Origin of the sequence: Duganella hordei, assembly GCF_040369125.1 — a bacterium.
GTDB lineage: Bacteria > Pseudomonadota > Gammaproteobacteria > Burkholderiales > Burkholderiaceae_D > Rugamonas > Rugamonas hordei.
This window is the reverse complement of the sequence record NZ_BPWI01000008.1, coordinates 167,996-345,733: the sequence shown is the minus strand read 5'-3', so window position 1 is coordinate 345,733 and position 177,738 is coordinate 167,996. Positions and strand designations below refer to the sequence as shown.

The following is a 177,738-nucleotide window of genomic DNA, read 5'->3' as shown; positions in this document are numbered from 1 at the left end:
TGCAACCTACCAGCAGCCCTTTGAGATGACGCCGCTTCCCAGCGGGGTGATGCCATCATCGATTAATTTGTCGCTCCACTCAAGACGTCACCGGGGAGACGCTTACGGATAACATCTTGCATGCATGAAAGATGCGCGAAATGTCACGTCTGAAATAGGTGAGGTACGAGATTGAACCTTGGCGCGTGGTACGGGTCAAACGCGAAAAGGCGCAAATTTGGCCATCATCAATTGAACTGGATCCATGTTTGGAACCATACTGGCGAACATGTGCCCGCTTGAGGGACCACGGAGGGACATTTCAGGTCCCGCAGGGCTTTTTTCATAGGGAATTCGATTCCGGCAAGCGACCAGAACTCAACAGTAAGAAATACCAAAAAGTTTGAAAACCCGCTCTCTCCATACGAGAAGCGGGTTTTTTGTTATCTCTTCAAATCCAGTGGCTCTGACTGAGTTGTGCTGATCAGAATGCTGTTAGCATTTCCCTCGTTTGGATGAGTTGGTTCGAGCGCCGCCCAGACCAAGCTGCCAAAACCAGGAGAAATGATGACGATGAATTTTCGTGCGTGCACCTTGCTCGCATTGTGCCTTGTAGCGCTTTCGGCCAGTCTCGGACATGCCGCCGAGCTAAGCCCGGTAAAAGTCACCGGCGGCGAAGTCGTCGGCTCGCGAGTGGGCTCGCTGACGACCTATCTCGGCATTCCCTTCGCCGCGCCACCGGTCGGCAATCTGCGGTGGCGGGCGCCGGAACCCGTCGTGCCCTGGACCGGCGTCAAGGAGGCGCGCAGCTTCTCTGCTGCTTGCGCCCAGACCGCCGTGTGGATCACGATGCCCAAAAGCGAAGACTGCCTCTATCTCAACATCTGGGCGCCTGAAAAAGCCAAGAAACTTCCCGTCATCGTTTGGATTTATGGGGGCGGATACTACGGCGGCACCGCCGCGCAGCCAAGGTACGACGGCGCCAATCTGGCGAAGCGCGGCGCGATCATCGTCACGATCAACTATCGTCTCGGAATATGGGGTTTCTTTGCGCACCCGGAACTGACGGCGGAGTCGCCGGACCATGTCTCCGGCAACCAGGGCATCCTGGACCAGATCGCGGCCTTGCGCTGGGTGAAAAGCAATATCGCAGCCTTTGGCGGCGATGCCGACCGCGTGACGATCATGGGGGAGTCCGCCGGCGCCGGATCTGTTGCGATCCTGATCGCGTCGCCTCTGGCAAAGGGGTTGTTCCAGCGTGCCATCGCCGAGAGTGGCAGCGATATCTTCAACAGTCAGTACGACCGCAAGAGCGCCGAGGCAAAAGCGGAGGCATACACCAAGACCGTGGGCGCGCATAATCTGGCGGAGTTGCGCGGCATGAGTGTCGAAGCCTTGCACAAATCGGCATGGTCGCCGCGCGCGATTATCGACGGTTATGTATTGCGCGAAGACTTGCCCACGGCATACCGCAATCACCGTCAAAATGACGTTCCCTTGCTGGCGGGATGGAACGCGGAGGAGGGCAACGACCTGGCGCCGGAAATCCTGGGCACCGGCGATTTCAAGGTGGCCAACCATCGCGAACTGATGGGGCAGATGCTGGGCTATGCGCCTTCCGATGCATTGCTGGCGGCCTATCCCGCTTCCACCAATGCCGAGGCCCAAGCCTCAATGCTTCAATTCACCAGCGACTGGTGGGGCTGGCGCACGTGGTATTGGTCGGGACTTCAGGCGAAATACGGGCGATCCAAACCGTATGTCTATTTCTTTGCTCACCGGCCGGTGCAGCCGCTGACACCTTGCGGTTATGGCTGTGGCGCAGGCCATGGCGCCGAGCTGCCGTACGTGTTCGACAATATCGATCAGGACCAGCGCCCGTGGAGCAAGGAGGACCGGCAATTGTCGACCAGGCTTGCCGATACCTGGGTTAATTTCGCCCGCACCGGAAATCCAAACGGAAAAGGCTTGCCGGCCTGGCCGGCATTCGATGGATCGAATGCGTCCATCTTCCGCATCGGCGACCAGGACCGGCTGCCGGACTTCCCGTTATTTCAGCGGGCCGGCAAGGATTAGTCATCCGCGCGAGCGGAAAATATTTTTTCGCGAGCGTGTCGATTTTGTATGCCGTCACTCGTCGTAGGGATGAAGTACCGATTGCCCATTCCACCCTAACCAAGGAAGCGCCATGAACAAACAGATCATCTTGAACCTGCCCGTGAAGAACCTGGACAAATCCAAGGCCTTCTTTTCCGCTCTCGGCTTTACCTTCGATCCCCGATTTAGCGGAGAGAAAGCGGCGTTCATGAACATCGTCGACGACACCATCCGGGCTATGCTGACGAGCGAACCCTTCTTCCAGTCCCTGATCGACAAGCCCGTCGTGAATGCAAAGGAAGCGAATGAAGTCGTCATTTGCCTGACTTGCGAAAGCCGGGATGAGGTGGACAGCCTGATCGCCAAGGCCCTTGCCGCTGGTGGCCGCATACCGCATCCGCCCGAAGACCATGGCTTTATGTATGACCAGGGCTTCGAGGATATCGATGGCCACCTGTGGAATCTGGTCTGGTCGGCGCCGGAAGCCTGATCATTCCTCGGGGCGCACGCCTAGCGGATTGCAGAGGAAAGCAAATGAATTTTCCGGCTGCTTTTGCGATCCGCATCCAGGTTCTTCACCGGCGCCGGCACAAGCTTGAACACACTGACCAGTTGTGCCAGATGCGTGGCTTGATTGCGCATCGACTCAGCGGTAGAGGCGGTTTCCTCCACAAGCGCGGCGTTTTGCTGCGTGACTTGATCCATCTGCGCGACGGCGGTATTGATTTGCTCAATGCCGGCAGTTTGTTCCTGGCCCGCCACCGTAATGTCACCCATGATATCGGTCACCCGTCCGACGCTCTCGACAATTTCCTGCATGGAGGCTCCGGCCTGATCGACGAGTCTGGTACCAATGCCGATTTTCTCGACCGACGTGTCTATCAGCGCCTTGACTTCCCTCGCCGCACTTGCCGAGCGTTGCGCCAGATTGCGCACCTCACCTGCGACGACGGCAAAACCTCTTCCTTGCTCTCCGGCCCGAGCCGCCTCAACGGCGGCGTTCAACGCCAGGATATTGGTCTGGAACGCTATGCTGTCGATCACCCCGATGATGTCGACAATCTTCTTCGCAGACTCATTGATCGAGCCCATCGTGTCCACCATTTGCATCACGACAGTCCCACCCTTGCTGGCGATATCCGATGCCGATACCGCCAATTGATTGGCCTTGCTGGCGTTGTCCGCATTCTGTTTCACGGTACTTGTCAGCTCTTCCATGGAAGCTGCGGTTTCTTCAAGAGAACTGGCTTGCGCTTCGGTCCGGGCGGACAAGTCCGTCGTCCCGCTGGCAATCTGGCTTGACTCGGTGGCGATGGCTTCAGTGCCGGCGCGAACTTCGCTGACAATCTTGGCCAGGCTGTCATGCATGGATTTAATCGCAAACAGCAGGCTCGCCTTGTCAGCCGTTTCCAGGTCGATATGCACGGCAAGATCGCCTTGGGCGATTCTTGCTGCGATTTCCGCGGCATAACTGGGCTCGCCACCTAACTGCTCAAGCAGTCCGCGCGTGATCACCCACGCTAAAAAGGATCCTGCTGCGATGGCGAGCAGCACTGCGATAATCAGAAATCTCACCGCCAGAGCGTATTCGTGGTTCATTTCATTGATGGAATCCTGATCTTCCTTTTCCTGCAGATCGGTCATGCCCTGGACTGCCGCAAACCACTTTTCTTGCGGCCCCTGCAATGATTGATGCAAAAACTCCGTCGCCTCCTCGGTTTTTCCTCCATCAACCAGCGCAATAACGTTGCTGAAGAGTGGACGCGTTTCGTTACGACCTGCCTTCATATCGGAAAATAACTGCACAGCTTTCCCATTATTTTCGCGCCGCACAATTTCGCCAAGGCGGTCGTAGGCATCGTCCATGTCTTTGCGGACATCGACGATGCGCTTCATCATTTGCTGTCTCGTGCCCGCATCCTTGTACAAGATGTAGCTGTAAATTGATCGCGCAACGATGTCCAGATCTTTGCGAATCTTATTGGCATACATTGTTTCGGCATTATTCTGGGTCGTAATAAGGTCCAATCTGGCCTTGGTCGAACTCAAGGCTGACCAACCGATATAGGCGATACCCGCAAGGAAAAAAAGAATCACGCCAAATGCCAGGCTGAGGCGGACGGCGACCTTCAGATTTACCAATTTCATTTTTTTCACCTTAGACACAAAATTCATCACGAAAACCATGTCGAAACGACAGGGTTGCGAGATGAAGATTGCATCAAAGTATCCCGCGCTATAGGAGACTCAAAAAGGTGCTCATTTATTCCTGAGCCGCAAAATCCCGGTGGTGCGCTGATAAAATACAGAATCAAGCCGACACCGCGAGAGACCATGAACGACTACATCATCCTCATGCTTGACGATACCGCCCACCCTGATGCCGCCAGCAGCGCGCTGTGGGAAGCCTATATCACCGGCCTGCGGCAAAGCGGCCAGTTCGACGGCGGCAGTTCCATCGGCCAGGGCGCGCTGTATCGCAAAGGCGCCCCCACCGATTCCGCCAGCCTGGACGTCACCGGTTTCCTGCGCGTGCGTGCGACGAGCATCGACGATGCCGCGCGCTTCCTGGTCGGCAATCCGCATTACGAAGCCGGCGGTGGCGTGGAGATCCGCGAGCTGCCGCAGGATTAATTCGGCGTCTGCGCCGCCAGTTGCTCTCGCACGTAACGCGCCGGCGGCAGTCCGACATGGCGGGTGAAGGCGACGCTGAACGCGCTGGCCGAACCGTAGCCGACGCGTTCGGCCACCTCGGCGATGCCAGCCTCTTGCCGCCGCAGCAGGTTCTTCGCCAACGCCATGCGCCAGGCGAGCAGGTACTCCATCGGCGCGACGCCCAATGCGCGGCTGAAGCGCTCGAAGAACGTCGAGCGTGAAAGAGCTGCCTCTTTCGCCAGCTGCGCGACGGTCCAGGGTTTGGTCATGTTTTCGTGGATGCGCCGTAGCGCGACAGCGAGGCGTTCGTCGGCAAGGCCGCGCAGCAAGCCCGGCGACGCGGCAGTTCCCGCTGCGGAGCGCAGCGCTTCGATCAACAGCACCTCCAGCAGCCGCGCCAGGATCACTTCGCGCGCGGGCCGCGCCGATCGCGATTCCTCTCCCACCAGCTGCACGATCGTGGCCAGCCGCTTCTCGCCGCGTACGTGCACCAGTTGCGGCAGCAGCGAAACCAGCAAGGCCGCATCGGGCGAGCCGAAGGTGCAGTGGCCTACCAGCAGCTGCGTGTCGGCCGGTATGTCCTGAGGGCCGTGCCTGAACTCGCCATTCGGCAGCAGGACAGGCGGGCTATCCAGATACTCCAATGCCGGCGGCTCCAGGCTGGTCATCGTGAATGCGTATGCCGACGGAACCAGGACAAAGTCGCCTTGCTGCAGCTGGATCGGCTCGTGACCATTGACTTCAAGCCGGGACGAGCCTTCAAGGATCACGCAGTAGAACGGCTGCCCGGATTCCGTGCGCCGCACCCGCCACGAACCCGCGGCGTTGACGACTTTCGAGAACCGGGCCTGCGGTTGCAGCAGCGTGACAACCTCGGCGAGCGGATCGATCATATCTGGACTATTGCTAATTAAAAGTGGACTCTTGATTGTAGCAAGTCCGGAGGCTGCGCACTATAGTTTGGCTACTGCAAACCACTCAACAGGAGTCGCCATGAAAACCGTCTTCATCACCGGATGCTCATCCGGTTTCGGCCTCGAAACCGCCCAATACTTCCTCGATCGCGAATGGAAGGTCGTCGCCACCATGCGCACGCCGCGCGAGGATGTGCTGCCGCATTCCGAGCACCTGCGCGTGATCGCGCTCGATGTCACCGATGCCGACAGCATCCGCCGCGCGGTGGAGGAGGCCGGGCCGATCGACGTGCTGGTCAACAACGCGGGCATAGGCACGCTGGGTGCGTTGGAGGGCATCTCGATGGCAACCGCGCGCGAGGTCTTCGAGACGAACACTTTTGGCACGATCGCGATGACGCAGGCGGTGCTGCCGCAGTTCCGGCTGCGGCGGGCGGGTGTCGTCGTGAACGTGACGTCGAGCGTGACGCTGATGCCGCTGCCTCTGCTGTCTGTGTACACGGCGAGCAAGGCGGCGGTCAATGCGTTCACTGAGTCGCTTGCGCTGGAACTGCAGCAATTTAACGTGCGGGTGAACCTGGTGCTGCCGGGACGTTCGCCGACGACCAAGTTCGGCGAGAACGCACGGTCACGCATGGAGGGCGCGATCCCCGAGGCCTATGCCGGCCTGGCGCAGAGCGTGTTCGAGGCATGGGGGCAGTCGACTGCTGTCACTTACGCGGCGGATGTGGCGGAAGCGGTATGGCGTGCGGCGAACGATCCGTCATGTCCGCTTCGCCAGGTGGCTGGTGCCGATGCTGTTGCGCTGTTTCAGCCCTAGCTGATTGTCAGGGTGCGAACTGTCGGCTCTTGATGACCTGCACGACTAAGGGTGCCATTCAGTTGTGGGATTGTATGTTGCCCAAACGCTGTTGTGCCATTCCCAAGGCGGCGAGCACTGCACCCATTTTTTGTGAAATGAGTCGTAGCGCCAAAATTGAATTAAGGAACTTACTTGCGGATTGCGCCGCCAACGGTACAACCAACGCAACTCGGATCCAGTGATAGAGCGTTCTTTCTCATGCGCTGGTGTTCCTGGAGGCGAATCCCTGCCGACGCCTGTGCCAAGCCTGCCAGGATAGCTCTTCCCTACCACTTGGTCCATTACCAAGCCATCAAGACAAAAATGCACATGCTTGTTTGCCACCGTGGTTGCCCATAACAGTCCACCTTTTGATTTTGCACGCCATTCGGCATTTCCTTCAATGCCCACATGATCGCCGTCCAACGCACGATTGTATTTGGGATGATTCGTCAGTGTCTCGGCAAAACTTGTATTAAGTTGTATGGCTTCTGGCGCCTGATATTGATTGATAGGAAATAGAAACAGATCTATCCATCCTAGCCGGTCACCACTAGGCATGCCTGTGGCTTGTGTGAGTTGTTGCATTAACGCGGCTCTTCTCCAACCCAAGCCATAAAATAAATCACCTGGGGCATAGTTGCGATAGGGCATGTGAAATGGCATATGGTCTCTCAACGTGGGAGGTTTGCTGGTGGAGCATTGCTGCGCTGTGCCGGTGTAATAATCGGCGTAATCGTGCAGATCGGGTTCTTCGGATCGTCGCAGCAGGTCATGATCTTCTGCAGCGATTCCAAGTTGGCCTTGGTCCAGAACGCCTTGGTCTGATCGTTATTGACCGGCATCCAGTGGCTGAGCGGATAACTCATCGCCAGCGCGTCGCCGCCTTTCGGGCTGATCTTGCCGGTGGCCATGGGGATATACACCGAGCAGCTGGCCTGGTCGCCGATGCGGTGGCAGCCGACGCAGGTGTTATCGCGCGTGCTGATGCTGTTCGAATGCCACGACGCGAAATCCTTGCCGATGTTGCTGTAGCGGCCCAGCGGATCGGTCGGCACCTTGTGCCACACCTGGCCCAGCCACGGGCTGTACATGAACGGATCGGCGTCGTGGCAGCTGGCGCAGTTCTTCTGCGCGGTGCGGCCCGGCGTCCACCAGAAGTCCTTGGCGGAGACGCGCTTGGGCGGCGCCACCTTCTCATTCGGCGGCGGCACGCGCGAGGCGTCGAAGCCGCCGCGCTGGCCCGGCTTGTCTTCCGCATGGAACCAGCAGGTTTTGCCGCTGTTGGCGTTGTGCGCGATGATGTCGACCTCGTCGAACATCACGCTCTTCGGATCGCGCAATTGCTCGCGCCGGCAGAAGGCCGAGATCTGCACCTTGTCGCGGGAAAAATTCAGGATGCGCGAATACGGCGTGCACTGGCCGAACGAGTCCGGCTTGTACGGCAGCAGGGCGGGGCGGTCGCAGGTCATGCCGGACGTGTATTCGGTCGGCGTCTTGCCGTCGACGGTGATCGGCACGATGGTGCCGTCGAGGCAGTCGAAGGCCGGAATCTGTCCGATCATCTCGGCGCATTCCTGGCCATATTCCTGCAGGCTTTGGGTGACGATCTTGGGCGTAGCCGCGTGCGCGCCGCCGACGGCCGCAGCCAGGCACAGGGCGGACAGCAATGACGTGATTTTCATTTCTCCTCCTCGCGCGCTTTGGTATAGGGCAGCGCCACCTGGCGTATCGCCTCCATGTAGCGCACATAGCCGGTGCAGCGGCAAAGGTTGCCGCCGACCCAGGTGTTGATGACCTCGTCGAGGTGCTCGGCGTAGACCGGCGCGTCCTTCAGGTGCGACAGCATGGCCGTCGCCGCCATCAGGAATCCCGGCGCGCAGTAGCCGCATTGGAAGGAGAAGTTCTCCAGGAAGGCGAGCTGCAACGGCGCCAGCGCTTCTTGCGTGCCCAGGCTTTCCACCGTATAGATCCGCATGTCCTGCACCGCGCTGACCGGCGTGGAGCAGGAGAGCGTCTTCTCCATCAGCGCGCCTTTTTCGTTGCGCGTGGCGACGGTGCAGGCGCGGCAGACGCCGATGCCGCAGCAGAACTTGATGCCGGTGAGGTTCTGGCGCTCGTGCAGGAAATCGATCAGGGCCATGTCGCTGTCGGCCGCATCGGCCTGCACCGGTTTGTCATTGATATGGAAGTGGATGGGCTGTCTCATTTCAATGACTCCAGGACGTTGTGCGCCGTCACCGGCAGCATGGTGTAGCGCTGGCCGCCGGTGGCCATGGCCAGCGCATTCAGGATGGACGGCGCGATCGGACACATGACCGCTTCGGCAATGCCGCGCGCCGTGGTCTCGCCGGGCGCCGGCGGCAGTATCACCAGGTCCTGTTTCGGGATGTCGGTGGAGCGCGCGATGGCGTATTTGTTCAGGTTCCAGGTGCCGTTGCCCGGCCCGGACTCGTTGTTGGGGCAATGCTCGAGCAGCACGTTGCCGATGGCCATGGCGATTGCGCCCTGGGATTGTCCGGACACCATCTGCGGGCAATGCAGCACGCCCGCGCACAGCACCGACACCACCGATTCGATCGCGATCTGGCCGTTCTGCGGATTGATGGTGGCGGCAACCAGCGAGCCGCACGGCGCGTATGTGGTGCGGCCGAATTTGTTGTTGATCGCCGGCGGGTTGTTCAACTGGCTGCGGGTCAGGGGCTGCAGCGTGTCGACCGTGGCGCCCATCGCGATATAGTCGAGCGGAACCGTGGCGGCGCCGCTGGTGAACGCATATTGCGCCGTGGCGAACGCGCCGACGTAGCTGGCGTGCACCACCGCCACCATCGGCAATTTCATCCGCATCGCCTGCTTGATCAGCGCCGACCACGGCAGCGACGGCAGGTCGCCCGCATGCAGCCGGTTGTCCTTCCAGCTCAGCGCGGAGGCGGGCGGCGACGCTTTCCACAAGGCCTGCGCGGCAGGCAGCAGGCTTTGCAAGATCAGCGCCAGCCCTGCCTGCTCGACCACGTGGTACTGATAGAAGGCGCCCAGGCAGGCGCTGGACGAGCCGGAGCTTTTTAGCACGTAGTTGGGCGGCGTCGGCGTGGCGGGTTTGGTCGTCAGGTTCAGGGCGTCGAACAACTGGGTTTCGCCCATGTTGATGCTGTTGGCGTTGCGCCCCAAATAGGCGGCCGGCGCGAGGCCGAGCGCGGTGGCCGCGCCGTTGCCCATGTCGACATACGGCGTGTAGACCGTGATGGTGCCGGTCGGCTCGATCTGCACCGCGCCGAACATGCCGTCTCCGGAAGTGCCGTAGGCTTCGTTGGACATCGCGAAGCCCACGCCGTACAACAAGCCCTCGCGCTTCTTGGCCTGCTGTACGGCCGCGCGGTTTTGCCACAGCGGATGCTGCTCCAGGCGCTTCAGCATGTCGTCCAGTTGCAGGTCCTGCAGTATCGGCGCGCCTGTCACGGTGGCGCCGTGATTTTTTGCCAGCAGGTTTTTCCGGCGCAGCGCAAACGGATCGATCTTCAGCGTCTGCGCCGCTTCGTCGAGCAGGGTTTCAATCGCGATGAAGGCTTGCGGTCCGCCGAAGCCGCGCTGCGAACCGCCCAGCAATTGCGGCGTCTGCATCGCGCTGGCGGTGGCGACGGCGCGCGGGATGTTGTAGCAGCTCATGGAACTCAGCGCGGCCAGCTGCGCGACATACGGGCTGAGATTTTTCTGGTCGCCGCCGTTCAGCGTGAAATTGCAATCGATCGCCTGGATCATGCCGCTGCTGTCCACGGCGAGCGTTTCGCGGAAGTGGGTCTCGCAGCGCTTCAAGCCGATCTGGAATTGTTCGAAGCGGTTCTGCGCCCAGCGCAAGGGCTTGGCCGAAAACGGCGCCGCCATCGACAGGTACATCGAGAAGTACGACTGGTCGCGCCCGCCGAATCCGCCGCCGGGGTAGCACGACACCAGGTCGATGTCCTTCACCGGGAAGGCGCTGTTTTCGAAGATGCCGGCGGCGTCATACGCGTCGCCGGTCGGCGATTGCGTGCCCAGCACCAGGTTCAGTTGCTGCGGCCCCGGGTCGTACCACGCTAGGCCGGACTCCGGTTCCATGAACATCGGATCGATGGTCTGCGTGTAGAAGGTGCGCGCAAAAGTCGACCAGGTCTGGCGGTCGATGCTGGCCTTGATCTGCTTGGCCACGTCAGCCTGGCGCGTCTCGTAGTCGGCGCTGTACACGTAGTTGAAATTCTGCGTGTCGTCGCGCACGTAGCTGGTGGCGGGGGAGTAGACGGTGCGCCTGGTGCTCTGCTTGGCGCCGTAGGAGATAACGGCGGGATTGAACTGCAGGATCTTTACGGCGTGGCGGTAGATGTCGAAACTGGCGAAGATCAGCATCACCACCGGCTGCCCGAAAAAGTCCGCCGGCTTGCCGAGCGTCGCCAGGAAAGGGCTGTTCATGTTGCTGGCCAAATTCATCTTCTTGGCGACCAGCGCCGCCGCGTCGATGACGGCCACCGGTTGCAGTTCCTTCGGCAGTATGCTCAGGTCGTAGCTGTCGATAACCTGGTCGTAGCGGTCGCAGCGCACGGCGTACAGGAAGTACTCGCCGTCCTGGGGCCAATCCTTGAAGTCGCGGGCCTTGAAGTCGCGCGCGTAGATTTTCTGCCCCAGCACCTTTTGCATGCCGTCGATGCGCCAGCGCGCCTTGCCCGGTTCGGGCGCCCATTCCGGCACCTCCGTCATCCTGGGCCTTGAGGCGTTCATGGCCAGCGCGCTCAGGCTGGTCACGGACAGGCTGACCGTGGCGCCGCTGGCCAGCACTTTCAAGAAGGTACGACGCGTGACTTCCGAAGAAATATCCATATTCATCCACCGGTAAAAAGCCGTTCGTGGACCGATTATAGATAAGTTGACAATTGGAAAACTCTCCAATTGTTGCGCTGTGGCAGCAATGGCGATGGCCGAATTGATGGCCGTTACCGCCAGTGAAACGTTTTATAATTGGTCTCAATTGCCCAACTACGCTAGTCAATGAAAAAAAATGTTTCCACTATCCGCGACGCGGCCGCCGCGACGAGCGTATCGACGGCAACGGAGCCGGCCCGTCCGGGCCGCCGCAACAAGACCGGCGGCCTGACGCTGCGCGACGTGGCCCTGGTGGCCGGCGTGGCGCCGATCACCGCATCGCGCGCGCTCAACACGCCCGACGCCGTGTCGGCCAAGGTGCTGAAAAAAGTGCGCGCCGCCGTCGCCAAGACCGGCTATGTGCCTAACCTGCTTGCCGGCGCCCTGGCCTCGAAGAAAAGCCGGCTGGTGGCGGCGGTGGTGCCTAACCTGTCCGGTCCGGTGTTCCTGGAAACCATACAGTCGCTGACGCGCACGCTGGAGGAGTCGGGCTACCAGCTGATGCTGGGCCAGAGCGGCTATGAAAACTCGCGCGAGGACGCGCTGCTGGACGCCATCATCGGCCGCCGTCCGGACGGCATCGTGCTGACCGGCGCCCTGCATACGGAAGAGGCGCGGCGCAAGCTGAAGGCCAGCGGCATCCCGGTGGTGGAAACCTGGGACCTGACGCCGACCCCGATCGACATGCTGGTCGGCTTCTCGCACGAACAGATCGGCATCGCCGTGGCGCGCTACCTGCATGCCGCCGGCCGCCGGCGGGTTGCCACCATCAGCGGCGACGACGACCGCAGCCTGCGTCGCGCGGGCGCGTTCCGCAAGGCCGCCGCCGAACTGGGCATGGGGCAGGCCGACGGCGAGGTGCCGTGCTGCTCCGTACCGGCGCCGACCACGCTGGGCGGCGGGCGCAGCGGCCTGTGCGAACTGCTGAGCCGCGGCCTGGAGATCGACGCCTTGTTCTGCAGCTCCGACATGATGGCGATCGGCGTGATGATCGAAGCGGCCGCGCGCGGCATCGCCATCCCGTCGCAGCTGGCGCTGATCAGCTTTGGCGACCTGGGTTTCGCCCGCGACCTGCAGCCGGCGCTGACCACGGTGCGCGTCGACGGCACCGCCATCGGCCGCACGGCCGCGCAATTCATCATGGACCGGGCCGCCGGCCGCGTCGTGGCCGAGCCGTGCTGCGACATCGGCTTCACCATCATCGAACGCGACAGCGTGTGATGCAATTTGAGCAATTCCACGCAATTATCGGTTGACACGCTAAAACGGTACCGCTACCATTAAATTTGGTAGCGGTACCGTTTTGCGTGAAAAATTGGGCGCGTCGCTATCTTTACCTTGAAGAACATCAACATGAATCAATCAATTCAGGCGGGCACTCCCACCGTCGTCAAGCTGCAGGTGATCCCGGTCGCCGGCCATGACAGCATGCTGCTCAACCTCAGCGGCGCCCACGGCCCTTACTTCACCCGCAACATCGTGATCCTGACCGACAGCGCCGGCAACACCGGCGCAGGCGAAGTGCCGGGCGGCGAGCGCATACGGCAAACCATCGACGACGCCGCCGAGCTGGTGGTCGGCCAGCCCATCGGCCACTACCAGCGCATCCTCAACCGCATGCGCACCGCGTTCGCCGGGCGCGACGCGGGCGGCCGCGGCCAGCAAACCTTCGACCTGCGGGTGGCGGTGCACGCCGTCACGGCGGTGGAGTCTGCGCTGCTCGATTTGCTGGGCAAGTTCCTCGGCGTGCCGGTCGCAGCGCTGCTGGGCAACGGCCAGCAGCGCGACCAGGTCGAGGCGCTGGGCTACCTGTTCTTCGTCGGCGATCGCAAGGCCACCGACCTGCCTTACCTGGATGGCGCCGGCGAGCAGGACGACTGGCTGCGCCTGCGTCACGAAACGGCGATGACGCCGGACGCCATCGTGCGCCTGGCCGAGGCGGCCTATGCCCGCTACGGCTTCAACGACTTCAAGCTCAAGGGCGGCGTGCTGCGTGGCGAGGAAGAAATGGAAGCGGTGACGGCGCTGGCCGAGCGCTTCCCGAACGCCCGCATCACGCTCGATCCGAACGGCGGCTGGCTGCTGAAGGATGCGATCCGGCTGTGCCGCGACCAGGGCCACGTGCTGGCCTACGCGGAAGATCCGTGCGGCGCGGAGGACGGCTACTCGGGCCGCGAGGTGATGGCCGAGTTCCGCCGCAGCACGGGCCTGCGCACGGCGACCAATATGGTGGCCACCGACTGGCGCGAGATGGGCCATGCGATCCAGCTGCAATCGGTCGACATTCCGCTGGCCGATCCGCATTTCTGGACCATGCAGGGCTCGGTGCGCGTGGCGCAGATGTGCCAGGAGTGGGGCCTGACCTGGGGTTCGCATTCAAACAACCACTTCGATATTTCGCTGGCGATGTTCACCCAGGTCGCGGCCGCCGCGCCGGGCGACATCACCGCCATCGATACCCACTGGATCTGGCAGGACGGCCAGCAGCTGACCAAGCAACCGCTGCGCATCGTCGGCGGGCTGATCGACGTGCCGGCCGCGCCTGGCCTGGGTGTCGAGCTGGACATAGAGCGGATCGAGGCGGCGCACCAGCTGTACCGCGGCATGGGCCTGGGCGCGCGCGACGACGCGGTCGCCATGCAGTTCCTGATCCCCGCCTGGAAGTTCAACAACAAAAAGCCCTGCCTGGTGCGCTAGCCCCGTCAGTAATCGGCAAGCCTGGCGCCGTCGACTTCGATGAGCTGGTCGAGACGCAAGGTTTCGCCGGTGCTCATGGCCAGGTAGTCGGCGCCGGCTTTCGCGTACACGTCGGTGATGACCGCGTTGCGCAACTGCTCGGCGCCGTCCGCGTCGAGGAAGGCGATCCGCGCCGGCTTGCGCCGGGTCGCGTGCACTTCCAGCAGGTCGTGAAACTCGCAGCTGATCGGTTGGTAGTTGGATGGCGTGGCCGTCATGTGAAACTCCAATGGTATGCGCACACTATTATATCGCATGCGCTTTTAATGATCAAAAATTAAGCGACGACAGCTGTCAACACCACGTCGATATTGCCCCGGGTGGCTTTCGAGTACGGGCACATCTGGTCGGCGGCGTGGGCGATCGCGGTGGCGACTTCCTGGTCCAGGCCCGGCACGTTGAGGCTGATGCGCGCCTGCAGGAGATATTCGTCGCCTGCCACGCCCAAGTCGACTTCGATATCCACCGAGGTATCGACCGGCAGTTCCACTTTCTTTTCCTTGGCCACGATGCCGACGGCGGCGCTGTAGCAGGCCGACCAGGCGCCGGCAAACAGTTGCTCGGCGGTCGGATGCGGCTGGATGTCGGCAAACACGTGTTCGCGCACCGCGCTGTTGCCCGGCGCCGTCAGGTGAATGTTGACGTGACCTTCATGGCTGCGCGCGAAACCGCCGGCGTCGTTGGACGTGGTGTGGGTTTTGCCGGTGGCCAGGACTTTTTGAATTTTGCTCATGATGTTTTCCTTTGATTTCAGTGGTGGTTTAAGTGGCGCATACGCTTATGTCGCATGCGATGGAATGCATCATGCGCCACAACTCAGGCACTGTCAAGCGCTTTCTGAACGACGGCGCAGCCGAGCTGGGTCAGCAGCCAGGCGCGGAAGCGGCGCACCTTGGCGGCCTTGGACAGGGTCTGGGTGGACACCAGAAAATACGAGCGCGGACTACGCACGCTGATCTGGAACAGCCGCACCAGCGCACCGCTGGCGATGTCGTCCTGCACCAGCGAATGCCGCGCCAGCGCGATTCCCTGCCGCTCCCTGGCCGCCTGCAGCAGATTGACGGCATCGCTGTAGGTGGTGCCGCGCGGTTCGCTGATATCGTGCAGCCCGGCCGCCTGCAACCATGGCGACCACGGCTCGTCATGGCACAGCAACAGCGGAAACCGCCGCAGCGCGGCCGGCTCCGGCGGCAGCGCCGCCGGCCAGTAACCGGGCGCGCACACCGGATAGTATTCATCGTCCAGTATCCGCTCGCACGCCAGCCCCTCCCATGGTCCGACGCCAAAGCGGATGCACAGGTCGACGTCGCCGCAGCGCAGGTCGGCCAGCTGCGTCGACGTCTCGATGATCAGTTCCAGATCGGGGTTGGCGTCGATGAACGCGCCGACCCGCTTGACCAGCCAGCGCGCCGCGAACGATGGCAGCACGCTGAGCGTCAGGCGGTTGGCGGCGTCGGCGCGGGCCATCTCGGCGGTTGCGGCGGCCAGCTCCAGCAGCAGGGCGCGCGTGCGCCTGGCATAGCGGGCACCGGCCTCGGTCACCATCACGCCGCGCCCGACGCGGTCGAACAGCGGCACGCCCAGCATGCCTTCGAGCGCGCGTACCTGCTGCCCGATCGCGCCGTAAGTCAGGCTCAATTCCAGCGCGGCCTGGGCAAAGCTGCCCAGCCGGGCCGCGCTCTCGAATGCGCGCAACGCCTGCAACGGCGGCGTGCGCGGTAGGGCTCCTTCGTATTTCATCTGCATCGTGTATGCGGCTAACTTTGAACATAGTTTCAGCATAGTCGCGCCGCAACGCGTCTAACTTACAACTCGATAATCGTCGTTCAGGCAAGATTGCTGGCGCAGCAAGTCGCCAAACTGGACCGCCGACAAGGGCTTGCTGAAGTAGTAGCCTTGCGCCGCGTCGCAGCCCAGTCCCACCAGCTCCTCCAGCTGGCGGCCGGTTTCCACGCCCTCGGCGATCACCGACAGCTGCAGCGTGTGGCCGAGCTGGATGATGGCTTTGACGATGGCGCTGTTGCCGGCGTCCTCGCCCAGCCCGCGCACGAACGATTGGTCGATCTTGAGCTTGTCCACCGCCAGGCTTTTCAGGTACGACAAATTCGAATAGCCGGTGCCGAAGTCGTCGATCGACAGCGCCACGCCCATTGTCTTGAGTGCCTGCAGCGAGCGGTTGACGCTGTCGCTGTCGTGCAGCAGGATCGATTCGGTCAGCTCCAGTTCCAGCTGCGCCGGCGCCAGCCCGGAGCGCCGCAACGCCGCCGCGACGGTGGCCACGATGTCGCCGTGGCGGAACTGCAGCGCCGACAGATTGACCGCGACCGTCAGCGGCGCATGGCCCTGGTCCTGCCAGGCGCGCGCCTGGCGGCAGGCTTCGTTCAGCACCCATTCGCCGATGGGGACGATCATGCCGCTGCGTTCGGCCAGCGGAATGAAGCTGCCGGGATATTCCATGCCGCCGCCCGTGCGCTGCCAGCGCAGCAGCGCTTCCATGCCGATCATGCGGCCGCTGCCGACCGACAGCTGCGGCTGATAATGCAGCAGCAACTCGTCGCGGCCGATGGCGTTGCGCAGCTGTCCGTGCAGCCGCATCCGATGATCGGTGTCGTCTCGCATCTGCCCGGTGCAAAAGGTGCAGCCGCCGCGCGTGCCGTCGGCGGCGTGGGCCAAGGCGATGCCGGCGGCTTTCTGCACCTCGTCGTAGGTGCGGCCGTCGGCCGGGAACAGTGCGATGCCGATGCTCAGCGATAGCGCCAGCATCAAGCCGTCCAGCTCGAACGGTTCGACAAACGCGGCATGCAGCGCCTGGCCGATCTGCCGGGCGTCGCCGGCGTCGCCGGTCAGCAGGATGGTGAATTCGCCGCCGCCGTGATGGCTCAGCAGGGCGTCCGGCTGCAGGCAGGCAAGTAGCCGGTGCGCCGCCTGCAGCAGCAAGGCGTCGCCGTCGGCATGGCCGAGATTGTCGCGCATGTGCTTGAAGTCGCAAAGGTCGACCGCCATCAGCGTCAACGCGGCGCCCGGCGCGGCGGCGCGTTCGAAACGCTGGCGCAGTTGCAGGCGGTTGGGCAGCAGCGTCAGCGCGTCGTGGCGCAGCAGGAAGTCCAGCCGGCGCCGCAGCTCGGCCACCTCTTCCCGGATCTGCGAGGCTGGCGTGCAGCCGGCCGGGGAGAACGGTGCGCTTCCGGACAACGGCTCGGCAGCGGCTGCGATGCTGGCTCCTGGCGGCATGGTCTATCTCCTGTCGGTGGGTCGTGCCGGTATTGCGCGCGAAACAGCGCAACCAGTCGCTATCATAGGGAGAGGAATAGTTGTGGACCAGTCATTAGTTTTGCCTGACTGGATAGTTTTGCAGTTGAATGATGAGTGCGCGCCGCAGCGGGGCGGCGGCACCGGGCAGCCGCCGCTAGCGCAAGTCTTCGGCGCGGCGCTTTTCCGGCTCGCTCAACACGCGGGCGATGACCGGCAGCGGCACGCCGGCGTCTTCCAGGAATGTGGCGGCAGCCTCGCGGCCGTCTTTTTGCGCCATGGCGATGCCGGCGTTGACCGCAGTGGCCTTGACCCGGTCTGGGCGCGAACGTCGTTCGAATTGCATATTGATGCCTCCCCGTTTTTTTATTAACGGTAGCACAAAAATTATTTCAACGGGGCACGGCCTGGCGCTTTATGCAATCTTGCGCTCGAAACTGTCGCGCATCGCGCAAGCCGCGCCGATGCCCTTGACGATTTCATCCAGGCTGGCCGGCTTGGTGATGTGCTGGTCGAAGCCGACGCTGCGCGTGCGCTGCCGGGTGGCCACGTCGCCCCAGGCGGTGAACGCGACCAGCGCCAGGTTGCGATTTTCCGGCAGCGCGCGCAAGGCGGTGGCCACCTCGTAGCCGTCCATGCCCGGCATGCCCAGGTCGAGCAGGATCACGTCCGGCGCGAAGGCCGCGGCCGTCCGCAATCCGTCGGCGCCGGAATAGGCGACCGTCGTCTGATGGCCGTACAGGGCGAGCAATTCCGCAGCGATATCGGCCGCCTGATGATTGTCGTCGACGATTAAAATACGTTTGGCAGGGATGGTCTGGTCCATGATGTTGAACGAAAGAGGGGCAACAAAGACTGTTGCGGTCGTTCGGCTGGGTCCAGGCCGGGCAAGAGATACGGAATGTGTTTGGGATTTCCGTTAATAAATTATATCCCAGTAAGGACGGCGTGAGTAACCTTGAAGAAAGGGATAACGTCACTAAATCATGGGGAGACCAATGCGATACAACAAAGGATAGATAATGACTACAGTAACGGAAAAGGCCATCCTGGCCGGCGGATGCTTCTGGGGCATGCAGGATCTGGTGCGCAAATATCCCGGCGTGCTGGCCACGCGCGTCGGCTACAGCGGCGGCGATGTGGCGAACGCAACCTATCGCAACCACGGCACCCATGCCGAGGCGATCGAGATCGTCTTTGATCCGGCGGTCATCAGCTATCGCAAGATCCTGGAATTTTTCTTCCAGATCCACGACCCGACCACCCGCAACCGCCAGGGCAACGACATCGGCACCAGTTACCGGTCGGCGATTTACTATACCAGCGAGCAACAAAAGGCGACGGCGGAAGACACCATCGCGGACGTCGACGCGTCCGGTTTGTGGCCGGGCAAAGTGGTGACCGAAGTGGCGCCCGCCGGCCCATTCTGGGAAGCGGAACCCGAACATCAGGACTATCTGGAACGTCTTCCGAACGGCTACACCTGCCATTTCATCCGCCCGGACTGGCAACTGCCGAAGCGTTGATGTTGTTTTTTTGATTTGAAATATAGTTTATAAACAATCACTTAGCTCTCGGAAGGTATTCGGAAGGCAAACTTGGCTCACCATCCCTACAGTGGACTCATGTTTTCATCATCACCGTCAGGAATCACCATGAGTCAATTATTTACCGCAGTCTACGAAGTCACCACCGAGCGCCAGGATCACCCCACTTTGCGCCTGAACCTGATCGTCAACCGGCAAACCGACAGTGTGCTCGGGCATGCCCACCTCGCGTTCAGTGACGGCGAAAGTGTCGGCATTTCGGTCCGTGGCCACTACACGGAAATCGGCGGCGAGCGTCCGTTGCAGGCCATCGTACTGGCCGGCTTGCCGGCGATTTTCCCCGGTGTCGAAGAGGTACCCAGCGGATTCCAGATGCTGATGGTACTGCCGACCGCCTCCCGCGACGGCCAGGTTTGCTACAAGATGAGCTTTGGCACCGATCGCCGGCGCATCGTGGAAATCCGTGACGGCGTCGGCCGTGCCTTGCTGCCTGAAATGGTCCACTGACCGTTTTTGTGCGCGGGTGGCGCACTACCACTTTTCCAGCCCTCAAAATTGGTACTAGCCGTTTAACGGAATGTTCATTTTCAGACATTCTGTTAAGCGGCATGCTAGTCGCTTAATTTGTAGCGCCAACGAGGTTGGTGGGCGCTCACACTCCGTGTATCGTTTGATATCTATTCTTTCCTGCGTGGCTCTTACCTCCTTACAACTGGTATTGGATTGGATGCTATTTAATAAAACCACTTGACTACCACTTATTTCGGTTTCATCCTGAAAAGATAATAAAAAAGAAAACCACCCACCACACCAAGGAGAGACCATGGAACGTGCAGTCAAGGGGAATGCGGCCGTATTAGGCCTGATCGCCGGCATGCTTGCGGCTTGCGGCGGGGGCAGCGACAGCCCCGCTACCGATACACAAAAAATGAAGCTGCTCGGAGGGACGCAAACCGTAGCAGCCGATACATGTCCGGCGTGGTCGTCCAGCGCGATCTACACGCTGGGCATGTGCGTGACCTACAACGGCGCCACCTACAAAGCCAAGTGGTGGACGCAGAATAATATTCCGGGCACCGAGGAATGGGGACCATGGGAGCTGCAAGCGACCACGCCGACCCCGACCCCAACGCCAACTCCGACGCCTACCCCGACGCCGACTCCGACTCCAACGCCAACTCCAACACCCACCCCGACGCCTACTCCAACGCCAACACCGACCGGCGGTCGTGAAATCGGCTCCTACTTCGCGCAGTGGGGCGTCTATGGCCGTAACTACGAAGTGGCCGACATCCACACCACCAAGACCCCGGTCAACGGCGTGCAGACCAGCATCGCCGACCAGCTCACCTTCATCAACTACGCCTTCGGCAACACCTACGCCAAGAACGGCGGCTACGAATGCGACATGCAGACCCGCGCCGAAGTCGGCAACGACAGCCCGACGTCGCCGGCGGCCGGCACCGGCGGCGACGCCTACGCCGACTATCAACGCTCGCCGGCGCGTACCGTCAACGGCCAGGCCGTCGCATGGGATGCTCCATTGAGCGGCAACTTCCTGCAACTGAAGCTGCTGAAAGCCGCACACCCGAACCTGAAGATCTTCATCTCGCTGGGCGGCTGGAGCTGGTCGAAGAACTTCTCGGCCGCCGCCAAGACCGACGCGCTGCGCAAGCAACTGGCCAAGTCCTGCGTCAAGATGTTCATCGCCGGCGACCTGCCGGTACAGGATGGACGCGGCGGCGCGGGTTCCGCCAAAGGCGTGTTTGACGGCATCGACATCGACTGGGAATACCCGGGCGGCGGCGGACAGCCGTACAACACCTTCGACACGGTCGCCGACAAGCATAACTTCACGCTGCTGATGGCCGAGTTCCGCGCGCAGCTCGATGCGCAAGGCGCCATCGACGGCAAGCGTTATGCGCTGACGGCCGCCATCGGCGCCGGCACCGAGAAGATCGCCCAGACCGAACCCAACCTGTATTCGCAGTACATGGACTGGGTCAACCTGATGAGCTACGACTTCCACGGCGGCTGGGAAAGCACCACCAACTTCCACGCCCCGCTGTACCACGACAGCGCCGATCCATCGACCGGCGTGCTCGCCAAGTACAACGCCAACGACGCCATCACGGCGCTGGTGGCCGCAGGTATGCCGCGCAATAAGATCCTGCTCGGCGTGCCGTTCTACGGACGCGGATGGAAGGGAGTCGCCGCCGGGCCTAACGCCAACGGCCTGTATCAATCCACCACGGGCGCCGCGGCGGGCACCTACGAGGCGGGCATAGACGACTACAAAGTGCTGGTCAACAAGACGGGATCGCGCTGGTACCACCCGACCACCAAACAGCTGTTCCTGTACACTGGCAGCGGAGAATGGTGGAGCTATGACGACCCGACGGTAATCGCGACCAAGATGCAGTATGTGCGCGACCAGAGTCTGCGTGGCGCCTTCTCGTGGGAGCTCGACGGCGACGCCAGCGGAGCTTTGACCAGCGCAGTGTGGAAAGGACGATAAGCGATGAACCGCCATGACGCCGTACAACAGATAGACGTTAACGACTCATGGCGGGGATGGATCGCCGAGAACCTTATTCTCGGCGGCCATCCGGAAGCGCTCATCGGCATCATGATCCAGTCTGGCATCGTCGAGGCCTCGGCGCGCGCGGAGATGGACGCCGCGCTGCGCAGCCCATACCTGCGGGGCGTATCGCGACTGCACAACCGGCTGGCCAAGCGCGACTGGGTGCTGCGCATCCAGCAGCGCCTGAACCGGCTGGGGCCCAATGAAGTGCCGCGTCGGGAGCGCCTGTCCGGCGCCGCTTTCCTCGACGAGCACTATCGCCGCAACGAGCCGGTGATCATCACCGGCATGCTGGACGATTGCGTCGCGCGCGAAAAGTGGACTTACGACCACCTGATCGGGCAATTGGGCGGGCGGGAAGTCGAGGTGCAGTTCGGCCGCGAGGCCGATCCGAACTACGAAATGAACAGCAACTCGCACAAGCGCCGCATGCCTTTCGGCGAATACGTGGCAATGGTGCGGGACAGCGGCCCAACCAACGATTTCTACATGACCGCCAATAACGACGGCCGGAATCGCGAGGCGCTGCAGGAGCTGATGGCGGATCTGCCGCCGTTGGCGGAATACCTGGAGCAGGGGCGCGGCGGCTTTTTCTGGTTCGGACCGGCCGGCACGATCACGCCGTTCCATCACGACCTGACCAACAATTTCATGATCCAGATAGCGGGGCGCAAGCGGGTGCGGTTGATCGCACCGTGCGACACGCCCAACGTGTACAACCAGCGTCACTGTTATTCGCAGGTCGATGGACGCAACATCGATCTGCAGCGCTTCCCGATGATGGCCAACGTGCCGGTCATCGAATGCGTGCTGGAACCGGGCGAGATCCTGTTCCTGCCGGTGGGCTGGTGGCATTTTGTCGAGGCGCTCGATGTGACCATCACGGTCTCGACCACCCACTTCCTGTGGGATAACGACTTCTATACCCATTACCCGAGCAATCAAGACTTCTAATCACGGGATCTAAAAATGAGACAAAATATTTTGATGCTGACGCTAGTCGGCAGTACTCTGGCCGCCTGTGGTGGCGGCAGCGACCCTCAAAACGCAGCTACTCCAGCGCCGAAATTATTGGGCGGCGCCGTGCGCATGGGCGCCGCGGCCGTCACCTGCGACGCGTGGAGTGCTTCGGCGGTCTACACCGTCGGCATGTGCGTGACGTACAACGGCATCACCTACACCGCCAAGTGGTGGACGCAGAATAACGTGCCCGGCACGGAAGAGTGGGGCCCTTGGGCGGCGCAGACGACCACGCCAACTCCGACCCCAACGCCAACTCCGACACCGACACCGACACCGACACCGACGCCAACGCCAACGCCAACGCCAACGCCAACGCCGGTCGCATGCCGCCCGGACGGCCTGGCCACGCCGGTACCGAACGTGAACTACTGCGGCGTGTACGATGCCAACGGCCGCGAGAAGCTGGCCAATGGCCTGAATCGCCGCATCGTCGGTTACTTCACCAGCTGGCGCACAGGAGCGAACAACACGCCGTCCTACCTGGTCAACAACATCCCGTGGGACAAAATCACCCACGTCAACTACGCCTTCGCTGCAGTCGACGCCAACGCCAAAGTCCAACTTGGCACCGGCGCCAACAACCCGGACACCGGCATGACCTGGCCGACGATCCCCGCCGCCGCGATGGATCCGTCGTTGCCGTACAAAGGCCACTTCAACTTGCTGGCGCAGTACAAGAAGCGCTATCCCGGCGTGAAGGTGATGCTGTCGATCGGCGGCTGGGCGGGCAGCGGCGGCTATTACACCGCCACCACCAACGCCGACGGTTCGCTGAACACCGCCGGCATCAACACGCTGGCCGATTCGATGGTCGCCGTGCTGCGCCAGTACACCTTCTTCGACGGCATCGACATCGACTACGAGCACCCGACCACCAACAACGCGGCCGGCAATCCGCTCGACTTCGGTGTCTCCAAGCCGCGCCTCGCGGGGCTGATGACAGGCTACAACGCGCTGCTGAAGACCGTACGCCAGAAACTGGACACGGCCGCCGTCGCCGACAACAAGTACTACATGCTGACCATCGCCGGTTCGGCTTCGGCATGGATACTGCGCGGCGAGGAAAACCTCTCCGGCCTGCAGTACCTGGACTACGCCAGCCTGATGTCCTATGACCTGCACGGCGGGTGGAACCAGTATGTCGGTCCGAACGCCGCGCTGTTCGACGACGGCAACGACGCCGAACTCAAAGCCGGCAACGCCTACCAGTACGGCGGCATCGGTTACCTGAATGTCGACTGGGCCTACCGCTACTACCGCGGCGCATTGCAGGCCGGCCGCATCAACCTCGGCGTGCCGTACTACACGCGCGGCTGGAAGGACGTCACCGGCGGCACCAACGGCTTGTGGGGCACGTCGCCACTGGTCAGCAACACCGTCACCTGCGCCGGCGTTCCGACCTGCGGCACCGGCGCCATCGGCATCGACAACGTCTGGCATGACCTGGATACCAACGGCCAGGCGGTACCCGGCGGCGGCAATCCGCTGTGGCACGCGCTGAACCTGCAAGGCGCGATCGTGCCGGATTACCTGGACGCCTACGGCATCACCGAGAAGACCATCACCGGCGTCTACAGCCCCAACTACAGCGCCACGATGGCCGCGCCGTGGTTGTGGAACGCTACGCGCAAGGTCTTCCTGTCCACCGAGACGGCGCAGTCGATCGCGGCCAAGACCCAGTACGTGATCGACAACGCCATCGGCGGCATCATGATCTGGGAACTGGCCGGCGACTACGCCTGGGACGCCGGCAGGAACGGCGGCAAAGGCGAGTACTTCATGGGCTACACGCTGACCACCAACATCTACAACGCCTTCAAGACCGCCGGTCCGTACGGCGCGGCGCGGGCGGAATCGGCGATGCCGGCCAGCAGCGCCAAGGTCAGCATCTCGCTCGGCGGCTGGAAGCTCGGCGACAGCAACTACCCGATCAACCCGGTCATGACGGTGACGAACAACACCACCGTCACCATTCCGGGCGGCTCGGTGGTGGAGTTCGACTATCCGGTATCGGCGCCGGCCAACATGAGCGACCAGTCGGGCTATGGCCTGACGGTGACCAAGGCCGGCTACTCGGGACCGAACAACATCGGCGGCTTCAAGGCCAACTTCAACCACGCCAGGTTCACGATACCGTCGTGGCAATCGCTGGCGCCGGGTGCTTCGGTGGCGATCACGCTGAACTACTCGCTGCCGATTTCCGGACCGTCCTCCTACGTCGTCACCGTGAACGGCGTGCGCTACGCGCTGAGTGAAGAGTACCCCGGCTTGCCGGTCGCGCTGAAGTAAGGAGACGGCGAGATGAAGATCACTTATATCTTTGCCTCGCTGACCGCCATGCTGCTTGCCGCCTGTGGCGGCGGCAGCGACGGCGGCCAGGCCGGCAGCGCGGCGCCCCGCATTCTGGCGGGCGGCACGACGGTAGCAGCCGCATGCCCCGCATACAGCGGCACCGCCGTCTATACGGCCGGCATGTGCGCGATCTATCAGGGCAAGCAGTTCGAGGCGAAATGGTGGGTGCAGGGCACCGCGCCCGACGCCGCCGATACCTACGGGCCGTGGAAGTACGTCGGTGTCGCCACCGATCCGCCGCCGACCGATCCCGGCACCACGCAACCGGGCGGCGTGCCGACCAGGGCGCAAGCGGAGGCGCGCGAGGCGGAGCTGACCGACAACGATTTCTTCCGCAAGGTGAAGGCGTCGATCCGCACGCTGGACAACGCGGCGGTCGATGCCGTGGCGCCCGGCGTGGCGGCCAATCCCGCCAACGTCAGGCGGGTCGAGCGGCTGCTGTCGTCGGCCAGGTGGGACTACTACTTCGGCGTGCGCGAGCCCAGCTACACGTATGGCCGATTCCTGCAGGCGGTGGCCAAGTTCCCGGCGGTTTGCGGCGACTACACCGACGGCCGCGACGCCGACGCCATCTGCCGCCACTCGCTGGCGACGATGTTCGCGCACTTCGCGCAGGAGACGGGCGACCACAATGCCAGCCTGCCATTGCCGCAGTGGCGGCAGGGCCTGAAGTATCTGCGCGAAATGGGCTGCGACGAAACCGGCACCAACTGCGGCTACAACGCCGAGTGCTCGGACCCGGTGTTCAACACCGTCTGGACCTGCGGTAAAAACGCCGACGGCAGTTTCAAGAAATATTACGGACGCGGCGCCAAGCAGCTTTCTTACAACTACAACTACGGCCCGTTCTCGCAGGTGATGTACAACGGCGACCAGTCGGTGTTGTTGAAGAACCCGGACCTGGTGGCGTCGACCTGGCTCAATCTCGCTTCGGCGACGTTCTTCTTCGTCTACCCGCAGCCGCCCAAGCCGTCGATGCTGCATGTGCTGGATGGAACCTGGGTGCCGAATGCGGCGGACCGGACGGCCGGTGCGGGCAACAACTTCGCCACGACGATCATGATCATCAACGCCGAGTGCGGTACCGGTACGGAGAAGGCGGCGGCGCAGAACCGCATCGACTACTACAAGCAGTTCGCGGCGGACCTGGGCTGGAACGTCGGCGGCGAGCAGCTGTCGTGCGCCACCATGCAGCGCTTCACCGCATCCAGTTCGGCCGCCTACAACATCTATTGGGAGAAGAACTGGAGCAGCGGCGGCGATTACCAGTGCCAGCTGGTGAGCTACCAGACGCCGTATAGCGCTCTTATCGCTGGCAACTACGCCAGGTGCGTCGAAAAGAACTGGAACGTGGTATTGAAGTAGATGCCTGAAGTGAGGTGATGGCATACAATGGAATGGCCGACAGCAATAAAGAGGCCAGCCATGCCCATGCACTACCTGCGTGCCTTAACCAGCCCGCAACGAACCGATATCAGCAACCGCCGCCTTGGCCGTTCGCTGGCCTTCGTGGCCGGCGCGGTCAATGCCGGCGGTTTTTTCGCAGTAGGTCAATACACGTCGCACATGTCGGGCATCGTCTCGGCGCTGGCCGACAACGCCGCCCTGGGCGAGGTGGCCCTTGTGGCGGCGGGGTTCGCGTCGCTGCTGGCCTTCCTCTTCGGCGCGGCGACGTCGGCGATCCTGATCAACTGGGGCCGCCGGCGCGGCGCGCACAGCCAGTATGCGCTGCCGTTGATCGTCGAGGCGGCTCTGTTGTTGTGCTTTGGCCTGATGGGCGCCAAGCTGGGCGCGTCGGGCCAGATCTCCGCCATCGTCGCGCTGCTGTGCTTTGTGATGGGGTTGCAAAACGCCATCGTCACCAAGGTGTCGCGCGCCGAAATCCGCACCACCCACGTCACCGGCCTGGTGACCGACATCGGCATCGAGCTGGGCAAGCTGGTTTACTGGAATGGACTGCCAAGCGCCGGGCCTTCGGACACGGTGAGGGCCGACCGCGGCAAGCTACGGCTATTGGGTTCCTTGCTGGCGATGTTCCTGGCAGGGGGCCTGGTCGGCGCCTTCGGCTTCAAATATATCGGCTATATCGTTACGGTACCGCTGGCCTTGGCGTTGCTGACGCTGGCCATCATCCCGGTTTTCGACGACCTGTACGCCGCGCGCCAGCGCTGAACGATGATCAAGGTGGATCAATGCGGCGCAGTCTGCGCCTTCAACAGCTGCTTGTTGCGGTACATGGCCATGTCGCCCTCCGCCAGCATATCGCCGATGGAGTGGTGGCGGGCCAGGTCGAGGTTGACCTGGCCGACGCTGAAGCGGATGTCGTAGCCGCGCCGGTCCTGCGCGTTGCGCACGTCGACGGCGTCCTGCAGCCGCTGGACGGCGGCCATGGTTTCGGCAGCGTCGGAGTTGATCAGCAGGGCGGAAAATTCGTCTCCGCCCAGGCGGCCGATCAAATCGCTGTTGCGGAAGATGGTGCGCAGGATGTCGGCAAACACCGTCAGCGCGCGGTCGCCTTCCGCATGGCCGAAGGTGTCGTTGATTTTTTTAAAATAGTTCAAATCGAAGAACAGCAGCGAGGCCGGCTTGCCCAGCCGGTGGCACACATTCATCGCCTGCTGGCCCAGCACCTCGAAGCCGCGCCGGTTCGACAGCATCGTCATTGCATCCATGGTCGCCATCTGCAGCGCGCCCATTTCCTGCTCGACCATCGCCGCCAGGTCGCGCAGCAGCTTGCAGTCCTCGCCCTCCAGCATGCGCGGCATGGTGTCGAGCAGGCACAGGGTGCCCAGCCGGCAGCCACCCGGTATCGTCAGCGGGCAGCCGGCATAGAACCGCACATAGGGATCGTCGGTGACCAGCGGGCTGTCGTGAAAGCGCAGGTCCAGCGTGGCGTCCGGCACCACCAGGATATCTTCGCTGAGGATGGCGTGGGCGCAGAAGGATGCGTCGCGCGGTACCGACACCACATCGTTGCCGGCGCAGGATTTGACGAACACGTTGTCGGAATCGACCAGGGTGACGATCGCGATCGGCACATTGAACAGCCGCCTGGCGAGCCTGGTGAGCCGGTCGAAGCGTTCCTCCCGCTCGCTGTCAAGGAGGTTAAGGGCGTGCAGCGCCTCGATGCGCTGGGTCTCGTTTGACGGTCTAGCGGCGGCCAGCATGTCGATCTCCCGGTTCTTTTTGTTTTGTCCTGAACAGACGAACAGATAAATCATACGCGCTTTTTATTCGCGTAAACCGGGGCGTTGCGGCTTCCATACAAACACGCTATTGTTAAGCTTATCTCTTCAACCACAACACCATGCCGATGATACGACCCGCCACGCCTGACGATGCCGCCGCCATCGTCGCCATCTACAATCACTATATCGCCACCACCACCATCAGTTTCGAGGAGCACCCCGTCTCGCCGGAGGAAATGGCCGGCCGCATTCGCGACGTGACGGTGCACCTGCCATGGCTGGTGCACGAGCGGGATGGACAGGTGGCCGGCTATGCGTATGCGACCAAGTGGCGGGTGCGCGCCGCCTACCGCTATTCGGCCGAGACCAGCGTGTACGTGGCGCAGGGGCAGGGCGGCCGGGGCATAGGTTCGGCGCTGTACAAGGCGCTGCTGGAAGAACTGCGCACGCGCGGCATCCACATGGCGATCGGCGGCATCGCCCAGCCCAACCCCGCCAGCGTGGCGCTGCATGAAAGCCTGGGTTTTGAAAAGGTCGCCCACTTCAAGCAGGTCGGCCGCAAGTTCGATCGCTGGATCGACGTCGGGTACTGGGAGCTGCGGCTCTCCTAGACGGCCTCCCTCAACTTAATAGGTAGTCAGCGGCACCGGCTGGCCGCCCTTGAAGTTGAAGATGGTGACCGGCGACTGCTTCATGTCGCCGTGGTCGTCGAACGAATAGGTGCCCGCCACGCCCTTGTACGAACCGGCGCCGATGGTGGCCGCCACCTTTTGCGGATCGAGCGAGTTCGCCTTCTGCATGGCCTGCGCATACATCATGGTCGCATCGTAGTAGGCGGCCGCGTAGACGTCGGCATCCTGCTTGAAGCGGGCCTTGAACTTGGCCTTGAAGGCCGGGCCGCTGGCCGCCTTGTCGAGGATAGCGCCGCCCTGCGAGCACAGCACGTTGTCGCCGACGGCGTCGCCGCCCAGCTTGCCCATCTCCGCCGTGCAGATGGTGTCGCCGCCCAGCAGCCTGGCGTTGATGCCCAACTGCTTCATCTGGCGCGCCATCGGCGCGGCCTGCGGCGCGTAGCCGCCGAAGAAGATCGCCTCGACCTTCTTGGTTTTCAGCTTGGTCAGGATGGACGTGAAGTCGAACGCCTTGTCGTTGGTGAACTCGTGGCCGGCCACGGTCATGCCGGCGGCCTTGGCCTGCTTCTTGAATTCCTCCGCCACGCCCTGGCCGAACGCGGTGCGGTCGTCGATGACGGCCACGGTCTTCAGTTTCAGTTCATTAGCCGCGTACAGCGCCATCTTGGTGCCCAGCTGCGAATCGCTGGCGTTCACGCGGAACAGGCCCTTGTAGCCCTGCTGCGTGATCTTCGGATTGGTGGCCACGGTGGCGATCAGCACGCCGGCGTCGTTGTAGGCGCGCGATGCGGGAATCGCCACGCCCGAGTTGTACGGGCCGACGACGAACTTGACACCCTGGTCGATCAGCTTCTGCGCCGCCGCCACGCCGGCTTTGGGATCGCCCTGGTCGTCTTCCGACTGCAATTCGAACTTGAGCTTCTTGCCCGCCACGGTGATCGGCTTGGCGTTCAGTTCCTCGATCGCCAGGCGCGCGCCGGATTCATTGTCCTTGCCGGAGAAAGCCTGGGCGCCGGACAACGGGCCGCTGTGGCCGATCTTGACCACGGTGTCTTGCGCGTGGACGGTGGCGGCGCCAAGCAGCGCCAGGGCGGCAGCGATGTGCTTCAGTTTCATGCGGTCTCCAGAGGGTGTGAATAAATGCGATGACAGGATTATCGCCAAAATCCGCAAATATTATCGCGTGAGTTGGGCTTGCGTATGGCCTTTTTTCGGGCAGATCCGCTTTCGAAGGGCTGCCGGCCAAAATTTAATTCGGCGCGCGCTGGCGCCTGGCCTCTTCCTCGCGCTGGCGGATGCGGGCCAGCGCCGCGTTGATGCGGTCGATGATGCCGTCGTCCTTGCCGCGGGCGATGGCGAAAAACTGGCCGCTGTCGGTGGCCATCGGCTTTGGCAGCACGCTGAAGCCGGCGTTGGCGGCGGCGCCGATGGACGGCAGGCGCGGCGCCATGAATTGGCGGATGTCGGCCTCGAGATCTTTCGCGGTCTGGCCGTTGGGCTGGAACAGCAGCACCACGTCGACCCGCTTCAGCATCAGGCGGGTCAGGCGGGTGCCGCGCGAGGAGATGTCGTCGTCGGTGCGGAACAGTTTTTTGCCGCGCGCCTGTTCGAATTCCTCGCCGTAGTTGTAGCCGCGTACCGTGCCGACGGTCTTGCCGCGCAGGTCCTCGAGGCTGTTGAACGGGAAGGTGGCGTCGCTGCGCGTGACCAGCCACAGGCTGTTGTGGGTGGCAATATCGGAGTAATGCAGCGCGCGCAGGCGTTCTGCGGTTTTCGGCAGCCCGAAAATCAGGCCCACGCCGTCGAGGGCGTAGCGTTCGGCGCGCGCCCATGGATACATATGCGGCTCGAAGGTCACGCCCAGCTCCCGCTCCACTGCGGCGATCACCTTGCGTTTGACTTCCGGCATGGGCCTGGGCCTGCCCCTTTCGTCGAGCGTATCGCCCATCAGCAGTTGTACCACGGGACCGGCGGCCGTCGCGCGGGGCGGTAGTCCGCACCACAGCAACGTGACAAGCAAAGTGGCAGACAAACCCGCCGGCATCGACAATTTGGCTTTGAGCATCGCCCGATTATTGCAGAAAATTCCAAGCATGTTCACAAATACTGAAAGGCTTGTTGCGCCATTGCGCGTTCTGCCGGGCGATTCTGATCCTGTGGGGCTACCCCTCTAACGCGCGGTGCCGATGCCGCGCGAGCGGGCCGGGGCTTCGACCGCCGACACGCGCGGCACCGCACCGCCGGCAGGCGACGCGGCGCGGGCATTGGCGCCCAACACCGTCGTATCGTTGATGTTGTAGGCGGCGATGGCGGAAGCCAGCGCCGGATTGGCGCGCAGCGGGTCGGTTTGCAGCAGGCTGGCGCGCACCGCCGCCTGCTGCGCGGCGGCGTTTTGCGCAGCCGTGGCCTGTTGCGCCGGCGTGGCGTTGGCGGTGTTGAGCGCGGCAGCCGATGCCGCCGCGTTCTGCGCAAGCCCGGCCTGCGCCGCGGCCTGCGTGCCGGCCGCTGTCGCCGCGCCCAGGTCCGCCGTCGATTGCTGCCGCGCCGTCTGTGCCGCCGCTGCGGCACGTGCCGCGTCCGCAGTGGCTTGGGCGGTGTTCGACGTGGTCTGCGTGGTATCCGTGCCGGCCTGTGCCGCCGCCGTATCCGCAGCAGCCTGGGTTGCCTGATTTGCCTGCGGCGCCTGCGCATTTTGCGCGGCGATCACCTCGGCCGTCGATGCCTGCAGCGGATTGACAAGCGGATTGACGATCGGCGAAGGCGGCGCCAGCGACTGCGCGGCCGGCGGCTGTTCCTGCGCCGCCCGCTGCGCGGCCAGCCGGTCGGCGGCCGTTTCCTGGAACGGATTCCGCGCCAGCTGACCCAGGTCGGCACGGGCCAGGTCCAGCTGCGCGTTGGCCACCGCATCGGCCAGTGTCAGCGGCGCCTGGCTGGCGAACGGCAGCGCCTGGGCTGCGCTGGTGCCGGCCGCGCTGAGCTGCTCGGCGAACCGCGTGGCCAGGTTGCTGAAGGTGTCCAGCGTGTTTTGCAAGGTCGACGTGGTGGCCTGGCTGTCCGTGTTGAACGCCGCCCGCAGCACCTCGTTGTCCAGCGACAGGCCGCCGGTCGCATCCGACAGCAGCGGCGGCTGCAAGGTCACGCCCACGCGCGCCAGCTGCTGCGCGGTATTCTGCTCGCTGATGCTCTGCACCAGATTGTTCAGCAGGGAATTGCCTTGTGGCTGAGCTTGGTTGAAATCCACCGACGGCAACAAGTTGAACGCATTCACCACATTTTGCGTTGCGTCATTCAAGAGGCCGGCACGCAGGTCGGCGTCCCGTGTTTGCAGGCCAGTAAGTTGCTCCCGGGATTGCGATACGGCCAGCAGGAAATTCGCCACCGGCGACAGCTCGACGGAGACCGATGCCGCCCTGGGCGCATCGGTGGCGGACCCGACGGCGGTGACGCCTTCCTGGCCGACCTGCGTAACGGCGCTGCTTTCCACCACTGCCGGCACGAAGCCTGGCGCTGCGGATGAGATGGGAAACATGGCGCTCTCCTGGACTCGATCGTAACGCCCCAGCATCCTCCTTTTTGCCGGTCCCGTCCGTGTGCCAGTTCACATATGAGAACGCATTGGTGCGATGCACCCGTTTGTTAGTTTCCGCACGGTCAAGCATCGGCAAGGGGCCTATCGTGTCCCTTGCAGTCCAACATACAACGAGAGGAAAGCATCATGGAAAACAGTATTGAAAACAAACTCAACAGCACCCGCGACGGCGTCACCCAAATCGGCAAGGATTTGCGCGCCGACGCGCACGCCGCCATCGACAAGGTGGCCGATAAGGTGCCAGCAACCACCGACCGCCTGGCAGCCAGCGCCCATGGCGGCGTAGACAAGGTTGCCGACACGGTGGAAAGCACCTCGGACCGCCTGATCGCGCGCAGCAAGCAAGTGAAAGAGAGCTACAAGGCGCTGGCCGAATCGGGCCGCAGCCACGTACGCGCCAGCCCGGCGATTTCGGTGCTGATCGCCGCCGCCGCCGGCTACGGCATCTCCAAACTGCTGAGCTCGCGCAGCGCCAAATAACATCTGGCTGTCCGGCCGGTGCTGCCGGCATGACCGGCTGCCCGTCCGGGCGCCGTTCATCAAGGGACATCCATGAATCAAGGTAAAAAAGTACCGGCCGCCATCATGGGGGCCGGTTCCGTTTTGAGCACGGTGGCAGGGCCGTCGTCGGCGCCTCCGCCGGACAGCCTGGGGAACGATTCCCCGCAACAGCAAGCCTTGCTGGACAAGGCGGCAGGCGGCCAGCAACTGGCCGGCGAAATGCCTTACAACGCCAACAAGGAAGGCGAACATGGCGAGGCCGCGCGCACGCCGCAGGCGGGCCTGACCTGCCCGGTGCCGCATCCGGTCGCCACCGCCAGCACCGCCGGCGAGACCACCGAGTCGCCGAAGACCGGCGGCGGCGTGCCGCCGCACGGCGTCAATCCCGCCAACGCTTCGCTGGACCGGGCCCGCGTCGACTCCGGCGGCCAGCGCCTGACCACCAACCAGGGCGTGCCGGTGGCGGACAACCAGAATTCGCTGAAGGTCGGCCTGCGCGGCCCGACCGCGATGGAAGACTTCATCCTGCGCGAAAAAATCACCCACTTCGATCACGAGCGCATTCCCGAGCGCGTGGTGCATGCGCGCGGTTCCGCCGCACACGGCTACTTCGAAAGCTACGGCGACTTGAGCGACGTCACCCGCGCCGCGCCGTTCGCCAAGGCGGGCAAGCGCACGCCGGTGTTCGTGCGCTTCTCCACCGTGGCCGGCGAGCGCGGCTCGGCCGACACGGTGCGCGATGTGCGCGGCTTCGCCGTCAAGTTCTACACCGACGAAGGCAACTGGGATCTGGTCGGCAACAACATTCCGGTGTTCTTCATCCAGGACGCGATGAAGTTCCCGGACCTGGTCCACGCCGTCAAACCGGAGCCGCACAACGGCATGCCGCAGGCGGCCAGCGCGCACGACACCTTCTGGGACTTCGTCACGCTGATGCCGGAATCGACCCACATGCTGATGTGGCACCTGTCGGACCGCGCGATCCCGCGCAGCTACCGCACCATGCAGGGCTTCGGCGTGCACACCTTCCGCCTGGTGAACGCCGATGGCAAGTCGGTGTTCTGCAAGTTCCACTGGAATCCGCTGGCCGGCACGCACTCGCTGATGTGGGACGAGGCGGCCAAGATCTGCGGCGCCGACGCCGACTTCCACCGCCGCGACCTGTGGGAAGCGATCGAGGCGGGCGCCTATCCGGAATGGGAGCTGGGCCTGCAGATCTTCACCGAGGAGCAGGCCGCGCAATTCCCGTTCGACGTGCTGGACGCCACCAAAATCGTGCCGGAGGAACTGGTGCCGGTGCGGGTGGTCGGCAAGATGACGCTGAACCGCAATCCGGACAATTTCTTCGCCGAGACCGAGCAGGTGGCCTTCTGCACCGCGCACATCGTGCCGGGCATAGACTTCAGCAACGACCCGCTGCTGCAGGGGCGCATCCACTCCTACCTGGACACGCAGATCAGCCGCCTGGGCGGAGCCAATTTCCACGAGATCCCGGTCAATGCGCCGCTGGCGCAGGTGCACAACAACCAGCGCGACGGCATGCATCGCCAGGCCATCCCGCGCGGGCGCGTGGCGTACGAGCCCAATTCGCTGGGCGGCGGCTGTCCGTTCCAGGCCGGCATGGCCGGCTTCACGACCGCCTTCGGCATGCCGCAGCCGCCGGAAGACAAGGTGCGCGGCAAGCCCGAGCTGTTCGCCGACCACTATTCGCAGGCACGCCTGTTCTGGATCAGCCAGAGTCCCGCCGAGCAGGCCCACATCGTCGACGCCTACCGCTTCGAGTTGAGCCGCGTGCAGACGCAAGCCATCCGCGTGCGCCTGCTGTCGATGCTGGCCAATGTCGACCCGATATTGGCCGACGGCGTGGCGCAGGGCCTGGGCCTGGAGGTGCCGCCGCCGATGCCGCTGGCGACCAGCCTGCCGCCGCCGCACTACGAGCCGTCGCCCGCGCTGTCGCTGCTGGCGCGGCCGGGCGCCACCGGCGTCGCCACGCGCCGGGTCGCCATCCTGGCCGGCCATGGCGTCGATGCGGACAGCGTGAAGGCGATCTACGCGGACCTGCTGGCGGCCGGCGCGGTGCCGCGTCTGGTGGCGCCGCAGCTGGGGCAGCTGATGGCGGCCGACGGCAGCAAGCTCGATATCGAGATATCCATCGAAGCCGGCGCGCCGGTGCTGTACGACGCGCTGATCGTGCCGGACGGCGCGGCCAGCGCGGCGATGCTGATGCGCGACGCCGACGCGCTGGACTTCGTGCGCCAGCAGTACCGCCACTGCAAGCCTATCCTGGCGGCCGGCGCGGGCGCGGAACTGCTGCTGAAGGCGGGCCTGCCGGCCACGCTGGAGAACGGCGCGCCGGATCTGTCGCTGTGGTGCGTGAAGAAGGAAGAGCTGGCGCCGGCGCTGGCGCAGTTCAAGCATGCGTTGGCATCGCACCGCAACTTCCAGCGCCAGGTCGAGGCGGTGGTGCTGTAGCGTTTTGCCTATCCCTTTTGGATAGCGTGCAAAATATTCAACGATGGCGCGCATAGTGATATGCTCGTCATCGTGGTATTTTGCCTCCCAAAAGACAGATCAGGAAACGCTGACGCATGGATGTTTATGCCCCACAAGTTTGGCTTCCACACGAGCGGCCCTTGCTGCCCGGGTCGCCATCCAGCCCCCTGCACACGGCGCCGCGCCGGCTGGCGTTTTTCGTGGTCGGCTTCATCGTCGCCATCACCGGCGGCCTGGGCAACGCGCTGGTGTCGGTCAACCTGCCTTACCTGCAAGGCTCGCTGGGCGTGTACTCGGCCGAGATCCAGTGGCTGCCGGCCGCCTATGTGATGGCCAACGTGTCGATGAACCTGCTGCTGGTCAAATTCCGCCAGCAGTATGGACTGCGGCTGTTCACCGAACTTTTCCTCGTGATCTATGCGATAGCGACGGTGGCGCACTTGTTCGTGCACGGCCTCGGCTCGGCCATCGCGGTGCGCGTGGCGCACGGCATGAGCGGCGCCGCGCTGTCCACGCTGGGCCTGTACTACGTGCTGCAGGCCTTCCCGGCCCAGCACCGGCTCAAGGGCGTGGTGCTGGGCATCGGCTTCTCGCAACTGGCGCTGCCGATGGCGCGCCTGTTTTCGTCCGAGTTGATGGAGTACGGCGAGTGGCGCGGGCTGTACTTCTTCGAGCTGGGACTGGCGCTGCTGTCGCTGGCCTGCGTGCTGGTGCTCAAGCTGCCGCCGGGCGACCGCATCAAGGCGTTCGAGAAAATGGACTTCCTCACCTTCGGCCTGTTCGCGCCCGGCGTGGCGCTGCTGTCGGCGGTGCTGGCGCTGGGCCGCACCGTGTGGTGGCTGGAGTCGCGCTGGCTCGGCGTCAGCCTGGCCGGCGCCATCGTGCTGATCGCCGGCGCGCTGCTGGTCGAGCATAACCGCGCGCGGCCGCTGCTCAACACGCGCTGGCTCACCAACGCCAACATCGCGCGGCTGGCCTTGTCGGTGCTGCTGATCCGCGTGGTGCAGTCGGAGGCCAACGGCACCGTGGGCTTTCTGCAGACGCTGGGCCTGAACAACGACCAGATGCAGATGCTGTGGTGGGTGGTGATGGCCGGCACCGTCGCCGGCCTGGTACTGAGCGCGCTGACCATCACGCCGGCGCGCATCCCGCTGCAGCTGATGTTTTCGCTGGCGGTGATGGCGGCCGGCGCCTACATGGATTCGGACGCGACCAACCTGACCCGGCCCGCCGACCTGTATGTCAGCCAGTTTCTGCTGGGCTTTGGCGGCGCCTTCTTCATCGGGCCGACGTTTGTCTCGGGCTTCGGCGCCGTGATCGCGGCGCCGAACAACCTGGTCAGCTTCTCGGTCATGTTCAGCATCACGCAAACCTTGGGCACCCTGCTCGGATCGGCGCTGGTCGGCACCTTCCAGTCGGTGCGCGAGAAATTCCATTCGAGCATACTGGTCGACCATCTGACCCTGCTCGATCCGCTGGTGGCGGCGCGCATCCAGAGCGGAGGCGCGGCGCTGGCCGATCCGTCCACCCGCGGCGCCACCGGCGTGGCGGCGCTGGGCGCGGCGGCCACGCGCGAGGCCAACATCCTGGCCTATAACGATGTGTTCCTGATGATCACGCTGGTGGCGCTGCTGACGCTGGCCTGGATGCTGGCCCGCTACCTGTGGGACATCTGTGTTGTCTGCCAGGCCAAGCCCGCGCACAATGCGCAGACCGGCATGGCCAACGTTTCCCTCAACAATTCCGGAGCTCGCTGACCTACATGGCTACCAATACTCCCGACGATTCCTCTTCTTCCGAAAAGCGCGTGGCGGCGGTGGCTGCCGCCGCAGCGGCGGCCGCGGTGGCTGCGGCGGCGCCCACCGCGCCGGCGCCGGACCGGCGCGCGCAGATCATCTCGGCGATCGCCTTTTCGCTGGTGGCGCTGATCGGCGTGCTGGTGGTGCTGTATGCGTGGCGCCTGCCGCCGTTCAGCAGCGCCATCGTCTCGACCGAGAATGCGCTGGTGCGCGGCCAGGTGACCTTGATCGGCACACAGTTGTCCGGCTATGTCACCGACGTCAAGGTGCAGGACTTCCAGCAGGTGAAGCAGGGCGATCTGCTGGTGCAGATCGACGACCGCATCTACCAGCAGCGCTACGAACAGGCGGAGGCGCAACTGGCGGCGCAGAAGGCGGCGCTGGCCAACTGGGAACAGGCGCGCCGCACGGCGGAGGCGGGGGTGGTGCTGAACCAGGCCACGCTGGCCAACGCGGAGGCGCAATCGGCCAAGTCGGTGGCTGACCTGAGCCGCGTGAACTCGCTGGCGGCCGACGGTTCGCTGTCGCTGCGCGAGCAGGATTCGTCGAAGGCGGCGCGGGCGCAGGCCATGGCGGCGGTGTCGCAGGCGCGCGCCAGCCTGGACATCGCCAGGCAGCAGGTGCAGTCGGTGGTGGTCAACAAGCTGTCGCTGGAGGCGGCGGTGGCCAACGCGGCGGCCGCGCTGAAGGCGGCCAAGGTGGATCTGGACAACACCCGCATCACGGCGCCGGAGGATGGCCAGCTGGGACAGGTCACGGTGCGCAAGGGCGCCTACGTCAACACCGGCGCGCAGTTGATGGGGCTGGTGCCGCGCCAGCTGTGGGTGATCGCCAACCTGAAAGAGACGCAGATGAACGGCGTGCAGGTGGGGCAGAGCGCGACCTTCAAGGTCGATGCGCTCGACGGCGCGCTGTTGACCGGGCAGGTCGAGCGTATCTCGCCGGCCACCGGCTCGGAGTTCAGCGTGCTGCCGGCCGATAATGCGACCGGCAACTACGTCAAGATCGCGCAACGCATACCGGTGCGCATCCGCATCGATCCCGGCCAGGCCAAGGCGCGGCGGCTGGCGCCGGGGATGTCGGTGATCGTCAGCATCGACACATCGGCGGTGCTGAACGATGCGGACAGCGCGTCGGCCAAGCCGTCCGTCGCCGCCGCGGCCGGGGCCAGGCCATGAAATGCCGGGCAGTCCTGACCGGGGCCGCGCTGGCGCTGGCCGGCTGCGCCGCGAAGGCGCCGCCGCCGCCCGCGTCGTCGTTGCAGACGCCCGCCGCGTGGCGCAGCGGCGACTCGGGGGCGGGCGCGGCGCAAGTCGAACCGCAGTGGTGGCAAGCCTACGGCGATCCCGCGCTGACGGCGCTGGTCGCCGCCGCGCTGGAACACAACGGCGACCTGCGCATCGCCCGTTCCCGCGTGGCGCAGTACCGCGCGCTGGTCGGCGTCGCCGCCGCCGGGCAGAAGGCCAACGTCCTGGTCGACACCGCGCCCACCCGCACGCGCCAGCTGGCCTACAACGGCGTCCCTTACGTCACCAATGTGTACCAGGCCGAATTCCAGGCCAGCTATGAGGTGGACGTGTGGGGCCGCCTCGCCGCGCTGACCGACGCCGCCACCGCCACCTACCAGGCCGAGCAGGCCAACGCCGACGCCGCCGCGTTGTCGATCGCCGCCACCGTCGCCTCGGGCTACCTCAACCTGCGCGGGCTGGACGCCCAGCTGGCGCTGACCGAAGCCACGCTGAAGCTGCGCGAGGAATCGCGCGACCTGGCCAAGCGCCAGTTCGACGTCGGCTACAGCTCGCGGCTGGAGTGGCTGCAGGCGCAGGCCGAATACCAGGCCACCGCCGAACAGCTGCCGCAGCTGAGGCGCTCCATCTTCGAGCAGGAAAACGCGCTGGCGATCCTCGCCGGCGGCAATCCCGGCCCGATCGCGCGCGGCGCGGAACTGGAAAAGCTCGAAGCGCCGTCCGTGCCGGCGGGCCTGCCATCCGAGCTGCTGCGGCGCAGGCCCGACATCGCCCGCGCCGAGTACAACCTGATCGCCGTCAACGCCAACCTGCAGGCCACGCGCGACCAGCTGCTGCCGTCGTTCAAGCTGACGGCGGTGGGCGGCGTGCAGAACCTGAAGTGGCACGATTTCGTCAACGCCCCGACCGCGCTGTGGCGGCTGACCGGCGCGGTGGCCGCGCCGGTATTCGAAGGCGACCGGGTCCAGCATCAGACCGACGCCGCCGCCGCGCAGCGCGACCAGTCCGTCTTTGCCTACGAAAACGCCGTGCGCACCGCCTTTGCCGAAACCGACAACAGTCTCGGGGCGATCTACCGGCTCAAGGAGCAGGCGGTGCAAAACGACGCCCGCCGTGCCACGGCCGCCGAAACGCTGCGCATCGCCCACAACCGCTACCGCAACGGCTACGCCTCCTACCTGGAAGAACTGGACGCCCAGCGCACGCTGTACAACGCAGATGTGGGGCGTTTGCAACTGAAGACGCGCATCCTGGTCGCCTCGGTGGACCTGTATCGCGCCATGGGCGGAGGCTGGGTGGCAAAAAAATAGACAGATGGCCAACAATTCCGTATGCTTGCAGTGCAATTCCCATTGCTAACTAGCATGGGAAAATTCATGGCAGGCTTTTACGGCTCTTCGTTTGTGAGCAATTTCAACGTCCCCTCATCTGCTGCCGGTACCCTTGCCGGTGCCTTTTTGCTGCGCCTCAGTGCCGTGCCGCTACTGGCTTGCCTGTGGTGGTGCGCGCCGGCGGGCGCGGCGAATGCGCCCGACCGCTGGCAGGCGCTGGCGCCGGCCATGTTCGACCATCTGGTGCCGGCCGACCGGGGCTTCCCCAGCCCCATCGTGATGAAGGTGGTGCAGGACGGCGACGGTTTCATGTGGTTCGGCACCCAGGCCGGCCTTGGCCGCTGGGACGGTTACCACATGCGCAATTTCTTCTTCGATGCGGACGATCCCCATTCGCTGCCGGGCGACTTTGTCCAGGCGCTGCATGTGGATGGCCAGGGACGGCTGTGGATAGGCACGACCACCGACGGCCTGGCCATGTACGACAAGCAGCAGGAGCGCTTCATCCGCTACGCCGCCGGCAAGAACGGCTTGAGCAGCCCAGCCATCGGCGCCATCGCCAGCGACCGGCGCGGCGGCATCTGGGTCGGCACCGGCGCCGGTCTTGACTACATCGATAGCCAGAACGGCAACGCCATCAGCCACCTGCCGCGCGCGGCCGGCGCGGCCGGCGGCCCCCGCAGCAACCAGATCCGCGCCCTGCTGGTCGACCGCGGCGGCAACCTGTGGATAGGCTCGAACGGCGGCCTGGCCCGGCGGGACGCCGCCACCGGCCGCGTCGACGATATCGCCATCGCGGGCGGCGTCAGCGACGCCGTGTTGTCGCTGAGTGAAAATGGACAGGGCGGCGTGGTGTTCGGCACGTTCAGGAGCGGCATCGGCCTGGCCGGCGCGGACGCGGCCACCGCCGGCGCGCGCATGCTGGTGCTGGAGCAGGTCCAGGACAGCAACAACGCCATGGTGCTGTCGCTGGCCGAGACCCAGCCGGGGCAGTGGTGGGCGGCGACCTACGGCGGCGGCGTCATCGAGTTCGACGCCGACGGCCATGGCCGGCGCATCGTGCATCGACCGGCGATCCCGATCAGCCTGGCCAACGACCGCGTGGCGGCGCTGTGGCGCGACCGCAGCGGCCTGATGTGGGTAGCCAACGAGCGCGGCGTCGACGTGCACAATCCGCGCAACAGCATCTTCAGCACCATCCACGACGGCGTGGGCCTTCCGGAAGTTTCCGCCTCGTCGTTCATGACCGATTCCGCCGGCCGGCTCTGGGTCGCGCTGGCCGACCAGGGCATAGACCTGATCGCCCCCGACGGCAGCCGCACGGCCGGCCTGCGTCCCGATCCGCTGCATCCGGAAACGGCGCTGCCCAACCGGATGATCACGGCCATGGCCGAGGCCGAGCCGCAGGAGGCGTGGATCGGCACATTGCTGGGTCTGTATCATACCAGCGCCAAAGGCAGCCGGGTCGTCCGCGTGCCGATGCCGCAGGGGGAACCCTTGCCCCGCATCGGCAGCATTGTGCCCCGGGATGGCGTGTTGTGGCTGGGCACGGCCAACGGCCTGCTGCGCTACGATCCGCGTGCCGGCACGATGCGGACCTACCTCCAAGGCCCGGCCACCGAAGGCGGGCTTACGGACAACCGTATCAGCACGGTACTGGCCGGCCCCGACGGCGAGTTGTGGGTCGGCACCCGCAACGGCGTGAACCGCTTCGATCCGATCACAGGTAAGGCCGAACAGATGTTGCCGGCGCCGGAAATCGACACCCGTCTGGCGCACGGATTTATTAATTCGCTTGCCTTCGACGGTCGGGGGCGGCTGTGGGTGGGCTCCAATGGCGGCGGCATTGCCGTGTTGGACGGCCGCGCCGGCGACGGCACGCGGCGCTTCCTCCGGATCGGCGCGGAGGCCGGTTTGCCCAACAAAATCATCACCGGGGTGCGCTCCGATGCCGCCGGACGTATCTGGGTTTCCACCAGCGACGGCATCGCTGTGATTGATGGCGAGACGCTGCGCGCACAGATGCTGGGCCGGGCGGACGGTCTGGTCTACCAGGCGTATTACGGTGGCGCCGTTGAACGGACGGCGCAGGGCGAGATCGTCTTCGGCACCTCCGGCGGCTATGCCGTGGTGCGGCCGGAGCCGCCCGTGCGCTGGGCGTTCCAGCCGCCGCTGGTGGTCAGCTCGGTGCGCCTGGACCTGCAAAGCGTGGCGGTGGCGCCCTTGCTGGCGCCGGACGGCGCCAGCCTGAGCATCCCGGCCGGCACCCGAAATGTCGAAATCGAAGTGGCTGCGCTGGATTTTTCCGCCAGCCAGCGCAACCGCTACGCCTTCCGTCTCGAAGGCTATGACAAGGACTGGGTGGAAAAGGATGCCAACCACCGCATCGCCACCTATGCCAACGTGGCGCCCGGACGCTACCGGCTGCGCATGCGCGGCAGCAACCGCGAAGGCGTGTGGAGCCCGCAGGAACTGAGCATGACGCTGGAGTTCCTGCCGGCCTGGTACCAGACCTGGTGGGCACGCTCGGGCGGCGTGCTGGCGATCCTGGTGCTGGGCTGGGGCCTGTACCGCTGGCGCGTGCGCCAGCTGCAGCGCGCGCAGATCGAACTCCAGCTGCAGGTGTATTCGCGCACCCGCCACCTGGAGCGGGTGCACGCGATCGTCAAGTCGATCAACGAGCAGCTGGACTTCGATGCCCTGCTGAACACCATCCTGCGCGAATCGAGCGCGATCGGCGCGGTGCGCATGGCGTATGCGCTGATCGGCGAAGCCGGCGAGGCCGGCGAGGCCGCGCTGGCGCTGCGCGCCGGCTGGCCGGACGGCGTGCCGCTGGCGCGTACCGGCATGACATTGGCCGAGGCCCATGCGCAGCTGGTCGACGCCGCCGACAGCATCGCGCCGGACATGTTCCTGAGCCGGGCCGGCGCCGTGCTGGCCGTGCGCATCTGCGTCGAGCAGCAGTTGCAGGGCTACCTGGTGTTCGAGCAGGACGCGCCGTTCGCCGGCGGCGACCTCGACATGTTCAAGGCGCTGAAGGAGCCTTTCGTCTCGGCCTTCCAGAAGGCCCACGCGATCCGCGCGATCCAGCAGGCGCGCGCCGACGCCGAGGCATCGACCCGCGCCAAGAGCGACTTCCTGGCCAACATCAGCCACGAGATCCGCACGCCGATGAACGCCATCCTCGGCTTCGCCGGCCTGGGCACCTACCTGGACCTGCCGGCCAAGCCGCGCGACTACTTCAACAAGATCGGCCGGGCGGGGCAGAACCTGCTCGGCATCATCGACGACGTGCTGGACTTTTCCAAGATCGAATCGGGCAAGCTGGAACTGGAAAACGTGCCCTTTGAGCTGTCCGACACGCTGAGCCAGGTGGCCGACCTGTTCTCCTGGCGCGCGGCGGAAAAAGGCCTGGAACTGGTGGCCTGGGCCGATCCCGCCGTGCCGACCCGGCTGTCCGGCGATCCGCTGCGCCTGAGCCAGGTGCTGGTCAACCTGGTGGGCAACGCGCTCAAATTCACCGCGCGCGGCCACATCGTGCTGCGCGTCGAACTGGACGGCCCGGGCGGTGCCATGGATGGCCAGGTGCGGCTGCGCTTCTCGGTGGCGGATACCGGCGTCGGCATCAGCCCCGACCAGCAGGCGCGCCTGTTCCGCGCCTTCAGCCAGGCCGACACCAGCACCACGCGGCTGTATGGCGGCACGGGCCTGGGGCTGGCCATTTCGCAGCAGTTGGTGCAGGCCATGGGCGGCGTCATCGGCATCGACAGCCTGCCCGACAGCGGCAGCTGTTTCCATTTCAGCGTGGCGCTGCATTGCCTGGCGGACGAGCCGGACGGCTTGCCGGCGCTGCCCGAAGGCGCCGCCGGCAAGCGCGTGTTGATCGTCGACGACTGCGCGCCGGCGCGCGAGATGCTGGAGCGGCAACTGCGCAGCGCCGGCTTCGCGACCGATTCCGCCGCATCGGCCGCGGCCGCCATGCAGGTGCTGCGGGAGCAGCCGGCCGACCTGGTGCTGATGGACAGCCACCTGTCCGAAGTGGACGGCATCGAAGCGTCGCGCCGCATCCGCGCCGAGCCGGCGTGGCGCGCCTTGCCGGTGGTGCTGATGGTCACCGACTTCGCGCGCGAGCCCATCGTGCAGGCGGCAGCGGAGGCGGGCATCCACGCCTGCCTGGCCAAGCCGGTGCATCCGCCCCAGTTGATCAACAGCGTGCTGCTGGCGCTGGGCTTCGAGGCCGCCGAGCCGGCGCTGCCGGAGCCGGAGCCGGTGGCCTTGTCCGAGGCGGCATTGCGCATCGCCGGCGCCCGCGTGCTGGTGGTCGACGACAACGTCATCAATCAGCAGGTGGCGCGCGAAGTGCTGATGCGCGCCGGCGTGCAGGTCGAACTGGCCGGCAACGGCGTCGACGCGGTGCACATGGTCGACAGCGGCCGCTACGACGCGGTGCTGATGGATATCCAGATGCCGGAGATGGATGGCTACGAGGCGACCGCCCGCATCCGCGCCAAGCTGCAGCAGGCGAACCTGCCGGTGATCGCGATGACCGCCCATGCGGTGGCCGGCTTTCGCGAGAACAGCCTGGCCATGGGCATGAACGATTACGTGACCAAGCCGATCGACCCGGAACGCCTGTTCGGCGTGCTGGCCAGCTGGATACGGCTGGACCCGGACCGGGTGGTGGTGGCCGCGCCAACGGCGGCGCAGGATGCGGCGCCGAATGTCCCCGGCGTCGACATGCAGGACGCGATGGCCCGGCTGGGCGGCAATGGTCAATTGGTGATGATCTTGCTGAACAAATTTGCCCGGGAATTCGAGGCCACTCCGCAACAGCTGCTGGAAGCCATCGACAGCGGCGACTTCGAGGAGGCCTCGGTGCTGGTGCACAAGATTCGTGGCGCGGCCGGCAATTTGTCGATGGCCGAACTGCACCGCGCCGCCGGCGGGCTGGAGAATCTGCTGCTGCCGCCGCGGCTAGCCCAGCTCGACGAGGCGCTGGCGGCCTTTGGCGCGGCGCTGGAAACGGTGATCGACGGGGTGCACGCGCTGGACGGTGTGCCGCAACATTAAGTTGCTTGGCAAGGCGCGTGGTTTACCGTAGCATGTCCTGGCAGCAACGCTTCATTCCATTCAAAACTAAGGGATAAATATAAATGACCAAGCATACTTCCGGCGAACTCAGCACTGTACTCGACAAACTGGCCAAGGACGACGCTTTCCGTGAACATATGCTGCGCGATCCGGTGGGCGCCCTCGGCGGCCTCGGCATTTCGCTCGACCCATCGCAGGTGCCTGCCGTGCGCAGCCTGCCGTCCAAGGAGAGTATCGCCGCCGACCAGACCGCGATGCACAGCAGTATCGTCGGCGAGGACAGCATGGTCATCTTCCTGCTGTCGGGCGGCACTGCCGCCTGAGTTAGCACCGCAGGCCGGCCCGGTATCAGCCGAGGCCGGTTTTTTTCACAGCGCGGTCCGAGCCTGCACGCGGTCGGCGACAGCGCCATTTTCAACCACACTAAAGGAATCGATTATGACCAAGCATACTTCCGGCGAACTCAGCATATTGCTCGACAAACTGGGCAAGGACGACGGCTTCCGCGCTCACATGATGCGTGATCCAGTGGGCGCTCTCCGCGGTATCGGCATTTCGCTCAATCCATCCGAGGTGCCCGCGGAACTGTGCCTGCCGTCCAAGGAAAGCATCGCGGCTGACCGCGATGCGATGCACAGCAGTATCGTTGGCGAGGCCACCATGGTGGTGTTCCTGCTGTCGGAGCCCGTCGCCGCCTGAGTAGCTGTTGGCCGGCCCGGCGTCAACCCAGGCCGGTTTCTCCGTAGCGCAGTTCGACCATATTGCGCGGGCCGGTGGATGCCGGCCCGCAACCGCAGACCGCGATGACGGCGTGGCGCAGATGGTCCAGATCCAGCATGCGTTCGATATCCACGTCATTGATGGCGGCCGTGATAAAGGCCGGCAGACCCGCTTCCGCAGCCAGCAGGTAGAAAGTTTGCGACAGGTGACCGGCGTCCAGCGCGAGCGCGCGGTACGCCTTCTGGTGATTGCGATACTTCCAGAAACTGCGTTCTATCCTTCCCACCATCACAACCTGCATGGGCGCTTCCGCCAGCCATTGCTGTTCGGCGACCATCTGCATTGCCAGCGCTGCTGCGGTATCGCGCTCCATGGTGCGCAGCGGGCGCAACTCGTGCTCGGTCGGATGGTAGTAGTAAAGTCCCGGAGCAACGCCGTCGACGCGCTGTGCCAGCACGAACGCTTCGACCGGATGCAGGCCGCCGCCCGACGGAACGGTCTTCTTCAGGACGTTGCTGTGCGGGCCCACCTGGCGCGTCTCCTGCGCGCCGAAGGTACGCTGCAGCAGGCGCGAGGCGACGGCCAGCGACAGGCTGGCTCCCGTGTCAAAATTGCGGCCTGTGTATCGCTTCATCATGGTTTCGTCGAGGATGCCACTGGCGGGGAGGGGCAGCCTGACCGCGCCGTCCGCTGAACCCGCGTCCATCGTCGGCCCCGGTGGCGTGCCGTAACGTTCCAGCAGTTGCTGGAACGTGGGTGCCTCCATGCCGGTTTCGGTGCGCACGTCGTGCCAGCGCGAGAAGGTGTGGGCCAGCGCCGCCAGCGGCCGCCAGTGCTGGGCGCGCAGGGTTTCGTCGCGCTCGCGCAGGGCCACGTGTTCAGGAGCGTCGCCGACCAGCAAGCCCAGATCGAGCAAGCGCGTGATGCGGGCTGCGCCGTGGCGCTGCTGGCCTGCCTCCATTTCGGACCAGACCGTCTGGCTGACGGCAGCCATGGCGGCCAGGTCGGCGGCGTCGACTTCGATTTCACGGTCCAGGTGCGGAGCCAGCGCCAGCCAACGCGTGCTGGCCGCCAGCGTGGTGGAGCCGGCAAACAGAGAGGACCAATCGACGGCCAGCTCTTCGCGTGGTTCGATGTACAGTACAGCGCAACGTCGTATTTTCATGTGACTCGTTTTAGTAGATGGATGAGGTGGAGCAGCGTGGGGAGCGGACGTGGTCTGGCTTGTCATTGGCCTGCCGGCGGTTGCCACAACTCGACCTTGTTGCCGTCCGGGTCCACTACCCATCCGAACTTGCCGTATTCCGATTCGTCGACCTTGTCCAGCACCTGGCATCCTTCGGCGCGCAGCGCGGCCAGCAGGGCGTGCAGGTCGTCGACGCGGTAGTTGATCATGAAAGAGGAAGAACTCGGAGCGAAGTAGTCGGTGTCCGCCTTGAACGGATTCCACACCGTGGTTCCCGTGCCGCCTGGGTTGTCCGGATTGGACCACTGGAAAGAGGCGCCGCCCCATGCCTCGACATTCAAACCAAGATGGACCCGGTACCATTCGGCCAGCCGCTTCGGGTCTGGGGATTTGAAGAACACACCGCCAATACCGGTGACACGTTTCATATGGGGCTCCTGAAGTAATCAGGCTACTTTACTCTGATGTAAGAGCGCGATCAAGATGCGGGGGCATGAACCAGCCCATCACGTGCGAGGCCACCGTCTCGGGCTGGATCGCCGTCATGCAGGGGCAGGGCACGGCCTGGTTGCTGGCGGCCTCCGATACCCTGCGCTCGCCGCGGCAGCGCACGCCGCTGTGGATTACGCTGGCCGATTCGCCCAGCGGCCGCCAGCGGTGGATGTCCACCTTGCGCGACTGGAACAGGCCCAGCGTGTTGATGCCTAGCGCCGCCGCCAGATGCAGCGGGCCGGTGCTGCCGGCCACCAGGCCGTCGCAATTGCTCATGAAGCCCATGAACTCGGTCAGCGACATCTTGCCGACCAGGTTGGTCACATTGCCGGCCTCGGAATGGCGCAGCAGCAGCGGCTGCAAGGCTTCGCGGTCTTCGTTGGTGCCGCAGATGAACCAGTGCACCAGTTGCGGATCGATGCTGCGTATCAGCTTGGTGTAGTAGGCCAGCGGCCATTGGTGCGACTTGGCCGTCACCAGCGCGGGGCTGAGGATGACGGTCTTGCGTCCCTGCGCGAAGTGGCCGGGATGCAGCTCGGCCACCGCCTCGGCGATCCGTTGCGGCGGCGTCAGGCGGCACAGCGCGGGCAAGGTCTGCTGGTCGTCGATGACGATGCCGAGCGGCCGCAGGTACTGCAGGTCCAGCAGCCGCTTGTTCAGGCCCGAGGTCGGCGCGGAGATCGCCACCAGGTGGGTGCAGCGGCGCCAGTTGTAGACCCGGAACAGCGAGCCTATGCGCACCGGCACGGCGGCGTCGCAGGCGCCCCGCGCCAGCCTGCGGCAGGTGTTCACCTGGACGAAAATATCCAGCTTCAGCGACACCAGCAGGGCGGTCAGTTCCTCGTCGGATTCGGGGGCGGCGTAGACCTCGTCCACGTCCGGGCAGCGGCGGGCGATTTCCACCGTGCGGCGGTTGGTCAGCAGGATCACGGTGCAATGCGGGTCGCGCTGTTTCAGGGCGGCGGCCATCGGCAGGCTGATGACGAGGTCGCCAAGCTGCGTGGTCTTGGCCAGCATGACCCGCCCGTAAGGCGCGGAGATCGCCCTCGGCGATCGAAGCAATTTCTGAAAAAACGTCATTGTCCCTGGCACTCCCGTTGTACCCGGCGAGTATCGCATATTCGCCGATTTTGCTGGCAATAATATGCTGCGGTGCCGCATGGTGAAACGGAAGGTGCCGGGATACGGGACGTGGAGGAAGGCGCCTTACTTGACGGGGATGCAGAACTCCGCTTCGAACACGCCGGTGGCCGGATCCATCGCGAAGTCGGCCGGGTAGCGCTCGAAGCAGGGGCCGGCGTCGGCCTTGCCTTCGGCGTGCAGCTGGCCGAAGAACGCGCCCCAGGCGCCCGGCACGTCGGCGCCGCTGCCCTTGAACCTGGCCACGGCGTAGCGGCCGGCGGGGATATGGGCTTCCCTGGCCGGCTCCCTGATCGGATAGTCGGCCGAGACTTCGACGCAGGCGTCGTAGCGGCATTCGGACGGCGGCGTGGTGGCCGGATCGTCCTGCGCCACGCCGTACGTCACCTTGTTCACCAGGCCGCAGGCTTTTTGCCACGGCGCAAACACTTCCTTCCAGAACTCGCCGATCGGCGCGCCGAACGGGCCCTTGTAGCGCAGGTAGGCTACCCGCACTTCCGGTAGATCTTGTATCGTGTATTCCATGTCGGTCTCCTCGCAGATGCTGTGCTTAATGACCGCCGCCGGCGATCTTGCGCAGCGACGGCACGGTTTCCTGCTCGGGCGAGGCCGCCGGCTGGCGGCGCAGCTTGCCCATCACGCGTTTCAGGAAGTGCTCGAGGTCGTCGATGTAGGTGAACACGGCCGGCACCACCAGCAGGCTCAACAGCGTCGATGTGATCAGGCCGCCGATCACCGTGATCGCCATCGGCGAACGGAAGCTCGGATCGGCGCCCCAGCCCAGCGCCAGCGGCATCATGCCGGCGCCCATCGCGATGGTCGTCATCAGAATCGGACGGCTGCGCTTGTGGCAGGCGTCGACCAGCGCATCGAAACGGCTCATGCCTTCCTGACGTGCCAGAATAGCATAATCAACCAACAAGATTGAGTTCTTTGTAACGATCCCCATCAGCATGATCAGGCCGATCATCGACGGCATCGACAGCGCGCGGCCGGTGATCAGCAGCGCCACGAAGGCGCCGCCGATCGACAGCGGCAGCGCGGCCAGGATGGTCATCGGCTGCATGAAGTCCTTGAACAGCAGCACCAGCACGCAGTAGATGCACAGCACGCCGATCAGCATGGCGATGCCGAAGCTGGCGAACAGCGCGGCCATCTCCTGCGTGTCGCCCAGCTCGGCGATCTTCACCGACGGCGGCAGGCTCTTCATCGACGGCAGCGCGCGCGCCTCGGCGTTGACCTCGCCCAGCGAACGCTTGCCCAGCTCCACTTCCAGCGTGACGTTGCGGCTGCGGTTCAGGCGGTTGATCTGCGCCGGGCCGCTCTCCATCGTGATGGTGGCGACGGTGGCCAGCAGCACCGGACCGTTCTTGCCCGGCACCGTCAGGCGGCCGATGGCGTCGAGGTCGGCGCGCACGGCGTCCGGCAGCTTGACGCGGATCGGCACCTGGCGCTCCGGCAGGTTCATCTTGGTCAGGTCGGTGTCGTAGTCGCCGGCGGTGGCCACGCGCACCGTCTGGCCGATGGACGAGGCGGTCACGCCCAGGTCGGCGGCCTTGGCGAAGTCCGGCGTGACGATGATCTCGGGACGCACCAGCGAGGCGCTGGAGCGCACGTTGCCGACGCCCTTGAGCGTGCGCATTTCACGTTCGACCTTTTGCGCGGTTTCCTTCAGCGCCACCGGGTCTTCGCTGCGCAGCACCAGCTGCATCTTGACGCCGTTGTCCGGCGGGCCCACCTTGAAGCGGGCGCCGGGAATCGCGTCGAGCTTGTGGCGGATTTCCGCTTCCAGGTCGGCCATCGATTCCTTGCGCTTGTTGCGGTGGACGGTGGTCAGCGTCAGCACGGCGCTGCGCGCTTCGGCCGCCGCGCCGGGCGCGAAGGCGTCGCCGGACGAGCCGCCGCCGATGGAGCTGAACACGGCCTTGATGCCCTTGACCTGCATCGCGGCCTGGCGCGCGCGCTCGGCCACCACGCCGGTTTCGGCCAGCGTGGAGCCGGGCGGCAGTTCCAGGTTGATCTGCGTTTGCGCGCGGTCGGCCGCCGGCACGAAGCCGGTCGGCAGCAGGCCCACCAGCATGATCGAGCCGGCGAAGAACAGCGCCGAGGCGATCGCCGTCACCAGCCGGTGCGTCAGGCACCAGCGCATCACGCGGATGTAGCGCGTCATCAGCCAGCCGTCTTTTTCCTCGCCGTGGATGGCGGGCTTGAGGATGTAGGCCGCCATCATCGGCGTCAGCAGGCGGGCCACCACCAGCGATGCCAGCACCGCCACCACGGCGGTCCAGCCGAACTGCTTGAAGAACAGGCCGGGCACGCCGCCCATGAAGGCGGTCGGCAGGAAGACGGCGACCAGCGCGAAGGTGGTGGCGATGACGGCCATGCCGATTTCGTCGGCCGCTTCCATCGCCGCTTCCATCGGCGTCTTGCCCATGCGCAGGTGGCGCGCGATGTTTTCGATTTCCACGATGGCGTCGTCGACCAGCACGCCGACCACCAGCGCCATCGACAGCAGGGTCACGGTGTTGAGCGTGTAGCCGAACAGGTACAAGCCGAGGAAGGCCGGCATCACCGACAGCGGCAGCGCGGCGGCGGCCACCAGCGTGGCGCGCCAGTCGCGCAGGAACCACCACACCACCAGCACCGCCAGGATGGCGCCTTCGTACAGCAGCTCCATCGAGCCGGTGAAGTTTTCCTCGACCGGGAAGGCGTTGTCGATCACCTGTGCCAGCGCCACTTTCGGATTGTTCTTCTGCAGTTCCTCGATGGCGGCGCGGGCACCCTTGGCGACGGCCACTTCGCTGGCGCCCTTGGTGCGGAAGATTTCAAAGCCGATCACCGGCACGCCGTCCTGCAGCGCGACGGCGCGCGGTTCGGCGACGGTATCGGTGACGGTGGCCACCTGGTCGAGGCGGATGCGGCGGCCGTCCGGCAGCGGCAGGTCCATCGCCGCCAGTTCGGCCGCGCTCTTGACGGTGCCGATGGTGCGCACCGATTGCTCGGCGCCGCTGATGTCGCCGCGTCCACCCGGGGCTTCCTTCTGCACCAGGCGCAGCTGGCGCGACACGTCCAGCGCGGACACGCGCAGCGCCGCCATGCGGGCGTCGTCGAGCTCCACGCGGATCTCGCGGTACACGCCGCCGACGCGCTTGACCGCGCCGATGCCGGGCACCGCCAGCAGGCGCTTGGCGACGGTGTTGTCGACGAACCAGCTCAGTTCCTGGTTGTCGAGCTGTTCGCCGGTGGTCTTGGCGGCCGATGCGGTGAAGGTCAGGATCACGCGGCCGGCGGTGGACGCCTTGGTCACCGTCGGGTCGCGCAGCTCGGCCGGCATGTCGGCCTTGACGCGGGCCACCGCGTCGCGCACCTCGTTGACGGCGTCGGAGATCTGCTTCTCCAGGATGAATTCAACGGTGGTGGTCGAGACGCCGTCGAGCACCGTGGTGTAGATGTTCTTCACGCCTTGCAGCGTGGCCACCGAGTCTTCGATCTTGCGCGCGACTTCGGTTTCCAGCTGGGCCGGCGCGCTGCCGTCCAAGGTGGCGACAATGGTGACGATGGGCAGTTCGATGTCCGGGAAGTCCTGCACCGGATTGGCCTTGTAGGCCAGCATGCCCGCCAGCGTCAGCAAGGCGAACAGCATGATCGCCGGGATCGGGTTCTTGATCGATAAGGAAGAGAAGTTCATGGCGCGTCCTTACTTGGCAGCCAGCTTGGCGGCGGCCGGTGACGATTCGGCGACGTTGTTCACCAGGTCGCCGTCGTTGAGGAAGCCGGCGCCGCGCACCACCACCTGCGAGTCGGCGGTCAGGCCGCCCAGCACTTCGATGCGGTCGCCCAGGCGGCGGCCCGGCTGTACCTTGATCTGGCTGACATGCTGGTCGGCGTTCAGGCGGAACACGAAGCTGAAGCCGTCGCGCACGACGATGGCCTGCTGCGGCAAGGTCATCGCATCCGAGGTGCCCAGTTCGAACTGGCCGCTGGCGAACATGCCGGCCTTGAACGGCGCGTCCTTGGCTCCGGCGCTGGCAGGCAGGTCGACGTAGACCAATGCCGAACGGGTTTGCGTGTCGACGGTCGGCGCGATCATGCGCACCTTGCCGGTCACTTCGCTGCCGTTGGCGGCCTTGACGACGGCGCTGGTGCCGGTCTTCAGGTTGCGCAGGTCGGCGGCCACCACTTCGGCGCGCCATTCAAGGCGGCCCTGGCGGATCATGCGGAACAGTTCCGTGCCGGGGCCGGACACGGCGCCGACGGTGGCGCTGCGCGCGGAAATCACGCCGCTGTCCGGCGCCACCACCTTGGTGTACTTGAGGCGCAGCTGCTGGCTCGCCAGCGCGGCCTTGGCCGAGGCGATGCGGGCGTTGGCGGTTTGTTCGGCGGTGGTGTACTGGCTGATCTGCTGCGCGCTCAGGGCGCCGGTGTTTTGCAGCGTGCGGGCGCGGGCCGCGTTGGCGACGGCGTCGGCGGCGTTGGCTTCGGCCTCCTGCACGGCGGCTTTCGCCTGCGCCAGGTCGGCGTTGACGGTATCGGCCGAGAACACGGCCAGCACGTCGCCGGCCTTGACCACGTCGCCGACATTGACGCGCACTTCGGTCAGACGCAAGCCGTTCGATTCGCTGCTGACGCTCGCTTCCTGCCAGGCGGCGACGTTGCCGTTGGCCGCCAGCTTGATCGGCAGGCGCGCGGCCACCGGCTTGGTGGTGGTGACGGTCAGCGCCGGCTTGGCGGTGGCGGCTTTCTTGTCGTCGGCCGCCTGCGTGGCGGGCGAGTACAAAGCGATGCCGGTGCCGCCGATGGCGAATACGGCCAGCAGGGCGACAGCGACGGGTTGCAGCTTGGTTTTCAGATTTTTCATGATGTCGTTCTTTTAGTTGACGCTGATGTCGGCGACAGCGGGGGCGCCGTCGGTCGGGGCGGTCCAGCCGCCGCCGGCGGCGCGGTACAGCGCTACCCAGGCGGCGCTGCGTTCGCGCTGCAGGTTGATGACGGTTTGTTCGGCGGACAGGCGGGTGCGGCGCGCGTCCTCCAGTTCGAACAGGCTGGCCAGTCCGTTCTTGTAGCGGTCTTCCACGGCGGTGAAGTTGACGCGGTAGCCTTCCAGCGCGGTTTGCGCGTCGGTGGCGCGTTCGCCGGTGGCGTCCAGGTTGACCAGGGCCTGCTCGACTTCGCTGACGGCCTGGCGCACGGTGGCGCGGTAGGCCGAGACGGCGGCGTCGTAGCGGGCGCTGGCCGCGTCGACGTTGGCGCGGCGCGTGCCGGCGTCGAAGATCGGCAGCGACAGCGAGACCGGGCCGATGTTCCAGGTGTCGGTCTTGGTGTTCTCGCCGCCGGTGCGGAAGTTGGCCACGCCGACCGCGCCCGACAAGGTCAGGCGAGGGTAGCGCTGCGCCTGCGCGGAACCGACATCGGCGCTGGCCGCCGTCACTTCGCGTTCGGCGGTGAACACGTCGGGCCGCTGGCTCAGCGTGCGTGCCGGCAGTTCGGCGATCGCCATCGACGGCGCCACCGCGGCGGATGCCGCGCCCGCGGCCAGCTTCTGCCGCAGCTCAGGCTCCGGCATCGCCGTCAGCGCCACCAGCGCCTTGACGTCGACATCGCAAACGGCGCGCTGGGCGATGTAGCGGCTGTTGCCGTCGGCCGCGCTGGCGCGGGCCAGCGCCATGCTGGCGGGAGACTGGAAGCCGGCCTTGGCGCTCAGCTCCGTCAGGCGTGCCGTATCGGCGCGGGACGACGCATCCTGCTTCGCCACCGCCAGCAGCTGCTCGCAGGCGCGCAAGCCGTAGTACTGGTTCGCCACCTCGGCAGCCACCGACACCCGCGCATCGTGCCAGCCGGCGTGCGCGCTGTCGAGCCGCGCCTGCGCCGCGTCGCGCGCCGCCCGCTTGCCGCCGAACAGGTCGATCTCCCACGAAGCCTGCAGGGCCGCCTGCGAGGTGGTCCCGGTCGGCAGTGCCGATTGCTGGTTCGAGCGGCTGACGCTGGCCGCCGCATCGAGCGACGGCGCCAGCGCCGCACCGGCCGCCACGCGCTCGGAGCGCGACTGCGCGATGCGCGAGCCGGCCGAGGCCACGGTCGGGCTGACCGCCTGCGCCGATTCGATCAGCTGCACCAGCAGCGTATCGGACTGCTGCTTCCACCAGCTGGCCAGGTCGGCCTGGCTGCCATTGTGCGGCAGCGGCGCCTGCCACTGCTGCGGCGCCTGCGCGGCCACGTGCGGCGCTGGCGCCTGCGTGACGCAGCCGGCCAGCGCCGCGGCGACGGCCAGTGCCGCCGCGCGTAAGAATATCTTCATGCTTTCCCTTTTTGGATTTTGAGTTTTTCGGCGTTGACCAAGGCTTCGGCATAGCCGACCAGATGGTCCACCCAATGTGCGATCGTGTCCGTGGACTCCAGCATGTGCGGCGTGATGGCGTTGACGACATCGCGCCCGATCATGATCTGCAGCGCCATGCCGACGATGGCGTACGCCAGCCGGTGCGCAGCGTCGGTGGGCTGCTCCAGCCCCAGATGGCGGCTCAACACTCCGACCATCGCCAGATGCTCCGGCTTGATATTGTTTTGAATTTCCTGCTCCCACAGCCCGGTGGGTTCCAGCATCTCCCGATAAAACAAACGCAGCAGCAGTTGCGCATCCTCTCCGGCCATCAGCGGCGCCATCATCTGCCGGTAGAACCCCTCCAGCGATTGCCGCAGGGTGAAGTGCGGCTGGTCGAACATGGCGATGTTCTCCGGCGACGGCGAACACATGGAGCCGAAACAGGCCTGGTACAGGCCGGCCTTGTCGCCGAAGTAGTAGCTGATGGCCGCGACGTTGGCGCCGGCCGCCTGCGAGATTTCCCGCGTCGAGGTCTTGGAAAAGCCCTGGCTGGCAAACAGCCGCATGGCCGCCAGCAGCAGGCGCTCGCGCGACTGCTCGCCGTCCGAACGTGGCTTGCGGCCTTCTTCGGCTGGCTGGCTGGTATCGATGGAAGTAGGTTTAGGATTCATTGCGGCATTACAACACATAATTTAAACAATTGATATAAGTAAATCGATTGTTTAATTTATTGCTGAAGTTACCGTAACAGGCCGTTACAATCGATACATGGGAGTCGTTTGAGCGGCGAGGATATTGCGTTATAAAGGAAATATTTCCTGAATGGAGTGCCGCCATGACCATGACACGCTGGATTGCCGCCGCCGCACTGATGGCGTCCGCCACCGCCGCCGTCGCCGCCACCCCGACGCCGCTGGCGCCCGAACAGGCCGCGGCCCATGTGCTGAACCGCATCGCCTACGGTCCCAAGCCGGGCGACATCGAGCGCGTGACGCAGATGGGCGTGCAGCGCTACATCGACGAGCAGCTCAATGCCGCCGCGCCGCTGCCGCCGGCGCTGACCGAACGCCTGGCCAGCCTCGACGCGGCGCAGCAGCCTGCCGGCGAAGTGCTGCGCCGCTTCCTGGCCGTGCGCGGCATGGCGAAGAACGAGTCCGACGAGGACAAGGCCAGGCGGCGCGAGGTGGTCACCGCGATCACGCAGCAGACGGCGGAGGCGCGCATCGCCCGCGCGGTCGACAGTCCGAACCAGCTGCAGGAGGTGATGGTCGATTTCTGGTTCAACCACTTCAACGTCTTTTCCGGCAAGGGCGTCGACCGGGCGCTGGTCGCCAGCTACGAGCGCGATGCGATCCGTCCTTACGCGATGGGGAATTTCCGCGATCTGCTGGGCGCCACCGCGCATCATCCGGCGATGCTGTACTACCTGGACAACTGGGTCTCGACCGCCAACGGCTATGTCCCGCGCGGCAAAAAGCAGGGCGGCCAGAAGGCCAAGAGCAGCGGCCTGAATGAAAACTATGCGCGCGAGCTGATGGAGCTGCACACCATGGGCGTCGACAGCGGCTACACGCAGAAGGACGTCACCGAACTGGCGCGCATGCTGACCGGCTGGACCTACGACCAGCGCGAGCTGGCCGCGCGCAACCGCACCTTCGCCTTCGATCCGGCGCGCCACGACCGCGACGACAAGGTCTGGCTGGGCCGCCGCATCAAGGCCGGCGGCCAGGAGGAGGGCGAGTATGCGCTGGACGTGCTGGCGATGCTGCCGGCCACCGCGCATCACCTGAGCTTCCAGCTGGCGCAGTACTTCGTGCAGGACCAGCCGCCTCCCGCCCTGGTCGACCGCATGGCCAAAAGTTACCTCGACAGCAAAGGCGATATCCGCACCGTGCTGCGCACGATGCTCACCAGCGCCGAGTTCATGGCGCCGGAAGCGGTGGGCGCGAAATTCAAGACGCCTTACCAGTACGTGATTTCCGCCGCCCGCGCCAGCGCCGCGCCCGTCACCGACATCAAGCAGACGATGGGCGTACTGAACCGCCTCGGCATGCCGCTGTATGGCTGCCAGACGCCGGACGGCTACAAGAACACGCAGGACGCATGGCTCAATCCCGACGCGCTGAGCCGCCGCATCGGCTTCGCCACGATGCTGGCGCCGGCATTGGATGCGCAGGCGCTGCAGGCCACGCTGGGCGGCTCGATCTCGCCCAAGACGCAGCTCGCCATCGCCGGCAGTCCCGAACCGCTGCGCGCGGCCATGCTGCTGGGCAGTCCCGATTTCATGCAGCGCTAATCACCTCGGAGTTCACCATGCAACGCAGAGACTTCCTCAATACGCTGGCCGCCAGCGCCGGCCTGATGATACCGCTGGGCCGCGGCACCTGGGCGGCGACGTCCGCCACCGCGGGCGACAAGGCCACCGGCCGCAAGCTGATCGTCATCATGCTGCGCGGCGCCGTCGACGGCCTCAACGTGGTGGCGCCGGTGGCCGATGCCAATTACGCGCGGCTGCGGCCGACCATCGCGCTGGCCAGGCCGGGCGAGGACGGCGGCGCGCTGAACCTGGACGGCTACTTCGGCCTGCATCCGGCGCTGGCGCCGCTGCTGCCGTTGTGGGAGCAGAAGAAGCTGGCCTTTGTCCACGCCAGCGGCTCGCCGGACGCCACGCGCTCGCACTTCGATGCGCAGGACTACATGGAATCTGCCACGCCCGGCGTCAAGAGCACGCAGGACGGCTGGATGAACCGGCTGGTGGCGGCGCTGCCCGGAGCCACCACGCCGACGCGCGCGCTGAGCATCGGCCCGACCATGCCGCGCATCCTGTCGGGCCGGGCGGTGGCGGTCAACCTGGCCAACGGCGCGGCCGGCACCAAGGCCAATGTGCTGGACCGGCCGGCGGTGAGCAAGGCCTTCGACCAGCTGTATGCGGGCAACGAGCGCTTCGGCGCGGCCTACCAGCAGGGCCAGGACGCGCACAGGGAAGTGATGGATGCGGCGGCCGGCAAGATGGTCGGCGGCGGCATGGGCGGGGGCGGGATGTCGGCCGAGATGCAGGCCGCGAACGGCGGCGCGCCGCTGCCTAACGGCTTCCCCGACGACGCGGCGCGGCTGGCGGCGCTGATGCGCAACGATCCGAATATCCAGCTGGCCTTCGTGGCGCTGGGCGGCTGGGACACGCACGCCAGCCAGGGCGCGGCGCGCGGCCAGCTGGCCAATCGCCTGCAGCCGCTGGGGCAGGGGCTGGCGGTGCTGGCGCAGCGGCTGGGGCCTTTGTTCGACGACACCACCATCGTCGTGATGTCGGAGTTCGGCCGCACCGCGCGCGAGAACGGCAACGGCGGCACCGATCACGGTCACGGCAATGCGATGTGGGTGCTGGGCGGCGGCGTGGCCGGCGGCAAGGTGCTGGGCGATTGGCGCGGCGTCGGCGACGCCGACCTGAACGAGGGCCGCGACCTGCCGGTCACCACCGACTTCCGCAACGTGCTGGCGACCGTCGCCGAGCGTCATTTGCGGCTGAGCGACAAGCAGCTGGTGCAGGTGTTCCCGTCGCTGCCGCGCATGAGCGGCAAGCTGGATTTGCTGCGAAGCTGAAGGACAAAAAAAAATGCCCGCTACCTTGACGGTGCGGGCTGAATTCCAATGTTCAGCGAACGGTTGGAGGAGACAGTTCCCACTATATCCTCATTTATGTTGCGGTGCAATACCGTAGAACTACGGTGTCTAAGCTTCTACAGTATAAAAATGCCAAAGTTTTTATGCTGCGCCGCACAGGTCAGCGTTTCGGCAGCGCCAGCGTGAACGTGCTGCCGTGGCCGAAATCGCTCTTGAAGAACAGCGAGCCGCCGATCAGGTTGGCCAGGTTCTGGCACAGGTACAAGCCCAGGCCGGCGCCTTCGGCGTGGCGGGTCGAGGTCGAATCGAGTTGCGAAAACGCCTGGAACAGCTTGGCCTGGTCTTCCTCGCGGATGCCGGCGCCGCTGTCGGCCACCGAGAATTCGATGATGTCCTGTCCCAGGCTTTCCCCCTGACGCTGCGTCAGCGTCACGCTGACCTTGCCGGTCTCGGTGAACTTGATCGCGTTGTTGGCCAGGTTGAGCAGGATCTGCGTCAGCGCGCGGCGGTCGGTATCGAGCACGATGGGTTCGTCGGTCAGCGCCACTTCCAGCTCCAGGCCTTTTTGCGCCGCCAACGGCCGCAGCGTGTCGACCACGTCCTGCACCAGGTCCTGGCAGCGCACCGTCTCCAGTTCCAGCGTGACCTTGCCGGCCTCGATCTTGGCCACGTCGAGGATGTCGTTGATCAGCGAGAGCAGGTGGCGCGCGCTGGTGCGGATGGTGTTGAGCTGCTTGTCCTGCTCGACCGTCAGCGGGCCGGGCAGCTTCATCAGCAGCGCGCCGGTGAAGCCGATGATGGCGTTCAGCGGCGTGCGCAGCTCGTGCGACATGTTGGCGATGAACGCCGATTTCATGCGGCTCGCCTCGGCCAGCTCCAGGTTCTTCAGCGCGATTTCGCGGTTGATGGTTTCCAGCTCGCCGGCGTGGTGCGCCAGCCGCATGTTCAATTCGATCACCTGGCGTTCGCGCGCCTGCAGCTCGCTGTTGACCTGCACCGCCTGTTCGTAGGTGGAGATCAGCAGGTCGAGGATCTGCTGGCGTTCGGCGTTGATGAAGTGCTTTTGATCGCCCAGATACAGGGCGATGCCGATCTCCATATTCTGGTTCTTGCGCAGCTTCTGGTTCATCAGCATGTGGCCGATGCGGTTCAGCAGATAGTCTTCCGCGTACGGCTTGCGGATGAAGTTGTCGGCGCCGCATTCGATGCCGCGGATGATGTCCTTCGGATCCATCAGCGAGGTCACCAGGATGACCGGGATGGTGCGCAGTTCGGGGTCGTTCTTGATCGCGCGGCACAGCGCGTAGCCGTCCATTTCAGGCATCACGATATCGGACAGCACCAGGTCCGGCTTGCGCACGCGGATCGCTTCCAGCGCCAGCTGACCGTTGCCGGCCACCCGCGCGCCGTAGCGCATGGACTGGATCAGGCGGCGCAGGCGCTCGGCCTGGGTCGGGCTGTCTTCGACGATGAGGATCTCTATCTCATCGGGCTGTATTTCGTAGCTGGTGTCCACAGGCCACCCCTCCTGGATGCTTAGTATAGGCTGTTGTGACTATATCGGATTTAGTCCGTCAGGGGTGAGTTTCCTGTCCCTGGAAACCGCCCGCGCGCCAGGTCAGCACCAGGGTATCGCGATAGCCGTGCGCACCCAGCGGCTGGATCGGCGTGGATTCATGGATGACAGTCGCATCGTCCAGCAACAGCAGGGTCCACGGCTCGGTCATCGTGAAGCGTTTGCCGTTGGGACCGTCGGCTTCGAAGATGCGCGTCTCGCCGCCCTTGATCTGCTCGCGGCCGATCAGGATCACGGCGACGAAGTCGACGCCGTCGCGGTGCGCGCCTTCCGGCGTCGGGCGGCCGATGCCGTCCGTGGTGTCGATGCGGAACTGGTGCGCCTCGACGAACCACGGCGTGGAGGTGCGGCGGGCCGCGCTGCATACCCGGCCCAGCGCGCCGACCAGCGCCTGCCATGCCGGCTGCGCCACCGTGGCCGGCAGCATGGGTTCGAACAGGCGGTTCATGCCGCCGTGCAGCGCGTTGTATTCCAGCGGCTGCCAGTGGGCGCGGTGCGCCGTCTGCGTCAGGCTGTCGCCGTCCTGGACAAAGCAGGAGTGGCGGCGGCGCCGGTAGCGGCCGCCGTCCTTCAGGTAGTTGTCCAGTTCCAGCGTGTTCCAGCTGGGCGCCAGCGCGTCCAGCGCGTCCGGCGTGACGCCGGCCAGCGCCGCCACGTCCTGGGGCGGCAGCACGGCATAGCCGTCCTTGCGCAATGCGTCGGCCACCTGGGCCGGATGGGTGAAGATCGGGGCGGAAGTGCTCATCGGCGCGCTCAGGCCTCCGACATCAGGCCGGCGCGCAGGGCGTCGATCTGCTGCTTCATGTTGACCACTTCCTCCAGCGTGCACTTGGTCGCCTGCAGGATGGACGGCGGCAGCTTGGCCGCCTCGTGGCGCAGCGCGTCGCCGTGCGGCGTGAGCGAGATGATGACCTGGCGCTCGTCGCTGGCGGCGCGCGTGCGGGTCAGCAGGTCGGCCTGCTCCATGCGCTTGAGCAGCGGCGTCAGCGTGGCCGAATCGAGGAACAGGCGCTCGCCCACCTCGGACACGGTCAGTTCGTTTTTCTCCCACAGCACCATCATGACCAGGTATTGCGAATAGGTCAGGCCGAGGGGGCGCAGCAGTTTGCGGTAGATTTTGCTCATCGCCAGCGAAGTCGAATACAGCGAGAAGCAAAGCTGGCCGTCCAGCTGGGGAACGGCGGCGGATGGCGTGTGTGGGGCGGTTTTGGTATCCATGACCATAGTATAGGTAGTGCACTATACAATTGCAAGCTAACAGAGAAAAAATGTTTTGAGAGTAAATCCGCTCGGTTATGATGTGGAAGTAACTAATCAATCGGGAGTTGGGGCGGATGAACATTAAAAAGGCCATCGTGCTCATCGTCGACGAGGCGCCGGACAACCTGATCCTGATGAACGGCCTGCTGCAGGAGCAGTACCAGGTCATGCTGGCCAACAGCGGCCGCGCCGCGCTGGACGTCATGCAGCAGGTGCCGCGCCCGCACCTGGTGGTGCTCGACGTGGCGCTGCCGGACATGAGCGGCTACAGCGTGTGCCATCAGCTCAAGTCCAGCCCGGACACGGCGGGCATTCCTGTCATTTTCCTGCAACAGCGGCCCGACGAGGCGCGCGCCTTCCAGGAGGGCGGCGCCGACGTCGTCGCCAAGCCGGTCGCCGGCGACGTGTTGCGCGCCCGCGTCGACACCCATCTGCGGCTGAGCCACTCGACCGAGCTGCTCAAGCAGCAGCGTAACCTGCTCGAGCACGTGGTCGAGGAAGTGACGCTGGAACTGAGCCAGATGCTCGACGCGATGATCTGGGCGCTGGCCTCGCTGGCCGAAACGCGCGAATACGAAACGCCGAACCACCTGAGCCGCGTGCAGCACTATGTGGCCGCGCTGGGCCGCCAGCTGCAGACGCACAAGCGCTTCTCGGAGGAGCTGAGCGACGCCAGCATCAAGGCGCTGTTCAAGGCCGCGCCGCTGCACGACATCGGCAAGGTGTCGATACCGGACGCCATCCTGCTCAAGCCGGACCGGCTCACCGACGAGGAGTTCAGCGTGATGAAGATGCATACGGTGTATGGGCGCGACGCCATCGTCGACGTCGAAAACCGCCTGGGCTACACCAACACCTTCCTGCGCTACGCGCGCGAGATCGCCTATTCGCACCAGGAGAAGTACGACGGCTCGGGCTATCCGGAAGGACTGGCCGGCGACGCGATTCCGATGTCGGCGCGGCTGATGGCGGTGGCCGATGTGTATGACGCGCTGATCTCCAAGCGCGTCTACAAGCCGGCCTTCACGCACGAGACGGCGATGGAGATGATACGCCAGGGCAGCGGCGAGCATTTCGATCCGGACGTGGTGGACGCGATGCTGACCGTCGAGGAGGAATTCATGGCGATCGCGGAGCGCTACAGCGATCCCGCCTAGCGATGCTTCCGCATATGCTACGCTCGCGCGGCTACCTGGCCTTCATCGTCGGCATCTGCCTGACGGTGGGGACCTGTTACCTGGTGACGACGGCGCAGCATCAGCAAGCCAAGGCCAATTTCCAGCGCGACGCCGACAAGGTCCGGCGCGACGCCGAAGTCCGGCTGCAAACCTATTTCGACATGCTGCTCGGGATCAAGGGCATGTATGCGCTGGAAGACCGCATCGACCGCGCGCGCTTCGACCGCTTCCTGAGCGAGCTGCAGCTGGACCGGCGCTATCCCGGCTTCCAGGCGATCCAGTTCGTGCGCACGGTGCCGGAGGCGCAGCTGGCCGCCTTCAGCGAGGCGGTGCGCGGCGACACCACGCTCGATGCACAGGGTTATCCGGACTTCCACATCCATCCCACCAGCCGCCGTCCGCAGCACTACATCATTGAAATCACCAAGCCGCTGAAGGGCAACGAGAATGCCTTCGGCCTCGACCTGGCCGCGCTGCCGCCGCACCTGAAGGCGCTGGAACTGGGCCGCGACACCGGCGAGATCGTCGCCACCGAGCGCATCACGCTGGTGCAGGACGCCAGCGGCGAACCGGGATTCGTGGCGCGCGCGCCGGTGTACCGCAACGGCGCGCCGCTGCAGTCGGTCGGACAGCGGCGCGCGGCGCTGGTCGGTTTCGTCGCCATCGTCTTCCGCGTCAACACGCTGATGCGCGAAGTGATCGATCAGTCGCTGCTGGAGCACCTGCACGTGCGCATCGAGGACGGCGGCTATCTGTCCGACGTTCTCGCCACGCCGCATGGCGCCGACTCGCTGATGTACGACAGCGACGGCAAGGCCGAGACCCATCAGCCGCGCGGCGCGCCGCTGGACGGGCTGGTGGCGGAAAAGATGCTGCCGGTCGGCCAGCGGCGCTGGGTGATGCGCTTCGAAGGCTACGACGGCGCGCGCTATGGCCGCAATCCGCTGCCGGTGCTGCTGATCGGCGTGGCCGGTTTCATCATCAGCGCGCTGATCGGCGCGTTGCTGGTGTCGACGCGGCGCGTGGTCGACGCCAAGCACGGCCTGGAATACAGCCTGGCCGAGCTGGAACGGCAGAAGGGCAATGTTGAGCAGGCGCGCAGCGACCTGTCGGTGGTGGCGGAGACGCTGAAGCAGGCGCAGACCAATCTGCTGACGTCGGAAAAAATGGCGTCGCTGGGCGCGCTGGTGGCGGGCGTGGCGCACGAGCTGAATACGCCGATCGGCAACAGCCTGCTGACGGCCAGCGCCCTGAGCGACATGGTGCGCGATTTCGAGCGGCGGCTGGCGGATGAGGGCGGGTTGAAACGCTCGGCGCTGGAGGCGCACCTGGCCGACGCGCGCAAGGCTTGCGACATCATGAACAGTTCGCTGACGCGGGCGGCGGACCTGATCACGTCGTTCAAGCAGGTGGCGGTGGATCAGGCCAGCGGCCAGCGGCGCCGCTTCCATCTCGACGAGGTGGTGCACGACACGCTGGCCACCTATGCGGCGCAGCTGCGGCGCAATGTGTGCCTGGTCAGCGCCGACGTGCCGGAGGGGCTGGAATTCGATTCCTATCCGGGCAGCTTGAGCCAGGTGCTGACCAACCTGATCGGCAACGCGCTGCTGCACGGCTTTGACGGCCGCGATTGCGGCACCATCGCCATCGAGGCGCGACGCGAGGCCGGCGACATGGTGCGGCTGACCTTCAAGGACGACGGCGTCGGCATGTCGCCCGGTACGCTGCACAAGATCTTCGATCCCTTCTTCACCACCAAGCTGGGACAGGGCGGCTCGGGACTGGGGATGAATATCGTTTATAACATTGTCACCGGCGTGCTGCGCGGGACCATCAAGGTCGAATCCGTGCAGGGCGTCGGCACCACCGTCACGCTGGTGCTGCCGATGCGGGCGCCGGACGGCGCTGTTCAGTTATAGCGGCGGCGCAGCAGGTCCAGCATCGCCAGGTTCAGCTCCCACGCGTTCGATACTTCCTTTTGCGTGTAGGGCAGCGTTTGCGTGTACGGTACGGGGCCGAATTCCGGCGTCAGCGTCATGCGTTCGGCGCCGGCGGCGCGGCGCAGGCGTATCACCTCATCCCACCACGACAGGTGCGCCTGCAGCGCGGCCTGCGCTTCCGGCGCGCGGAAGTCGGCCACCTGCGGGCCTTGCTGGTGGCCGACGCGCGCATGGATGTGGCGCACGTGCGGCAGCGTGGCGGCCAGCGTTTGCGGCTGGTCTTCCAGCAGCGATTCGCAGGCGCAGCACCAGTGCGACAGGTCGGCCGTCAGCTCCAGCCCGGGCATCTGTTGCAGGTAGGGCAGCAGCAGCATCGGATGGCCGCTGAAGCGGCTGCGGTGGATCTCATGGACGATGGGCACGCCGTGCTCGCGCGAGATGGCGGCCGCCAGCTCCAGCAGTTCGCGGTTTTGCCCGGGCGTGAAGTAGTCCTTGCCGGTGTGCGAGTTCACGTGCAGCGGCCTGGCGGCGCAGGCGTTGTGCAGCAGCTCGGCCAGCGCGGCGCGGTGCGGCTCGAAGGTCGGATGGAACACCGTTTCCCACTGCGCTGCAATCAGTCCGAGGCCGGCGGCGGCGATGCGGCCGGTCCAGTCCTCGCGCGCGGCGGCGTCCAGCGGCAGCGACATTTCGATGCCGTCGAAGCCGGCCTGCTTGACGCGGTCGATGAATATCTGCGGCGCCAGTTCGTTGTTGCCCCAGTGGGCGGCAAAAATCTCGATGCGCATTACAGGAAGCCTCGGACCGGGAAGGCGGCGTCGCGCTGTATCCAGTTCTGCGGCGAATATTCGGTGGCGCCGTCGGTCACGTGCAGCGTGTAGGCGTGGCGCGAGAAGGCCGAACGGTTCGGCGCGCTGTAGTGCGGCAGCAGGCCGTGGAAGCACACCAGGCTGCCGGCCTTGCATTCGAGCGGCACGGCGGTGCTGTTGTCCGGCCATGGCATGTCGCTGAGTTTTTCCATGCGCACGTCGTCGCCGTTGCGCAGGAAGCGTTCGCGCATCGGGCTGCGGTGGCCGCCCGGTTCGGCCCACATGCAGCCGTTGTCCAGGGTCGCGTCTTCCAGCGCGAACCAGAAGGTGGTGACGCTGACGGGCGTGGTGTCGAAGTAGGTGGCGTCCTGGTGCCAGCGCACTTCGCCGCCGATGCCGGGCTGCTTGAAGATGTACATCGATTGCCAGACCTGGGCGTCGGACAGGCCGAGGTCGCGCGCCACGGCGGCCAGCCGCACGTCGGTGGAGAAGGCGCGGAACACCGGGTCGAGGTCGTGCATCGCGTGGCCGATCTTGTTGATCGACAGCGACTTGTCCTGTTTCAGCTGGCCGTCCGGGCCGAAGGCTTCTTCCTCGAAGAAGCAGCGCACCGTGTTGTCCGAACCGAGGAAATAGTCGTCGGTGGTCTTTTCCTGCTCGATGGTGCTGAAGATGCCGGCGCCTTTCGGGTCGAATTCGTTGACAATCTCGGCGGCCCGCCCGCGCAGCGCGGCGATCTCCTGCGGCGTCTTGAAGTTCGGCAGGATGATGTAGCCGTCGGCCTGGAATTGTTGTTTTTGCGCGTCTGTCAGCATGGCGGGCTCCGGATGGGAAGTATCGATGGTGCCATTGTAAGTCCGGGTTCCGGGCCTAACAATCCGCAAAAGGTTGACACATTGTCGCCAATATGGAGACAATCGGGCCATGGACCAGTTACGGGCAATGGAGATTTTCGTCGAGGTGGCAAGGCTGCGCAGCTTCAGCGAGGCCGGCCGCCGCCTGGGGCTGACGCGCGCCATGGTCAGCAAGGCCATCCTGCAACTGGAAGACAAGCTGCAGGCGCGCCTGCTGCACCGTTCGACGCGCGAGGTGAGCCTGACCGATGCCGGGCTGGCCTACCTGGCGCCGTGCATGGCGACGGTGTCGCAGGCGCAGGAGGCGGCGCGGGCCGTCAACCAGGCCGCTCAAGGCGGCGCCGAACTGGCCGGACCGTTGCGGATACAGGCGCCGTCCAGTTTCGGCAGCGAGTGGCTGGCCGACGCCGTGGCGCGATTCAGCCTGCCGCACCCGCAACTGGCGCCGATGCTGACCGTGGACGACGCGCTGCTCGATCCGATCGAGCACGGTTTCGATTTGACGATACGGGTCGGCGGCATACCGGACGTGCATGCGCTGGCGATGCGGCCTCTGGCGCCGTGCCGCGGGGTGCTGTGCGCGTCGCCGGCCTACCTGGCGCGGCACGGCGTGCCGCAGGCGCCGCAGGACCTGGCGCAGCACCGCTGCCTGCATTTCAGCCATCTCACCGACGGCACGGCGTGGCATTTCACGCGGGGCGACGAGCGGCAGACGGTGCGGGTGCAGGCGGCCTTCACCGCCAACAATGGACTGGTATTGCAGCAGGCCGCGCAGCGCGGGCTGGGCATCGTCTACAACACCACCTTCCTGGCGTGGCGCAGCCTGATGGAAGGCACGCTGGTGCCGGTGCTGGCGGACTGGGAGCTGCCGCTGAACCACCTGAGCGCGCTGTATCCGGCCAGCCGCCAGCCGTCGCCCAAGGTGCGTGCGCTGATTGATTTCCTGGTGGCCGAGTACCAGCCGGTGCCGCCATGGGACCGCGAGCTACGCGCGGCTGGGCTACTGGCCAGAGATACTTAACTATCTTTTTCGATAGAAAAGATAGTTAAGTATCATATTGCCAAACGTCATTGCAGAAAGTCTTTGGGGGTCTTCGGGGGCAAGTGTCCGGGGGAGCCGCGCTGGCGCCTAGGCCGCGGCGACCTGCCAGGCGCCGTCGCGGTAGACCGGTTCGTCGTCGAGGTAGACGGCTTCGGTGACCGCGAACACGTCGACGTGGTAGCGCGCGTCCTTGCGCTTGAACTGCGGCTTGGCGTACACGCCGTGCTTGGCGCCCAGCGACAGGTGGATGCCGCACATGCGCTCGAACGTGCCGATGTCGTTGACCATGCACTCGCGCGAGAACGCGCGGTTCATGCCGAAGCCCAGTTCGCGCAGCCATACCTCGCCCTCATGCGCGCGGATGATGGCCAGCATGTTGTCGAATTCCGGCGTGGCGTTTTCGGCGCCGGTCACGCGGCCCTTTTCGACGATCAGCGTGACCGGCGTGGCCGGCTTGTTGACCATGAACGAGGTGTCGCCGAACACGAAGATCCGCACCCGGCCGTTCACCGCCTCCAGGTCGCGCGCCTCGGTGAACACTTCGCCCAGCGGGAACTGGCCGCCGACGTTGTTCATTTCGCTGTAGTCGCCGATATTCAGCTTGGCCGATTCGAACGGCGAACCGAAGACCAGCCGCTCGCCGTTGCCGCTGTCGACCATGCCGTGTCGGGCGCTGTCGATGCGGGCCTTGAGCGCGTGGCCGACGCCCCGGTAGTAGGCCGGGTCGTAGGCCAGCGAAGCGATGTAGTGCAGGCCCTGCTCGCCGGGCATGCGCGACAGGTGCACGTGTTCGATCACCTTCAGGCCGCGCTTGAACAGTTCGATGCGGATGCGGAAGGCTTCAAGCCGGAAGCTGGTCGACTGGACCAGCACCACCAGGTCGCCGCTGTGCATGCCGGCGAAGGCGGACAGCACGTCTTCCGGCGCGACGGTGTCGAAGTCGACGAAGCGCGCGTCCGGCACCACGCGGCGATAGGCCTCGGTCAGCGCGCGGTTGAGGTCGGTGCGGGTGTCGTAGACGATCAGCGCGGCCTGCGGCGCGGCGTGCTCGATGGCCAGCGCCAGCGTGTCGCGCACGTTGCGCTCCGCCGTGTCGACCGCGTGCTCTGGAATGTCGCCGAAACGGCTGGCGGAGGGGGGAAACGTCATGGTGGTGTCGGACTGAAGGATCAGCCGACATTATAAAGTAAGCATCGAGCCCGATTACCCGGCGCGCCACGGTGGCGCTGTTTCTCCTTGTATTGCCCGGACCCGCGATATAGAATCACAAATATAGCCTAGCAGCAACTCCGGCGTAGAGAACAGGAAGCGTGATGAGCGTATTAATGGGACAGGATTTGCCGCTGGAGCGACCGGATTCCACCGGGCGCGCAGCGTTGTTTGTGCCGACGGCAACAATCAAGGACGATGTGCTGGAAACGGTGCGCATGGGGGCGGCGATAGTCGGCTTCGGCAATCACGACCGCACGCTGACCATCTACTACGAGAGCAACCGCTTCAACGAACCCAATCTGGTGAAGTGGGAGCAAAAGGCGCGCAAGGCCTTCGAGCGTCTGGCGGACAACCTGCCGACGGTGTCGAAGATGGTCAGCAAGCCGGAAAACTTCGAGCAGGTCGGCTACATCAGCAGCAAGGGCATCCTGATCCGCCGCATGGAAAAACTGATGAACTGGCTGGAAAAATCCGAAGCGCTGGACACCGCGCCGGCAGGCGAAAACATCGTCTTCACGCCACCGCCCCCACCCAAGAAAATCGCCTGACCCGGCGCCCGCATCGGCGCCTGCCCTGGCGCCTTCAACCAAGGAGACCCGCCATGAAAAACCTGTTCCAGTTCCTGCTGGCCGCAGCGCTGACGCTGACCCTGACCGGCGCCGCCACGGCGCAGGACGCGCCCCGGCGCGGCACCGCCGACGAGGCGGTGGCGATGGTCAAGCGCGCCAGCGAATACCTGCAAAAGAACGGCAAGGACAAGGCGATCGCCGCGTTCAACGACCAGAAGGGCGAGTTCGTGCAGGGCGACTTGTACGTGTTCATGTTCGACAAGACCGGCACCGCGCTGGCACACGGCAACAACGCCAAGATGATCAACAAGCCGCTGATGGAACTGAACGCGGGCGGGGTCTATCCGGTCAAGGAGTTCCTCAAGATCGGCGCCAGTCCGGCCGGCAAGGGCTGGGTCAAATACATGTGGCCCAACTCCATCACCAAGAACCTCGAAGAGAAAAACACCTACGTTGAAAAGTCCGGCGACTATGTCATCGGCGTCGGCATCTACAAATAGCCTGCCGTGCGCTGCGTCGCGCCGCGTCGTTGTATGCTGTTGGAAATATTTCATTCCTCTTGGAGACGATGATGACAAGCAAAACAACGATGGGCGGCGCAGCCGCCGTACTGATGATGCTGGCGCTGCTGGGCGGCTGCCAGAAGAAGGACGACACCGGCGCCGGCCCCGCTGAAACGGCGGGCCGCAGGCTGGACCAGGCCACCGACAAGGCCGGCCGCCAGCTGACCGAGGCGGCGCAGCAGGCCAACCAGCAGATCACCGACGCCGCCAAGGAAACCAGCCAGCAGATCGACAAGGCCACCGACGCGGCCGGCGACAAGCTGAACAAGGCGACCGAGGCCGCCGGCAAGAAGCTGGAGCAGGCCGGCGAGAAGATGCAGGAAAAGGCGCGCGAACGCGAAGCGAGCGCGCCGGCGAAGTAGGCCCTGCGGCGCCCTTGGCGCTTTACAGGCCGGCGTTGACCGGCTTGGCCGGTAATCCGGGCGCCTCGCCCAGCACCAAACTCAAATCGACGAGGCCGGCGTGCCAGGCGGCTTCCAGGTTCTGTTCGATCGCCTCCATGGAGGCGGCCCCGATGTTGTCGAAGCCGCGCACGCCATAGGCGCGATTGCGGCCGCCGGTCTTGGCCAGGTACAGCGCCATGTCGGCCAGGTTGACCACGCGCTCCCACGCCAGCGGCACGCCAGCCGGCGCCAGCGGGAACGGCGCGAAGCCGACCGAGACCCGGACCGAGATGTCATGTTCCTGGTAGCTGACGGTCTGCGACGAAACGCCGGCCAGGATGCGGTGCGCCACCTCGTCGATGCGCCCGCGCCGGATCGCGGGCAGGAAGGCCAGGAATTCCTCGCCGCCCCAGCGCACGATCATGTCGGTCTCGCGCAGCGCCACGCGCAGGCTGTTGGCCACCATCTTCAGCACGATGTCGCCGGCGGCGTGGCCATGGCGGTCGTTGACCTGCTTGAAGTGGTCGACATCGAGCAGGAACAGCGCGCCGATGATGTCGTCGTCGCGCGGCGTGCGCCGTTCGGCGGCGTTGCCCTCGGCCGCCAGGCGCTGCATGTGGTCGCGGAAGTGGCGGCGGTTGTACAGCGCGGTCAGGGGATCGAGCATGGACAGCGCCTTGAGCTCCAGGTTCTTGGTCTCCAGCCGCCCGTGTGCCTGGCGCACCTTGCGATACAGCAGGGCGCCCGCCACCGAAGCCAGCCCAAACACCAATGCCAGCAGCCACCACAGGCGCTGCTGAAGGCGGCGGTTGTCGATCTCGACATCCTTGATCCGGTTCTCGCGGCTGAGCAGCGCGATCTGGCGCTGCTTCTCGTCCGCCGCGTAGCTTTCCTGCAGTTCCAGCACGGCCTGCCGCCGTTTGGACTCGAACAGTTCGTTCGAGATGGCGCGTTCGCGGTGATAGGCCTGGATCGCCCCGGCCATGTCGCCGGCGTCTTCCAGCGCCTGCCCGTATTCCAGCAAGTTGGACTGTATGTCGGGCTTGCTTTGTACGTGTTCGAACCAGGCCAGGCTGGCCTCGAAGCTTTTTTTGCCTTCGGCGATGCGTCCCATGCCCAGGTAGGCCTGGCCCAGATTCGAGTGCGCCGCCGCGTCGCTGCCGGTGAGGTTGAGCCCCTTCGCCTCCCGCAGCGCTTCGGACGCGTACTGCGCGGCCCGCGCGTAGTCGCGCGCCTTCAGATAGTTATCGGCCAGGTTGTTGAGCGTGGGAGGCAGCATGTACCTGGCGCCCAGCTTGCGTTCCAGGGCCACGCAGTCCAGCAGCGCGCGCAGCGCGCGTTCGCGCTGGCCGAAGTTGATCGTCACGATGTATTCGCTGGTTTTCAGCTGCACCATTTGTATCGGCCGGCGCTGTTTTTCCGTCATCGCCGTCAGTTCGTCCAGCGTGGCGTAGGCCTTCGCGCGATCCTTGGTCTGGACATACAGCCGGGTCAGCGCCCTGAGCGCGTAAAACAGCAGCATCTGGTCGTCGTCCACCCCACGGGCGGCGCCGACCGCCGATTGCAACGTGGCCAGCGCGGCGGGAAAGTCGCCCAGCTCGGCGCGGGCCACACCGGCCTCCACCTCGACCTGGGCCAGCAGGGATTTGTCGCCGGCGCGCTGCGCCAGCTGTTCCGCCTCGAAGATATGCCGATGCGCCGCCTTGCTGTCGTCCCGCGCGTAGGCCACCGTTTCCTGTGCCAGCAAGCCCTTGGCCACGATGACGTCGTCGCGCTGGGATCGCCCGTAGGCGACGATTTGATCGGCCGTATCCGCTGCCGCGGCGAGCTGGTTCAGGCGCGTGCGCACCGCGCTGATCTGGGTCAGCAATTCAGCCTGCGTGCGCGGCGCTTCGACGCCGATCCGGGGCTGCAGCTCGAGCAGTTGCGCCAGCGCCTTGTCCGGGAACATGCGGATCTGGTCGCGCAGCTCGATGATGCGTTGGTCCATCTCGGACAGCGGCCGCGCCGATGCCGGCGCCAGCGCCAGCGTGGCGGCCATGACGGCGAGGGCGGGCCGCACCGTCGGGCGCCAAGGCCAAGCGAGGCGGCCGGCTTGCACAGACATCAGGGCGCCGCCTTCGCCGCCGGTTTGAGCGCCCGCACGTTGCCGTGTTCCGAAGGCGGCTGCGGCTGCGGCGCATCGCCCAGCACCACGCTCAGGTCGACGAAGCCGTCACGCCATGCCCGTTCCAGGTCCTGCTCGATCGCCTCCATCGAGGTGTGCTGGAATTTGTTGAAACCGCGTACGCCATAGGCGCGGTTGCGGCCGTGGGCCTTGGCCAGGTACAGCGCCATGTCGACCAGGTTGACCGCGCGCTCCCACGGCAGCGGCGCGTCGGCCGGCACCAGCGGGTAGGGCGCGAAGCCGACCGACACATTGACCGAGATATCGTGCTCCTGGTAGCGGATGGTCTGCGACGAAATGCCGACCAGGATGCGGCGGGCGATTTCATCGATGCCGTGGCGCGGTATCGCGGGCAGGAAGGCGAGGAATTCCTCGCCGCCCCAGCGCACGATCATGTCGGTCTCGCGCAGCGCCACGCGCAGGTTCTCGGCGATCATCTTGAGCACCACGTCGCCGGCGGCGTGGCCGTAGGTGTCGTTGATGTGCTTGAAGTGGTCGACGTCGAGCAGGAACAATGCGCCGACGATGTCGTCGCCGTGCTGGCCGCTCTGCCTGTCGGCCAGGTTCATGGTGCGCATGAAGTCCTGGAAGTGGCGGCGGTTGTACAGGGCGGTCAGCGGGTCCAGCGTGGACTGCGCCTTCAGTTCCATGTTCTTCACTTCCAGCCGCGCGTTGGCATGACGCACCTTGCGGTACAGTAGGCCGACCACCATCGACGCCAGCGCGAACGCCGCGGCCAGCAGCCACCACACGCGCTGCTGCAGCCGGCGGTTGTCGATCTCCGCGCCCTTGACCTGGTTCTCGCGGCTCAGCAGCTCGATCTGGCGCTGCTTCTTCTCGGTCTCGTACTTCTGCTGCAGTTCCAGCATGGATTTGCGGCGCTGCGCCTCCGACATCTCGTCCGACAGCGCGCGCTCGCGGTGATACGCCTGCACCGCGCCGGCCATGTCGCCGGCGGTTTCCAGCGCCTGGCCATATTCCATCAAGGCTTCCTGCAGATGGGGCTTGAGGTCGTTCTTGTCGAGCCATGCCATGCCGGTCTCGTAGTATTTCTTGCCCTCGGCGACGCGCCCCAGGCCCAGGTAGGCATGCCCCAGGTTCATGCGCGCCTTCGACTCGCCCAGCGGGGACTTGTTGGCCACCGCCTGCCGCAGCGCTTCGGACGCGTGGTGCGCCGCCGATGCGTAGTCGTGGTTCTTCAGATAGAGATTGGACAGGTTGACCTGGGTCGAGACGAGCAGGCGCCGCGCGCCCAGTTTGCGTTCAAGATCGAGATTGTCGAGCAGCGCCTGCAGCGCGCGCTTGGGTTGGCCGAAGCGGTTCGCCACCTCGTATTCCATAAACTTGGCTTCGATCGACAGCGCCGTGGAGCGCAGCCTGGCCGTCTCCTTCTCGAGTTCGTCCAGCGAGGCGAAAGCTTTGTCGCGCTCGCTGGTCTGGACATGGAGATACGTCAGCTGCAGCAGCGCGTTGACCAGCAATACCGGATCTTCGCCGGCCTGGCGCGCAAGCCGGACCGCCGCTTGCAGGTGGTCCAGCGCGGTCAGGAAATTTCCCTGGCGCGCGCTGATCTCGCCGGCGGTGGTGGCGGCCTGCGCCTGCAGCGCCTTGTCGTTGGTGGTGTAAGCCAGCTTTTCCGCGTCGAGGGCCAACTGGTGGGCGGCCTTCGCGTCGCCGCGCGCCCCGACCGCGATCGCCTTGACGCGCATGCCGTGGGCGATGACGACATCGTCGTGCAGGGATTGGCCGTAGGCGATGATCTGCTCGGCCGTCGCCAGGGCCGCGTCGTTCTGGCGCATGAGCCGCTGTGCAAGGCCGATCTGCACCAGCCGCTCTGTCCGGGTGAGCGGAGGCGCGTCGTCCATCCGCGGCTGCAGCGCGAGCAGTTGCGCCAGCGCCTGGTCGGGATCGATGCGACCTTGTTCGCGCAGGTCCAGGATGCGCTGATCCAGCTCGGAATGGGCCAGTGCCGGTCCCGCCGCCAGCGCGGCCAGGACGGCCGCGCCCAACGCCAGCGACCGTGCTCCGGACAACCACCCTCGATGCTTGCTAACCTCCAACTGACGCCCCCGATCTATATTTTGACAAAGATGCGCTGTCAGTGCCCGGGTTCCTGGAGCACGCGCTTGAGCGGCACGACATTGCTGTGCTCCGATGGCGGTTCGACCCGTTCGCCGCCGAACACCACGCTCAGGTCGACGAAGCCGGCGCGCCAGGCGCCCTCCAGATCCTGCTCGATCGCTTCCATCGAGGTGTGCTGGAAGTTGTTGAAACCGCATACGCCGTAGGCGCGGTTGCGGCCGTGGGCCTTGGCCAGGTACAGCGCCATGTCGACCAGGTTGACCGCGCGCTCCCACGGCAGCGGCGCGTCGGCCGGCACCAGCGGGTAGGGGGCGAAGCCGACCGACACATTGACCGAGATATCGTGCTCCTGGTAGCGGATGCTCTGCGACGAAATGCCGACCAGGATGCGGCGGGCGATTTCGTCGATGCCGTGGCGCGGTATCGCCGGCAGGAAGGCGAGGAATTCCTCGCCGCCCCAGCGCACGATCATGTCGGTCTCGCGCAGCGCCACGCGCAGGTTCTCGGCGATCATCTTGAGCACCACGTCGCCGGCGGCGTGGCCGTAGGTGTCGTTGATATGCTTGAAGTGGTCGACGTCGAGCAGGAACAATGCGCCGACGATGTCGTCGCCGTGCTGCGCGCGTCGTTTTTCGTGCTGGTCCCGTTGGTCGCCCTGCAGGTTCATGCTGCGCATGAAGTCCTGGAAGTGGCGGCGGTTGTACAGCGCGGTCAACGGGTCCAGCGTGGACTGCGCCTTCAGTTCCATGTTCTTCACTTCCAGCTGCGCGTTGGCATGGCGTACCTTGCGGTACAGCAGGCCGACCACGATCGACGCCAGCGCGAACACCAGTGCCAGCAGCCACCACACGCGCTGCTGCAGCCGGCGGTTGTCGATCTCCGCGCCCTTGACCTGGTTCTCGCGGCTCAGCAGCTCGATCTGGCGCTGCTTCTTCTCGGTTTCGTATTTCTCCTGCAGCTCCAGCACGGATTTCTGCCGCTGCGCTTCAAACAGCTCGTTCGACAGCGCGCGTTCGCGGTGATAGGCCGACACGGCGCCCGCCAGGTCGCCCGCCCGTTCCAGCGATTCGCCGTATTCGCGCAGGGCCGACTGCAGGTCAGGCTTGTTGTTCTCCTGCTCGTAGCGGGCCATGCCGGCTTCGTAGCTCTTCTTGCCTTCGGCGATGCGGCCCAGGCCCAGGTAGGCCTGGCCCAGGTTGACGCGCGCCGTGCCCTCGGTGGACTTGTCGCCGGTCAGCAGCGTCGAGCGCAGCGATTCTGCCGCGTACTGCGCGGCGCGCGCGTAGTCGTGCTCTTTCAGGTAGCTGTCGGCCAGGTTCACCAGCGTCACGCCGATCATGCGCTCGGCGCCCAGCTTGCGCTCCAGGTCCAGGCTTTGCAGCAGCGCGCGCAAGGCGCGCTTGGGCTGGCCGGAATCGATGGCCAGGCCGTACTCGGTATTCTTGGCGATCGCCATGCGGCCGGGCGACTTGAGCTTTTCGCTTTCCGTCAGCAGCTCGTCGAGCGTGGCGGAGGCCTTGTCGTATTCCTTCATCTGCGTGTACAGCGTGGTCAGCGCGTTGAGCGCGGCCGGCAGCATCGCCGGATCGTCGTTGACCTGGCGCGACATGTCGACGGCCGCCTGCAGCTTGACCAGCGCATCGGGGAAGTTGCCCTGCTCGGCGTAGGTCTGGCCGGCGGTGACGGTGGCCTGCGTGCGCAAGGCCAGGTTGCTGGTGGCGAGCGCCAGCTTCTCGGATTCGAAGGCCAGCCGGTGCGCGGCCTTGACGTCGGCCTGGGCGAACAGCACGTAGACCTTGGCCAGCATGCCCTTGGCGATGATGACGTTGTCGCGCAGCGTCTTGCCGTAGCTGATGACCTGCTCGGCCGCAGCCAGCGCCTCCTCGTTCTGGCCCAGGCGCATGCGCGCGGCGCTGATCTGGGTCAGCAGTTCGGCTTGCGTGTAGGGGGCTTCGGTGCCCACTTCGGGCGCCAGCTTGAGCAGCTGGGCCAGCGCCTTGTCCGGCACGAAGCGGCTTTGTTCGCGGATGTCGAGGATGCGGTGGAACAGTTCGTTTTTCGCCGTGTCGGCCGCGGAGATGGGCGCCGCCGATTGCGCCAGCGCCGGCGGCAGTGCCAGCGACAGCGCCAGCAAAGTCCCCGCCGCGACGGCGCGCGGCCTTGCCTGCTTCAGCAACCAGCCATTTTTCATCCCTGCCAACACACGCCCCCGATTGTCGTTTGCACTTGTAAAGTGTCTAGACAATTATATTCTTGTTGCAGTCGAGAAAGCCCGCGCGGCGATGATTTTTTCCATCAAAATGCACAGTATTTGTGGTTAAAAAATTAACAATGTGGCCGACCGTGCCATTTATTTCTACTGTTTTGACAATGTTGTTCAAGCTGCCAGTTGCTGCAGCAGGTACAGACGCTGGTACAGGCCGCCGTCGATCTGCATCAGGTGCTCGTGCGGTCCGGTCTCGGCGATGCGGCCGTGATTGAGCACGATGATGCGGTCGGCGTCGCGGATGGTCGACAGGCGGTGGGCGATGGCGATCACCGTCACCTTGCCGCGCAACTCGTCCAGCGCGGTCTGCACGATCTGCTCGGTTTGTGAATCGATGTGCGAGGTCGCTTCGTCGAGCAACAGGATGCGCGGCCGGCCGGCCAGCGCGCGGGCGATGGCGACCAGCTGCTTCTGCCCGACCGACAGGCGCGAGCCGCCTTCGCCCAGCGCGGTGTCGTAGCCCCGGTCGAGCGCCATGATGAAGTCGTGCGCGTGGGCGGCGCGGGCGGCCGCTTCGATCTGCGCCTGCGTCAGGCCGCGGCCCATGTCGATGTTCTCGCGGGCCGAGGCGGCCAGCAGGAACGGGTCCTGCGGCACCAGGCCCACTTCGGCGCGGAAGCGCTCGTTGGCGATGGCGTCGAGCGGCATGCCGTGGATGGCGATGCTGCCATGCCTGGCCGGATAAAAGCGCAGCAGCAGCGACAGCAGCGTGGACTTGCCGCTGCCGGTGTGGCCGACGATGCCGAAGAAGGCGCCTTGCGGTATCTCCAGCGACAGGTCGTGCAGCACGGTGTTGCCTTCGTTGTAGGCGAAGTTGAGGTGGCGGATGGCGACGGCCGGCACGTGGCTGTCGTTGGCCGCGGCGCGCGCGGTGGCCAGGCCGGCGTCCTTGCCGGCGTCGCTGGCGGCGTCGTGCTCGTAGGCGGTCGCCTCGTCCAGCAGCGTGGCCACGCGCGCGGTGGCCACCACCGATTGCTGCAGCTGGCTGAATTGCATGGTGATCTGGATCAGCGGTTCGATCACGCGCGCCAGGTAGCTGATGAAGGCGTACAGCACGCCGACTTCGGTGGCGGTCATCTCGCGCTTGCCGAACATGAAGATCACGGCCGCCAGCAGGATGATGTTGAACATGTCCAGCGCGGGACGCAGCAGCCAGGCGTTGGCGCGCAGCTCGGCCAGGCGCGCCGTGTAGTGCTGCTGGTTGGTGTCGGCGAAGCGGGCGCCGAAGCGCGCCTCGGCGTTGTTCGCCTGCAGCACGCTCATGCCGCCTATCGATTCGGCCATCTGGCCGTTGATGTCGCTGCGCAGCGCGCGGGCGCGGGTGACGGCCGGCGCGCTCCAGCGCTGGTACAGCCAGACGATCAGCAGCACCGCCGGCAGCAGCGCCAGCACGATGAGCATCAGGTGCCAGTCCAGCCAGGCCATCGCGGCGACGGTGCCGACCAGCACGATGGAGGAGTCGAGCATGACGAACAGCACCTGGATGTACAGCGTCTTGACGGCTTCGGTATCGTTGGTCACGCGCGACACCAGCTGGCCGGTGATGGCGCGGTCGAAGAAGGCCATCGGCAGCAGCAGCACGTGGCCGTAGACCATCTCGCGCAGCCGCATCACCGAGCGCATCGCCAGGCCGGACAGGCGCACCAGCTGCAGGTAGCGCAGGCCGCTGGCGATCCAGCCGGTGAACAGCACGCCGGCCAGCAGGGCGGCCATGCGCGGCCAGTCCAGGTGGTGCGGCAGCAGGTGTTCGTCGATCAGCGCCTTGCCCATGATGGGGCCCAGCACTTCGAGCAGCGCGGCCAGCACCAGCCACATGACGGCCCAGCCGAGATGGTGCTGGTCGGGCAGCGCGGCCCGGCGCAGCAGGGAGACCGCCTGCCAGGTCTGGCGGCGGGCGGAGACTGCGGGGGAGGCGGCGGGTTTAGAGTGCATCGAGACTGGCTTCCAATTGTTGATAGCGCCACTGGCTGGCATACCAGCCGTCCTGCTCCAGCAGCTGTTCGTGGCTGCCGGTTTCGCTGATGCGGCCGTCGCGCAGCACGACGATCAGGTCGGCGCTGACGACGGAACTGAGGCGGTGGCTGGCGATGACGGCGCTGCGGCCCTTGCGCGCCTGGCGCAGTTCTTCCAGGTGCTGCAGGATGCGCGTTTCGGTGCCGGTGTCGACGGCGGACAGCGCATCGTCGAGCAGCAGCAGGTCGTTGTCGGCCAACAGCGCGCGGGCGATGGCGACGCGCTGGCGCTGGCCGCCCGACAGCGTGATGCCCTTCTCGCCGATCTGCGTTTCGTACCCCTGCGGGAACTGCAGGATGTCGTCGTGGATGGCGGCCAGGTTGGCGGCATGCTCCACCTGCGCGCGGCTGGCGCCGGGGCGGGCCAGCGCGATGTTGTCGGCGATCGAGGCCGAGAACAGGAACGACTCCTGCGGCACCCAGCTGATGGCGGCGCGCAGCGCGTGCAGCTTGTATTCGTCCAGAGCATGGCCGCTCCATTGCACGCTGCCCGATTGCGGCGTCAGCTGGCGCAGCAGCACGCGCAGCAGGGTCGACTTGCCGCAGCCGGTGGGGCCGACCAGGCCGAGCGTCTGGCCCGGCTTCAGTTCGAGGTCGATCTCTTTCAGCGCCGGAATGCTTTGTTCGGCGTAGGCGTAGCTGACGCCGCGCAGCGACAGCGGGCCCGGCGCGACGCTGGCCAGCGTGCCGTGATCGTCGATGGCCAGCGGTGCGTCGAGCATCGGCTGCAGGCGCTGCCAGGCCGCGCGTCCGCGCTCGATCAGCGACAGCACCCAGCCGGCGGCGAACATCGGCCAGATCAGCTGCCCGAGATACATGGTGAAGCTGGTCAGCGCGCCGATGGTCAGCTGCTGTTGCCAGATCAGGTAGCCGCCCAGGCCCAGCGTCAGGCCGCCGGCCGCGGTCAGGGTCAGGCCGACCGCCGGTTCGTAGGCGGCCTCCCACACCTGCGCGCGCAGGCTGGCGTTGGACGCGTGCTGCGCCAGCTCGCCGAACTGTTTGGCGCTGCGCTGCTCGAGGCCCAGCGCGCGCAGGGTGCGCACCCCGGACAGGGTTTCCTGCACGTGGTCGTTGAGCGCGCTGAAGCGCTTCAGCGAATCGGTGGAGGCGGTGTGGATATGGCCGGAGATGTACCAGAACGCCCACGCCATCAGCGGGAACGGCAGCAGCGCGATGCAGGCCAGGCGCCAGTCTACGCCAAGCAGCATCACGCCCAGCACCATCACCAGCGTCAGCGCGCCGTCGAAGCCGGCCAGCATCGCTTCGCCGGCGGCCATTTCAATCGCGTCGATATCGTTGGTGGCCAGCGCCATCAGGTCGCCGGTGCGCTGGCGCTGGTAGAAGGCCGGGCCTTGCAAGGTCAGGCGGGTGTACAGGCGGGTGCGCAGCGACACGCCCAGCTGGTAGGCGGCGCCGTACAGGATCTGGCGCCAGCCGACGCGCAGGAAGTAGATGCAGGCGCCGATCAGCAGCAGCGAACCGATTTCCATCAGCAGCGCGTTGCCGCCCAGCGTGTGGGCGGCCAGGCCGTCGATCATGGCGCCGACCTTGCGCGGCACCCAGACGGTGAGCGTGGCGACGCCGGCCAGCATGGCACCGGACAGGATATAGGCGCGGCTGTGCTGGCGGACGAAGCCGCCGATCAACGCGGATAATTTTGACATGTTGCCTCAGAAGCGTGGGGCCGGCGGACAAGCACCGGCGCTTAGCCCGCTAGGATACAACATGGCTGCCGGATCCGCCCGGCACGCTGCGGGACTTTTATTTCTTGGCTTTGGCGCCGCTCAGCATGTCGAGCTGCTTGCCGGCCGGTTTGGCGGCCTGCTTGGCTTTCGGCGCCTCGACGGATTTCAGCGCGGGCTTGCCTTCAGCCGCCACCGGCTTAGGCGGCGCCGCCGGGAACGATGGCTTGGCGGCGACCTTGACGTCGATCACGTCGCTGGCTTCGGGCACCGGCGCGGCGGCCGGTTTCGGCTTGGCGACCTTGGCGGGAGTTTTCGGCGCGGCCGGCACGGCCACCGCTTCGTTGGCCGGCGCGGCGGCGGTGGCGGCGACCACCGGCGGCTTGGCGACCGTGGCAGGCGGCGCCACCGCTGCCGAGACGGCGGCCGCCAGCGCCGGCGGCGTTGCCTTGGCGGCGGCGGTCACCGGCGCGGTGGTCAGCTCGGTCACTTGCTTGATGGTGCTTTGCGCGGTCTGGATCAGTTCACTCTGGACGTCGGTGGCGATGGCGTACAGCTGGCGGCCGTAGGCCAGCAGGCTGTCGAAACTGGCCGGCTCGGCGGTGCTGAGGCTGAAGAATTCCTTGGGATCCTTGGCTTCCAGCAGTTTCTTCGCGGCGGCGGACGACTTTTCCACCGAAGCCTTGGTGGTGCTGATGTTCAGGGCGATGACCTTTTCCGCGCTTTCCACGGCGGTGCTGGCAAACGTGCTGAAGATGTTGAACTGGGCTTCCAACTGGGATTTCGTAGCTGCGGAAAACTGTTCGGTGATCGAAGACATGGTTTCTCCTGGGGCGATAGAATGATCAGTGCGTATTGGCGTATGGATATGGCAGCGCGGTATGGCAGTGCCCGGAAGGCGCATTATGATGCAATGCAATAATCCCATTCTAGCGACGAAAGTGGGGCTTGGAAAGTTATTTTTTCTGCTATGGCGCAAAGCTTGCAACAAGTAAAAATGCCGCATAGACACTATCTGTCTATAATTTGATTTATAACAACACGCACGGCCGGAAATGCAGACAATTAGTGCATCGCAACAACTTACTGGAGAACGCTGAATGGATGTCGTCATACGCAATGCCAACCTGGCCGACGGACAACAAGGCGTCGACATCGCCATCGAGCACGGCCGCATCGCCGCCATCGGCAAGGCGCTGCCGCTGCGGGCCGCGCGCGAGATCGACGCCGGCGGCGATCTGGTCAGCGCGCCCTTCGTCGACGCCCATTTCCACATGGACGCCACGCTGAGCTACGGCCTGCCGCGCGTCAACGCCTCCGGCACCTTGCTCGAAGGCATAGCGCTGTGGGGTGAGCTGAAGCCTGACCTGACCCAGCAGGCGCTGGTCGAACGGGCGTTGCAATATTGCGACTGGGCCGTGGCGCGCGGGCTGCTGGCGATCCGCACCCACGTCGACGTCTGCGACGACCGCCTGCTGGCGGTCGAGGCGCTGCTGGAAGTGAAGCGGCTGGTGGCGCCCTACCTGGACCTGCAACTGGTGGCCTTTCCGCAGGACGGCGTGCTGCGCAGCCCGACCGCGCTGGCCAACCTGAAGCGCGCCATCGCGATGGGCGTCGACGTGGTCGGCGGCATACCGCACTTCGAGCGCACCATGGCCGACGGCGCGGAATCGGTGCGCATCCTGTGCGAATTCGCCGCCGAACAGGGCCTGATGGTGGACATGCATTGCGACGAGTCGGACGATCCGCTGTCGCGCCACATCGAAACGCTGGCCTACCACAGCAACCGCCTCGGCCTGCACGGCCGCGTGGCCGGTTCGCACCTGACGTCGATGCATTCGATGGACAACTACTACGTCAGCAAGCTGCTGCCGCTGATACGCGAGGCGGGCGTGGCGGCGATCGCCAATCCGCTGATCAACATTACCCTGCAGGGCCGCCACGATAGCTATCCGAAGCGGCGCGGCATGACGCGGGTGACGGAGCTGCTGGCGGCCGGCGTCGAGGTGGCGTTCGGCCACGACTGCGTGATGGACCCGTGGTACAGCCTGGGGTCGGGCGACATGCTGGAAGTGGCGCACATGGGCCTGCACGTGGCGCAGATGACGGGGCAGGACGCGATGCGCGCCTGCTTCAACGCCGTCACGGCGGCGCCGGCGCGCATCCTCGGGCTGCAAGGCTACGGCGTGGCGGTCGGCTGCCATGCCGATCTGGTGCTGCTGGACGCGGCCGATCCGGTCGAGGCGATCCGCCTGCGCGCGGCGCGGCGGCTGGTGATGCGGCGCGGACAGGTGATCGCCGAATCGCCGCGCGCGCAGGCGCAGTTGAGCTTGCCTGGCCGGCCGCCGGTGGTCGGCTTCCGGCTCGGCCGCTGAGACGGGCGCGGCCGTCCGCACGGCTGCGCAAGCTGGACTTGCCACCGGAAATACATGACAATCGAACACTGTTTAACCGGCTTGGAGCTACCGTGAAAGAAATCGCCATCCGGCCCGCGGCGGAAGCCGACTTCGCCGCCATGTGGGGCATCTTCCAGCAACTGATCGCCAGCGGCGACACGTTTTATTTTGCCGCCGACACCAGCCGCGAAGATTGCCACGCCTACTGGTTCGGCCCCGGCGTGCAAACCTTTGTGGCGATCCACAACGGCGAGCGGCTGGTCGGCATGTACCGCCTGATCGCCAACCAGCGCGACCGCGGCGCCCATGTGGCCAACGCCTCGTTCATGGTCAGCCCGGCGGCGCAGGGCGTCGGCGTGGGCAAGCTGCTGGGCCGCGACTGCCTGGACCGCGCGCGCCGCCAGGGCTACCTGGCGATGCAGTTCAACTACGTGGTCAGCTCCAACACGCCGGCCGTGCTGTTGTGGAAAAAGCTCGGCTTCTCGATCGTCGGCACCCTGCCGCGCGCTTACCATCACCGGCTGCTGGGCTACGTCGACGTCTACGTCATGTACCAGTTGCTGGAAGACCCCTCTCATTGGCCCGACGCATGAAAATACTGGACACCGAACGCCTCACGCTGCGCACCATCGGAGCCGATGACGCAGCCTTTTATTACGAACTGGTCAACGATCCAACCTGGCTCGAGCATATCGGCGACAAGGGCATCCGCAGCGTCGAAGGCGCGCGCGCGGCCATCCTCGAAGGCCCCTGCGCGATGCAGGAGCGGCTGGGCCATTCGCTGTACGTCATGGAGCGCAAGAGCGACGGCAAGCCGCTGGGCTTGTGCGGCCTGATCAAGCGCGACAGCCTGCCCGGCGTCGACATCGGCTACGCGATCCGTCCGGCCTGGTTCGGCCAGGGCTATACCTACGAGGCAGCCGCCGCCGTGGTGCGCTACGCGCGCGAACAGCTGGGCATGAAGCGGCTGCTGGGCATCACCAATCCGGCCAACACCAATTCCATCAATCTGCTGGAAAAGCTGGGCATGAGCTTTGTCGAGTTGCAGATGCTGCCGCCGGATGGCCGTCCTACCAATATTTACTGCATCGAGTTCCCGCCCGGTTGAGCTGATATGTTGCAGGGGTGAGAATTCGATAGAATTTTCATGCCACGGCCTTGGATTTTCCGGCCGCTGGGCGCATGATGAATCTGAAGAAACTGAAGTTGCCTATTGCCGAAAGGGTCAATATGAAACTCTCCAATCTGAAGATCGGTGTGCGTTTGGGACTGCTGGGCGCGTTCTTCTTCGTTGCGCTGGCCGTCGTGGCCACCGGCGGCTGGCGCGCGCTGGAGAGCAGCAACGTGCGCAGCGCCGAGGCCATGCAGCGCTCGGTGACCCTGAGCCAGGCCATCGACGTGGCGCGCAGCGCCCAGGTCGAATTCAAGATCCAGGTGCAGGAGTGGAAAAATACCCTGTTGCGTGGCAACGATCCTGCGCAGTTCGACAAATACAGCAAGGCCTTCGTCAAGGGCGGCGAAACCACCCGCGCCGAACTGCAAAGACTGCAGGCACTGCTGGCCAAACTCAATCTGCGCACGCCACTGGTCGACGAGGCGATCGCCACCCAGAACCAGCTGGTGACGCGCTACATGGCGGCGCTGGAAAAATATGATCACGCCAACCAGGAAAGCGCTCACGTGGTCGACGCGCTGGTCAAGGGCATGGACCGCGAACCGACCAAGAAGATCGACGACATCGTCGCCTTCATCGGCAAGGAGTCGCAGCGGCTGATGCAGGAAATGGACGCCGAAAACCAGGCCGCGCATGCGCGCGCGATGCTGGCGATGGGCATCACGCTGCTGGTCACGCTGGTGGTCGGCTGCGTCACGGTGGTGTGGCTGATCAAGAGCATCACGGTGCCGCTGGACGAGGCCGTCAGCATGGCGCAGACGGTGGCCGGCGGCGATCTGCGCAGCGAGGTGCATGTGACCAGCACCGACGAGATCGGCGCGCTGCTGGGCGCGCTCAAGCTGATGCAAAATAACCTGTGCAGCATCGTCGGCAAGGTGCGCACCGGTACCGAGAGCATCCACGGCGCGGCGGTGGAAATCGCCGCCGGCAATCTCGACCTGTCGGGCCGCACCGAGGAGCAGGCCAGCTCGCTGGAGGAGACGGCTGCCGCCATGGTGCAGCTGACCACCACCGTGCAGCAGAATAACGTCAACGCCGCCGAGGCCTGCAAGCTGGCCGATACGGCGTCCACCGTGGCCGCGCGCGGCGGCGACGCGGTGGAGCAGATGGTGCGCACGATGGGCTCGATCAACGAGTCGTCGAAGAAGATCGTCGACATCATCGGCGTCATCGACGGCATCGCGTTCCAGACCAATATCCTGGCGCTGAACGCGGCGGTGGAGGCGGCCCGCGCGGGCGAACAGGGCCGTGGCTTCGCCGTGGTGGCGTCCGAGGTGCGCAACCTGGCCCAGCGTTCGGCGGCGGCGGCCAAGGAAATCAAGGCGCTGATCGGCGATTCGGTCGAGCGCGTGGAGGCAGGCAGCCGGCTGGTCGGCCAGGCCGGCGAAACCATGTGCGAGGTGGTGGCCAGCGTGCAGCGCGTGACGGCCATCATCGGCGAGATTTCCATCGCCAGCGGCGAGCAGCGCGACGGCATCGAGCAGATCAGCCTCGCCATCAACCAGATGGACAGCGTGACCCAGCAGAATGCCGCGCTGGTGGAGGAGGCCGCCGCCGCCGCGGACGCGCTGGAGCAGCAGGCGGCCAGCCTGACGGAGGCGGTCAGCGTGTTCAAGTTGCAGGAACAGAGCGCCGCGCCGGCCGCGCATGGGCCGTCACGCCGGATGCTGGCGGTTGCCTGACATGCCTGAGGCGGCTCGCACGATTTGATGCGTCTCAATTGTGCGTTGGAAGCACCGGCGAGGTCCGCCGGTATCCACTATGATGCCCTCTTCCCCGGTGCACCGGATGGAGAGGGACAGCATGAACAGCCTATGGCCGGCGCTGGCCGGCATCGCACCTTGTTTGCTGGCGTTGTGGTATGGCGAAGCACGTGCCCGCGTCCTGCGCGCGCGCTGCACCCAATTGCAGGGTGCGCTGGAATCCCACCGCGACGCCGAAATGCGCCTGGACTACATCGCTCACCACGACAGCCTCACCGGCCTGCCCAACCGCCTGCAGTGCCAGCTGCGGCTTGAGCACGGCATCGCCTACGCGCGCCGCCACAGCAGCCTGCTGGCGGTGCTGTTTATCGACATCGACCATTTCAAGGCCATCAACGACAACCTCGGCCACGACGCCGGCGACCAGGTGCTGGTGCAGTTTTCCCAGCGCCTGCGCAGTTGCGTGCGCGAGGTCGACACGGTGGCCAGGCAGAGTGGCGACGAGTTCATCGTGCTGCTGACCGAACTGCACAGCGCGCTCGATGCGCAGCAGGTGGCCGACAAGATCATCGCCGCCATCGCCGCGCCGTTCCTGGTCCACGGCGAAACGCTGGCGGTGGCGGCCAGCATCGGCATCGCCGTCTATCCGGACGACGCCGCCGACACCGACGCGCTGCTGGAAAAAGCCGACCTGGCGATGTATGCGGCCAAGCAGCGCGGCAAGGGCAGCGGCCTGCGCTTCGTGCCCAGCATGCAGGCCAAGGCGTATTCGCGGCTGGTGCTGGAAACCTCGCTGCGGCATGCGCTGGAGCACAACGAGTTCGTGCTGACCTACCAGCCCAAGCTGAACCTGAACGAGCAGAAGATCACCGGCGTGAAGGCGCTGATACGCTGGCGCCATCCGGAGCTGGGGCTGGTGATGCCGCCGGATTTCCTGCCGGTGCTGGAGGAGAGCGCGCTGATCCTGCCGGTCGGCGTGTGGGTGATGGCGACGGCGGCGGCGCAGGCGCGGCGCTGGATGGAACTGGGCCGTCCGCTGACGGTGTCGGTGCACCTGTCGCTGCGCCAGTTCTACCAGAAGGATATCGCGCACGACTTCGGCGAGATACTGCGGCAGGCCGGCGTGCCGGGCCGCTACATCGAACTGGAAATCACCGAGGACATGTTGATCGACAAGGGGCAGAACTGCGACGCCATCCTGCGCCAGTTCAAGCAGCTGGGCGTGGGCATCTCGATCAGCGACTTCGGCACCGGCTATGCGTCGCTGAACTACCTGCGGCGCTTCCCGGTGGACTTGGTCAAGATCAACAAGTCCTTCATCGACGACCTGCGGCGCAGCGCGCGGCAGCCGACCGACCGCCTTGCCGACGGCCGGACGGCGGACGAGGGGGCGATGGTGCGCGCCATCATCGCGATGGCGCATACGCTGAACATGCGGGTGGTCGCCGGCGGCGTCGAGACCGGCGACCAGTTGAGCCAGCTGGAGGCGATGGGCTGCGACGAGGCCTTCGGCTTCTGCCTCAGCGGGGCGGTGTCGCCGGACGAGCTGGAGGCGCTGCTGCTGAGCCGCCAGCGCCGCCTGGAAGCGCTTACTTCGTCGTGACCGCCGGCGGCGCGAAGAACCACGTCAGCGGCCGCTGCACGCGCGCCGCCCACGAGCGCTCGTTGTGGATGGCGCCTTCGGCCGGGTAGAACATCAGGTCTTCATTCAGGCGGTAGCCTTTGGCCAGCATGGCGTCGCGCATTTTCAGCGTGTCGGCCAGGCCGTCGTCGTCGCTGCCGGCGTCGAGGTAGAACTTGACGTTCGACGGCGCCGGCACCCTGGCCGTCATGTCGCCCTTGTTCCACCAGAACGAACTCGAGACGCCGCCGGCCATGGAAAACACGTCCGGCCGGCGCTGGGCGATGTAGACCGAGGCGATGCCGCCCAGCGAGGAACCCATGATGGCGGTGTGCTCGCGGCCGGGCAGCGTGCGCAGGTTGGCGTCGGCCCAGGGCTTGACGGTATCGACGATGAAGGCCATGTAGGCATCGAGCTTGCCGCCGCCGTATCGCGGGTCGCAGCAGGGCGTGTATTCCGGCAGGCGGTCGGCGGTGTTGTCGATGCCGACGACGATGGCCGGGACGATGGCGCCGCCGGCGATCAGCCGGTCCATCGTCTGCGCGATCTCCCAGGCGGCGCCGTAGGCGGCATCCTTCGGATCGAACAGGTTCTGGCCGTCGTGCATGTAGAGCACCGGATAGCGCTGCTGCGGATGAGCGTCGTAGCCGGGCGGCAGGTAGATGCGCAGCTTGCGGCTGTTGCCCAGCTGCGGCGAGGCGAGCTGCTCGACGATGCGGATCGTGCCCGCCTGCGGCACGGCGGCCCAGGCCGGAACAGTGGTGGCGGCGGCCATGGCGGGTTTGGTCGCGGCGCGCGGCAGAGGCATGACGCGGATGCCGTGCAGTTCGAAACGGTTCGACGGTCCCTTGACGCCGCCCGCATCCGCATAGCTGGTGTTGGACTTCAGGTAGCTCATGTTGTAGAAGTCGGACAGCTCCAGGCTGTAGCTGCCGGCCGTCAGCCCGGCCTTGACCGGCGTCGACCATGACGGTCCCGCATCGGCGGGCGAGTGCGGCAGCTGCACCACGCCTTGTGCCGCGACCTTGCCGTCGCCATCCCTGACCGTCAGCCATTTTACGCCGCCGCTGATGCCCAGGTTGATCTGGTGCGCGGTGTTGCGGTACTTGAGCTGCAGCGCGTAGCTGCCGTCGCGGTCGACTTTGATAGCCGGCAGCGCGGCGATATCGGCGGCGGCGATTTCCACGCCGGTGTTCAGGCATACGGGCGCGCTGTGGTGGCTGCGGTTGCCGGAGCCGGTGTACATCGCCTCGACCGCGTAGCACAGGTTGTCGTTCTCGCCTTTGCCGAGCAGCGGCGCGCGGCGGTCGGCCCAGGTCCTGGCGGTAACGCGCTGGGTCGCCAGCTTGCCGTTGCGGTAGATGTTGACCACCGCTCCCTTGTCGACGCCGTCTATCGTCAGCGTCGGGAAATCATAGGTGCCGCGTTCCAGTTTGACGATGCGCGGCTCGGAGGGAGAGTAGACCGCGGGATCGTTCGCCAGCGGTTGCGCGCTCACGCGGTGGATCGCCTGCTGGCCAGCCACCAGTTTGCCGAGCGCGATCTCGATGACGTTGTCGTCGGCGAGCGCCGACCACGGCATCGTGGCGGAATTCACCGGCTTGCCGTTCAGACGCACCGACTCGATGGCGTAGTAACCGTCGCCGCGTACGGCCGGCGGCAGCGACAGGCGCAGCTGCATGCGCTTGCCGCGCAGGTTCAGGCGGTTCATCGTCACCGTATCGCTGCCGGCAAAGGTCTCGCGGCGCAGCTTCGCCGTCACGAACGGTTGCAGCGCGATGCCGTCATCGGTGGTCTGCACGCCGAACACGCCGCCGACCACCATGCCGAGATAGGCGCCGACGGACCACAGCTGGCGGCGTGAATCGACCACCGGCCCGCTCAGGTCTGCCTGCGCGCGCTTGTCGCGCAACATCGGCTGGCCGGATAGCCATTCGAAGTTTTCCATGTTCGACAGGTTCAATGCGGCGCCGCGCATCAGCGTGTCGTAGGCTGCATCGGCCACCGCCGTGTTGCCCGCCCTGGCGGCCGCTTTCAGGCCGAACGCCGTCACGAAAGGCCAGATCGCGCGGTTGTGGTAAATCGCCACGCCCGGCTGCTGCGGATAGATCACCGGCGCGCCCATCGGTCCATGCGGATAGTGCGCCAGGATGCTCTGCGCCTGCTGGTCGTCGGCGATGCCGGTGACGATCGCCAGCGTCTGGCCCAGCCAGTCATACTTGTACAGCGGCGCGCCGTCGAAATGGCCGGCGGTCACGCTGCTGTACATGCCGGCGTCGGGCTGCCACAGGCGCTGGTTGATGGCGCGCTTCAGGTCCGCCGCCCATGCGGTGTACTTGTCGGCCAGCGCGTTGTCGCCCTGTTCGCGCGCCAGCCGCGCGGCCAGCGTCAGCGCCTTGTAGTGGCCGGCGTTGGTGGACAGTGCCTTGGAGGTCGCCATGCTGGCCAGGTCGCGCGGGATCCAGGCGGCGTAGCTTTGCTCGCGCCAGTCGAGGAAGGATTCCTCGCCGTTGTACAAGCCGTCGGCCTGGTCGTAGACGGCAAGGCGGTCGTTTTCCAGCGTGTTGTAGAGCGCCTTGAGCGCGGTCGCCGCGAAGGCCTTGCGCTCGTCGGGCGCCAGCGCCTTCAAGGCCTCTTCGGCGCCGAAGGCCCAGCTGACGCGGTCCGTGCTGACCGGCCAGCTGCCGCCGCTGCCGGTGTCCTGGATGATCTGCAGGCCGTCGGCGGTGCCGGCGACGTGCGCGCCCGGCGTGACGCCGTCGCGATAGCCGGACAGCTTGAACTCCAGCGAATTGCGCACGCGGCGCGGATCGAGCATGCCCAGTCCCAGCGATGCCGCGTAGGACAGGTCGCGGGTCCAGACGTAGTGCCACAACTCGCCCGTTTCAAAGCAGTTGCAGGAGATGGCGTTGCCGCCGTTGTAGCTGCCGTCGCGGATTTCACTGACGGAGTCCAGCCGCATCTCATTGGCGGCCATGGCGAACAATGCGTCAAAGGCCAGGTTGCCGCTGCGGACGGTCGGGAAGTGCTCCGATTCCTGGTAGCTGATTTCCTGTTTGCCGCCTTCGCGCACGCGCATCGTGGTCGACTGCGTGTAGCTGCGCACCGCCGCGCCGGCGTCCGGCGTGGTGTAGCGGACGGTTTCCTGCTTGCCGTCGTAGGTGGCGTAGCTGGCGCTGACGGTGGTCGCCGCCATCGACGGCAAGGAGGGCAACGTCAGCGCGACGGCGGCGCACAGCAGGCTCAAACGAAAACTCATCATTCGATCTCCAGGATCAGCGCCGAGCGCGCCGGCAGTGTGACTTCGCCGTCCAGCGACACGCGCCGGCCGGTGGCGACGTCCACGCCCGAGCGCACGCCGTCCAGCATCTCGTGGAAGCGCGCGGTTTTCAGCACGGTGTCGGTCTTGTTCTTGTTGAAGGCCACCATCACCTTCTTCGCGCCATCGTAGCGGAAATAGACATAGGTGTTCTGTTCCGGACCGTAGTGCATCATCTTGCCGTGATGGATGACGGCTGCGCCCTTGCGCCAGTTGAGCAGCTTCTTCACATACGCCTGCGCCGCCAGCTGCTGCGCGCTCAGTCCCGCGCCGGTGAAGGCGTTGACGGCATCGCCGCTCCAGCCGCCGGGGAAGTCGTGGCGATAGGAGGCGTCGTCGCGGCCCTTGGTGGTGCTGGTCATCTGGATCTCGGTGCCGGCGTAGAACTGCGGAATGCGCGGCGCCGTCGCGACGAAGACCATCGCCATGCGGAACAGCGCGTCGTCGGCATTGAGCTCGCTGTAGATGCGCGACACGTCGTGATTGCCTTCAAACAGCACCAGATTGCCCGGATTCGGATACAGGTAGTCCTGCGACAGCGTTTCGTACAGAGTGGTCAGGCTGTATTGCTCGCCGTCGGCGGCCGAGAGGGCGCGGCGCAGCGTGTCGGTGAGCGGGAAGTCCATCATGCTTGGCATGTGCGACACGTAGCCGTTGAAATTCTGCTTGCCCTCCTGCCAGTGCGCGACGACCGGGATCAGCGGGCTCCATTCCTCGCCCACCAGGTTCAGTTTCGGGTACTCGGCCATCACGCTGCCGGACCAGCGGCTGAGGAAGTCGTTGTTGGAGTAGCCGTAGGTGTCCACGCGCAGGCCGGACAGGCCGGCGTACTCGATCCACCAGATGTCGTTCTGGATCAGGTAGGTCGCGACATAGGGATTGGCCTGGTTCAGGTCCGGCATGCCCTGCACAAACCAGCCCTCGGTGAAGTTGCGCTTGTCCTCGTCCGACGCATAAGGATCCTGCAGCGCGACGCGGTGATGCTCGGTCGGCACGTACTTGCCCTGGTAGGTCAGCCAGTCCGGCGCCGGCATGTCCTGCATCCACCAGTGCTTGCTGCCGATGTGGTTGAGCACCACGTCCTGGATCACGCCCAGTCCCTTGGCCCGCGCCTGCGCGACGAAGCTGCGGTACTCCTCGTTGCTGCCGTAGCGCGGATCGATGCGGTAGTGGTCGGTGGTGGCGTAGCCGTGGTAGGAGCCGTCCGGCATATTCGACTCCAGCAGCGGCGTCGGCCAGATCTGCGTGTAGCCCATGCCGGCGATGTAGTCCAGGTGGTCGGCGATGCCCTTGATATCGCCGCCGTGGCGGCCGGAGCCGTCCGCCCGGTTCACGCGGTCGGCCATGCCGGCGGCGTTGTCGTTGGCCGGATTGCCGTTGGCGTAGCGGTCCGGCATGACTTCATAGATGGCGTCGGCGCTGCTGAAGCCGATGCGTTGGGCCGAGTCCCTGGCGCGCGCCAGCAGTTGATAGCTGTAGTGGACATCCTGGTTGCCATGCTTGAAGGCCAGGTCCATCTTGCCGGGCGCCGCGTCCGGGGCGATCTCCAGGTCGATGAACAGGTAGTTCCTGTTGGCGACCCGCGACACCGAGGCGATGCGCACGCCCGGATACGCCAGCGCCGGCTCCAGGTCGGCGATCCGCGGCCCGTGCACCATCAGCTGCAGTTTGCTGTTGTGCATGCCGGTCCACCACAGCGGCGGGTCCATATGGTCGATGCGGTAAGGCTCCGCGTGAGCGACAAAGGGCAGGGCGGCCAGCAACGCGGCGGCAAGGGTTTGGTTCATGGCGTCTCCAAGTAGTCGGACTACAGGTTGGTTATCTAGGCTTGTCGGGCGAGAATACTATGAAACAAACGGGCTATCAAACGACAAATTCTAGTTTTAATACAATTCCAGCTGCCGTTTTTGCTGGCATCCGCCGCCATTTGTTTTTCCGACAAGGTTTGTGGTGGCTTTTAGTTTGAAATGCTACGAACTGAAGTGGTATGGCAGGTAAAAATGTAGTTCCACTACACATTGCTATGCCTTGGTCTGTAGCCGAAATACAACGGGGACAACGTTTTCATAGGGAGTCTACGGGCTGCCGCCACTCTGCGGGCGTAGGCTGATTGAAGTTTAATTGACACGGAATCTAGTTTTAGTACAAAATTCTTCGTAGAACGTCTTTTAGAACGTTTGCATTCCTTGGAACCCGTGTAGTCGATGTAGCGAGAGCTGGCTGTAGTGTCGCGGGTATATTTTTAGATGAGTGAGGGGACATTAATGAAGAAATCCGCCAACCAGCGTGGTGCCGGCTCCGCGCCGACCAATGTTGCATTCAAATTGAGCCCGGTTGCCGCCGGCTGCGCCATTCTGCTGTCCGCAATGGTCACCCCATCGTACGCGCAAGACGCGACGACGGGCGTCGGTGCCGATGGCAAGCCGCTGCAAACGGTGACTGTGTCCGGTATTCGCCGCGGTATCGAAGACGCTATCTCCGTCAAAAAAGACGCCAGCTCCATCGTTGAGGCCATCTCCGCTGAAGACATCGGCAAACTGCCCGACACCACCATCGCCGAATCGCTGGCCCGCCTGCCAGGCCTGACCACCCAGCGTACCAAGGACGGCAGCGCCTCCACCATCAGCATCCGCGGCCTGGGCCCGGACTTCGCCGGCTACCTGTTGAACGGCCGCGAACAGACCAGCACCGGCGACAGCCGCGCGGTCGACCTGAGCGTGTACCCGGCCGAACTGATCGCCGGCGCCACCGTCTACAAGACCAATGACGCCGCCGTCGTCGGCCAGGGCCTGGCCGGTACCATCGACCAGCAGCTGATCGACCCGCTGGCCTTCGGCAAGCGCACCATCTCGGTCAAGGCGCAGAAGACCAAGAACGGCCTGGGCCTGGACGTGCAGGGCTCCGGCCGCCGCGCCAGCCTGACCTACATCGACCAGTTCGCCGACCGCAAGATCGGCGTGGCGATCGGCTACGTGCACCAGACGGGCAGCTCCGGCCAATTCGAATTCGGCACCTGGGGCGACTACACCGGCCCGGTGACCACCACAGGCGGCGCCACCGTCAACGCCAAGGTCCCGGGCGGCAACGGCTTCAACATCGACACCCGCACCGTCACCGACAAGCGCGACGGCGTGGCCGCCATCCTGGCGTTCAAGCCGAACAAATCGTTCAACAGCCAGATCGACATGTTCTGGTCCAAGATCGACGACTACACCAAGATCGACCAGATCCAGATCCCTGGCACCGGCAAGTTCATCAACGCCAACGTCGCCAACGGCGTCGCCACCTCGGCCACCATGACCGGCGTGGGCCTGATCGACCGCAACGAAGGCATCTTCGACCACGACAAGATCAAGTCGATCGGCTGGAAGAGCAACCTGAAAATGGCCGACGGCTGGAGCGCGATGGTTGACTTCAGCCACAACTCGGCCGTGCGCGTCGAGCGCGACGACGAATACTACGGCGGCACCCCGACCAACGCCAATCTGACGATGACCGGCCTGGACGGCCGTACGCCGCAGCTGAGCTACGGCAACAGCCTGACCGATCCGAACACCATGGCTGTGCGCAACCAGTGCGGCTGGTCCGGCATCGCCAACAACTCCGCCTGCGGTTCCGTGGCGCAGGCCGGCTACGCCAAGGGCCCGACCGTGACCGACCAGGTCAACGCGATCCGCGCCGAAGGCAAGTATGAGCTGCCGGACGGTTCGATGTTCAGCACCCTGAAGTTCGGCGCCAACGTCACCAACCGCACCAAGGACCGCGTCACCGACGAAGGCCTGATCGTCTCGGCCAGCGGCGGCGGCTACGACCGCGTTCCATTCCCGGCCGGTTCGTCCGTGGCGCACAACGTCGGCGGCGTCGGCATCGACATGCTGGTGTTCGCGCCGCAGGAACAGCTGATTCCAGGCGCCGCGCTGCAGCGCAAGTACAACAACGACATCCTGTCGAAGAGCTACGGCGTGAAGGAAAAGGTCACTACCGGCTATGCCCGCCTGGACATCGACACCAAGCTCGGCGAGTTCCCTGTGCACGGCAACGTCGGCGCCCAGCTGGTCCATACCGACCAGTCGTCGACCGGCTTCCGCGCCAACGTCGGCTCCAGCCCGACCCTGACCAACCCTTCGCCAGGCATGTCGGAAGACGGCACCAAGTACCACGACTTCCTGCCGGCGTTGAACCTGAACTTCGACCTGGGTAACAGCTACCTGGCCCGCTTCGGCCTGTCGCGCCAGATCGCCCGTCCGGACATGACCGACATGCGCAACTCGTTCAGCTTCGCGGTCAACACCAACCCGACCGCCGTGAACGGCGTGCCGCAGCCGGCCCGTTATGAGGGTTCGGCCGGCAATCCGCACCTGAACCCGTTCCGCGCCAACGCGCTGGACCTGTCGCTGGAGAAGTACTTCGCCAAGAAGGGCTACCTGAGCGCCGCCGTGTTCTACAAAAAGCTGAACAGCTACATCGTTCCGCAGACCTACTCGGACTTCGACTTCACGCCGTTCCTGGCGACCTTCGGCCTGCCTAACCTGCCGAGCGGCAACAAGGGCATCTACACCACGACCACCAACGGCACCGGTGGCGACCTGAAGGGCCTGGAGCTGAGCGCGTCGGCGCCGTTCGAGATGATCCACCCGATGCTCAACGGCTTCGGCGCCAGCGGCAGCTATTCGTCCACCTTCAGCTCGGTACAACTGCCTAACATCATCGGCAAGAATCCGGACCAGGTGGCCGACGCCGGCAGCATCCCGCTGCCAGGCCTGTCGAAGACCAACGCCAAGGCGCAACTGTACTTCGAGAAGAAAGGCTTCAGCGCCTTCATCGCCGAGAACTACCGTTCGCGCTACGTCGGCAAGGTGGCCAACGACACCGTCGGCGGTTTCCCGGCGCTGGTGTTCATCGAGTCGCAGAAGTGGATCTCGGCCCAGGTCGGCTACGAGTTCCAGGAAGGTCCGCTCAAAGGCCTGTCCCTGCGCGTCGAGGCGAACAACCTGAACAGCCCGTACTACGTCGAGTCCAATGCTGACGGTTCCACCAAGACCCGTACGCAAACCGGCCGCACGCTGTTCTTCACGGTCGGCTACAAGATGTAATAAGGCAGTGGCCTGAAACCTCCAAGCCCCTTGCCGGAATGTTGCCGGCAAGGGGCTTTCTACCTTTATACTTCTGATAAGACCATGCATCTCCCCTTGCATGGTGTCTGGGTCTGGATGATGGAACAACGCAAACTGAAAAATATCGTCATCGTCGGCGGCGGCACGGCCGGCTGGATGACCGCCTCCGCGCTGGCCAAGTCGCTCAAGGGCCAGTACAGCATCAAGCTGGTCGAGTCGGACCAGATCGGCACCATCGGCGTGGGCGAAGCCACGATCCCGATGATCAACCTGTTCAACCGCATGCTGGAGCTGGACGAAGACGAGTTCATGCGCCAGACCCAGGGCACGTTCAAGCTCGGCATCGAGTTCGTCAACTGGGGCCGCATCGGCGACCGCTACTACCACGGCTTCGGCGTCATCGGCCAGGACACGTGGACGGTGGACTTCCACCAGTACTGGCTCAAGCAATACCTGGCGGGCAAGGCGCCCGAGCTGGACCATTTCTCGCTCAATAATGTCGCCAGCATGCACAACAAGTTCATGCGCGCGCAGACCGACCTGCCCAATTCGCCGCTGGCGCAGATCGTGCACGCCTACCAGTTCGATGCCAGCCTGTACGCCAAATTCCTGCGCAACTTCAGCGAGGCGCGCGGCGTGCAGCGCATCGAAGGCAAGATCGCCGAGGTCCAGCTGCGCGACGCCGACGGCCACATCGCGGCCGTGGTGCTGGAGGACGGCGGCAAGATCGACGGCGACCTGTTCATCGACTGCTCGGGTTTCCGCGCGCTGCTGATCGAGGGCGCGCTCAAGACCGGCTACGAGGACTGGTCGCACTGGCTGCCGTGCGACACGGCCATCGCCGTGCCCTGCGCCAACGCCGCCGAGCTGACGCCGTTCACGCGCGCCACCGCGCGCGGCGCCGGCTGGCAGTGGCGCATCCCGCTGCAGCACCGCATCGGCAACGGCCACGTCTTCTCCAGCAAGTACATGAGCGAAGACGAGGCGACCTCCATCCTGATGAGCAACCTCGATGGCGAGCCGCTGGCCGAGCCGCGCCCCGTGCGCTTCCGCACCGGCAAGCGCACCACGGCGTGGAACAAGAACTGCGTGTCGATCGGCTTGTCGTGCGGCTTTATCGAGCCGCTGGAATCGACCAGCATCCACCTGATCCAGATGGGCATCGCGCATCTGCTGACCTACTTCCCGGCGGCCGGCTTCGATGCCGCCGATATCCGCCAGTTCAACCGCGTGATGGACGACGAGTACATCTGGGCGCGCGACTTCGTGATCCTGCATTACAAGGCCACCGAACGCAGCGACACGCCATTCTGGGACTACTGCCGCAACATGGCGGTGCCCGAACTGCTGCAGCACAAGATGGATCTGTTCCGCAGCAACGGCCGCGTGTTCCGCGAAGGCGGCGAGCTGTTCACCAAGAACAACTGGCTGCAGGTGATGCACGGGCAGCGGCTGCGCCCCAAGTCCTACAACCCGCTGGTGGACCTGATCGGCGAGCAGGAAATCAACGGCTACATGGACGAAGTCACCAGCGTGATCAAGAACTGCGCGGATGCGATGCCGCTCCATTCCGCCTACATCGCCGCCAACTGCGCGGCGAAGCGGGACAAAATGTAATGTGTGTTTGATTTGACGATAAAAGGAGATATCAATGAAAAAAATAGTCCGTCTGGCCCTGCTGGTTTCGTTGTCCGCCGCGTTTGCCGGTTGCGCCACCACCGGTCCGCGTACCGCCATGCTGACCTACGACAGCAATCCTGCCGGCGCCACCATCTACGAAGGCGGCAAGTCGCTCGGCATCGCGCCGGTGACGCGCACCTATGAGTTCGGCGATTCGGTCAGCAGCATCGCCACGCCGGAAGTGACGGCGGTGTGGACCAGCGGCGCCAAGGCCACTTACTGGACCAATCTGTCGGTGCGCACCGATCTGGCCGCGACCATCGAGCGTCCATTGAATGCGCCGGGCCTGGACAAGGACCAGGCCGCGGCCAAGCCGCTGCTGGAGCAGCGCGCGCGTGAGGCGGAGCGTCTGAAGGATGAGAACATGCGCGAAACCGCGCGCAATTCCGCCCGCTGCCGCGAGCAGATGCAGAAGGGGAACGTGGCGACCAGCGATTGCTGACCGCCATGCCAGGTCACCGCGTCATTGGCCGGAGCGGTTCTTGACGCTGGGCCGTTCGGCCACCCTGGCCTGCCACGCCGCCAGCGCGGGCAGGCTTGCCGGCACCGTGACGTCGACGAAGGCCGCGTGCAGCAGCGCGCAGTAGGCGGTGATGTCGGCCACCGAGAACTGCCCGCCGGCGAGGTAGGGTTGGGTCGCCAGCACGCTGTCGAAGTACGCCATGCCGCGCTTGAATTTCTCCAGGTTGCGTTCTCCCCATTCCTTGCGGTGCGCCCATTCGGGGCTCTTGTACGGCTGCAGCGCTTCGCCCAGGCCGGGCGTGGCGTGATGGAAGTAGATGCCGATGGCGTCGATCAGCTGGTCGTCGGCGCGTTTCTGCATCATGTGGATCATGGCCTTCTCGCGCGGGGTGGTGCCGGTCAGCGCAGGCTTGCCGTCCAGGTTGTCCAGGTACTCGGTGATGGCGATGGATTCCGAGATGAAGACGCCGTCGTCCAGTTCCAGCACCGGCACCACGCCGGTCGGGTTCTTGGACAGGAAGGCTTGCTGCTTGTGCTCGGCCGCGAACAGGTCGACCTTGACGAATTCGATCTGCTCGGTGAGGCCTTTCTCGGCCAGGACGATGCGGATGCGTGCGGGGTTGGGGAAGCCGGGGATGTCGTGGATTTTCATAGGATCTTTCATTAAATCTACCTCTCGGTAGATAGGTTACAATGGATCGATAAGCTGGATTTGTCTATCTATCGATAGGTAGATAATAAGTCCGGAGGTTTTGTCGCGTCAAGCGATTTTTTTTACCGGGAATGGATATGGCAAGCGACAAGAAGCAGGAAGTGATGATGGCGGCGCGCCTGATGGTGCAGGCCGGCGGCTACAACGCGCTGAGTTTTCGCGACCTGGCCGAGGCGGTGGGGGTCAAGAGCTCCAGCATTCATTACTACTTTCCGACCAAGGGCGACCTTGGCGCGGCGCTGGCGCGCCAGTACACCGAGGAGTTCCTGGGCTACCTGGAAGGCTTGCTGGCCGATGGGCTGGACTGGAAGGAGTGCATCGCCAGGTATGCGGCGGTGTTCCGCGATACGCTGATGCGCGAGAACCGCATGTGCATGGCCGGCGTGCTGGCGGCCGAGCGACCCAGCCTGGCGCCGGAGGTGAAGGCGGAAGTGGAGCGGTTTACCACATTGATCGTCGAGTGGCTGGCCAGGGTGCTGGCGATCGGCAAGCCGAAGATGGCGCCGGCGGCGTTGAAGGGATGGGCGTTTGCCGTGTTCTCGGCGATTGAAGGCGCGCAGCTGGTGGCGCGCGGGTGCGATGATGTGAAGGTGTTCGACCAGACGTTGGCCGGATACAGGGCAGCGGGTCTGCTGCCCTGATATGCTGGCCTTACTTCTTCTCAGCCGCCGCAAAGGCGGCGTTCTGCGCATCCAGCCAGGTTTTGAGCGGTGCGAAGTAGTCGAGCAGCGCGCCGCCGTCGATCTTGTCTTCGCCTGAAATCGCCTTCAACGCTTCCGGCCACGGCTTGCTCGCGCCCATCGCCAGCATCTGCTGCAGCTTGGCGCCGGCCTTGGCGTTGTCGTACACCGAGCAGCGGTGCAGCGGACCGGTGTAACCGGCTTCGCGGCACAGCGCGCGGTGGAACTGGAACTGCAGCATGTCGGCCAGGAAGTAGCGAGCGTACGGCACGTCGGCCGCCACGTGGTACTTGGCGCCGGCGTCGAAGCCGTCGCTGGAGATCGCGGCCGGGCGCTTCATGCCCATGTATTGCTCGCGCAGCTGCCACCAGGTCTTGTCGTAGTCCGCAGGCTTGGTCTTGCCGGAGTAGACGTCCCAGCGCCATTTGTCGACCGAGTAGGCGAAGGGCAGAATCGCGACCTTGCTCAGCGCGCGTTCCAGCAACTGGCCGATGTCGGCGTCGGCGTCCGGAGCCTGGTCCATCAGGCCCACTTTCTGCAGATAGCCCGGCGTGATCGACAGCGCCACGGTGTCGCCGATGGCTTCGTGGAAGCCGTCGTTGGCGCCGTTGCGGAACAAATAGGGTTGCTTGCCATAGGCCAGGAAGTAGTAGACGTGACCCAGCTCGTGGTGGATCACGGTAAAGTCTTCCGCGGTCGGCGTGATGCACATCTTGATGCGCACGTCGTCCTTCTCGTTCAGCGGCCATGCCGAGGCGTGGCACACCACATCGCGGTCGCGCGGCTTGGTCAGCAGCGAGCGCTCCCAGAACGATGCCGGCAGCTTCTGCATGCCCAGCGAGGTGTAGAAACGCTCGGCGTATTGCGTCATTTGCCTGGCGTCGGTCTTGCGCTCCTCCAGCACCTTGCTCAGGTCATAGCTGCTGGCGCCGGTCGCCGGTTTCAGCAGCGGATACAAGTTGTTCCAGTTCTGCGCCCACATATTGCCGAACAGGTGGGACGGGATCGGGCCGGTCAGCGGCACGACGTCCGGGCCGTAGGTCTGGCGCAGCTTGTAGCGGGTGTAGGTGTGCAGCGCGTCGTACAGCGGCTTGACCTGCTGCCACAGGCGCTCCATCTCGGCGGAGAAGGCTTCCGGCGGCATGTCGTACTGTGCGCGCCACATGGCGCCGGTGTCGGCAAAGCCCATTTGTTTCGCGCCCTTGTTCGACAGGGCGACGTATTCGGTGTACTTCTGCTTGTACGACGGCGACTGCGCGTGCCAGCCCAGCCACATTTCCTTGAGCTTGGCCTCGTCGCGGCTGCTGGCCAGCACCTTCTCCATTTCGCCCAGCGCCATGCAGGCGTCGCCGGTGCCGTCATCCTTCTTGACGCAGTACTTGGCCTTGCCGTAGGCGCCGTTCATGGCGGCCTGCAGCTGCGCATATTGTTCGCGTTCCTTGGCGTCGGCGAAGACCAGCGTCTGCTGCAGCAGCATCATCTTGCGCGCCGGTTCCGGCGCCAGCTTCAAGCCGTTGAAGCGGCGCGCGGCAATCGCCGCCTCGCCCGCCGCCGTCAGGTAGCGTTCGGCGAAGTAGGACGCGATGGCCTCGGTGTCGTCGGTGATGAAGTTGGAACCGACCCAGGCGCCCCTGGCCTGTTCGTTGTTCAGCTTATTGAGACGTTCCTCGGTGTCGGCCAGGAAGCGTTCGGCTTCGGCGACGGTAGGTTTTTTTGCGGGGGCGGCCAGCACGGTGGTACTGGCGGCTGTCATGGCGCTGAACGCCAGCAGCGTGCTGATGAGTTTTGGTGACACAGGCATCTCCCTTGGTGGTCTTGTTGTACAAACCCGGGGTCAGATCTGACATTCGGACACGAGCCCTGCCGTAGCGGCCGCTACGGCAGGGCTCGTGTCCGAATGTCAGATCTGACCCCGGGTTGACAGCAATGATACACGCTTACAGGGCGATGGCGACGCTGCGGCTGGCCTGGCTGGAGGCCGGCATCGGCACGTTCAACACCTTGGACGCTTCGTCCCAGACGAAGATCACCGGCTTGCCGTCGACGCGCACCATCGATGGGTGGCTGGTCACGTTGTGCACCTGCAGCGCGATGCTGCGCTCGGGGCGCTGGTACCGATTGCCCGTTTCCGACTCCACGCGCAGCGTCAGGCTGCGGCCCTGCAGCTTGCTGGCGAAGTGCAGCAGTTCGTACTTGCCCTGTTCGTAGGCTTGCGCGGTCAGGCCGTCGTCGTCATACAGCTTGCCGGCGCCGGCGCTCACCGAGGCGTCGTGGTAGTAGTGCAGCTCGAGATTCTTGGTCGAGTAGTCGCGCGTGGACTGTACCGGCTTGACCATCGGGATGAAGGCGCCGGCGCGGACGTAGACCGGCACGTGGTCGGCGGCCAGCGCGATCGTGTCGGTGACGCCGCCGGCGCGCTTCTCGCCGGTGTAGAAATCGAACCATGCGCTGCGTGCGGGAAAGTAGACCTCGGCCGTGGTGGTGCCTTGCTTGAGCACCGGCGTGACCAGGAAGTCCTTGCCCCACAAGTAGGTCGACGACATCGCGCGCACCCTGGCGTTGCCCGGCTCCTCGTAGATCATCGGCCGCATCAGCGGCAGGCCCTTCTGGTTGTTGTCGAAACCGAGCGTGTAGTTGTATGGCAGCAGGCGGTAGCGCATGCGGACGGCCTCGCGCGCCAGCGCCTTGGTCCGGTCTTCGCGGTAAACCGGCTCCGACGGCACTTCGTCCTGCGCGTGCGGACGGAACACCGGCTGGAACACGCCGTACTGCAGCCAGCGCGTGTACAGCTCATTGTCCAGCACCGGATTGGCGAAGCCGCCCAGGTCCGAGTGCATATAGCCTGCGCCCTGCATGCCCATCTGCAGCGAGATCTCCGGCTGCGATTGCAAGCCGCCCCAGCCCCTGTCCACATCGCCGGACCACGGGATGATGCCGTAGCGCTGCGAACCCGAGTAGCCGGCGCGCATCAGGATGAACGGACGCTCGGTAGGGAAGTCCTGCTGGTAGCCTTCCGCCACCAGCCGCGCCCATTGATGGCCGTAGATGTTGTGGACCTGGTCCGCCGTCAGGCCGCCCGCATGGCGCATGGCGGTCGGATGCACTTCCGGCTCGCCCAGGTCGCCCCAGACGCCGGTCACGCCCTGCTGGCGCAGGCCTTTGTAGATATTCCAGAACCAGTCCTTGCCCGGCTTGGCGAAGATGTCGATCAGCCCCGTGTGGCCGAAGTAGAAGTCGTAGGCCAGCGGCTTGCCGTCGGCGTCGGTGCCGAGCACTTTTTTGTCGATGGCCTCCTGCCATTTGCTGGAGGAGTCCAGGATGAACGGCTCGGTGATGACCACCGTCTGCACGCCTTTTTTCTGGAAGTCCGCGATCATGCCGGTGGGGTTGGGGAAGCTGTCCTGGTCCCATTCCAGGTTGCCCATCGTGCCCTTGATCTCCTTGCCGAACCAGAACAGGTCGAACACGATGGCGTCGAGCGGGATGTCGTCGGCGATGAACTTGTCCACCGTCTGCCGCGCCACGGTCTCGTTGCGGTAGCCGAAGCGCATCGCGAAGTTGCCGAAGGCCCAGCGCGGCGGCAGCGGTTGTTTGCCGGTCAGGCTGGTGTAGTTGCCGACCAGGTCTTCCCACGTGTCGCCGGCGACGACCTGGTAGGTCTTGCGGCCGCCGATGGTCTCGTAGGTCAGGCTGTTGTCCTTCCTGCTGTCGAAATCGAGGTAGCCGGTTTGCGGATTGTCGAAATGGATGGCGTACATTCTCGACGACAGCGCCACCGGTATCGCATAGCCCATCTGCTCCGACTTGTCGCCGTAGCCGTAGTGCGCCTTGTTGTACAAGGTGAAGCGATGGCCGCGGCGGTTCATGCCGACCGCGCGTTCGCCCGCGCCATACAGCGCCTCGTCCTTGTCCAGTGCGAACTCGATGGCTTCCAGTTCGCGCGCTTCGCCCTTGTTGATATCCTTGCTGCCGGTGGCGATATCGTCCTTCATCTTCAGGTAGCCGTGTTTTTCCGCGACCAGCTTCCTGCCCTTGTAGGCGTAGGCGATCTGGAACGGCGACTTGGTAATCGTGACGACGATGCCGGGTGTGGCATATTCGACGCTGTTGGCTTTCGTGACCAGCGTGGTCTTGACTGCGGCCGGCGCCAGCACCACCGCATGCGATGCCGGGTCGGCCTGCTCACCCTTGGGCACGAAGGTGGTTTCGACGATGGCGGCGGAGTAGGGCTTGATCAGGTAGCTGCCGTCGCTGGTGTGGACTTCCAGCTGGCCGTCGCGGCGGGTGGCGCTGTCGAATTTGCGGTCGGCGTTCTGCGCGCTGGCTGCCTGGCTGACTACAATCAGCGGCAGTACGGCCGCCAGTGTGGCGATGGAGTTGCTTTTCATGAAAGTATGCGGTCTCGGTGGTTGTTATGATTTTGTTGTTTGGCTACATTTGACTACAAAATTCGGTCCCTGGGATGGCCTTAAGCCTTTATTTTACTAGGTAATTCTTTCAATTGACACTGATGGGGTGCCGTGTTATTTTGCTACAAATTCAAATAATCGGGGACCCGCAGCATGCAACCATCCAGCAGCAAGCCCATACTGTCGTTCTGGCAGTTATGGAATATGAGCTTCGGCTTTTTCGGCATTCAATTCGGCTTCGCGCTGCAAAACGCCAACACCAGCCGCATCTTCTCCACGCTGGGCGCCAATCCCGACGACTTGTCATTGTTCTGGCTCGCGGCGCCGGTCACCGGCCTGCTGGTGCAGCCCATCATCGGCTATTTGAGCGACAACACCTGGCACCCGACCTGGGGCCGCCGTCGTCCGTTCTTCTTCGTCGGCGCCTTGCTGGCGTCGATCGCGCTGTTCCTGATGCCCAATTCCACCGCGCTGTGGATGGCCGTCGCCGTACTGTGGCTGATGGACGGTGCCATCAACGTGTCGATGGAGCCTTTCCGCGCCTTCGTCGGCGATAAGCTGGGGCCATCGCAGCAGACTGCCGGCTTCGCGATGCAGACCTTCTTCATCGGCTGGGGCGCGGTGATCGCCTCGCTGCTGCCGACCATCTTCGCCGATGTCCTCGGCGTCAGCAACGTGCCGGTCAACGGCGCCATCCCCGACACCGTGCGCTATTCGTTCTACGCCGGCGGCGCCATCTACATGCTGGCCGTGCTGTGGACCGTGGTCACCGTCAAGGAAACGCCGCCGGACGACCTGGCCGCGTTCCGCGCCGAGCAGCAGCGCAGCAAGGGCCTGGGCCACGCCTTCGCCGAGATCCTCGGCGGCTTCACCAAGATGCCGAAGACCATGGTGCAGCTGGCGGCCGTGCAGTTCTTCGCCTGGATTGCGCTGTTCGCGATGTGGATCTACACCACCTCCGCCATCGGCGAAAACGTGTTCGGCACCACCGACGCGCAATCGGCCGCGTTCCAGGAGGCGGGCAACCGCGTCGGCGTGATGTTCGCCGTGTACAGCGGCGTGGCGGCGCTGGCCGCGTTCATCCTGCCCGTCCTCGCGCGCAAGACCAGCCGCAAGTTCGTGCACATGAGCTGCCTGCTGATCGGCGGCGTCAGCCTGTTCAGCATCTACGCCATCCACGACCTGAGCATGTTGTACCTGCCGATGATCGGCGTGGGCGTCGCCTGGGCGTCGATCCTGACCATGCCGTACGCGATCCTGGCCGGCGCGCTGCCGGCCAAAAGGATGGGCTACTACATGGGCGTGTTCAACTTCTTCATCGTCATTCCGCAAATCGTCAGCGGCGTGCTGCTGGGGTTTGTGACCAAACACTGGTTCATGGGCCATACCGTCAAGACCCTGATGCTGGGCGGCGTGTGCATGGTGGTGGCGGGCGTGTTGACGCTGGCCGTGCGCGATAACGCAGAACCGGCCGGCCATTGATGTAATATTGTTCGTGAGACAAGTTACTTGTGCGACGCGATTTTGCCGGAACAGGTAAAACCGTTGCAGTAAATCTGTCACCACCCTACGCGGAGCGAACATGAGCATTCAGACGGTCAACACCAAATCCTTCCCTGGCCAGCGGCCGGGGACTTCCGGCCTGCGGAAAAAAGTCACGGTCTTCCAGCAGCCGCACTATCTCGAAAACTTCGTGCAAAGCGTGTTCGACACGCTGGGCGACTGCGCCGGCAAGACGCTGGTGCTGGGCGGCGACGGCCGCTTCCACAACCGCGACGCCGTGCAGACCATCCTGCGCATGGCCGCCGCCCACGGCTACGCCAAGGTACTGGTCGGGCAGGGCGGCATCCTGTCGACACCGGCCGTGAGCTGCGTGATCCGCAAGCATGGCGCGCTGGGCGGCATCGTGCTGTCGGCCAGCCATAACCCGGGCGGACCGGATGGCGACTTCGGCATCAAGTACAACATCGCCAACGGCGGCCCGGCGCCGGAAAGCGTGACCGAGGCGATCCACCAGCGCACCGAGACCATCACCGAATACCGCATCAGCGACGCCGCCGCCGTCGACCTCAATCGCATCGGCGTTACGCGCATCGAGCAGATGGAGGTCGAAGTGATCGATTCCGTCGCCGACTATGCGGAACTGATGCAGAAGCTGTTCGACTTCGAGGCGATCCGCGCGCTGTTCGGCGGCGGCTTCCGCATGTGCTTCGACGGCATGCACGCGGTCTCCGGTCCGTATGCCAGGGCCATCCTCGAAGGCATGCTGGGCGCGCCGGCCGGCACCGTCATCAACGGCGTGCCGCTGGAGGACTTCGGCGGCCACCATCCGGACCCGAACCCCGTCAACGCCGCCGAGCTGATCGCCATCATGGCCGCCGACGATGCGCCGGACTTCGGCGCCGCATCCGACGGCGACGGCGACCGCAACATGATCGTCGGCCGCAAGTTCGACGTCACGCCGTCGGACAGCCTGGCCGTGCTGGCCGCGAATGCGACCGTGGCGCCGGGCTACCGCGACGGCCTGAAAGGCATCGCCCGTTCGATGCCGACCTCGCAGGCGGCCGACCGCGTGGCCGAGGCGCTGGGCATCCCCGCCTACGAAACGCCGACCGGCTGGAAGTTCTTCGGCACGCTGCTGGACGCCGGCAAGGCCACGCTGTGCGGCGAAGAAAGCTACGGCACCGGCTCCGACCATATCCGCGAGAAGGACGGCCTGTGGGCGGTGCTGTTCTGGCTTAACCTGCTGGCCGCCAGCGGCAAGTCGGTCGAGCAGCTGGTGGGCGAACACTGGGCGCGCTTCGGTCGCAACTACTATTCGCGTCACGACTACGAGGCGGTGGAAACCAACGCCGCCAATGAGCTGATGGCTTCCCTGCGCATCAAGCTGGCCACGCTGCCGGGGCAGGACCTGGGCCATTACGTGGTCGCCCTGGCCGACGATTTCGAATACACCGATCCGGTCGACGGCTCGGTGGCCCGGCAGCAGGGCATACGCATCGTCATGACCAACGGTTCGCGCATCGTGTTCCGCCTGTCCGGCACCGGCACCGAAGGGGCGACCTTGCGCGTCTATCTGGAACGCTACGAAGCCGATCCAACTTATCACCATTTGCCGACGCAGCAGGCCTTGGCGGCGTTGATACTGATCGCCGAGCAGGTCGGCGGCATAACCGGATGGACCGGACGAGCGCGTCCGACCGTCACCACATAAAACCATAAGGACGACAGCATGAAATTGACTCCCCTCGCAATGACTCTGGCACTGGCGCTCGGCGCCGCGTATTCCCCGGCGATGGCGGCCAAGCCGCCCGCCACCGCGCCGGCGGCCAAGCCATTCCTGTGGGAGAACGCCACCGTCTATTTCCTGCTGACCGACCGCTTCAACAACGCCTTTACCGGCAACGACCTGGCCTACGGCCGCAAGGCGGACGCGGGTCCGCTGCGCGGCTTCATGGGCGGCGACCTGGCCGGCATCACCAGCAAGATCAACGAAGGCTATTTCGACAGCCTTGGCGTGACGGCGATCTGGCTTACGCCGCCGGTGGAGCAGATCCACGAGGGCACCGATGAAGGCACCGGCAAGTCCTACGGCTTCCACGGCTACTGGGCCAAGGATTTCACCACCGTCGACGCCAACCTGGGCACGGAAAACGACTTCCGCAATTTCGTCGAAGCCGCGCACGCGCACGGCATCCGCGTGTTGCTGGACGTGGTGATGAACCAGACCGGACCGGTAACGGAGACCGACTACGTATGGCCGGACGACTGGGTCCGCACCGGACCGCAGTGCACCTACAAGGACGCGAAGACCTCCATCGAGTGCACGCTGGTGAAGAACCTGCCGGACTTCCGCACCGACAGCGACACGCCGGTGGAGCTGCCGGAAAACCTGGCGGCGAAGTGGCAGCGCGAAGGCCGCTTCGAGCGCGAAGTGAAAGAGCTGAACGAGTTCTTCGCCCGCACCGGCTATCCGCGCGCACCGCGCTACTATCTGATGAAATGGCATACGGACTGGATACGCAAATACGGCGTCGACGGCTTCCGCGCAGACACCGTCAAGCACGTCGAGGCCAAGGTCTGGAAGGAGCTGCGCACCGTGGCCGACGCGGCCTTCGACGACTGGAAGCGCGCCAATCCGGACAAGAAACTCGGCGACGACAAGTTCTACATGACGGCGGAAGTCTTCAACTACAACATCGCGCAAGGCCAGATGTTCGACCTGGGCGGCGGGCAGGCCTTCAATTACTACCAGAACGGCTTCAACAGCCTGATTAATTTCGGACTGGTGTACGACGCGGAGAAGGACTACGAATCGCTGTTCAGCGCCTATTCGAAGCAGTTGCATGGCGGCGCGCTGGACGGCTACTCGGTGCTGAACTACCTGGACTCGCACGACTTCGACAAGCCGTTCGACGCGTCGCGCAAAAAGCCTTTTGAAAGCGCCAACAAGCTGCTGCTGGCGCCGGGCGCCGCGCAGATCTACTACGGCGACGAAACCGCGCGCAAGCTGGACGTGGCCGAGGCGGTGGGCGACGCCAAGCTGCGTTCCTTCATGAACTGGGATGAGCTGGAGCGCAACGTCGAACGCGACGGCTACAAGATCGCCGAGGTGCGCGCGCACTGGGCCAGGATCGGCTTGTTCCGCAAGGCGCACGTGGCGGTCGGCGCCGGCGTGCACCAGCAGCTGCAGGCCAAGCCTTATGTCTTCAAGCGCACATACGACCAGGGCGCCCTGCACGACAAGGTGGTGGTCGCGCTGGACCTGCCGACCGACAAGCCGGCGAAGATCGACCTGCACGGCGTGTTCGCCAACGGCCAGAAGGTGAAGGACTACTACTCCGGCAAGACTGCGGTGGTCAAAGGCGGCGGCGTCACATTTGGAACGCGTAATGCGACGGTGCTGATCGGCCAGGAGTAATGGCGGGAGCGGAAGAGGCGCACCAGCCGGTTAACTCTTCCGCCTCCATCGGCCGGGCGAACAAGTAGCCCTGCGCTTCGTCGCAACCTGCCAGTGTCAGGAAGGTGCGCACCTCGTCGAACTCCACGCCTTCGGCAACCACGCGCAGGCCGAGATCCTGCGACAAGGTGATCATGGTGGCCACCAGCGCCTGCTTGCGCGTGTCGTCCTCCAGGCCGATGATGAACGACTGGTCGATCTTGACCACGTCGGCCGGCATGCGCTGCAGATACGACAGGCTGCTGTAGCCGGTGCCGAAGTCGTCGATCGCCAGCCGCACGCCGGTGGCGGCGATGGCCTCCAGCATCGCGTGGGCCTTGACCGGCTGCGCCATGATGGCGCTTTCGGTGATCTCCAGCTCCATGCAGGCGGCCTCCAGGCCATGCTGCAGCAAGCCCGCTTCCAACGCGGTGGCGAAATCCGGTTCCAGCAGATTGGCCGCCGACACGTTCACCGACAGCTGCAATATCAAGCCCTGGTCGCGCCACAGCCGCTGCTGGCGCATCGCCGACGCCAGCACCCAGGCGGTGGCGGCCTGCGCCATGCCGGAGCGCTCGATCACCGGTATGAATTCCGCCGGCCCCACCGCGCCGAGCGTCGGATGCTGCCAACGCAGCAACGCTTCGGCGCCGGTGCACATGCCGGTGATCAGGTCGATGCGCGGCTGGAACACCAGCCGCAGCTGGCCGGGGCTTTCCAGCGCCGCGCCGAAATCGTTGAGCAGGGCAAAGCGCCGGCGGTAGCGCGCATCCTCCGCTTCCGAATACACCGCGATATGGGTGGGCGTGTCGATCGCGTCCTGCGCCGCGCTCTGCGCCTGGCGCAGCACGCTGAGGCAATCGGAGGCGCCCACTTCGAACGGCGCCACGCCGACCGTGGGCGTGGCCACGTAGCGCGATTTGGCGATGCACTGTGCCTGGGCGATTTTCTGCTCCAGCAGCGGCACATAGGTGGCGACCGTCGCGCCGGGCGGCGCGATCAGCGCGAACTGGGTGCTCGACACCTGGTACACGATGCGGCCCGCACCCGCCATCGCGCGCAGCCAGCACGCGGCGTCGGTCACCAGTTCGTCGAGATAGGAGGGACTCATCGCGCGCGCCGCATGGCCCAGCTGGTCGGGCGTCGACAGGTTGATCAGCACCGCCAGCCGCTGTTCGCCGGCCGGGCGGTCGTACTGCAGGTCCTGGAAGTCTTCCATGAACTGGTTGCGGTTCGGCAGGCCGCTGAGCGGATCGATGCGGCCCAGCGCGTGCTGCAGTTCGATCTGCGACATGATCATGCTGGCCAGATCGCACAAGGCGCTGATCTCGTCGGGCGTGGTCTGGCGCGGCTGCATGCCCAGCACGCACATCGCGCCCAGGCAGTGGCCGTCGGCGGTGGTCAGCGGCGCGCCGGCGTAGTAGCGGACGCCGCTGGCGGCCAGCGGGCTGTCGCGAAAATATTCGTCTTCCAGCAGGTCGGGGACCACCAGCAGGTCGCCGCTGTCGGCCACGCTGCCGCAGGGGGCGCGCATGCGCGGGATGGCGGTGTGCTCGACGCCCACGCGCGACTTGAACCACTGGCGGTTGGCGTCGGTCAGCGACACGGCGGCGATCGGCAGGTCGAACAGCCGGGCCGCCATGCGCGTGATGCGGTCGAAGGCTTCGCTGGGCGGCGTGTCCAGCAGGTTCAATTTATTGAGCGCGTCCATGCGGCGTGCTTCGGCGAGTGTGCAAGAAATAGTCATGATCTGGTCTTTGCGTGGTAACGCGGTTCTCTGACAAGGGCTATTCAATGCGGGACTGGGCACTGGAGGACTGCAGCGGGAGCGGGGTGGGGCTCCCGGGGCGCAACTTATGATTTAAATTGCCGAAAGGAAAAACATAGCATAGCACGGTCTCCGGTTCATTGCTCGATCACAATTGACTAGTGTTGCGGATCGGCCGACAGGGAGTATGGCGCGTCGGCGGCAGAGGTGGAGCGGCGGATATTGGGCTTTTCAGCCATGTCAAAATCCAGGATTGCGCCTTGCATCAAGCTAGTATGGTCCAGCCAATTCCTCGAATAAGGCTTGCCGTTGACCTTGAGCGCGTTCACATAGCGCTTGCTGTCGCTGTTGGCCGGCGCGTTGATGACCACCGTCTTGCCGTTCTCGAGCTTCAGCGTGACCTTCTTGAACAGCGGGGCGCCGACCACGTATTGCGGCACCGCCGGCGTGACCGGATAAAAGCCCAGCGCCGAGAACACATACCAGGCCGAGGTCTGGCCGTTGTCCTCGTCGCCGCAGTAGCCGTCCGGCGTGGCCTTGTACAGGCGGTTCATCGCCTCCCGCACCCAGTACTGGGTCTTCCACGGGGCGCCGGCGTAATCGTACAGGTAGATCATGTGCTGGATGGGCTGGTTGCCGTGTGCGTACTGCCCCATGTTCGCGATCTGCATTTCGCGGATCTCGTGGATCACTTCACCGTAATAGCTTTCATCGAAAGTCGGCGGCAGCGTGAAGACCTGATCGAGCTTGGCGACGAACTTGTCGCGGCCGCCCATCAGGTCCATCAGCCCGTTCACGTCCTGGAACACGGACCAGGTGTAGTGCCAGCTGTTCCCCTCGGTGAAAGCGTCGCCCCATTTGTATGGATTGAACGGCGACTGGAAGCTGCCGTCCCGGTTCTTGCCGCGCATGAGGCCAGTCTCCGGATCGAACAGCTTCTTGTAGTTCATCGCGCGCTGCCTGTAGATGCCGATCTCCGATTGCGGCTTGCCGAGCGCCTTGCCCAGCTGGTAGATGGCGAAATCGTCGTACGCGTATTCGAGCGTGCGCGCGGCGTTCTCGTCGATCTTGACGTCGTAGGGCACGTAGCCCAACTCGTTGTAGTACTTGACGCCTGCGCGGCCGACGGCAGTCATCGGGCCTTCGTTGTCGGCGCCGTGCTTCAGCGCTTGCCACAGCGTGTCGATGTCGTAGTCGCGCAGGCCCTTGACGTAGGCCTCGGCCACCACCGACGCCGAGTTATTGCCGATCATGACATTGGCCAGGCCTGGACTGGACCACTCGGGCAGCCAGCCGCCTTCCTTGTAGTCGTTGACCAGGCCCGCCTGCATCTCGCGATTGATCGACGGGTACATCAGGTTCAGGAACGGATACAGCGCGCGGAAGGTGTCCCAGAAGCCGGTGCCGGCAAACATATAGCCGGGCAGGACCTGGCCGTTGTAGGGACTCCAGTGGACGATCTGGTTGTTCGCACCGATCTCGTACAGCTTGTTCGGGAAGAACAGCATGCGATACAGGCTGGAATAGAAGGTGCGCGTCTGGTCGACGCTGCCGCCTTCGACGCTGATACGGCTCAGCGTCTTGTTCCAGACGTCCTTGCCCTTTTGCGCGGTGGTGTCGAAGCTGTCGGCGGCCAGTTCGCGCTTCAGGTTCAGTTCCGCCTGTTCCGCGCTGATGAAGGAGGAGGCCACGCGCATGCCGACCTTCTCGCCTTTTTCGGTCTTGAAGCCGAGCACCGCGCCGCTATGGTCGCTGGCCAGCTCCATCATGTCGCCAGCCAGCTTGTCGCCGCTCCAGATGCGGGTGGAGGCGAATGGTTTGTCGAAGGTGATGACAAACCAGTTCTTGAAGTTCTTCGGCAGCGGGCCGCGCGCGTAGCGCGTGCTGTAGCCGATCACCTTGCGCTCGGCCGGGATCACCTTGATGTACGAGCCTTTGTCGTAGGCGTCCACCACCACCCAGGCTTCGTCTGTCTTGGGGAAGGTGAAGCGGAACTGCGCGGCGCGTTCGGTCGGCGCGATTTCGGTGGTCACATCGGCGTCGCCAGGTAGACGCTGTAGTAGTAAGGCTTGGCCACTTCGGCCTTGTGCGAGAACCAGCTGGCGCGGTCGTCCTGTGTGAATCTGAGCTTGCCGGTGACAGGCATGATGGCGAACTGGCCGTAGTCGTTCATCCACGGCGACGGCTGGTGCGTCTGCTTGAAGCCGCGGATCTTGTCGGCGTCGTAGGTGTAGGCCCAGCCATTTCCCATCTTGCCGGTCTGCGGCGTCCAGAAGTTCATCCCCCACGGCAGCGCGATGGTCGGGTAGGTGTTGCCGTTCGAGAGTTCCGGCTTGCTGGCGGTGCCCATCAGGGGATTGATCCATTCGACGGGATCGCCAATTGGCGCAGCGTACGCGGATAACGCTAACAATAAAGCTGGCAGAGCGAGTAGCTGTTTCATAGGCCTATTGCGCGGTGATGGTGACGGTGGATGGTGTGCTGTCAAGCGTGCCGTCGTTGACGATCAGCGTGGCGGCGTAGGTACCGGGCAGGTCGGCAAAGAAGGTAGGCGTGGCGACGTGATAGTTCAGCAGCGTCGCGGTGCTGCCCGCCGGTTTGGTCAGCGTCCACGAATAACCGAGGATGTCCTTGTCCGCATCGGTGCCGCTGCCGGCCAGCTTGACCGAGCTGCCCGCCGGGACGGTTTGTGCCGGGCCGGCGATGGCCACCGGCGCGTGATTGGCCGGTGTGGTGTAGTCGCCTCCGCCGCCGCAGGCGCCCAAGGCGAGGAGGAGTAGCGCGGCGGGGAGGCGGTTCATCATGATCTCTTTCCGGATCCATAGGGAGCCGAAAAGATAGCATGGTCTTTCCTACTTTTCCACGAAGACCACGGCGCTGCGTGGCGGAATTGCAAACGTGCCGGAGGCCTTGTCGTATTTGGCTTCCAAGGCCACGCGTTTGTCCGCTGCGGCCATGCTGGTGTGGACGGGATGCAGCTGGTAGCGGCGGTTTTTCTCTTCCGCCACGGTGACGCGTTGCGCGACTTTGTCGACGTTGATCAGGTAGGTGATGGACTTGAAATTGGCTCCGGCATAGCCGGCGCCGTCGAGGTGCGCGACGATCACTGTCGGCACCTGGCCGCTGCCGGTGTTGTGGAAGCGCAGGCGCTGCTTGATGTCGGCGGCGGTGCGCAGGCGGAACAGCGTGCTGCTGGAGCGGATCGCCAGCAGGTCGCGGAAGGCGTCGCGCGCGTAGGCGATGTCTTTCGGCGACGGCTTGATGGCGGCGTTGCGCAGCAGCGGTTTGATGAGGGCGTAGTCCTTGCCGTTGTCTTCCTCGCGCGGCACGCCGATGCCGTAGTAGTTGTCCTGGTAGCTCCAGTCCAGGCGGTTGAACCAGTCGCCCGACTCGAAGCTGTTGCGGTCCAGCGATTTGGAACGCAGGATGTCGAAGCCGGCATGGAAGTAAGCCACACCCTGGCTGAAGGCGTTGATGGCGGCGCCCAGCATCTGCACCTGCGCGCGCTCGGCGCTGGTGGTGGCCAGCGGCAGCTTGAAGACATTGATGTCGAACAGCGTCTGGTTGTCGTGGTTCTCGACGTAGTTGACCACTTCGCCCGGTTCGCTGGCGTAGCCGGCCGGCTGGTTGCCGCCGTAGACGATGTCCTGCAGCGCGACGGTGCGGTCATCGGCGATGGTCAACGGGTAGCTGCGGATCGAGCCGGCCAGGCCCACCTTGACCAGGTCGGCCGCGTGCAGCAGGTCGGCGGCGGGGCGGACGCCGGCTTGCGCATTGGCGTCGTACACCAGGCCATTGATGTAGCCCTGTTGCGTGATCATCTGCACGCCGCTGTCGCCCGCGCCGCCGCCGCGCACCGCATCGCGCCCGCGGTCGCTGAAGGTGCCGATGCCGCTGCCGTTCAGCGACAGCTGCGAGGCCTGGACGAAGCGCGCGCCGTCGGCCACTTCGCCGAAGTTCCAGCCTTCGCCGATCAGGTTGACGTGGCGGCCGGTGGCGCGGTCGGCGCGGGCCTGCAGTTGCTCCATCGCGGCGCGCGGCTGGTGGCCCATCAGGTCGAAGCGGAACGAGTCGATCTTGTATTGAACGGCCCACTGTTCGACCGAATCGATCATCAGCTTGGCCATCATCAGGTTTTCGGTGGCGGTGTTGTCGCAGCAGGTCGAGCGTTCGACCTCGCCTTTGGCGTTCAGCCGGTGGTAGTAGCCGGGCACCACGCGGTCCAGCACGGATTTCTCGTGCTGGCCGGCGATGAAGGTATGGTTGTAGACCACGTCCATGCCGACGCGCAGGCCGGTCTTGTGCAGCGCCTGCACCATCTGGCGGAATTCGACGATGCGTTTGGCGCCGTCGGAGGGATCGGTGGCGTAGCTGCCTTCGGGGGCGTTGTAGTGGTACGGATCGTAGCCCCAGTTGTAGCAGTCGGCGGACTGGGTTTTTGCGACCAGCGCCTGCTGCTCCTCGCCGTCCGGTTTCAGGCCGGGCAGGGTGGCAACGTCCGGCACGGCGCAGCCTTGCTCCGGCACGCTGCCGATGTCGAACACCGGCAGCAGGTGGATGTCGGTCATGCCGGCTTTGCTGAGCGCTGCCAGGTGCTTCATGCCGTTGGAGCCGGCCTCGGTGAAGGCCGCGTACTTGCCGCGGTGCGCGGCGCTGACGGTGCTGTCGTTGATCGAGAAGTCGCGCACGTGCAGTTCGTAGACTGTCATGTCGGGTTGGGCGGCGACTTTTTTCGGCGCCGGCGTCTTGTCCCAACCGGCGGGCTTCAGGCGGGCGGCGTTCAGGTCGGCGATGTAGCTGCGCCTGGAATCGGTGGTCAGGCTGATCGAGTAGGGATCGGTGACGAGGTTGCGCACCAGGCCTGCTGACGGCGCGACGACGTCCACAAGGTATTGGTAGTAGTGGCCGGACTGGTTGCCAGGCAGCCGCGCGGACCAGATGCCGGTGGCGTCGTCGCGTTGCATGGCGGTGATGGCGCTGGCCTTGCCGGAGCCGCTGGCGTAGGTGCACAGCGCTACGCGCTGCGCGGTTGGCGCCCAAAGTTTGAAGCCGGTCGCCGCGCCGACCGTCACGCCGAGATCGCGCGCATTGGCGGCGCCAGCATACAGGTCGTCCAGCGCGCCGGCGATTTGCAGCGTAGTGGCATCGCGCACGGTGCCGTCGTCGGCCTCGTGTACCAGCATCACCTGCCGCGTCAGCACGCCGCCGAGGCGCGCTCCGTCGGCAGGCGCCAGTGCCAGCACCGTGCCATTGCCGACAAATTTGAAGCGCTGCGCGGCATCCGCCGGCAAGCTGCCATCGAAGCGTACCAACGCCAGCGAGCCGTCCGCACCGGACACGCGTGCACCGGGCGTCGCATGCAGCGATGCGGAAGACGAGTAATAGAGTTTGAAAGCGCCACCGGCGGCATCGGCGCCCGGCCACTTGATCAACTGGCGATTGAGCCAGTAGGCGCGCGCGTCGGCGGCGGAGGCCTGCCGCAGGACGGTGGCAAACGGCCCGTCGCAGGCATCCAGCGTCGGCCCGGCGGGCGGATTGGCGGCCGCAGCGGCCAGACAGCTCAGCGCGAGCGCGCCGCCAATAGAAATTCCAGCAATCCGATTCCCCGCCATGTGCCGCCTCCAAAACTATAGATTTAGGTAGTGTGGCTACAAAAAACCAGCAAATACCCTTGAATTTGCCGGTTATGGTAATCCAAAATCTGTAGTTTTGATACTTTGACCTACGACTTATCCTTCGCGGTAGCTGGGTAACACAAGTTTGCGGCGCCTTCGCTGCGGTAGTTGTCCACCATCTTGTAGCGCAATGCGTACAGCGCGAAGATGGCCGCGACCAGCAGCGCGAAGGCGGCGAAGAAGAACATCTGGAAGCCGATCAGACTCACGCCGCTGCCGGCGATGTAGGCGCTGACAGCCTCGTTCTTCACGCCGGCGTTCACGATCAGCACCCACAGGTTGCCGATGGTGACAGCCAGGTACCAGAAGCTCAGGATGATGCCCTTCATCGACGCCGGCGCCTGGCTGTACGCGAACTCCAGGCCCGTGGCCGAAACCAGCACCTCGCCCAAAGTCAGCAGCGCATACGGCAGCAGCTGCCACAGGATGGACACCTTGTCGCCGCCATCCATCTTCAGCTGGATCATGCCGATCACCACCCAGGCCAGCGCCGACAGCGCGATGCCCATGCCCATGCGGCGCAGCGGCGTCGGCGTGATGCCGATGAGGCGCATGATCGGGAACAGCGCCAGGTTGTTGAACGGGATCAGCAGCATCACCAGGATAGGATTGACCGCCTGCATCTGCGCCGGCAGCAGCTTGAATTCCCAGCCGAAGATCGACAGCAGCGGGCTGTCCATCGAATTGGCCTGGACGATCCAGGTCGAGGCCTTCTGGTCGAACAGCGACCAGAACGGCGTGATCATCGCAAACACGATCAGGATGCGCAGCACCGCGCGCACGCCTTCAACCGCTTCATCGGTATGCAGTCCGCGCGCGCGGTCCAGCTGCAGCGACACGCCGATGCCGCCAAACGCCAGCAGCAGCACCAGCGCCGTGCAGGCGGCGATGACGAAGCCCCATTGCGGCGTCATGACCAGCGCCGCGACCGCGCCCAGCGCGCCGACGCCGGCGATCAGCAGGCCCGGGTTCGACCGGCCCGGCACCTTGGTCATCAAGGCGGTGCGCGCCACGCTGCTGAAGGAGTCCGGATTCGGCGCGGCCGGCGGCACGTGCACGTATTTGCGCTTGCCGAGCCAGAACACCAGCGTGGCGATCGCCATCAGCACGCCGGGAATGCCGAAGGCCACGGCCGGGCCGTAGTCGCGCAGGAACACCGGCATCAGCAGCGAGGCGAAGAAGGAGCCGAAGTTGATGATCCAGTAGAAGGCGTCGAACACTACCTTGGCGCGGTTCTTGTTGGTCTGGTCGAACTGGTCGCCGACGAAGGCCACCACCAGCGGCTTGATGCCGCCCGAGCCGAAGGCGATCAGGAACAGGCCGAAATAGAAGCCCTTGAGGTTGTCCTCGAAGATGGCCAGGCAGGCGTGGCCGGCCACGTAGATCAAACTGAACCAGAACACCGTGTTGTACTTGCCAAACCAGCGGTCGGCTAGCCAGCCGCCCAGCAGCGGGAAGAAATAGACGCCGATGACGAAGGTGTGGAACACGTGCTTGGCCTCGCTGGCGCGGTCTGCCAGCGGCACGAACAGCAGCAGGGTGCTGAGCAGGAAGGGCGTCAGGATGTTGCGCATGCCGTAGAAGCTGAAACGTTCGCAGCCTTCGTTGGCGATGATGTATGGAATTTGCCGGGGCATCGGCCCGTTGCCGGTGTTGCTCACTATTTTCTCTCCCAATTTTGTGTAGTTTGACTACTATTTTTACCTGACGATTTTTTATAAAAATACGTAAGATATTGATTTTTATGGATTAATCGTGTTAATCCGCAAGAGCCTCATGGATTGAAAATTCCATATTCGTGATGTATATTGTCTACAAACCTATATCCAGTTTTGCCAACCCCGGATTTTCTTATGACTAAACAACTTACACAAGTCTCCCCGCACGCCCAGGACTGGTACCGCGAAGCGATCATCTACCAGGTTTACCCGCGCAGCTTCAACGATACCAACGGTGACGGCATCGGCGATATACCTGGTATTACGGCAAAGCTGGACTATATCGCATCGCTGGGCGTGGACATCGTCTGGATCTCGCCTTATTTCAAGTCGCCGATGAAGGACTTCGGCTACGACATTTCCGACTACTGCGACGTCGATCCGATGTTCGGCACCTTGGCCGATTTCGACGCGATGATCGCCAGGGCGCACAGCCTGGGGCTGAAGATCATGATCGACCAGGTGATGGCGCACACGGCCGAAGAGCATCCGTGGTTCAAGGAGAGCCGTTCCAGCCGCGACAATCCCAAGGCCGACTGGTATGTGTGGTCCGATCCCGCGCCGGACGGCAATCCGCCGAACAACTGGATGTCGGTATTCGGCGGTTCCTCGTGGCAGTGGGATACCCGCCGTCGTCAATACTATTTACACAATTTTCTGGTCAGCCAGCCGCAGGTCAATTTCCACAATCCGCAAGTGCAGCAGGCGCACCTGGACGCGCTGCGCTTCTGGCTGGAGCGCGGCGTCGACGGCATCCGCCTGGACGCCTCCAACTTCCACTTCCACGATCTGGAGTTGCGCAGCAATCCGCCGGCCACCAACCGCGACACGGCCACCGTGTCGGACGTGAACCCGTACGGCATGCAGGCGCACATCTACGACAAGAGCCGTCCGGAGAACCTGCCGTTCCTGCAGAAGCTGCGCGCGCTGCTGAACGAATACAAGGCGGTCGCCATCGGCGAAGTGGGCGCCGACGATTCGCTGGCCGTGATGGCCGAGTACACGGCCGACGGCGACAAGCTGCACATGGCCTACAGCTTCAACCTGCTGGTGCCGACCTGCTCCTCGCACTACATCCGCAAGCAGGTCGAGAATTTCGAGGCGCGCGTCAAGGGCGGCTGGGCTTCCTGGTCGGTCGGCAACCACGACGTGCAGCGCGTGGCGACCCGCTGGGGCGGCCCCGCGGCGCCGGTGGCCTTCGCCAAGATGATCCTGGCGATGCAGCTGTCGCTGAAAGGCACGCCGTGCCTGTACCAGGGCGACGAGCTGGCGTTTGCCGAAGCGGACGTGCCGTTCGAACTGCTGCAGGACCCGTACGGCGTCACCTTCTGGCCGGAGTTCAAGGGCCGCGACGGCTGCCGCACGCCGATGGCGTGGAGCGCCGAAGCGAACGGCGGCTTCACCAGCGGCAAGCCGTGGCTGCCGGTGTCGCCGGACCACATCGCCAAGGCGGCCTCGGTGCAGGAAGGCGATGCCGGATCGTCGCTGGAATTTACCCGCAAGTTCATCGCCTGGCGCCGCAAGCTGCCGCAGCTGACGCGCGGCGCGATCCAGTTCTTCGACACGCCGGAACCGGTGCTGGCGCTGCGCCGCGATGCGGAGGGCGAGCGCGGCATCATCGCCGTGTTCAACCTGGGCGCCGAGCCGGCCAGCTTCGCACTGCCGCAAGCGGTGGGCGCCGAGCAGATGGAAGGCTACGGCCTGCCGGGCACGGTGACCGACGGCCAGGTGCAGCTGCCGGCCTTCGGCGCGTGGTTTGGCTACGCCAGATAAAGGAAGGGAGCGCCACGTTTTCGCATCGTTTCCTTCTTAACATTACGTATTTCGGGTATGCTTCCGCCAACTGTTTTGACTGAATCGACGATGAAACAAGCTGAAGTGGATCAAAAACTGAATCGCACCGCCTTTGCCGACGGCCCGCGCCTGCTGGCCGACATCGGCGCCACCCACGCCCGCTTCGCGCTGCAGACCGCGCCCGGCGAGTTCCGTGCGGTGCGCGTGCTCAAGTGCGACGACTACACCGACATCGTGGCGATGCTGCGCTCCTATCTGTCGGATCATTCCGATATCACGCTGAACCACGCGGCGCTGGCGGTGGCCAACCCGGTCAGCGGCGACCACGTGCGCATGACCAACCGCGACTGGGAATTTTCCACCGACGAAGTGCGCCGCGCCTTGGGCCTGCACACGCTGCTGGTGGTGAACGACTTTACCGCGCTGGCGATGTCGCTGCCGGGCCTGAAGCCGGCCGACCTGATGCAGGTGGGCGGCGGCAAGCCGGCGTCCAATTCGGTCATCGGCGTGCTGGGGCCGGGCACCGGCCTCGGCGTGTCGGGCGTGATCCCGACCGTCGACGGTTTCGTCACGCTCGGTTCGGAAGGCGGCCACACCAACTTCGCGCCGGCCGACGAGCGCGAATATTCGATCTTGCAGTACGCCTGGCAGACCTGGTCGCACGTGTCGACCGAGCGGCTGATTTCCGGCCCCGGCATGGAGATCATCTACCGCGCCATCGCCAAGCGCAACGGCCGCCAGGTGCGCGACCTGACGTCGCAGGAAATCATGGCCGGCGCGCTGACCGACAAGGATCCGCTGTGCCTGGAAGTGCTGGAATGCTTCTGCGCGATGCTGGGCGGCGCCACCGCCAACCTGGCCGTCACCTTGGGCGCGTTCGGCGGCATGTTCATCGGCGGCGGCATCGTGCCGCGCATGGGCGAGTGGTTCGCCTCGTCGCCGTTCCGCACCCGCTTTGAAGCCAAGGGACGCTTCACCAGCTACCTGTCCGAGATTCCGACTTACGTCATCACCACGCCGAACCCGGCGTTCTACGGTGTGGCGACCATCCTGTCCGAGCACTTGCGCGGACGCAGCGGCGCCAACACGCTGATGGAACGCGTCCAGCATCTGCAGCACGAGCTGACGCCGGCCGAGCAGCGCGTGGCGCAGCTGGTGCTGGAGCAGCCGCGCCTGGTGCTGAACGAACCGATCGCCGACATCGCGCGCCTGGCCGAGGTGAGTCAGCCGACCGTGATCCGCTTCTGTCGTTCGCTGGGCTTCCTCGGCCTGGCCGATTTCAAGCTGAAGTTCGCCAGCAGCCTGACCGGCGCGATTCCCGTGCGCCACAGCCAGGTGCGCGTCAGCGACAGCACGCACGACCTGAGCGCCAAGGTGATCGACAATACCGTTTCCGCGATTCTGAAATTCCGCGACCAGCTGGACGTGCGTTCGCTGGACAAGGCGATCGCGCTGGTGGCCAAGGCCAAGCGGGTCGAGTTCTACGCGATGGGCAATTCGCGCGTGGTGGCGCTGGACGGCCAGCACAAGTTCTTCCGCTTCCGCATTCCGACCTCGGCCTATGGCGACTCGCACCTGCTGACGTTGGCGGCGGAGCTGCTGAATCCGGGCGACGTGGTGATCGCGATTTCCAATTCGGGCAAGCTGCCAGATCTGCTGGCGGCGGTCGACGCGGCGCGCGCGGCGGGGGCGGACGTCATCGCCATCACGTCGAGCAATTCGCCGCTGGCCAAGAAGGCGACGGTCTGCCTGGCGGTCGACCACAGCGAGGACAGCACGACCTTCCTGTCGATGATTTCGCGCATCTTGCAGCTGCTGCTGATCGACATCCTGTCGGTCGGCATTTCGCTGGACACGCAGAACTCGCGCCTGGTGGTCGAACACAAATCCAGCGGCGACGCCGACAACCGCCGCCTGCTGATTTCCCACCTGGACAGTTAAAGCCGTCCGGACCGGGCAAAAAAGGCAGACCGCGCGGTCTGCCTTTTTTTTGCCTGTTACAAATTCCTGCTTGAACTCGTCCGCAAACAAGTTAAGATATGTCTTAATAAGTTATATCTTAACTTGTCATATCGAAGGAGAGACTCATGTTTGGATTTTTACATCATAAGCACCGTCCGCACGGCCCGCACGGCGACCATCACCACCATCGCGGCGGCGGCCGTGGCCGTGGTCCGAAAATGTTCGATGCCGGCGCCATGCGCTATATCGTGCTGCAGCTGATTTCCGAGAAGCCGCGCCACGGCTACGAGATCATCAAGGAGCTGGAGCAGCGCTCCGGCGGCGGCTACACGCCCAGCCCCGGCGCGATCTATCCGCTGCTGTCGATGCTGCTGGATATGGGCCACGTGGTCGCCACCGCCGACGGCAACAAGAAGCTGCACACCATCACGCCGGAGGGCGAGGCCTTCCTGGCCGAGAACCGCCAGTTTGTCGACGCCATCGTGGCGCGCATGAGCGATCCGGCCGAATCGCGCGACGACCTGCGCAACATCATGCATGAGCTGAAGCACGCGGTGATCGCCCAGGGCCTGGAAAACCACCCGAGCGCGGCCAAGCTGGAGCATATCCGTGCCATCCTGCGCCGCACCACCGCCGAGATCCTGGCGCTGGATTGACCCCGGAAGGGAAACAACAATATGCAATCAACCGTCCCTCCCGCTGTACCGCTGCCCGAGGCGCGCGAGCGCCTCGTGCTGTGGCTGCTGGCGCTGACGCAGTTCACCGTCATCATGGACTTCATGGTCATGATGCCGCTGGCGCCGCAGCTGATGCGCGCCTTCGCCATCGAACCGGCGGCCGTGTCCGGCGCCGTGTCGGCCTATGCCTGGTGCGCCGGCATCTCCGGCCTGCTGGCGTCGATGTACATCGACCGCTTCGACCGCAAGCGCCTGCTGCTGGCTATGTTCGCGCTGTTCACGCTGTCGAACCTGGCGTGCGCCGTCGCGCCCAACTTCCATGTGCTGGTGCTGTCGCGCGCCTTTGCCGGCCTGACCGGCGGCGTGCTGGCGTCCATCATCATGGCCATCATCGGCGACCTGATTCCGGCCCACCGCCGCGGCGCGGCCACCGGCATCGTCATGACCTCGTTCAGCCTGGCGGCCGTGGCCGGCGTGCCGACCGGCGTCATGCTGGCCGCGCACTACGGCTGGGCCTCGCCGTTCTACCTGCTGGTGCTGTTCTCGCTGCTGATCTGGTTCGGCGCCTGGCGCGTGCTGCCGTCGCTGGATGGCCACCTGGGCCGGCGCGTGCCGCTGGCCCAGGTGCTGCCCGACCTGATCGGCTTGTACAAGGTGCGCGGCCACCTGAAGGCTTTCCTGCTGTCGGGCGTGAACATGATGACGGGCATGATGGTGATTCCGTTTATTTCGCCTGTGCTGGTCAGTAACATCGGCGTGCAGCCGGCCGAGATCACCTTTGTCTACCTGGCCGGCGGCGTGGCGACCTTGTTCACGGCGCGCATGCTGGGCCGCTGGTCGGACCGGGTCGGGGCGCACAAGGTCTACCGCTACGTGGCGCTGTTCTCGATCCTGCCGCTGATGTTCATGACCCACATGCCGCAGATGCCGCTGTACGCGGTGATCCTGTTCTTCCCGTTCTTCATGACGGCTCTGTCCGGCCGCAACATTCCGATGCAGGCGCTGATGACGACGGTGCCGGAGCCGGCCAAACGGGGCGCCTTCCTCAGCGCCAATTCGGCGATCCAGCAGATCGGCAGCGGCGTCGGCGCGCTGGTGGGCGGCTTGTGGCTGCATACCGATGCTGCCGGGCATATCTCCGGCTACAGCCTGAACGGCTGGATCGCCGCAGGATTGACCTTGTTCTCGGTACTGTGGATAGGGCAGGTGGGAGGCGCAACGACGGCTGCCGCTGCGCCGGCCGGGGAGCGCCAGGCGGCCTAGTTGACTAGTTATCGATGCCGGTGCGCTTGGCGGGGTGTTTTTCGCGGCGCCAGCGCGCCAGGCTGATGACTTCGTCGGTGCTGGCGTCTTCCACCAGGATCTCTTCGTCGCTCGACGATACCAGGAAGCTTTCCCAGCGCTGGGCGGCTTCCGCGCTGTTTTCCACAAAGCTGAACTGCCAGTAGTTCTTGCCGTTCAGCTTGCGTGGGGCGGGGTCGTACTCGATCAGCGCCCCGTGCGATTTCCCACCCGAATTCTTCTCGACGATGGCCGACCAGGCTTGCAGTTCCGGCAAGGCCATCAGCGCGCTGGCGGCCTGCTCCTTGCTGCGCAGATGCTGCGGTTCCGCCGGCACCACCGGCGCCACATTGGCGGCGGCGGGAGCGCGCGGCGCCACGACGGCCTTGGCGCTGGCCGAGGCGGACGCGCTGGCGCTGGCCGGCACCTTGGCCGACGCCGGCATCACCTGCGACTCGGCCGGCGTGACGCTGGCGAAATACGCGGCCGCGCCCAGCAGCAGGGCGCCGGCAACGGCGCCTGCCAGGTACAGATTTCGGGGGGACGGGGTGCGAGATTCCATAGGGGGAGTTGCCTGGACTATTTTCTTGACGGCCATACTAAACCAAAGGCATCTATCGGGCAACTTTTCCCGGTGACTGGCTATATCATTTTTGTATTACTCCGGCGTGATAATTCATTGGAGTGGGGGCGGGCTTTTTCGTACCATCATGGCAGACAATCAAAGGATTCCGTCATAGTGGACAAAAACATACTGGCAATAGACTGGGGCACCAGCAACCGGCGCGCCTATCTGATCGATCAAACCGGCGCCTGCGTGGCCGAACACGAGGATGGCCAGGGCATGCTGGCGGTCGGCGGACAGCAGCATTTCAGCGCATCGCTGGCCGGGCTGCTCGCTGCCATGGGCATCGCCGCCGACGTGCCGGTGATTATGTCCGGCATGGTCGGCAGCGCCTCCGGCTGGCAGGAAGTCGGCTATCTCGACGCCTCGGTGCCGTTGCGGCAGCTGCCCGCGCACCTGGCGCCGGTCGCCGATCCCGACTGGGCCGGCCGCTGCCGCATCGTGCCCGGCTATTGCTATCGCAGCGGTTCGGACGTCGACGTCATGCGCGGCGAGGAAACGCAGCTGCTGGGCGCGGTCGCGCTGGGCCATCGCGACGGCTGGCTGGTGCTGCCCGGCACCCACAGCAAATGGGTGCTGCTGCGCGACGGCGTGATCCAGTCGCTGTCCACTTACATGACCGGCGAGCTGTTCGCCATGCTGTCGGCCGGCGGCACCTTGTCGTCCATGATGGGCGGCGACGCGGCCGATGCCGAAGGCTTTGCCATCGGCTTGAACCAGGCCGGCAGGAACGAACCGCTGTCGAACACGCTGTTCCGCGTGCGCGCCGGCGTGGTGTCGCGCTCCGCGCCGGCGCAGCAGGCGCCGGCCGTGGTCAGCGGCCTGCTGATCGGCGCCGAATTCGCCGCCGCGCGCGCGCAGGCCGGCGCCGGCGGCATCACCGTCATCGGCTCGCCGGCGCTGGCGGCCCGCTACGCCGTCGCCGCCGCGCATTTCGGCTTGCAGTGCGAGGTGCTCGACCCGCACCGGGTCTATTGCACCGCGATCTCCCAATTCCTCAAAGGTCCACAATGAACCAATCCCACCCCGCCACGCCTTTGGTCGCCATCCTGCGCGGCCTGGCGCCCGCCGAAGCTGCCGATGTCGGCAAGGTGCTGCACCAGGCCGGCTTCCGCGCGCTGGAAGTGCCGCTGAACCGCCCCGGCGCGATCGAGTGCATCGCCACGCTGGTCAAGCTGAACCTGGCCGATACGCTGGTCGGCGGCGGCACCATGCTGACCGTCGCCCACGTCGACGCGGTGCACGAGGCGGGCGGCCGCCTGCTGGTGTCGCCGAACTGCAATCCGGCTGTGATACGCCGCGCCGCCGATCTGGGCATGTATTGCGCTCCGGGCGTCGCCACGCCAACCGAGGCGTTTGCCGCGCTGGACGCCGGCGCCGACGCGCTCAAGCTGTTCCCCGCCGATATGGTCGGCCACGCAGGCCTGAAAGCCTTCAACAGCGTGGTGCCTGCCGGTACGCCGATGTGGCCGGTCGGAGGCATCACGCCCGACAACATGGAAGGCTGGGTGCGCGCCGGCGCCACCGGTTTCGGCATCGGCGGCCAGCTGTACACGCCGGGCACCACGCTCGACGAACTGGCGCAGCGCGCGGCGGCCTATGTCGCCAAGTGGCGTGCCTTGAAAGTATGATGCGGGATTCCAGACTCGGAGCAGAACTGATGAGCGAACAAGATGTGCAACCCGATGTGCAATGCCTGTGGGAAGCCAACGCGCAGCTGGGCGAAGGCCCGTTGTGGGTAGCGGAACAAAACCGCTTGTACTTTGTCGACCTGAAGAACCAGGCCCTGCATGCGCTGGACGTGGCAAGCGGCACGCGCCGCAGCTGGGCCATGCCGGACTACATCTGCTGGCTGGTCGCCCGCCGCGACGGCGACGGCTTCATGGCCGGCCTGCGCGACGGCATCGCCCGCGTGTGGCTGGAACCGGAACTGCGCATCGAATACCTGCACCGCCCATTCCCGGCCGGTAGCGGCCTGCGCATGAACGACGCCAAGGCCGACAGCGCCGGCCGCATCTGGGCAGGCTCCATGCACAACACCGATTACGCGCAGGCGATCGGCCTGCTGTTCCGCCTCGATGCCGACCTGTCTCTGACGGTGGCGGACGAGGGCTATCACATCTGCAACGGCCCGGCCTTCAGCAACGACGGCGCCACCATGTACCACACCGACAGCTACGAGGACCGCACCTACGCCTATCCGCTGGCGGCGGACGGCACGCTGGGCGCGCCGCGCCTGTGGCGCCAGTTCGGCGAAGGCGAGGGTTCGCCGGACGGCATGACGGTCGACAGCGAAGGCTGCGTGTGGATCGCGCAGTGGGGCGGTGGCCGCGTTTGCCGCTACTCGGCCGAGGGCGAGCTGCTGGCGACCATCCGCGTGCCGGTGCGCAATCCCGCCTCGTGCACCTTCGGCGGCGCCGACCTGAAGACCTTGTTCATCACCACTGCGCGTGAAGACAACACGCCGGAGCAGTTGCAGGAGTTTCCGCTGACCGGCGCGCTGTTCGCCGTGCAGGTCGAGGTGGCCGGCGTTCCCGCCGCGCGCTTCGGCTAGCGACGCGGTTTAACGCTTCAATTCCGAGCTTCAGTTTTTGACATGCCGCGCGACGCGGCGGGGGGAGGTGCGCACAGGCGGTTCGCAGCGAGTGTCATTCAAACCATAAAAACACTGGAGACTACATGAAACTCAAGAATTTGCTGTTCGCATTTTTCGGCCTGGCGTTGAGCGCGGCCGCGTACTCGGCCACCTTCGCCAACGGCGCCGACGTGGGCTGGGTCAGCCAGCAGGAGTCCAGCGGCTACTCGTTTTATAACAGCAGCGGCGTGAAGACCGATCCGTTTGTGCTGCTGAAAAACCTGCAGGTCAATGCGATCCGGCTGCGCGTGTGGGTCAACCCGAGCGTCGGCTGGAACGACGGCGCCGACGTGCTGTACAAGGCCAAGCGCGCGGCCGCCCAAGGCCAGCGCATCATGGTCGACTTCCACTACAGCGACAGCTGGGCCGATCCCGGCCAGCAGACCAAGCCCGCCGCCTGGAGCAGCCACACGCTGGCGCAGCTCAATAACGACGTCTACAGCCACACGCAAGGCATCCTGAACTACCTGAAGACCAACGGCATCACGGTCGAGTGGGTACAGGTGGGCAACGAGATCAATAGCGGCATGCTGTGGCCGGAGGGCAAGACCACCAGCTTCAGCAACCTGGCGGGCCTGATCAACAGCGGCTACAACGCCACCAAGGCGGTCTATCCGAGCGCCAAGGTGATCCTGCATCTGTCGAACGGCTATGACAACGCGCTGTACCGCTGGTTCTTCGACGGCGTCAAGAACGCCGGCGCCAAGTGGGACGTGATCGGCATGTCGCACTATCCGCCGGCATCGGACTGGGCCAACTACAACAACAAGATCTCGACCAATATGTGGGACATGGTGTCGCGCTATGCCAAGCCGGTGATCGTGTCGGAAGTGGGCATGGACTGGACGCAGACGGCCGCCACCAAGGCGATGCTGGCCGATCTGCTGGCCAAGACCAAGGCGCTGGGCTCGAACGGGCTGGGCGTGTTCTACTGGGAGCCGCAGGCGTATCCGGGCTGGCAGGGCTATACGATGGGCGCGCTTGATGCGAGCGGCAAGTTCACCGTCGCGCTGGATCCGTTTTAAACCGTGAGCGCGGGGAGGGGCTTGCCCCTCCCTGTTAAAATCCGGGAATCGTCATCTATGGTTCCATCATGCAGAAACCCGTCATCCGTTATTTACATCTCGCTCCGGACAGCGATCTTCCCGTACTGGAGGGGCTGTCTCCATTCAAAGCCGTGCTGGTCGTCGAGGCCGACGTGGCGGAGATGACGATGTGGGAAACCAGCCGCGCCCTGGTGGCGTCGGGCTGCGTGTATGCGCTGGCATGGGGCAGCCAATGCGAAGCCTGGCGCGAAGCGGTGGAGGACGCCAGCCTGGAAGCGTCCGACTACGAAGACGTTCCCGACGAGCAGTTGGTGGTCACCACCGCGCACGAGGACGAAGAGTTGGGCGAGGTCTTCTGGTTTGCCAAGCACCGCGCCGTGCATCCCGCCCACGAGCTGCGCGAAACCTTGGTCCTGCACATCGCCGACACCCCGCGCCGCGATGAAATCGAAGCGGAGTTCCGCGACGCCTGAGCTCCGGCAATCCGCAATCGGGGCGCCATAAAAAAACGCCAGCATGATTGCCGGCGTTTTTGATGACTGCGCGGGTTGCTTAGCTGGACTTGCGGCGGCGCGCGACGAAGCCCACCAGGCCCAGGCCGGCCAGCATCATGCCATAGGTGGTCGGTTCTGGAACGGCCGATGTCAGCGAGCGCTGGCCGGTGTAGATGCCCACGTTCGAGAACAGCGGGATGCTGCTGGCGCTGTTGGCGTTGTTGAGCCATTTGATGGCCCAGGTGCCGGTCAGCGTTTGGCCTGCCGATACCGCCTGGTTGTCGAACAGGAAGCTGCCGACGTTGTTGCCAGCGTGGAAGGACAGCGTCAGGTCGACGGTGGTGTTCTTGGTCAGGTTGGTGTTGGTGACCGACCAGGTGCCGGTGGTGCGGCTGGCTGCCTGGGTGAACGAGAAGCTCAGTCCATCGAGGGCGGCTTTGTCCGTCAGCGTCAGGACGCCGTTGTCAGATTGGACGGTTTCGGCCAAGGTCCAGCCGGTGGACTGGGTCAGGGACGTCGCGGCGAACTGGCTGGCGAAACCTGCGGTCGACTGGATCGGGTTGATGTTGCTGCTCTGGATCAGTAGGAACTTATCGGCAGCATCCGTGCTGAGTTTGACATCGCTGGCGCTGGACGAACCAGGGCCAGGGTGCGAGGCGGCATGAGCGGCGCCGGCTGCCAATATGGCGCTCAGCAGTGCGACTTTGACGATGTTCTTCATAATTTTTTCCTGACGGGAGGCTGGATTAATGCTCGATCGGCAACACATGTTTCCGAATCACAAGCGTAAGATAGCACGATCCGCCAAGGAGATGCAAGAAATATATCTGTTGTTGCGTATTTGCAATTACCCGCCAGCAATAGGGGCCGAGGATTTCCTGGCGCCTAGAGGCTGTCCGACGCCACCGGCAGCGCCTCGCTCTTCCAGCGCAGCATGCCGCCGGCCAGGTTGGCGACCTGGCTGAATCCGGCCTTGGCCAGCAGCACACTGGCCTGGGCCGAGCGCACGCCAGAGCGGCAGACCGCCACCACCGGCCGGTCGCGGTCCAGTTCGCCCAGCCGGTCCATCAGCTGCGACAGCGGCACCAGCTGCGCGCCCGGCAAGTGGCCGAGGCGATCGATGAATTCCGGCGCTTCGCGCACGTCGACGATCTGTACCTTGGCCGCGTGCTCCAGCAGGGCCATCGGTTCGATTTCCCATACGCCGCTGAAGCGCAGCGTCAGCGGCGCCCAGGTGGGCGAGTCGGGCGCGGGCGTGTCGCCCTCGGGTTTGCCGCAGCGCAGGTTGGCGGGTACCGCCACATCCATCAATTTTGGATGCGGCAAGTTGAGATGGTTCATGTAGCCGCTGAAGTCACCGACGTCGACATCGCCGCCCAGGCGCGGGTTGAAGCGGCGTTCCTCGGCCACACTGGTGACGGTGATGCCGCGGTAGTCATGCGCCGGATAGAGCAGGCAGGTGTCGGGCAGCGTCAGGATTTGCTCGTGCACCGAGGCGAACAGCTGCTGCGGGCTGCCTTGCTGGAAGTCGGTGCGGCCGCAGCCGCGTATCAGCAGGCTGTCGCCGGTGAAGGCCATGCTCTGGTCGTCCAGCACATAGGTCAGGCAACCGTTGGTGTGGCCGGGCGTGGCGCGCACGGTCAGGTGGCGGCTGCCGAAGTCGATGCGGTCGCCGTGCACCAGCGGCCGGTCCGCCAGTTCCGCGCCGGCCACTTTCGCCAGCGCGATGCCACTGCCGCAACTGTGATGCAGGCGCCAGGCGCCGGTCACGTGGTCGGCGTGCACATGGGTGTCGAGCGTCGCCAGCAGGCGCAGGCCCAGCTCCTGCAGCAGCGCCAGGTCGCGCGGCACCTGCTCGTACACCGGGTCGATCAGTAAGGCCTCGCCGCTATCGCCCAGCAGGTAGGTGTAGGTGGAGGAGGTGGGGTCGAAAAGCTGGCGGAAGATCATGATGGCTGAATTCTGAACGAGGTCGATGCGGTCATCATAACAAACCGGGATAACGTCAGCCAAATAGTCGCCTAGAACGTGATTTTTACCGACGGCACACTGCGCTGGGCGGCGCCGTGGTGGACGGCTTCGATATTGTTGCCGTCAGGGTCCAGCACAAAGGCTGCGTAGTAGCCTGGATGATAGGCACGCTCGCCGGGGCCGCCGTTGTCCGCTCCGCCGTTGGCCAGCGCCGCCTTGTGGAACGCGTCCACCATGGCGCGGTCCCGCGCCTGGAACGCCAGATGATGGCGGCCGGTCAGGACGCCCTGGGCCGCTTCGCTGTCGGCGTAGAACCCATTAATTCGGCGCGCACAAGCCGTTCAACTCCTGTTGCACGCGCCACGATAACGGCAATGTGAACAGCAGGATGGCCGCCAACGCGATCAAGGCGACGGGCACGCTGGTGGCGTCCCCCAGGCCGCCGAACAATACGGGCGACAGCGCGCCGGCGCCGATGGTGCCGGTGTAGAACAACGCGAAAGCCCGTTCATGCCTGCCCTCGGCGGCCAGTTCCGGGACGACGCCATACAGCACCGACGAAGTCCCGTTCAAGGCCAGCCCAAGCAGCGGCAGCATCGCCATCACGCCGGCCAGCGGCAGCCATACCGCCAGCACGATGCACAGTGCCGTGAGCGACTCGGTCAGCCACACAGTCTTCATCATGCCGATGCGCGCGCCCAGGTAGCCGCAGAACAGCTTGCCGAACGCGCCGCCGACAAACAGCAGCGATAAAGCGAAACCGATGCCGGCTGTCCCCGCGCCCTTGCCTTTCAACAGGAAGGGCAGGAAGGTGAGGAAGCCCATGCGCACGGCGCTGTCCAGCGTGCCGGTCAGCAGCAGTGCGCGCAGGCCGCGCGCCGAACCCTTGCCGCCACCGTCCTTGGCGGACTTGGCCTTGCCGGGCGCGAAATCGCCGCGCGCGGGTATCAGCCACCACAGCAGCCCGGCCGCGGTCAGGCCGAGCAGGCCGATCATCGTCACGCTGGCCTGCCAGCTGACGACCACCAGCAGCAAGCCCGTCAGGCCCGGAATCAGCGTCTTGCCGATATCGCCGGCAAAGTTATATTGCGACAGCGCTTCCTTGACGCCGCCGCCGGCCGCGTGCGCATCGGTGACCATGGACGAGGCCAGCGGATGCTGCGTGCTGGCGCCCAGTCCGCCGAGCATCAGCGCCACCAGCAGCATCGCCAGGCCGCCGGCCTGGCCCGCGATCAGGTAGGCGATTCCGGCCAGCACGGTGCCGCCCACCAGCATGCGTTCCCGTCCCCAGCGCTTCGCCAGGCGGCTGGCCAGCAACTGGAAGCTGGCCATCACGCCGGAATAGGATGCGCGCAGCAGTCCGACCACCGCGTAGCTGATGGCGAACTGCGCCTGCCAGATCGGCAGCAGCACGTAGATGAGATCGGTCAGGCCATCGTGGACGGCATGCGCCGTGCAGGCGGCGAACAGCGAACGGCGGCGGGTTGACGCATCTGATTTCATGAGCTGGCTGGGCTAAGGACAAACGCCGAGTTTAGCAGACATGAAATGGCCCTTGCCGGGCCCGGCTTTATTGCTTGACCAGCTCGACGCGGCGGTTCTTTTCGCGTCCGGCTTCGGCATCGTTCGACGCCGCCGGCGCGTACGACGCCACGCCTTTGGCGCTCAGCCGTTTCGCATCGACCTTGTAGTCGGCCGCCAGCGCCTTGATCACCGATTCCGCGCGCTTCTGCGACAGGTCGACGTTGTGCGCCAGCGCGCCCTGGTTGTCGGTGTGGCCGACCACGTACAGTTTTAATTTTGGGTCCTGTTGCAGCAGCTTGGCCATCTCGGCCAGCGCGGTTTTCGACTCCGGCTTGACGTCGGTCTTGTCGGTGTCGAAGTAGACGCCGTAGACGGCCACCTTGCCATCGGCGGCGATGCCCTTGGCCATGTCCGCCGCGTTCAGGCTGGCGGAGACTTTGCCGGTTTCCATCGCCTTGGCTTCGACGATCTCGACGTAGATGCCGCCGTTCTTGTCCTGCACCGGCGCCACCGAATACACGGCGACGTGGACCAGCGAGCCGTCGGGGCGGGTGCCCTTGGCCAGCAGGTAGCGCTCGTCGTCGCGGCCGTAGTTGAAGGGCGACCAGTAGTCGGAGCTTCCCTTGACGAAATTGTCGCCAACGCGCTTCTCCAGGAAAAACTCGCCAAAGTTTTTGCCGCAGGTTTCCTTGGCACAGGCGAACACGGTTTTCAGTCCGGCCTTGTCCAGCGCAGCCTGATAGTTGCGCATCACTTCCAGCGCCGAGCGCTCCTTCGGATAGTTGTAGGCGATGCGGGTGTACTTGCCTTCCAGCTGCAGCGCGCTGTCAAACGCCAGCTGACCGCCCTTGTTCTCGACGCGTTTGCCGGAAGGCAGCATCACTTCGTCGAATTCCTTGATGCCGTAACCGACCATCTTCGACCCTTCAAAGCGGGACAGCAGCGGATGGTCCTTGCCGCCCTTGACAGTGTCCTGCGTCGGCATCTGGGCGTGGGCGAGGGAAGCGAAGCCGGCGCAAAGCAGCAGCGGCAGAAGGCTATAGGCGCGCATAGGGTGACGTCCGAAGGTGATTGAGGAACATCGATTGTAGAGATTGATTGTATTTAAATCAATTTTGACTTTTCAATCGAACGCGGCTTGCACCCATAAAAAAAGCCAGCTTCCGAAGAAGCTGGCTTTCTTGTACAGCGAGGCTTATGCCGGCAATTACATCATGCCGTCCATACCACCCATGCCGCCCATGCCACCCATACCGCCCATGCCGCCGGCTGGTTTGTCTTCGGTGACTTCAGCGATCATGCAGTCGGTGGTCAGCATCAGGCCGGCGATCGACGCTGCGTTCTGCAGTGCCGAGCGGGTGACTTTGGCTGGATCCAGCACGCCCATTTCAACCATGTCGCCGTAGGTGCCGTTGGCGGCGTTGTAACCGTAGTTACCTTTGCCTGCCAGAACCGCTGCAACCACCACCGAAGCTTCTTCGCCGGCGTTTTGCACGATCATGCGCAGTGGCTCTTCCATGGCGCGCAGGACGATCTTGATACCTGCGTCCTGGTCCGGGTTGTCGCCTTTGACGTTCAGAGCGGCACGAGCGCGCAGCAGGGCTACGCCGCCGCCTGGCACGATGCCTTCTTCCACGGCAGCGCGGGTAGCGTGCAGTGCATCTTCAACGCGGGCTTTCTTCTCTTTCATTTCAACTTCGGTGGCTGCACCGACTTTGATCACGGCAACGCCGCCGGCCAGCTTGGCCACGCGCTCTTGCAGTTTTTCACGGTCGTAGTCCGAGGTCGCTTCCTCGATCTGCACGCGGATTTGCTTGACGCGGCCTTCGATGGCGGCAGCCTGGCCAGCACCGTCGATGACGATGGTGTTTTCCTTGCCGATTTCGATACGCTTGGCCTGGCCCAGCTCTTCCAGCGAGATTTTTTCCAGGGTCATGCCGACTTCTTCAGCAACCACTTGACCGCCGGTCAGGATCGCGATGTCTTCCAGCATGGCCTTGCGACGGTCGCCAAAGCCTGGGGCCTTGACTGCGCAGGTTTTCAGGATGCCGCGGATGTTGTTCACAACCAGGGTGGCCAGCGCTTCGCCTTCGATGTCTTCGGCGATGATCAGCAGTGGACGGCCGGCTTTCGCGACTTGTTCCAGTACCGGCAGCAGGTCACGGATGTTGGAGATTTTCTTATCGCACAGCAGGACGAATGGATTGTCCAGGATGGCGACTTGCTTCTCTTGGTTGTTGATGAAATATGGCGACAGGTAGCCGCGGTCGAACTGCATACCTTCAACGATGTCCAGCTCGTCGTTCAGCGACTTGCCGTCTTCCACGGTGATGACGCCTTCCTTGCCGACTTTTTCCATCGCTTCAGCGATGCGGTCGCCGATCGACGAATCCGAGTTGGCGGAGATCGAGCCGACCTGGGCGATTTCCTTGGTGGTGGTGCATGGACGGGCGATGATGGCGATCTGCTCGACGGTAGCGGCAACCGCCTTGTCGATGCCGCGCTTCAGGTCCATTGGGTTCATGCCGGCGGCAACGAACTTCATGCCTTCGCGGACGATGGCCTGGGCCAGCACGGTGGCGGTGGTGGTGCCGTCGCCGGCGTTGTCGCTGGTGCGGGAAGCAACTTCCTTGACCATTTGCGCGCCCATGTTCTGCAGCTTGTCTTTCAGTTCGACTTCCTTGGCAACGGATACGCCGTCCTTGGTGACGGTAGGGGCGCCGAACGAGCGTTCCAGCACGACGTTGCGGCCTTTAGGGCCCAGGGTGACTTTGACTGCGTTGGCGAGGATGTTGACGCCTTCAACCATTTTGGCGCGCGCTGCGTCGCCGAAAATTACTTCTTTAGCTGCCATGTTGTTTCTCCAGAATTAGGTGATTGCTAGTGCAAACTACTAGTGCAATGCGGTCAATTATTTGACGACGATTGCCATGATGTCTTCTTCGCGCATGACCATCAGTTCCTGACCGTCGACTTTGACGGTTTGGCCGGCGTATTTGCCGAACAGGACGCGGTCGCCTACCTTGACATCCAGCGGACGGACTTTGCCGTCTTCCAGAATCTTGCCATTGCCGACGGCGAGCACTTCGCCTTGATCCGGTTTTTCAGCAGCCGCATCAGGGATGATCAGGCCGGACGCAGTTTTGGTTTCCTGGTCGAGGCGTTTGACGATTACTCGATCGTTCAAAGGGCGAAGGTTCATACAAAACTCCTTAAATTTAACAATGGTACAGTTTGTTGTTGTATCAGTAATCTTATTACAACGGAAAGTTTGGCCGAGAGCGCTGTTAGCACTCCCTTGGAACGAGTGCCAATTATAGGGACGACCTTGGGGTATTTCAAGGCGAACTGTTTGCGTGTGCGCAAAAAAGAGGGGGAATGATGCAGATATGACTACGTTTTGATGCGCCGGGCGCCTGGGCGCCCGGCATTCCTGGAAAGATCAGGGGTCCAGCGGATCGGCGGGGTCGATGCGCAGCGACTTGGCCGACGGCCGGAAGGTCAGCTCGGTGGGCGACAGCCGCGTGCCGACGGTGCCGGGCGGGTAACCCAGCTCTTTCTGATTGCGCGCGGCGAACTCCGCACTTTCTATGTAGCGGCTTTGGTCGACGTTGGTGATGATCAGGCTGTCTTTGTCCAGCGGCGCCCCCATCGCGGCCAGCCGCCGCGTCACGTTCCGCAAATTCGTCGTGGTGTGGCGGGCATACGGCTCGATGATGATGGATTCCGCCGGCACGCCGAAACGTTCGATCAGGGCCCTGCGCATTTCAACCGCCTCGACAAACCGGCTTCCTTTCGGATGCACCGAGGCGCCACTCAGGATCACGAAAGGCGCTTCGCCGTCCGCAAAGCGCTTGGCGGCCATCCGCACGTTCAGTTTGCCCCGCGCGCTCAACGCCATCGAAAGAGTTTCCGGACCGACGCCCGGAATGATAATCGCCGTATAGCGATAGAGCTTCCAGTCGATGATGCGCGCGCGCCCGAGCGCTGCAGCGTTGTGGGCCATGTCGAGCGGCTCGAAGGCGACGGCGTCGTTGCGGTCGTTTACATCAAGCAAGGCGATCGCAAGTCTGAGGCTGGGATCCAGGCTCGGCACCGGATCGTCTTCGCCAGCCTCGGCCAGCCAGACCGCATCCTTGACCGTCGCGTTGAAACGCGCGCTGCCGGCCGCATCGATCGGACCGTCGATGAGCGGATAGTGTGGCGCCATACCCAGGCCGTACACCTGGATGATGCTGTTCAGGCCGCGAAGCTCGCGCGCCACCTGGGCCTGCGCCCCATCGTCGGCCAAGGTCGCTTTTCTCCAGGATGACGCCGGCGCCTTGGCGGCGGCCGCCGCGATGGCTTCGATTTCCGCGTCGGTCCACAGGCCGGCATTCAGCACGCAGCCCGGTTCCTGTTTGCATGCGTCGATGCGTGCGCGGCGGCCGGCCAGGACGGCGGTGCCGGGGCGGGCTGTCCCCATGTCCACCAGCGCCGGAAACAGCCGGTTGGCCAGCAGCGACCAGTGCTGGTCGCGCACCGGCGCGGCATGGACCTGCTGCGCCAGCAGCAGCGAGAGGGCGATGACAGTCTTCTTGATCATATGACTCACCATGCCTTGCTCAGCACCAGGCGGAAATTGCGGCCGAACACGGGACGTCCGTAAATCGCTTCCCTGCTGCCTTGTCCGGCCAGCGTATCCGTTCGGGTGTTGCCTTCGGTCAGACCCTTGGCGTTGGTCAGGTTGTCTCCGACGACCTGGAGCCTCCAGTTGCCGCGGCTGACGGACGCGCCCGCGCCGAGGGCGTGGTATGCAGGCATCGCGGTGGCCTCGAAGAAGTCGACGTAGCGCTTGCCCGTGTACGAGTAGCTGCCGTACAGCTCGACAAGGTTGTCGCCTACATTGAAATTGAAATTCGGGCGGATGTTGCCGAATACCCTGGGCTCGCGGATGATCTGGTTGCCGACCACCTTGGAAGGATCGGCGCCGGTGGCGCTGACGAAGTTCCGGTATTGCGGATCCTGCAGCGTCAGCGAGCCGTTGATATAGAAGCGGTCCGTCAAGTGCAGCGCGCCGTCGAACTCGGCGCCGCGCACCACGGCCTTGCCGAAGAACGGCACGGTCTGATCGTTGCGCCCCGTCACCGGGTTGAAGGCGATGAAGGAGGCGTTGAGCGGATCGAATTGCGTGTAGAAGCCGGTCACATACAGATAGGAGCGGCCGGCGGTCATTTTGAAACCCACCTCATATTGATCCGCCTTGGTCGTCAGGACCAGCGGATCGACCGAGGCTGCCACCTGCATCGACGGCGGCACCTCCAGGTGCGACACCCTGGCGTAGCCGCCGAAGCGCTGCGAGAAATCGTAGTTGGCGCCGAGCGTCCAGTTGACGGTGTCGGTGTTGTACTTGTGCGCCTGCCTGTCGCCGGTGAAGGCGCGCGTCGTGTCGTCGGCCAGGGTGGCCGGATCACCCAGGTTCAGCTGCTTGGTCAGCAAGGCGTAGCCGTCGTAGTGATAACGCTCTTTGCGGACGCCGCCGTCAAGGCGCAGCCCGTCGAACACCTCCCACGTATCGTTGACATAGAGCGCGCCCATTTTGGCGTCGATGTCGCCCTGGTTCAGCGTGGTGGTGTAGCGCAGCACGCCCTTGTCGGTAACGTAGCCAAGCACCGCGCCGGAAGCGGAGTAGGCGACCAGGTCGAGGGTGCGCGGCTTGCCCTGCACCTCGATCAGCATGTCGTTGTAGACCGACTTGCTGGTCTGGCCGTAGGTGCTGCCGTAGAAACCGATCTTGACGTCGTGGTTGCCCAGGCCGGTCTGGAAATTTCGCGTGATATTGATATCGGCCTGATTCGAGTAGAAGTCCGAACCGGCGGCCCGGTATTGCGCCTGCATCACCAGGCCGGAGGCCAGCGCGGGATTGTAAGCCTGGGTGCCGTTGGTGCCGGCGATCGCGTAAGCCAGATGGTCGACGGCGCCGAACGCGGTCTTGGCGGCGTTCATGAAGCCGCCGGCGAACTGGGTGGCGTCGGCCGGGTTCGAGGTGGAATAAAACGCGTCGAAGTCCAGCGTGCCCTTGGTCATGCCGCCCTTGGCCGACAGCTGCCACTTGCCGAGATCGCCTTCATAGCGCACGCCGATATTGCCGTATTCGAGGTGGCGTCCATCGGCCAGGTCGCGCGTGTCGGTCTGCAGCTTGCCGGCGCCGTCCAGGTATTTCTGGGGCACGCTGCGCAGCGACGGCGAATTCATCGTGCCGTCGAAGTAATCGATGTACTTGTCGAGCGACACCGCCGGGTTGCGCGGATCGGAGATCGGGATCGGCAGGTAGAAGGTGTTGTGGTCGTTCAGGTAGTTGGCGCTGACCGTCAGCGTGCCCGAGTCCAGCACGCGCTTGATGTTGCCGCGGATCTGGCCGCCTCGGTCGTTGGGGAAGCCGTTGTCCCGATGGCCGTCATCCTGGCGCACGAAGCCGCCGACGGCGTAAAAAGTCTTGTCGTCGATCTTGCCCGCCTGGTAGGCGTCGATGCGCGCGAGGCCGGTGGTGCCCAGCGTCACCTGCGCCTTGCCCTTGGTCGTCTCGGTGCCGGTGACCGTGCCGCTGTTGACGATGGCCGCCGCCTGGCTGGCGTAGATCGAGGCCGGTCCGCCGCGCACCACCTCCAGGTTTTTGGTCATCAGGTCGTAACGGTTCAGGCTGTCGCCGCGGAAAAAGAAGCCGTTGATTTCCGTGAACAGCGGCAGGCCGTCCTGCTGGAACAGCGCCAGGCCATCGTCGGTCGGAATGCCGCGCACGCGGGTGATGTTCTGCACCTCGCCCCCGGTGGCCTCGACCTGGATGCCAGGCAGCTTGCCCAGCAGGTCGGCCATGTTTTGCGGGGCGAGTTTTTGCACATCGTTCTGCGACAGCGAGTTCACCGCATAGGACACGTCGAAACGGCGCTGGGGACGGGCCGACCCTGTAACGACCACGCTGGCGATGTCGGCTTCCTCACCCGGCTGCGCCGTCGGCGCGGGGCCGGATTCCGCCGGCACAGCCTGGGCGAACGCCGGGCCGGCCATGGCGCACAGGGCGCCGATCGCCCAGCCGTGGGCGAGCGTATTTTTTCGTTTCATCATATTTCTCCGGTTGAAAATGGATGGGGGCAGCTGTCGAGCCGGAGTATAGCCACGGCCTTTTGGTATAATTATTTATTACTTGTAAAATAAATAGAATATGACAGGCGTGTGACAAGAATTGCCTTTATATAAATGAATGTATGAAAATTGCGCGTCTAAAACTGTCTTCAGAAGAAAAACGTTTGTTATGGCAGCTTCGGACCAAGGGACCGCTGCCGCGCACCGAACTGTCGATGGCGCTGCAGGTGAGCAATTCGGCCTTGACCAAGCTGTCGCGCAACCTGATCAGCATGGGCTTGGTCGAGGAGCAGGCCTCGTCCGATACCAGCGGCCGCGGCCGCCCAACCGTGCCGTTGACGATCTCGGCCGCAGGCGGCTTCGCGGTGGGTGCGACGGTGCACAAGGGCGTGCTGGAAATCGCGCTGGTCGACTACGCCGGTGGCATCATCGCGCTGACCAGCGAGGCGGTCGGCGCGCCCGACCCGCTCGGTTTCGCGCAACTGCTGGAGCAGCGGATCACCGAACTGTCGGCCAAGCACCGGCTTCTCGGCGGACGCTTTCTCGGCGTCGGCGTCGGCCTGCCGGGGCCGCCCCGGGGCCGCGACGGTGGACAGTGGAACATCGTCAATGACTTGCCGGGATGGCGCAATGTCCCGCTGCGCCAGATACTGGACAACGCGCTGGGCTTGCCGACCATGCTGGAAAATGACGCCAACGCGTCCGCGCTGGCCGAGTACTACCTGAACGACACGATACGGCGCTCCTCGACGGTGGTGGTGTTTTTGCTGGGGTACGGCATCGGTGCGGGCGTCATCGAGGACGGGCGTCTGCTCAAGGGCGAGTTCGGCAGCGCCGGCGACATTGGCGGGCTGTACCCGATGGACCGGCCGCGCCCCACCACCATGGACCTGCTGTCGGTGCTGCGCGAAGCTGGCTGTCCGATCCAGTCCATCGCGCATTTCGACGAGGCCAGCGTCGGCCACGAAGCGCTGATCGAACGCTGGCTGGACCGGGCGGCCGGGCAGCTGGAATCGGTGGTCAACAGCGCGATCTCCTGGTTCGATCCGGGCGAGATCATCTTTTCCAGTCCGCTGCCGGAATCCATCATGGTCCGCCTCGCCGCCAGGCTGAACCGGGGCCAGCTGCGCTGGCCCGAGCACCGGCAGGCTACCGAAATCCGCGTGTCGCGGCTCGGCGGCAGTTCGATCGCACTGGGCGCCGCGCTGTTGCCGATACACGCGTCCACCGCGGTTTCCTTCTGGTAGGGGACCGGCGATCATGGGCCGTTATCTCGACAGGATGAAGGCGGACCGGCACTTGATCGGCTATTCGAGCGGCAATTTCGGCAAGAACCTGATGCTTGGCAGCGTAGACGTGACGCTGCTGTTTCTGCTGACGGACCTGCTTGGCATCGACCCGCAAAGCGTCAGCTTGCTGATGCTGCTGGTCTTCGGCGCTGACCTGGTGCTTGACCTGGGCGCGGGCTGGTTGGCGGCTTGGGCGCAAAACAGGGGCACGGGCTACCGGCGCCTGATCGTATTGGGCACGCTGCCGTGTGCCGCCGCGTTTGTGCTCATCTACAGCCTGCCGTTGCTGGGGGCGAAGAGTATCGCGGCGATTGCCCTGGTCATTATCTTTTTCCGCGCGGCGTACGCGGTCATCGACGTCCCCCACAACAGCCTGCTCGCGCGTGTCGCCGCCGACAGCCGCGCGCGCGGGCGCGCATCCGGATATCGCACCGTGTTCAGCTCGGCGGCCAGCGCGCTCATCGCTACCGTGCTGGTGCCATTCATGGTCACCGCCGGCCAGCCCGCCACCGCCGGCCAGTTGTCCCGGCTGGGCGTGACAGGCGGGACGGTGTTTTGCGCGGCGATGTGGTTCGCGGCCTGGTCGGCGCAGGAAGAGGACGGCCGCGGAGAGCGCCAGGTGCGGCCGTCCGCGAGGATAGTCATCCTGCCCAAGCTGGACCGGCTGTTCGGGGCCTTCGCCATCGTCGCCTTGGTCACCGGATTTGCGACCCCGGTTTTCTCCAAAATGATGCTCTACATATCGACGTATGTGTTGAAGGAGCCGGGTTTCGCCGGTCGGATTTTACTGACCATCACCCTGGGCCAGCTGGCCGGCGCCGCGTTATGGATATTCCTCGTCCGCTCCCGCGACAAGACCGTCTTGCTCGCTGCCAGCCACGGCATGGCCGGCTGCGGCGTCTGGCTTTTCTCGATGGCGGGAGAGCACACGTGGTGGTTGACGGCTTCGGCGGCGCTGATCGGCGTCGGCTTCGGCGGCGTGTTCATGCTGCCCTGGGGGATACTGGCGGACATGACGGATTTCGCCGAATTCCGCCATGGCGAGCGGCGCGAGACGGCCACTTTCGCCACCGTGCTTGTCCTGCTCAAGGCTGGCGGCGTGGGATCCGCGGTCGCCATAGGCTGGACCTTGGGAAAGCTGGGTTACGTACCCGGTGTCGCGCAATCCGACGCCGTCATCCAGGGCATGAAGCTGCTTGCCTTTGGCGTGCCGATCCTGGGTTCACTCATCGCGATCGCGACGCTGCGACGCCTGGCGGTCGGGCATGAGGTGCATGCCCGCGTTGTTCGGGCTAACCTGGAGCGGCAGCGCCGGCTGGCCGCCGCGTCCCGGCCGGTTTAGCGGCGTTCGCCGCGCGTTTTCAGCTGGTCCAGCAGCACGGCGGCCAGCAGGATCACGCCGCGCATCAGGTACTGGTAGAAGGCGTCGACGTCCAGCAGGTTCATGACGTTTTCCACCGTGCCCATGATCAGCACGCCGATCAGCACGCCGAACATGCGCGCCTTGCCGCCCTGCAGCGACACGCCGCCCAGCACGCAGGCAGAGATCACGTCCAGCTCGAAGCCCTGGGCCGCGTTCGGCTGGCCGCTGGTGATGCGCGACGCCAGGATCAGGCCCGCCATCGCGGTCACCAGGCCTTGCAGCAGGAAGATCCATACGCGCAGCCGCTCGACGCGCACGCCGGCCAGGCGCGCCGCTTCCGGATTGCCGCCGATGGCCAGCGTATTGCGGCCGAATACCGTCTGGTTCAGCAGCACGCCGAACACCAGGAAGCAGCAGGCGCACACCAGCACCGGCAGCGGCAGGCCGAAGACGCGGGTGTCGCCGAAGTCGATGAAGGCGTCGTTGCTGATGCCGACCGCCTGGCCCTTTGATACGATGAAGGCCAGACCGCGCACCATCAGCATCGTCGCCAGGGTGGCGATCAGCGCGTTGACGCGCAGGTAGGCGATCAGCACGCCGTTGCAGGCGCCGATCAGCGCACCGGCGGCCAGGCCGGCGCCGACGGCCAGCAGCACGCTGCCGCTTTGCTCCAGCACGATGGCGCCCAGCACGCCGGCGAAGGCGATGGTCGAGCCGACCGACAGGTCGAAATCGCGCGAGGCGAGGCACAGCATCATGGTGCAGGCGACCATGCCGATCTGCGCCACCGACAGCATCAGGCCGACCACGTTGGTCAGCGAGAAGAAGTTCTCAACGGTGACCGCCAGCACGGCGAACAGCACCACGTAGGCCAGCGGCATGCTGTATTCCACCAGCCACTGGCGCTGGGCGTTGGACGCCGCGGACGGCGCGGCGGGATTCAATTGTGAGACGTTCATGCGATGCTCCGTGTGGGAAGTGCGGGAGTTTCAATAGGGGTGGGGATGACCGAATCGGGCAGCGCAAGGCGCAGCACCTCGGTCTCGCTGGCCTGGGCGCGCGGCAGTTCGCCGCAGATTTCGCCTTCGCGCATGACGATCACGCGGTCGGAGATGCCCAGCACCTCCGGCAGCTCGCTCGACACCACGATCACGCAGCAGCCGCGCTCCGCCACTTCGTGAATGATGCGGTAGATATCGTTCTTGGCGCCGACGTCGATGCCGCGCGTCGGCTCGTCGAGGATCAGCACCTTCAGGCCGGGTTCGGCCAGCCAGCGCGCCAGGATCACCTTCTGCTGGTTGCCGCCGGAGAGCAGGCGGATCTCCTGCTGGCGGTTCGGCGTCTTGATGCGCAGGCGGGCGATGTACTCCTCGGCCAGCGCCGCTTCCTGCTTGTGGCGCAGGAACAGGCCCGCGCGCAAATCGTTGCGGCGCACGCTGATGTTGATGTTCTCCGCCACCGAGGCCGTGGCCAGGATGCCTTGCTCCTTGCGGTCCTCGGGACACAGCACGATGCCGGCGGCAATCGCGGCGGAAGGGCCGCCGGTGGACACGGTCTGGCCGTCGAGCACCACGCTGCCGGCGCTGCGCACATCGGCGTTGTACAACAGGCGCATCAACTCGCTGCGGCCGGCGCCGACCAGGCCGAAGAAGCCGAGCACCTCGCCGCCGCGCACCGAAAAGCTTTGCGGGCCTTTCACGTGCTTGCCGGCCAGGCCTTGTATCTTCAGGCGCTCTTCGCCGAGCGGGCGGGCGCGGTAGTCGTAGATGTCGCTCAGTTCGCGGCCGACCATGTCGCTGATCAGGCGCTCGCGCGGCACGTCGGCCATCACGTCGTGGGTGACGATCTTGCGGCCGTCGCGGAAGATGGTGCAGGCGTCGCACAGTTCGTACAGCTCTTCGAGGCGGTGCGAGATGTAGATCAGCGTGCGGCCGGCGGCGCGCAGTTCCTTCACGAGGCGGAACAGGATCTCGGTTTCGCGGTGCGACAGGCTGGACGTCGGCTCGTCGAAGGCGATGACCTGGGCGTCCTGCATGATGGCCTTGCAGATCTCGACCATCTGGCGCTGCGCGATCGACAGGTCGGCCAGCTTGGCGTCCGGCGCCAGGTCGACGCCGATGGCGGCCAGCTTCTCGGCCACGATACGGTAGGCTTTCGGCTTGTCCAGCAGGCCGAAACGGGTGGGCATGCGGCCCAGCAGCACGTTCTCGGCCACCGTCAGTTCAGGCACGTATTGCAGTTCCTGGTGGATGATGGCGACGCCCGCCTGGATCGCGTCCTTGGAGCTGCCGAAGCGGCATTCCTTGCCGTCGACCAGCAGGCGTCCGCCGTCCGGCTTGTACTGGCCGCCGAGGATCTTGAGCAGCGTCGACTTGCCGGCGCCGTTCTCGCCCAGCAGGCCGTGGACCTGCCCGGCGTGCGCGGCGAAGCTGACGCCGTTGAGCGCCTTCACGCCCGGGAAGACCTTGCTGACCTGGTCAAATTGAAGATACGCGGTCATCTTACTGGCCCATCTGCTTGCGCACGTCGGCCTGGTTGGCGCGGGTCATCAGCATGCCCTTGGTCAGCACCTCGGCTGGCGGCACGCCTTTGCCGGTGATCCAGTTGTACAGGTTGACGGAGGTCTGGTAGCCGTGCTCCTTGGCGCTGATCATCACGGAGCCGAAGAAGCCGGTCGGCGCGGGCTTGTTCAATTCATTCTCCGCCGCCTTGGCGCCGCCGATGCCGACGCCGACCATGTTGTCGGCCTTGATGCCGCGGCCTTCGGCGGCGCGCACGGCGCCCAGCACCGCTTCATCGTTCAGGCCGACCGCGACCCAGTGCTTGAAGCGCGCGTTCTTGGTCAGCGCGATGTTGGCGGCGTTGAAGGCGTTTTCGGTATCGGTCTTGGCCTGCGGCGCGTCGATGATGTTCGCGGCCGGGAAGCCGGCCGCTTTCAGCGCGTCGACCGCGCCCATGGTGCGCTCCTTGGCGGTGGGCAGCTGGTCGTAGGCGACGCGGATCGCGCCGACGTCGGCCATGTTCCATTTGCGCGCCTTGATCTCGGCGGCGATGCCTTCGCCGACCTGCTTGCCGATGGCGTAGCCGGAGATGCCCATGTGCGGGATCGAGGCGATAGGCTTGCCGCTGCCGTCGACCAGGCGGTCATCGACCGAGATGACTTTGAGGTTGTTGCGGGCGGCCGAGCGCTCGACGGCCTTGCCCAGCTTGACGTCCGGCGCGCAGATGACGAAGCCCTGCGCCTTTTGCGCGGCCAGGTTGTCGATCGCGGCCATCATTTTTTCGCCGTTCGGCACGCCGATCTTCACCAGCGTAAAGCCCTTGTCCTTTGCGGCTTGTTCGGCGTAGCGCCATTCGTCCTGGAACCAGGGTTCTTCGGCCTGTTTGACGAGGAAGCCGATCTTGACCGGTTCGGCGGCGTGGGCGGCTGCCATCAGGCAGAGTGTTGCGGTGGCCAGCAAGGTGCGTTTCATTTGAATCTCCGGTTGATATTGTTATTTATGGCGTCACGCGCAGCTGATACACGGGTATCACGCTGACGCTGCGCACCGTGGCCAATTGTGTTTGGCCAGCGAAGTTTGGTCTCGCCTCTTTGGGCAAGTAGATGGGGGCGTCGGCGCGCAGCGGCAGTACCGATACGGTCAGCGGCTGGTCGAGCAGGGCGCCGGCCTGGCGCAGGCCGAACTGCCATGGGTAGCCGCTGTAGTACCAGTCGTCCAGCAGGCGCGTGCCGGAGTACAGGCGGCCGATGTCGCCGACGAATTCGATTTGCAGCAGCGCGTCGTCCAGCCCGCGCAGCAGTTCGCGCGGGACGTCGATCCGCCAGCTGGCCGCGGCCTTGAAGTTTTCCGGCGCCGGCTGCATGGCGGCCTTGGCGCCGCCGCCGATGACGATGGCCGCCGCTTCCTGCGCCGCGCGCGTTTGCGTGACGGTGGCCTTCAGGTCGCGCACGGGAAGCTCCGCCTCGAAGGCCTGGAAGATGCCGTCGTTGCCGGCGGCGCGCAGCGTGGTGCCGGAGTTGCCGGCCGATGCCTTCGGTTGCGCGGACAGCGGCGGGTAGACCGCGAAGCGGAACTTGTTGCCGCCCGCCGAGCGCATTTGCAGCGCGCCGTCGCCGACCCAGGTCTGCTGCGCGCTGAGGATCAGGCGGCGCTGGCCGGCCAGGTCCGCCACGCTCAGTTGCTGCGATTGCTCCGGCGTCAGCACGACGACGGTCAGCGGACGCTTGCCGCTGCGTTGCACGGTCAGCGCGGCGCCTGCGCCGGGCTGCACGCCGCTCACCAGCGCGCGGCCTTCAGACATGGCGACCTGCGCGCCGCCGGCCTTGATCTGCGGCGCCAGCGCGGCGTCGAACGCCAGCTCCACCGGGATACCCGCGCCGGCGGCAAACACCGCCACCAGGCCCGCCTTGCCCTGGTCCAGCAGCGCCAGGGGCTGCGCCGTCGCGTAGACCAGGTTGACGCCGTCGAGGTCGAGGTTCAGCGGCCAGATGAAATAGGCGCCGTCGGCGATGTCGACCGGTTTGCCTGGCAGCGTGATGCGCTGGCCCGGCAGCTTGACCGAGAACTGCGTCGCCTGCTGTGCCGCCATCGGATACTGGCGCACATGGTTGTTCACGAACAGGAAGCCGCGATCGCCTTCGCTGCGCACCGCGAAGCGGGCCGTCTTCAGGTCGTCCGGCGTGGCCGGCGCGGCATCGGGTTTGCGCACCGTCATCGGCGCCAGGCGCGAACCGAAATCGTGCAGGAACAAATGGAAGGGACGCAGCTTCTCCAGCACCTTGCGCTGCTGGCCGTCCGGGCCCAGCGGCGCCTGGAAGTCGTAGCTGATCATGGTGGTGTCGTTGTAGCCGCCGCTGAGCGTACTTTCTTCCATCGACGTGCCGCCCAGGCCCATCGGATTGCGGCCGCCATGGAACATGTAGTAGCCCATCATGTTCAGGCCGGAGCCCAGCTGCACCGGCAGCATCGACGCGATATCGTCGGCCGACACCACCGTGCGGCGGCGGTACATGAACGGCAGGCCGGCGCCGTATTCGGCGCCGAGGAAGGGCGTGACGTCCTTGTCCGTCTCCGCCGTGCCGGGCGCATGGGCCGCCGTCTGCGCACCGAGGTCGCCGCTGACGCGGGTGTCGAAGCGGAACGCATAGGTTTCCTTCGGCGGCAGCTCGGCGGTGCTGATGCCCCACGGCTCGTCGGGATAGCCGCCGAACACCGGCGTCACTTCGCCGCTCGGATAGATGGTGCCGTCCCAGCCGGTCACGGTGTAGTAGGGCACGTCCATGCCCGCCTTCAGCGCCAGCTGCTTCAGGGCGGCGATGTGCGCCGCGCCTTTGCCCGGGCCGTCGATGTTGTATTCGTTTTCCAGCTGGATGCCGATCACGTGGCCGCCATCCTTCCACAACTGCCCCTTGAGCTGCGCGCCGATCTGCGCGTACAGCTTCTCCACCAGCGCCATGTACTGCGGATCGCTGGAGCGGGTCGGTACCGCGTTGACGACCCAGTCGGGCACGCCGCCGAAGCGCACTTCCGCGTGCGCCCACGGGCCGACGCGCACCACCACGTCCAGCCCGGCCTTGCCGGCCAGCTGCACGAAGCGGCGCAGGTCGCGCTCGCCCTTCCAATCGAACTTGCCGGCGATTTCCTCGTGGTGGTTCCACATCACGTAGCTGGAGACGATGTCGATGCCGGCGGCCTTCACCTTGCGCAGCTCCGCTTCCCATTGCGAGGCGGGCGTGCGGCTATAGTGGAATTCGCCCATCACCGGCAGCCACGGGGCGCCGTTGCGGGTCAGGTAGCGCGCGTTGGCGCCCAGTTTGTCGCCGTTGGGCGCGACGGCGCTGCCCATGCGCAGGGCGGCGGCGCGCGGCGCCGGCGTAGGCGCGCTGGCGTCGATGGACAGCGTGTCCCCGTTGGCCACGCCCGCCATGCTGGCCGCCAGGACGCCGAACAGCAGCCCGGCGCTAGAACGGCGGCGTAACCGGCATAACATCAAGGACATGTCGTCTCCAGTGTCGTTATTATTGTGGACGCTGTACCGCGCTTACCACTCGGCGACGCTGCCGTCGGCGTGCCGCCACAAGGGGTTGCGCCAGTCGGGCGCATTGCGGCTGGCCTCGATCACGCGCTCCTCGTCCACCACCACGCCCAGGCCGGGCTTGGACAGCGGCTTGATGTAGCCGTCGGTGATCTTGAAATCCTCCTTGTTGACCACGTAGTCCAGCAGCTCGCCGCCGCGGTTGTAGTGGATGCCCATGCTTTGCTCCTGCAGCACGGCGTTGTACGAGACGAAGTCCACGTGCAGGCAGGCCGCCAGCGCGATCGGGCCGAGCGGGCAGTGCGGCGCCAGCGCGATGTCGTAGGCTTCGGCCATCGAGGCGATCTTCATGCATTCGGTGATGCCGCCGGCGTGCGACAGGTCCGGCTGAACGATGGACAGGCCGCCCGCGGCGAACACGTTCTTGAACTCGAAGCGCGAGTACATGCGCTCGCCGGCGGCGATCGGTATCGACGTCATTTCGGCCAGGCGCGGGTAGTATTCGGCCTGCTCGGCCAGCACCGGCTCCTCGATGAACAGCGGGCGATACGGCTCCAGCTCGCGCATCAGTGTCTTGGCCATCGGCGCGGCCACGCGGCCGTGGAAGTCCAGGCCGAACTCGATTGTATTGCCGAAGGCTTCGCGGATCTCGGCCACGCGGGCCACCGCCTCGTCGACCTTGGCGGCGGTATCGAGCATGCCCATTTCCTCGGTGCCGTTCATCTTGAAGGTGTCGAAGCCGGCCACCCGCAGCGCGCGGATGCCTTCGATGACGTCGGCCGGGCGGTCGCCGCCCACCCAGCTGTAGGTCTTCATGCGGTCGCGCACCAGGCCGCCCAGCAGTTCGTAGACCGGCTGGCCCATCACCTTGCCCTTGATGTCCCACAGCGCCTGGTCGATGCCGGCGATGGCGCTCATCAGGATGGGGCCGCCGCGGTAGAAGCCGGCGCGGTACATGGTTTGCCACAGGTCGTTGATGCGGGCCGGGTCCTGGCCGATCAGGAACGGCTCCATTTCCTGCACCGCGGTCTCCACGGTGCGGGCGCGGCCTTCGATGACCGGCTCGCCCCAGCCGACGACGCCTTCATCGGTTTCGATCTTGAGCAGCATCCAGCGCGGAGGAACACGGTAGGTCGTCAGTTTGATGATTTTCATAGGAGAGGAGGTGAGTTCAGGAACAGCGTCCAGTCTAAGCCGGGTCGCTAGACCGGAAATATGATTAATTCGAAACTAGCCATATCAATATCGGATAGCAGAGGGAGCGCTTCCACAAGCTATCAGATATCGGCATGGCAGCGGGCGATTTATTCATATCTGCGGATGGCGGGGGGCGCTTAGACTTGCGCATAGCCACTACTTTTTCCGGAGCACCCGCCGCATGAGTCCTACCAGTACGTCCGTCGCCTCCACTCCCGGCATCATGTTGATACGCGTCGGCCAGGCCGGCAGCGCGTTGCGCTGGGACGCGACATGCAGCTGCTGGCGCTGGCCGGACCCGAAAGGCAGCCAGCTGTACGCCTGGCCGGCGCCGGCCGGCATGCCCAGCGGCGTGCGCCTGCAGGAAAGCGCCGGCGTCATGGCGTGCACGGCGTCCGGCCGGGTGCTGCTCGGCCTTGGCAAGCGCCTCGGCATGGTCGACTTGCCCTTGGCCGGGCAGACCAGCCGTCCGCTGCAGGCCCAGGTGCTGGTCACCATCGACGCCGCCGAACCGCGCACGATCATCAGCGACGGTTGCGCGGACCGGCACGGCCATTTCGTCTTTGGTACCGCTAACACCGGCGCCGACCAGCGGCCGATCGGCAGCTTCTATCAATATTCGCAGCGCCACGGCCTGCGCCGGCTGGCGCTGCCGGTGGTGGTCACGGCGGGCAGCATCGCCTTCAGCACCGACGGCACGCGGATGTTCTTTGCCGACGCCGCCGGCGGCGACATCCTTCAATGCAGCTACGACGCCGAGCGCGCCAAGGTCGGCGACGTGCGCGCCTTTGCGCAGCTGGTCGAGCCGGGCGCCGGCGCCGCCGTCGTCGACAGCGAGGACATGCTGTGGAGCGTGCAGGGCGGCGCGCTGGTGCAGTACGACGCCGAGGGCCAGGTGCGCCAGCAGATCGCGCTGGCGCGCGAGGCGGCGGCCAGCGTGGCTTTCGGCGGCGCCGACCTGAAGCAGCTGCTGTTGCTGGGCGCGCGCGGCGGCTTGTACGGCCTGCCGCCGGACCTGGCGGCGGGACTGGCGCCGGGCGTCGCCGATACGCTGTTCGACGACAGCCTCGCTTGAGTCGTCCTGCAAGGCCTGGAGTCGCCGATTCCCAACGCCAGCGCCACGGTGATTGACGCTGCACCAGCCCGCCCTTATGATGGGCGATCAAAAAAATCACCCCTATGACTGATTCCAGCTCCGACCGCTTCGTCCGCTCCCACCTGAAAACCCGCCATCTGGTCTTGCTGGTCGAACTGGGCCGGCACGGATCGATCGCCCACGCGGCGCAGGCGGCCAACCTGACCCAGCCCGGCGCGTCCAAACTGTTGGGCGAGCTGGAACACGCCCTCGGCGTGCAGCTGTTCGAGCGCCTGTCGCGCGGCGTGGCGCCGACCTGGTACGGCAAGGTGCTGATACGCCGCGCCGGCGCAGCGCTGGCGGAGATGGACGCGGCGCACCAGGAAGTGATGGAGCTGCTGTCCGGCCTGCGCGGACGCGTGGGCATCGGCACGGTGCTGGCGCCGGCCACCGGCCTGGTGCCGAAGGCGATCAACCTGCTGAAGTCGCGCCACTCGCGCGTGCACGTCTCGGTCAGCATGTCGACCAGCAAAGGGCTGGTCGAACGGCTGCGCAGCGGCGACCTGGATCTGGTGGTCGGCCGCATCCTCGACACGGCCGCCGCCGACGAACTCAATTTCGAACCGCTGACCGACGAGCCGCACCTGCTGATCGCGCGCGCCGGCCATCCGCTGGCCAGCCGCACCGACCTGCGGCTGGAAGACTTGATGGAGCAGTGCTGGATATTGCCGCCGGCCGGCAGCATCCTGCGCGACCGCCTGACCGCGCTGTTCCTGTCGCACGGCCTGGAGCAGCCCGCCGAAACGGTCGAGACGCTCGACTTGCCTGTCGTGGCCAGCCTGCTGATGGGCAGCGACATGATCGTCGCGCTGCCGTACGACGCCGTGCAGTCGTATCTGGACGCGGGCCTGATGGCCGTGCTGCCGTTCGACCTCGGCGTCAGCATGGATTCGTTCGGCATTGTGACGCGCAAACGACACCAGCTCTCGCCTGGTGCGGATGCGATGCTGCTCGCCTTGCGCGACGCCGCAGCCAGCATGTACCCGCATTATCGGAAGCCTCTCCAGTCCTGATATACGATCTTGGTATGGCCCATGCGCAATAAGCTATTGGAATGCGCAAACTTGTTTCGTTAGCATCCAGTTATTCGTCCAAGAACAAAGAGACGAAGCCAAAACAAACACTGGAGATGCAATTGAAACATAAAAAAATGAGCTGGCTCATCGCCACGCTTTTCACGTCCCCCCTGCTCGTACAACAAGCGCTGGCCCAGGAAGCCGCGGCCGCCGGCGATATCCAGCAAGTCAACGTGACCGGCATCCGCGCCTCGGTGCGCAACGCGCTGGCCGCCAAGGAAGCCTCCAACTCGATGGTCGAAGTGGTGTCGTCGGAAGACATCGGCAAGCTGCCGGATACCACCATCGCCGAATCGCTGGCGCGCCTGCCAGGCCTGTCGTCCGGCCTGGATCGCGGCAACGCCAGCCAGATCGTCGCGCGCGGCATGGGCCCGCGCTTCATCGGCGCCACCTTGAACGGCCGCGAACTGGCGTCGTCGGAACCCAACCGCGCGGTGCGCTTCGAGCAGTTTCCGTCGGAGTCGCTGAGCGGCGCCACCGTCTACAAGACGCAGAACGCCGAGCTGGTGGAAGGCGGCGTCGCCACCACCATCGACCTGCAAACCGTCTCGCCGCTGAAGTACAACGGCCGCCAGGTGTCGCTGAAGGCGGACGCGCTGTACTACGCGCTGGCCAAGGACATCGGCGGCGCCGACAAGACCGCGCCGCGCCTGGGCGGGGTCTACATCGACCAGTTCAACAACAAGACCCTGGGTGTGGCGCTGGCCTTCAGCTACCAGGACCAGCCCTCGCTGCAAAAGAACGTGCGCCACTGGGGCTTCAACGAGGACCATTCCGCCGACCTGAATGGCGACGGCAAGGTCGACAAGACGCCGTGGGGCTTCCAGGACGAGGTCAAGCGCGGCAAGGACAAGCGTACCAGCCTGCTGGGCAAGGTCGAATGGAAACCGTCGAACGACGCGCTGATCACCGCCGATACGTACTACGCCAAGGCCGCGATCCGCGAACCGGGCCTGCAGCACTGGACCGGCGACCTGGGTAACTGGGACGGCTACGAATCCGGCAACTTCAGCAAGCTCGATATCCGCAACGGCTACGTGGCGGGCGGCACGCTGTCGAACACCAGCCTGGTCACCAACGACTATCTGTGGATACAGGACACCAGCGTTGCCGCCAGCGGCGTGAACGGCAAGTTCAACGTCGGCGACTGGAAGGTGGAAACCGATCTGTCCAGTTCCCACGCGATGCGCAGCAGCCAGTGGGGCGACGTGCGCCAGTATTCGAACAACCCGACCACCATCACCTGGGACTTCACCGGCGACGAGCACCAGAGCTACAACTTCGGCATGGACACCGGCAATCCGGCCAACTTCGGCGCGCCGACGCTGTATGTCAATACCGACGGCCATATCAAGGACCTGCTGAACGCGGCGAGCCTGAGCGCTTCGCGTCCTATCGAGGGCAGCATCATCAGCCGCCTGAAGGTGGGCTTGCGTGCCACCGACCGCGAGAAGAGCTATCGCCAGACCACCTGGCAGATCAACCCCACCGCAGCGATTCCGGCATCGGCCTACGAGACGGTCTACGTCAGCGGCTTCCCCTCGTTTATCGCACTGAAGGACTTTGGCGCTTCGACCGCTGCGGCCTTCGGCAAGGACGCCTTCAATCCTGACGGCCGCCCGCAGTCGCAGGAAGATCTGCTGGCCGGCTGGAAGGTCAAGGAACGCAGCACTTCGGCTTTTGTGCAGGGTGACCTGGACGGCGAAGCCTTCGGCAAGACCTATCGCGGCAACGTCGGCGTGCGCTTCGTGCACACCTCGCAGACCGGCTACGGCATGCAGTCGCTGAACGGCGCCGCGGCAACGGCGGTGGAGGGTGGAACTTCCTACAACGAGATCCTGCCTAGCATGAATCTGATCTTCAACATGGACGAGGCACAGGAACGCCAGGTGCGCTTCAGCGTGGCGCGCGCCATGTCGCGGGCGCCGCTGGACGAGATGCGCGCATCGCGCAATCTGAACCTGGTGACCGATACGTCCCAGCCGGTCACCGGCAGCGCCGGTAATCCCGAGCTGAAGCCGATGATGGCCAACCAGGTGGACCTGGCGTACCAGTGGTACTTCGGCAAAGGTTCGCTGCTGTCGGCCGGCGCGTTCTACAAGAAGGTCTCGCGCTATATCGCCATCACCAGCGACAACAGTGCGATCCTGAATGGCCGTGCCGCCACCATCACCCGTTCGGTCAACGGCAACGGCGGCGATATCCGCGGCCTGGAGCTGGTGTACCAGCAGGCCTTCACGTCGCTGCCGGCGCCCTTCGACGGCCTGGGCATCGCCAGCAACTACGCCTACACCACCAGCAACATCCATGAGCAGACGCCGGCGGTGAATCCATATCCGATCGAAGGCCTGATGAAGAGCAACGGCGGCGTGACCTTGTGGTACGAGAAGGCTGGCTACGAAGCGCGCGTTTCGGCCAACTATCACAGCGCGTTTGTGCGCAACCCGACCTGGGGCGCCGGCCAGTTGATCATGAACGAAGCCGAGACCTACGTCACGCTGAACCTGGCCAAGCAACTGACGCCGCAGATTCAACTGCGCTTCGGCATCGACAACCTGACCAACCAGAAGGCTGTCTACACCAGCGCCAACATCCCTGTGCAGCAGGAAGTGACGGAGTTCGGCCGCCGCTTCAACCTGGGTCTTTCGTTCAAGCTGTAATCGAGTTTTATCGTGGTTTGGCGGAGCGGTGCGTGACGGCGCTGCTCCGTTTTTTTTACTTCGGGAGGTCGGATTGAAACCATTGATGCTGAATTGGCGGCGCCTGTGCGCCGCAGTGCTGTTGCTGGCGTGCGCTTGTGCTCATGCGGCGCCGGGCCGCGAGCGTTTGTCGCTGGACCGCGGTTGGCTGTTCCATCTGGGCGACATCGTCGAACCCCCAATCAAGGGACACGGCGAATCCTACGGCAATGCCAAGGCCGGCAACGCCGGCGGCGCGGCCGGCAACGAATTCGACGACTCCGGCTGGCGCCACCTCGACCTGCCGCACGACTGGGCCGTCGAAGGCCCGTTCGACCCCAACGCCAACGTGTCGCAGGGCTACCGCCCGCGCGGCATCGGCTGGTATCGCCGTTATCTGCAGGTCGATCCGAAAGATCGCGGCCGCCATTTTGAATTGCAGTTCGACGCCATCGCCACCCATGCCACGGTTTGGGTCAACGGCAATGTGGTGAACCGCAACTGGTCCGGCTACAACGCCAGCTACATCGACATCACGCCCTATCTCCGCTACGGCGGCGAGACCAACACCATCGCCATCCGCGCCGACGCCGAGGCGATGGAGGGCTGGTGGTACGAGGGCGCAGGCATGTACCGCCATGCCTGGCTGGTCAAGCGCAATCCGGTGCACGTGGTCACCGATGGCGTGCACGCCACCCCGCGCGCCGGCAAGAATGGGCAGTGGACCATTCCGGTCGAGGTCACGCTGGACAACAGCGGCAAGCAGGCCGCCGCCGTGACGGTGGAGGTGACGGTGTTCGACCCGGCCGGCAAGCAGGTGGCGCGCCGCAGCGTCGCCGCGCGTCTGGGGGTGCTGGCCAGCAGCACCGTGCAGGTGCCGCTGTCCATCGCCAACCCGGCCTTGTGGTCGCTGGAGAAAACCAATCTGTACCGGGTCGCCACGCGCGTGCTGCAGGACGGCGAGGCGCTCGATGAGGTATCGCTGCATACAGGCTTCCGCACGATACGCTTCGACGCGGCGCAGGGCTTCTTCCTGAACGGCGTGCATATGAAGCTGCAGGGCGTGTGCATCCACCAGGATCATGCAGGCGTTGGTGTTGCCGTGCCGGACTCCATTTGGGAGTATCGCCTGCGCCGCCTGAAGGAGTTGGGCGTGAACGCGATACGCTTCTCGCACAACGCGCCGGCGCCGGAGGTGCTGGACCTGATTGACCGCATGGGTTTCCTCGTCATGGACGAGAACCGCAACTTCAATCCGTCGCCGGATTACATGAAGCAGCTGGAATGGATGGTCAAGCGCGACCGCCATCATCCGGGCGTGATCCTGTGGTCGGTATTCAACGAGGAGCCGGTGCAGGCCACCGAAGTGGGCTATGAGATGGTGCGCCGCATGTCGGCCGCGGTGAAGGCGCTGGACGACACGCGGCCTGTCACGGCCGCGATGAACGGCGGCTTCCTGACGGAGCTGAACGTGTCGCACGCGGTGGACGTGGTCGGCGCCAACTACCAGGTGCCGGACTACGACCGCTATCACAAGGCGCATCCGGACAAGCCGTTCACCAGCTCGGAGGACACCTCCGCCTTCATGACTCGGGGCGAGTTCAAGACTGTGCGAGAGAAGAACCTGATCGCCAGCTACGACGACGACGCGGCCGAGTGGGGCAACACGCACCGCGACGCATGGGAAGCCATCGCCACGCGTCCTTATGTGGCGGGCGGTTTCGTCTGGACCGGCTTTGACTATCGTGGCGAGCCGACGCCGAATGAATGGCCGTCGGTCAGCTCGGTGTTCGGCATCATGGACCTGAACGGCTTTCCGAAGAACGCCTACTACATCCACCAGGTACAGTGGATCAAGGACCGGCCGCTGATCCACATTGCGCCGCACTGGAACTGGAGCGGCAGCGAAGGCAAGGACATCCGCGTGATGGTGATGGCCAACGTCGAGCGCGTGGAGTTGCTGCTCAATGGCCGTTCGCTGGGTGAGCAGAAGGTCGATCCGTACCGGATGAACTTCTTCAACGTCGCCTATGCGCCGGGCAAGCTGGAGGCGATCGGCTACCGGGGCGGCAAGGAAGTGGCGCGCACCTCGGTGGAAACCACCGGCGCCGCTGTCGCGCTGGAACTGGTGCCGGACCGCGCGCAACTGGCCGGCGACGGCCGCGATGCGATGCCGATCACCGTGCGCGCGCTCGATGCGCAAGGCCGCGCGGTGCCGCTGGCCGATGCGCAGGTGACGTTCGCGGTGAAGGGCGGCGGCCGTTCCATCGGCCATGGCAACGGCGATCCGAATTCGCATGAAGACGAGAAGGGCGCCATGCGGCGCCTGTTCAACGGTCTGGCGCAGCTGATCGTGCAGACCGACTACGCCGGCAAGGACGCCATCGACGTCGTCGCCACCGCGCCGGGACTGGCGCCAGCGCACATCAGCATTCCGGTCAAGGCCGTGCCGGAGCAGCCGTACGTGGCGGCGGCCGAAGCGCCGCTGACCTTCGTGCGCAGCTGGCGCATCGCGCCGGACGGCGACCAGCGTCCGGATCCGAACCAGCAGCTGGCCGGCTTCGACATGAACACCTGGGGCTGGGGCTCGCCGCCGATGATCGCCGGCGCGGAGAAGCCGGGCCGATACCATCTGTATCGTGCCAGTTTCACGGCGCGCAAGAATCTGGCGGACGGCAGCGGCCAGATCCACTTTGCCGGCATACGCGGCAAGGCCGAGGTCTGGCTGAACGGCAAGCTGCTCGGCCAGAAGGACAGCTACGCGCTGGCGGCGCTGGACCTGCCGCTGCCGGCCGGACCGGGGAAGCGCGACATCAACGTCATCGTCGAGGCGGAACCGGGGCAGGCCAGCGGCATCGAGGGCGCTGTCAGTATTACGCCACGCTTGCTGGCAAAGTAGCAATATTCGCCACGACATTGGCAGCGAGGAAATAAATCGGCCGCTTGCCCGCCAAATATTCCGGGCAAGCGTGCGATTCTGTTGACGGCGTAACGCGCGCTCCCTATAGTGGCGGGATGATTTCAGAATTCCAAGAACTATCCGACAAAATCGACCAGCTGGCCGAGATGACCGTGGCACTGCGCCGGGAAAACGCGCAATTGCGCCAAGCCAATGCCGCCCTCGTGGTGGAGAACATGGGCTACCAGCGCAAGCTGGACGAAGCGTCCAGCCGCATCGAGGCTTTGCTGGAAAAAATCCCCGCGCTCGACGGCGACGCCGAAGAGGACGACCAGCCTGAAAACGAGGATGTACGATGATACAGTTGGATGTCACCATCATGGGCGCGTCGTATCGCCTGGTCTGCAAAGAGGACGAGGAACGCGCGTTGCGCGAGGCCGCCGCATTCCTGGACAAGAAGATGACCAGCATCCGCGACGCCGGCAAGGTCAAAGGCAACGACCGCATCGCCGTGATGGCGGCGCTGGGCATGGCGGCGGAGTTCCTGTCGGTGAAGGCGCCGCAAGGTCCGTTGTCGGACATGTCTATACTGGAAGTGCAGACCAAGATCGCGGCCATGCACAAAGTGCTCGATGGCGCGCTGACTCCACAAGAAACCCTGTTTTAATTCGCTAAACTTCTTCCTTTGCGGCGGACAAGAGAGTAAACTTCGTTTCACCCTGCGGTGTTCGCGATTGCCATATATTCCTTGAACCATTTATGTGCACCGGTTGCGGAATTTTGTTCGATGGGCGTGAGCGTCGCTAGTCCGATGAACCCGAAATTGAACTAACTGTGACCACCTTGAACCGTTTGGTTCGGGATGCCGGCAAAGACGGCACAGGCGGGGCCTTATCCATAAGAAGCGGTTGCAAGCATGTGAGTGCGCAGCCGCTTTTTTTCGTCTGGACGTTTTTGTTTGGAGATGCTCATGCAATATTGGTTGATGAAATCCGAGCCTGATGAAGTCAGCATCGACGACGTGATGGCGTCGCCGGACCAGACCACGCCGTGGTTCGGCGTGCGCAACTACCAGGCGCGCAACTTCATGCGCGACGGCATGAAGGACGGCGACGGTGTGCTGTTCTATCATTCCAGCTGCCCGGAGCCGGGCATCGCCGGCCTGGCCAAGGTGGTGGGCGGACCGTATCCGGACGCCACGCAGTTCGACAAGGACAGCAAGTACTTCGATCCCAAGGCCACGCCGGAACAGCCGCGCTGGATCTCGGTCGACGTCAAGGGCACGCAGAAAACCCGTCTGCTGCCGCTGGCCGAGATGCGCACGATAGCGGCGCTGGAGGACATGGTGGTGCTGCAAAAAGGCAGCCGCCTGTCGATCACGCCGGTGACGGCGGGGCAGTGGAACGCCATCGTCAAGCTGCTGAAGAAGGGCGGCTGATGGATATCGGCCTGGTGCTGATATTGCTGCTGATGGGCGCCATCGGCGGCTTCGCGGCGGGGCTGCTGGGCATAGGCGGCGGCATGATACTGGTGCCGTTCATCACGATGATCTTCAGCGCCAAGGGTTTTCCCGAGGCGGCGATTATCCACATGGCGGTGGCGACGTCGCTGGGCGTGATCCTGTTCACGTCGATGTCGTCGGTGCGCGCGCATCACCAGCATGGCGCGGTGCTGTGGCGGGTGGCGTTGCTGCTGGCGCCGGGGATCCTGCTCGGCGCGTGGTGCGGGCCGTGGATCGCCAAGCAAATGAGTTCGGCGGGACAGGCTGTATTGTTCTGCATCTTCCTGACCTTCTCCGCCACGCAGATGCTGTTGGCGAAGAAGCCCGCAGCTGTGGAAGGTATGGCGCAGCGTGGACTGCCGGGCAGCGGCGGCATGTTCGGCGCCGGCATCGTGATCGGCCTGGTGGCGGGGCTGGTGGGCGCGGGCGGCGGCTTCCTGTCGATTCCGTTCATGACCTGGTGTAACGTCCGCATCCACAACGCGGTGGCGACCAGCGCGGCGCTGGGCTTCCCGATCGCGCTGGCCGGCACGCTGTCGAATATTTATTACGGCTGGGGCGAGCCGGGTTTGCCGGTGTATTCGCTGGGCTTTGTCTACCTGCCCGCGCTGGTGGTGATCGCGGCGGCCAGCGTCACACTGGCCCCGCTGGGCGCATGCACCGCGCACAAGCTGCCGGTACAGACCCTCAGGAAAATCTTCGCGATCGTGCTCTACTGCCTCGCCGCCTACATGCTGCGCAAGGCGCTATAAATCCGGGGTCAGATCTGACATTTGGACACGGGCCCTGCCGTAGCCGCAGCTACGGCAGGGCCCGTGTCCAAATGTCAGATCTGACCCCGGATTTTTCAGAGCGGCGCGCGGCCTTTCTGCCTGACCTTGTAAGCCCACACCAGCATGGCCAGCGCGCCGACGATCATCGGCAGCGACAGCACCTGGCCGGAGGTGATCGGCATGCCGAGGATGGTGGTCTCCCAGTCCGGTGTGCGGAAGTATTCGGTGAAGAATCGCGCGCAGCCGTACAGCAGCGTGTACATCGCGCCGACCGCCAGGCGCGGGCGCTCCTTGCGCGAGAACAGCCATAGGATCACGAACACCAGCAGGCCGTCGATCAGCAACTGGTAGATCGGCGACGGATGGCGCAGGCCTTGCAGGAACACGGGATTCGGCGACAGCGGGTAGTTCGTGTCCGGCCACATCATCGCCCATGGCAGCGACTGGTCCGTCACCACGCGGCCCGGCAGTTCGGCGTTGATGAAGTTGCCCAGGCGGCCGGCGGCGTAACCCAGCGGCACCAGCGGCGCGATGAAGTCGTAGACGTCCAGCAGATTGCGGCCGCTCTTGCGCGCCCACAGCGCCATCGCGATCAGCACGCCGAGGAAGCCGCCGTGGAAGGACATGCCGCCATGCCAGACCTTGAAGATCTCGATCGGATTCGAGAAGAAGAAATCGGGACGGTAGAACAGCACCTCGCCCAAGCGACCGCCGATCACCACGCCCAGCATGCCGTAGAACAGCATGTCGTCCAGGTCCTCCTTCCGCCATCCCTGCGCGGCGATGTGCGGCTGCTTGATGCGCACGCGCCCCAGCGTGATGAACAGCGCGAAGGCGAGGACGTACATCAGGCCATACCAATGTATCGCCACCGGTCCAAGATGGACGGCGATCGGATCGGGCATCGGGTGTATCAGCATAAGGCGTTCTTTCCTATTTCTTTTCTTAGCAGTTCCAAAAAGCCGCGCAATACCGGCGAGGCGTTGTCGCGGCGCCAGGCCAGGCCGGTTTCGACCAGCGGCGTGGCGTCGCTCAGCGCCCGGTATTCTACCCCGGGCCGCATCAGGTTGGACACGGATTGCGGCACCAGCGCCATGCCCATCCCCGCCGACACCAGGCTGACGATGGTTTGCATCTGGATCGCCTGCTGGCCGATCTCCGGCGTGATGCCGGCGTCGCGGAACACCGACAGAATGGCGTCGTACAGCGGCGGCGAGATCGCACGGGGGAAGACGATCAGCGGCAGCGGCGGCAATGCCGCCAACGCCAGCTTGCCCTTCTTTTTCAGCGCCGGCAGCCCGGCCGGCAAGGCCAGCACCAGCGGCTCGTTCAGCACCGGCAGGTAGTCGAGTTCCAGCTTCGCCTTGTCCGGCAGCGGGGGGATCAGCAGGCCGGCGTCGATGCGGTTCTGCAGCAGGTCGTCCAGCTGCAGGTCGGACGTGGCTTCCTGCAGCGTGATCTGCACCTGCGGATACGCGGCGCGGTAGGCGCGCAGGAAGGGCGGCAGCACGCTGTAGTCGGCCGACGAGACGAAGGCCAGCGTCAGCCGCCCGACCTCGCCGGCGGCGGCGCGCTGCACCAGCTGCGGCAGCTCCAGCGACTGCGCCAGCATGCGCCGCGCTTCCGGCAGCAGCGCCAGGCCGGCCGGCGTCAGCGCCACGCTGCGGCGGTTGCGCTCGAACAGCACGGCACCCAGCAGCTCCTCCAGCGCCTGGATTGTCTGCGACAGCGGCGGCTGCGTCATGTGCAGGCGCAGCGCCGCCTTGCCGAAGTGGAGTTCCTCGGCGACGGTGACGAAATAGCGCAGCTGACGCAGTTCCAGATTCATATGGCTAACTATTCAAATTCAGACTTGTGATATTTTATACGACTCACAGGGCCGGAAATCATATATTTGACATGGGAGCGTGGTGGAGGCAATCTGTCATGCTAAGCCAGCAAGCTTAAGCTAGCCTTTATCACTGGAGAAACATCATGCCGCAATACCGTTCCCGCACCACCACCCACGGCCGCAACATGGCCGGCGCCCGCGCCCTGTGGCGCGCGACCGGCATGAAGGACGGCGACTTCGACAAGCCTATCGTCGCCGTGGTGAACTCCTTTACCCAATTCGTGCCCGGCCACGTGCACCTGAAGGACCTGGGCCAGCTGGTGGCGCGCGAGATCGAGAAAGCCGGCGGCGTCGCCAAGGAATTCAACACCATCGCCGTCGACGACGGCATCGCCATGGGCCACGGCGGCATGCTGTACTCGCTGCCGTCGCGCGACCTGATCGCCGATTCGGTCGAATACATGGTCAACGCCCACTGCGCCGATGCGATGGTCTGCATCTCCAACTGCGACAAGATCACGCCGGGCATGCTGATGGCCGCGATGCGCCTCAACATTCCGGTCGTGTTCATTTCCGGCGGTCCGATGGAAGCGGGCAAGGTGCTGAAGGTGGTCGACGGCAAGCAGAAGATCATCAAGCTCGATCTGGTCGACGCCATGATCAAGGCCGGCGACCAGAGCGTCAGCGACGCCGACGTGGCCGAGATCGAGCGTTCCGCCTGTCCTACCTGCGGTTCCTGCTCGGGCATGTTCACCGCGAACTCGATGAACTGCCTGACCGAGGCGCTGGGCCTGGCGCTGCCGGGCAACGGCACCATCGTCGCCACCCACTCCGACCGCGAGCAGCTGTTCCTGCGCGCCGGCCGCCTGATCGTCGAACTGGCCAAGCGCCATTACGAGCAGGACGACTACTCGGTGCTGCCGCGCTCCATCGCCACCAAGGCCGCGTTTGAAAACGCCATGGCGCTGGACGTGTCGATGGGCGGTTCCACCAACACCGTGCTGCACTTGCTGGCGGCGGCGCATGAAGCCGAAGTCGATTTCGACATGGGCGACATCGACCGCATCTCGCGCAAGGTGCCATGCCTGTGCAAGGTCGCGCCGATGACCGACAAATACCACATCGAGGACGTGCACCGCGCCGGCGGCATTGTCGCCATCCTGGGCGAGCTGGCACGCGCCGGCCTGCTCGACACCTCGCTGCCGACCATTCACGCGCCGACGCTGGGCGACGCCATCGAACGCAACGACGTCAAGCGCAGCGACGATGCGGCCGTGCACCAGCTGTTCCGCGCCGCGCCTGGCGGCGTGCCGACGCAGACCGCGTTCTCGCAGTCGGAGCGCTACGACGCGCTGGACCTGGACCGCAGCACCGGCTGCATCCGCGACAAGGCGCACGCCTATTCGCAGGACGGCGGCCTGGCGGTCCTGTACGGCAATCTGGCGGAGAACGGCTGCATCGTGAAGACGGCCGGCGTGGACGAAAGCATCCTGAAGTTCAGCGGCAAGGCGCGCGTGTTCGAGAGCCAGGACGCGGCGGTTGAAGGCATCCTGGGCGATACCGTGCATGAAGGCGACGTGGTCATCATCCGCTACGAAGGTCCGAAGGGCGGCCCCGGCATGCAGGAGATGCTGTATCCGACTTCGTACATCAAGTCCAAGGGCCTGGGCAAGGCGTGCGCGCTGCTGACCGATGGCCGCTTCTCGGGCGGTTCGTCGGGCCTGGTGATCGGCCATGCTTCGCCGGAAGCGGCCGAGGGCGGCGCCATCGGCCTGGTGGAAGAGGGCGACATGATCGACATCGACATCCCGAACCGCAAGATCAGCCTGCGCATCAGCGATGCCGACCTGGCGGCGCGCCGCGCGGCCATGGAAGCCAAGGGCGACGCCGCCTGGAAGCCGGTCAACCGCGAGCGCTATGTCTCGCAGGCGCTGCAGGCCTACGCGGCGTTGACCACGTCGGCCGATCGCGGCGCCGTGCGCGACCTGTCGCAGCTGAAGCGCTAATCCGTCACTTCAAAAGCGGCCGGGTCGAGTTCGTCCAGCGTGACGATCGCATTGCGCCCCGGCTGCGACGCCTGCAGGCTTAACCTGGCGTTCAACTGCGCCAGGTAGTCGGCGCGGCAGCGACGCAGCACATAGTCGCGGAAATTATCCTGTTCCAGTTCGCGCCAGGCGCGCTCGCGGCCCTCGCCGGAACGCAGGCGGGCCTGCGTCGTCAGCTCCGGCGTGATGACGGCGTCGCCGTCGGTCAGGCGCGTGTAGCCGTAGCGGTCCATGTAGTCGCCGGCCAGCGTTTCGATGACGTTGATCTCCGGCGTCGTCAGCTGCTGCTTGAACTTGTTGATGTTGGCGACGATGGGCGGATAGCAGTTGGACGACCACAGCGCCGACAATTGCGAGATCTGCTTCGCTTCCTGCGATCCGGCGACGTCGAGCATCTGCGGCAGGAAGTCTATGCCGAGGAAGCCGCATACCGCTTCCAGCGTCGCCTGCTGGCGCGACAGGAAGTCTTCATAACGTATCGTCAGCACCCGGTCTGGCCAGCGCTGGCGCACATGGTCGGCGGCGCGGTGCGCGGCCACCCAGGTCTGGGCGTTGAGCATGGTGTCGAAGTCGTGGATGATGGCGCGGTTCATCGACGCCACCTGCGCGCGCGGATCGCGCACCACGTTCACGAACAGCATGTCGGGATACAGCTGCATCAGCTCATCGGCGTAGTGCACGCTGTCGAGCGACTTGTCCATCACCACGCCGGCATGCTGGCGTTCGCCCGCGCGCAGCAGCAGTTCCCACACCACGCGGTGCACGCTGCGCGGCTGGTGGCGTATGGCTTCGAATATCTCCACTGGATCGAACACCGTTCCCGGCCACTTGACCATGCTGACCGCCTGCAGTCCGACCACGTCGGTCACCATGCGGAAGTAGGCGCGGTCGTCGCGCAGGTCGCCGTAGTGCGGCACCAGCGGCATGAAGTCGACGATGTGCAGCGGGTAGGGCGAGTAAAACTGCGGCGACATGTTCAGGCGCAGGCGCAGCGCGTGGCTGCCGCAGCGGCGCAGCGGGATCATCATCACGGGGCGCGGGCGGGCGCCTTGGGTGTTCGAGGCATTGTTCATGGCGGTATTCGTGATAGTCATTCCATTTCCCTTTTCAAAAAACCAGCCAACCTGCCAGCGCCGCGCAAGCGACGATCCAGGCGGCGTCCACACGAAAACGTACCAGCGCTACCAGCGCCAGCACGCAGATCAAAACGGATATCCATGCCGGCGCGGCCATCCGGGCGATGGAGACGGCCGCGGAAAACACCATGCCCGCCAGCGCCGCCCGCACGCCGGACAGCGCGGCCTGCACCGCCGGCGAATGGCGTACGCGCTGCATGGCGCCGCTGGCTGCGATGATCAGCACCGCGCTGGGGATGAACATGCCGGCGCTCGCGGCGGCGGCGCCGGCCACGCCGGCCACCTTCAGGCCGACGAAGGCGGAGCTGATCATCACGGGGCCGGGGCTGAGCTGGGTCAGCGCCAGGCCGTCGACGAACTGGCGCGCGTCGAGCCAGCCGTAGGTATCGACCACGGTGTGCTGCAGCAGCGGAATGAAGACGTAGCCGCCGCCGAAAGTCATCAGGCTCATGCCGGCGAACACGGCGGCCAGCTTGAACAGCAGGGCCGATTGCGCGCCCTGCGACGACAGCCAAGCCAGCGGCGGCAGCAGCGCCGCCAGTGCGGCGCCGATGCCGCGTGCCGACGACGCACCGCCATCGGCCGGGCGCACCGCAACGGACGGCGCCGGCGCAACCGCGGCCGGACGCCAGATGTAGCCTGTCGCTGCGGCAAGCGCCATCACGGCCAGCGTGGTCGGCAGGCCGGGCACGATGGTCAGCGCCAGCGCCGCTGCTATGCCCAGCGCGGCCTGGCGGCCGTCGTGCACGGCGCCGCGCCACAGGCGGCAGCCGGCGGCCAGGATGACGGCGACGATGGCCGGTGTGATCCCTTGAAACAGCGGCCGCACGATGTCCATGCTGCCGAAGCGGAAATACAGGCTGCCCAGCGCGACGATGCAGGCGAAGGCCGGCAGCACCGCGCATAGCATGGCGACGCAGGCGCCGGCGACGCCGCGCAGCCGATAGCCGGTGTAGGCCACGACGTTGATCGCCACCGGACCTGGCAGCACCGAGGCCATCGCCAGGCCGTCGAGCAGGTCGGCGGCGGGCAGCAGGCGGCGGCGCTCGACGATGACGTGCTGCGTCATCGACACCATCGCCATGAAGCCGCCGATACTGGTGCAGCCGATGCGCAGGAACAGCAGCGCCAGCGTTGCCAGGCTCACCTGGTGTGCCGGCGGATGCTGGCCGGCGGCGCGCGGTTCGGCCGCTGTCAGCGGATGGCGTTCAGCATGCATGGCCGATGTCGCCGGCAGGTGCGGCCGAGAGGCCGAAGTAATGGCGGAAGCGGTCCATGAAGCGGCCCAGTTCCCCCTGCGGCAGGCTGTTGATGCCGGCGGCGGCAACGCGGCCGCCGCCGCCTTCGAATTGCTGGCACAGGCCGCAGGCGCTGTACAACGCCGGCGCGCCGGAGCGCACGCTGACCAGGTAGGAGCCGTCCGTCCGCTCGTTGAGCACGGCGAACGACGAGCCGTCGCGGCGCGCGGCGAGGCTGTTGGCCAGCACGCCGCTGATGCGGCGCGACCAGGCCGCCGCCGGCAGCACGTAGATGGCGCCGCCCGGCTCTTCCCAGTACGGGCGCAGTTCGCGCAGCAGGCCGCAGTCTGCGCGATAACCGTCGAGCAGGCCGCGATAGGCGTCGCTGGCGGCGATGAAGTCGAACGGATCCTCGTAGCCGCTCAGCTCCCGGTACAGCGCGGCCGGCGCGATATGCAGGTCTTCCAGGCATTCGCCGTAGGCGTTGTAGTTGATGGCCTGGCCCAGCTGGGCCAGCGCGGCGGTGGCCGCGTCGTCCAGCGCCAGGCTTTGCGCCAGCTGCCGCGCCTCCGGTTCCAGGTTGTCGCCGAAGGCCGCCGTCACCGCCCAGCGCCGATAGCGGCCGCCCAGGTGGCGGTCCACCAGGATGCTGGTGCAGACGTCGGGCGCGGCGTTGCAATGCAGGCGCAGCGCGGGATGAAGGAATGCCTGGTCGGCAGAATGGTGGTCGAAGTATTCGACGCGCGCGCCGGCGTCGAGCACGCGCCGCAGCTCGCCGGCGTTGGCGTCCAGCGAGATGTCGAGCACCAGCACGCTGGCGCCGGCGCAGGCGTGGCTGGGCACCTTGCGCAACAGCTCGATGTCGCGTTTGACGCCGGTCACCAGCGCCGTGTAGGCCGGGGCGTGCAGCCGCATCTGGTGCAGCGCGCAGATGCCGTCGGCGTCGCCGTTGAAGACGTCATAAGCCACCGCCGCAACGGTGCTGGAGTGATGCTGGTCCATGGCGTCAGAGGAAGCGGTGGGACAGATGCTGGAACAGCCGGTCGCAGGCCAGCTCCAGCGACAGTTCGCCGGTGTCGAGCGACATCGCCGGCTCCAGCGGCACCTCGTACGGCGCCGAGATGCCGGTGAATTCGGGTATCAGTCCGGCGCGGGCCTTCTTGTACAAGCCCTTGGGATCGCGTTCCTCGCACACCGCGCCCGGCGTGCTGACGTAGGTCTCGACGAAGTTTTCCTCGCCGATGATGTCGCGCGCCATGGCGCGGTCGCTGCGCAGCGGCGAGATGAAGGCGCAGATGACGATCAGGCCTGCGTCGTTCATCAGCCGCGCCACCTCGGCGCTGCGGCGGATGTTTTCCTGCCGGTCGGTCGGCGAAAAACCGAGGTCGCGGTTCAGGTGGTGGCGTAGGTTGTCGCCGTCGAGCACATAGGCCATGCGGCCGTCGGCGATCAGCCGGCGTTCCAGCGCGCAGGCCAGCGTGGATTTGCCGGCGCCGCTCAAGCCGGTCAGCCATACGGTGGCCGCATGCTGGCCGACATGGTGCAGGCGGGTCTCCGCCGTGACCTGGCTGGCATGCCAGAAGATGTGCGGCGTCCCGGCCTCGCTGTCAGCGCCGATTTTGTCTAACTTACCCATGATGTTGGCTCCCGCTGCGGCTTAGAACTGTTCCCATTCGGCCGCCGCCGGTGCGGTCGCCCTGGGTCGCACGGCCGGCTTGCGTGCCGCGCTGTTGGTCAGGCGCGGTGCAGGTGCGGGCGCCCTCATTGTCACCAGCGGCCGCCGCGCGCCGGCCGTGGCCATCGCGTCGGTACGGAAGATGCCGACCACTTCGTTCAGGCTGTTGACCTGTTCCTGCATCGCCTGCGCGGCGGCAGCTGCTTCCTCGACCAACGCGGCGTTTTGCTGCACCACGTCGTCCATCTGGGTCACGGCGTCGTTGATCTGCTCGATGCCGGCCGATTGCTCCTGGCTGGCCGCCATGATCTCGGACATGATGTCGGTGACGCGCTTGACGCTCGTGACCACCTCGTGCATTGTCGATCCGGCCTGCTCGACCAGGCGGTTGCCCGCTTCGACCTTGTCGACCGAATCGCCGATCAGGTCCTTGATTTCCTTGGCCGCCGCCGCCGAGCGCTGCGCCAGGTTGCGCACCTCGGTCGCCACCACGGCGAAGCCGCGGCCCTGTTCGCCGGCGCGGGCCGCTTCGACCGCCGCGTTCAGCGCCAGGATGTTGGTCTGGAAGGCGATGCCGTCGATGACGGCGATGATGTCGACGATCTTGCGCGCCGAGACATTGATGGCGGCCATCGTGTCGACCACCTGGGCCACCACGGCGCCGCCCTTGGCCGCGACGTCGGACGCCGATTCGGCCAGGCCGTTGGCTTGCCGCGCATGGTCGGTGTTGATGCGCACGGTGCTGGTCAGTTCTTCCATCGACGACGCGGTCTCCTCCAGCGTGCTGGCCTGCTGCTCGGTGCGCGACGACAGGTCCAGGTTGCCGGAGGCGATCTGCCCGGCGGCGGTGGCGATGGTCTCGGTGCTGGTGTGGACTTGCTTGACGATCTGCGCCAGGCTTTCGCGCATCGATTCCATCGCGAACAGCAGGCTGGTCTTGTCGCCTTGGCGGATGTCGATGTGCACCGCCAGGTTGCCGGCGGCGATCTGGCCGGCGATTTCCGCCGCTTCGTGGGGTTCGCAGCCGAGCTGGCGCACCACGCCGCGGGTGATCAGCAGCGCAGCGATCACGCTGGTGATCAGGGCCAGCGAGCCGATGATCAGCATCACCGTGCGGGCCTGCTGGTACGCTTCGGCCGCGGCCTCGGTACCTTCGATGTTTTGTTTTTCCTCGACGGCGATCAGCTTGCGCAGCAGCTCCCACCAGGCTTTTTGCACCGGCCGGAACTCATAGCGCAACAGCTTGTACGCCTCGTCCTGCTTTTGCTCCAGCGCCAGCGCTGCGGCGCGCTGGATGAACGGGCCCGCCACCACGGCCTGCTTGCTGATCTGTTCCAGCAGGGTTCTTTCCTCGTCCGAGGTTTCCTTTTGCGTCCGGAACATTTGCCCCAGCTGCTCTTGCGCCGCCGCATATTTCTTTTCCTGCTCGGCGATGCGTTTGATCTCGATCTGGATTTCCTTGTCTTCCTTCAGCAGGATCAGGTTGCGCATCGCCAGCGCCCGTTCGGTCACCGTCAGGTCCATGGTCTGGGCCAGCTTGGTCTCGACTCCGTTGATTTTGGTTATTTCATCCATGCGGTCCTGGATCTGCCGCATGCTGGTCAGACCCAGCGCGATAACCACCAGCAGAAACACCGCCACCAGGCCAAAACCCATGCCCAGCCGTTTTGCAATTGTCAAACCTTTCATACATCCCCCCGACGATCCGACACCAAGATTCAGATAAGCAAATGCGAAGTCCGCATAAGCAAACCTATCTTAGTGACCGGAAGCGAGCAACAAACTCCCCAAAAATCACATAGGGCGCGGATGCAACAGCCAAATTAGGGATTGACGTTGATGTGTGGAAAGTTTAATTCGCTTTTCTTCATAGTGCGGCGGCGGGAAGATGGCCTGCCGGACCGGCCGGCGGCTTGCATAGAGGTAGGCTGAAATAGATTTGTATGGAATTGTAAAAGCGCCCGCCGTGTGGCGATATCAGGGCTTTTTGTCGAAGTTTTGCTTCACCCGCGCCTTGCGGCGTTTTTCATCTTCGTCGTGGGCCTTGCGTTTGTCCAGGCCAAACATGGGTTCCAGGAATTCGAACCAGGCGAAGGCAAACACCATCAGGCCGATAATCCACCACCACGACAGCAGGGCGAACTTCCACACTTCAAAATAACGCAGTCCGCACAGGACCACGATCAACAGGATCATAGGCATGGTCATCTCCTTCAGTTACGTCATCTTACAAAGAAAATGCCTTTGCAGGGAGCAATATTCCATTATCGGTCAACGCGGATATCCCATATGGCGTTAAATGCGTAGGGGAAAAACACGGTAGAATTGTTGGCGGAATTGAGTAGGACTTACCATGGAGAAGACAATGAAACGTAATTTGATGATGGTTGGGATGGTTGTCGCGTCGGCGTTCGCGTCGCAGGCCGCAATGGCCGATGCCGGCATGGACCTGGCGAAAGCCAAGAACTGCCTGGCTTGCCACGCTGTGAGCACCAAGCTGGTCGGCCCGGCCTACAAGGATGTGGCCGCCAAATACGCCGGCCAGAAAGACGCCGAAGCCAAGCTGGTCACCAAAGTGATGAAAGGCGGTTCCGGCGCCTGGGGCGCGATCCCGATGCCGGCCAATCCGCAGGTGAGCGACGCCGAAGCCAAAACCTTGGTGAAATGGGTGCTGGCGCAGAAATAATTCACGCCGCAGCCGCAAAAAAAAACGCGCCGGGGGACTGAACCCGGCGCGTTTTTCGTTGGGGCGAGGAGGCTTACTTGATGACCGACATCCGGGTCTTGCTGCCGTTGTCGTAGTTGTACAGCGTCAGCGCACCGTCCTTGATGTCGCCCTTGTTGTCGAACTCGATCAGGCCGGTCACGCCCTGGTACTTGATCTTCTGCAGGAACGGCAGGTACTTGGCCGGCTCGGCCGAGTTGGCGGCCTGCATCGCGGCGGCCATCGTCATCACCGAGTCGTACACGTACGGCGCGTACAGCTGGACGTCCATGTTGTACTTCTTCTTGTAGCGGGCGTGGAAGTCGTCCATATTCTTCTGCAGCTCGGGCGAGACGCCGCCCGCTTCGGCGCAGGTGACGACCTTGACCGCGCCTTCGCCGGCCAGCTTCGGCAGCGATTCGGTGCACAGGCCGTCGCCGCCCATGTACTTGGCCTGGATGCCCAGCGCCTTCATCTGGCGCAGCAGCGGGCCGCCTACCGAGTCCATGCCGCCGAAGAACACCAGGTCGGGGTTCTTGCCCTTGATGGTGGTCAGGATGGCGTTGAAGTCGGTGGCCTTGTCGGTGGTGAATTCCTTGCCGACAATTTGCACGCCGGGCAGCGCCTTCTTGGCGCCCTTGATGAACTCCTCCGCCACGCCCTGGCCGTAGGCGGTGCGGTCGTCGATGACGGCGATTTTCTTGATGCCCATCTTGCCGACGGCGTAGCTGCCCAGCGCGCTGCCCAGCTTGGCGTCGTTGGCGACCACGCGGAAGGCCGAGTTGAAGCCCTGCTGCGTGTACTTGGTCTGGGTGGTGGCCGGCGAGATTTCCGGGATGCCGGCGTCGAAGTAGATCTTCGAGGCGGGGATGGTGGTGCCCGAGTTCAGGTGGCCGATCACGCCGTTGACCTTGGCGTCGACCAGCTTCTGCGCGACCGCCGTGCCCTGTTTCGGATCGGCGCCGTCGTCTTCCAGCACCAGCACGAACTTGACCGGCTTGCCGCCGATCTTGATGCCTTTGGCATTCAACTCTTCAACCGCCATCTTGGCGCCGTTTTCATTGTCCTTGCCCAGGTGAGCGGAAGGACCGGAGACCGGAGCGACGTGGCCGATCTTGATCACTTCTTGCGCACCGGCGCTGCCAGCGAAAGCCAGGGCGATGGCGAGTGGAATGAACTTCGTCTTGAACAGCATATACATTCTCCAATGGTTGAATAACGGTGTCTCGTGAACGCCGCAGAATTTTTTCTGCAAGGCCAAAAGGTACAACAAATTATTCGCCACGCAAAGGGAGAATTGCAGGGAATTGAACTTTTGGCGGTTACCGGGGGTAACCGCCAAGGAGGAGGAAGCGGGGAAACTACTTTTTTTGCGCCTGCAGGTGCGTCAGTTCCTGCGACACGGCGCGGGCGACGATTTTTTCGATGGTGTCGTGCAGGCCGATGCGGATCTCGTTGGTCAGGTCGTGCAGCGCGTGGCTCAGCACCTCGGCCATGCTGTCCTTGATGCGCTGCTCCAGCACGAAGTCCACGCGCGACTGCAGCTGGTGCATGATGCGCTCGGACAGGCGGTGTTCCATCATCGCCCATTCCGCCTCGCTCCAGCCGTCGATGGCTTCGGCCTCCAGCTCGGCGGCCATTTCGGAACGCTTGGACAGCGTCGAGCGTGTGCCGGAAGCGGCCTCGCCTGGCAGCAGGTCTTCGCCCAGCGGCTCGGCTTTCAGGACTTCCGTCAATACAGGGATACTGGCGTCAAACGATTGGGCTTGGCTCATGATTTTCCTGTGACAAAGTGGGTAAGTGGGTAGTCTTGCTGCTTGTATGCGACGTATCGCTTGCGGCCGGCAGCCGCATCATCCTCGTCGGAGGAAATCACTTCTATCATGCGCTCGAATTGCGCGACCCCGGAAGGTGCGCGGCGCGACAAATTTACCAATAATTCTTTGTGTGGTAATTCCGCCTCATCGTTGTCGGTGAGAATGATTGGAGTATGGGGCGCGAGCGCATCGCCGGCAAGCACGTGCGGCAGGAAGCCGGTCGCGGAAAATGTCCACATCGCCGCGTTAAGTTCCGCCAGTTGCGCCTCATCTTCGGCCATCAGCACCACGCGGTTGTTGGCCGCGTATGCCTTGCGCACGAGGCGGCAGGCATAGGCGATCTTGTCCGGCACGTTGGTGTGGAAATCGATGCGTGTCATGGCTGTCTGGTCTGCTCTGTAGAGGGAAGTGCATGCGGCGTGGCGCCGCTTGATTCCAGTTTATTCGAAATTGATTGTTACCGCTGGCACCGATGTTGCTACCGTGCGCCGATTTTTAGAACTGGAAGCCCGGCGGCGCATTGACCGGCGGCGGAGGCTTGACAGCGTCGATTTCTGTGCGTGTCGGCTGCTCCGGTGGAGGCGGCGGTGGCGGCGCCGCAGGGACCGGCGCGGGGTACTGGTAAGTCGCCGGCAGGGTCTTCTCGGCCGGATAGCCGGCCTCGCTCAGCAGCACGTCCCAGCTGCCCTGCTCGAAGCCGGTGAGCTTGCTGCGGCCCACCAGCAACAGCGGCAACTGGCCGTTGCTGCCGGCCTTCTTCAAGGCCGCCTGGTCGTCGGCCGTGGCGACGGTTTTTTCGCGGAACGGAATGCCGCGCGCCATCAGCATGGCGCGGCCGTTGCTGCAGCCGCCGCAGTCCGCCGTGGTGTACAGCGTGACCGGGCGATTGCGGACGGCGTCGGCCAGTTCCGGCGGCAGTTCCACCGACGCGCCGCCGGTGGTAAACGATTTCACTTCGACCCTGGTCCTGGCCGGCGTGCTCGGCGGCGGCGGCTGGTCGCTGTAGTGCGTCACGCCCTTGTCGTCCTTCCACTTGAAGACCTGCGCGCCGGCCGTGCCTGAGCACAGCAGCGCAAGGGCGAGCACGGGCACGGCCGGCCGCTTCATGCTCAGGCCGCCATGCCGCTGTGACGCAGCAGCGCGTCGATGCTCGGCTCGCGGCCGCGGAAGGCGGTGAACGATTCCAGCGCGGGGCGCGAACCGCCGACCGACAGGATCTCCCGCAGGTAGCGCTTGCCGGTTTCCGAGACGGCGTCCGGACCCAGCGTCTGCGCTTCCTCGAACGCCGCGTAGGCGTCGGCCGACAGCACCTCGGCCCACTTGTAGCTGTAGTAGCCGGCCGCGTAGCCGCCGGAGAAGATGTGGCCGAAGGAATTCTGGAAGCGGTTGAACGCGGGCGGAATGACCAGCGCGAATTTGGCGCGCACCTCGTCGATGACTTGCTGCACGGTCTTGCCGGTGCTGGCGTCGTAGTCGTAGTGCAGGTGCATGTCGAGCAGCGAGAACTCGACCTGGCGCAGGGTCTGCAGGCCGGACTGGAAATTCTTCGCGGCCAGCATCTTGTCGTACAGCGCGCGCGGCAGCGGCTCGCCGGTGACGGCGTGGGCCGTCATGTGTTCCAGCACTTCCCACTCCCAGCAGAAGTTTTCCATGAACTGCGACGGCAGCTCGACCGCGTCCCACTCGACGCCGGAGATGCCGGACACCCCCAGCTCGTCGACCTGGGTCAGCATGTGGTGCAGGCCGTGGCCGAACTCGTGGAACAGCGTGGTCACTTCGTCGTGCGTGAACAGCGACGGCTGCACCTTGCCGTCGACCACGGCGGGCTCGGTGAAGTTGCAGGTCAGGTAGGCGACCGGCGTCTGCACCGCCTTGTCGTCGGCGCGGCGGCCGCGCGCGTCGTCCATCCAGGCGCCGCCGCTCTTGCCGGCGCGCGCGTACAGGTCGAGGTAGAACTGGCCGATCAGCTTGCCGTTGCGTTCGATGCGGAAGAAGCGCACGTCCTTGTGCCAGACCGGCGCGGTGTCCGGCTTGATCTCGACGGTGAACAGTTGCTGGATCAGGCGGAACAGGCCGTCGATCACTTTGTGCTCGGGGAAGTACTGCTTCACTTCCTGCGCCGAGAAGGCGTAGCGGCGCTCCTGCAGTTTCTCGGACGCGTAGGGGATGTCCCAGGCTTTCAGTTCGGCTATGCCCAGTTCGTCCTGCGCGAATTTTTTCAGTTCGGCCAGGTCCTGCTCGGCGAACGGACGGGCGCGTTTGGCCAGGTCTTCCAGGAAGGCGATGACTTCGTCGGGCGACTTGGCCATCTTCGGCACCAGCGACACTTCGGCGAAGTTTTTATAGCCCAGCAGCTTGGCTTCCTCGTCGCGCAGCTTCAGCAGCGTGACGATGTTTTGCGTGTTGTCCCAGTCTTCCTTCTTGCTGAACACCTCGCCCTGCTCGGACGCCTTGGTGGCGTTGGCGCGGTAGATGGTCTCGCGCAGCTCGCGCTTGTCGGCGAATTGCAGGATGGGGAAGTAGGACGGGAAGTGCAGCGAGAATTCGTAGCCTTGCTTGCTTTCCTTTTCCGCCGCGGCGCGGGCGGCGGCCTTGACGTCGGCGGGCAGGCCGGCCAGGTCGGCTTCATCGGCCACCAGCAGCTTGTAGTCGTTGGTGGCGTCGAGCACGTTTTCGGAGAAGCGCGTCGACACCGACGCATGCTCTTCCTGGATCTCGGCGAAGCGTTCCTTCTTATCCGCCGGCAGTTCGGCGCCGCCCATGCGGAAGTCGCGCACGGCGTTGTCGATGATGCGCTTGCGCGCCGGCGCCAGCGTGGCGAACTCGGCCGAGGCGCGCAGCGCCTTGTATTTGGCGAACAGCGCCTCGTTCTGGCCCAGCTCGGTCCAGAACTCGGTGACCTTGGGCTGGTTCTCGTTGTAGACGGCGCGCAGCTCAGGCGTATCAACCACATTGTTCAGATGGCTGACGATGCCCCAGGCGCGGCCCAGCAGTTCGGTGGCGTTTTCCAGCGGGGTGACGAAGCCGTCCCAGGTCACTTGCTCCGACGGCGCCTGCAACTGCTCGACCACGGCGCGGCTCTTGGCCAGCAGATCGTCGATGGCAGGGGTGACGTGCTCTGGCTTGATCGCATCGAAACGCGGCAGTCCGGAAAAGTCCAGCAGGGGATTTTGGTCAGTCATCTTGAGTCCAATAGGTACGATACGGTTTATTTAAGTGCGCTCGGCCGCTTCGACGGTGTTCATCAGCAGCATGGTGATGGTCATCGGACCCACGCCACCCGGCACCGGCGTGATGTGCGAAGCCACTTCCTTGATGCCGGCGAAATCCACGTCGCCGCACAGCTTGCCCGCCTCGTCGCGGTTGATGCCGACGTCGATGACGATCGCGCCCGGCTTCACCATATCAGCGGTCAGCGTGTTGCGGCGGCCGGTTGCGGCCACAACGACGTCGGCCTGGCGGGTGTACAGGCCCAGGTCCGGCGTCGCACTGTGGCAGATGGTGACGGTGGCGTTGGCTTGCAAGAGCAGCAGCGCCATCGGCTTGCCGACGGTGTTGCTGCGGCCGATGACGACCGCGTGCTTGCCGCGCAGGCTGACGCCGGTGCTTTCGATCAGCTTCATGCAGCCGTACGGCGTGCACGGGCGGAAGCCGTCCAGGCCGGCCATCAGCTCGCCGGCGCTCAGCACCGAATAGCCGTCCACGTCCTTCTTGGTGGAGATGGCCTCGATGATCTTGTGCGGGTCGATATGCTTGGGCAGCGGCATTTGCACCAGGATGCCGTGGATGGCCGGATCGGCGTTCAGCGCGGCGATGCGCTCCAACAGGGCGGCCTCGGTCATGTCGGCAGGGTATTGTTCCTTCAACGAATAGAAACCGGCGTCCTCGCAAGCCTTGACCTTGTTGCGCACGTACACATGGCTGGCCGGGTCGTCGCCGACGATGATCACGGCCAGGCCGGGCTGCTTGCCTTGGGCGGTGAGGGCGGCAGCACGTGCAGCAATTTCCGTGCGCAGTTTTTGGGAGAGGGCGATTCCGTCGATCAGTTGTGCAGGCATGATTTAACCAGGTTGGAGAGGAAAGCAGGATTATAAAGCCGCAGCGCGCGCTGCGCCTCGTTTCCCACGGTTTAGTGATGTTGCGTCGCACAAGATTCTCATAGGGAAATTTCATAATACGAAATGACGTATCGTAATTTGAAAAATAAGAAAACTGCTGTTAGAATCGCACACGGCATTGAAGTATTGGTAAATAATCAGCGTTACGTCAGCACTCAAACTCAGGAGACTTAATACATGTCAGCTCAACTTGACCAGGTTACGGCAAACACCGACCCTGATTCGCAGGAAACCAAAGAATGGTTGGACGCACTGGCTGCAGTGCTGGAACAAGAGGGCCCTGAACGTGCTCACTACCTGATGGAGCGCCTGATCGACCTGGCCCGCCAAAGCGGCTCGGATATCCCGTTCTCCGCCAATACCGCCTACGTCAACACCATTCCCGCCCACCTCGAAACCCACTGCCCCGGCAACCTGGAATACGAAGAGAAGCTGCGCTCGTGGATGCGCTGGAACGCCATGGCGATGGTCGTCAAGGCCAACCGCGTCGACGGCGACCTCGGTGGCCACCTGTCCTCGTTCGCCTCGCTGGCCAACATGCTGGGCATCGGCTTCAACCACTTCTGGAAAGCGCCTAGCGACAGCCATGGCGGCGACCTGCTGTACATCCAGGGCCACTCGTCGCCAGGCGTCTACGCCCGCGCGTTCCTGGAAGGCCGTTTGAGCGAAGAGCAGCTGACCCATTTCCGTCGCGAAGTCGGCGGCAAGGGCCTGTCCTCGTATCCGCACCCGAAACTGATGCCGAACTTCTGGCAGTTCCCGACCGTGTCGATGGGCCTGGGCCCGCTGATGGCGATCTACCAGGCCCGCTTCCTGAAGTACCTGCACGCGCGCTCGATCGCCGACACCACCGACCGCAAGGTCTGGGCATTCTGCGGCGACGGCGAGATGGACGAACCGGAATCGCTGGGCGCGATCGGCATGGCCGCGCGTGAAAAGCTGGACAACCTGGTCATCGTCGTCAACTGCAACCTGCAGCGCCTGGACGGCCCTGTGCGCGGCAACGGCAAGATCATTCAAGAGCTGGAAGCGGACTTCCGCGGCGCCGGCTGGAACGTCGTCAAGGTCATCTGGGGCCCGGGCTGGGACGCCCTGCTGAAGCAGGACAAGGACGGCATCCTGCGCAAGGTGATGATGGACACCATCGACGGCGAATACCAGAACTACAAGGCCAAGGACGGCGCCTACGTGCGCAAGCACTTCTTCGGCAAGCATCCGAAGCTGCTGGAAATGGTCGCCAACATGACCGACGACGACATCTGGCGCCTGACCCGCGGCGGCCACGATCCGCACAAGATCTACGCCGCCTTCAAGGTCGCGCAGGAACACAAAGGCCAACCGACCGTGCTGCTGGTGAAGACCATCAAGGGCTTCGGCATGGGCAAGCACGGCGAAGCACGCAACACCGCGCACAACACCAAGAAACTGACCGACGAAGCGATCCGTGAAATGCGCGACCGCTACTCGATCCCTATCCCGGACGACCAGCTGGCAGACATCCCGTTCTACAAGCCTGCCGACGACGCGCCGGAAATCAAGTACCTGCACGAGCGCCGCGCCGCGCTGGGCGGCTACCTGCCGGCCCGCCGCATGAAGGCCGACGAGAAGCTGACCGTACCACCGCTGACCGCGTTCCAGAACGTGCTGGACCCGACCGCCGAAGGCCGTGAAGTGTCGAGCACCCAGACCTACGTGCGTATCCTGACCACGCTGCTGAAAGACCCTAGCGTCGGTCCGCGTATCGTGCCGGTGCTGGTCGACGAGTCGCGCACCTTCGGTATGGAAGGCCTGTTCCGCCAGGTCGGCATCTTCAACCAGCAAGGCCAGTTGTACGAGCCGGTCGATAAAGACCAGGTGATGTACTACCGCGAAGACAAGGCCGGCCAGATCCTGCAAGAGGGTATCAACGAAGCCGGCGGCATGAGCTCGTGGATCGCAGCGGCGACTTCGTACTCGACCAACAACCGCGTGATGATCCCGTTCTACACGTACTACTCGATGTTCGGCATGCAGCGTATCGGCGACCTGGTCTGGGCCGCCGCCGACATGCGCGCCCGTGGCTTCCTGATGGGCGGCACCGCCGGCCGCACCACGCTGAACGGCGAAGGCCTGCAGCACGAAGACGGCCATAGCCACCTGTTCGCAGCGGCTGTACCGAACTGCATGCCTTACGATCCGACCTTCGGCCATGAAGTGGCAGTGATCATCCAGGACGGTATGCGCCGCATGGTGGAAGACCAGGAAGACGTGTTCTACTACATCACCATCATGAACGAGAACTACCCGCACCCAGGCATCAAGCCGGGCCAGGAAGAGGGCATCCTGAAGGGTATGTACCTGCTGCAGGAAGGCGACAAGAAAGCCAAGCAGCGCGTGCAGCTGATCGGCTCCGGCACCATCCTGCGCGAATCGATCTTCGCCGCCGAACTGCTGCAGAAGGACTGGAACATCGCCGCCGACGTGTGGTCCGCTCCGTCGCTGACGCTGGTGGCGCGCGAAGGCCAGGACGCCGAGCGCTGGAACCTGGTCAATCCGACCAAGCCGCAACGCGTGCCTTACGTGGCGCAGCTGATGAAGGATACCTCCGGCCCTATCGTTGCGACGACCGACTACATGCGTGCGTTTGCTGAACAGATCCGCGCCTTCATTCCTAAAGACCGCACCTACCGCGTGCTGGGCACCGATGGTTTCGGCCGTTCGGATACCCGTGCCGCACTGCGCGAGTTCTTCGAAGTGAACCGTTACTACATCACGGTCGCCGCGCTGAAATCGCTGGCGGAAGAAGGCAAGATCGACGCCAAGGTGGTTGAACAGGCAGTCGTCAAGTACGGCCTCAATGCCGACAAACCAAATCCGGTGACCCAATAATCCGCTAAGAAAAAAGAAACGGAGCAAACGCTATGAGCATTGTGGAAGTTAAAGTCCCG

Annotated in this window: 138 protein-coding genes, 1 other RNA gene and 2 pseudogenes (1 of these 141 running past the window's edge); 66 read left to right on the top strand and 75 right to left on the bottom strand. The window is 64.8% G+C overall.

Annotated features, from left to right (window positions below):
• Window positions 1-543: 543 nt before the first annotated feature.
• Window positions 544-2,055, top strand: a complete 1,512-nt coding sequence (locus tag ABWW33_RS20195; RefSeq protein ID WP_353403413.1) for a carboxylesterase/lipase family protein — start codon at window positions 544-546, stop codon at window positions 2,053-2,055.
• Between the two features lie 112 nt (window positions 2,056-2,167).
• Window positions 2,168-2,566 carry a VOC family protein gene (locus tag ABWW33_RS20190; protein ID WP_353403412.1) on the top strand — a complete coding sequence of 133 codons (399 nt, stop codon included), beginning with the start codon at window positions 2,168-2,170 and terminating at the stop codon, window positions 2,564-2,566.
• A gap of 20 nt (window positions 2,567-2,586) precedes the next feature.
• On the opposite strand, the gene ABWW33_RS20185 is transcribed toward ABWW33_RS20190, so the two are convergent.
• Window positions 2,587-4,224: a methyl-accepting chemotaxis protein gene (locus ABWW33_RS20185; protein WP_353403411.1), complete on the bottom strand. Its 1,638-nt coding sequence runs from the start codon at window positions 4,222-4,224 to the stop codon at window positions 2,587-2,589.
• A 186-nt stretch (window positions 4,225-4,410) separates the two neighbouring features.
• Here ABWW33_RS20185 and ABWW33_RS20180 point away from each other — a divergent pair, with 186 nt between their 5' ends.
• Window positions 4,411-4,710 (top strand): hypothetical protein, encoded by a 300-nt coding sequence (locus ABWW33_RS20180; protein ID WP_176652685.1) that lies wholly within the window; start codon window positions 4,411-4,413, stop codon window positions 4,708-4,710.
• Here ABWW33_RS20180 and ABWW33_RS20175 read toward each other — a convergent pair.
• Window positions 4,707-5,624, bottom strand: a complete 918-nt coding sequence (locus ABWW33_RS20175; protein ID WP_353403410.1) for an AraC family transcriptional regulator — start codon at window positions 5,622-5,624, stop codon at window positions 4,707-4,709. The two genes, ABWW33_RS20180 and ABWW33_RS20175, sit on opposite strands and share 4 nt — an antisense overlap.
• Window positions 5,625-5,724: 100 nt before the next feature.
• Between ABWW33_RS20175 and ABWW33_RS20170 the strand changes: the two genes are divergently transcribed.
• Window positions 5,725-6,465, top strand: a complete 741-nt coding sequence (locus tag ABWW33_RS20170; protein WP_353403408.1) for an SDR family oxidoreductase — start codon at window positions 5,725-5,727, stop codon at window positions 6,463-6,465.
• Window positions 6,466-6,510: 45 nt separating this feature from the next.
• Here ABWW33_RS20170 and ABWW33_RS20165 read toward each other — a convergent pair whose 3' ends face one another.
• The 4 genes from ABWW33_RS20165 to ABWW33_RS20150 are packed head-to-tail and all read right to left on the bottom strand — an operon-like array spanning window position 6,511 to window position 11,331.
• Complete coding sequence (locus ABWW33_RS20165) at window positions 6,511-7,152, bottom strand: hypothetical protein (RefSeq protein WP_353403407.1); 642 nt, start codon at window positions 7,150-7,152, stop codon at window positions 6,511-6,513.
• Between the two features lie 8 nt (window positions 7,153-7,160).
• A complete protein-coding gene (locus ABWW33_RS20160; RefSeq protein ID WP_176652689.1) occupies window positions 7,161-8,171 on the bottom strand; it encodes a hypothetical protein in 1,011 nt (336 codons plus the stop codon).
• On the bottom strand, window positions 8,168-8,695 hold the full coding sequence (locus ABWW33_RS20155) for a (2Fe-2S)-binding protein (RefSeq protein WP_353403406.1): 528 nt from the start codon (window positions 8,693-8,695) through the stop codon (window positions 8,168-8,170). The genes ABWW33_RS20160 and ABWW33_RS20155 overlap by 4 nt, the downstream gene beginning before the upstream one ends.
• A complete protein-coding gene (locus tag ABWW33_RS20150; protein ID WP_353403405.1) occupies window positions 8,692-11,331 on the bottom strand; it encodes a xanthine dehydrogenase family protein molybdopterin-binding subunit in 2,640 nt (879 codons plus the stop codon). The genes ABWW33_RS20155 and ABWW33_RS20150 overlap by 4 nt, the downstream gene beginning before the upstream one ends.
• A gap of 168 nt (window positions 11,332-11,499) precedes the next feature.
• On the opposite strand from ABWW33_RS20150, the gene ABWW33_RS20145 reads away from it, so the two are divergent.
• Window positions 11,500-12,594 carry a LacI family DNA-binding transcriptional regulator gene (locus ABWW33_RS20145; protein ID WP_176652692.1) on the top strand — a complete coding sequence of 365 codons (1,095 nt, stop codon included), beginning with the start codon at window positions 11,500-11,502 and terminating at the stop codon, window positions 12,592-12,594.
• 132 nt (window positions 12,595-12,726) lie between these two features.
• Window positions 12,727-14,070 carry a glucarate dehydratase gene (gudD, locus tag ABWW33_RS20140; RefSeq protein WP_353403403.1) on the top strand — a complete coding sequence of 448 codons (1,344 nt, stop codon included), beginning with the start codon at window positions 12,727-12,729 and terminating at the stop codon, window positions 14,068-14,070.
• 5 nt (window positions 14,071-14,075) lie between these two features.
• Here gudD and ABWW33_RS20135 read toward each other — a convergent pair whose 3' ends face one another.
• From ABWW33_RS20135 to ABWW33_RS20110, 6 genes are all read right to left on the bottom strand, one after another.
• Entirely contained in the window at window positions 14,076-14,327 is a 252-nt protein-coding gene (locus ABWW33_RS20135) for a hypothetical protein (protein WP_353403402.1), read from the bottom strand.
• Window positions 14,328-14,386: 59 nt separating this feature from the next.
• The gene (locus ABWW33_RS20130) at window positions 14,387-14,842 is read right to left on the bottom strand and encodes an Ohr family peroxiredoxin (RefSeq protein ID WP_353403401.1); all 456 of its coding nucleotides are present in this window, start codon (window positions 14,840-14,842) and stop codon (window positions 14,387-14,389) included.
• Window positions 14,843-14,925: 83 nt separating this feature from the next.
• Window positions 14,926-15,849 (bottom strand): transcriptional regulator GcvA, encoded by a 924-nt coding sequence (gcvA, locus tag ABWW33_RS20125; protein WP_353403399.1) that lies wholly within the window; start codon window positions 15,847-15,849, stop codon window positions 14,926-14,928.
• 60 nt (window positions 15,850-15,909) lie between these two features.
• Window positions 15,910-17,340, bottom strand: coding sequence for a putative bifunctional diguanylate cyclase/phosphodiesterase (locus tag ABWW33_RS20120; RefSeq protein ID WP_353403398.1), 1,431 nt, complete (start codon window positions 17,338-17,340; stop codon window positions 15,910-15,912).
• Between the two features lie 175 nt (window positions 17,341-17,515).
• Window positions 17,516-17,704, bottom strand: a complete 189-nt coding sequence (locus ABWW33_RS20115) for a hypothetical protein (RefSeq protein WP_176652698.1) — start codon at window positions 17,702-17,704, stop codon at window positions 17,516-17,518.
• A gap of 69 nt (window positions 17,705-17,773) precedes the next feature.
• Entirely contained in the window at window positions 17,774-18,184 is a 411-nt protein-coding gene (locus ABWW33_RS20110) for a response regulator (RefSeq protein WP_176652699.1), read from the bottom strand.
• Window positions 18,185-18,380: 196 nt separating this feature from the next.
• Between ABWW33_RS20110 and msrA the strand changes: the two genes are divergently transcribed.
• The 7 genes from msrA (at window position 18,381) to ABWW33_RS20075 (ending at window position 27,036) form a co-directional block, all read left to right on the top strand.
• Complete coding sequence (msrA, locus tag ABWW33_RS20105) at window positions 18,381-18,884, top strand: peptide-methionine (S)-S-oxide reductase MsrA (RefSeq protein WP_353403397.1); 504 nt, start codon at window positions 18,381-18,383, stop codon at window positions 18,882-18,884.
• A 129-nt stretch (window positions 18,885-19,013) separates the two neighbouring features.
• Complete coding sequence (locus tag ABWW33_RS20100; protein WP_176652701.1) at window positions 19,014-19,412, top strand: DUF1842 domain-containing protein; 399 nt, start codon at window positions 19,014-19,016, stop codon at window positions 19,410-19,412.
• A 316-nt stretch (window positions 19,413-19,728) separates the two neighbouring features.
• Window positions 19,729-21,423, top strand: a complete 1,695-nt coding sequence (locus ABWW33_RS20095) for a glycosyl hydrolase family 18 protein (protein WP_353403396.1) — start codon at window positions 19,729-19,731, stop codon at window positions 21,421-21,423.
• A 3-nt stretch (window positions 21,424-21,426) separates the two neighbouring features.
• Window positions 21,427-22,443 (top strand): cupin-like domain-containing protein, encoded by a 1,017-nt coding sequence (locus ABWW33_RS20090; protein WP_353403395.1) that lies wholly within the window; start codon window positions 21,427-21,429, stop codon window positions 22,441-22,443.
• A 15-nt stretch (window positions 22,444-22,458) separates the two neighbouring features.
• Window positions 22,459-24,801 (top strand): chitinase C-terminal domain-containing protein, encoded by a 2,343-nt coding sequence (locus tag ABWW33_RS20085; protein WP_353403394.1) that lies wholly within the window; start codon window positions 22,459-22,461, stop codon window positions 24,799-24,801.
• Window positions 24,802-24,813: 12 nt separating this feature from the next.
• Window positions 24,814-26,229 (top strand): glycoside hydrolase family 19 protein, encoded by a 1,416-nt coding sequence (locus ABWW33_RS20080; protein WP_353403393.1) that lies wholly within the window; start codon window positions 24,814-24,816, stop codon window positions 26,227-26,229.
• A gap of 60 nt (window positions 26,230-26,289) precedes the next feature.
• Window positions 26,290-27,036, top strand: coding sequence for a YoaK family protein (locus tag ABWW33_RS20075; RefSeq protein WP_176652704.1), 747 nt, complete (start codon window positions 26,290-26,292; stop codon window positions 27,034-27,036).
• A 17-nt stretch (window positions 27,037-27,053) separates the two neighbouring features.
• Here ABWW33_RS20075 and ABWW33_RS20070 read toward each other — a convergent pair whose 3' ends face one another.
• A complete protein-coding gene (locus ABWW33_RS20070) occupies window positions 27,054-28,031 on the bottom strand; it encodes a GGDEF domain-containing protein (RefSeq protein WP_353403391.1) in 978 nt (325 codons plus the stop codon).
• A gap of 146 nt (window positions 28,032-28,177) precedes the next feature.
• Here ABWW33_RS20070 and ABWW33_RS20065 point away from each other — a divergent pair, with 146 nt between their 5' ends.
• Window positions 28,178-28,663, top strand: coding sequence for an arsinothricin resistance N-acetyltransferase ArsN1 family B (locus ABWW33_RS20065; protein WP_353403424.1), 486 nt, complete (start codon window positions 28,178-28,180; stop codon window positions 28,661-28,663).
• Between the two features lie 15 nt (window positions 28,664-28,678).
• Here the strand turns inward: ABWW33_RS20065 and ABWW33_RS20060 are convergent, their stop codons facing one another.
• From ABWW33_RS20060 to ABWW33_RS20050, 3 genes are all read right to left on the bottom strand, one after another.
• The gene (locus ABWW33_RS20060; RefSeq protein WP_176652706.1) at window positions 28,679-29,800 is read right to left on the bottom strand and encodes a branched-chain amino acid ABC transporter substrate-binding protein; all 1,122 of its coding nucleotides are present in this window, start codon (window positions 29,798-29,800) and stop codon (window positions 28,679-28,681) included.
• 133 nt (window positions 29,801-29,933) lie between these two features.
• Complete coding sequence (locus ABWW33_RS20055) at window positions 29,934-30,593, bottom strand: substrate-binding periplasmic protein (protein ID WP_353403390.1); 660 nt, start codon at window positions 30,591-30,593, stop codon at window positions 29,934-29,936.
• Between the two features lie 261 nt (window positions 30,594-30,854).
• On the bottom strand, window positions 30,855-32,213 hold the full coding sequence (locus tag ABWW33_RS20050; RefSeq protein WP_353403389.1) for a hypothetical protein: 1,359 nt from the start codon (window positions 32,211-32,213) through the stop codon (window positions 30,855-30,857).
• A 186-nt stretch (window positions 32,214-32,399) separates the two neighbouring features.
• Here ABWW33_RS20050 and ABWW33_RS20045 point away from each other — a divergent pair, with 186 nt between their 5' ends.
• The 8 genes from ABWW33_RS20045 (at window position 32,400) to ABWW33_RS20010 (ending at window position 45,434) form a co-directional block, all read left to right on the top strand.
• Window positions 32,400-32,753 (top strand): hypothetical protein, encoded by a 354-nt coding sequence (locus ABWW33_RS20045; RefSeq protein WP_176652708.1) that lies wholly within the window; start codon window positions 32,400-32,402, stop codon window positions 32,751-32,753.
• 72 nt (window positions 32,754-32,825) lie between these two features.
• A complete protein-coding gene (locus ABWW33_RS20040; protein WP_353403388.1) occupies window positions 32,826-35,246 on the top strand; it encodes a catalase in 2,421 nt (806 codons plus the stop codon).
• A gap of 161 nt (window positions 35,247-35,407) precedes the next feature.
• Window positions 35,408-37,024 (top strand): MFS transporter, encoded by a 1,617-nt coding sequence (locus ABWW33_RS20035; RefSeq protein WP_353403387.1) that lies wholly within the window; start codon window positions 35,408-35,410, stop codon window positions 37,022-37,024.
• Between the two features lie 5 nt (window positions 37,025-37,029).
• Window positions 37,030-38,244, top strand: coding sequence for an HlyD family secretion protein (locus tag ABWW33_RS20030; protein ID WP_353403386.1), 1,215 nt, complete (start codon window positions 37,030-37,032; stop codon window positions 38,242-38,244).
• Window positions 38,241-39,623 (top strand): efflux transporter outer membrane subunit, encoded by a 1,383-nt coding sequence (locus ABWW33_RS20025; protein ID WP_353403385.1) that lies wholly within the window; start codon window positions 38,241-38,243, stop codon window positions 39,621-39,623. The genes ABWW33_RS20030 and ABWW33_RS20025 overlap by 4 nt, the downstream gene beginning before the upstream one ends.
• A gap of 147 nt (window positions 39,624-39,770) precedes the next feature.
• Window positions 39,771-44,714, top strand: coding sequence for a response regulator (locus ABWW33_RS20020; RefSeq protein ID WP_353403384.1), 4,944 nt, complete (start codon window positions 39,771-39,773; stop codon window positions 44,712-44,714).
• Between the two features lie 83 nt (window positions 44,715-44,797).
• Complete coding sequence (locus tag ABWW33_RS20015) at window positions 44,798-45,058, top strand: NHLP-related RiPP peptide (RefSeq protein ID WP_353403383.1); 261 nt, start codon at window positions 44,798-44,800, stop codon at window positions 45,056-45,058.
• Between the two features lie 115 nt (window positions 45,059-45,173).
• Window positions 45,174-45,434 carry an NHLP-related RiPP peptide gene (locus tag ABWW33_RS20010; protein WP_353403382.1) on the top strand — a complete coding sequence of 87 codons (261 nt, stop codon included), beginning with the start codon at window positions 45,174-45,176 and terminating at the stop codon, window positions 45,432-45,434.
• 22 nt (window positions 45,435-45,456) lie between these two features.
• On the opposite strand, the gene ABWW33_RS20005 is transcribed toward ABWW33_RS20010, so the two are convergent.
• The 8 genes from ABWW33_RS20005 to ABWW33_RS19970 all read right to left on the bottom strand — a co-directional run bounded on the left by ABWW33_RS20005 (window position 45,457) and on the right by ABWW33_RS19970 (window position 55,263).
• Complete coding sequence (locus ABWW33_RS20005; protein ID WP_353403381.1) at window positions 45,457-46,620, bottom strand: putative peptide maturation dehydrogenase; 1,164 nt, start codon at window positions 46,618-46,620, stop codon at window positions 45,457-45,459.
• A 62-nt stretch (window positions 46,621-46,682) separates the two neighbouring features.
• A complete protein-coding gene (locus ABWW33_RS20000) occupies window positions 46,683-47,069 on the bottom strand; it encodes a VOC family protein (protein ID WP_353403380.1) in 387 nt (128 codons plus the stop codon).
• A 28-nt stretch (window positions 47,070-47,097) separates the two neighbouring features.
• Window positions 47,098-48,150 carry a glycosyltransferase family 9 protein gene (locus ABWW33_RS19995; protein WP_353403379.1) on the bottom strand — a complete coding sequence of 351 codons (1,053 nt, stop codon included), beginning with the start codon at window positions 48,148-48,150 and terminating at the stop codon, window positions 47,098-47,100.
• Window positions 48,151-48,339: 189 nt separating this feature from the next.
• Window positions 48,340-48,798, bottom strand: a complete 459-nt coding sequence (locus ABWW33_RS19990; RefSeq protein ID WP_353403378.1) for an AraC family transcriptional regulator — start codon at window positions 48,796-48,798, stop codon at window positions 48,340-48,342.
• 25 nt (window positions 48,799-48,823) lie between these two features.
• Window positions 48,824-51,961, bottom strand: a complete 3,138-nt coding sequence (locus ABWW33_RS19985) for an efflux RND transporter permease subunit (RefSeq protein ID WP_353403376.1) — start codon at window positions 51,959-51,961, stop codon at window positions 48,824-48,826.
• 9 nt (window positions 51,962-51,970) lie between these two features.
• Window positions 51,971-53,131 (bottom strand): efflux RND transporter periplasmic adaptor subunit, encoded by a 1,161-nt coding sequence (locus tag ABWW33_RS19980; protein ID WP_353403374.1) that lies wholly within the window; start codon window positions 53,129-53,131, stop codon window positions 51,971-51,973.
• 12 nt (window positions 53,132-53,143) lie between these two features.
• Window positions 53,144-54,568, bottom strand: coding sequence for an efflux transporter outer membrane subunit (locus ABWW33_RS19975; protein ID WP_353403373.1), 1,425 nt, complete (start codon window positions 54,566-54,568; stop codon window positions 53,144-53,146).
• Window positions 54,565-55,263 (bottom strand): CerR family C-terminal domain-containing protein, encoded by a 699-nt coding sequence (locus ABWW33_RS19970; protein ID WP_176652721.1) that lies wholly within the window; start codon window positions 55,261-55,263, stop codon window positions 54,565-54,567. The genes ABWW33_RS19975 and ABWW33_RS19970 overlap by 4 nt, the downstream gene beginning before the upstream one ends.
• 164 nt (window positions 55,264-55,427) lie before the next feature.
• On the opposite strand from ABWW33_RS19970, the gene ABWW33_RS19965 reads away from it, so the two are divergent.
• Window positions 55,428-56,888 carry a DUF1800 domain-containing protein gene (locus tag ABWW33_RS19965; RefSeq protein WP_353403371.1) on the top strand — a complete coding sequence of 487 codons (1,461 nt, stop codon included), beginning with the start codon at window positions 55,428-55,430 and terminating at the stop codon, window positions 56,886-56,888.
• A gap of 17 nt (window positions 56,889-56,905) precedes the next feature.
• Complete coding sequence (locus tag ABWW33_RS19960; RefSeq protein ID WP_353403370.1) at window positions 56,906-58,189, top strand: DUF1501 domain-containing protein; 1,284 nt, start codon at window positions 56,906-56,908, stop codon at window positions 58,187-58,189.
• Between the two features lie 181 nt (window positions 58,190-58,370).
• Here ABWW33_RS19960 and ABWW33_RS19955 read toward each other — a convergent pair whose 3' ends face one another.
• The 3 genes from ABWW33_RS19955 to ABWW33_RS19945 are packed head-to-tail and all read right to left on the bottom strand — an operon-like array spanning window position 58,371 to window position 61,004.
• On the bottom strand, window positions 58,371-59,726 hold the full coding sequence (locus ABWW33_RS19955) for a hybrid sensor histidine kinase/response regulator (RefSeq protein WP_176652724.1): 1,356 nt from the start codon (window positions 59,724-59,726) through the stop codon (window positions 58,371-58,373).
• Between the two features lie 58 nt (window positions 59,727-59,784).
• Window positions 59,785-60,531 carry a 2OG-Fe dioxygenase family protein gene (locus ABWW33_RS19950; protein WP_176652725.1) on the bottom strand — a complete coding sequence of 249 codons (747 nt, stop codon included), beginning with the start codon at window positions 60,529-60,531 and terminating at the stop codon, window positions 59,785-59,787.
• A gap of 8 nt (window positions 60,532-60,539) precedes the next feature.
• A complete protein-coding gene (locus tag ABWW33_RS19945; RefSeq protein WP_176652726.1) occupies window positions 60,540-61,004 on the bottom strand; it encodes a MarR family winged helix-turn-helix transcriptional regulator in 465 nt (154 codons plus the stop codon).
• Window positions 61,005-61,120: 116 nt separating this feature from the next.
• Here ABWW33_RS19945 and ABWW33_RS19940 point away from each other — a divergent pair, with 116 nt between their 5' ends.
• Entirely contained in the window at window positions 61,121-62,203 is a 1,083-nt protein-coding gene (locus ABWW33_RS19940; protein ID WP_353403369.1) for an HD-GYP domain-containing protein, read from the top strand.
• Window positions 62,204-62,217: 14 nt separating this feature from the next.
• Window positions 62,218-64,143: a CHASE domain-containing protein gene (locus ABWW33_RS19935; RefSeq protein ID WP_353403368.1), complete on the top strand. Its 1,926-nt coding sequence runs from the start codon at window positions 62,218-62,220 to the stop codon at window positions 64,141-64,143.
• On the opposite strand, the gene ABWW33_RS19930 is transcribed toward ABWW33_RS19935, so the two are convergent.
• Entirely contained in the window at window positions 64,134-64,949 is an 816-nt protein-coding gene (locus ABWW33_RS19930; RefSeq protein WP_353403367.1) for an IolE/MocC family protein, read from the bottom strand. The two genes, ABWW33_RS19935 and ABWW33_RS19930, sit on opposite strands and share 10 nt — an antisense overlap.
• Window positions 64,949-65,785, bottom strand: a complete 837-nt coding sequence (locus ABWW33_RS19925; protein WP_353403366.1) for a phytanoyl-CoA dioxygenase family protein — start codon at window positions 65,783-65,785, stop codon at window positions 64,949-64,951. The genes ABWW33_RS19930 and ABWW33_RS19925 overlap by 1 nt, the downstream gene beginning before the upstream one ends.
• 109 nt (window positions 65,786-65,894) lie before the next feature.
• Between ABWW33_RS19925 and ABWW33_RS19920 the strand changes: the two genes are divergently transcribed.
• Window positions 65,895-66,845: a LysR family transcriptional regulator gene (locus ABWW33_RS19920; RefSeq protein WP_353403365.1), complete on the top strand. Its 951-nt coding sequence runs from the start codon at window positions 65,895-65,897 to the stop codon at window positions 66,843-66,845.
• Between the two features lie 108 nt (window positions 66,846-66,953).
• Here ABWW33_RS19920 and ABWW33_RS19915 read toward each other — a convergent pair whose 3' ends face one another.
• Window positions 66,954-68,015, bottom strand: a complete 1,062-nt coding sequence (locus ABWW33_RS19915) for a M29 family metallopeptidase (protein WP_353403364.1) — start codon at window positions 68,013-68,015, stop codon at window positions 66,954-66,956.
• Window positions 68,016-68,179: 164 nt separating this feature from the next.
• On the opposite strand from ABWW33_RS19915, the gene ABWW33_RS19910 reads away from it, so the two are divergent.
• The 3 genes from ABWW33_RS19910 to ABWW33_RS19900 all read left to right on the top strand — a co-directional run bounded on the left by ABWW33_RS19910 (window position 68,180) and on the right by ABWW33_RS19900 (window position 69,572).
• Window positions 68,180-68,626 carry a hypothetical protein gene (locus ABWW33_RS19910; RefSeq protein WP_176652731.1) on the top strand — a complete coding sequence of 149 codons (447 nt, stop codon included), beginning with the start codon at window positions 68,180-68,182 and terminating at the stop codon, window positions 68,624-68,626.
• 53 nt (window positions 68,627-68,679) lie between these two features.
• A complete protein-coding gene (locus ABWW33_RS19905) occupies window positions 68,680-69,147 on the top strand; it encodes a cache domain-containing protein (RefSeq protein ID WP_176652732.1) in 468 nt (155 codons plus the stop codon).
• 68 nt (window positions 69,148-69,215) lie between these two features.
• Entirely contained in the window at window positions 69,216-69,572 is a 357-nt protein-coding gene (locus tag ABWW33_RS19900) for a F0F1 ATP synthase subunit B family protein (protein WP_353403363.1), read from the top strand.
• Window positions 69,573-69,594: 22 nt separating this feature from the next.
• On the opposite strand, the gene ABWW33_RS19895 is transcribed toward ABWW33_RS19900, so the two are convergent.
• The 6 genes from ABWW33_RS19895 to ABWW33_RS19870 all read right to left on the bottom strand — a co-directional run bounded on the left by ABWW33_RS19895 (window position 69,595) and on the right by ABWW33_RS19870 (window position 80,622).
• The gene (locus ABWW33_RS19895; protein ID WP_353403362.1) at window positions 69,595-71,700 is read right to left on the bottom strand and encodes a diguanylate cyclase; all 2,106 of its coding nucleotides are present in this window, start codon (window positions 71,698-71,700) and stop codon (window positions 69,595-69,597) included.
• On the bottom strand, window positions 71,700-73,793 hold the full coding sequence (locus ABWW33_RS19890) for a tetratricopeptide repeat-containing diguanylate cyclase (protein WP_353403361.1): 2,094 nt from the start codon (window positions 73,791-73,793) through the stop codon (window positions 71,700-71,702). Before ABWW33_RS19890 ends, ABWW33_RS19895 begins: the two co-directional genes overlap by 1 nt.
• A 65-nt stretch (window positions 73,794-73,858) precedes the next feature.
• On the bottom strand, window positions 73,859-76,033 hold the full coding sequence (locus tag ABWW33_RS19885) for a tetratricopeptide repeat-containing diguanylate cyclase (RefSeq protein ID WP_353403360.1): 2,175 nt from the start codon (window positions 76,031-76,033) through the stop codon (window positions 73,859-73,861).
• A 186-nt stretch (window positions 76,034-76,219) separates the two neighbouring features.
• The gene (locus tag ABWW33_RS19880) at window positions 76,220-78,040 is read right to left on the bottom strand and encodes an ABC transporter ATP-binding protein (RefSeq protein ID WP_353403359.1); all 1,821 of its coding nucleotides are present in this window, start codon (window positions 78,038-78,040) and stop codon (window positions 76,220-76,222) included.
• Window positions 78,030-79,784, bottom strand: a complete 1,755-nt coding sequence (locus ABWW33_RS19875; protein WP_353403358.1) for an ABC transporter ATP-binding protein — start codon at window positions 79,782-79,784, stop codon at window positions 78,030-78,032. Before ABWW33_RS19875 ends, ABWW33_RS19880 begins: the two co-directional genes overlap by 11 nt.
• Window positions 79,785-79,881: 97 nt before the next feature.
• The gene (locus ABWW33_RS19870; RefSeq protein WP_353403357.1) at window positions 79,882-80,622 is read right to left on the bottom strand and encodes a phasin family protein; all 741 of its coding nucleotides are present in this window, start codon (window positions 80,620-80,622) and stop codon (window positions 79,882-79,884) included.
• A gap of 280 nt (window positions 80,623-80,902) precedes the next feature.
• Here ABWW33_RS19870 and ABWW33_RS19865 point away from each other — a divergent pair, with 280 nt between their 5' ends.
• The 5 genes from ABWW33_RS19865 (at window position 80,903) to ABWW33_RS19845 (ending at window position 86,678) form a co-directional block, all read left to right on the top strand.
• A complete protein-coding gene (locus tag ABWW33_RS19865) occupies window positions 80,903-82,177 on the top strand; it encodes an amidohydrolase family protein (protein ID WP_353403356.1) in 1,275 nt (424 codons plus the stop codon).
• Between the two features lie 92 nt (window positions 82,178-82,269).
• Window positions 82,270-82,791 (top strand): GNAT family N-acetyltransferase, encoded by a 522-nt coding sequence (locus tag ABWW33_RS19860; protein WP_353403355.1) that lies wholly within the window; start codon window positions 82,270-82,272, stop codon window positions 82,789-82,791.
• Window positions 82,788-83,306, top strand: coding sequence for a GNAT family N-acetyltransferase (locus ABWW33_RS19855; RefSeq protein ID WP_176652740.1), 519 nt, complete (start codon window positions 82,788-82,790; stop codon window positions 83,304-83,306). Before ABWW33_RS19860 ends, ABWW33_RS19855 begins: the two co-directional genes overlap by 4 nt.
• Before the next feature lie 122 nt (window positions 83,307-83,428).
• Complete coding sequence (locus ABWW33_RS19850; protein ID WP_353403354.1) at window positions 83,429-85,054, top strand: methyl-accepting chemotaxis protein; 1,626 nt, start codon at window positions 83,429-83,431, stop codon at window positions 85,052-85,054.
• 121 nt (window positions 85,055-85,175) lie between these two features.
• A complete protein-coding gene (locus ABWW33_RS19845; protein ID WP_353403353.1) occupies window positions 85,176-86,678 on the top strand; it encodes a putative bifunctional diguanylate cyclase/phosphodiesterase in 1,503 nt (500 codons plus the stop codon).
• Here the strand turns inward: ABWW33_RS19845 and ABWW33_RS19840 are convergent.
• Both ABWW33_RS19840 and ABWW33_RS19835 read right to left on the bottom strand, forming a co-directional pair.
• Window positions 86,665-89,958, bottom strand: a complete 3,294-nt coding sequence (locus ABWW33_RS19840) for an alpha/beta hydrolase-fold protein (RefSeq protein WP_353403352.1) — start codon at window positions 89,956-89,958, stop codon at window positions 86,665-86,667. The genes ABWW33_RS19845 and ABWW33_RS19840 overlap by 14 nt on opposite strands.
• Window positions 89,955-91,802 (bottom strand): glycoside hydrolase family 13 protein, encoded by a 1,848-nt coding sequence (locus ABWW33_RS19835; RefSeq protein WP_353403351.1) that lies wholly within the window; start codon window positions 91,800-91,802, stop codon window positions 89,955-89,957. Before ABWW33_RS19835 ends, ABWW33_RS19840 begins: the two co-directional genes overlap by 4 nt.
• A gap of 477 nt (window positions 91,803-92,279) precedes the next feature.
• On the opposite strand from ABWW33_RS19835, the gene ABWW33_RS19830 reads away from it, so the two are divergent.
• The 3 genes from ABWW33_RS19830 (at window position 92,280) to ABWW33_RS19820 (ending at window position 97,251) form a co-directional block, all read left to right on the top strand.
• Window positions 92,280-95,108: a TonB-dependent receptor gene (locus tag ABWW33_RS19830; protein ID WP_353403350.1), complete on the top strand. Its 2,829-nt coding sequence runs from the start codon at window positions 92,280-92,282 to the stop codon at window positions 95,106-95,108.
• A gap of 120 nt (window positions 95,109-95,228) precedes the next feature.
• Complete coding sequence (locus ABWW33_RS19825) at window positions 95,229-96,746, top strand: tryptophan halogenase family protein (RefSeq protein WP_353403423.1); 1,518 nt, start codon at window positions 95,229-95,231, stop codon at window positions 96,744-96,746.
• Between the two features lie 34 nt (window positions 96,747-96,780).
• A complete protein-coding gene (locus ABWW33_RS19820; RefSeq protein WP_176652745.1) occupies window positions 96,781-97,251 on the top strand; it encodes a hypothetical protein in 471 nt (156 codons plus the stop codon).
• Between the two features lie 21 nt (window positions 97,252-97,272).
• On the opposite strand, the gene ABWW33_RS19815 is transcribed toward ABWW33_RS19820, so the two are convergent.
• On the bottom strand, window positions 97,273-97,923 hold the full coding sequence (locus tag ABWW33_RS19815; protein ID WP_353403349.1) for a glutathione S-transferase family protein: 651 nt from the start codon (window positions 97,921-97,923) through the stop codon (window positions 97,273-97,275).
• A gap of 137 nt (window positions 97,924-98,060) precedes the next feature.
• Between ABWW33_RS19815 and ABWW33_RS19810 the strand changes: the two genes are divergently transcribed.
• Complete coding sequence (locus ABWW33_RS19810) at window positions 98,061-98,624, top strand: TetR/AcrR family transcriptional regulator (RefSeq protein WP_176652747.1); 564 nt, start codon at window positions 98,061-98,063, stop codon at window positions 98,622-98,624.
• Between the two features lie 10 nt (window positions 98,625-98,634).
• Here the strand turns inward: ABWW33_RS19810 and ABWW33_RS19805 are convergent, their stop codons facing one another.
• Window positions 98,635-100,464, bottom strand: a complete 1,830-nt coding sequence (locus ABWW33_RS19805; RefSeq protein ID WP_176652748.1) for a M2 family metallopeptidase — start codon at window positions 100,462-100,464, stop codon at window positions 98,635-98,637.
• A gap of 136 nt (window positions 100,465-100,600) precedes the next feature.
• Window positions 100,601-103,051 carry a TIM-barrel domain-containing protein gene (locus tag ABWW33_RS19800; RefSeq protein WP_353403348.1) on the bottom strand — a complete coding sequence of 817 codons (2,451 nt, stop codon included), beginning with the start codon at window positions 103,049-103,051 and terminating at the stop codon, window positions 100,601-100,603.
• 174 nt (window positions 103,052-103,225) lie between these two features.
• Here ABWW33_RS19800 and ABWW33_RS19795 point away from each other — a divergent pair, with 174 nt between their 5' ends.
• The 3 genes from ABWW33_RS19795 (at window position 103,226) to ABWW33_RS19785 (ending at window position 107,993) form a co-directional block, all read left to right on the top strand.
• Complete coding sequence (locus ABWW33_RS19795) at window positions 103,226-104,554, top strand: MFS transporter (RefSeq protein ID WP_353403347.1); 1,329 nt, start codon at window positions 103,226-103,228, stop codon at window positions 104,552-104,554.
• Window positions 104,555-104,654: 100 nt separating this feature from the next.
• Window positions 104,655-106,286 carry an alpha-D-glucose phosphate-specific phosphoglucomutase gene (locus ABWW33_RS19790; protein WP_353403346.1) on the top strand — a complete coding sequence of 544 codons (1,632 nt, stop codon included), beginning with the start codon at window positions 104,655-104,657 and terminating at the stop codon, window positions 106,284-106,286.
• A gap of 18 nt (window positions 106,287-106,304) precedes the next feature.
• Window positions 106,305-107,993, top strand: coding sequence for an alpha-amylase family glycosyl hydrolase (locus ABWW33_RS19785; RefSeq protein ID WP_176652752.1), 1,689 nt, complete (start codon window positions 106,305-106,307; stop codon window positions 107,991-107,993).
• Here the strand turns inward: ABWW33_RS19785 and ABWW33_RS19780 are convergent.
• The 5 genes and pseudogenes from ABWW33_RS19780 to ABWW33_RS19760 all read right to left on the bottom strand — a co-directional run bounded on the left by ABWW33_RS19780 (window position 107,947) and on the right by ABWW33_RS19760 (window position 117,091).
• Window positions 107,947-109,758 carry a sensor domain-containing phosphodiesterase gene (locus ABWW33_RS19780; RefSeq protein WP_353403344.1) on the bottom strand — a complete coding sequence of 604 codons (1,812 nt, stop codon included), beginning with the start codon at window positions 109,756-109,758 and terminating at the stop codon, window positions 107,947-107,949. The two genes, ABWW33_RS19785 and ABWW33_RS19780, sit on opposite strands and share 47 nt — an antisense overlap.
• A gap of 179 nt (window positions 109,759-109,937) precedes the next feature.
• Window positions 109,938-112,129, bottom strand: a pseudogene (locus ABWW33_RS19775) (GH92 family glycosyl hydrolase).
• A gap of 97 nt (window positions 112,130-112,226) precedes the next feature.
• On the bottom strand, window positions 112,227-112,583 hold the full coding sequence (locus tag ABWW33_RS19770; protein ID WP_176652757.1) for a PKD domain-containing protein: 357 nt from the start codon (window positions 112,581-112,583) through the stop codon (window positions 112,227-112,229).
• 48 nt (window positions 112,584-112,631) lie between these two features.
• The gene (gene pulA / locus ABWW33_RS19765) at window positions 112,632-115,391 is read right to left on the bottom strand and encodes a pullulanase-type alpha-1,6-glucosidase (protein ID WP_353403343.1); all 2,760 of its coding nucleotides are present in this window, start codon (window positions 115,389-115,391) and stop codon (window positions 112,632-112,634) included.
• Window positions 115,392-115,501: 110 nt separating this feature from the next.
• Window positions 115,502-117,091, bottom strand: a complete 1,590-nt coding sequence (locus tag ABWW33_RS19760) for a POT-type proton-dependent oligopeptide transporter (RefSeq protein ID WP_353403421.1) — start codon at window positions 117,089-117,091, stop codon at window positions 115,502-115,504.
• Between the two features lie 216 nt (window positions 117,092-117,307).
• On the opposite strand from ABWW33_RS19760, the gene ABWW33_RS19755 reads away from it, so the two are divergent.
• The 4 genes from ABWW33_RS19755 to ABWW33_RS19740 all read left to right on the top strand — a co-directional run bounded on the left by ABWW33_RS19755 (window position 117,308) and on the right by ABWW33_RS19740 (window position 122,868).
• Window positions 117,308-118,945, top strand: a complete 1,638-nt coding sequence (locus ABWW33_RS19755; protein ID WP_353403342.1) for an alpha-amylase family glycosyl hydrolase — start codon at window positions 117,308-117,310, stop codon at window positions 118,943-118,945.
• A gap of 90 nt (window positions 118,946-119,035) precedes the next feature.
• A complete protein-coding gene (locus tag ABWW33_RS19750) occupies window positions 119,036-120,907 on the top strand; it encodes a glucokinase (protein WP_176652760.1) in 1,872 nt (623 codons plus the stop codon).
• A 146-nt stretch (window positions 120,908-121,053) separates the two neighbouring features.
• Entirely contained in the window at window positions 121,054-121,584 is a 531-nt protein-coding gene (locus tag ABWW33_RS19745) for a PadR family transcriptional regulator (RefSeq protein ID WP_176652761.1), read from the top strand.
• Between the two features lie 21 nt (window positions 121,585-121,605).
• Complete coding sequence (locus ABWW33_RS19740; RefSeq protein ID WP_353403340.1) at window positions 121,606-122,868, top strand: MFS transporter; 1,263 nt, start codon at window positions 121,606-121,608, stop codon at window positions 122,866-122,868.
• Between the two features lie 4 nt (window positions 122,869-122,872).
• Here ABWW33_RS19740 and ABWW33_RS19735 read toward each other — a convergent pair whose 3' ends face one another.
• Window positions 122,873-123,448, bottom strand: a complete 576-nt coding sequence (locus tag ABWW33_RS19735) for a hypothetical protein (protein ID WP_353403339.1) — start codon at window positions 123,446-123,448, stop codon at window positions 122,873-122,875.
• A 177-nt stretch (window positions 123,449-123,625) separates the two neighbouring features.
• On the opposite strand from ABWW33_RS19735, the gene ABWW33_RS19730 reads away from it, so the two are divergent.
• The 5 genes from ABWW33_RS19730 to ABWW33_RS19710 all read left to right on the top strand — a co-directional run bounded on the left by ABWW33_RS19730 (window position 123,626) and on the right by ABWW33_RS19710 (window position 127,665).
• Window positions 123,626-124,525, top strand: a complete 900-nt coding sequence (locus ABWW33_RS19730; protein ID WP_353403338.1) for a 2-dehydro-3-deoxygalactonokinase — start codon at window positions 123,626-123,628, stop codon at window positions 124,523-124,525.
• A complete protein-coding gene (locus tag ABWW33_RS19725; RefSeq protein WP_353403337.1) occupies window positions 124,522-125,142 on the top strand; it encodes a 2-dehydro-3-deoxy-6-phosphogalactonate aldolase in 621 nt (206 codons plus the stop codon). The genes ABWW33_RS19730 and ABWW33_RS19725 overlap by 4 nt, the downstream gene beginning before the upstream one ends.
• A gap of 29 nt (window positions 125,143-125,171) precedes the next feature.
• The gene (locus ABWW33_RS19720; RefSeq protein ID WP_353403336.1) at window positions 125,172-126,065 is read left to right on the top strand and encodes an SMP-30/gluconolactonase/LRE family protein; all 894 of its coding nucleotides are present in this window, start codon (window positions 125,172-125,174) and stop codon (window positions 126,063-126,065) included.
• Between the two features lie 125 nt (window positions 126,066-126,190).
• Entirely contained in the window at window positions 126,191-127,171 is a 981-nt protein-coding gene (locus ABWW33_RS19715) for a glycoside hydrolase family 53 protein (protein ID WP_353403335.1), read from the top strand.
• Window positions 127,172-127,239: 68 nt separating this feature from the next.
• Window positions 127,240-127,665 (top strand): DUF7684 family protein, encoded by a 426-nt coding sequence (locus tag ABWW33_RS19710; protein WP_353403334.1) that lies wholly within the window; start codon window positions 127,240-127,242, stop codon window positions 127,663-127,665.
• A gap of 79 nt (window positions 127,666-127,744) precedes the next feature.
• On the opposite strand, the gene ABWW33_RS19705 is transcribed toward ABWW33_RS19710, so the two are convergent.
• The 9 genes and pseudogenes from ABWW33_RS19705 to ABWW33_RS19665 form a co-directional block, all read right to left on the bottom strand.
• A complete protein-coding gene (locus ABWW33_RS19705; RefSeq protein ID WP_353403333.1) occupies window positions 127,745-128,407 on the bottom strand; it encodes a PEP-CTERM sorting domain-containing protein in 663 nt (220 codons plus the stop codon).
• A 164-nt stretch (window positions 128,408-128,571) separates the two neighbouring features.
• Window positions 128,572-129,636, bottom strand: a complete 1,065-nt coding sequence (locus ABWW33_RS19700) for a rhodanese-like domain-containing protein (protein ID WP_176652769.1) — start codon at window positions 129,634-129,636, stop codon at window positions 128,572-128,574.
• Between the two features lie 71 nt (window positions 129,637-129,707).
• A pseudogene (locus ABWW33_RS19695) lies at window positions 129,708-129,965 on the bottom strand (VOC family protein); the annotation flags it as partial.
• A gap of 10 nt (window positions 129,966-129,975) precedes the next feature.
• Window positions 129,976-131,160: an MFS transporter gene (locus ABWW33_RS19690; protein WP_353403332.1), complete on the bottom strand. Its 1,185-nt coding sequence runs from the start codon at window positions 131,158-131,160 to the stop codon at window positions 129,976-129,978.
• A 67-nt stretch (window positions 131,161-131,227) separates the two neighbouring features.
• Window positions 131,228-132,232, bottom strand: coding sequence for an OmpA family protein (locus ABWW33_RS19685; protein WP_353403330.1), 1,005 nt, complete (start codon window positions 132,230-132,232; stop codon window positions 131,228-131,230).
• A 156-nt stretch (window positions 132,233-132,388) separates the two neighbouring features.
• The gene (gene groL, locus ABWW33_RS19680) at window positions 132,389-134,035 is read right to left on the bottom strand and encodes a chaperonin GroEL (RefSeq protein WP_176652772.1); all 1,647 of its coding nucleotides are present in this window, start codon (window positions 134,033-134,035) and stop codon (window positions 132,389-132,391) included.
• Window positions 134,036-134,092: 57 nt separating this feature from the next.
• Entirely contained in the window at window positions 134,093-134,383 is a 291-nt protein-coding gene (groES, locus tag ABWW33_RS19675) for a co-chaperone GroES (protein WP_008451606.1), read from the bottom strand.
• 240 nt (window positions 134,384-134,623) lie between these two features.
• A complete protein-coding gene (locus tag ABWW33_RS19670) occupies window positions 134,624-135,766 on the bottom strand; it encodes a YdcF family protein (protein WP_353403329.1) in 1,143 nt (380 codons plus the stop codon).
• A 5-nt stretch (window positions 135,767-135,771) separates the two neighbouring features.
• Window positions 135,772-138,282, bottom strand: coding sequence for a TonB-dependent receptor (locus tag ABWW33_RS19665; protein ID WP_353403328.1), 2,511 nt, complete (start codon window positions 138,280-138,282; stop codon window positions 135,772-135,774).
• Between the two features lie 140 nt (window positions 138,283-138,422).
• Here ABWW33_RS19665 and ABWW33_RS19660 point away from each other — a divergent pair, with 140 nt between their 5' ends.
• Complete coding sequence (locus ABWW33_RS19660) at window positions 138,423-139,547, top strand: ROK family transcriptional regulator (RefSeq protein ID WP_353403327.1); 1,125 nt, start codon at window positions 138,423-138,425, stop codon at window positions 139,545-139,547.
• Window positions 139,548-139,560: 13 nt separating this feature from the next.
• Entirely contained in the window at window positions 139,561-140,931 is a 1,371-nt protein-coding gene (locus tag ABWW33_RS19655; RefSeq protein WP_353403326.1) for an MFS transporter, read from the top strand.
• Here ABWW33_RS19655 and araH read toward each other — a convergent pair.
• The 5 genes from araH to dgoD are packed head-to-tail and all read right to left on the bottom strand — an operon-like array spanning window position 140,928 to window position 148,143.
• Window positions 140,928-141,911, bottom strand: a complete 984-nt coding sequence (araH, locus tag ABWW33_RS19650) for an L-arabinose ABC transporter permease AraH (RefSeq protein WP_353403324.1) — start codon at window positions 141,909-141,911, stop codon at window positions 140,928-140,930. The genes ABWW33_RS19655 and araH overlap by 4 nt on opposite strands.
• Entirely contained in the window at window positions 141,908-143,452 is a 1,545-nt protein-coding gene (araG, locus tag ABWW33_RS19645; RefSeq protein WP_353403323.1) for an L-arabinose ABC transporter ATP-binding protein AraG, read from the bottom strand. The genes araH and araG overlap by 4 nt, the downstream gene beginning before the upstream one ends.
• A gap of 1 nt (window position 143,453) precedes the next feature.
• Window positions 143,454-144,425 (bottom strand): arabinose ABC transporter substrate-binding protein, encoded by a 972-nt coding sequence (locus ABWW33_RS19640; RefSeq protein ID WP_176652775.1) that lies wholly within the window; start codon window positions 144,423-144,425, stop codon window positions 143,454-143,456.
• Window positions 144,426-144,450: 25 nt separating this feature from the next.
• Window positions 144,451-146,952: a beta-galactosidase gene (locus ABWW33_RS19635; protein WP_353403322.1), complete on the bottom strand. Its 2,502-nt coding sequence runs from the start codon at window positions 146,950-146,952 to the stop codon at window positions 144,451-144,453.
• A 42-nt stretch (window positions 146,953-146,994) separates the two neighbouring features.
• The gene (dgoD, locus tag ABWW33_RS19630; RefSeq protein WP_353403321.1) at window positions 146,995-148,143 is read right to left on the bottom strand and encodes a galactonate dehydratase; all 1,149 of its coding nucleotides are present in this window, start codon (window positions 148,141-148,143) and stop codon (window positions 146,995-146,997) included.
• A 223-nt stretch (window positions 148,144-148,366) separates the two neighbouring features.
• Here dgoD and ABWW33_RS19625 point away from each other — a divergent pair, with 223 nt between their 5' ends.
• The 9 genes from ABWW33_RS19625 to ABWW33_RS19585 all read left to right on the top strand — a co-directional run bounded on the left by ABWW33_RS19625 (window position 148,367) and on the right by ABWW33_RS19585 (window position 158,226).
• Window positions 148,367-149,260 (top strand): SMP-30/gluconolactonase/LRE family protein, encoded by an 894-nt coding sequence (locus ABWW33_RS19625; RefSeq protein WP_353403320.1) that lies wholly within the window; start codon window positions 148,367-148,369, stop codon window positions 149,258-149,260.
• 104 nt (window positions 149,261-149,364) lie between these two features.
• Window positions 149,365-150,333, top strand: a complete 969-nt coding sequence (locus ABWW33_RS19620) for a LysR substrate-binding domain-containing protein (protein WP_176652777.1) — start codon at window positions 149,365-149,367, stop codon at window positions 150,331-150,333.
• Between the two features lie 122 nt (window positions 150,334-150,455).
• Entirely contained in the window at window positions 150,456-153,056 is a 2,601-nt protein-coding gene (locus ABWW33_RS19615; RefSeq protein ID WP_353403319.1) for a TonB-dependent receptor, read from the top strand.
• A gap of 85 nt (window positions 153,057-153,141) precedes the next feature.
• A complete protein-coding gene (gene galA / locus ABWW33_RS19610) occupies window positions 153,142-155,973 on the top strand; it encodes a beta-galactosidase GalA (RefSeq protein WP_353403317.1) in 2,832 nt (943 codons plus the stop codon).
• A gap of 116 nt (window positions 155,974-156,089) precedes the next feature.
• Window positions 156,090-156,332 carry a hypothetical protein gene (locus ABWW33_RS19605; RefSeq protein ID WP_176652903.1) on the top strand — a complete coding sequence of 81 codons (243 nt, stop codon included), beginning with the start codon at window positions 156,090-156,092 and terminating at the stop codon, window positions 156,330-156,332.
• Window positions 156,329-156,640, top strand: a complete 312-nt coding sequence (locus ABWW33_RS19600; protein WP_176652780.1) for a cell division protein ZapA — start codon at window positions 156,329-156,331, stop codon at window positions 156,638-156,640. Before ABWW33_RS19605 ends, ABWW33_RS19600 begins: the two co-directional genes overlap by 4 nt.
• Window positions 156,641-156,686: 46 nt before the next feature.
• Window positions 156,687-156,867: non-coding RNA, 6S RNA (gene ssrS, locus ABWW33_RS19595), on the top strand.
• 76 nt (window positions 156,868-156,943) lie between these two features.
• Window positions 156,944-157,411: an EVE domain-containing protein gene (locus tag ABWW33_RS19590; protein WP_176652781.1), complete on the top strand. Its 468-nt coding sequence runs from the start codon at window positions 156,944-156,946 to the stop codon at window positions 157,409-157,411.
• Complete coding sequence (locus ABWW33_RS19585) at window positions 157,411-158,226, top strand: sulfite exporter TauE/SafE family protein (RefSeq protein ID WP_353403419.1); 816 nt, start codon at window positions 157,411-157,413, stop codon at window positions 158,224-158,226. The genes ABWW33_RS19590 and ABWW33_RS19585 overlap by 1 nt, the downstream gene beginning before the upstream one ends.
• A gap of 95 nt (window positions 158,227-158,321) precedes the next feature.
• Here the strand turns inward: ABWW33_RS19585 and lgt are convergent, their stop codons facing one another.
• A complete protein-coding gene (gene lgt, locus ABWW33_RS19580) occupies window positions 158,322-159,167 on the bottom strand; it encodes a prolipoprotein diacylglyceryl transferase (RefSeq protein WP_353403315.1) in 846 nt (281 codons plus the stop codon).
• Window positions 159,161-160,075 carry a LysR substrate-binding domain-containing protein gene (locus tag ABWW33_RS19575; RefSeq protein ID WP_353403314.1) on the bottom strand — a complete coding sequence of 305 codons (915 nt, stop codon included), beginning with the start codon at window positions 160,073-160,075 and terminating at the stop codon, window positions 159,161-159,163. Before ABWW33_RS19575 ends, lgt begins: the two co-directional genes overlap by 7 nt.
• A gap of 146 nt (window positions 160,076-160,221) precedes the next feature.
• Here ABWW33_RS19575 and ilvD point away from each other — a divergent pair, with 146 nt between their 5' ends.
• The gene (gene ilvD, locus ABWW33_RS19570; RefSeq protein WP_176652784.1) at window positions 160,222-162,084 is read left to right on the top strand and encodes a dihydroxy-acid dehydratase; all 1,863 of its coding nucleotides are present in this window, start codon (window positions 160,222-160,224) and stop codon (window positions 162,082-162,084) included.
• Here ilvD and ABWW33_RS19565 read toward each other — a convergent pair.
• The 6 genes from ABWW33_RS19565 to ABWW33_RS19540 all read right to left on the bottom strand — a co-directional run bounded on the left by ABWW33_RS19565 (window position 162,081) and on the right by ABWW33_RS19540 (window position 168,374).
• Window positions 162,081-163,211, bottom strand: a complete 1,131-nt coding sequence (locus tag ABWW33_RS19565) for a sulfotransferase family protein (protein WP_444551005.1) — start codon at window positions 163,209-163,211, stop codon at window positions 162,081-162,083. The genes ilvD and ABWW33_RS19565 overlap by 4 nt on opposite strands.
• Before the next feature lie 19 nt (window positions 163,212-163,230).
• Complete coding sequence (gene chrA, locus ABWW33_RS19560; protein ID WP_353403312.1) at window positions 163,231-164,478, bottom strand: chromate efflux transporter; 1,248 nt, start codon at window positions 164,476-164,478, stop codon at window positions 163,231-163,233.
• The gene (locus tag ABWW33_RS19555) at window positions 164,468-165,499 is read right to left on the bottom strand and encodes a hypothetical protein (protein ID WP_353403311.1); all 1,032 of its coding nucleotides are present in this window, start codon (window positions 165,497-165,499) and stop codon (window positions 164,468-164,470) included. Before ABWW33_RS19555 ends, chrA begins: the two co-directional genes overlap by 11 nt.
• Window positions 165,500-165,503: 4 nt before the next feature.
• A complete protein-coding gene (cysC, locus tag ABWW33_RS19550) occupies window positions 165,504-166,133 on the bottom strand; it encodes an adenylyl-sulfate kinase (protein WP_353403310.1) in 630 nt (209 codons plus the stop codon).
• 21 nt (window positions 166,134-166,154) lie between these two features.
• Window positions 166,155-167,861: a methyl-accepting chemotaxis protein gene (locus ABWW33_RS19545; RefSeq protein ID WP_176652788.1), complete on the bottom strand. Its 1,707-nt coding sequence runs from the start codon at window positions 167,859-167,861 to the stop codon at window positions 166,155-166,157.
• 288 nt (window positions 167,862-168,149) lie between these two features.
• Window positions 168,150-168,374, bottom strand: coding sequence for a TIGR04438 family Trp-rich protein (locus ABWW33_RS19540; RefSeq protein ID WP_176652789.1), 225 nt, complete (start codon window positions 168,372-168,374; stop codon window positions 168,150-168,152).
• Between the two features lie 163 nt (window positions 168,375-168,537).
• On the opposite strand from ABWW33_RS19540, the gene ABWW33_RS19535 reads away from it, so the two are divergent.
• The gene (locus ABWW33_RS19535; RefSeq protein WP_116990534.1) at window positions 168,538-168,858 is read left to right on the top strand and encodes a c-type cytochrome; all 321 of its coding nucleotides are present in this window, start codon (window positions 168,538-168,540) and stop codon (window positions 168,856-168,858) included.
• Between the two features lie 73 nt (window positions 168,859-168,931).
• Here the strand turns inward: ABWW33_RS19535 and ABWW33_RS19530 are convergent, their stop codons facing one another.
• From ABWW33_RS19530 to folD, 6 genes are all read right to left on the bottom strand, one after another.
• The gene (locus tag ABWW33_RS19530; protein WP_176652790.1) at window positions 168,932-170,071 is read right to left on the bottom strand and encodes a branched-chain amino acid ABC transporter substrate-binding protein; all 1,140 of its coding nucleotides are present in this window, start codon (window positions 170,069-170,071) and stop codon (window positions 168,932-168,934) included.
• Between the two features lie 166 nt (window positions 170,072-170,237).
• The gene (locus ABWW33_RS19525) at window positions 170,238-170,651 is read right to left on the bottom strand and encodes a DUF2486 family protein (protein ID WP_176652791.1); all 414 of its coding nucleotides are present in this window, start codon (window positions 170,649-170,651) and stop codon (window positions 170,238-170,240) included.
• The gene (locus tag ABWW33_RS19520) at window positions 170,648-171,073 is read right to left on the bottom strand and encodes a DNA polymerase III subunit chi (protein WP_353403309.1); all 426 of its coding nucleotides are present in this window, start codon (window positions 171,071-171,073) and stop codon (window positions 170,648-170,650) included. The genes ABWW33_RS19525 and ABWW33_RS19520 overlap by 4 nt, the downstream gene beginning before the upstream one ends.
• A 115-nt stretch (window positions 171,074-171,188) precedes the next feature.
• Window positions 171,189-171,800 carry a glutaredoxin family protein gene (locus tag ABWW33_RS19515; protein WP_353403308.1) on the bottom strand — a complete coding sequence of 204 codons (612 nt, stop codon included), beginning with the start codon at window positions 171,798-171,800 and terminating at the stop codon, window positions 171,189-171,191.
• A 2-nt stretch (window positions 171,801-171,802) separates the two neighbouring features.
• The gene (locus tag ABWW33_RS19510; RefSeq protein WP_353403307.1) at window positions 171,803-173,875 is read right to left on the bottom strand and encodes a M3 family metallopeptidase; all 2,073 of its coding nucleotides are present in this window, start codon (window positions 173,873-173,875) and stop codon (window positions 171,803-171,805) included.
• Between the two features lie 30 nt (window positions 173,876-173,905).
• Window positions 173,906-174,751 (bottom strand): bifunctional methylenetetrahydrofolate dehydrogenase/methenyltetrahydrofolate cyclohydrolase FolD, encoded by an 846-nt coding sequence (gene folD, locus ABWW33_RS19505; RefSeq protein WP_353403306.1) that lies wholly within the window; start codon window positions 174,749-174,751, stop codon window positions 173,906-173,908.
• A gap of 237 nt (window positions 174,752-174,988) precedes the next feature.
• Here folD and aceE point away from each other — a divergent pair, with 237 nt between their 5' ends.
• Both aceE and aceF read left to right on the top strand, forming a co-directional pair.
• Complete coding sequence (gene aceE, locus ABWW33_RS19500) at window positions 174,989-177,679, top strand: pyruvate dehydrogenase (acetyl-transferring), homodimeric type (RefSeq protein WP_353403305.1); 2,691 nt, start codon at window positions 174,989-174,991, stop codon at window positions 177,677-177,679.
• 32 nt (window positions 177,680-177,711) lie between these two features.
• A protein-coding gene (gene aceF, locus ABWW33_RS19495) for a dihydrolipoyllysine-residue acetyltransferase (RefSeq protein WP_353403304.1) crosses the window boundary here: on the top strand, window positions 177,712-177,738 show its start. It continues 1,635 nt past the right edge of the window; only the first 27 of its 1,662 coding nucleotides appear in the window; its start codon is at window positions 177,712-177,714; the stop codon falls past the right edge of the window.

Coding starts and splice junctions, on each gene's coding strand:
- ABWW33_RS20195 (WP_353403413.1), top strand. CDS start 544: ATGATGACGATGAATTTTCGTGCGTGCACCTTGCTCGCATTGTGCCTT.
- ABWW33_RS20190 (WP_353403412.1), top strand. CDS start 2,168: ATGAACAAACAGATCATCTTGAACCTGCCCGTGAAGAACCTGGACAAA.
- ABWW33_RS20185 (WP_353403411.1), bottom strand. CDS start 4,224: ATGAAATTGGTAAATCTGAAGGTCGCCGTCCGCCTCAGCCTGGCATTT.
- ABWW33_RS20180 (WP_176652685.1), top strand. CDS start 4,411: ATGAACGACTACATCATCCTCATGCTTGACGATACCGCCCACCCTGAT.
- ABWW33_RS20175 (WP_353403410.1), bottom strand. CDS start 5,624: ATGATCGATCCGCTCGCCGAGGTTGTCACGCTGCTGCAACCGCAGGCC.
- ABWW33_RS20170 (WP_353403408.1), top strand. CDS start 5,725: ATGAAAACCGTCTTCATCACCGGATGCTCATCCGGTTTCGGCCTCGAA.
- ABWW33_RS20165 (WP_353403407.1), bottom strand. CDS start 7,152: ATGCCATTTCACATGCCCTATCGCAACTATGCCCCAGGTGATTTATTT.
- ABWW33_RS20160 (WP_176652689.1), bottom strand. CDS start 8,171: ATGAAAATCACGTCATTGCTGTCCGCCCTGTGCCTGGCTGCGGCCGTC.
- ABWW33_RS20155 (WP_353403406.1), bottom strand. CDS start 8,695: ATGAGACAGCCCATCCACTTCCATATCAATGACAAACCGGTGCAGGCC.
- ABWW33_RS20150 (WP_353403405.1), bottom strand. CDS start 11,331: ATGGATATTTCTTCGGAAGTCACGCGTCGTACCTTCTTGAAAGTGCTG.
- ABWW33_RS20145 (WP_176652692.1), top strand. CDS start 11,500: ATGAAAAAAAATGTTTCCACTATCCGCGACGCGGCCGCCGCGACGAGC.
- gudD (WP_353403403.1), top strand. CDS start 12,727: ATGAATCAATCAATTCAGGCGGGCACTCCCACCGTCGTCAAGCTGCAG.
- ABWW33_RS20135 (WP_353403402.1), bottom strand. CDS start 14,327: ATGACGGCCACGCCATCCAACTACCAACCGATCAGCTGCGAGTTTCAC.
- ABWW33_RS20130 (WP_353403401.1), bottom strand. CDS start 14,842: ATGAGCAAAATTCAAAAAGTCCTGGCCACCGGCAAAACCCACACCACG.
- gcvA (WP_353403399.1), bottom strand. CDS start 15,849: ATGAAATACGAAGGAGCCCTACCGCGCACGCCGCCGTTGCAGGCGTTG.
- ABWW33_RS20120 (WP_353403398.1), bottom strand. CDS start 17,340: ATGCCGCCAGGAGCCAGCATCGCAGCCGCTGCCGAGCCGTTGTCCGGA.
- ABWW33_RS20115 (WP_176652698.1), bottom strand. CDS start 17,704: ATGCAATTCGAACGACGTTCGCGCCCAGACCGGGTCAAGGCCACTGCG.
- ABWW33_RS20110 (WP_176652699.1), bottom strand. CDS start 18,184: ATGGACCAGACCATCCCTGCCAAACGTATTTTAATCGTCGACGACAAT.
- msrA (WP_353403397.1), top strand. CDS start 18,381: ATGACTACAGTAACGGAAAAGGCCATCCTGGCCGGCGGATGCTTCTGG.
- ABWW33_RS20100 (WP_176652701.1), top strand. CDS start 19,014: ATGAGTCAATTATTTACCGCAGTCTACGAAGTCACCACCGAGCGCCAG.
- ABWW33_RS20095 (WP_353403396.1), top strand. CDS start 19,729: ATGGAACGTGCAGTCAAGGGGAATGCGGCCGTATTAGGCCTGATCGCC.
- ABWW33_RS20090 (WP_353403395.1), top strand. CDS start 21,427: ATGAACCGCCATGACGCCGTACAACAGATAGACGTTAACGACTCATGG.
- ABWW33_RS20085 (WP_353403394.1), top strand. CDS start 22,459: ATGAGACAAAATATTTTGATGCTGACGCTAGTCGGCAGTACTCTGGCC.
- ABWW33_RS20080 (WP_353403393.1), top strand. CDS start 24,814: ATGAAGATCACTTATATCTTTGCCTCGCTGACCGCCATGCTGCTTGCC.
- ABWW33_RS20075 (WP_176652704.1), top strand. CDS start 26,290: ATGCCCATGCACTACCTGCGTGCCTTAACCAGCCCGCAACGAACCGAT.
- ABWW33_RS20070 (WP_353403391.1), bottom strand. CDS start 28,031: ATGCTGGCCGCCGCTAGACCGTCAAACGAGACCCAGCGCATCGAGGCG.
- ABWW33_RS20065 (WP_353403424.1), top strand. CDS start 28,178: ATGATACGACCCGCCACGCCTGACGATGCCGCCGCCATCGTCGCCATC.
- ABWW33_RS20060 (WP_176652706.1), bottom strand. CDS start 29,800: ATGAAACTGAAGCACATCGCTGCCGCCCTGGCGCTGCTTGGCGCCGCC.
- ABWW33_RS20055 (WP_353403390.1), bottom strand. CDS start 30,593: ATGCCGGAAGTCAAACGCAAGGTGATCGCCGCAGTGGAGCGGGAGCTG.
- ABWW33_RS20050 (WP_353403389.1), bottom strand. CDS start 32,213: ATGTTTCCCATCTCATCCGCAGCGCCAGGCTTCGTGCCGGCAGTGGTG.
- ABWW33_RS20045 (WP_176652708.1), top strand. CDS start 32,400: ATGGAAAACAGTATTGAAAACAAACTCAACAGCACCCGCGACGGCGTC.
- ABWW33_RS20040 (WP_353403388.1), top strand. CDS start 32,826: ATGAATCAAGGTAAAAAAGTACCGGCCGCCATCATGGGGGCCGGTTCC.
- ABWW33_RS20030 (WP_353403386.1), top strand. CDS start 37,030: ATGGCTACCAATACTCCCGACGATTCCTCTTCTTCCGAAAAGCGCGTG.
- ABWW33_RS20025 (WP_353403385.1), top strand. CDS start 38,241: ATGAAATGCCGGGCAGTCCTGACCGGGGCCGCGCTGGCGCTGGCCGGC.
- ABWW33_RS20015 (WP_353403383.1), top strand. CDS start 44,798: ATGACCAAGCATACTTCCGGCGAACTCAGCACTGTACTCGACAAACTG.
- ABWW33_RS20010 (WP_353403382.1), top strand. CDS start 45,174: ATGACCAAGCATACTTCCGGCGAACTCAGCATATTGCTCGACAAACTG.
- ABWW33_RS20005 (WP_353403381.1), bottom strand. CDS start 46,620: ATGAAAATACGACGTTGCGCTGTACTGTACATCGAACCACGCGAAGAG.
- ABWW33_RS20000 (WP_353403380.1), bottom strand. CDS start 47,069: ATGAAACGTGTCACCGGTATTGGCGGTGTGTTCTTCAAATCCCCAGAC.
- ABWW33_RS19995 (WP_353403379.1), bottom strand. CDS start 48,150: ATGCTGGCCAAGACCACGCAGCTTGGCGACCTCGTCATCAGCCTGCCG.
- ABWW33_RS19990 (WP_353403378.1), bottom strand. CDS start 48,798: ATGGAATACACGATACAAGATCTACCGGAAGTGCGGGTAGCCTACCTG.
- ABWW33_RS19985 (WP_353403376.1), bottom strand. CDS start 51,961: ATGAACTTCTCTTCCTTATCGATCAAGAACCCGATCCCGGCGATCATG.
- ABWW33_RS19980 (WP_353403374.1), bottom strand. CDS start 53,131: ATGAAAAATCTGAAAACCAAGCTGCAACCCGTCGCTGTCGCCCTGCTG.
- ABWW33_RS19975 (WP_353403373.1), bottom strand. CDS start 54,568: ATGAAGATATTCTTACGCGCGGCGGCACTGGCCGTCGCCGCGGCGCTG.
- ABWW33_RS19970 (WP_176652721.1), bottom strand. CDS start 55,263: ATGAATCCTAAACCTACTTCCATCGATACCAGCCAGCCAGCCGAAGAA.
- ABWW33_RS19965 (WP_353403371.1), top strand. CDS start 55,428: ATGACCATGACACGCTGGATTGCCGCCGCCGCACTGATGGCGTCCGCC.
- ABWW33_RS19960 (WP_353403370.1), top strand. CDS start 56,906: ATGCAACGCAGAGACTTCCTCAATACGCTGGCCGCCAGCGCCGGCCTG.
- ABWW33_RS19950 (WP_176652725.1), bottom strand. CDS start 60,531: ATGAGCACTTCCGCCCCGATCTTCACCCATCCGGCCCAGGTGGCCGAC.
- ABWW33_RS19945 (WP_176652726.1), bottom strand. CDS start 61,004: ATGGATACCAAAACCGCCCCACACACGCCATCCGCCGCCGTTCCCCAG.
- ABWW33_RS19940 (WP_353403369.1), top strand. CDS start 61,121: ATGAACATTAAAAAGGCCATCGTGCTCATCGTCGACGAGGCGCCGGAC.
- ABWW33_RS19935 (WP_353403368.1), top strand. CDS start 62,218: ATGCTACGCTCGCGCGGCTACCTGGCCTTCATCGTCGGCATCTGCCTG.
- ABWW33_RS19930 (WP_353403367.1), bottom strand. CDS start 64,949: ATGCGCATCGAGATTTTTGCCGCCCACTGGGGCAACAACGAACTGGCG.
- ABWW33_RS19925 (WP_353403366.1), bottom strand. CDS start 65,785: ATGCTGACAGACGCGCAAAAACAACAATTCCAGGCCGACGGCTACATC.
- ABWW33_RS19920 (WP_353403365.1), top strand. CDS start 65,895: ATGGACCAGTTACGGGCAATGGAGATTTTCGTCGAGGTGGCAAGGCTG.
- ABWW33_RS19915 (WP_353403364.1), bottom strand. CDS start 68,015: ATGACGTTTCCCCCCTCCGCCAGCCGTTTCGGCGACATTCCAGAGCAC.
- ABWW33_RS19910 (WP_176652731.1), top strand. CDS start 68,180: ATGAGCGTATTAATGGGACAGGATTTGCCGCTGGAGCGACCGGATTCC.
- ABWW33_RS19905 (WP_176652732.1), top strand. CDS start 68,680: ATGAAAAACCTGTTCCAGTTCCTGCTGGCCGCAGCGCTGACGCTGACC.
- ABWW33_RS19900 (WP_353403363.1), top strand. CDS start 69,216: ATGATGACAAGCAAAACAACGATGGGCGGCGCAGCCGCCGTACTGATG.
- ABWW33_RS19895 (WP_353403362.1), bottom strand. CDS start 71,700: ATGTCTGTGCAAGCCGGCCGCCTCGCTTGGCCTTGGCGCCCGACGGTG.
- ABWW33_RS19885 (WP_353403360.1), bottom strand. CDS start 76,033: ATGAAAAATGGCTGGTTGCTGAAGCAGGCAAGGCCGCGCGCCGTCGCG.
- ABWW33_RS19880 (WP_353403359.1), bottom strand. CDS start 78,040: ATGCACTCTAAACCCGCCGCCTCCCCCGCAGTCTCCGCCCGCCGCCAG.
- ABWW33_RS19875 (WP_353403358.1), bottom strand. CDS start 79,784: ATGTCAAAATTATCCGCGTTGATCGGCGGCTTCGTCCGCCAGCACAGC.
- ABWW33_RS19870 (WP_353403357.1), bottom strand. CDS start 80,622: ATGTCTTCGATCACCGAACAGTTTTCCGCAGCTACGAAATCCCAGTTG.
- ABWW33_RS19865 (WP_353403356.1), top strand. CDS start 80,903: ATGGATGTCGTCATACGCAATGCCAACCTGGCCGACGGACAACAAGGC.
- ABWW33_RS19855 (WP_176652740.1), top strand. CDS start 82,788: ATGAAAATACTGGACACCGAACGCCTCACGCTGCGCACCATCGGAGCC.
- ABWW33_RS19850 (WP_353403354.1), top strand. CDS start 83,429: ATGAAACTCTCCAATCTGAAGATCGGTGTGCGTTTGGGACTGCTGGGC.
- ABWW33_RS19845 (WP_353403353.1), top strand. CDS start 85,176: ATGAACAGCCTATGGCCGGCGCTGGCCGGCATCGCACCTTGTTTGCTG.
- ABWW33_RS19840 (WP_353403352.1), bottom strand. CDS start 89,958: ATGATGAGTTTTCGTTTGAGCCTGCTGTGCGCCGCCGTCGCGCTGACG.
- ABWW33_RS19835 (WP_353403351.1), bottom strand. CDS start 91,802: ATGAACCAAACCCTTGCCGCCGCGTTGCTGGCCGCCCTGCCCTTTGTC.
- ABWW33_RS19830 (WP_353403350.1), top strand. CDS start 92,280: ATGAAGAAATCCGCCAACCAGCGTGGTGCCGGCTCCGCGCCGACCAAT.
- ABWW33_RS19825 (WP_353403423.1), top strand. CDS start 95,229: ATGGAACAACGCAAACTGAAAAATATCGTCATCGTCGGCGGCGGCACG.
- ABWW33_RS19820 (WP_176652745.1), top strand. CDS start 96,781: ATGAAAAAAATAGTCCGTCTGGCCCTGCTGGTTTCGTTGTCCGCCGCG.
- ABWW33_RS19815 (WP_353403349.1), bottom strand. CDS start 97,923: ATGAAAATCCACGACATCCCCGGCTTCCCCAACCCCGCACGCATCCGC.
- ABWW33_RS19810 (WP_176652747.1), top strand. CDS start 98,061: ATGGCAAGCGACAAGAAGCAGGAAGTGATGATGGCGGCGCGCCTGATG.
- ABWW33_RS19805 (WP_176652748.1), bottom strand. CDS start 100,464: ATGCCTGTGTCACCAAAACTCATCAGCACGCTGCTGGCGTTCAGCGCC.
- ABWW33_RS19800 (WP_353403348.1), bottom strand. CDS start 103,051: ATGAAAAGCAACTCCATCGCCACACTGGCGGCCGTACTGCCGCTGATT.
- ABWW33_RS19795 (WP_353403347.1), top strand. CDS start 103,226: ATGCAACCATCCAGCAGCAAGCCCATACTGTCGTTCTGGCAGTTATGG.
- ABWW33_RS19790 (WP_353403346.1), top strand. CDS start 104,655: ATGAGCATTCAGACGGTCAACACCAAATCCTTCCCTGGCCAGCGGCCG.
- ABWW33_RS19785 (WP_176652752.1), top strand. CDS start 106,305: ATGAAATTGACTCCCCTCGCAATGACTCTGGCACTGGCGCTCGGCGCC.
- ABWW33_RS19780 (WP_353403344.1), bottom strand. CDS start 109,758: ATGACTATTTCTTGCACACTCGCCGAAGCACGCCGCATGGACGCGCTC.
- ABWW33_RS19770 (WP_176652757.1), bottom strand. CDS start 112,583: ATGATGAACCGCCTCCCCGCCGCGCTACTCCTCCTCGCCTTGGGCGCC.
- pulA (WP_353403343.1), bottom strand. CDS start 115,391: ATGGCGGGGAATCGGATTGCTGGAATTTCTATTGGCGGCGCGCTCGCG.
- ABWW33_RS19760 (WP_353403421.1), bottom strand. CDS start 117,091: ATGCCCCGGCAAATTCCATACATCATCGCCAACGAAGGCTGCGAACGT.
- ABWW33_RS19755 (WP_353403342.1), top strand. CDS start 117,308: ATGACTAAACAACTTACACAAGTCTCCCCGCACGCCCAGGACTGGTAC.
- ABWW33_RS19750 (WP_176652760.1), top strand. CDS start 119,036: ATGAAACAAGCTGAAGTGGATCAAAAACTGAATCGCACCGCCTTTGCC.
- ABWW33_RS19745 (WP_176652761.1), top strand. CDS start 121,054: ATGTTTGGATTTTTACATCATAAGCACCGTCCGCACGGCCCGCACGGC.
- ABWW33_RS19740 (WP_353403340.1), top strand. CDS start 121,606: ATGCAATCAACCGTCCCTCCCGCTGTACCGCTGCCCGAGGCGCGCGAG.
- ABWW33_RS19735 (WP_353403339.1), bottom strand. CDS start 123,448: ATGGAATCTCGCACCCCGTCCCCCCGAAATCTGTACCTGGCAGGCGCC.
- ABWW33_RS19725 (WP_353403337.1), top strand. CDS start 124,522: ATGAACCAATCCCACCCCGCCACGCCTTTGGTCGCCATCCTGCGCGGC.
- ABWW33_RS19720 (WP_353403336.1), top strand. CDS start 125,172: ATGAGCGAACAAGATGTGCAACCCGATGTGCAATGCCTGTGGGAAGCC.
- ABWW33_RS19715 (WP_353403335.1), top strand. CDS start 126,191: ATGAAACTCAAGAATTTGCTGTTCGCATTTTTCGGCCTGGCGTTGAGC.
- ABWW33_RS19710 (WP_353403334.1), top strand. CDS start 127,240: ATGCAGAAACCCGTCATCCGTTATTTACATCTCGCTCCGGACAGCGAT.
- ABWW33_RS19705 (WP_353403333.1), bottom strand. CDS start 128,407: ATGAAGAACATCGTCAAAGTCGCACTGCTGAGCGCCATATTGGCAGCC.
- ABWW33_RS19700 (WP_176652769.1), bottom strand. CDS start 129,636: ATGATCTTCCGCCAGCTTTTCGACCCCACCTCCTCCACCTACACCTAC.
- ABWW33_RS19690 (WP_353403332.1), bottom strand. CDS start 131,160: ATGAAATCAGATGCGTCAACCCGCCGCCGTTCGCTGTTCGCCGCCTGC.
- ABWW33_RS19685 (WP_353403330.1), bottom strand. CDS start 132,232: ATGCGCGCCTATAGCCTTCTGCCGCTGCTGCTTTGCGCCGGCTTCGCT.
- groL (WP_176652772.1), bottom strand. CDS start 134,035: ATGGCAGCTAAAGAAGTAATTTTCGGCGACGCAGCGCGCGCCAAAATG.
- groES (WP_008451606.1), bottom strand. CDS start 134,383: ATGAACCTTCGCCCTTTGAACGATCGAGTAATCGTCAAACGCCTCGAC.
- ABWW33_RS19670 (WP_353403329.1), bottom strand. CDS start 135,766: ATGATCAAGAAGACTGTCATCGCCCTCTCGCTGCTGCTGGCGCAGCAG.
- ABWW33_RS19665 (WP_353403328.1), bottom strand. CDS start 138,282: ATGATGAAACGAAAAAATACGCTCGCCCACGGCTGGGCGATCGGCGCC.
- ABWW33_RS19660 (WP_353403327.1), top strand. CDS start 138,423: ATGAAAATTGCGCGTCTAAAACTGTCTTCAGAAGAAAAACGTTTGTTA.
- ABWW33_RS19655 (WP_353403326.1), top strand. CDS start 139,561: ATGGGCCGTTATCTCGACAGGATGAAGGCGGACCGGCACTTGATCGGC.
- araH (WP_353403324.1), bottom strand. CDS start 141,911: ATGAACGTCTCACAATTGAATCCCGCCGCGCCGTCCGCGGCGTCCAAC.
- araG (WP_353403323.1), bottom strand. CDS start 143,452: ATGACCGCGTATCTTCAATTTGACCAGGTCAGCAAGGTCTTCCCGGGC.
- ABWW33_RS19640 (WP_176652775.1), bottom strand. CDS start 144,425: ATGAAACGCACCTTGCTGGCCACCGCAACACTCTGCCTGATGGCAGCC.
- ABWW33_RS19635 (WP_353403322.1), bottom strand. CDS start 146,952: ATGTCCTTGATGTTATGCCGGTTACGCCGCCGTTCTAGCGCCGGGCTG.
- dgoD (WP_353403321.1), bottom strand. CDS start 148,143: ATGAAAATCATCAAACTGACGACCTACCGTGTTCCTCCGCGCTGGATG.
- ABWW33_RS19625 (WP_353403320.1), top strand. CDS start 148,367: ATGAGTCCTACCAGTACGTCCGTCGCCTCCACTCCCGGCATCATGTTG.
- ABWW33_RS19620 (WP_176652777.1), top strand. CDS start 149,365: ATGACTGATTCCAGCTCCGACCGCTTCGTCCGCTCCCACCTGAAAACC.
- galA (WP_353403317.1), top strand. CDS start 153,142: ATGCTGAATTGGCGGCGCCTGTGCGCCGCAGTGCTGTTGCTGGCGTGC.
- ABWW33_RS19605 (WP_176652903.1), top strand. CDS start 156,090: ATGATTTCAGAATTCCAAGAACTATCCGACAAAATCGACCAGCTGGCC.
- ABWW33_RS19600 (WP_176652780.1), top strand. CDS start 156,329: ATGATACAGTTGGATGTCACCATCATGGGCGCGTCGTATCGCCTGGTC.
- ABWW33_RS19590 (WP_176652781.1), top strand. CDS start 156,944: ATGCAATATTGGTTGATGAAATCCGAGCCTGATGAAGTCAGCATCGAC.
- ABWW33_RS19585 (WP_353403419.1), top strand. CDS start 157,411: ATGGATATCGGCCTGGTGCTGATATTGCTGCTGATGGGCGCCATCGGC.
- lgt (WP_353403315.1), bottom strand. CDS start 159,167: ATGCTGATACACCCGATGCCCGATCCGATCGCCGTCCATCTTGGACCG.
- ABWW33_RS19575 (WP_353403314.1), bottom strand. CDS start 160,075: ATGAATCTGGAACTGCGTCAGCTGCGCTATTTCGTCACCGTCGCCGAG.
- ilvD (WP_176652784.1), top strand. CDS start 160,222: ATGCCGCAATACCGTTCCCGCACCACCACCCACGGCCGCAACATGGCC.
- chrA (WP_353403312.1), bottom strand. CDS start 164,478: ATGCATGCTGAACGCCATCCGCTGACAGCGGCCGAACCGCGCGCCGCC.
- ABWW33_RS19555 (WP_353403311.1), bottom strand. CDS start 165,499: ATGGACCAGCATCACTCCAGCACCGTTGCGGCGGTGGCTTATGACGTC.
- cysC (WP_353403310.1), bottom strand. CDS start 166,133: ATGGGTAAGTTAGACAAAATCGGCGCTGACAGCGAGGCCGGGACGCCG.
- ABWW33_RS19545 (WP_176652788.1), bottom strand. CDS start 167,861: ATGAAAGGTTTGACAATTGCAAAACGGCTGGGCATGGGTTTTGGCCTG.
- ABWW33_RS19540 (WP_176652789.1), bottom strand. CDS start 168,374: ATGCCTATGATCCTGTTGATCGTGGTCCTGTGCGGACTGCGTTATTTT.
- ABWW33_RS19535 (WP_116990534.1), top strand. CDS start 168,538: ATGAAACGTAATTTGATGATGGTTGGGATGGTTGTCGCGTCGGCGTTC.
- ABWW33_RS19530 (WP_176652790.1), bottom strand. CDS start 170,071: ATGCTGTTCAAGACGAAGTTCATTCCACTCGCCATCGCCCTGGCTTTC.
- ABWW33_RS19525 (WP_176652791.1), bottom strand. CDS start 170,651: ATGAGCCAAGCCCAATCGTTTGACGCCAGTATCCCTGTATTGACGGAA.
- ABWW33_RS19520 (WP_353403309.1), bottom strand. CDS start 171,073: ATGACACGCATCGATTTCCACACCAACGTGCCGGACAAGATCGCCTAT.
- ABWW33_RS19515 (WP_353403308.1), bottom strand. CDS start 171,800: ATGAAGCGGCCGGCCGTGCCCGTGCTCGCCCTTGCGCTGCTGTGCTCA.
- ABWW33_RS19510 (WP_353403307.1), bottom strand. CDS start 173,875: ATGACTGACCAAAATCCCCTGCTGGACTTTTCCGGACTGCCGCGTTTC.
- folD (WP_353403306.1), bottom strand. CDS start 174,751: ATGCCTGCACAACTGATCGACGGAATCGCCCTCTCCCAAAAACTGCGC.
- aceE (WP_353403305.1), top strand. CDS start 174,989: ATGTCAGCTCAACTTGACCAGGTTACGGCAAACACCGACCCTGATTCG.